The following is a 230686-nucleotide window of genomic DNA, read 5'->3' on the forward strand; positions in this document are numbered from 1 at the left end:
GGGACAGCCAGCTGCCAAAAAGTGGGAATGGTGGCTGATGGCTGAATCCGGCTGCTTGAGCTTAGCATGGCATCGTGCTAAACCGAAAAACCAAAGAGGATCACTACGGCAGAATCGAATCTAAGCGCAAGTCTCTCTGGAGCATAATATAGGAGCAGTCAAGCTCACACTAGGTCAACTACGCGATCTTCAAAAAGGGTTAAGCATCTTTGGGCGACATTAGCTTCGAAGTTTCAGTTAGAACCTTAATCACACTTTGGTAGGTTTTCGCGTCACTATAGGTAAGTTTTTTGCCTTTGCGTACTTTTAGCCACTTCTGTGCAGGCTGATATCCGCCGATACAACATTCCCACGCTATGGTGGAAACATTGCTAAAGTACTGCTTGGCATTAATCCATACCTTGTCGTCGCAGAATAAAGCACGGTCAATCACATTATCTCCCTCTCCCATAAGGGGAAATGGCGTAGCACCCACTGCATCAGGCTCCATGAGATGAAGTTGGCGAAGTTTTTTGCCATTCAGTGAATACCGCCAGAACTCCTGAGACGAACTAGGCCATGGTATTCTAGCGAAATCAACCCGCAGGAATTCTGCATTTTCCTGCCGATAAGTATGTGAATACAGAACTCCATATACGTAATCAAAAACCGCTAGCTCATCTGGAACGCCCTGTGTATTATCGCTTCCTAATTTTTGCAACTTCGCATATATCTCAGGTTTGAAGTTGACAGTCGGATGAGAGTCGAAATCATCTTCAGAAGGATAAATATACAGCGGGAAATGGTAAGACTGAACGGTATTCTCTGCCGCCTTCATCTCGGAGGGGCAGTCTACGACAAGGAAATGATCCACGTTTCCCGACTTGTTTTGTCGACCTGACAGCAATGCCACGTTTTTTCGTCCGATCATATGCTTCATCAGTCCAGCCCGAGAGTCTCCTCTCGGAATAATTTTATTAATTTTGGCAAGAGGATAGTAAGCGTACCGAAAATCGAAAGGGCGATATGCGATTTTCACTATATCCTTGGCTACAGCAGGTGAGAAATTATCGCGTTGTTCTCTAATCTGCCAGTCGCTTGTCTCATTGAATTTATACTTTTTGAGTAAAGCGTTATCTGCTAAATTTAGTACGTCATCCACCATTTGAATTGCGTCTTGCTCTGTGAAATGGTTTGTGAGTAATAGCTTGTCTTTTCGGAACTTTATGCCGCTACGGCCCTCCACAAATAACTCTAATAGAGAAAAACCACTTTTGTAATTAGAATCCTCAGCAAAAGGACGATTTGTGAAAAAATGATAGTCGCCCTGTAAGTTGGCTGGAGAGAAGTCGATTGATGCGATGGTGTTGCTAGAAAGCCAATCGTACTTAAAGGCACGTGTTCCCCAGATGTCCTTTACGAATACATCGGCTAAATCATCGCTTTTTTCAGTTTTAACAGCAACTGTGATCGCAACGCCCTGTTTAATATCAAATACATTGGCGTCAATTCCGCCATCCGGTGCTCTTTCTTTTTTATTAGAGTCGCCGTGCAAATTAATAATGTAGATTTTATTAAATGTTGTGCGAAGGTGCTCGCGCATTTTTCTATGAACAATTCCGTCAACGAACGAATTGTTTGTAATCATAGCTACAATGCCAAAATTGTTTTTCTCAACAAAGCTTTCCGCTAAACGCAAGAATTTGACATAATCGTCCGATAATGCATTCTTACTTGACTCCGCGAGATTTTCTTTATATGGGGCAATAAGGTTATTAATCCAAGGGCTTTTGTTGCTGCTGCTTGAAGAATATGGAGGGTTACCGACTACGCACATTATCGGCATATCTCGTTTTATAGTATTTGCTTGCTTCACTTCGTTCGAGAGCCACTGTGCAAAAGGTAGGGTTTGATTGGCGGGATCACCTTCCTCAAGTGAGTTTGTCAGGTAGACAGAAAGACGTGGTGCAGCATTCGTAGGTTTATATCCCATTTCCGTCAGCATCATATCTAGCTTCATGTGACACATTGCATAAGAAGCCATTAAAAGCTCGAACCCATGCAATCTAGGTACAAGATGCTCTTCGACATAGGAAGACCACATGCTAGGAGCAACATCTTGGATTCGAGGTGCAATAACTTTTACGATTTCAGACAAGAATGTGCCGGTGCCAGTTGCTGGGTCAAGAATCTGGACACGATGGACCTCTTTTTCTATCGAGACGGTCTTTCCCTTTTTATTTGTTTGACCTACGTCCCAAGTAATCTTTGATTTTGACGTATCTGCAAGTCCATCAGCGAGTTTAAAGTCTCGCTTTATGATATCGTCGGCTGCTCGTACTATAAAGTTGACTACGGCTTCAGGTGTGTACCAAACCCCGCGAGCGGTTCTTTTCTTTGGATTGTACTCGGCAAGGAATGTTTCATAGAAGTGAATAAATGGATCGCGACGCCCTCCAAGTTTTCCAAAGCCTTCCATAATTTTACCGACATCCGCCGCCTGAAAAATAGTTGCCAAATCATCAATTATCCAAGCAATGCGATTGTCTAGGTCATATCCAGCAAGATAGGTAAAGAGGCTGCGCAAAAAAGGGTTGGATTTAGGAAGAAGAGTAAGCGCTTCCTGACGACTAAAAGTGTCGAGAGACGTATCATGAAGACGAGCCGCAAACATCCCGTAAGCGATGGTCTCAGCATAAATGTCAGAAAAATCTTCTTTACTGATATCATGAATCAAATGCATTTTGAAAGCTTCATATTGATTAGATATCTCTGTTTCAGTATCGCCGTCAGCCATAAGCGCATTAAATAGTACAGTCTTAATCAATTGCGCTTTCCCAGCCATTTTATCAGCGAGGATCTGAGGACTAGTGATCCGTTGAGGTTTCACATTGGCAAACTCGGTTAGCCAGTTTTCCAACTTTTCGTAAGTCTCTGGTTTGGGCTGTATGCCAAGAAGATAGTCCGCAATTGTCACTGAACCTATTAATTGGCCGTTTCGATAGAAGTCCCAGTCCAGACAATTTGTGTAGATAAGATTAGGCAAGGCCTTAAGGTAACGTTCCTGCTGGTTTTTGTTAGCATCTTTCATTCCCCGCGTGCTAATTCCAATATCCTTCGCCTCTAAGTGGCCCACTACGAGGTCACCGCGATGAACGATAAAATCAGGTGCCCCACACGCGACGCGCTTTGGTTCGTTAACCGCTCGCATGTTCCCGGGAAGTGCGTTGAAAAGCGCTTCTATAGCCGGTCTATAAGAGTGTTCGGTAGCAATGCCGGTCTTGTAAATTGCTATGACCCGCTCTATGAAATTTTCAATAATTGTCAAGTTATATTTCCTTTAATTTTTTGGCGTGGAGCGCGATGTAGCTCCTGTTTAAACTCATCCGTTAGAGTGTATTGCGTTGTTTGTGCTGTGACAACCAATAGTTCATTTGCGAAACTTAGGGAGCCAAACGAACCTGTCGACGTACCCCAGAAGATTAGAGAGCAGGTAAGGGAAAGGATCGCCTGCTCAATGTCAGCTCGACTCTCGTGGTGGATGCCGCAGCCAGTGTGAAACGCCCCGGCTTTCGTAGAGGCCGGTTAGTTTGAGTTCGGCCGGAACAGCCTGACTGCTCAACTGCTTGTAATAGTTTGCCTCAGCTTCCGCTGGCGGTATATAGCCGAGCGGCTCCAGCAAGCGGTGGTGGTTGAACCAGGAAACCCATTCCAGCGTGGCCAGTTCAACGGCCTCACTTGTTTTCCAAGGAACGCGGCGGTGGATCAACTCAGCCTTGTAGAGCCCGTTGATGGTCTCGGCCAGGGCATTATCATAGCTGTCGCCTTTGCTGCCCACAGAGGGCTCAATCCCGGCTTCTGCCAGACGTTCGCTGTACTTTATTGACACGTATTGCGAGCCCCTATCGCTATGGTGGACCAAGGCATTTCGCTCGGGCTGACGCGCGTACAGTGCCTGCTCCAGCGCGTCGAGCACGAAGTCGGTCCGCATCGAGCTGCTTACCCGCCAGCCGACGATACGTCGAGCAAAGACGTCGATAACGAAGGCAACGTAAACGAAACCCTGCCACGTTGAGACGTACGTGAAATCGCTGACCCAAAGCTGGTTTGGCCGCTGCGCCTTAATTTGGCGATTGACCCGGTCGAGCGGGCACGGCGCCTTTGCATCGGGAACCGTTGTGCGTACGACCTTGCCGCGCATGACGCCTCGCAGGCCGGCTCTGCGCATCAAGCGCCCCACCGTGCAGCGGGCTACATCAGTGCCCTCACGCCGCAGTTTGCGCCATACCTTGTCAGCTCCATAGACCTGCATGTTCGCTTGCCAGACTCGTTCGATGTCGACGCCCAGCACGTCGTCACGCCGGACACGTGCACAACGCAACTCAGGATTGCGCCGCTGCGCGGCGTAACGCCAGTAGCCGGACGGCGCGACCTGCATCACCCGGCAGATCGGCTCGACGCCGTAAGCATGGCGGTACTGGTCGATGGCTGCCCTCACGGCTTGAGGCGGCGGTCGAGCTCCGCCTGGGCGAAAAACGCACTCGCCAGACGCAGGATCTCGTTTGCCTTACGCAGCTCCCGCACTTCTCGCTCCAGCGCCTTGGTGCGCACTTCCTCGGCAGTGGTTGGACCGGGACGCTGGCCAGTGTCACGCTCTTGCTGACGTACCCAGCGGCGCAATGTCTCCGGCGTGCAGCCGATCTTGGTCGCGATCGACGTGATGGCCGCCCACTGCGACTCATACTCACTGCCAGCCTCGCTGACCATGCGCACAGCGCGCTCGATGACTTCAGGGGAAAACTTGGGTTGCTTCTTCATAGCTCCATTTTCTCAAAGAATGGAGCCTCTACAAAACCCGGGGCGGTTCATAATGGCTTTTTAAGCCGCTGTTGATGGCGAGCCGTCAAAGATTTTTACGAGCTCAGATAACGACGGAATTGAATCGTAGTTTCTAAAGCGGAGCTTCCGGTCTAGTAAAAACGCCTGCATCCCGAACTCGCGAGGGCCCTCGACATCAGCTTTGACGCTATCGCCAATCATAACGACGTCGTCGGACGCACATTGCAGCCGCTGACAGACGCTAGCATAAATGGCAGGGTTCGGTTTGATTGCCCTCGTCTCAAAGCTCAAGGCGTAAGCATCAAAAACGAACGGCAATACCGCTGCGATGGGCGCGGCATAGTCGAGCATCAAATTTGAACACAGTGCTACTTTAAAGCCACGGTCTCTCAAGCTTTGCAGAACGAACAGTGCTTCTGGGAACGGCGTAATCGACGCAATTTCTGCCCTTAAGTCATTATATAGGCGCTCATAGTCAGCGTCACTCAGCAGAATCCCTAATAAGTCAGCTGCTTGGCGCAAGTTGACCGGTTGGCTCATCAGAAGGACTGCGTCGCTCACGTCAGGCTTCCGACCCTGGCGGGCTCCAAGCTGGATCAGCTGACGAAACGGCCTACGCTTGTCGCGAATCTCGACCACAGTACCGTAAGCATCTAATAAAATAACGCTGACCGGATTGATATTGAATTCCCTCATGTCTTTTTAGACCGGTATGTCGCCTTAGGCATGAGCATGCCTATAGTACGGGAGAGGTTTTATACGCGAAAATCGTCGCTTCACTCGCAGGTGGTGCTAACTGCACGCCCCACCGCCTAAGCTTTTCCATTGCTAGTTCGAGCCGATATTGCCTGATGCAGCGGAAGAGTTCTTCATCAGAAATTTCTAACGGAGCATCCGGAGGATTTAGGAGGTGCAAGACGAGCTCAAGCGGCAAGCGCAAAAACTCTGGCTCCGTCTCTGCATCGGCGTTCAGAACGCGTTCGACATCCTGGAGTGCCTCGTCCAGCCACTGGTCAGAGAGGTTCGAGGGTAGGGCAGCCGACGGCGGATTATCAAAGATCTCCCGCCTTAGTTGCATTGAGTCATAGTTTCTTGGACGCATAAGGTAGCCCGTGTACAAAGTTTGAGGCGTAGATGCCGTGGCCTATTTTGCCCGATTCTTCGATGATCTGGGCATGAGACTTGGTGGCAAAGATGACAATGCACAGCAGCTTATAGGGATTGGCGCAGCAATCCGTGCTTGCCGCCGAGATCAAGGCATTTCACAAGAAGAGCTTGCTTATAAAGCCGAGATTGACCGCAGCCATATGGGCAAGATCGAAAGAGGTGAGCGGAATGTTAGTCTCCTGAATCTGATCCGTATATGTGCAGCACTGCACACCCTCCCGTCTAAGATCCTTGCTTCTGCTAACTGCTAAAGGTGGGTGAGGCGACTGGCGACTATGTGGGCGGCCAAGCAAATTGCTCTTATTCAATGTTGGTCCCGCCTTTGACTTCGCTCAACGGTACGGGAGTCGGGGTCAATGGGCGAACAGTAGAGTTCGGCAGTGCCCCCAGTGCGCCAAGGCTGTCTCTCACAGAACTATAGTCGTTATAAAACTTACTCCACTTGCTAAATCCGCCTAGTTCACCGACTGCGCGCAGCATAGCAACATGTGAAGCCGTCAAGAGCTGGACTGCCGCCTCTAGCTCGGCGATGCGCGCATCTTTCGCGGCCAGCGCAACACATTGTTCTGTCCCGGACATGCGGGAAACCCGGCCGCTCCACCGACGATACATGTTCTGCTGCTCTCGGTACTTTGAAAGCAAAGCCATACGCGCTGGGTGCCGCGTGATCGAAGAAGCCGCAGCGAGCGATGGGTGAAGTCGCGCAACTGCTCGTGCCGTGATGTCTGCATCCTCCGCAAGCAACTGTTCAAGAATTTTTACCATCGCATTGTCTGCAAATGTTTCGTTATTTTCTGCTTTAGTCATCGATTATTCCGGGTAAATCGGCATGCGAAAGGTCCACGCCATTAGGGAATGCTGCCTTGCCCGCCGGCGTAGCCAATAATGTTTGCACGCCGTTAAGCCGCTGCTCGGCATGCTCAAGTTGGTTCCGCCAACCTGTGCTGTTGGAGGGCCGTGCTTTAATGGTCTCGATCGCGCCCTTGAGCTTTCCTTCGAGGCGGATAAGGTTCGATCGATTCTCGGGCAGGTCAGTCGCCGAAAGGTGGCGACAGCCAGAAAAACATTCAAGATGTTTGGGGCAGGGGTCGACTGTGAATGAGTTTAGACAGTGACCGTAAGGAGTGGCGTGGAAACCGTCAGCCTCTGCGCGCAGGAATTCATAGGCAGCAGCGTCACCTTGGCGCCGCTGGATCTGGCGGAAGGAGTCAACAATCGGACCGTTGGCCTTCCCAGTGGCGATCATCTTCGCAACCGTGGTTGCTTTTTCACCCAGCATGATTTCCAGATCGTCATCGATCTCGATTTGATAAAGTTCTTCCGCCAGGCTACGGTGGTCATACTCATAACTCTGAGCCACGCTCCGTCGGTTGTATCGCTTAGAGATAATTGTGTCGGCCACTCCTAGACGAAACAACTCCGTGTTTTGTAAGTGACGCAGCGAATGCGCCTCGATCTTCAAGGCGCGGTCCTCGTCCGTCTGGCCATACCGTTCGAAAATCGAAGACGCTGATTTGTGTCCACCAAGCGATAATGCAACGAACGTCGGATCGGGACGATTCACCGAAATATAGCGGGTAATATCACACAACCCATCGTTGCGTTCTTCTGCGAGGGATCGTTTCGGATGGAGAAACAAGAATTCCCACGGTTGGACTGCTCCGGTCGCCAATGGCATTGGATCCAAATCCGATGTTTTTGAGGGCGTTGCCGTCCTGATGAAGTCCTCTAACTCCCCAATGCACAGGTATGTTTCTCGCCAGTTCATTCGACTCCCGCCAGCAATAGACGCACCATTCGCTGAACGGAAGCGAAGTGCATACTCGCCACTATCAATTTGCTTTTGGAGTCGGTTGCCGAACATATAAAGTGCCATATCGAGCTTACCGTTCTGGTTCCGATAGGTTTCAAACTGGAAGCGGTGAAGCTTTTCCAATACACCGAAGTCAAAATCCTCCCGGTATCGGTCAATTAAAGGCTGACGGTCCATGTCGAGCCAAAATGGATTGCCTGTAACCTGGGAATACAAATCGGTCAAGGGAATGACATCGCTGGCCTTGTACCATGGAAGAATGCGCCCGGTTTCGCACTGCAATTTGAGAGTGTTACGGAGCGGCTGCGTAAGACGGGCGATCCGATCAAGCGACTCCGTAAGAATTTCACGAAACATCTCAGGGACGGATTGCGTGTTTTCCCGCAGGACCGCGCTATCCGACTCTTCTATTTGTTGCTTTTCAGCGAAGTGGCGTAGCATTAAGGAGGAGGATATTCCTCCAGCCTCTCCTGCAGGGCGACCTCTTTTGTCCAGGTAGGTACGTTCACGTTTCCAGTCGAACGGAAGCAACGCTGCCTCACCAACACGCAACCCAGTAATAATGATCGTGCGGATCGCAGCAAAGCGCAGCTCGTCCATAAACGTACTCGGCTTTTCCGTCATAGAGATTCGCACCAATTCCCAAAAAGCGCGCCTTTCCGGCAGTCGCTCGGCCCGCTTCCGCTGTTCAAGGCTATCTCGCAACTCTTCTTTGGACATCGTGTGTTTTGACCTCACACTACGAACCGGTATCCGGGCGATTCCGAGCATGGGGTAAATTTGTCCTACATCGCAAATATGGTGTTGGTCAAATACGATCTTAGCCAAACCGACGACTAAATCCGCGAGCTTGCCAGAAGCTTGGATGTCCTTGGCAACGCTAATGGCAAACCTTAGGTCGTCCAATTGCAAAGCCCACGGCTCATTTTCAGTGCAACTAGCGACAACGCGCAAAGGGCGAAGAATGCTTTGGATAACGTAACCAGTCGTGTTTCGCTTAAAAAATAATTGAACAGCCACCGCAGCCTTAATGAAATCTTGCCAGGCGATTGAGAGTGGTTTTCGGATAAAAGGCTGGAGATTGTCTATGGCTCGCTGCTTGTTTACTATCGCCAGTACCTTTTGCTCTGTGCCGAGGTCGCGCAGATAATGATTTGGTGGCGGAACGTCACCGGCAGCCGCAGTAAGATTCCACCCAATCCCGTCCTCGGCAGAGCCTGTGTCGTCCAATGTAATGTCCCAGTCGAGTCCTTTGGACTTAACCAAGTCCCGCCCAAGATCAATAAAAGCAGCAAATGTTTGACTCATTCTGGACTCGTTTCCAGTTCTTCAATGACGTTTTGGATTTCTGCAATGGTTCGCTGCAATTGCAAGTACGCGGGCGAGCGTACGTCACCCCGCGAGCTTTGATCAAAAAACAGCACGACTTCGCGCATGTCAGCAAGCACCTGCTGATGGATTTCTCGATTATGAAGTGGCATGAAGCGCCGGCAGCCATAGCACGATGCGACGGGGTTATAAGGGCAGGAGGGTTGACCGGACGAGCAGCCCCCAATCCCCGCGATTGGAATTCCATGAGGGACACCCGCAATCTGTCGCTCACCTTTAAGCTCAGACAACTCCTCGGATGATATGAACCGGTCATGGGCAATTTTGGCGACACGGCGATACACTTCGGACGCCCCAAGCGCTCGGTTGACACGCTCGGCATGAGACGCGGCGGTAGCGAAGTACACCAAGCCAGTGTTGACTTGGGAGTGTCCCATAAACTCTGCAAGTTCTTCGTGGCTCGCACCGGCGTCAACGAGGCGTTGCGCAGCCGTATGGCGGAGGTCAGTTAGCGTTCCACGTCCATCCGATTCAAGCAGTTTACGCACGAGTGACGAGATTCTCTTTCCAACCTCATCCGTGGACTGGACTGAAAAGAACTTGGCATTTGCATCGGCACCACGAGCCTCAAGTTTCGATTTTAAATAGACGAACAACGGCGTCCATTCAACCTTCACCCGTCGCGGCAACTGTTTTCGCTTCGTATCGCTGCGCTGTTTGGCCATGTGAAACGTTAAGTGAACGGACTTATTCGTCTTATCGTCTTCCGACCAGATTCTCACATTGCCAAAAGTAAGCATCGCTATCTGAATTCGGCGCATGCCGAACTGGTACGAACACAGCAGCATCGCTGCGTCGACAATTTTTTCGTGGCTAAGAGTCGCTTCGCCAAGCGTCGTAAGTTCCGCCACCATATCATCTAAGTAGCGAACAAGTATAGCTTCCTCGTCTACAGATAAGAAAACATCTCCTGAGCGGACGCTTGCGTATTTGTCCTTTGCTGGTAGGGGCAGGGCGTTCTTCAAATACGTTTGGTATTCATCAGACCAGCCGTAAAGGCGGAGAGAGCACAGTAATTGCAGAATATATTTTGCGCATTTGTAGGTGCCTTCGTGCAAATCGCGGGCGCGTAAAGTTTTCCATACTCGGGCAATTCCAGTTGGACCCGCATTAACTAGCGCTGCGATATCCGCAGAATCTAAATGCTGTGCAGCTGATACATATCCGGCAGCAGTGCTGGCGATTACGTCCTGTGCCAAAATATACAAGAAGACATGTTTAAGGATAAAAGAGCAATCGTTTTCAAATCTCGCAAAATTTACGTGTATCTTCTTCCCGTACGCTGAAATTGGAAATATCCCCAAAGCTGCAGGATTCCGAATTGATCGAATCGTATCGTAGAACTCATCATAGTAACGAATAGCCGGCGGAAGCGCAGGCAATAAACGGCATAGTTCACGTAAGATGCTCGGGGTCGACGAATCATTCTGAAATAAATCCCGTTGTGTCAACACTGCGTATTCACTCATTTAGTGTTCTTTCGGTAAAGCGCGCAGCAGTGCTACGCGGTCGTCGAATGCGCTATTCCAGACCGTTGCCAGTCTGTCTTCGAACACGGCTCGGGCATAACGTGAAGGCATAGCAGAGGTCTTTGCCCAGCCAAAGAACGTGCGCAGCTGTTGGAGCGCTTCATCCATTGGATTATTGTGCTCTAAGAGCTGATGAAGCCGCATGACCGCACAGGTGTGGCGGAGATCATGAGGAGTGACGGAGTCCTTGCCCGTCCGACTCTTAAGTTCCGCTAAGGCGGACTGGGGCATTTCACTTGAGATTTGTGCGAAAGCTTTTGTAATTGCTTCAGTTGACAATGGCAAATTTGACTGTGAATTAAGTAAAAATGAGTGCTTTGGGCGCCCCCGAAAATTTTGGGTGTATGTGTCCAGAATGCCAACGATGGCCTCGCTAATCGGAATTTGACGGTACGAAGCCGCCGTTTTGATTCCTGGCCTTGAGTAGCGAGGATCAGTGGCAGCGTCCTCGTAAGGATTTTCCTGTACGTTTAGCCAATAGCGATCTCTGTTCGCTTTACGGTCAAATCCGCTCTTAACAGTATCCGCTGGTAGCAGGAGGACTTCGCCGCGACGTAGTCCTTGGTGAAGCATCAAGATGAACGCAACATATATTCGCCACCGCGTCCGTTCCCTCGGAAACGGATTGGTCTGGGATTCCGGATCAACTATCTGATACAGGGATTCGACCGTGCTAGCGGGCAGGGATCGTACAGCTTCGACTGGCTTCCGGCGATACACGTGGAACTGGCGATACAGCGAGGAAAGACGATGAAGTCGACCTTCAATGTTATGTAGTCGCGCGCTGGCGTCGCTCCGTGATATCCATCCTACGACTGACGACACAAACGTAATTCCGGTATCCCATCGTTGTTGGTCAGCCTCAGTAGTGGTTGGCTGGTTACGGAGTGATACGAACCAGGATTCTAGGATCGACCCGAGGGCGTCGTCATCGAAGCGGCCCAACGCATCATCGAGTGCATTCGGGCCAAAGCATTGGTCCGCATATCGATAAAGATCCTCAATGTGGCGCAGCTTCTTGCTGTGCGTAGATTCGGCAAGCTGTCCGGTCATTAGAGTTGACCAGATGGTTGCCCAGTAACGTGGCAAACCTCTGCTGTCGACTAGAAGCGGACTGCGGAGGTTCGGAGGGGTGTCTTGACCGTGAAGCTGGAAAAACATCTGACGTGTGGATAGGTATCTTGGCAACACTGAAAGATACCATTTACACAGCCGATGTTGCAAACCGTCATCAGGACTGGCACGTTTGGCGCAACACCCTGTAAACTACCAGTCATTCGCATAATCTATATTATGTCAAATACGTGTTATGAAAAGGCGTCGCAACGCCCTCGGAGCAGTCCTACATGATCCCTTTTCCACTCGCCGACCCGATGATCTCGTCATAACGCTCGTTATCGGTCTTGTGCAGATACGCCGCCGTCGTCGCGATATTCGCGTGCCCGGCCGTGTCCTGCAGCGTCTTCAGCTGCACCCCATTATTCGCATGGTTGGTCAGCATGCTGTGGCGCAGCCAGTGCGCCGACGCCTGGCGCAGCGTCGCTGCGGTGTCGCCGTCGCCCTGGGCATCGGCGGCGCGCGCGGCGTCGGCGAACAGCGCCTTGATCGCTTCCGACGCCGCCTCGTCCGTGATGCGCGCCAGTTCACGCGAGCGGCTCGACAGGACCAGCGGCGTGCGGTCGGTGCGGCTGCTTTGCGGCAGGAGTTCGAAGGCCTGGCGGTAGTCGCGGAAGGCTTCCAGCATGTCGGGCGGCACCGGCAGGCGGCGCGGTTTATTTCCCTTGCCGGTGACGTCGAGCCACCAGCGGCCGTTGCCTTCGGTGTAGATCGAGCCCATCGACGCGCTGACGATCTCGTTCAGGCGGGCGCCAGTGTGGGCAAAGGCCACCAGCAGGAAGCGGTCGCGCGCGCGGCGCCGGAACGCCGCCGGGGTGTCGGCCGGACGGCTGGACACGGTCTGCAGGGCCAGTGCGATCGCACCCTGGGTCAGGTAGCGCGTGATCCGGCTGGCCGACGGCGCCCGCACGTTGCGCACCAGTGCGCCCGGATTGCGCCGCAAATAGCCGGTCTGTTCGGCAAAGCCCATCAGGCCCTTCACCGCGATCATGGCCTGGCGCCGGCTGGGATCGGACAGCGGCCCGGTGAATGGCCGGTACTGCGGATGGCTGCGCGGCCATTTGGTGGTCGACACCCATTCCGGCGGCGGATTCTTGAGGAATTCCTTGTAGCTGTTCAGGTCGGCGACGTTCAGCTGCACCAGGGTTTTCTTCGCTTCCTCGCGGCACCAGGTCAGGAAGCGGAACAGTTCCTTTTGCGTGTTCTGGATCGATTTCGCACTCAGCTCGCCGTGGGCGATGAATTCGCGCGCCAGCTCGATGTCGGTGGTGGCTTCGGTGATGGCATCGTCGGCCAGGCGGTACATCTTGACGTGCATGCGCCCGCTCTCTCCGGTGCTGATCTCTTCCGGTCGGGACGGACCCAGGTCGATGGGGGTAAAGTCTGGCATACGGTGCTTGTGAATACGGTTTGACGGGCTGGCAGGGCTGTATCTATGTACAGTATAGCATTCGAGCCCTTCCAATATTGAACTCGACAATACATTTGGTAATGTCGAGTTAATCACTGCATGAGAACCTGAGATCTTTGTTGTCTAGCCTGCTTTGCACCGCACTGTTGGATCATAAAACCTCCCGTGGACGGACTCCACGGGAGTGCGGCTGGATTATGAAACGACGTCAAGCTTTCAGAAGTTCACCTTGAACTGCACGCCAAGCGTACGCGGTTCGTTCAAGATGCCGGTCAGGTTGTCGAAGTCGATCGCGCCGACGACCTGCACGCGGTCGGTGATGTTGCGTGCGAACGCCGCCACTTCGTATTTCCCGTCGCTCCATTTGTAGCCGATGCGTGCCCCGCCCTCCACCAGGGAGCGCGCCTTGTATTCCTTGGCCTCGTACAGGAACATGTTGTAGGTGCTTCGGTAAGCCCAATCGGTGGACGCGGAGAAGACACCGTTTCCGACCGGCGTGCTGTAGAACAGGGAAAAATTCCCCTGCCACTTCGGGGCGCGCGGCAGCGGATTGCCATCGATGCGCACGGTGCCGGGGAATGGCCCCGCCGCATTCGTCACCGTACAGCCAGCGCGTCCACCGGTATTCGCAAAGTTGCCGCATTGCTGGACGAACAGCGACGCATCCTTGATCTCGGTGTCGTTGTAGCTCGCGCCGACCGTCATGCGTAGGGCATCGCTCAACACTGCCTGGAGGTCGAGTTCGACCCCCTGCCCTGTCACCTTGTCGGCATTGATCAGCTGGTTCATGTTGACCACGCCGCTGCCCGCGGTCAGCTGCTTGTCCTTGACCCGGTATTGAAACACGCTGGCCGACACGCGTGCGCGGCGGTCGAACAGTTCTTCCTTGATGCCGGCTTCGAACGACAGGGCTTTCTCGGCGCCGGCGAACGACGGCCGGTCGGCCAGGCCGTTCAGGCGGCCCTGCATCGACGGTGCGCGGTAGCCGGTGGCGATGCGGCCAAACAGGTTGGTGTCCCTGTCGAGCGCATAGGTGCCGCTCAGGTCCCAGCTGACGTTGCTCGAATCGTTATTGATGACGAACGGACCGGCCGTGGTGGCTTCCACGCGCTTGGCCGAAAAGTCCTTCGAATCGCTGGTGTAGCGCAGGCCGGCACGCAGCTTGAGCTTCTCGCTGACGGTGTAGTTCAGCGAGCCGAACGCTGCCCACGATTTGGTCGACTGGTCTTGCGTCGCGTAGAACGGATTTTGCGGATTGCCGGGTGCGAGCGAATCGAAGCTGATGCTGTCGATGCGGATGTCTTCATTGAAGAAGAACAAGCCGCCGATCCACTGCAGCGGCCCTGGCGTGTTGGACTCGGCACGGAATTCCTGGGTCAGCTGCCTGTGGTTGGGCAGCACGTCGGCGGTCTCGACGACGAAGGGAATGTAGCCCGGCCCCGTCGGCTGGGCGTACACCGCGCCGTATCCGCCGTCGACGTCGGCGCGGCTGTAGAATGCCGCCGTTTCGTAGCCGGTGATGGAGTGCAGCGTGACCTGGTCGAGATTCCAGCGCAGGCGCAGGTTCGCGCCGTGGGTGCGCAGGGTCTGCTTGTTGATGCCGTCGGTCGGGTAGGAGCCGTAATCGAATCCATCCACCAGGTCGCTGGTGCCTTGCTTGATGATATTGGCGCGGAACAGCGTCGCGTTGTTGTCGAGGTCGCGGGCATGCACGTTCAGCAGCGCGCTGAAGGCCTTGTTCGGCTGGAACAGCAGCTGGAGGCGGCCGGCGTTGTCGTGATAGCCTTCCAGGTCACGCGTCCCGGTCGGACGCGGATTGTGCACCCGGTCGTCGCGGTTCTGCGACTGTAGCGATACGCGCGCGGCAACGGTCTCGCCCAGCGGGAGATTGAAGACGCCCTCGGCATTCTTGGCGCCGTAGTTGCCGGCCCCGATGGTCAAGTAACCTTCGGTCTTGAACACCGGGCGCGCCGAATCGAACTTGATGACCCCGGCGGGCGAATTACGGCCGAACAGCGTGCCCTGGGGGCCGCGCAGGACTTCGATCCGTTCCGTGTCGAAGACCGGGAAGCCTTTCAGCATCGGGCTCTCCTGCACGATATCGTCGACGACCAGACCGACCGGTTGCGATGCATTCAGGTCGAAGTCGGTGTTGCCCTGGCCGCGAATATAGAAACGCGGGAACGAGCGTCCATAGTCGGACTCGACACTGAGGCTGGGTGCACGTCCGGACAGGAAGCGGATGTCCTGGCCGCCGGCAGTCAAGGTGTCCAGCCGGTCGCCACTGACGGCCGTGATCGACATCGGCACCTCACGGATGTTCTCAGCCCGGCGCTGGGCAGTGACGATCACCACATCCAGGCGCTGCGTGCCTTGCACGGCATTCGCCTGCGCGGCAGGGGCGCTTTCCGGCGCGACGCTTTCTTGTGCCCAGGCGGTATGCATCGGGAAGGCGCCGACGATGGCTAGACACACGAGACTACGGCGGCCTGCGCGCGGCAGGGACATCTGGATTCGCTTCATTCTTTTCCTTGCGCGTTCTTGTAAAGACGCAAGTTTAATATTTTGATATGCGCTCTCCAAGGAAAAGTTGGCGCGGTGATGCTTTTTTGCGAATTTGAACAAGCTATCCCGCCTGCGCGCATTCCCTTCTCCGCCCGCCCGCGTTTCAACCGTGTTTGCACCCATCGCTGACGTACGGGACAATGAGCGAAACGACAACGTCATCCGAAAGGAGCATCGATGAGCATTACAGTCAAGAACACGACGCCGGACACCACCAGGGTCACCCTGTTCGGCGAACTGCAGGACGGCACCTTCGACGCCAAGGTCATGGGCGAAACCGACGTGCCCTACTCCCGTTACTGGGACAACGAGGTCGAGCAGCGCATGGTCTATATCGAGCCGGACGCCGACCAGCTGAAGGCGATCCTGGCCGCGCTCAACGAGCGCCGCCTGACCATGGAGCAACTGGTCGAGTTCGGCAGCGCCGGCGGCGGCACCTCGGACATTCCGGTTTGACTATTCATATGGAGGACGCATCATGAGCGGTACGAACAGCACAACCCCAGGCGCCAGCCATACCTCCAGCGACGGCGAGTCGGTCACGATCGGCGTCGGTAACCCGACCAGCGGCGAGGAAGGCGCTACCCTCACCCACGAAACCATGCAGGAAACCGGCGGCAGCGGCGGCGACGCCCTGACCAAGCCGAGGGACGTGGAAACGGCACCGCCGGACCCGGTATCGTCCGAGGCCGCGCAGCGCCAGCAGGCTGACACCGCTCCGGCGCCGGAAGCTGCCGGCAGCGATGCCACCGCGATCGGGCGCGGCTACCAGGACACGCGCAGCAGCCAGGCCGGACGCGGCGAAACCGGCCTGGGTACGCCGGAAACCGGCGGCAACCAGGACGAAAGCGACCTGCCGCCACCGCGCAAGAACTGAACTAGCCCGATCAGGCCGCCTGCGCCATGCGCAGGCAGGCGTCGGCGCATGCGCGACAGGCCTTGGCACAGGCCTGGCAGTGGTCCATCTGGTGCTTGCCGCATTCCTCGGCGCAGGCGGTGCAGACTTCGGCGCACAGGCGGCACAACTGCTGCGCAAAGTCGCTGCCGCGCGCCATGAAGCCGGCGGCAGTGCGGCAGATCTGAGCGCAATCCATGTCGTGGGCGATGCAGCCCGCCATCATTTTCACGTCGTCTTCCTGCAGGCAGGAGGCGGCGCAATAGTCGCAGGCGGTAGCACAGGCATAACAGGCGTCGATACAGGCTTTCAAGGGGTCTTGCAGCATCTTACTCTCCATAGCGGCTCCAAAACCCCAGCTTAGCATGCAAGCATTTGTCCAAATGCGACGTTAGGCCGGAGAAACACGGGGCTGTCGGAACGGCCCCGCCGGCGCTTACTTCTGCGGGGCCGCCTTGACGACCGCCCCGCCCTTCATCACGAAGGTCACGCGCGTCAGCTCGGCCGGATCCTGCAAGGGATCGCCGCCGACCGCGATCAGGTCCGCATACTTGCCGGGGCTGACCGAACCTATGCGGTCTTTCCAGCCCAGCAGGTCGGCACCATTGATGGTGGCGGCCTGGATCGCCTGCATCGGCGTCATGCCGTACTTGACCATGTAGTAAAACTGGCGCGCATTGTCGCCGTGCGGGTAGACGCCGGCATCGGTGCCGAACGCCATCTTCACGCCGGCGCGGAAGGCTTTCTGGAAGTTCTCGCGCTGGACCCGGCCAACCATCTTTTCCTTTTCCAGCGATTCCGGCAGCATGCCGGCCTTGGCGCCTTCCTGCAGGATGTAGTCGTCGTTGTAGATGTCCATCACCACGTAAGTGCCCTTTTCGCGCGCCAGGCGGATGCCTTCGTCGTCGATCAGGCTGCCGTGTTCGACCGAGTCGACGCCGGCCAGGATCGCATCGCGGATGCTGCTGGCGCCATGCGCGTGGGCCGCCACCTTGCGGCCCAGTTTATGGGCTTCCTCGACGATCGCGCGCATTTCCTCCAGCGTCAACTGCTGGGCGCCGGCTTCGTCGCCCTTCGAGAGCACGCCGCCCGAGGCACAGATCTTGATGGTGTCGGCGCCGTACTTGGCCATCTCGCGCACCTTGGCGCGTGCCTGCCACGGTCCGTCGGCGACGCCGTTCTCGGTGTAGTGGTAGTCGGCCGGCAGCAGGTTGTTGTCGCAATGACCGCCGCGGATGCCGATCGCGTAGCCGGCCACGCGCATGCGCGGCCCGGTGATCTCGCTGTCGTTGATGGCGTCGCGCAGCGCAATGTCACCGAAGCCGCCGGCGCCGACGTTGCGCACCGTGGTGAAGCCGGCGTCGAGCGTCAGCTTCGCCGCGTGCACGCCGTACATGGCGGCGCGGATGTCGGACACGCCCAGCGACTGGTAGCCGTGCAGTTTCGGGTCGCCGGTCAGGTGGACGTGGGCGTCGATCAGGCCGGGCAGCACGGTCGCGTGTGACAGGTCGATGCGCTCGGCGCCGGCCGGCACCAGCACGTTGGCGGCCGGGCCGACGGCGGTGATGCGTTGGCCGCTGATCAGGATGACCTGGTCGGCCAGCACCTTGCCGGCGACGACGTCGACCAGTTTGCCGGCGCGCACGGCGACCACGTGTTCCGCTGGGGCTGCAGGGGTGGCCGGGCTCTGGGCACCGGCGGGCATGGACGCGACAGCGCCGAGGGCGGCCAGCATGGCCGCGAGGATGTTGACTTTCATGGACGCGAACTTTCGATGGTGTCGATGGACGGAGAAACCTGGCGATCGGTGGCGGCCTGCAGCGCCAGCCGCCGCCAGTTGCGCCACGAGACCACGGCGTTCAGCCAGAAGCCGGCGTACAGGACCGCGGTCAGATACAGGCCGCGGCTGGCATACAGCGGCACGGCGATGGTATTCACGAGCAGCCAGAAGCCCCAGTTCTCGACGCGGCGCCGCATCATCAGCACCTGGGCGATGATCGAGAACACCAGCACGGTGGAATCGGGGAACGGCGCGAAGGCGTCGGTATGGAAATGCAGCAGCGCGCCGTAGGCGACGGTGCCGGCGATGCCGAGCACGGCGGTGCCGAGCAGGCTGGCGCGGCTGGCATGGGTGATCGGCAGCGGCTTGCCGCGCGCGCCGCGCACCCAGGCCCACCAGCCGTAGAAGCTGGTGGCGACGAAGAACACCTGCAGCGCCACGTCGGCGTACAAGCGGTTTTCGGAGAACAGCGCGCCGAACAGCGCGCAGCCGATGATGCCGGTCCACCAGGTATGGACGCTGTTGCGGCCGGCCAGCACGATGGCAAGGGCGGTAAATATGTTGGCCGCGATCTCGAGCGGTCCGATCATCCTGCCCTGCCCCTGCTCAGCTTCATCGATGCCCCTTATTCAAGAAGCATGTACTGTACGCCAGCCGCGCTGTTCCTTGCAAGTAAGTAATAAACCTGGAACTTAGAGCTTGATCGTCGTGTGCTCGCTGTCGAGGTCGGGTTTCTGGCCGGTGATCGCGGCCTTGGCCATCGCGAACAGTTGCACCATCTTGCTGTCGTGGTTGTCCCAATACTCGGCCGAGTGCGGATCGACACGGACCAGCACGGCGTGCTCGTCGTCCGGACCGGCCGGGAACCAGGCTTGGGCGCCGGCATTCCACTTGCTGCGAATGAGTTCGCGATCCACCACGCGTTCGGCGGTGCCGCTGATCGAGACGTACAGGCTGTCTTTCGGTTCGGCGAAGGCCAGGTTGACCAGCGGACGGTGGGCGATGCAATTCCACAGGCCGGTCAGCGTCGAGGTGAAGAACCAGATGCCGCCATCCTTGTCGACCTCTTCCTTGGTCATCGGCTGGCTGAGCAGGTGGCCGTGCTCGTCCTGCCAGGTGAACATCGGGAAGCGGACGTCCGCGATCTTGGAGGTCAGGGCGGCGACTTTATCGCTGTCATGGGTGCTCATAGTGTGTCCTTGTCATATATGGTCGAGCTGTCATTGTGCGCACAATCAGATGCCGCGTCCGTGCGGCGGCGAACCATGGCGCGAATGGCACGGTATGTCCTGATCCGCAGCCTGCAAACAGCTGTGCGATCGCCCTATCGAAGCAATTTTTGAGACGAGTCAACGGTCTCGGAGAGCGGGAAAAATGCCGGACGGCAGCGCAATATAATGGAGCCATGCGCCAGATTGCCGTGCGCATCGCCGCCGCCAAACGAGCATGGAGCAGCCCCCACATGATCCGCCCCGACCGCCATGCAAGCACAGCCACGGCAAGCGCGCGCCATTCCCTGCGCCGGCCCCCGTACACCTGCCGCACGTCCTGTACCGCAGGCTGACGGATGAAACATGGGCGCCAATCATCCTGCCGGGATTCCCATGTCCGCAACGGGCGGACCTGCACGACTCGTCGTGCACCTCGTGGAAGGCCTGGACAGTGCCGATCTCGAGAACGGCCTGCTCAACCTGATCCGGCACCTGCCGCCCGAGCGCTACCGCCACGCCATCGTCTGCCTGCATGACCGCGGCGACTACCAGGCCGGGATCCGCGAGCACGGCGTCGACGTCGTCAACCTGAACAAGGCCGAGGGCCGCGATCCGCTGCACTACCTGCGCATGTTCCGCGTGCTGCGCCGCCTGCAGCCCGACCTGATCCACACCCGCAACCGGTCCGGCCTCAAAGCGCAGATCATTGCCGCCCTCGCCGGGGTGCCGCTGCGGGTACATGCCGAGCACGGGCGCCAGCGAGGGGATTCCGCCGGCACCGCCATGCCGGAGCGCAGCCGCAGGCGCTTGCCGGGCTTGCTGCTGCGGCGGCTGCTGTGTCCCTTCATCGACCATTTCATCGCCGTCAGCAGCGACCTCGAGCAGTGGCTGGTGGAGTCCGTCGGTGCCGAGCCGGCCCGCGTGTCGCAGATCGCGAACGGGGTCGATAGCGTCCAGTTCCACCCGCGCCTGGGCCCGGCCGCGGCGGTGGGTCCGCCCGGCTTCATGCACGACAATGCCTTCGTCATCGGCAGCGTCGGCCGCATGGACGATACCGCCAATCATGCGACACTGGTCGGAGCCTTCCTGCGCCTGATCGCTTCGCCACACCCCGCCCATGCGCGGCTGCGCCTGCTGATCGTCGGCGACGGTCCCGCGCGCGCGGCGTGCCAGGCCCTGCTCAATCGCGCCGGCGCCGCCCAGCGTGCCTGGCTGCCGGGCACCCGCGCCGACCTGGCCCAGCTGATGCGGGCGATGGACCTGTTCGTGCTGCCCTCGCTGGCCGAAGACCGCTCGAACGCGATCCTGGAAGCGATGGCGAGCGGCCTGCCGGTGGTGGCCACCGCGGTTGGCGGCAATACCGAGCTGGTGCACCCGGGCTTTACCGGCATCCTGGTGCCGCCGATGGCGCCCGAACTGCTGGCCTCGGCAATAGCCGACTACTGCCGCATCCCTGAAATGGCCGTACGCCATGGTGCGCGCGCGCGCAGCCAGGTCATCGCGCGCCACAGCATGCCGGCCATGGCACGCGACTACCTGGCGGTGTACGATACCCTGATCGATACGCTGACCCACCGTCTCGACGCCGGCGCCAGGCCGGCAGCGCCCGGCTTCGACGCCCCCGATGGCGGCCGCGAGTCGTGAGGCGGTGTCCAAGCTCCACCGAATCGTCTATAGTGATGCCTCCTTACAATTAACGTATTGGCCACGCCGACACCCGTGCGGGCCTACACCAGAGACATGAAATTTGATGTAGCAATCGTCGGCAGCGGCCTGGCCGGCCTGTCGGTGGCCCTGCACCTGGCCCAAACGCGCAAGGTCGCGATCATCTCCAAGCGCGCACTGCTGGACGGCGCCAGCAACTGGGCCCAGGGCGGCATCGCCGCCGTGCTCGATTCCGGCGATAGCCACGACCAGCATATCGCCGACACCCTGGTCGCTGGCGCCGGCCTGTGCGACGAGACGGCCACCCGTTACATCGTCGAGCACGGCCGCGAAGCGATCGAATGGCTGATCGAGCAAGGCGTGCCGTTTACCCGCGATGAGACGGCCGAGCTCGGGTTCCACCTGACCCGCGAAGGCGGCCACAGCCAGCGCCGCATCATCCATGCCGCCGACGCCACCGGCCACGCCGTGCAGGTGACGCTGGAACAGAAGGTGCGCGCGCATCCGAACATCACACTGTTCGAGCATCACTGCGCGATCGATGTCATCACCTCGGATAAGTTGACCCCGACCGGCGTACACAGCGGTGCGCCGGCGCTGGTGGGCCAGCCGCGCTGCCATGGACTCTACGTACAGGACGAGGCCAACGGCAAGGTGCTGACCTTCGAAGCCGAGCACACCGTGCTGGCCACCGGCGGCGCCGGCAAGGTCTATTTATATACGACCAACCCGGACACCGCCACCGGCGACGGCATCGCCATGGCCTGGCGCGCCGGCTGCCGCGTGTCGAACATGGAGTTCATCCAGTTCCACCCGACCTGCCTGTACCACCCCTACGCGAAATCCTTCCTGATCAGCGAAGCGGTGCGCGGCGAAGGCGGCCTGCTGAAACTGCCGCCGGAGGCGGGCGCGGCCGGCGGCACCCGTTTCATGCCGGCCCATGACGAGCGCGGCGAACTGGCCCCGCGCGACGTGGTGGCGCGCGCCATCGACTTCGAGATGAAGAAGCGCGGCCTCGATTACGTGCACCTCGACATCACCCACCAGCCGGCGGAGTTCATCCAGGAACATTTCCCGACCATTTATGCGCGCTGCCTGGAGCTGGGCATCGACATCACCAAGGAACCGATCCCGGTGGTGCCGGCGGTGCACTTTACCTGCGGCGGCGTGGTGACCGACATGGCCGGCCGTACCGACATCCCAGGCTTGTACGCGGTCGGCGAGACCGCCTATACCGGCCTGCACGGCGCCAACCGCCTGGCCAGCAACTCGCTGCTGGAATGCCTAGTCGTCGGCCGCGCCTGCGCGCACCAGATCGCCGCCACCCCGCCGCTGGAGTCGCCGCAGCTGCCGCCGTGGGACGAGAGCCGCGTCACCAATGCCGACGAAGAAGTCGTCATCGCCCACAACTGGGACGAGCTGCGCCGCTTCATGTGGAATTACGTCGGCATCGTACGTACCACCAAGCGCCTGGAACGCGCCCAGCACCGCATCAAGCTGCTGAAGGAAGAGATCGACGAGTACTACCGCAACTTCCGCGTCACCAACGACCTGCTCGAACTGCGCAACCTGGTCGAAGTCGCCGGCCTGATCGTGCGCAGCGCGCTGTCGCGCCATGAAAGCCGCGGCCTGCACTATTCGCGCGACTATCCGGACACGCTGCCCAAGGCCTTGCCGAGCGTCCTGACCCCGCGCAGGCACTGATGACGGCGCCGCACAATACCCAGAAGCTGAGCCCGTCGACGATCCTGCTGCTGAGCGTCCCACCATTGATGTGGGCCGGCAACGCCATCGTCGGCCGCCTGGTGCGCGAGGCGGTGCCGCCGATGACCCTCAACCTGCTGCGCTGGGCGATTGCCATGGCGGTGCTGGTGCCGCTCGGACGCGCCGCCTTCCGTACCGGCAGCGGCGTCCTGCTACACTGGCGCCGCTACGCGCTGCTGGGACTGCTGGGCATTGGCATGTACAACTCTCTGCAATACCTAGCGCTGCAGAGCTCGACGCCGATCAACGTCACCCTGGTCGCCTCCGGGATGCCGGTGTGGATGATGCTGGTCGGGCGCCTGTTCTTCGGCGTCGCCGTGCGCCGCTGGCAGGTGGCGGGCGCGGTGCTGTCGATCCTGGGCGTGCTGGTCGTGCTGTGCCGCGGCGACGTCCACCAGCTGCTGGGCCTGCGCCTGGTCGCGGGCGACCTGTACATGATCCTGGCGACCATTGCCTGGTCGTTCTACAGCTGGATGCTGCTGCAGTCGAAGGATGTGCCGGCCCTGCGCGGCGACTGGGCCGCCTTCCTGCTGGCCCAGGTGGCCTACGGCTTGCTGTGGTCGGGCCTGTTCAGCGGGGTCGAGTGGTCGCTCGGTGCGCATCTGATCGTGTGGAGCGGACCGGTACTGGCGGCGCTGCTGTTCGTGGCCCTGGGGCCGGCGGTGCTGGCCTATGCGCTGTGGGGCGTAGGCGTCGGCCGCGCCGGACCCAGCGTCGGCGCGTTCTTCGTCAACCTGACGCCGCTGTTCGCCGCCTTGCTGTCGTCGGCTTTCCTCGGTGAATCACCACATGCCTACCACGCCCTGGCCTTTGCGCTGATCGTCGGCGGGATCGCCGTCTCCACGCGTCGCTGATCCGTCACTCGGGCGTCATCGGTGGCGCCCAAAATGATACGATCACATGCGAAGGAGAACCTATGATGGCCGAAGCATTTAATACCCACGACCATGCGGCCAGGATCGCCGAATTCCTCGACCGCCATCCGCACGCCCTGGTCCTGACCGGGGCTGGACTCTCGACTGCCTCCGGCATCCCCGACTACCGCGACCGCGACGGCACCCGGCGCGGCAAGCCGCCGATCCACGGCCCGGATTTTCGCAAGTCCGAATTCGTGCAGCGCCGCTACTGGGCGCGCAGCATGATCGGCTGGCCGGTGCTGTCGCGCGCCCGGCCGAATGCCGGCCACGTCGCAATCGCCGGCTTGGAAGCCATCGGCCGCATCGGCTCGGTGCTGACCCAGAACGTCGACGGCTTGCACGGCCAGGCCGGCAGCCACGCCGTGCTCGAGCTGCACGGCAATATTCACACGGTGGTGTGCCTGGAGTGTGCGGCGCTGTTTCCGCGCGCCTTTATCCAGAAGCAACTGGAAGATGCCAACCCGCAGATGCTTGGCGCCAACGCGACCCCGCTGCCGGATGGCGACGCCTCGGTGGAACCGACCGAGCTGGCCGATTTCCGCCTGCCCTGGTGCACCTGCTGCGGCGGCACCCTGATGCCGAACGTGGTCTTTTTCGGCGACAACGTCCCGCCGGCACGTACGACCATCGCGCTGGCGCAGATGGAACGCGCGGACGCCTTACTGGTGGTCGGTTCCTCGCTGATGGTGTATTCGGGCTTCCGCTTCTGCCGCATGGCCCAGGCCAGCGGCAAGCCGATCGCCGCCATCAATCTCGGGCGCACCCGTGCCGATGACCTGCTCGATATCAAAATCGAAGACTCGAGCGAACGCGTATTGCCGCTGGCGCTGCAACTCCTGGGCGCCGGCCGGCGTCCAAGCGAGATGCCGTCGCTGCCGCTCGATGGCGGTCATTTATGAGCGTTCATCCGTGAGCGCGGTGAGGATGCGTCCATGAACAGCGATTTGCACACCTTCTTGCGCAAGCCCGGCAAGGCATACGGCGGCCTGCTGCTGGCAGGCATCGGCCTGGCGGCATCGTTCCTCTACGTGCGGGCCCATACCCGGCGCGCCGAAGCCGACAATCCGCCGCGCGGCCGCTTCATCGAGGTCGATGGCGTACGCCTGCATTACATCGAGCGCGGCAGCGGACCGACGCTGGTGCTGTTGCACGGCAATGGTGTGATGGCCAATGATTTCGAAAACAGTGGGCTGCTGGACAAGGCTGCTGCGCACTACCGCGTGATCGCCTTCGACCGTCCCGGCTTCGGCTACAGCGAGCGTCCGCGCAGCCGGGTGTGGACGCCGCAAGCGCAGGCGCGCCTGCTGCGCCATGCGCTGCAGGACATCGGCGTCGACTCCGCCATCGTGCTCGGCCATTCCTGGGGGACGCTGGTCGCGCTGTCGATGGCGCTCGAGGTGCCCGGCTTCGTGCGCGGCCTGGTGCTGCTGTCCGGCTATTACTATCCGAGCTGGCGCGCGGATGTGCCTCTGGTTTCGTGGCCGGCGCTGCCGCTGCTGGGCGACCTGATGCGCTACACGGTGTCGCCGCTGGCCGCGCGCATGCTGTGGCGGCCGCTTACCAAGACCGTGTTTTCGCCGCAGCCGGTCGATGCGCGCTTCCAGCGTACCCCCATCTGGATGCTGCTGAGGCCAAAGCAGTTGCGTGCCAGCGCCGCCGACAGTGCACTCATGATCCCGGCCGCCAAGGCGCTGGCCGGACGCTATGCGGAACTGAAGATGCCGGTGGCCGTGATCGCCGGCACCCACGACAAGGTGGTCGACTTCGGCCACAACGCGGAGCGGCTCGGCGAACGCCTGCCCCACGGCGAACTGCACTTGCAGCCCGGCGTCGGCCACATGACGCACTATGCCCATCCGGACAAGGTGCTGGCGGCGGTGGAATCGATTGCGGCCCAGGCCGGCGAAACCCGGTACCGGCGCGATCCGCAAGCGGAAGCGTTGGCCAGGGCTGCGGGCGAAGTCGGCGTCTAATTAGCGTGATGCGTCACGCGAAGTGTCGCGCGAAAGAGCGCGCAAAATACATGCGCTGACGGCGCGGATGATCGCAACATCGTTCGGATGCACGGCCACTTCCTGCAACCGCGCCGCCGGCACCAGGTGCACGGCCTGGCTCTCCCAGCCCATTTGCGCCGGATTGCCGCCGACACGACGCGCAAGGTAGTAGCGTGAATGGGTTTGGGTGCGGCTGACGTCGAGCAGATAAGCCTCCAGGCGCACCACCAGCCCCGATTCTTCGAACACTTCGCGCACGGCCGTGTATTGCAGGGTGCCGCCGGCGTTGAGCCGGCCCTTCGGAAAGGTCGCGCTGTAGCCGCCGAAGCCATTGCTCGGCGATACCAGCCAGACGCGGCCGTCATCCTCGACCACGACCGCCCCGGCGGCGGCCCGCATCCCCGGCGGCAGCACGAACGGCGGCTCGGCAATCGCCTCGGCGTCGGCCGGCAAGGTCAAGGGCTGTGCGGACACCGCGATGCCGTTCAGCACGGCCGGCATGTCGCCGCCCGGAATCACGGTCGCGATGCACGCCGGATCGGCCCAGGTCGCCGATGGCGTCGGCAGACTGGGTTGGCGGATGAGGACAGGCTTGCCGTTCTCATCCGGATGAGGGTGCCAGGCGCCGCTGCTCAAGCGATGCTCAGGCGATGATGCGCAGCGAATAATCGGTCGCCCGCACATCCTTGGTCAGGCTGCCGATCGAGATGCGGGCGACGCCGGTCTCGGCGATCGCGCGCACGGTCTGCATGTTGATGCCGCCGGAAGCTTCCAGGGAAGCGCGGCCGCCATTGATGCGCACCGCATCGCGCATCATGTCGAGGTCAAAATTATCCAGCAGGATCGAGACGGCGCCGGCCGCCAGCGCTTCTTCCAGCTCGGCGATCGACTCGACCTCGACCTGGATGGTGACGCCGGCATCCAGCGCCGTCGCCGCCTGCAGCGCCGCCGTGATGCCGCCCGCGGCCGCGATATGGTTTTCCTTGATCAGTATGCCGTCATACAACGCCATGCGCTGGTTGGCGCCACCGCCCACGCGCACCGCATACTTTTGCGCCTGGCGCAGGCCGGGCATGGTCTTGCGGGTGTCGAGGATTTGCGCACCGGTGCCCGCGACCACGTCGACGTAGGTGCGGGTGGCAGAGGCCACGCCCGACAGCAGCTGCAGGAAGTTCAGCGCCGAGCGCTCGGCGGTCAGCAGCGAGCGCGGCGAGCCTTCGATGGTGCAGACGGGCGAGTCGGCGGCCATGAGGTCGCCTTCGGCATAGTGCCAGTCGATCTCGATATCCTGGTCGATCGCCAGCATGATGCCTTCGAACCAGGGCGCGCCGCACAGCACGGCCTGCTCGCGCACGATCACGCGTGCCTTGGCGCGCGGCTGCTCGGGTACCAGCTTGCCGGTCAGGTCGCCGCTGCCAACGTCTTCCAGCAGCGCAGCCAGCAGGTTCTGTTCGAACGCGGCCTGCAGCTTTTCGTCGAACTTGCCTTCGTCGGCAAAGGGATTGCGAAGATTCGTCATGCCGGGCCGATCCCATTAAACAGTGCGGTTTCTTTTTCAAGCGCGCCGGTCGGCAGCGCTTTCGCCTTTTTCGCGGCCGCGAAATCGAGCATGCGGTCGATCGCGCGCTTGGCCTGGCGGCCGGTTTCCGGATCGACGAAGATTTCGTTATTGCCCTTCTCGAGCACGTCCGCCAGGTTCTGCAAGCCGTTCATCGCCATCCACGGGCAGTGCGCGCAGCTCTTGCAGGTGGCGCTGTTGCCGGCGGTCGGCGCTTCGATCAGGGTTTTGCCCGGCGCCGCCATGCGCATCTTGTGCAGGATGCCGTTGTCGGTGGCGACAATGAAATGGGTCGCATCCATGGTCTGGGCAGCGTTGATCAGCTGGGTGGTCGAACCGACCACGTCGGCCTGCTCGACCACGTTGCTCGGCGACTCCGGGTGCACCAGCACCTTCGCATCCGGGTATTCGGCGCGCAGCAGGTCGAGTTCGATGCCCTTGAACTCGTCGTGCACCAGGCAGGAACCCTGCCACAGCAGCATGTCGGCGCCGGTCTTTTTCTGGATGTAGGAACCGAGGTGGCGGTCCGGTGCCCACAGGATCTTCTTGCCTTCCTTGTGCAGGGCTTCGACGATGTCGAGCCCGATCGACGAGGTTACCATCCAGTCGGCGCGCGCCTTGACGGCGGCGCTGGTGTTGGCGTACACGACGACCGTGCGGTCCGGATGCTGGTCGCAGAAGGCCGCGAATTCATCGGCCGGGCAGCCCAGGTCGAGCGAACAGGTGGCATCCAGGTCCGGCATCAGGATGGTCTTTTCCGGGCTCAGGATCTTCGCGGTCTCGCCCATGAAGCGCACGCCGGCCACGACAAGGGTCTTGGCCGGGTGGTCGCGCCCGAAGCGCGCCATTTCCAGCGAGTCCGAGACGCAGCCGCCAGTTTCCTCGGCCAGGTCCTGCAGGTCGGCGTCCACGTAGTAGTGGGCGACCAGCACGGCTTCGCGTTCCTTCAGCAGCGTGCGGATGCGCTCCTTGAGGGCGTTCTTTTCGGCGATCTCGAGCGGGGACGGCGTGCGGGCCCAGGCCTCGGCGGTCGAGCAGACGCCGCCGACCGGGCGGTCGTATTCGAAGGTCTTGATGGGGGCAATGGTATTCATGGCGATGTCATCAAATTTAAATGGACGCGTGGACGGGAAACCCGTCCACCCTACCGTAACGCATGCGCTTTCGTAGGGTGGACGGCTCTGCCGTCCACGCGTTCAACCAACGGTAAATCAGTTCAGGCCTTGACTACGCAGATAATCCTCGTAATTGCCCTGGAAGTCCACCACCTGGTCTTCCTTTACCTCGAGGATGCGGGTTGCGAGCGAGGACACGAACTCGCGGTCGTGCGAGACGAAGATCAGGGTGCCGGCATATTTATCCAGCGCCACGTTCAGCGATTCGATCGATTCCATGTCCATGTGGTTGGTCGGCTCGTCGAGCATCAGCACGTTGTGGCGGCCCAGCATTAGCTTGCCGTACATCATGCGGCCCTTTTCACCGCCGGACAGCACGCGCACCGATTTCTTGACTTCGTCGCCGCCGAACAGCAGGCGGCCCAGGATCGAGCGCACCGCCTGGTCGTCGTCGCCTTCCTGGGTCCACTGGCCCATCCAGTCGGTCAGGTTGGCGTCAGTCGCGAATTCCTCGGTCGGATCCTGCGGCATGTAGCCCGGATTCGCATTCTCGGCCCACTTGATGCGGCCGGTGTCGGCGTCCAGGCCGGTGACTTCGTGGCCGCCGATCGAGCGCAGCAGCGTGGTCTTGCCCGCACCGTTGGCACCGATGATGGCGACGCGCTCGCCGGCCTCGACCATGATCGAGAAGTTCTTGAACAGGGTGCGGTCGTAGGACTTGCTCAGGCCTTCGGTCTCGACGGCCAGGCGGTGCAGCTTCTTCTCGCCTTCGAAGCGCACGAACGGATAGGCACGCGAGGACGGCTTGAATTCCTCGATCTTGATCTTGTCGATCTGCTTGGCGCGCGAAGTCGCCTGGCGGGCCTTCGACTTGTTGGCCGAGAAACGGCGCACGAATTCCTGGAGTTCCGCGACCTTTTCCTTGGCCTTGGCATTGTTCGCCAGCTGCTGGTTGCGGGCCTGGGTCGACGCTTCCATGTAGTCGTCGTAATTACCCGGGTACACCTTCAGGGTGCCGTAGTCCATGTCGGCGACGTGGGTGCAGACCGAGTTCAGGAAGTGGCGATCGTGCGAGATGATGATCATCGTCGAGTTGCGCTGGTTCAGCATGTCGCCGAGCCAGCTGATCGTGTGGATGTCCAGGTTGTTGGTCGGTTCGTCCAGCAGCAGGATGTCCGGATCCGAGAACAGGGCCTGGGCCAGCAGCACGCGCAGTTTCCAGCCCGGCGCCACGGCGCTCATCAGGCCCTGGTGCAGGTCGGTGCCGATACCCAGGCCGAGCAGCAGTTCGCCGGCGCGCGCTTCGGCCGAATAGCCGTCGTATTCCGCGACCTTGCCCTCGAGCTCGGCGGCCTTCATGTAGTCGTCGTCGGTGGCTTCCGGATTGGCATAGATGGCGTCACGCTGGGCGATCGCGTCCCACAGCTCGGTGTGGCCCATCATCACCACGTCCAGCACGCGCACGTCTTCGTAGGCGAACTGGTCCTGGCGCAGCTTGCCGAGGCGTTCGCCCGGGTCGAGCGACACGTTGCCGGCGGACGGGTCGAGGTCGCCGCCGAGGATCTTCATGAAGGTCGACTTGCCGCAACCGTTGGCGCCGATCAGGCCATAGCGGTTGCCGTCGCCGAATTTGACGGAGATGTTCTCGAACAGCGGCTTGGCGCCGAACTGCATCGTAATATTGGCTGTACTGAGCACTGGGAAAACCTTCCTGCAGGGTTGATTGCGGTGGCGTACGTGCGTGATTCGCATGATATCGCCTGATTAACCGCACATTTTACCATCGCCCTTTCGGCCGGGGTAGCCTACTCATGCCGGCGGCGATACAGATATCACCGGTAGCCTACTCAAGCAGGAGGATGGGTCAACTGGAGCTATTAGTCAGCGAGTGCTAGGAGTGAGAAGCATATATGAGGAAGGGAAGAACCAACGCCAACCCGACCATGGCTCTTCCGATGAATGCCGGTGTTGTCTCTAAGCCGGGTTCGAGAAGGCTCATTCGCCACGAGAAAATTGCGGCAGGCAACGAGACCAGAAGAATGAACAAATAAGCGACTGCGCCTGTGCCGATGAAAATGACAGCTTCTCCGTAACTGCTTCTTGTCAACCGATTTAAGAGAGGCCTCAACATGGTCATTATCATGACCATAGAACCGATTCCAAAGTACATCAAGCGCGTGGCGGTTCTATATGTCTTTTCTTTCGACATGGCACCCTCCAACTCGATAGCATTCCAATGCCAATTGATTAGACACGCGCCTTTGTCTTGTATCAGCCACGTTTTATTGTCGGGTAGTCGGATAAGGTCAGCGTCCAGCCGGATTCGCTCGAGACCAGCCTGCCCTGGGCGCCGAATGGAATCGTTACCCGGCGCGGGATGTGGCCGAACGCCAGCCCGGTCAGCACCGGGCACGGCAGGGTCTGGCGCAGGTAGGCCAGCATCTGCGCGAAATCGTAGCCATTGTCGCCCGGCGACAGGCGGTAGCCGGAAAAGTCGCCCAGCACGATCGCCCGCTGGCGCTGCAGCACGCCGGCGTGCATCAGCTGCAGCAGCATGCGTTCGATGCGGTAAGGGTGTTCGGCGATGTCTTCCAGGAACAGGATGCCGCCGTCGACCGGCGGGAAGTATTCGGTACCGGCGACCGACATGATCATCGCCAGGTTACCGCCCCAAACGGTGCCGCTCGTATCCAGCACCGGGTTGCCGGCGGCCGTGCCGGAGACGAGGTGGGTCGGGCCGGCCAGGCAGTGCCAGAAGTCGTCCAGCGTGAAGTCGACCGGCTCGGCGGCGCCGAAATCGCCGGCGAACATCGGTCCGGCATAGCTGAGCGCCCGCGTCTTGGCATACAAGCCCATTTGGAAAGCGGTGACGTCGGAGTAGCCGACGAATATCTTGCCGCTGGCCGCCATGCGCTCGAAGTCGATCTGCGGCAGCAGGCGGCTCATCCCGTACTGGCCGCGGATCGCCATCACAACCTGCACGTCGGGATCGTCGGCGGCGGCGTTCAGCTGGGCCAGGCGGCCGGCGTCGCTGGCGCCGAAGCGCAGGTGACGGGCGTCGTGGTCGTAATAGTTGTGGACCAGGATGCCCTGGGCTTCCAGGCGGGCGATGCCTCGGCCGATTGCCTCCGGCTCGGGCGCGTAGCCGCCCGGTGCCACAAGCGCAATCCCGAGCTTTTGATGCGCGATTTGTTGAAGGGTCACTGTTTGACGAAAAGCCGCGGTGTTGAGTCGGGTGCCATCTTACCGTGGGCATGGGCGTCGATCAAGGCGAGCAGGCGTTCCATTAGCTGGATGGGCAAGTCGTGGCCCATCCCTTCGATCACTTCGAGGCGGGCGCCGGGGATGGCGCGCGCGGTGTCGACGCCGCAGGCCAGCGGGACCAGTGGATCAGCGGCGCCGTGGATGACCAGCGCCGGCGCCACCACGGTGCGTAATTGCGGCGTACGGTCGCCGCAGGCCGTCACGGCCAGCATCTGGCGCGCCACTCCGCCGGGACAGCAGTTGCGGCGCAAGGCGCGCGCGACGCGCCGCCGCAGGTGCTTCTCGGCGGTCGGGTACGCCGGGCTCGACAGCGCGCGCAGCAGCTGGACGCCGTGTTCGATCATGGCATCGACGTCGCCATCGGCGCCGGGACGGCGCACCAGCGCCCGCCGCACGGCGGGCGTCGGGCCCGGCAAGCCGCGCCGGCCGCTGCTCGACATGATCGAAGTCAGGCTCAGTACCCGCGACGGGAACTTGGCCGCCATCAGCTGGGCGATCATCCCGCCCATCGACACGCCGACCACGTGGGCGCGCGCCACGCCGAGCGCCGACAGCACGCCGATGGCGTCGTCGGCCATGTCTTCGAGGCTATAGGGCGCGCGCAGCGGCAGGCGCAGCTTGGTACGCAGCCAGGCCAGTGCCAGGCTCGGTGTGCCGGCATGCTCGAACTTGGTGGACAGGCCGCAGTCGCGGTTATCGAAGCGGATGACGTAGAAGCCGAGGTCGGCGAGGCCGTCGACGAATTCGTCGGGCCAGGCGCTGAGCTGCAGTCCCAGCCCGTTGATCAAGAGGAGTGGGACGGATTTCGGATCGCCCGCGGTATCGAAGGCGATGCGGATGCCGTTGGCATTCAGACTGGGCATATCGGCTGGATTCAGGAAGGCTCGGCGGCCGCACCATGCGACTCGAAATCCAGCATAGCATTTTTACCAGCTTATGGGCGCAAGCCGGCGACCAATCGGATGCGGGCCGGCCGGCCTCAGGCGCCGCTGCCCTCGATGGCGGACGTGACCGCGGCGGCGTCGGGCGCTGCGGCCGGCGCGCGCCGGGCGGCGCGGCGTTCGGCAAAGAAGCCGCGCAGCATGGCGGCGGCCTCGTCGGCCAGTACCCCGCCGTCGACCCTGGTGTGGTGGTTCAGTTCCTCGAGCGCGAACAGGTCCAGCACCGAGCCGCAGACACCGGTCTTGGGGTCGCCGGCGGCGTACACCACGCGTGCCAGGCGCGCATGCATCATGGCGCCCGAGCACATCGCGCACGGCTCCAGCGTGACGTACAGTTCGCAGCCCGGCAGGCGGTAGTTGCCGAGCTTGTCGGCGGCGGCGCGCAGGGCCATGATCTCGGCATGGGCGGTCGGATCGTGGCGGCCGATCGGCTGGTTGTAGCCGGTGGCGATCACCTCGCCGTCCTTGACCACGACGGCGCCGACCGGCACCTCGCCTTCCCGCCAGGCCTTGCGCGCCTCGGCCAGGGCCAGGCCCATGTAGCGGGCGTCGGCCGGATCGACCGCGCACGGGGCGGCCGCGTCGGCGTCGGCGTCGGCGTCGGCAGGCAGGATGTTGGTGGCAGGCAGCGCGGTGTCAGGCATGGCTCAACCCTCGGTGATTTCGGCCCAGCAGTTCGGGGTCTCGTGCAGGACCAGCTTCTGCAGGCGCAGGCCGGTGCCGTAGCGATCGGCGTAGGCGGCTTTCAGGATGTTCCAGGCCACCTGGGCCAGGTTTTCCACGGTCGGGATACGGTCGATCACCACCGTCTTGTGACCCGGCAGCGACTGCAGGAAGCCGTGCACCGCCTCATCCTTTTCGTACACCAGGAAGGCATGGTCCCACACGTCGACCAGGTGCTCTTTCGCCAGGGCCTTGATGTCGGAAAAGTCCATGATCATGCCATTGTCGGAATTGCCTTCGACATCGATGACGGCGCCGGTCAGCGTGATCTCCAGGGTATAGCGGTGGCCGTGCAGGTTGCGGCACTGGCTCTTGTGGTCGGGAATGCGGTGGCCGGCATCGAATTCGAGTTTGCGGGTAATCGTGAGCATGTAGGGGTCGGGTCCGTGTTGCGGTCAGGGGATTTGCAGGAGTTTGTGGGTCTGGATGCTGAGCTTCCACTTGGGATTGCGGCGGCAGGTCTCGATTGCCAGCTTGGTGTTGAAGGCCGCCAGCGGGCCATCCATCGGCTGGACGTAGAAGTTGTCGAAATCGAGGCCTTCGTAGGCGGCCAGGTCCTGGCCCGCCTGCGGGATCACGACCTTGATCTCGTTGCCCTTGCCGACCACCAGCTTGCTGCCCATCTTCGGGCTGACGCAGATCCAGTCGACGCCATCCGGTACCGGCAGCGTGCCGTTGGTCTCGATGGCGATCGTGAAGCCGCGCGCGTGCATGGCTTCGATCAGGGCCGGATCCAGCTGCAGCAGCGGCTCGCCGCCGGTGAACACGACGTATTTGCTGGCCGCATAGGTGGCGGGCCACAGGCCGTCGATCTCGGCAGCCAGGGTGGCGGCATCCTTGAACTTGCCGCCGCGCTCGCCGTCGGTGCCGACGAAATCGGTGTCGCAGAACTGGCAGATCGAGGTCGCACGGTCGCTTTCGCGGCCGGTCCACAGGTTGCAGCCGGAAAAACGGCAGAACACGGCCGGACGCCCGGCATGGGCGCCTTCGCCCTGCAGGGTATAGAAAATCTCTTTGATGCTGTAAGTCACAGTAAGTTTCGCTCAGGCTTCTCGTCAACCTTCCATTATAGCGTGTGCAGCCGCGCCTGCAGAAGACCCGCCGATTTCGACTACGACGGTCGGCCGAACAAGGCCTACGCATGACTGTTGAGAATAGGCAACATATTTCGCAAAGGAAAATCGTAATCTCTATACGGAATCGTCCTAACGCATTCGTCCTAAACCTTGGTCGAAAGGTCCACCATGAAGACACTCAAGCACCCCACGCTGCACGCTGCCCTCGGTGTCCTGGTCCTGTTCGCCATGTGGCAGGCAGTCATGCTCGGCGCCGGTTGGGAAGCCGGCTCGGGCGTGCTGCACGCCAGTGTGCTGCTGCTGGTGGCGGTCACGGCCATGATTGGCACCTTGTACCGACGCGTGCGCAGCGAAGACAGTGCGGTGCGTGTCGAAGCCGACCAGTGCCGCGCCCGCAGCGCGCGCAGCCGTGCCGATGCCGCGCTGCTCGAGGCCGACCAGTTGCTGGCCCGTGTCAGCGGCCAGGGCGGTATCGGCTTGCGCCACGATCCGGTCGGCCAGCTGGGGCTGGTCCAGGCCGAGCTGATGCAGATGCAGAACGGCGCGGCCGACCCTGCGGCAGCAGCGCGCATCGAAATGCTGCGCACGCGCCTGGAACTGGTCGCGAAGGCGGTACGGCAGACCGCGCGCACCGCTGAGGCAGGCTGAGCGAGCTGCCCCGCGGTCCTGCCCGCCCTGTCCGGCGCCAGCAACGGCGCTGGAGCATCGCCCATTGCGTTTGTCCCCTATTGTTCTAGATCAATAGGGCGCTATCTGCCGTGAAGCAAAATCGGTTCTTGTCAGCAACACTCCAACCGACAGACCGAGGACGGCACATGACAAGTACCACGACCTTGCAGCGGCTCATGGATACCACGAGCACCAATCCGGATCGGGCCTTCGCCCACCAGTTGATGGAAATGCTGGCGATCCCTGTGTTCGTGCTCGATGCGACGTCGCGCGTCATGATCTGGAACCGGGCCTGCGAACGCCTGACCGGCGTGCCATCAAGCGAAGTCATCGGCACCCGCGAGCACTGGCGCAGCTTTTTCGACCAGCAACGGCCGACGCTGGCCGACCAGCTGATCCAGGAGCGCGGCGGCGACGTCGCCCAGCTGCATCTACGCCCGGGTTCGATCCATGCGTCGGGCGCGCACCTGTCGGCCGAAAGCTGGTGCGACATGCCGCGCATCGGCAAGCGCCGCTACCTGGCCGCCGATGCCAGCCCGATCTTCGACGAGCGCGGCAAGCTGAGCGCGGTGGTCCAGACCCTGCGCGACCTGACCGAGGAAAAGCAGGCCCAGCTCGCCCTCGAGCAGCTGGCCACGCGCGACGGCCTGACCGGCCTGGCCAACCGCCGCTGTTTCGACGAAACCCTGCATGCGGAGTGGGCGCGCGCGCTGCGCCAGCGCCAGCCGCTATCGCTGCTGATGGTCGACGTCGACAACTTCAAGGCCTACAACGACGCCAACGGCCACCTCGGCGGCGACGAGTGCCTGAAGCGTATCGCCACCGCCGTCTCGAGCGAGATGCGCGCCAACGACCTGGTGGCGCGCTACGGCGGCGAGGAATTCGCGGTGATCCTGCCGAACCAGTCGCTGAAGGGCGCAGCCGTGGTGGCGGAGCGCATCCGCACCCGGGTCGAGCAGCTGCAGGTGCCCAACCGGATGGCGCCGGGCGAACACGTGACGGTATCGATCGGGGCGGCGACCGCCCTCGCCTCGCCCGAGAACAGCGCCAGCGACCTGGTCGCGATCGCGGACACCGCCCTGTACCGTGCCAAGCACATGGGACGCAACCGGATCAGCCTGCCGGTGGCGCCGGAGCCGCCACAATAAGCAGAAACGAGCAAAAAAACGCCGGCGGGTGCCGGCGTTCTGCATTTCCTGCCGCTTACGCGGCTGATAGGGCTCAGGAAGTCATCTTGTTCCAGCCGTGGCGCACCGCGGCCTTCATCTTGTCCCAGGTCGAGACGCCGCTGGTGCCCGGATAGCGGCTGTCCCAGTCGGTGCGCAGGTCGGATTCGACGTCGTCCCAGTTGCGGCCCTGGTATTTCGGGTTGCGGCGCGCTTCGGTGCCGTAGCCGTAGGCCGGTGCCAGCGAGTCGTAGGTGTCGCCGCTGGTGGCGTACTGGGTGCTGTAGTGGTTGCGATAGTAGGAATCGTCATCGTCCATGTCCGGGGTGATCTTGTCCCAGCCATGGCGCACCGCGGCCTTGAATTTCTCCCAGGTCGACGGGCCGCCGGCATTGCGCGATTCCCAGTTGCTGCGCAGGTCGGATTCGACGTCGCTCCAGTCACGGTCCTTGTACTGCGAGCTGCTGCGCATTTCGTTGCCGTAGCGGTAGGCCGGCGCATAGTCGTCGTAGCTGCCGCCCAGGCTGGAATAATTGCTGTCCCAGTCCTTGCGCCAAGCGTCGTCGCTGCCCAGGCCGCTGGCACGCGAGGCGCCCATGGTGGTATCGCCGGCCAGGTTTTCGACCTGCACCTCGGTGTGGCGCACGGTGTCGTGGATCTGTTCCTGGCGCTGCGAGACTTCCTTGCCGACCAGGACTTCCTCGACCACGCGGGCCGATTTCTGCACCACGGCTTCCTCGGCGGTTTCGCGCAGCTCGATCGATTGCTCCTTGAAGGCGGCGTCGGCGCTGCTGATCGGCTGGTCGACCGGGCGGCGCTCGACGTTCACGTGCTCTTCACGCAGGCCGATGGTCTGGTCGACCGGGGTTTCGACGACGCGCGAGAAAACGCGCACGCCGCCGCGCTGGACTTCGCGCTTGCCGACTTTCAGTTCTTCCTGCACCACCGGGATGGCGCGGGAGGTGCTGTCCGACGACTGCGACAGGTCGCGCTGCATCGACTGGCCACTGGTGATGGCGGTGCCGCCCAGCGAGGCGTCGTTCGAGCCTTGCAGCGATGCGGTGCCCTGCAGCGAGCCGGGCGACGAACGCAGCTGGTCAGCGTCGCGGCCGATGCCGTCGTCAAGGTCGCCCGATTGCAGCGAGCGGCCCTGGGTTTCCTGGAAGGTGGAGGTGTCGCGCGGGACGTTGTCGCCGGTGTTCTGGGTGCCGAAGTACAGGTTGTTGTCCTGCGAACCCTGCAGCGAGCCCGGCTCGGTGCCCGGCGGCAGTGCCGATTGCTGCGACAGCGATTGCGAACCGGATTGCATCGAGGCGCCGGCCATCGAGCTGGAACCGAGCGAGGACGACTGCGGCTGGTAGGCACCGGCGCCCAGGCTGGCGGCGCTGCCGGTCAGGTCATGGCGTTCGTCGATGTCGACCGGGCCGAAGCGTTCGATGACGTCGGCGGCGCGCTCGACTTCCGGCTCGGACTGGGTGGTCAGCGTGAGCACGTGGTGGCCACGGGTGACCGCGTCCGAATAGCGCGACGCGTTGGTGTCGCTGTCGGAACCGAACAGGCCGGTGAAGAAATGCTTGATCGAAGCGCCGATGCCTTCCTCGTGGGTCTGGTCGATGCCCGGCACGTCGCCGCTCAGGCTGCTGGTCTGGCCGGTCGGGTCGGCGCTCGAGACATTCACGTCGGTGCGCGAGAAGCCGGATGCCAACAGTTCGTCCATGGCGCTCTGGGCGTCGCTACGGTTGTCGAAAACCGCTACAAGAGTATGTTGCATGATGGTTCCTCCGATGATAGGTATCACGTTGATGGTTTGTCGCCGTGCTCGTCGAAGCGCTCCACGCTGATCTGCTCCGATTTGAGCAGGACAGTTTCAGCGTGGTGCTCCTCGCGCCGGTGCCTGGTGATGCGCAGCTCTTCCTTGATGCGCAGGCGGCGTTCGACCACCAGCACTTCCTCGAGGATGGGCACCACCAGCGTGTCGCCTTCGTAACGGGTGGCAGGCGCCTGGTCCAGCGGAACGATACGGTCCACCGGGACATGGCTGACTTCCACGTCGTCGCGCAACAGGCGTTCGTCGATCCGGACAGGGTGCTCGGCGACAGTCTTGTGGATGCGCACGCCGCGGCCAGTGTCGACAGCGTGCTTCTCGACCCATGCCTCCTCCTGGTAGACGGGAACCACGATCGGTTCCTGCTTTTCCTGGTTGAGTTGCGATGGATCAATGGTCACGATTCGGCTCCTGGTCACGGCGTTGGAGCAATTGAGATTACTCCAAAGCGGCCCGTCAGCGCACACCCTAGACGCGCGGAAATAATCAATACGGATCAGCCCTCAAAGCTGGGTTCGGAGAAATAAAAAACGGGCTGAAAAGCCCGTGAAATCAAGGTTTTAGTTAGCGCGCGCACGGATGGGTCCATGGGCGCCGTGGCAGAGCGGACTCAAGCGGCTTGCGCTCTGCCATTGCGTGCGCCGTGCTCAGCCGAACGGGTTGGCTACCGTCTTGACTTCCGGCGGCGGCAGATGGTCGGGCAAGTCCTTCGCTTCCAGGCTGGCCACCACTTTGCCCAGCAGGTCGTGCAGCAGGCGCGCCTGTTCCAGGCCAGCCTTGTCGGCAGTCAGGTCGAGGTCGCCGGACACGGTGATGCGGTCGAGCCGGTTCTCGAGCGCGAGGCGGCCGATCTCGACGACGTCGGCTTCATTGTCGAAAGGAGCAAATTTGGGGTTCTTGGCAGTCATGGGATCCTCTACAGGTACAGTGATCAGTCGCGGTCGCGCTTGCGCTTGCCGCCGTTGTCGCGGATTTTCGGCAGGCGCAGCATGCGTTCCTTGTCGCGCTCGGCGAGTGCCGGCAGCAGGTTGATGCCGATGATGCGTTCCAGTTCCGTGATCGGTATCACGTTCGGCTTGGCATCCGCCTGGTTTTCGATGAACCATGCGGCACCGGCTTTCTGGCGCGGACTGTACACGACTTTGTACAGGTGCGACGGCACCAGCACCTTGCCGACCTGGCGCAGGTTGGTCCCCAGGAAGGCCGGGCCGGTGATCACGTACAGGTCGCCCTCCTGCTTCGCCATCTTGCGCACCGCGCCCTCGATCGCGGCCCATACGTAGCGGTTGTTCTCGCCGTCCTGGGGCACGATGTTGGCCAGGCTGAAGCTGTCGCGCTGGCTGCTGCGGTCCGGCATGTCGCCATTGGGCGCCATGTGGCCGCGGTCGAAGCCGCTGCGGGCGTAATCGGCCAGTTCGGCGCGCTGGGCCGGCGGCAGCCGCGGCTCGGCGTGGAAGGAATTCTCGCGCGACAGGTCCTGGGCCGCCTCGACGTTGTCGGCGCGCAGGTGCTCGGCCGACCACAGCGGGGTACGGGTCACGCCCGAATGCATGACCCCGAACACGTTGAAGCACAGCGGGCGGGTCTGCTGGGCCAACCGGGGATTGGTGATCTGGGGTGCGCGTCCGCCGACGTAGTGCACCGGGCAGGAGGCATCCTGGGCCTGGACCGCTGTTGCGGCCAGCAATCCGGCCATCAATACGGCGCGGACAATTAACTTCTGAAACATATTCACTCGATAAGATCAAACGACCTGCCATTGTATATGACCCTTCCTTGCGTTACCGCATGAGGCTGTTCAGATATACAGTGCGCACGCTTGAAATCCACTCGCCATTTCCAGGCCGAATACTATAAAATTCTCATTTCTAAAAGTTAAATAGATTTGAGCAAATAGATTGGCAGTGGACAAGCCATCCATTCCCGAGGACATCCGGCGCTTCGTGCTGACCAGTATTCCCACCGTTCCCTTCCTGGAAGCCCTGCTGCTGATGCATGCCGACCCGGCGCGCCAGTGGCGCAAGGACACGCTCGCCCAGCGCCTCTACGTGCGCGAAAAGACGGCGGACGGATTGCTGGCCGACCTGTGCGCGGCCGGGATGGCGGCGCCCTGCCCGCCGCCTCACACCGATTCCTATCGCTATGCACCGGACGGCGCCGCGCTGCGCACCCGCATCGACCGCCTGGCCGACCTGTATGCGACCCATCTGGTCGAAGTCACCCTGCTCATCCACTCTTCCCTCGATCGCAAGGCGCAACAGTTCGCCAACGCCTTCAAATGGCGAAAGGACTCCTAAGTGGCGGTTACCATCTACGTGCTGTGCACGCTCACTTCGCTGGCCTGCGCCTGGCTGCTGCTGGCCGCCTACCGCCGCACCCGCCACCGCCTGCTGTTCTGGAGCGGTGCCTCGTTCGTGGCGATGACCATCAACAATGTATTCCTGGTGCTCGACAAGATCGTCTTCCCCGACGTCTACCTGCTGCCGGTACGCCAGGGCGCGGCCCTCATCGCCATGCTGTTGCTGCTGTACGGCTTGATCTACGAAAAGGAGTGACCGTGCCCGACCTCGTTACCGGCATGATCGCCATGGCCTCGCTCATCATCGGGCTGTTTTTCCTGCGCTTCTGGCGCAATACCAAGGACCGTTTCTTCCTGTATTTCGCGCTGTCCTTCGGGATCGAGGGCGTGCACCGCATCGTCACCACGCTGACCTACGACGAGCACGAAGAGTCGCCGCTGCACTACCTGGTGCGGCTGCTGGCGTACGGCTTGATCCTGTGGGCGATCCTGGAAAAGAACCTGCCATTGCGCCGCGACAAGTCCTAGCGTGCGCCCTCCCGCATGGGGCCGGGCACATAATGGGCCATCGAAACATGCAAAGGAGGCAATAATGACTGCACCGACCCAACAGGATAAAGACCGCTCGGAAAACCTGCTCCCGCCCGATGGCAAGGATGATGGCCAATTCAACGTGGCCGAGGAAGTCAACCTCGACCAGCAGGGCGACATGGCACGCCAGGTCGGCAAGGCGCCCAAGGGCATCGCCTCGGACGCCCTCGCCGATTCGCTGAAGGACGACGGCGCTACATCGTGACGCCCATGCGCAGGCCTTCGATCGTATGGGCCTGCTCGATACTCTCCAGTTCCGGCACGATGCGGCAGCGCAGGTGGCAACGCACGGCCTCGGGCAGCGCGTCCCAGTAGTCTTGCGTCACCTGCAGGTCGTGCTTGTCGGCGTTGCGCCCGTCCGGTGCATCGACACCCAGCACGAATACCGGACGCGACTGGTTGGAACGGTTGGCGGTGCCGCGGTGGATGGCCAGCGCCGAGCGCGCCGAGATGTCCCCCACTTGCGGCAGTTTGCGCTGGGCGCGCGCCTCGTAGCGCGCATAGTGCGACTTGTCCGGGAACATCGGGTCGCCGTCCGCCAGGTCGTCCCATTGGGTGCCGGGGGCGATCTCGAACGGCCCGATCTCTTCGGTGACGTCGACCGTGGTGATGTTGAAGGCGAGCGAATTCAGGCGCCGCCCCACCAGGGTTTCCGGCGGCGCCGGGAAGTCGCGGTGCCAGGGCTGGTGCATCGCGCCCGGGAACGGAATGTCGAAGCCGGCCTCGACGATCTTGTAGTCCGGCCCCAGCACCGCCGAGCATACCGCCACCACCCACGGGTGATTCACAATGTCGACGAAGCCGGACAGGCGTTCCGGATGCACCTCGACGTAGAACCGGTTCGGGCCGCGTTCGAGCGCGCCGCGCGGGCTGCGGCGGGCCTCCGCGAACAGGCCTTCGATGTCCTGCTTCAGGCGCCCGACCCACTCGCGGCTGAAGGCGCCTTTGCAGGCGATGATGCCGTCACCGTACAAGCCGCCCATGATGGCGGCTACGTCATAGTCGGTGCGCGGGCTTGCTGTGTCCATGGTCTCCTCCGATGTTCGATTGCGGTCCTCAGGCGGCTCATCCTACCGGAAACCGCAGGCGCTGGCACGCACCCGACAGCCCGTGCGGTAATTGACATTCACTCCGAGTCCTCCTACAGTCGCAGCCAGGCTGACCACTCTGACAATATATACATGTATCTCGCAGCACTCGGCCTTCAGCCGGCCTTGCCCGTCCTCCTGCGCGCCGGGAGGCCCCATGATTGATCACGACCACGGCCGTGTCCTGTTCCTGTGCGACCGGCCGGTACCGGATCCGGCGGTCGGCAGCGTTGCCGCCGAACTGGGCTACGAACTGATACGCGCCCGCAGCCTCGAAGAAGCCCTGGTGCATGCCGGCAGCGACGGCTTCGCACTGATCCTGGCCGGCTATTCGGGCAACGTCGATGCCATGTTCGCCAGCGTGCGCGAACTGCGCGGGCGCCTGCCGCACACGCCGCTGCTTGTGCACGGCATCCCGCCGAATCCGCCATTTTCGCTGGAGTCAGTATTTGAAGCCGGCGCGCTGGCCGTGCTCCACGATCCGGTTTCGGTGCCGATCCTACGCACCAAGGCCAGCTTCTTCCTGGAAGCCTACGCCAGCGCGGCCAAGCGGCGCCGCGCCGAGGCGGCGCTGCAGGAAACCCGCGCCCGCCTCGAATCGACCATCGCCAGCGCCGAAGTCGCGGTGTGGGATTGGGACGTCGTGCGCGATCGCGTCACCGGCGACCTGCGCATGACCGAACTGTTCGGACTGGACCCGGAAACCGCCGACGGCGCCCCGCTGTCGCGCTATTTCGACGCCGTCCACCCCGACGACCTGGCGCCGACCGAAACGCGCCTGCGCCATGCACTGGAAACCGGCGCGCCCTACGACGCCACCTTCCGCGTGCGCACCTTCAGCGGCGGCTGGCGCTGGTTGCTGGCGCGCGGCCGGGTCGAGCGCGGTGGGCGCGGCGCGGCGCGGGTACGCGGCGTGGTGATCGACGCCACCTTGCAAAAGGAATCCGAGGCGCGCCTGCAGGCCAGCGAAGAGCGCTACCGCACCCTGTTCGAGTCGGTCGACGACGGCGTCTGCCTGATCGAGATGCTGTACGACGCCACCGGCAAGCCCTGCGACTACCGCTTCCTCGAGGTGAACCAGGCGTTCGAGCGCCATACCGGCCTGAAGGACGCCGTCGGCCACACCGTGCGCGCGCTGAATCCGACCCACGAGCAGCACTGGTTCGACACCTATGGCCGGGTGGCCCGGACCGGCGAGCCGGAACGCTTCGTCAACGAGGCCGCCGGCCTCGGACGCTGGTACGACGTGTACGCGGCGCGCGTGGGTGCGCCCGGCAGCCACCGCGTGGTGGTGCTGTTCAGCGACATCACCGAACGGCGCCGCACCGAAGTCGAATTGCGCCGCCTGGCCGACGACCTCGCCGAGCAGGACCGCCTGAAAACCGAGTTCCTGGCCACCCTCGCCCACGAGCTGCGCAATCCGCTGGCGCCGATCCGCAGCGGCCTGCAGCTGATGCGCCGCGCCAAGGCCGACCCGGCGGCGATCGCGCGCGTGCAGGACATCATGGACCGCCAGCTCGACCACCTGGTGCACCTGGTCGACGACCTGCTCGACATCGCCCGCATCACGCGCGGCCAGGTCGACCTGAAACCGGCCCTGATCGACCTCGCCGACGTCCTCAACGCCGCGGTCGAGACCAGCATGCCGCTGATCGAAGGCGCACGCCACCAACTCGACGTGCGGCTGCCGGCCGCGCCGCTGACGCTGCACGCCGACTTTACCCGCATCACGCAGGTGATCAGCAACCTGCTCAACAACGCGGCCAAGTACACGCCGCGCGGCGGCGCCATCGTGCTGGCGGCCGAGCGCGACGGCGACACCGCCCTGATCGCGGTGTCGGACAACGGCATCGGCATCCCGCCCGAGGCGCTCGACGAGGTCTTCAAGATGTTCACCCAGGTGTCGCAGCACGCCCAGCACATCCCGGGCGGACTCGGTATCGGGCTGTCGCTGGTGCGCAGCCTGGTGCAGTTGCATGGCGGCTCGATCACGGCGGCCAGCGGCGGTACCGGCCAGGGCAGCGTGTTCACGGTGCGGCTGCCGCTGGCCCGGCCGGCGGCTGGGGAAGCACCCGCTGCGGCGCCGGTGGCGCAGTCGGAGGCCGCAAGCGCCGCGTCATCGCGCCTGCGCGTACTGGTGGTGGACGACAACCGCGACGCCGCCGAGACCCTGGGGGCGCTGATCGGCATGATGGGGCACGAGGTCGCGGTGGCCAACGACGGCCACCAGGCACTGCGCATGATGACGGCCATGCTGCCGCAGGTGGTGTTCCTCGACATCGGCATGCCCGGCATGTCCGGCTACGAGGTAGCGCAGGCGGCCCGGCGCGACCCTCGCCTCGACGCCACCCGGCTGGTCGCCCTGACCGGCTGGGGCGGCGAAGCCGACCGGGCGCGCACGCGCGAGGCCGGGTTCGACGAGCACCTCACCAAGCCGGCGACGGTGGCCGCGATCGAGGGCGTGCTGGCCAAGCTGGCGTAGGATGGACGGCTCTGCCGTCCACGCGGTGATCGTTAGCGCATGAACGACCGCAAACCTGCACGGCGCCGCGTGGTTTCCTGCACGGTCTGAACGCGTGGACGGCAAGCCGTCCACCCTACCAGTAGAGCGCCATCAGCCGCTCGGCCATGCGCGGCCAGCACAGGCGCGCCGCTTCGGCGCGCGTGGCCCAGCGGAAGCCGTCGGTCTCCGGTGTCGGCTTGCCGGTCACGTGGTGCGGAAAAAAGCTGTGGCAGACCAGGTGGTCGAGCGTCGGCAGTTCATCCCCGGCGTCGACCCGGAACAGGTGCAGCGCCTTGTCGCGCCGGTACGCAATGCGGCCGATCTCGACAAAGCGCTCCGCCGCGAACACCAGGCCGGTCTCCTCGCGCAGCTCGCGCATCGCCGCCTCCAGGGCGTTTTCGCCCAGATCCTGCATGCCTTTCGGAATGTCCCACTTGCCGGTGCCGGTCACATGGCACAGCAGCAGGCGCCCCTGCGCGTCCACCACCAGCGTGCCGCAGGAAATCCCCTGTTCCTTCGTCGCTCCCTTCATGTTTTCCCTTGCATGATCGTCACGGCAGCGCCCGCGCCACTGCGCCGAGCGCCTGTTCCAGCGCTTCCAGGCTGACCGGCTTGGTCAGGTGCTGGTCGAAGCCCGCTTCCTGCGACTGCTGCTGGTCGCTGTGCGCGCCCCAGCCGGTGAGCGCGATCAGCACCACCTGCTGCATCGTGCCCATGCGCCGGATCGCCCCGGCCAGGTCGTAGCCGTTCATCCCGGGCAGGCCGATGTCGAGGAAAGCCAGGTCGGGCTGGAATGTTTCGGCCAGGAACAGGCCTTCCGGGCCGTCATGGGCGACGCGTGTGGTGTGTCCCAGCAGCTGCAGCAGCGCGGCCAGGCTTTCGGCGGCATCCTCGTTGTCGTCGACCACCAGTACCCGCAGCGGCGCCGTGGCTGCCGCCCCGCCTTCGGCGCCAACCTCCTCGGGACGCGCATGCGGGGTGCCTGGACGCAGCGGCAGGCGCACCGTGAAGGTGCTGCCCTGCTTCTCGCCGCCGGAAAAGGCGCTGACGCGGCCGCCGTGCAGTTCGACCAGGCGCCGCACCAGCGACAGTCCGATGCCGAGGCCGCCCTGGGCCCGGTCGAGGCTGCCGCGCACCTGGGTGAACATCTCGAACACCGAGCCGATCGCCTCCGGCCCGATGCCGACGCCATTGTCGGACACCGCGATCACCGCGTGCCCATCCTCGCGCCACGCCGCCAGCCGGATAGTGCCCCCGTGCGGGGTATATTTGGCGGCGTTGTTCAGCAGGTTGGACAGCACCTGCACCAGGCGCGTGACATCGGCCTCGAGTTCCAGCGGATCGGGCGGCAGGTCCACTTCCAGCCGGTGGCCGTGCGCTTCCACCAGCGCCGCGCTGGTCTCGACCGCCATGCCGACGACCGTATGCAGCGGCACCGCCTCCTTCTTGAGCTCGATCTTGCCGCGCGTGATGCGGGCGATGTCGAGCAGGTCGTCGACCAGGTGGATCAGGTGGCCCAGCTGGCGGTCCATCATGCCGTGCACGCGCTTGGTGGCGGCCGTATCGCCGGGCGCCATGCGCAGCAGGTCGAGCCCGGTGCGGATCGGCGCCAGCGGATTGCGCAGCTCGTGCGCCAGCGTGGCCAGGAACTCGCTCTTGCGCAGGTCGGCCTCCGCCAGGTCGGCCGCCACCCGGCGCAGCTCGTCCTCTGCACGCTTTTGCTGCGTGATGTCGCGCGTGATCGTGGCCAGCCCCAGGTTGTTGCCGTCGCCGTCGCGCACCGCGAAGCCCTTGAAGTACACCGGCAGCGGCGCGGCGCCGTTCGGCTGTGCCAGGCGCAGTTCGCCCTCCCATTCGGCCTGGTCGCCGGTCAGCGTCGCCATCACCTGCTCGATGACGAAAGGCCGGTCTTCGCGCGGGAAGAAATCGATCATGCGCCAGGCCGCGATGTTGGTCTGCGCGCCCAGCCCCGCCATGCGCCGCCCGGCCGGGTTCAGCCAGATGCCGCCGGCGTCGGCGGTGAAGATGCCGATGAAGTCCGAGGACTGCTCGGCCACCGCGGCCAGGCGCCGGATCCCGGCCTCGGCGCGGCGGCGGTCGCTCTCGTCGCGGAAGTACAGCGCGGTGCCGCCCTCTTCCATCGGGAAGGCGTTGATCTCGAACCAGCGTTCCTGGCCCGGATCGAAGGTCTCGATGCGGCTGGCGGCACGCCCGGTCACGCTGTTGCGCAGCGCGCTTTCCTGGGGCGTGCCGCGCAGCGCGCGGAACAAGTCCCAGAACTGGGCGCCGACCAGGTCTTCGTTGCGGCGCTGCGTGACGTCCTCGGCGGCGCCGTTGGCATAGGTGATGCGCCATTCGCGGTCGAGCGCGATGAAGCCCTCGCTCATGCTGTCCAGGATCGCGCGCGAACGCTGCTCGGCGGCCTGGCGCTCGACGGCCTCGTGGCGCTGGCCGATCACCAGCGACGCGGTGTTGGCCAGCAGCGCCATCGCGGCCTGTTCCTGCGGCGTGGCGTGGCGACGGTCGCGGAAGTACAGCGTGAAGGTGCCCAGTACGTCGCCGGACGGCGCCAGGATCGGCATCGCGCGGCTGGCCCGCAGCCCGTGGGCGCGGGCCAGTTCGCGGTGGCCTTCCCACAGCGCGTCGTGCTCGATATCGGCGCAGTTGACGGTGGCGGCGCGCCAGGCGGCGCTGGCCGCGGCGGCGCCCACCGGCCCGACCCGGATCGCATCGACGCCGTGCTGGAAGCCGGCCGGCAGGGACGGCGCCGCCGCATGGCGCAGGCGCCTGCCGTCGGGCGTCATCAGCTGCACCGAGGCCAGCGCCGCGCCGCCGCCGTAGTCCTCGGCGGTGCGCGCCAGCACGTCCAGCACGTCGCCGAGCGGGGCGTCGGTGACGGCCAGTTCCAGGGCGCCGCGCTGGCCTACCGCCAGCAGGTTGGCGCGGGTGCGCTCGGTGACGTCGACGCCATGCAGCAGCACCCCGTCCACCGTGCCGTCCGGCTCGCGCAGCGCCATGCACACGAAGTCGAGGAAATGCTCTTCCAGCGCCGCGCAGCCTTCGCCGCCGCGCAGCACCACGCGCACGTTGTGGCCTTCGAGTGCCTGGCCCCTGGCATACACCTGGTCCAGCACCTCGATGAACTCCTGGCCGTCCAGCTCCGGCATCGCGTCGCGCAGCGGCAGGCCGTCCAGCGCGCGCCCGCAGGCCAGTTCGCGGTAGCGCTGGTTGGCCATCTCGATCACGTGGTCGGGGCCGCGCATCACGCCCATGATGGCCGGCGCGCGGTGAAAAATGTCGCGCAGGGCGGCGCGGTGGCGTTCCTCCTCGACCCGGGCCAGCTGCGCGCTCTTGCGGTACAGGTCGATGAACACCGATACCTTGGCGCGCAGCACCACCGGGTTGAACGGCTTGGTCATGTAGTCGACCGCGCCCAGCGCATAGGCGCGCTCGAGCGGAAACTCGTCGGCGTCGCCGGCGGTCAGGAAGATGATCGGCAAGCCCTGGGTGCGCGGGTGCTGGCGGATCAGTTCGGCCAGCTCGAAGCCGTTCATGGTGGGCATGCGCACGTCCAGCAGCACCACCGCGAAATCGCGCGCCAGCACTTCGCGCAGCGCCGCCTCGCCCGAGGTTACGGCGACCAGTTCGCCGACGCCGGTCAGGATCGCCTCCAGCACGGCAAGATTCGCGGGCTGGTCGTCGACAAGGAGGATGTTGGGGGTGTGGTCGGTGCTCATCGCGCCGCAGGCTCCGCGGGCATTAGGATTGTTAATAAGGCAATGTAGGCGCGAAGCTGCTGAAAGTCAATTGTGCGCGGCAGTTTAACGTGGGACTCCAGACTAGGCGGTTCGTTTCATGCACCATGCCTGGAGTTTTGCCGATGCCTTTTTCGTTTCACCTGCCGTTTCATTTCCCATTGCGCGCTGATGGCCGCGCGCTTTCCTTCCTGAACAATTCGCTCGAAGCCTGGGCACTGGCGCTGGCGGTCACGGTGCTTGCCGCGGCCGCCATGCTGTTCCTGCGCCGCTATGTGCTGCGCCACGTCGCCGCGAATGCGCGCAAGGCCGAGACCCATATCGACGACTTCATCGCGGCCATGCTGTCGCGTACCTATTTCGTGTTCATCGCGGCCTTCGCCATGTATTTCGGCAGTACCTTCCTCGACCTGAATACCAAGCGCGATTTGTTTGTAGCGCGGGTCGCGGTCGGGGCCCTGCTGCTGCAGCTGGCAATCTGGGGCGACGTCGGCCTGCGCGCCTGGCGCGACCGCCTGCGCCTGGGCGGCGACGGCGAACGGCGCGCTTCGCGCAGCGTACTGACCTTCATGCTGCGGCTGGCGCTGTGGACCATCGTCACCCTGATGGTGCTGGATAATTTCGGCATCAATATCACGACGCTGGTGGCCAGCCTCGGCGTCGGCGGTATCGCGGTCGCGCTGGCGACCCAGAACATCCTCGGCGATTTGTTTGCCTCGCTGTCGATCATGCTGGACAAACCGTTCGAGATCGGCGACTTCATCATCGTCGGCGACGTGCTGGGTTCGGTCGAGCATATCGGCCTGAAGACGACGCGCCTGCGCGGCCTGGGCGGCGAACAGGTGGTGTTTTCCAACGGCGACCTGCTCAAGAGCCGCATCCACAACCACAAGCGCATGGAGACGCGCCGCAATGCCTTCGTACTGCGGGTGGCCTATGGCACCAGCGAGGAGCAGCTGTGCCGGGTGCCGCGCATCATCAGGGAGATCATCGGCACCAAGCCGAACATCGATTTCGAGCGGGCCCACTTCTTCCGCTGGAGCGAGTGGTCGCTCGACTTCGAGATCGTCTACCACTTCCGCAGTCCGGACTACATCCTGCACATGGATGCCCAGCAGGACATCTTCCTCGACATCTACCGCCGGTTCCAGCAGGAAGGCATCCAGTTCGCCCACCCGATGTCGATCGTGCGCCTGGGCGAGCCGGTGCCGGGCAGCGCGGCAGCGGGACGGCCGGCGGGCGCGATGCCGCCGGGGCCATCGTTTCACTAAAGATTTTGAACATTGGTTACACACGGAGGTTGACGGACTCTTCCTACATGGCGGCCTCAGCGTGTCCTATTCCGCGTCTTATGCCTGACGCATAAGATGACTTCACCTCAACGAGGCACCCAATGTGAACTACTAAAGGAGAACGATCATGGCATCGAACAACCAGGGCGGAAACAAGGGTAACAACCAGAGCGACACCTCGAACCGCGGCTTCGCCTCGATGGATCCGCAGAAACAACGCGAAATCGCTTCCGAAGGCGGTCGTGCGGCCCATGCCTCGGGCAACGCTCACGAGTTCAACTCGGAAGAAGCACGCCGTGCCGGCTCGATGAGCCACAAGAACGACGGCAACCAGCAAAGCCAGGGCGGTGGCGGCAGCAAGCAGTCGGGCAACAGCACCCGCGGCGGTACGCCGGAACAGCACGCCAAGGCCGGCTCGCAGAGCCACAAGAACGACAAGTGATCGTTCCACGGGCCAGTCCCGTGCAACAGCCGCCGGCATTGCCCGGCGGCTTTTTTTTGTATTCACGACATCACTTCCGCTTTGCTCAAGCGGCCACAGCTATAAATGGCATGCATGACGCGGCACGGCAATCGTGCGGGGGCCAAGGGGCGAATAGTGATATATTTTTGTCACAATATCAGCACACAACATGTTGAAGCCGTGTGCGGAATGTTTTGTACGACGTGCCATCGGTACGGGCAGGACCAGAAGAATTACTACTCATCATTTAGGATAAATCAATGAAAAAGAATGTTGCCATCGTCGGAGCTGGTTTTTCCGGAGCTGTCGTCGCCAATCAGCTTGCGCAGGCGGGGTACAACGTCGAAGTGTTCGAGTCCCGCTCCCATATCGCGGGCAACTGCCATTCCGAGCGCGATGCCGAAACCAACGTCATGCTCCACGTCTACGGTCCGCACATTTTTCACACCGACAATGAGCGCGCCTGGGAATTCATCAATCGCTTCGGCGAAATGATGCCGTACGTGAACCGCGTCAAGGCGATCACCAACGGCCGCGTCTTCACCCTGCCGATCAACCTGCTGACGATCAACCAGTTCTTCAACAAGACCTTCCGCCCGGCCGAAGCCGAAGCCTTCATGGCCGAGATCGGCGACAAGACCATCGAGAATCCGCAGACCTTCGAAGAGCAGGCGCTGCGCTTCGTCGGCCGCGAGCTGTACGAAGCCTTCTTCAAGACCTACACGATCAAGCAGTGGGGCCTGCAGCCGAGCGAACTGCCGGCCAGCATCCTGAAGCGCCTGCCGGTCCGCTTCAACTACGACGACAACTATTTCAACCACAAGTACCAGGGCATGCCGAAGGACGGCTACACCGTCATCGTCGAAAAGATGCTCGACGTGCCGGGCATCCAGGTGCACCTGAACACCAAGTTCGACCCGAACGCGAAAGGCGACTACGACCACGTGTTCTACAGCGGCCCGATCGACGCCTGGTTCGGCCATACCGAAGGCCGCCTGCCCTACCGTACGCTGGACTTCGAAGTCTTCCGCGATTCCGGCGACTACCAGGGCAACGCGGTCATCAACGTCTGCGACAACTCGCAGCGCTATACCCGCGTCACCGAGCACAAGCATTTCGCACCGTGGGAAAAGCACGAAAAGACGATCTGCTACCTGGAATACAGCCGCCAGTGCGAGCCGGAAGACACCCCGTACTACCCCATCCGCCAGGCCCGCGAAAAGGCCCAGCTCGAAAAGTACGTCAACCTGGCCAAGCAGGAAACCAACGTCACCTTCATGGGCCGCCTGGGTACCTACCGCTACCTGGACATGGACGTCACCATCAACGAGGCGCTGATCACCGCGGACAAGTTCCTGGAGACCGCGCAGGCCAAAGGCGCCATGCCGGCGTTCGTGATCGATCCGCTGGCCTGATTCCCAGGCTTCAGCTAAGAAAGGCGCTTCGGCGCCTTTTTTGCGTTTACGGCGCTCCCGAGTGCAGGTTACCAGTACGGTGGCCTACCTTTCCGTGATGCGAACGATTATTCTCGTTCGGCGCGCGGGCGTGGGAGGCGTAGGCAGCGGACTTGCCGGTAGGGTGGACGGCTCTGCCGTCCACGCGTCAGCGATCGGCACCTCGCGACACAGACGCCCCGTAGAACATCCGGAGGCTGTAGCGATTCCCGCTGAGGCCCCGTTCAGGCGTTACCTGGACGCGTGGACGGCATTGGCGCTGCGTCGTCGCCCTTGTCGGGGTATAGCCGTCCACCCTACCTTGTACCGTCCTCCGTTCGAGCATGCGCTAATTCACAGTATGCACTTCATTATCGTGACGCGAACGAAAACAACCGATCACTCTACCGTGGCTGAAGATATTTGTCCCGACGAAAAAAACCCGCCGGTGCAAGCGCACGGGCGGTTCTGGGCGGACGGGCCGGAAGGCCCGTTCAGTCCGGCTTAGCCGGCAGCTTGCGCCGGCGTATCGGTGACACGCGCAGTCTTCAGGTTGGCCGCGACCGGCAGCACCTCGACGGCGTCGTTGGCGCTGACTTCGACATTGGCCGCGTTCAGGCGCTCGGCCTTGTTCGATGGCTGGGTCGACTGGATGATCTCGTGCATCGCGTTGGCGGTCTTGTCCCACGAGGTGTTGGCCACGACCTTGCGCATGCGCTCCGCGAGGTCGGCTTTCTGGCCGTCGTTCAGGGCCAGCATGCGATCGCAGGCGGCGATGAACTCCTGGGCGTCGTTGGCGATCTCGACCACGTGGCTGTACGGGACCTTGACGTCGGTGATCGGGGTCGAGACCGACGGCAGCTCGGCTGCCATGTATTCTAGCACCTTGGTCGGGCTGATGAACTTGGTCGACTCGTTCAGCGCGAACGGCAGCAGGCAGACATCCCAGCCGGCCAGGAACTTCGGCAGCTCGTCGTAGGTGCGCTGGCCCATGTAGTGGATGTTGGCGCCTTGCGGCAGGTTGGCCGGGTCGATCTTGACGACGGGGCCGACCAGCACGATCTGCCAGTCCGGACGGGCGGCGGCGACTTCCTTGATCAGGTCGGTGTCGAAGCGCTCGTCGATGACGCCGTAGAAGCCGAGACGCGGATGGGCGACATCGGCCTGGGCCGGGTGGCTGTTCGACTTGTCCAGTGCCTGGCGGAAGTGCTTGGCGTCGACGCTGCTCGAGAAGCAGTAGGCGTTGGCGTGGCGGGTACGCTTCGATTCGTACAGGCTCGGGCCGCCGGTGAAGCAGATATCGGCGATGTTCAGCAGTGCGCTTTCGCGCTGCAGCAGTTGTTTCGGCGGATTCTTGAAGGCAGCCAGTTCGTCCATGCAGTCGTAGATGACCAGCGACGGCTCGAAGTTCTGCAGCAGCGGCAGGGCCATCGGGGTGTAGAACCACACCACTGGACGTTCGCCTTGTGGCACCAGGTCGGCCAGCAGGGTCTGCAGGGTCGGCAGCTGGTCGTCGTGGAAGCCCCATTGATGGATCGGGGTGTGCGGGCGGCACACGGTGATGTTCTTGGCGACTTCGGTTTTCTGCAGGAATGCCTGCCCTTCATGGTGCACCGGTTCTTCGACGAACAGGATGTTGTAGTGTTCCGCCAGGCGCGTCATCAGGTGCTGGGGACGCTGGAAGACAAAATCCCAACGCAGGTGGCAAAACACGATCAGGGTCGGCATGTTCAAGTTCCTTTCGCCTTCGTGGCGTTTCTAGTTAATCTGGATTGCGACCGGCGGGTGGCGCACGCTCTTGGGAAGCGACGCTCTCATCGCAGCGGACATGCAATCCTAACATGCAATTTTCCCAATATTTTTCGTTTGTGCAGCGCAAAATTTCTATTTGTGAGTTGTTTGCCAGTGCAAGCCCTGCTCTCCCCTATGGAAAGCCCTGTTTTGCAGGGCTGATGTAGGTCGCGTCCTACATATAGAAAGGGTAAAACCGTACGACGACTCATCCTGTACGCCTTGCGTGCGCATCCATGAGCAGCCCCATTTCCCGTACCGGAGCGGGGCTGCGCATGCGTCGCGCTATCTGATCAGGCAGTCAGGTAGGGTTCGGCGCCCTGGGGTTCGCCCTCGTCGTCGAAGCCGGTCGCCACCAGTATGCCATCCAGGCCGACAGTGGCGAGGGCGTCGCACAGGTCCTCGAGCTCGATTTCAAGGTCGTCGGCCAGGTCGACCGGCTTGTCGATGGTCGCCAGCGGCGCGCCGCCGCCGAGCGCGTACAGATTGATGCGCAGCGCCGCATGGTCCCCGGCCTCGACCGGCGCCACCACCGCCTTGATGCGCTCCGGCTCGAGGTCCTGGCCGTCGAGGCGCCAGTTGACCTCGGCCAGCGTGGCCAGCATCGCCAGCTCGGACACACCCTGCTCCATCGCCCCGTAGAACAGGTCCTGGTACAGGAAATTGAGGTCGAGTTCGGTCGGCGTGCGCGACAGGTTGCGCTGCAACAAAGGCGCGATGCTGCCGGCCCACATCCGGTAGCGCGCCAGTCGTCCCTCGAAATAGGCGTCGGCCGCTTCTTCGTCCTTCGGCACACGGTAGAACGGGTCGTCGGCGTGCTTGAGGGAAAAACCGAGCAGGAAGCGCAGTTCCATCGCTTCTTCGTGGGCGTCGGCCAGGCCCGGCTGCCAGCCGCGCATACTGGCTTCGATCGCCGGCGCGGCGACCAGCTTTTTCGAGCGCATCGATTGCAGCGCCTCGCGCAGCATCTCCTGCAAGTCGCTGTAGCGTACCGCTTCGACCTCGTCGAGGTCGTACAGGTGGCGCACCAGCACCACGCGCGCATCGGCACTGGCCAGGCCGGCCTGGCGGAAGCTGTCGTTCAGTTCCTCGAAGGCGGTGTCGTCCTGGAACACGTCGGCCTCCACCAGGCCGCCGGTACTGGTGACGAACATCGGAATCATGAAGGCGTCGATCTCGAGTTCCTCGTCGCCCTCGTGCGCATGCACGGTCGCGGCTTCTTCCTCGATCTTGTCCCGCAGCCAGCGGCAGGCGCCCGGATCGGTATAGCGCGCCAGTTCGATGGCGCCGTACAGCACCTCGTCGTGCTTGCGGCGCAGCGCGCGCCGCACCAGGGTCTGCACGTCCTGCTCGCGCGCGGCCAGCACGGCCGGCTCGAGGTCTTCGCGCTCGGCGATCTCGAGCGCGAGATCGACCAGGTTCTGCGCCAGCGCTTCGTGGTCGGGCTCCGCCGCCTGTTTCACGGGCTTGCGGGGTGCGGGGCGCTTGTTTTTGGGCATGGCGAAATCATAAAAGAGTCATTGAGTCGCCATGGTAACAGGATGAAAATAGGCCGCCAAACGCGACTGCCGCCTTCAGCGCGGCAGGCGGCTATTAAGATGTGCGGTAAAGAACTCGGGACGCAGCTTGCGCGTGACTTCCAGCACCGGCATCACGTGGTCGAGGTGGTTCAGCAGCGCGGCGCGGGCACGCGCCGGATCCTGGGCCTCGATCGCGTCCACCACCGCCCGGTGCTCCTCGAGCACGCCGGCCATCCTGCCTTCCAGCGGCAGGGTCAGCTGGCGGTAGCGGTCCATCTGGGTCTTGGCCTGCTGGATGATCGGCCACACGCCGGGATAGCCCGACAGCTCGGCCAGCAGCGCATGGAAGCCCTCGTCGGTGCGGTGGAAGCCGTGCAGGTCGTTGGCGGCGATCGCCACTTCCTGCTCGGCCAGGGTCGCGCGCAGGCGCGCCACGCCCTCGGCACCGGCGCGCAGCGCCGCCTTTTCGATGATCGCGGTTTCCAGCGCATGGCGCACCAGGTTGGCTTCTTCGAGCGCGTCCAGCGGAATGCGGGCGACGAAGGTGCCGGAGCGTGGGATGACTTCGATCAGGCCTTCGTCGGCGAGGCGCTGCACGGCTTCGTGCACCGGCGTGCGGCTGGTGCCGAACTCCTCGGCGATGTCCCGTTCGACGACGCGTTCGCCCGGCAGCATGGTCATTCCGACGATGCGCTGGCGCAGGCACAGGTAGACCCGGCGCGCGGCCGTGAGGCAGGGGTCGGCAAGAGGTTGCGGTGGTGTCGGCGTATTCATGGCTCGTAGTCTAGCGAAAACTCGGGCATTCTAGCGTCACAGCGGCGCCGGCATGGCATCGAGCGGGATAATCGCGCCGCGCACGCGGATCACGGCGCCGGCCAGGCGGTGGCCTGCCCTGGCCGCCTCCTGCGGATCCTTGCCCGACAGCCGCGCCGCCATGTAGGCCGCGCCGAAGGAATCGCCGGCCGCCGTGGTGTCGACCACGTCCTGCACCGGCTCCGGGGCCACCTGGTGCAGGCTATCGTCGGCCCACACCACGCAGGGGTCGGCGCCGCACTTGACCACGACTTCGGCGACGCCGTAGCCGCGGGTGCGCTCGATCACCTGCTGCACGCTTTCCTGTCCGTACAGGGCGATCTCGTCGTCCAGGGTCAGCAGCGCGATGTCGGTGTTGGCCAGCACGCGGCGGTAGACTTCGCGCGCGGTCTCCGCGCTTTCCCACAGGCGCGGCCGGTAATTGTTGTCGAACACCACGCGGCCGCCGCGTGCGCGGCACTGCGCCAGCGCCGCGATCAGCAGTTCGCGGTCGGCCGGCGCCAGGATCGCCAGGCTGATGCCCGACAGGTACACCAGCGGCGAGGCCGCCAGCTGCACCAGCACCTTGCCGGCCTCCGGCGCTTCCAGCCAGTGGCGCGCCGCCGAGTCCTTGCGCCAGTAGTGGAAGCGGCGTTCGCCGTCGGGGTCGGTCTCGATCATGTAGATGCCCGGCAGGCGCTCCGGCAGGCGCTGCACGCAGGACGTGTCGATGCCCTCGCGCTCCCAGCTGGCCAGCATCTCGGCCGACATGCCGTCCACGCCCAGCCCGGTGACGTAGGCGACGCGCACCCTGGCCGGATCGAGCAGGCGCGCCATGTAGACGGCGGCGTTCAGCGTATCGCCGCCGAAGCGGTAATCCATGGTCGCGGCATGGCCGGCGCTGCCGGCGGCGGCACTGCGCTGCAGCTCGATCATGCATTCGCCGATGGCGTAAACGGTTTGGGCTTGCATCGTGCTCCTCAAATGGTGTTCTGTGTCGTGAGAGTGAAGTAAAACGCCCCGCCCGCCGTGGGGCAAGCGGGGCGCCGGCGGCACCCGGCGGCTGCCGGGCACCGATGTTACCGCTTATTTACGCGAGGCCCAGGTCGAACCGAAGAAGTTCGATGCGCCGATCGACGGGAAGTCGACGTAGGCCTTCGAGCAATCCACGACCTTGGACGGGTCGACCGCCTTGGTCGGCACGCCGTTGATCACGTTGCGGTTCTCTGCATTGGCGATCAGCGGCAGGTTGACGCCCTTGATCGTCAGGTTGGCATCCGAGGTGGTCAGCGTGATCTCGTCCGGCGAGTCGGCCACGACGTTGGTCATGGTCATGCCGAGCGGGTACTGCGGGTTGTTGTAGCCGCCGGTATTCGCCTGGAAGCCCTGCAGCTTGACCGCGCTCTTGCCCTGGATGCGCACGTTTTCCATGGTGATGTCATGGAAGTTCGGGAACAGCGGGCCGGCCGCCGGCAGTGCCTTGGTCGAGTAGTACGGGGTGAACAGCAGCGCGTTCAAGCCTTCCTTGATGCAGATGTTCTTGTAGCGAACATTGCTGACCTCGCCACCGCGGGCATAGTCCGACTTGATCCGCAGGCCCTCTTCCGAATCCCAGAACGAATTGTCGTAGATGTCCAGGTTCTTGACGCCGGCGTTGGTCTCGGAACCGACCGAGATGCCGTGGCCGTAGTAGATGTGGTTGTGGGCCACGATCATGCCCGCCTTGCGGTCGGCACGGACGTCGCGTGCGCCGTCGATGCCCGGCAAGCCGGAGCCGCTTGGGCTCGGGTTCTGGCTGCCCTTGAACGCCATGTCGTCGTCGCCGGTCGACACGTAGTTGTAGGCGAAAACGAAGTTCTTCAGGTAGCCGTCAAAGGAGATCTTGGCCGCCGACTTGGTGGTGGCGCCGGTGGTCAGCGCGACCGACGTCGCTTTCGAGGCCGAACCCGGGTCGAAGGCGTCGGTGTTCTTGACGTTGTCTTCGGTGAAGGTGTCGCCGTTGTACAGCGGGTTGCCGTTGCCGGCCGGGTTGGCGAAAGCCGCCAGTGACGGCGTCTGGACTTTCACGCCCCACACGGTCAGGCCATCGACGCCGCTCGGCACGACGTGGAAGTTGGCGCTGTTGTTCAGGCTGATGCGATACAGGGTCAGGTTCTTCGCGTAGTTGAACACCATCATGCGGAAATTCGACTGCGAACCGTAGCCGGTAGTGCCGTTCTGGACCATGTTGCCCAGGAAGGCCAGGTCCCACCAGGTCATGTTGCGCACCGACGATTTCGAATCGACGAAGGTGCCGCCGTTGTCGCAGGAGGTGCCGTCGGCCGCCTTCTTGCCGGTCAGCCAGGCCGCGTAGGTGTTCGAGCAGGTCATGTCGACCTTCATCAGCGGGTACAGCGCGTCGGTGGTGACGATCTCGGCGTAGCCGCGGCTGTCGATCGCGCCGTCGCCCATCACGGCCGAGTTGACCAGGTTGTCGCCGCCGATCAGCGGCAGGCAGTTACTCGAGGAACCGGCCTTGGTGGCCGAGGTCGCAGTGTTGGCGCAGTACTTGCCGGTGGTCTTGTCGGCCACGTAGGCGGCGGCGTCGCGGGTGCCGTACAGGGTTACGCCCTTGTCGATCCACAGCGTCACGCCGGACGGCAGGGTCAGCGGGCCGGAGATGAAGCTGTCGCCCACGCCGCTCGAATTCACCACCAGGCGCACCGCGAACTTGCTGGCCTTGTAGTCGGGCTTGGCCAGTTCCTCGCCCGACACGCCGGCGATGTTGACGTTGGCCACGTTGGCGGCCTTCTGCGACGCGGTCGCGGCGGCGTCGGCCGCGGCGATCTTGGCGCCGACTTCGGCTTCCACGGCGGCGCCGCAGGCGTTCAGCGCGGCCTGGATGCGGTCCTGGTCCGGGTTGACGACGGCGCGGTCGACCGCGACGGCGACGCCGGCCTTGGACGGATCGGCTTCCGGCGGCAGCGAGCCGTCGGGACGGCGCACCAGCTTGGGCGAGGCTTCCAGCGTGGCGCAGACCTGGGCGTCGGTCGGCAGCTTCGGCTCGGCCGGCAGGTCCGGATCGAAGGTGGTGGTGCCGACCTGGTAGACGGCGCCCGCGCTGTAGCTCACTTTCGAGGCGTCCGAGCCACCGCCGCCACCGCCGCCGCAGGCGGCCAGCGAGGCTGCGATGACGAGCATCGGCAGGACGATTTTGGTCTGTTGCATGGTCATTGTGTGTCTCTTTGTATTTCTGGTGGGTGCAGCAAATTAGAAGCGGGCGATCAGGCCGATACCGAAGGCGCGCGGGCTGTTGCCGGGGGCCAGGAAGGCGTCGTCGCGGCCGATGTTGTTGCTGTCGATCGGCGACTGGCCCAGGTTCACGTTCTGCTGGGCGTGGTTGCGGATCTTGGTGTAGTACACGTACGGCGCCAGCAGGCGGTTGAAGTTGTAGATCGCGCCCAGCGAGTATTGGTTGGCGCTGTAGTCCTGCGGGCTGCCGAAGGTGGTGTTCTTAAGGTTGAACAGCTTGCCGGCCGAGCCCATGATGCTGAGCTTGCCGATGTCCTGGGCGATCGAGACCATGGCGGCGTTCTGCTTGGCAGTGCCGTAGGCGACGCCGCTGTAGTAGTTGCCGGCGGTCGGGACCGCTGCATCTTCAAAGCCGTACTTGCCCTGCTCGAAGCCGACGCCGATGGTGGTGCCGGTATGCAGCTTGTAGCGGGCGATCACCTTGGCGAACTCGGTCTTCACGCCCGACGAATCGAGCAGGCGGAAGCCGTAGCCTTCGGTCAACGCGACCGTGTCGATGCCGGTATTGTTCTGGCGGTCGTAGCCGGCGCCGACGGTCAGCGGGCCCCAGGTGTACTTGGCGGCGACCGACCAGCGGCCGCGGTTGGTGTTGCTGGCCTGGTCTTCGTCGAAGCCGTAGGACGCGCCGACCTGGAGGCCGTAGTATTCCGGCGAAATGTAGTGGGCCGAATTCTTGTAGCGCGCTTCGCCGCGCGAGAAGATGCTGTCGGTGTTGCCCGACATCTGGGCCGAGGTGTTGTTCCACACGTCGAGGCCGTGCACGGTCAGGCCGAGGTTGCCGCCGAACTCGCCGCCCGAGCCGATCAGGCTGCGGTAGACCGAGTCGTTGTTGCCGACCACGAACTGGCCGAAACGCTTGCTTTCGATGCCGACGTAGGTGTTGCGCGAGGTCAGGGTCGACGACTCGCCGCGGTTGTTCACGCCGCCCTGGTCGAAGTTGTTGAGGGCGGCCTCGATCTGCCACACGCCCTTCAGGTCGTCGGTCACGCCGATGTTGCCACGGAAGCCGAGGCGCGAATTACCGTCCGAAACGCGGCCGCGGCTGCTGTACGGGGTCGCGCCGCCTTCGGCCTGGACCGATTCCAGCTGGCCGTTCAGGAAACCGTAGATCGTGGTATCCACTTTCAGGTTGGCGAGTTCACCGAGCGTGGTTTGCGCCAGCGCAGCGTTCGAAAGGCATGCCAGGGCGGCCGCCGCCAGGATGGTCTTCCTGGAGATAAAGTGCGTCATTTAAAATCTCTTGTCTTCTTGCTTGGGTTAGTACAACGAAACTCAGGATTGCGCCGTCGTTGCCGACGGGGTGATACCCAGGGGCGGTTGCGGTCCGCGTTCGCGCACCATCAGCCACACCACGACTGCCGCCAGCAGGTCGAACACGGCCAGCACGCCGAACAGCGGGCTGAAGCCCACTTGCGTGACCGCGATGCCGAACAGCAGGGTGAACAGCGTTGCGCCCAGGTAGCCGGACATGCCGGCCAGGCCCGTGGCGGTCGCCACTTCATGTCTTCCGAACACGTCGGAGGTAATCGAGTACAGTGCGCCGGACAGGGTCTGGTGCGCGAAGCCGCCGATGCACAGCAGCAGGATCGCGGTGTACGGGCTCGCCACCAGGCCGACGCAGCCCGGCGCGATCATGCACACCGCGCCGATGCCGACCACCCACTTGCGCGAGGCGAACACCGAGACCTTGAAGCGCTTGTGGATGATCGGCGACAGGTAGCCGCCCAGCACGCAGCCGATGTCGGCGGCCAGGAAAGGCAGCCAGGCGAAGGCGGCGATCTCCTTCAGGTCCATGTGGCGTTCGGTCGCCATGTACAGCGGGATCCAGGCGTTGAAGGTCTGCCAGGCCGGCTCCGACAGGAAGCGCGGGATCGCCACCGACCAGAAATTGCGGCTCTTGACGATCTGCTTCCACGAGGCCTTGGCGACCTTGTCCTGCGGGCGGTCGTCCTGGCCTGACAGGATGAAGTAGCGTTCGGCGTCGGTCAGCTTCTGCTGGTCGCGCGGGTGCTTGTAGAACAGCACCCACAGCAGGGTCCAGACCACGCCGATGGCGCCGACCACGACGAAGGATATGCGCCAGCCGCCGTGCAGGATGGTCCACACCACCAGCGGCGGCGCGCACAGGGCGCCGATCGAGGAACCGATGTTGAACCAGCCGATGGCGACCGAGCGCTCCTTCGGCGGGAACCACTCGGTGGTGGCCTTGACGCCGGCCGGGATGCCGGCCGCTTCGGTCAGGCCGAGCAGGCCGCGGAAGAAGGCCATGCTTTTCCAGCCCGTGGAAAAGGCGGCGCAGGCGCAGGCCACTGACCAAGCCAGTGCGAACACGGCGAAGCCGATCTTGGTGCCGACCGCATCCAGCACGTAGCCGGCGATCGGCTGCATCAACGCATAGCAGACCTGCCAAGCGACCACGATGTATGAGTACTCTTGCTTGTCGAAATTCAGGTCCGTCATCATGGTCGGCGCCGCGACCGACAGCGTATTGCGCGCCAGGTAGTTGACGATCAGGCCGAGCGTCACCAGGCCCACCATCCACCAGCGCATGCCTTTCATTTTCTTCATGTCGTGTCCTCCAAATCCTGTGTTTACGCGCCGACTTATGCGCTGACTTACGCACCGGCAGGCGCGCAAGGTCCCGGGCCGCTGTACGCTTGCGCGTTCGCGGCCTCTATCGCTTTGGTTCGGGTGGGTTCAGCCGCTGCCGGTTAGCCCAGCAGTTCGCGGATGCCGCGCCGCCTGATCTGCTCGAGGGCGACCGTGACCGCGTAGGTCAGGCCGGGAACCTCGTTCAGGTCCCTGCCCCACAGCCTGGTATTGGCCAGCCAGCCCGAGGCCAGCTGCGCCATCGACCAGGCGCCGCTGTCGACCTTTGGCCAGGACTGGCGGAACCAGTCGAGGTTGGCCGCATCGTCGGACAGCTCGATCAGGTCGCCGCGGTACAGCGCCATGGTCGCGGCCAGGGCCAGCACCAGGCGGCGCGGCAGGCGGCCGGCGTTCAGCTCGGCGTAGCGCAGCAGCTGCGGCATCACGCGCGCGGCGAACTTGCTCCAGCTGTTGAGGGCGATCGAGGCCAACCGGTGGTGGATCGAAGGGTTGCGGAAGCGCAGCAGGACGTCGTCGGCGAAGGCTGCCAGTTCCTTGCGGTCCATCTCGAGCGCCGGGATGATCTCGTCGGAGATCGCGGCACGGAGAAAAGGACCGACGCCGCTGTCGTCGACCGCCGGGCCGACCGCTTCCAGGCCGGCCAGCAGGGCCACCGGCACCAGCGTGGTGTGGCCGCCGTTGAGGATGCCGACCTTGCGCTTTTTATAGGGTGTGATGTCGTCGACCAGCTTGACGTTGAGGCCGGCGCCTTGCAGCTTGAGCTCGTCGCCGATCCAGGACGGGCCCTGGATCACGAACAGGTAATAGTATTCGGCAGCCACCAGGAAGGGATCGTCGTAGCCCAGTTCATCCTTGATTTCCGCCGCGTCGCCCGCCGGGTAGCCGGTGACGATGCGGTCGACCAGGGTCGAGCAGAAGGTGCAGGCGGCTTCGATCCACTCGGCGAAGCCCGCTTCCAGCGACCACAGTTGCGCGAAGTGCAGTACCGCGGCTTTCAGGGCCGGGCCGTTCCTGTCGATCAGCTCGCACGGCAGCAGCACCAGGCCCTTGTCCGTGGCGCCTGCGAAGGCCTGATAGCGCTTGAACAGGAGCTGGGTGAGCTTGGCCGGGAAGGTGCTTGGCGGCGCATCGTCGAAGCGGTCGGTCTGGTTGACCGCGATGCCGGCTTCGGTGGTGTTCGATACCACGAAGCGCAGGTCGGGATTCGCCGCCAGCGCCAGGTAGTCGGCATACGCCGTGCCGGGGTCGATCTCGCGCTGCACGCACTCGACGGTGCGGTATGCCTTGACCGGCTGGCCTTCCTCGTTCAGGCCGCGCACCAGAACGGTGAACAGGCCGTCCTGGGTGTCCAGCAGCGGCGCATTCGAGCCGCCGCGCGGACGCACGACCACCACGCCGGCATCCAGGCCGGTACGCTCGTTCAGCAGGTCGATCTGCCAGTCGAAGAAGCCGCGCATGAAGTTGCCCTGGCCGAACTGGAGGATCTTGATGGGCAGCGCGAACGGGGCGCTGCGTTTCAGTTGTTGCATGTGTCTCTTTCTTATAGCTGTTCGCATGATCCCTGCTTCCGCGTGGACAGCAGAGCTGTCCACCCTACGAAGCCGTCCGTAGGGTGGACGGGTTTCCCGTCCACGCGAACGTTCGCATCGTGCCGGCGCATTTACAGCGAAATATCGCGCTTCCAGAAGATGAAGTCGTACTGCTGCAGCCGGTCCGCCTTGCAGGTGTACTTGCCGCCGGCCGTAGCCACCACCATGTCGAACAGTCCACGCGCGACGTCCGGCAGCGGCTTGCCCTCGATGACCGGACCGCAGTCGTAGTCGATCATGTCGGACAGCTTGTTGGCGACCCGGGTGTTGCTCGAGATTTTCAGCACCGGGACGATCGGGTTGCCGGTCGGGGTGCCGAGGCCGGTCGAGAACAGGACCACGTTGGCGCCCGAGGCCACGATGCCGGTGACGGATTCGACGTCGCCGCCCGGGGTGCACAGCAGGGACAGGCCCGGCTTGTCGGTCTGCTCGGCGTAGTCCAGCACCGAGACGATCGGCGAGGTGCCGCCCTTCTTGGCGGCGCCGGCCGACTTCATGGCGTCGGTGATCAGGCCGTCGCGGATGTTGCCCGGGCTCGGGTTGTCGGCGAAATGGGTGCCGACCGCCAGCGCGCGCTGCTCGAAGTCGCGCATCATGCCCAGGAAGCGGCGCTTGTCCTCGTCTTCCACGCAGCGCTCGATCAGGTTGGCTTCGACGCCGCACAGTTCCGGGAACTCGGCCAGGATGGAGGAGCCGCCGACGGCGACCACCATGTCCGACACGTAGCCCATCGCCGGATTCGCCGAGATGCCCGAAAAGCCGTCGGAACCGCCGCATTTCACGCCGATCTTCAGGTGCGACAGCGGCACCGGCTGGCGGGTCACCTTGTTGGCTTCCTTCAGGTGCGACAGGGTGTCCTGCAGCACCGCCTTCATCATCTTTTCTTCGCTGTCCCACTGCTGCTGTTCATAGATCAGCACCGGCTTGTCGAAGTTTGGGTTCTGCTTGGCCAGCGCTTCCTTGAACATGGCGATCTGGGCGTTCTGGCAGCCCAGCGAGAATACGGTGATGCCGGCCACGTTCGGGTGGTCGGCATAGGCGGACAGCACGCGGCACAGCGAGCGGGCGTCGGCACGGGTGCCGCCGCAGCCACCGTTGTGGGTAATGACGCGCACGCCGTCGAGGTTCGGGAACGGGCGCACCACCGGCTTCGGTGCCTCCATGTCTTCTCCCAATAACTGGAACGTCAGCGACGCCAGGTCGTCCTGGGCATAGCCGAGTGGACGCTCGAGCGCATTGCGCAGGTGCTCGACGTTGCGGTTCTCGCAGAACACCAGCGGGAAGATCAGCCAGTAATTGGCGGTGCCGACGCGGCCGTCGGCGCGCACCACGCCGTCGAAGGTGGCGCCGCCCAGGTCGGCCACGTCCGGCGGGGTCCAGGTGTAGGGCTTCGACTCCCCGATTTCGACTTCGGCGGCATGGTGGGCCAGGTTCTCGGTGGTGACCGCTTCGCCCTTCCTGATCGGCTGGGTCGCCTTGCCGACGGTGACGCCGTACATGGTCAGCAGGTCGCCGACCGCGAACGCGCGCCGGGCCAGCTTGTGCTTGGTCTTGATCGGCGTGGCGACGAGGATGTTCTCGTCGTTCCACGTGACGACTTCACCCGGCGTCAGGTCGGTCAGGGCGACCAGCATGCTGTCGTCCGGGTGAATGCAGATTACTTTTTGCATGAAGGTGCGCCCTATTCTTTCCTGTTGCAGGCCGCGATTAGAGGCCGAAGTAGTTCTTTGCGTTGTCGTAGCAGATGCCGCGCACGACCGTCGACAGCGCCTCGAAGTCATTGGGGTACTCGCCGCCTTCGACCCATTCGCCGAACTGGCGGCACACCAGGCGGCGGAAGTAGTCGTGGCGCGGGTAGGACGCGAAGCTGCGCGAGTCGGTCACCATGCCCACGAAGACGCCCAGCACCGAGTGGTTGCCGAAGGCCAGGATCTGCGCCAGGTTGCCCAGTTTATGGTCGTTGAACCACCAGGCCGGGCCGAACTGCACCTTGCCGGCGACGCTGCCGTCCTGGAAGTTGCCGATCATGGTCGACAGCACTTCGTTCATGGCCGGGTTCAGGTTGAACAGCATGGTCTTCGGCAGCTGGTCGTTGGCGTCCAGCGCGGATAGCAGCGACACCAGGCCGTTCGAGGTGGTCATGTCCGAGATCGAGTCGAAGCCGGTGTCCGGGCCCAGGGTCTGCAGCATGCGCAGGTTGTTGGAACGCATGGCGCCGATGTGGAAGCACATGGTCCAGCCGAATTTCGCGTACACGGTGCCGATGCTTTCCAGCAGGCCGCGCAGGTACTGGGCCTGTTCCAGTTCCGACAGTGTCTCGCCGGCGATGCGGCGCGCAAAAATCGATTCCAGCTGGTCCGGGGTGGCGGCGACGACCGGCAGCGGCATGTCGATCGCGTGGTCCGAGATGCGGCCGCCGCGGTCGTGGAAGAATGCCACGCGCTTGGCCAGCGCCGCCATCATCGAGGCGAAGGAATCGATCTTGATGTCGGACACCGCGGACAGGCGGGTCACGTAATCGACGAAGCCTTCCTTGCCGATACGCATCGCATTGTCTGGACGGTAGGCCGGCAACACGCGGGTCTTCAGGCCGGAAGTGGCGATCTCGGCGTGCTGCAGCAGGTCGTCGGCCGGGTCGTCGGTGGTGCAGGCGATTTCGACCTTGGCCTGCTCCAGGAAGGACCAGGTGTCCATCCCGGCCAGCTTGGCGTTGGCCTGTTCCCAGATCGCGTCCGCGTTCTTTTCATTGATGATCAGGTCGATGCCGAAGATGCGGCGCAGCTCCAGGTGGCTCCAGTGGTAGATCGGGTTGCCGATGGCGAGCGGCAGTACCTTGCAGAAGGCATCGAACTTTTCGCGGTCGCTGCGGTTGCCGGTGCAGTATTCCTCGGCGACGCCGGCGGTGCGCATCAGGCGCCATTTGTAATGGTCGCCGGCCAGCCAGAGTTCGGCGATGTTGCGGAACTTCTTGCGCTCGGCGATTTCGCCCTGCTGCAGGTGCGAGTGGTAGTCGATCACCGGGAGGTCGGCCGCCACTTCGTGGTACAGCTTGCGGGCGACGTCGGTGGTGAGGAGGAAATCCTTGTCCATGAATGCGGTCATGCTTGTTACTCCTTGCGCTTGGTTGCGGTGCGCCCTTGGCCGGCGCTTCTGATATATCAGAATGGTATGCCTAATATATTACATACGCAAGATCTTTCCTTCTCTAAAGGTAACAAAAACAGGCAAATTGGTCAGACCAAACAACAGAACTGTTCTGTTCATTATCGCGCAAAAGCCATTTTGGCCCAACCAATCTCTCGTTTGTTCTAACTAGAAATAAAAATTTTCAATGAATGACAAACGATCAATAAATTGCCCGTAGATCTTGCTGGCCAAAACGAGGATATGACCGCCCAGACGCGGGATGTTATGCTTCGGCCGTCCCTGTGAAGACGCACGAATACAACACCAATGAACCACCAAGGAACCATCCCCCATGTTTGAACGCCTTTTCAAGCTCAGAGAAAGCGGCAGCGACGTCCGTACCGAAATGCTGGCCGGACTGACCACGTTTCTGACCATGGCCTACATCATCTTCGTGAATCCCTCCATCCTCGGCGACGCCGGGATGCCGAAGGAGGCCGTGTTCGTCGCCACCTGCCTGGTGGCGGCCCTCGGCAGCGCGGTAATGGGCCTGTACGCCAACTACCCGATCGCGATGGCGCCCGGCATGGGCCTGAATGCCTACTTCGCGTATGCGGTGGTCCAGGGCATGGGGGTGTCGTGGCAGGCGGCGCTGGGCGCGGTGTTCATTTCCGGCTGCCTGTTCATCCTGGCATCGCTGTTCGGCCTGCGCGCGATGATCGTCAACGGCATCCCGCACTCGCTGCGGGTGGCGATCACGGTCGGCCTGGGCATGTTCCTGGCGCTCATCGCACTCAAGAATGCCGGCATCGTGGTGGCCAATCCGGCGACCCTGGTCAAGGCCGGCGACCTGCACCAGCCGGGTGCGATCCTGGCCGTGATCGGCTTCCTGCTGATCGTCACCCTGGACCGCCTGCGCGTGCGCGGCGCGATCCTGATCGGTATCATGGTGGTGACGGTCCTGAGCTTCTTCTTCGGCGGGAATACTTTCCACGGCCTGGTCTCGGCACCGCCGTCGATCGCCCCCACCGCCCTCGCCCTCGACATCCCGGGCGCGCTGGCGGTCGGTATCCTGAACGTGATCCTGGTGTTCTTCCTGGTCGAACTGTTCGACGCCACCGGTACCCTGATGGGCGTGGCCAGCCGCGCCGGGCTGCTGGTCGAAGGCAAGATGGAGCGCCTGAACAAGGCCCTGCTGGCCGACAGCGCCGCCATCGTGGCCGGCGCGGCGCTCGGCACCTCGAGCACCACCGCCTACGTGGAAAGCGCGGCCGGCGTGCAGGCCGGCGGGCGCACCGGCCTGACCGCGCTGACGGTGGCGGTGCTGTTCCTGGCCTGCCTGTTCATCGCGCCGCTGGCCGGCGTGGTGCCGCCCTACGCCACTGCCCCGGCCCTGCTGTTCGTCGCCTGCCTGATGCTGCGCGACCTGGGCGACATCGAATGGGGCGATACCACCGAGGCGATCCCGGCCGCCATCACCGCGCTGGTGATCCCGTTTACCTATTCGATCGCCGAGGGCATCGCCTTCGGCTTCATCACCTACGCGGCGCTCAAGCTGACCACAGGGCGCGCGCGCGACGTGGCGCCGGTGATCTGGGTGATCGCCGCGCTGTTCACTTTCAAGATCGTCTACGTCGGCACCTGACGCGGCTTTGGCCAGTTCGATCTTCGCCACAGCCGGCCAAAGCCGGGCGGCGCCACCCGCGTGACGCCGCCCGTCAGCCCTGCGCCGGCACCAGCCCTTCGCGCAGCATGCGCGCGAAGTCGTCCGGCGCCACCGCCTTGCTGTAGTAATACCCCTGGATGATGTCGCAGCCCATTTCGGCCAGCACGGCCAGCTGGCCGGCGGTCTCGACGCCTTCCGCGACCACGGTCAGGCGCAGGCCGTGGGCCATCGCGATGACCGCGCGCGAAATGGCGAGGTCGTTGTCGTCCTCGAGGATATCGTCGACGAAGGACTTGTCGAGCTTGAGCTTGTCGACCGGGAAGCGCTTCAGGTAGTTCAGGTTGGAGTAGCCGGTACCGAAGTCGTCGATGGCAAGGCGGATGCCCATCGCCTTGAGCTGGGCCAGCAGTTCGTAGCTCTTGCCGGCGTCGGCCATCGAGGCGCTTTCGGTCAGTTCCAGTTCCAGCATGGCGGGATCGACGCCGTAGGCTTCCAGGATGAACTTCAGGGTGCCGACGATCTCGTCGGAAAACTGGTAGACCGACAGGTTCACCGACACCGGCACCACCGGTAGCCCGGCTTCCTGCCAGTGGCGGATCTGGGCGCAGGCGGTCATCAGCACCCAGGTGCCGATCGGGAGGATCAGGCCGCTCTCCTCGGCCAGCGCGATGAAGGTGCCTGGCGAGACCATGCCGCGCTCCGGATGGTTCCAGCGCAGCAGTGCCTCGGCGCCGACGATGGTGCCGCTCGCCAGCTCGACCTGGGGCTGGTAGTGCAGCACCAGTTCGTTGCGGTCGACCGCGCGCCGCAGCGCCGTCTCCATCTTGAAACGGTGGTTGGCATCGCGGTTCAGTTCGCGGCGATAGAAGGCGTAGCGGTGGATGACGCCGTCGGCGGCCAGGCGCTGCGCCGCTTCGGCACTGCGCACCAGCGCCTCGTAGTTGTCGCCGTCGTTCGGGTAGACCGCGATGCCGACGCAGGGATCCATGTGCAGCTCTTCGCTGCCGTACGCATAAGGTGCGCCGAGCGCGGCCAGCAGGCGGCGCGCGGCGGCGGCGAGCGCTTCGTTGTCCGGCCGCAGGGCCACCAGCACGAAACTGCCGTCCGAAAAGCGCGCCACGGCGTCGCCATTGCCGATTTCACGCATGCGCGCCCCGGCCTGCTGGACAAGCACCTGGTCCGCGTTCGGCCCCAGCGTCTCGCGGATCAGCGGCATGCGCACGAAGCGCAGCAGCATGAAGCCGAGTATCTGGCCGGTCGCCCTGGCCTGCGCCTGCATCTTGCGCAGCTGGTCGCGCAGCAGCAGGCGGTTGGGCAGGCCGGTCAGGGTGTCGAAGTTGCTGACGTAGCGCAGGCGCGCTTCGGCGCCGCGCAGTTCCGTGGTGTCGATGCCGGTGCCGAGCACGTATTCGATGCTGCCGTCGGCGCGTTCGAGGCGCGCATGGTTCCAGATGATATTGCGCAGCTCGCCGTCACGGGTGCGGAACTCGCCCCGCAGCCGCGCCGGCAGGCTGCCGGCGGCCAACTGGTCGAACATGCGGTGCAGCACGTTCTCGTCGTGGGCACCGCGCAGCACTTCCCAGCACGGGCGGCCGATGGCTTCGGCGACCGGCCAGCCCAGCGTTTCCTCGCAGGCGCGGTTGAACATCACGATGCGCCCCGCCGGATCGGTCAGCAGGACCAGCGCGCCCGCGGTCTCGACCACGGCGGACAGCCGGTTGCGTTCCGAGCGCAGCGCATCGGTGCGTTCGACCACCAGGGCTTCCATGCGCGCATACTGGCGCGCCCGCTCGAGCGCCGGTGCAATCTGCCTGGCAATGCCGTCGAGCAGGCTGCGGCGCTCGTCCGCCAGCGGGGCCGACGGCAGCAGGTGCAGCATCCCGGCCGGCACCCCGTCCTGGCCCGGCGGCAGCGGCAGGTGCCAGGCACCGAGCGGAAGCGCCTCGGGCGCCTCGCCGAAGCCGCGCGCCGCCAGCAGCCGCGTATCGCCGCCGGCGTCGAAGACGCTCAGCCCGGCCGCCTCGATGCCCGGCAAGGCGGCAAGATGCTCGACCGCCGCCAGTGCCACCGCGTCCTGGCTCATGGCGGCGTTGAGCGCGCCGGCAATTGCGCCCAGTATGGCCAGCGCACGCACCGATTCTTCCAGCCCCGCCTGCTTTTCGGCGAGCGCGGCATTCATGCGCAGCGTCTCGTCGTGGGTGGCGGTGAGCAGGTCGAAGATCTGGCGGCGTTCGGCCGTCATCAGCTCGAGACCGGCCGGCTCGCCGGCGGCGTCGCCGTCCTCGTTGCGGCGCAGCAGACCGCGCAGGCGGGTGCGCAGCTCGGCGGCTTCATACGGTTTGCGGACAAAGGCGTCGGCGCCGGCTTCGAGGCCGCGCACGATATCCTGCAGCGTGCTCAGCCGGGTCAGCAGCAGGATGGGGATGGCCGCGTAGCCGGGGTCGTCCTTCAGCGTGCGGCACAGGGTAAAGCCATCCATTCCAGGCATGGCGATGTCGCTCACGACCAGGTCGGGCCGGCGCTGTCGTAACCGGGCCAGCGCGTCGAGGCCGTCGACTGCAATGTCGACTTCCCAGCCGACTTCCTGGTTCAGCATACGGGCCAGGTGCTGGGCCTGGGTCGGGCTGTCTTCCACCACCAGGATGCGGATGTTCCCAGGCGTTGCCTCTTGCTGCTTCGTTGTCATTGTCCAGTCACCGATGAACTCGCGCCACGCTCGCATGTTGCGCCGTGATAACTTGCATTCATGATACCTAGTATGTCGAAACCATAATATTTACAAAGATATTGATCAAGCAATATCTTTGTATTGACCGTGCCGTGCCTTGTGACGGCGCTATGGCCGCGTATGCACTCCCCGAGAGCGGTCATAGGCACGTGAGGGAGAGTGGAACGTCACGAATCAAATGTGTAGTGTAGCGAATCCAACGACCTACAAGCTCACACATTGTTGCAGAGAGTCAACAATATAAGGCTGAATGTGACATATTCAGCCGGCCAGGCCGTGTTGCATCGCGTAGCGGATCAGTGCCGCATTCGATGACAGGCCCATCTTGCGGAAGATGCGGCTGCGATACGTGTTGACCGAGCTGATGCTGATACCGAGCTCGGCGGCCACCTGCTTGATCTGGAGCCCGGAACCGATCAGGGCAACGATTTCGCCCTCGCGCGCCGTGAGGCTGTGGTGCGCCGGGCGCGGCGACGGGCAGGCGGCCTCGCGGGCCAGCAGTTCGCTGACGCGCGGGCCGAGGTAGGCCCCGCCCTGGGCGGCGCGGCGCACGGCGTCGGTCAGCTCGGCAGCCGCGGCGGCCTTCGAGACATAGCCGAGCGCACCGGCGCGCAGGGCCGCCAATGCATAGCGCTCCTCCGGGTGCATGCTGAGCATGACCACGCGCAAGTTGGGGAAATGGCGCCGCAGCTCGGCAAGTCCATCGAGCCCGTCACAGTCGGGCAGGCTGATATCGAGCACGACCACGTCGGGCCGCACCTGTGCGATCAACGCAAGGGCCTGTTTCAGGTCTGATGCCTCGCCGACGATTTTGAGGTCGGCGCTGTGCCTGGCGATCTTCTTGATTCCCTCGCGAATCAATTCGTGATCCTCGGCGATGACTACCCTGATCAAAATGCTTCCTTCTTACATCCACGCTGGTATGTCAGCGAACGGGGCGCATTCTTTCATCTGTCGACTGACATTGCAAACATAATTATTCATGACTTAACAATTGTATTACTTTGCCTGGTAACTCCTGGACATAAAATTCATGCACGAAAGGTTCTCGAGGCATGCTTTGGGCTACAATGACGCCTCCGCCGGACGTCAGCGTACCGGTGGACCATCCATGAACGAAGGCTGTCCATCGTCCGCTGCCCATTCGGCGCGCACATGGCGCATACGGCAGCCGTATAGATGCCTATGAAATCTTTCTCGATTCTGGCACTGGCCCTGGCCAGTGCCGCCGGCAGCGCCGCTGCCGCGCCTGACGATCTCGGCGACACCGCACCGTCGTCCACCTATTTCACCCAGGCGCCGTCCAAGCCGATCCCGGAGGGCAGCAACTGGTACACCTCGGCCGAACTCGGCGCCATCAGCACCAGCGGCAATACCAGCGGTACCTCGGTGACCGGCAAGGTCGACGCGCGCCATGAAATGAGCAACTGGAGCAACGAATACATCTTCAGCGGCTATTTCAAGGAAGACGAGATCGACAACGGCGACGGCACCCGCAGCCGTACGCGCTCGGCCCAGCGCTACTCGGTGTCGGCGAAGGCAGCCTACAAGCTGCTGCAGGACGGCAATCGTGCCTTCCTGCTCGGCTCCCACGTCAGCGACAAGTTCGGCGCCTATACCCGCTATTCGAGCCTGTCGGTCGGCTACGGCACCCAGATGCTGCGGCGCGAAGACCGCACGGTCGACGTCGAAATCGGTCCGGGCGTGTTCCATGGCGTGACGTCGGAATCCCGTGTCGAATCCGGCCTGACGGTGCGCGGCGCTGCCCAGCTGCGCTGGCGCGTGAGTCCGTCCGCGGCATTCAGCCAGACCGTGAGCGTGGAGCGCGGTACCTCGAACATGCACTCGGTGGCCGAGACTTCGCTCAGCACCAAGATCAACGGCACGATGCAGATGAAGGCGGCATTCAGTGCGCGCAACGACACGAACGTGCCGGATGAGAAGAAGAATACCGATACGCAGACGTCGCTGACGCTGGTGTATTCGTTCTGAGTCGACTGACGCTTGATCGTCAGTCCATAAACATCGTCCCCGCCTGCGCGGGGACGACAGCTACGCAGTGCTACATTACTTCTTCAGCAGGACCTTACCCTTCAGCTGGATGGTGCCCTTGCCGGTCGCCATGTCTTCGCCGCCTAGCAGCGCGCCGCCACCGGTCGCCTTGAAGTAACGGCCGGTACCGCCGGTGATCTGGAAAGTCGCGTTGCTGAACACGTAGTTGGTGCCTTCGCCGGTCGGCACGAACTGGCCGCTGTACGACGCGAACAGCATTTCGCCGGTCAGCGTGGTGATCAGGAAGCGGCCGTCGCTGAAGGTGAACGAGGTGCCGCTCGGGGTGATGCAGTCGCTCGACAGGAAGCTTACCTTGCCCAGGACATTGCTGTCGCCGTAGCCCAGGATGGTGCCGCCGAATTTCGACTCGCAACGCAGCGACGGGCCAGGGATTTCCTGCAGCGTGCCGTTCAGCTCCAGATCCTGATAGCTCGACTGGCCGGCGGTGGCGGACAGTGCGGCGGACATCAGGACGGATGCGGTGGCGATACGCAGGACGGTTTTGAGCATGGTGCTTCTCCGAAATATTGAAAGAGGCCAAATAATATCTTTTTTGAATCCTGAACAGCGCACAAATACGTTTTTATGTTGAAATTTTAAGACACTCGGCTCCATCTTGTTGATATCAAGGCAAGTTCGCTTGATATGAAGCCAGCATACATGCCGCGCCGGAGGCATAGCCTCCGTGCAGCAGGATGTGCCCTCCTCACGGTGCGGCTGCCACCGTGCCTTTTTTCGACGGACCGGCCAGCGCCAGCGCGATCAGGCTCAGCAGCGCGGCGGCGCTCAGGTACCAGCCGACGTAGTGCAGGCCATAGGTTTTCGCCAGCCAGGTCGCGACGTAGGGGGCCAGCGAGGCGCCCAGGATGCCGGCCAGGTTGAAGGTGAGCGAGGCGCCGGTGTAGCGCACTTCGGCCGGAAACATTTCCGACAGCAAGGTGCCGAGCGGTCCGTAGGTCATGCCGATCAGGCACTGGCCGATCACCATGAAGGCCACCACGCCGGCCAGCTTGCCGCTGCCGAACAGCGGCCCGAACGCCAGGCCGAAGACCGCGATCGCCACCGACACCAGGATCATCGCCGTGCGCCGCCCATGGCGGTCGGCCAGCACCGCCGCCAGCGGGATCGTCAGTCCGAAGAACACGATCGCGATCAATTGCAGCACCAGGAACTGCTGGCGCGAGTAGCCGAGCGCGGTGGTGCCCCAGCTCAGCGTGAACACGGTCATCAGGTAGAAGATGACGAAGGTCGCCATCGCGGCCAGCGTGCCCAGTATCAGCGGACGCGTGTGGTCGCGCAGCACCGCCGCCACCGGCAGCTTGACGCGCTCGTTACGGTCGAGCACCGCCTGGAAGGCCGGCGTCTCGGTGATCTTCAGGCGCACGTACAGGCCGATGAGCACCAACAGTGCGCTCGACAGGAAGGGAATGCGCCAGCCATAGGCGAAGAAGTCGGCGTCGCTCATCAGCTGCGACAGCAGCAGGAAGATACCGCCCGACAGGAAAAAGCCGATCGGCGCGCCCAGCTGCGGGAACATGCCGTACCAGGCGCGCTTGCCCGGCGGCGCGTTTTCGGTGGCCAGCAGCACCGCACCACCCCATTCGCCGCCCAGGCCCAACCCCTGGCCGAAGCGGCACAGCGCCAGCAGCAGCGGCGCCAGGGTGCCGATGGTGGCGTAGGTCGGCAGCAGGCCGATCACGACGGTGGACACGCCCATGGTCAGCAGCGCCGCCACCAGCGTGGCCTTGCGACCGACACGGTCGCCGAAGTGCCCGAACACGGCCGAGCCGACCGGGCGCGCGAAAAACGCGATGGCGAAGGTGGCCAGCGACGACAGCGTTGCCGCGGCCGGGTCGGCGGCCGGGAAGAAGAGCTTCGGGAACACCAGCACCGCGGCGGTGGCGTAGATATAGAAGTCGAAGAATTCGATCGTGGTGCCGATCAGGCTGGCAAACAGGACGGTTGCCGGGCGGTTGGTGGCGCTGCCGGCGCTCGGGGGCGGCTGTTTGCTCATGCGCGCTCCGCCTGGCTCAGCGCATCGGCGACTTCGCGGCTGTCGGCCGGGCGCACCACGCGCGCCACTTCCTTGCCATCCTTGAGCACCACCACCGTCGGCCACAGCTTGACGCGGAACGAACGTCCCAGCGGCCGGCCCGGTCCATCCTCGACCTTGATGTGCGCCGCCTGCGGATGGGCGGCCACGGCCGCCGCGATGTCGTCGCGCGCGGCGTTGCAGTAACCGCACCAGTTGGTCCCGAAATCGAGGGCCACGATACCGGCATGCGCGTCGATCGCGGCGCGCTCGGGCTGGGTGGTGTCATAGGGCTTGGTCATGCAGGGTCTCCTTTACCGTCTTGTTAAGGCAATGACAATAGAGTACCGCAAAATGCCGCCTTCGGCAGCGTCTGCGCCGCCATTGCCCTTGCTGCAAAGAATGCGAACTCAAGGTGAAGCAGCGAACGGAAGCGCTGCCCGGCGGATGGCATCCTGAAACCGGTATAAACGTAAAGTAAAGGAGCCCATCATGTCCGACGATCTGCACAACCGTGGTCCGCAGGACCGCAGCCGCATCAATCTGCATGAGCCGTGGGAAGTCCAGTACTGGACCAAGACCCTCGGCGTCTCGAAGGAAGAACTCGAGCGCGCGGTCAAGTCGGCCGGCAGCAGCGTGAACACGGTGCGCCAGCACCTGACCGGCAACAAGCACTAAGCGTTACCGCTCTACTCCACGCCCGGCAGCGCCGGGCAGGAGCATGCTCCGCCATCTCCCCGTGCGCGACACGCGCCCATCCTCCATGCCGCCGTACCGGCCGCCCTCCAGGGCGCGCCTCGACGCAACCTGATTCGAAAGGAGCCCAATGACTATCCGTGGCTATTTCACTTCCCTCGACATAAGCTGGACCAACCTCGCCTTCGCCATTGGCGCGGCGGTCGTCAGCTTCACCCTCATCCACGGCGCCGTGATGCTGTTCCGGCGCCGCCTCGACGCGCTCGACGGCCCGCGCGCCCACAAACCGCTGATCGACGTGCTGCGCCACACGCTGGCGCGCACCAGCAGGCTGGCGATCCTGGCGACCTCGGTCCTGATCGGCGTATCCGTACTCAACCTGCCGCCGCCCTGGGATACGCGCGTCGGCCACCTGTGGTTCCTGACCCTCGGCGCCCAGGTCGCGCTGTGGCTGCACCGCGCGATCGACGTCAGCGCGCGCCGCTATTTCCAGGTGCACGGCAAGGGTCGCGAAGACGACCAGGTCTCGGTTGCGCACACCCTCGTCATCTGGGCGATGCAGTGGAGCGTGTGGACCATCTTCCTGCTGGCGATGCTGTCCAACCTGGGCATCAACGTCACCACCTTCGTGGCCAGCCTCGGCATCGGCGGCGTGGCCGTCGCGCTGGCGGTGCAGAACATCCTTGGCGATTTGTTCGCCTCGCTGTCGATCGCGCTCGACAAGCCCTTCGAGGTGGGCGATTCGATCTCGGTGCCGGAGTTTTCCGGCTCGATCGAGCACGTTGGCCTGAAGACGACCCGCATCCGCGCCCTGTCCGGCGAGCAGATCGTGATCGCCAACGCCGAACTGCTGCGCAAGGTGGTGCACAACTTCAAGCGCCAGTCGACCCGTCGCGTGCAGTACACGCTGCGCGTGAATCCGTCCACCGCGCCCGAGCTGGCGGCCAAGGTGCCGGAGCGCCTCGGCGCCATCATCCAGGCCAAGGACCAGGTCAAGTTCGACCACGTCAACCTGACCACGATGACCCAGGACTACATCGAGTACGACATCGTCTACAACCTGCAGGACGCCAACTACGGCCTGTTCCTGTCGACCCAGCAGGCGGTGCTGCTGGAAACCATGGAGATGCTGCGCGCCCTGGGCATCTCGACCGCGCCGCGCGTACAGGAATTCACGCTGCACGAGCAAGCCGGCAAGGGCGACGCCCGTACGCCGGCCGGCGCCGAGGGTGTCAACGCGCCCACCTACGGGATTCCTGGCGGCACGCGGGCGCCATCCCTGATCCGTGGCGCCTAAAATTCCCACTCACGTTTCAAAAGGAGAAAGCAATGCCCGAAGAGAAGCAATTCCCCGCACAGCAACAGCAGCCCCCGGGCACCGAAGCACAGCTGACCCCGAAGGCCGACCACGGCGAAAACAGCTACGTCGGCCGCGGCCGGCTCGAGGGCAAGGCGGCAGTCATCACCGGCGCCGACTCCGGCATCGGCCGCGCCGTCGCCCTGGCCTATGCGCGCGAAGGCGCCGACGTCCTGATCGGCTACCTGAACGAGGACGAGGATGCGCAGGAAACCGCGCGCCTGGTCACCGAGGCCGGCCGCAAGGCGGTGCTGTTCCCCGGCGACCTGTCCGATCGTAACGTGTGCCGTGCGCTGGTCGACAAGGCGGTGCAGGAATTCGGCCGTATCGACGTGCTGGTGAATAATGCCGCCTACCAGATGAGCCACGAATCGATCGAGGAGATCCCGGACGACGAATGGGAACACACCTTCGCGGTGAACATCAGCGCGATGTTCTACATCTGCAAGGCGGCGGTGAAGCACATGAAGCCGGGCTCGAGCATCATCAACACCACCTCGATCAATTCCGACAAGCCGACGCCGCAGCTGCTGGCCTACGCCACCACCAAAGGCGCGATCGCCAACTTCACGGCCGGCCTGGCGCAGCTGCTGGCCGAAAAAGGCATCCGCGTGAATTCGGTGGCCCCGGGTCCGATCTGGACCCCGCTGATCCCGTCGACCATGCCGCCGGAGGAGGTCGAGAGCTTCGGCGCCGAGACGCCGATGAAGCGTGCCGGGCAGCCGAAGGAACTGGCCCCGGTGTACGTGATGCTCGCGACCGACGAGGCAAGTTACGTGTCGGGCGCCCGCATTGCGGTGACGGGCGGCACCCCGATCCTGTAAGTACATCCGAAAAAGCGGTGCCGCACGCGTCGCGCTCATCACGCGCCGACGATCATCGCGTGGACGGGGAACCCGTCCACCCTACGTTTTTGTTCGCGTCACGGAAATTCGCCCTGAATTTCCGTTCCCGTCACGGTAAATCACCTCAAGCATCGTTGGGCAACTGGCTGCCCTGCCCCGGCGGCAAGGGTTCCTGCTCGGGTTCCGGCATCGGCGCCTGCTCCGGGCTCGGCCGAACCGGCTCGTCGGCCGGCGCGCCGCCTTCCTGTTCCATGTCGCCGCCCTCTTCCATGTCTTCCTCGACCGGCACTTCCTCGCGGCGGATCACCGGCGCCGCCTTCTGGCCGCCAGGGAACAGCGCGTCGGCGCTGACCTTGCCGCTGGCGAGCGCGTCCTTGAAGAAGTCGCCGACCAGCAGGAGCGCGCTGTGGCCGCCCTGGCCCCAATAGTTCGAGCGCATCGTCACACGGTTGTCGTTGAAGCCGACCCAGGCGCCCGCCACCAGGTTCGGGTGCATCATGATGAACCAGCCGTCGGCATTGTTCTGGGTGGTGCCGGTCTTGCCGGCGACGTCGGCGGTGATGCCGAACTTGTAGCGGATCGCGGTGCCGGTGCCGCGGTTGATCACGCCGCGCATCATGTCGAGCAGCGTGACGGCGGAGGCCTGCGACAGCACGCGCTGCGGCTGCTGCGAACCGAAATCGGCGATGACCTTGCCGTCGCGGTCGGTGATCCTGCGCACGAACACCGGGTGCCGGTATTCGCCCTGGGTGGCGATGGTGCAATAAGCGCTCACCATTTCCAGCAGCGTCACCGGGCTGGTGCCGAGCGCGATCGACGGCACCTGGGCCAGCTTCGACTGGCGCACGCCCATGTTCTGAGCCAGCTTGACGATCGGCGCCACGCCCACGTCCTGCATCACCTGGGCGGTGATGGTGTTCTTCGAGAACACCAGCCCGTCGCGCATCGTCAGCGTGCGTCCGGTGGTGCCGCTCATGTCGGTCGGGCGCCAGACGGTGCCGTCACTAAAGCGGATGCTGGTAACAGCGTCGCGGTAGGGATGCTCGGGGGGGATGCCCTTTTCCAGCGCGGCCGCGTAGACGATCGGCTTGAAGGTGGAGCCGGGCTGGCGCGCCGCCTGGTTCACGTGGTCGTACTGTTCGCGCTGGAAATTGCGGCTGCCGACCCAGGCCTTGACTTCCCCGCTGGCCGGATCCATGGCGACGAAGCCGGCTTCCAAGCGCGACTTGGCGACTTTCAGGTTGCGCATGAACTCGCGGTTGCCCTTGAGCCGCTTGAGTACGGCCTCGGGCTTGTCGCCGGCCTCGACCGCCTTGCGGTATTCGCCCGATTCGCGCACGAAGGCGTTCAGCAGTTCGCCGTGCGACTGCCAGAAATACTCGAACGGCGTCACATTCTCGCGCATCGCGATGTAGGTCTGCGGCTGGCTGGCATTCACCTGCCAGGAATGGGCCCAGTCGACGTCGGCGATCGCCTGCAGCGCATCGGCCTGGCGTTCCACCGCGCGCACGGCGTCCTGCTGCAGGTCGTAGTCGAGCGTGGTCTGCACCACCAGGCCGTCCTGCTGCAGGTCGGCGTCGTTCTTGTCGGCCCATTCGACCAGCCAGCGCCGCACGTAGGCGGTGAAGTGGTCGTCCTTGCCGGTGCGCTCGGGCTGGCGCGTGAAATGCAGGCCCAGACGCCGGCGCGACAGCTGCCTGTAGCGGTTCTCGTCGAAGGCGCCGGCCTTCAGCATCTGTCCCAGCACCACGTTGCGGCGCGCCAGCGAGCGTTCCGGATTGGTCACCGGATTGTAGTAGGCGGTGCCCTTCAGCATCCCGACCAGGGTCGCGGCCTCGGTCTCGTTCAGCTGCAGCGCCGGCTTGTTGAAATAGGTGCGCGCCGCCGCCTCGATGCCGTAGGTGTTGTACAGGAAGGGCACCGTGTTCAGGTAGGCCTCGAGGATCTCGGTCTTGCTGTAGGTGTTCTCGATCTTGAAGGCGGTGATCAGTTCCTTCAGCTTGCGGTTGATGTTGCGCGCGCGCCCGATCTCGTCGCGGAACATGTTGCGCGCCAGCTGCTGGGTAATGGTCGAGCCGCCCTGCGCATCGCCCTTGACGGTGGCGACGAAGGCGCCGGCGGTGCGGGTGAAGTCGATGCCGTGGTGTTCGTAGAAGCGGTGGTCCTCGGTGGCGATCAGCGCCGTCACCACGTGTTTCGACACCTGCGACAGCGGCACCCTGTCCTGCACCCCCTGCTCGAAGCTGGCCAGCTCGCGGCCGTCGCTCGAGACGACCACGGTCGGACGCGCCACGCGTGCCTGCTTGACGTCCTCGATGCCCGGCGTCAGCGGGAACAGGATGGCGATATAGATGACGAACAGGATGAGCAGCAGGATGAAGGCGCCGCCGACGATCCAGAGCCAGCGCTGCACCGGCGGCTTCTGCATGAGCAGCCCGTGCGCCCGCGCGTACTCCTGCCGTGCGCGCGCCCCGGCGCGGTCCAGCAGCCTGCGTTCGCGTCCATTCCATTGCTTGCCGTTGTTATGGTCATCCACTTCGGTTCCTGCCTGCTACATATTAATAGAGCTGCAAGTATAGCTGACGGCGTGTAAATGCACGGTGCACAAGAGTACGCACGGCGCTCAGGCCGACGCCGGATGGGGATCGACGCGGCGCCCGTTGCGCAGCAGCGCTGCGACGGTCGGCCCGGGCTCGGCCTTGCCGTACACATACCCCTGCACCTCGTCGCAGCCGCGCCGCTTCAGGGTGTCGAGCTGGGCCTCGGTCTCGACCCCTTCGGCGATGGTGCGCATGCGCAGTCCGCGCGCCAGTTCGATGATGGCCGACACCATCGCCGCGTCGTCCTCGCTGCAGGCGATGTCGCGCACGAAGCTGCGGTCGATCTTGAGCACGTCGACCGGGAAGCGGCGCAGGTAGGACAGGCTCGAATACCCGGTCCCGAAATCGTCGATCGACAGTTTGAGACCCATCCGTTTCAGCTCGCACATGCTGCGGATCGCGTTTTCGACGTCTTCCATCACCAGGCTCTCGGTGATCTCGATCTCGAGCGAGGATGGCGGCATCCCGGTTTCCTCGAGCACGCGTTCGATCTGGCGCACCAGCCCGGGGTCGGCGAACTGGCGCGCCGACAGGTTGACCCCGACCCGCAGCGGGCCGTAGCCGGCGTCCTGCCAGTCGCTGTGCTGGCGGCAGGCGGTGCGCAGCACCCAGGCCCCGATCGGGACGATCAAGCCGGTTTCCTCGGCCAGGTTGATGAAGCGGTCCGGACGCACCATGCCCATGCTCGGATGGCGCCAGCGGATCAGGGCCTCGACCCCGACCACCGAACCGCTGAGCAGGTCGACCTGCGGCTGGTAATGCAGCTCGAATTCGTTCTGGCTGAGCGCACTGCGCAGCGCCATCTCGAGCGCCAGGCGGTCGCGCGCCCTGGCATTCATGCTGGGGGTGTAGAACTGGACGGTGTTGCGCCCGGTCTCCTTGGCGCGGTACATCGCGACTTCCGCATGCTGGATCAGGGTGGCGGCGTCGTTGCCGTCGAGCGGAAAACCGGCCACGCCGGCGCTGCCGGTCAGTACCAGCTCTTGGCCGTCCAGTACCAACGGGTGCGCCAGCGCGGCCAGCACGGCGCGCACGGTGGCGGCGGCCTCGCCCTCGTCGGCGCGCCCGGGCAGCACCAGCACGAATTCGTCGCCGCCGGTGCGCGCCACCGTGTCGCTGCGCTCGACCGCGCCGGCGATGCGTGCGGCGACCGCCTTCAGCAGCCGGTCGCCGGCCTGGTGCCCGAGGGTGTCGTTGACGAACTTGAAATGGTCGAGATCGAGCGCGGCCACCCAGACCGAGGCCCGCCCGCCCGAGAAATTCAGCGCACCCTCGATCCGGTCGTGCAGCAGCGAGCGGTTTGCCAGGCCGGTGAGCGTGTCGAAGCGCGCATGCGACTCCAGTTCGGCCTCGTAGCGCTTGGCCGTGGTCACGTCGTACTGGGTCATCACATAATGGGTGGTCCGGCCTTCGCGGTCGTTGACCGGCGCGATGTAGACTTCGGCGAACAGTTCGCGTCCGTCCTTGCAGCGCAACCGCATCGACGCGTGGCCTTCGCGCCGCGCGCGCATCGCGCTGCGCAGTTCGGCCACCGCGGCCTGGTCGGGCTCCTTTTCGCCCAGCTCGAGCAGGCTGCGCCCGACCACCTCGGCGCCGGCGTAGCCGCGCATGCGCTCGAAGGCCGGGTTCACGTGCACGATCGGGAAGCCCGGCCGGGTGGCGCTGATCAGGATCACGGCGTTCGCGCTGGCGTCGATGGCGCGCCGGTACAGGCGCAGGTCGACCAGGGCGTCGAGCAGGTCGGCGGTGCGGCGCGCGACCAGGTCCTCGATGCGGCGCGTGCGCAGTACCCGCGACTGGACGTAAGCGGCCGTCGCCAGGCTGACCAGCGCTCCCAGCACCAGCACCATGAACGACGCCGCTCCGCTGCGTATCTCGGTGGAGCGGCCTGTCAGGCGTACTTCCCAGGACTGGCCCGCAATCGCGAAGCGCCGGGTCGTGTTGAATACCGTGCCGTCGAACCAGCCGTGCCAGGCCGGCAGCAGGCTGCGCTCCAGCGCGTCGTTGCGGAATGCCAGCGCCGGTCCCGCCGCCGTAGGGCCGTGCAGTTCGATGCGCATCCCGGCACGGTCCAGCATGCGCGCCATCGACAGCGTGGCCGCGGCCATGGCGGCGACGTCGATCACGACCGCGGTATCGCCGCCCACCGCGGCGTGGCGCGCCAGGCGGTCGGCCGGCGCCGGGCCCGTCTCGTAGAAAGGCTGCACCACCACGATGCCCATATGGTCGTGGCGCTGCACCAGCGGCAGCATGACCGTGGACACCGGCCGGCCGCTGTCCAGCGCGCGCAGGAACGCGGTCTGCTCGTCAGGGAACGACAGGGCGTCGTAGCCGAGCACAACCTCGTTACCGGCAGCCGGCTCGATGTATTCGACCACCAGGTAGCGCGCACGTTGCGCGGCGCGGACCAGGCCGCCCTCCTCGCGCTCGACGATACGGAAGCCCGGACGGGCGCGTCCCTGGGCACGCTCGTAGGCGGCGCGCTGGTCTTCGGTCACGATGCGTTCCAGGGCGACGGCCTGGACATACGGGTGGTTGTCCAGCAGCGGACCGACGAAGGCGCCGAACTGGCTGCGGTCGACCTGCCCGACCGAGGCAAACAGGGCGCTGGTCGCATGCAGTACGTGCATGGCGTCCTCGAAGCCGCGCCTGATGGCGGCACTGCGGGCGTCGCTGAATTGCGTGAACTCGGCGCGCGCGCGTTCCCGCTCCCCCGTGCGCGTATCGATGAACATGAACGCAGTGATCCCCAGTCCTGCCACAAGGGTCAGGACAGACAGGAGTGACGGTAGCCGCATGCGTCGACGGCCGGGGCGCGCATTTCGGATGGACATGACCCATGCTAGCAGGGTTCAGCCGATATGCACGCTGTATTGAGGCTCGGTCCGCAGTGCTCAGTCTTTGGCCTCGGCCGGCGGCTTGACCCGCCCCAGCTGCAGCCGCGCCAGGCATGGATACAGCGGCGGGCTGATCGCGCGCGCGACCACGAACGACACCAGCGCGCATGCCATCAGGCTGAGTACCATCGCATGGCCGTCGACCATCTCCATCACGATGATGAAGGCGGTCAGGGGCGCCTGCGTGGCGGCGGCCAGGAAGCCGACCATGCCGAGCGCTATCAGCGCCGGCACCTGGGCGTGGTACAGCAGCAGCGCGATGTCGTTGCCGAGCGCGGCGCCGATCGCCAGCGAAGGCGCGAAGATGCCGGCCGGGACGCCGGACCAGGTGGTCAGCCAGGTCGCCAGGAACTTGAACAGCGCGTAGGCCGCCGGCATCGTGCCGCTGCCCTCGACCATGGCGCGCGTGGTGCCGTAGCCGGAGCCGAAGGCGGCGCCGCCGGTGACCAGGCCGATCACGGCCACCGCCAGCCCGCAGCCGGCCGCGAACCATACCGGACGGCGCGCGCGGAAGCGCGAAAAGCGGTCCTGGCCCTGGCCCGATAGCGAGGCGATCAGCAGCCGCGAGAACAGGCCGCCGGCGATCCCGGCCACGACCGCCAGCAGCAGGCCCGGCCACAGCAGGCCAAGACCGATCGAGGATGCGTGGATGACGCCGAAATAGGCGCCGTTGCCGTGCGCCGACACCGCCACCAGGCCGGCCAGCACGATGGCGGCGATGATCAGGCCGCTGCTCCTCTGTTCGGGCGCGCGCGCCAGCTCCTCGATCGCGAACATGACCCCGCCCAGCGGCGTATTGAAGGCGGCGGCGATGCCGGCGGCGCCGCCCGCCACCAGCAGGCCGTGCACGCCGACCGCCGCGCCGGGCGGCATGTTGGCGGGCATGAAGCGGCGCGCCTGCAGCATGATGCCGGCCGCGATCTGCACCGACGGGCCTTCGCGCCCGAGCGACAGCCCGCCCAGCAGGCCGCCGGTGGTCAGCAGGATCTTGGCGACGCTCAGCCGCAGCGAGACGAACAGCCCGCGCTCGGCCTCGCCGACGCGCGGCTCGAGCGTGGCCATCACCTGCGGGATGCCGGAGCCGGCCGCGCCGGGGGCGAAGCGGCGCGTCAGCCAGACCACCGCGGCCGCGCACAGCGGGGTCCACAGCAGCGGTGCCCAGGCCGCCTGCCGGCGCAGGACGGCGAACTGGGCGCTGGCGGTCTCGGCCAGCCAGGTAAAGCCGACGATGGTGAGTCCGGCCAGCACCGCCAGCGCGACCACCAGGCCGCGCACCGCCCAGACACGCCAGTCGGCCAGTTCGCGCCGCAGCGCGTCGTCCCACTCGCCGGGCGAATTCATGCGTCCGGCATCTTCGGTTGCCGGTTTTCCGCTATCATCCTGCCATGTCCCCATCTTCAGATCCCATTCAGGCTGCGGAGCCGGCGTCGACCACACGCGTGCTGCGCCAGTTCCGTATCGTCTTCAATTCCGTCAAAACCCACTTCCGCCAGGTGGAGCGCGAGGCCGGCGTCGGCGGCGCCCAATTGTGGGCGCTGTCCGTGATCGAGCGCCGGCCCGGGATCGGCGTGACCGAACTCGCGCGCGAGCTCGACATCCACCAGTCCACCGCCAGCAACCTGATCAAGGCGCTCTGCGAGCGCGGCCTGGCCGTCGCCGCGCGCGAAGGCATGGACCGCCGCAGCGTGTCGCTACGTATCCTGCCACCCGGCCAGGAAGTGTTGCGCAGCGCCCCGATGCCCTTCGCCGGCGTGCTGCCGGACGCCCTCTCGAGCCTCGACGAAGCCACCCTGGCCCGCCTCGAACAGGACCTCGGCAAGCTGATCGCCCTGCTCGAAGCCGACGAGTCGGTCGGCAAGGTGCCGCTGGCCCAGCTCTGACGCGGTTACCCTGGATTAATCGGAAAAAAAAGGCTCCCGGGAGGACCGGGAGCCAAAAGATACATCGTATCCTCATCGCTGATCGCAACGGCGGCGTCATGCTGCCCTGCTCACGCTTCTATGATGACATGGATGCTGTGCTTAAGGCAAGTACATTTGATGAAATGTATGTCAGTGCACCTGCTCCACCGCGCACTTCGACTTGCTGCCACGGATCTCGCAAGTCGTCTTCTCGTTCCCATCCCGGTCATGCACGACCACGTGCCAGGTGTCGGTCCCGGTCCGTTCCATGGTCATGAAGCCGAAGCCGTCGATCCAGGAACTCATCGCATCGACGCGCGCGCCCGGCGCCGGCAGCATGTCCGGAATGGTGGCCGGCAGCGGCACGATGTCTTCGGCGGTGCCGGCGAAACCGGCCACGAACTGGGTCGGATGGTCGGTCGCGAAGCTGGTCTGTTCCCACAGGTGCACGTGGCCCGACAGCAGCACGTCGACGCCGGCCGGCAGCAGGCGCGGCGTGAACGGGCCGAAGACCTGGATCAGGCCGGCGTCGCCGCCGAACAGCTTGACGGCGCCGGTGTCGGCATTGCGTTCGGCGCCGAAGTTGTAGAGCGGATGGTGGTCGACCGCGATGCTGTGGCGGGCACGCTTCGACAGCGCCTCGATCTTGCGCCAGGTGTCGGCATACTTGTCCAGCCGTGCGTCGCCCGCCTTGAAGCCCTTGTACGAGGTGTTCGCACTGTCGAACACCAGGAACTGGGCGTCGGCGCCGATCGGCACCGCGTAAGGGTCGGCGTAGTCGGCCACGGCATCCTGGGCCGGATCGTCGCAGCTGCGGCCGTTCATCGGATGCGGGTCGAGGAAACGCCACCATCCTTGGCCGCCGCGCACGCAGGTTTCATGGTTGCCGCGCGCCATGATCCACGGTGCGGCATCCAGCAGCGCCTTGCCCGGCGCGAAAAAGTCGGCTCTCCACGCATCCCAGCCATACCCCCACGGCGAACCGGCGCAGCCGGGCCGGTCGGCCGGGCACGGCGCTTCACGGTAGTGGAAGTCGCCCACGTGCACGACCAGGTCCGGCTTCCAGGCGGCGGCGCTGGCGGCCACGCGCGCAAATGGAAAAGCCTCGGGGTCGTTGCAGGCCTGGTATTCCTTGTTCTTCAGGCGGCAGCCGGTGTCGCCGATCACCACGATGCGGCGCGGCGCGGCCTTTGGCAGCGGCAGCGCCTGCCTGGCGATCGCTACGCGGGTTGCGCCCGCGGGCAGCGCCGTCTCGCAGGACAGCACGGCTGTCGAGTCCGGACCCTGCCGCGGCTTGCCGTCGTCGCCGGCGCGCAGCGGAATCGCGCCCCAGGGTGCGCGCACCGCCATCGGCGCGGCCTTGCCGTCGATCTCGATGGTGGGACAGGATCGGGCGGTGGTGATGGCACGGGCGATCGCGGCGCCGTCTTCGCCGACGATCACGAAGGCGGCTTCGGGCGGATGGGACGGCGGGATGCTGGCGCAGCCGCCGAGGATGGCGAGCAGGCTTGCAAGAGACACTGAGCGGAAAACGGGCATGGGCCAGCCTTGTTCAAAATTGCGAATTTACCACATTCAACGTGGCGTCCCCGCATCTACCCAAAGTACATAATCTTTCGGCATATAAGCATAGGCGTAATCGGTATTGGCGAAGAGTTTGACCAACTGCTAAGCTTGCGCCCCCTCGACGGCCGCAGTGCCGTCGCCACATCCTTCCTAATATATATGAGCACCAAACATAACAAGACCAATCCCTCGCCGAATCGCTCACGTGGGCTGCTCGCCCTGACGCTCGTCGCCGCCAGCTTCCCGGCCGCCCAGGCCCAGACCACTTCGGCCGCCCAGCCTGCCGCAGGCGCCGACACCCCGGCCAACACCGTGGTCGTCACCGGCACCCGCTCGCTGAACCGCCGCAGCCTGGATACCGAATCCCCGGTCGACGTCATCTCCAGCAAGGACCTGCTGAGCACCGGCTCGGGCGAGCTGGCCACCGTGCTGTCGCGCCTGCTGCCGTCGATGAACTTCGCGCGCCCGACCGGCGCCGACGCCAGCGACGCCGTGCGCCCGGCCCAGCTGCGCGGCCTGTCGCCGGACCAGACCCTGGTCCTGGTCAACGGCAAGCGCCGCCACACCTCGGCCGTGGTCAACGTCAACGGTACCCTCGGCCGCGGCTCGGCCCCGGTCGACCTGAACGCGATCCCGCTGGCCGCGATCGACCACATCGAAGTGCTGCGCGACGGCGCCGCCGCCCAGTACGGCTCGGACGCGATCGCCGGCGTCGTCAACATCATCCTGAAGCGCGGCGCCGACGGCGGCGACGTCGAAGCCATGTACGGCGTCTACGACAAGGGCGACGGCGACCAGACCACGGTGCGTGGCTCGACCGGCTTCAAGCTCGGCGACAAGGGCTGGGCCCGTGTCTCGGTGGAAGCGGCCAACCGCCTGGCGACCAACCGCGCCGGCGTCGACCCGCGTCCGGCCGCCGGCCCGCGCCAGGGCTTCGTCAACCAGCGCTACGGCGATCCGGACAGCAAGCCGAAGACCCTGTTCCTGAACAGCCAGTACAGCATCAACGACAACATCGACTGGTACGCCTTCGCCAACTACGGCGAGCGCAAGACCTCGGCCGCGGCGACCTACCGCACCGTCACCGCCGCATCGGCGGTGCGCCAGCTGTATCCGGAAGGCTTCCTGCCGCTGCAGGACAGCAAGTCGACCGACAGCTCGCTGGTCACCGGCCTGCGCGGCGAACTGGCCGGCTGGCGTTGGGATGCGAGCCTGAACTACGGCCGCAACCGCTTCAATCTCGACATCGACAACACCGCCAACTACGCCCTGGGCAACGCCAGCCCGACCAGCTTCTACGCCGGCAAGCTGACCTCGACCCAGGAACTGGCCAACCTCGACGTCGCGCGCGATATTCCCGTGTCGTGGATGGCCGGTCCGCTGACCGTGGCACTCGGCGCGGAAGCCCGCTACGAGTCCTACGAGATCGGCGCCGGCGAACCGAATTCCTACTTCGGCAGCGGTTCCCAGGGCTTCTCCGGCTTCCGTCCGGAAAACGCCGGCAAGAACAGCCGCAACAACCAGTCGCTGTACCTGAACCTGGAAGGCGACATCCTGAAGGACCTGTCCGGCTCGCTGGCGGTGCGCCACGAGCGCTACAGCGATTTCGGCAACACCACCTCTGGCAAAGGGTCGCTGCGCTACGCCTTCACGCCGCAGTTCGCGCTGCGCGGCACGGTGTCGAACGGCTTCCGCGCGCCTTCGCTGGCACAGGAGTACTACACCATCACCACCACCAACTTCCTGGTGGTGAACGGCGTCAACACCCCGATCGAGACCGGCACCTTCCCGGTCAACAGCGTCGCCGCCGGCGCCCTCGGCGCCCAGGCCCTGAAGCCGGAACGCGCCCGCAACCTGAGCATCGGCGCGCAGTGGCAGCCGATCCGCAACTGGACCACCACCGTCGACCTGTACCGCATCGACATCGACGACCGCATCGTGTTCTCGTCGAACCTGCAGCTGGCCAATGCCCCGGCGCTGAACACCGCGCTGCGCAACCAGGGCATCTTCGTCGGCGCGGCGCGCTACTTCACCAACGCCGTCGACACCCGCACCAAGGGCGTGGACGTGGTCAGCACCTACCGCCTGCCGCTGCAGCAGGGCGCGCGCGCCGACTTCACGCTGGCCTACAACCACAACGACAACGAAGTGCGCAAGGTGGCCGCCAACCCGGCGATCCTGGCTGCCAACAACCTGACCCTGGTCGACCGCCAGTCGATCAACCGCCTGACCGTCGGCTCGCCGAAGGACAAGCTGACCCTGTCCGGCGACTACACCCGCGGCGTCTGGAGCGGCCGCGCCAACCTGACCCGTTACGGCAAGTTCACGGTGCCGCAGAACGACCCGGCGCTGGACCAGAACTACGACCCGCAGTGGGTGCTGGACGTCTCGGCCAGCGTGCGCGTGGCCAGCAACTGGCGCGTGACTCTGGGTATCGACAATCTGACCAACCGCTACCCGGCGCAGGTAACCTCGGCCGGCAACCTGAACGTGAATGGCACGCAGCCGTACAGCATCTGGGCGCCGAACGGGTTCAACGGGCGCTTCCTGTACGCCAAGGCTGGCTACAGCTGGTAATCTCGCTTGGATAGGTCGAGATAAGTTAGCGTTAATCCCGTCGTCCCCGCGAAGGCGGGGATCCAAGTTCTGCGTGCGTTACGACTGCTCGACAAACTCGGCTCCCCGCCTCCGCGGGGACGACGTTTATCCGCTTACAAGACTCGTCACGCCTTTCGGGAGCCGGCGTCAGGACCGGGCCACGGTACGGATCATGTCGAACGGCGAACTGGCGCCAGGCCCCGAGCGCGAGGACAGCAGGCCGCTGTCGAAGCGGCCGAAGCCGGCATGCGCCTGGTCCGGCCGCGGCGTGCGCCAGCCGCGCGCCAGGGCGTAGCGCTCGTCGTCGGGCTCGTCGCCTGGACTGTCGCCGGCGCGGCGTGTTTCCAGCTGGGTCACGCGCGCGCTCAGTGCCGCCACCGTGGCCCGTAAAGCGGCCAGTTCCTCCTCTTTCTGATGCAGTACGTCGTCGTGCGCCGCCTGCAGCGCCGCGATGCGTGCCTTGATGCGCGCATCGGCATTGGCGTGCAGGCGCTCCGCCAGCTGGCCGACCACGGCGCGCAGCGCCTCCTCAGTATCGTCGCGCTGCAGGCCGACGTCCGGATCCTCGTCGCGCAATTCGCGCAGGTATTTGTGGATGGTCGACTTGGAGCCGCTGTCGCCTAGCGCATGGCGCACCGCATCGACCGACGGATACTTGCCGTCCGCCAGCATGCGGTCGCGTACCGACCTGACCTGTGCCTTCGTGAGTCCGCTTCGCGCCATGATCCGCCTCCGCTATTCGAGAATGCCGTTCAAGAGCTGGCCTGCTCCACCAGTCCGCGATGCTGTGCCCGGTTCAGTTTCGGATGCACGACCGGCACTGTCAACATCGTGCTGCCCACGGCCATCAGCAGCAGCGCCGTGAAAGTCTCGCTGGTGATAATGCCCTTGTCGAGCAGGATGTTGGCAAAGATGATTTCGATCAAACCCTTGGTTTGCAGCAGCCAGCCGATGATCGAGGCTTCGCCGCGCTTCCACTTCAGCATGCGGCCGGCAATGTGCGCACCGGCCAGCTTGCCGCCGACCGAGGCGAACAGCAGCAGGCCGCCGACGAAGAACACGGCATAGCCGCCCATGTCCCATTTGGTGCGCAGGCCGGTACTCAGGAAGAACACCGGCATCAGCACCAGCAGTACGTTCTTGAACAGCGCATCCAGCTTGTCCTGGCCGAACCAGTCGGCGTCCATCACCACGCCGGCCAGGAAGGCGCCGACCATGAAGTGCAGGCCGGCCCAGTCGGCGCCGAAGCCGCAGGCGATCAGCCAGATCATGGCCACATACCAGCGGTCGGGTTGCGGCAGGCGCGCCATCAGGCGCCGGAACACCAGCGTCAGCAGCGCGAAGCCGGCCAGGAAGCCGAGCTGGCGGCCGACGCGTTCCCAGTCGAGCATGATCAGGGCCAGCACGCCCCAGATGGCGACGTCGTCGAGGCTGGCGTAGCGCAGGATGCGCTGGCCCATCGGCTGGCGCAGGATGTCGAGCTTTTCCATCAGCAGTACCAGCACCGGCAGCGCGGTGACGGCGCAGGCCATGCCGGTTCCCAGGGTGAATTGCCAGACTTGGGCCTTGGGCCCCATCCAGCCCGGATAGGCGACCAGCAGCAGCGCCGCCCCGCAGCCGAGCAGCAGCGGCATGCCGAGCGACAGGCCGGCGGTGGTGACGCTCTCGCGGCGGTAGGTCCACACCTTCTTGAGGTCGAGCTCGATACCGGCCAGCATCACGAACAGCATCACGCCCCATTGGGCGATGCCGTTCAGGGTTTTCATGACGTCCGGGTTGAACACGAACTTGTGATATTCGGGAAACATCGCGCCGGCCACACCGGGGCCGAGCACGATGCCGCCGATGATCTGGACGATGGCGAGCGGCGCAACATAATCGGTGCGGCCGAACCGCCACACCAGATACGGCAGGCTGAAGATCAGCAGCATCGCCAGCAGGAAGATCTCGGTGGTACTCATACGTCTCCTTGATGTTATGTAATTATGTAACGCTATGATCTGCCTATGCTAGCGGACAATTGAATTTTTGAAAACCGAGCAGGCTGATAGGTCGGCTGATAGGTGCCGCACGCCTGGGGGCATGCGTTTTGTGCAATTTGACGATGCTTGATAGAATTTCGCTTTCATTACCTGTGCAATTCCTATGGAACCGACTGCCCTGCTCGCGGACGACACCCGCCTTGCCGTCCTCGAGTCATATGGCATCCTCGACACGCCACCCGAGAAAGCCTTCGACGACGTGGTGAAGCTGGTGAGCCAGCTGCTCGACGCCCCGATCGCGGTGGTAAACCTGCTTGCCCGCGGCCGCCAGTGGTTCAAGTCGGAGATCGGGCTCGGCGTCCGTGAAATGCCGCTCGACGACTCGATCTGCAAGTTCGCTCTGTTGGAAGAGTCGCGGATGGTGGTGCCCGACACCCTGGAAGACCCGCGCTTCAGCTGCAATCCGCTGGTGAGCGGCACCCCCGGCTTGCGTTTCTACGCCGGCCAGGTACTGAAAACGCGCGATGGCGTCCCCCTGGGCACGCTGTGCGTACTGGACACAGCCCCACGGCCGCAGGGGCTGACCGCGCAACAGGAATTCGCGCTGGCCACGCTCGCCCAGCAGGTCATGAGCCAGATCGAATTGCGCAAGGCGCTGGTCGACCAGCAGGCCTTGATTGCGCAACAGGCGGCGGCCCAGGAAGCGCTGCGCCAGGCCGACCGCAAGAAGGACGAGTTCCTCGCCATGCTCGCGCACGAACTGCGCAATCCGCTGGCGCCGATCACCTCGGCGGCCGCCATCCTGACAAACTTCAAGTTCGACGAAGCCATGGTCAGGCGCGCCAGCGCGATCATCTCGCGCCAGGCCAGCCACATGACATCGCTGATCGACGACCTGCTCGACGTCTCGCGCGTCACCCGCGGCAAGGTCGAACTCGAGCTGGTCGAGCTCGACATCAGGGACGTGGTCGCCGATGCCGTCGAACAGGTGCGTCCCCTGGTCGAGCGCCACGGCCACACGCTGGACCTGCGGCTGGCGCCGGGCCAGGCGATCGTCAGCGGCGACTGCAAGCGCCTGGTGCAGGTGGTGGCCAACATGCTCAGCAACGCCGCCAAGTACACGCCGGACGGCGGCCGGATCGACGTCGCGCTCGATATCGGGCCCGATACTGGGGCTGACACCGTGGCGCTCACGGTTCGCGACAACGGCATCGGCATGACGCCGGAACTGATCGGCCACGCCTTCGAGCTGTTTTCGCAGGGCGCGCAGGGGCTCGACCGCAGCCAGGGTGGGCTCGGCATCGGCCTCGCGCTGGTGAAGAGCCTGGTCCAGCTGCATGGCGGCAGCGTCAGCGCCGAAAGCGGCGGTACCGGCATGGGCAGCACCTTCCACATGACGCTGCCGCTCGCGGCGCGCTCGACGCCGCGGTGTGAAGACCAGCGTGGCGGAGCGGGCGAGCGGCAGGCGCCGGCGCTGCGCGTCGGCATCGTCGACGATAACCAGGACGCGGCGGTGACGCTGGCCCTGTTCCTCGAGGCCAACGGTCATACGGTCACGGTCGCCCACTCGGCCGGCGCCGCCCTCGCCGGCTTTCCGGCTTTTGCGCCCGATGTCTGCCTGCTCGACATCGGCCTGCCCGACATGAACGGTTTCGAGCTCGCGCGTACCCTGCACGGCGGCGGCGCTGCGCGTCCGGTGCTGATCGCCGTCACCGGCTATGCCCAGGACAAGGACCGCGACGCCGCGCTGGCGGCCGGGTTCGACGCGCTGCTGGCGAAGCCGGTCAGCCTCGATACGCTGAACGCGGTGCTGGCGCGCGCCGGGCGGCGCCGCAGCCTGGCGGCCCCGCTCACGCCGCCGGTGCCGGCATGAACGAGTTCAGGTTCAAGGTATTCCGCAGGCTGGTTGCCGTGACCGGGCGTCCTGGCGCCTGGCAGGCGTTTTACCTGGGTGCCGACGGCAAGCGGCGCCCGGCCGATTTCGTCCTGCCGGGCGACGTCGCCGCAGACGATCTGGCCGACTACCTGGCCGACCTGTTCCACGAGGATGCAGCACCGGGCCACGACAGCGTGCGACGGCTGCCCTGACCCGGCTTCATTCCAGTCACACCCGCGGCGTGTCGGTCTCGCGCGCATACACCTTGTACTGCGCCACCGACCTGGCGAAGGCCCGCAGCGCCGCCGGCAGCTGCGCCGGGTCGGCCACGATCAGCCCCGGATCCGGTTCGCCGCCCGGCAGCGCCGCCGGAATGCCGGCCGCAACCACCAGCTGCCGCCCTGCCCCCAGGATCAGGAAGGCCTTGTCGTGGCGGTAGGCGTCGCGCACGAAGTCGAGGACGCGGCCGTCGCGCGCCAGCGCCGCCGCCGACCCTTCGCCGGGCGCCACCACTACCGCGTCGTACATCACCGAGGGCGTGGTCTCGACCGTCACCTCGACGTCGAGCGGCTTGTCGTTGACGGCTTTCAGTTCGCCCAGGCGCAGGCCGACGATGCGCGGCTGGGCGCCCTCTTCCAGCAAAAAGGCGTACAGGCGGCGCACGGCGGCGGCATCGACGCCGTCGCCGGCCACGATCGCGATGCGGCGCGTGCGGATGCCGGTCTTGCCGGGATGGGCCAGCAGCGACAGCGACGGCGACGGCGGGTAGTCCGGAATCGGGGTGTCGTTTACGCGCGGCAGCCGCGGCGGCACCGGGATGCCGAGGCCGTCGGCCACGGCGCGCGCCAGGCCCCCATCGACATTGGCCAGGCCGGCGACGATGCGGGCGCGGATGGCCAGCGTCTGAACTCTGGTTAATTCGAAGCGGAAGGCGTCGACGATGTGCTTCTGTTCGACCGGCGTCTGGCTCTTCCAGAACAGGCGCGCCTGGCCGTAGTGTTCGGCGAACAGTTCCGGCTTGCCGCGCACCTTGCTGGCATCGATGTGCTCGGCGTAGCTGACGAAGCCGCGCTGGCCGGCCTGGAACGGGCAGCCGCCGGCCAGCGAATTCGGCTCGTAGGCCACGCGGCCGCGGTTGATGGCCTGGCGGTGAAAGCCGTCGCGCTGGTTGTTGTGGACCTGGGCGACCGGGCTGTTGATCGGGATCTCGTGGAAGTTCGGCCCGCCCAGGCGCGTCAGCTGGGTGTCGACATACGAGTGGATGCGCCCCTGCATCAGCGGGTCGTTGGTGAAGTCGAGGCCCGGCACCAGGTGGGCGGTGCAAAACGCCACCTGCTCGGTCTCGGCGAAGAAGTTGTCCGGGTTGCGGTTCAGGACCAGCTTGCCGACCGGGCGCAGCGGCACCAGTTCCTCGGGCACCAGCTTGGTCGGATCGAGCACGTCGAATACCTTGAAGTCGGCCGCCTGCTGTTCGGTGAAAATCTGCAGCCCGAGTTCATACTCGGGGAACTGGCCGGCCTCGATCGCTTCCCACAGGTCGCGCCGGTGGAAGTCGGGGTCGGCCCCGGCCAGTTTCACCGCTTCGTCCCACACCAGCGAATGGGTGCCTTGCAGCGGGGTCCAGTGGAACTTCACGAAGTGCGACTCGCCTTGCGCATTCACCAGGCGGAAGGTGTGTACCCCGAAGCCCTGCATGGTACGGTAGCTGCGCGGGATCGCGCGATCCGAGTTAACCCACAGCAGCATGTGGAAGATCTCGGGCGACAGCCCGGCGAAATCGTAGAAGGTGTCGTGCGCGCTCGAGGCTTGCGGGATCTCGTTGTGCGGCTCCGGCTTGACCGCGTGGATGATGTCCGGGAACTTCATCGCGTCCTGTATGAAGAACACCGGGATGTTGTTGCCGACCAGGTCGAACACGCCTTCCTCGGTATAGAACTTGGTGGCGAAACCGCGCACGTCGCGCACGGTGTCGGCCGAACCGCGCGAGCCGGCGACGGTGGAAAAGCGTACGAACACCGGGGTGCGCTTGCCTGGCTTGGAGAACAGCGCCGCCCGCGTGAGGCCGGACAGGTCGCCATAGTTCTCGAAGTAGCCGTGGGCGCCCGAGCCGCGCGCATGCACCACCCGTTCGGGAATGCGCTCGTGGTCGAAGTGGGTGATCCTCTCGCGAAAGATGAAGTCTTCCATCGCGGTCGGGCCGCGCAGGCCGATCTTCAGCGAATCCTGGTTGTCGGCGACCTTGACGCCCTGGTTGGTCGTGAGTTCGCGCTTGGTATCGTCGACGCGGACGCGGTCGAGCGGGCCGTTGAGCGGATTCTCGCCGATGTCGGGCTGGCCGTCGCCGGTCTTGCGCGAGGCGATGTCTTCTGTGGTCGTGCTGGCGGTGGCCAGCGGCGTGTCCGGCACGAACACTTCGCCGCGGTGGGCGGCGTAGGCGGCCAGGCCGTATTCGAGGCCCTTGGTCGCGTTGTAGGGACGGTCGGCGGCGAGTTCCTTGTCTTCGCTGACCTTTTCCAGCAGCCGCTCGCTCTCCGGCGTGTCGGTACCCAGGCTTTCCGGCGGGTTCGGGTCGGACGGACCGCCGACGGTACCGAGGATGGATCCGGCGCCGTCAAACGGGCCGTTGGGAGCGAACGCGGGGTCGTTGGGGTCGTGCTCGTGCGTGGCCATGCATCACCTCGTTGGGTTGTGATGGAAAAGGCGCACACAGTCCGGTTGTGCCTACTGGAAAAATGTCTTGCGTCCGGCTAAACGTGTACGCGATAGCCGAGTCTGCTTGCATAGAGGTGCCGGGTATTTGAGGGATGCCAAACGAAGCTGCTGACGAGGGAACCGTCGAAATAGCCCGTCGCCCCTGCGCAGGCAGGGGCCCAAGTTATAGGCGCTAACGTGACGCCGGCAACTTGGACCCCTGCCTTCGCAGGGGCGACGAGTTATCACTGCCGACTCAGAGAATTACTTGACCCGCTGCTTTTCCAGCTTGCGCGCCAGCGTCCGCCGATGCATCCCCAGCCGCCGCGCCGCTTCCGAGATATTGAAATCGGTCTCGGCCAGCACCTCGTGGATGCGCTCCCACTCCAGCGTCTTGATCGAGGTCGAGCGGTTGGTCAGCTCCACTTCGACGTTGCCGGCCACATGGTCGAATGCGGCTTCGATGTCGTCGGTGTTGGATGGCTTGGCCAGGTACTGGCAGGCGCCCAGCTTGATCGCCTCGACCGCGGTGCCGATGCTGGCAAAGCCGGTCAGGACCACGATCAGCATCTCCGGGTCGTGCTGGTGCAGCATCTGCACGCAGGCCAGGCCCGAGCTGTTGCCCTTCAGCTTGAGGTCGACCACGGCATAGCCGGGCGAATGCCGCTGCAGCAGCTCGGTGGCTTCTTCGAGGCCGGGGGCCAGCAGCACTTTATAACCGCGCCGCTCGAACGAGCGGCCGAGGGTGCGGGCGAAGGCATCATCGTCTTCGATGATCAGGAGCAGGCGCTCGCCATCGAAGGCGCTATCGGTATCGGGGTCGGTATCAGTGTTGGACATGGTCTGGTTTCTTGTCCAGGGCAATCGCCGACAGCGGCAGGGTCAGCCTGACCTCGGCGCCACCCTCGGGACGGTTGGTGGCGGCGACGAAGCCGCCCAGCGTGCGCGCCACGCTCACGGCCAGGAACAGGCCGAGGCCGCCGCCGGGACGGCCCTTGCTGGACTGGTAGGGTTTGCCGAACTGGGCCAGCATGCTGGGCGCGAAGCCGGGGCCGCGGTCGCGCACGGTCAGGGTCAGGGTGCCGTCGTCGACGCCCGCTTCCAGGCTGACCCAGTCGGGCGAAGCTTCGAGTGCGTTGTCGAGCACGTTGTCGATCATTTGCTTGAGGGCCGAATCGAAGGCCACCGGCAGGTCGTCCTCGATGTGGTTGTCGTAGGCGAAATCGCGCACCGGGCGGCTGTCCTGCCACTCGTCGACCAGCTCGTCGAGGAAGCTGCGGATGGTGGTCCTGACCGCCGACTCGCCGCGCGTTTCGCCGGCCGACAGCAGGATGCTGGTGACGATCGACTTGCAGCGCTTGAGCTGGGTCTGCATTTCGTTCAGCTCTTCCAGCAGTTCCGGGCTGCGCTTGAACTCGGGCATCCGTTTCCAGTCGCCCAGGATCACGGACACGGTCGCCAGCGGCGTGCCGAGCTCGTGGGCCGCGCCCGAGGCCAGCAGGCCCATGCGCACGATGTGCTCTTCCTCGGCGGCGCGCTGCCGCAGGTCGGCCAGCTGCGCCGCCTTCACCCGCAGCGTGGTCGAGATGCGCGAGATGAAGACCACCAGCAGCGCGGCGTTCAGCACGAAGCAGATCAGCATGCCCTGCACATACAGGCTGGCGATGCCGCGCGCGTGGTCGAACGGCAGCGGCAGCGGCTGGGCGAAGATCGAGAGGCCCGCCAGGCAGGCCAGCGTGATGCCGACGATGGTCCAGGTCGACCACGCTTCCAGCAGCACCGCCGACAGGATCACCTGCAGCAGGTACAGGAACGCAAACGGATTGGTGGTGCCGCCCGACAGGTAGAGCTGGATGGTCAGGCTGGCGACGTCGACCAGCAGCGCAAGGAACAGTTCGTTGTTGTTGACCGGGCGGTGTTCGTGCCAGCGTAGGTGGCTGGCGACGTTGAAGGCGATCAGGCACGCCAGCACTTCCAGCATCTGCACCAGCGGCAGCTGGACGCCAAACACCAGGATGGCGGCGGCGATGGTGGTGACCTGGCCGATGACGGCAATCCAGCGCAGCTCGATCAGCTGCAGCATGTTCTTGTGGCCGGCCGCGTATTCGACGTCGGCAGCGGAGTGCGCGCGCCGCAGCGCGGCCGCTATCGGTTTGCCGTCAGTCGATGCGCTCATCGTCGTTTGCCCTTGCCTCTTTCTCGAATGCGGCCGAGCCGGCGCGCATGGCCCACCACCACGCACCGCCGACCATCAAGGCAAGAGCATACCAAGTGATCGCATAGACCAGGTGGCTGTTCGGGAAATTCACGACGGTGAGACCGCCGACCGGGCGGTCGGGCGAATCGGGCGGGTTCTGGTTGGCGCCGGCGTCGACGAAGAACGGCGCCGCCTGCGGGACGCCGCGCGCGGCCGCGATCGCGCGGATGTCGCGCACGAACCAGCGGTTGGCGGTGGGGTCGTTGTTGCGGGTGAAAGCGCCGCCCTGCTCGCCGATGCGCAGCAGGCCGGTAATCGTCGTGGCCGCGATGGCGGTTGTTGCAGCGCAGGGCGCCGGGCCGGCTTCATGTGGCGCGTAGCGCGTCGGCGCGCCCAGGTCGGACGGGATGAAGCCGCGGTTGACGATGATAATCTGGCCGTCACTGGTGCACATCGGCGTCAGCAGCCAATAGCCGCTGCCCTGCTCGGTGAGCGCCTGGACGGGGGTGGTAAGGTCGTACAGATAGGTGCCGCGCAAGACGGTGCGACGGTATTCGTCGCTGGCGGCGGTGATGCCGGCCCAGCGCGCCGGGGGAGGCGGCGCGGCCGGGGCGGCGTGCACGCGTGCTTCCACGCGTGCGATGAGGTCCAGTTTCCATTGCAGGCGGTAGACCTGCCAGGTGCCGAGCCCCGCGAAAATCACGATCAACAGCAGCGCAAGGACTGCCAGGAAGGGGTTGAACCGCTTGCCGGCGGAGCCAGGTGCCGCTGCTTGATCGCTCTCTCGCATCGATGCTGCTTACTGCATGTCGTGCACGGCGGATCCGTCGTTGCTCATGTGCGGCATCATGTTGGCGTTCATGTGCATCATGACCCAGATCGAACCGACCATCACGATCGCCAGCAGGATAATGGTGAGCAGCATCGCCATGAAGTTCCAGCCGCCTTCCGACTTGGTGTTCATGTGCAGGAAGTAGATCATGTGCACGACGACCTGGACGGCCGCGAACGCGAGGATCACGTACTTGGTCGTGCCCGGCTGCAGCTGGTGGGTCATCACCAGCCAAAACGGGATCGCGGTCAGGATCACCGACAGGATGAAGCCGATCCCGTAATCCTTCAGGCTGCCGTGGGCATGCAGGTGTTCGTCATGATCGACGTGGTGGCCGTCGTGGCCGTGGCCGTGTGCGTGGTGCAGGTCGCTCATGGCAGGACTCCAATCAGGTAAACATAGGTGAACACGCCGATCCAGATGACGTCCAGGAAGTGCCAGAACATCGACAGGCAGGTCAGGCGGCGGTAGTTGGCGCCGTTGATGCCGTGCTTGCCGACCTGGAACATCAACGTGATCAGCCACACGATACCGAAGGTCACGTGCAGGCCGTGGGTGCCGACCAGCGCGAAGAACGAGGTCAGGAAGCCCGAACGCCACGGGCCGAAGCCTTCGTGGATCAGGTGCGTGAACTCGTACAGTTCCAGGTACAGGAAGCAGGCACCCAGGATGCCGGTGATGCCCAGCCAGATCTGCGTCTTGCCCACGTTCTTCTTGGCCGCGGCCAGCATGGCGAAACCGTAGGTGATCGACGAGAACAGCAGGAAGCCCGTGTTCAGGGCCACCAGCGGCAGGTCGAAGATCTCGGCGCCCGACGGGCCGCCTGCGTAGTTGCGGCCGAGGACGGCATAGGTCGCGAACAGGCAGGCGAAGATCAGGCAGTCGCTCATCAGGTAGATCCAGAAACCGAGCAGCGTGCCCTGTTCCGGATGGTGTTCGCGCACGAAATAGCGCGAGCTTGCGTCGGCGCCGCCGACGGCGCCTGCAGTGGTTGCTTTGATATCAGACATGGGCATTCAGCAGTCGGGTGTGGGCTTCTTCCGTACGCGCCACTTCTTCCGCGGGGATGTAGAAGTCGCGCTTGTAGTTAAAGGTGTGGTAGATGATCGCGGCCAGCATCGCGATGAACGATGCGCCCACCAGCAGCCACATGTGCCAGATGATGCCGAAGCCAACGCCGGCCGACAGCACGGCGATCACGAAACCCGCCCAGGTATTGCTAGGCATGTGGATCGCGACGAAGTCGTTCAGCGGACGCTGGTAGCCGTTCTTCTTCATGTCGGCGAAGGTGTCGTTGTCATACACCACCGGGGTGAAGGCGAAGTTGTAGTCAGGCGGCGGCGACGAGGTGGCCCACTCCAGGGTACGGCCATTCCACGGGTCGCCGGTCACGTCGCGCAGTGCCTTGCGGTTCAGGATCGAGACGGTGAACTGCATCAGCATGCAGCCGATACCGGCGGCGATCATCAGGGTGCCGAACAGCGAGACCTGGAACAGCCAGTGGATCGACGGGTCGTCGAAGTGGCTCATGCGGCGGGTCACGCCCATGAAGCCCAGGATGTACGGCGGGATGAAGGCGAACCAGAAACCGATCGACCACAGCCAGAAGGAACGCACGCCCCACTTCTTGTCCAGCTTGAAGCCGAACATCTTCGGCCACCAGTAGTTCACGCCGGCGAACAGGCCGAACAGCACGCCACCGATGATCACGTTGTGGAAGTGCGCGATCAGGAACAGCGAGTTGTGCAGCACGAAGTCGGCTGCCGGCACCGCCAGCATCACGCCGGTCATGCCGCCGATGGTGAAGGTGATCATGAACGAGATGGTCCACATCATCGGCAGTTCATAGCGGATGCGGCCCTTGTACATGGTGAACAGCCAGTTGAACAGCTTGGCACCGGTCGGGATCGAGATGATCATCGTGGTGATGCCGAAGAACGAGTTCACGCTCGCGCCCGAGCCCATGGTGAAGAAGTGGTGCAGCCACACGAGGTAGGACAGGACCATGATGACGGTGGTCGCGTACACCATCGAGGTGTAGCCGAACAGGCGCTTGTTGCAGAAGGTCGGGACGACTTCGGAGAAGATACCGAAGGCCGGCAGAATCAGGATGTAGACCTCGGGGTGGCCCCAGATCCAGATCAGGTTCACGTACATCATGGCGTTGCCGCCCAGTTCATTGGTGAAGAAGTGGGTGTCGAACAGACGGTCCAGGCCCAGCATCGCCAGCACGGCGGTCAGGATCGGGAAGGCCATCACGATCAGGATGTTGGTGCACAGTGCGGTCCAGGTGAAGACCGGCATCTTCATCAGGCCCATGCCCGGCGCGCGCATCTTGACGATGGTGACGACCAGGTTCACGCCCGACAGCAGCGTGCCGACACCGGCGATCTGCAGCGACCATATGTAATAGTCCACCCCAACATCCGGACTCGCCAGGATACCGGACAGCGGCGGGAAGGCCAGCCAGCCGGTGCGGGCGAATTCGCCGACGAACAGCGATGCCATCACCAGGGCGGCGCCCATCGCGGTCATCCAGAACGAGAAGTTGTTCAGGAACGGGAAGGCCACGTCGCGCGCACCGATCTGCAGCGGCACGATGTAGTTCATCAGGCCCGTGATCATAGGCATCGCCACGAAGAAGATCATGATCACGCCGTGGGCGGTGAAGACCTGGTCGTAGTGATGCGGCGGCAGGAAGCCGTGCGAATCGCCGAACGAGAACGCCTGCTGGGCGCGCATCATCAGGGCGTCGGCGAAGCCGCGCAGGAACATGACGAGACCGAGGATCATGTACATGATGCCGATCTTCTTGTGGTCGATACTGGTGAACCAGTCCTTCCACAGATAGCCCCAAAGTTTGAACTTGGTAATGGCGGCGAGGACGACGATGCCGCCCAGGATCACCGCGATAAAGGTACTGATCAGGATCGGCTCATGGTAGGGAATCGCTTCCCAGCTGAGCCGACCGAAGATCAACTTCGCTAAGTCAAATTGCTCGTTCATTGTGATTACTTCTTCTTCACAGTTTCGTTGGGCGTGGTGCAGACCTCGCCATTTGCCTGAGCCAGGCGGGTAGCCGCGGTTTGCGGCATGCGGGCCATGGCCATTTCATGCGACTTGCGCGCATCGTCCATCATCATCTTGTCCATGCAGACGACGCCGTCGGCGACGCAGCGGTTCAGGACGCGATAGAACAGGTCGCCGTCGACGCCGGCGTAGCGGCGCACCGGATCCTTGATGGACGGCTTTTCCAGCGTCACGTAGTTGGCGCGGTCGAGGTTGCCGCCGCCGGCTTTCACCGACTGCACCCAGCCGTCGAAATCGCCCTGGGCGACGCCGCGGTAGGCGAACTTCATGTCCGAATAGCCCGCGCCGCTGTAGTTCGACGAGATGCCGAAGGACGTGACCGGCTTGTTCTGGACGGCGTTCAGCGTGGTCTCCATGCCCGGCATCGCGTAGATCATGCCGGCCAGTTCAGGAACGTAAAACGCATTCATGACCGAGGTCGCGCTGATCTTGAAGCGCACCGGCACGTCGACCGGCACCACCAGTTCGTTCACCGTCGCGATGCCCTGCTCCGGATAGATGAACAGCCACTTCCAGTCCATCGCGACGACCTGCACCACCAGCGGCTTGGTCGACGCCGGGATCGGACGGCTGGCGTCCAGGCGGTCGAGCGGACGGTAGGGGTCGAGCTTGTGGGTGGTGATCCAGGTGATCAGGCCCAGCACGATGACGATCAGGAGCGGCGCGCCCCAGATGACCAGTTCGAGCTTGGTCGAGTGATCCCAGTCGGGTTCGTAGGCGGCCTCGGTATTGCTCGCGCGGTACTTGCGGGCAAAGTAGACGATCAGGAAGATCACCGGGACGATAATCAACAGCATCAACAACACCGAAACGACGATGAGCTGTGCCTGCTGTGCAGCGATGTCACCGGACGGATTCAGCACCACCGTGTTACAGCCGGAAAGCAGCGCTGCAGCCAACGGGGCGAGGAACAGTCCTCGACGGAGGGTTTTAGGAATCATGCTTGTGTTTTACGTTACATGGGAAAGATAACATGATAATGTAACGCCAAAGGAGCACGTTTGGCGATTGGACGTTTTGTCCCACCCCGCCACCCCCCGTGGCAGTCGCAGTCTTTCCAATCGGTTCCAAACGTGCAATGAGCTGAACTTCGAACCGGAGACGAAATATGCAGAGCACGAACACGACGTACGGCGACGCAGGCGCCGCTCCCATTACCAGCCCGCAAAGCGGTGCACGCAACATCAACGCTCGCGACGGCCACGTCTCTCCGGGTGACATCGCCGTCGGCGTGGTCATCGGACGCGCCTCCGAGTATTTCGACTTCTTTGTCTACGCCATCGCCTCGGTGCTGGTATTCCCGGCGGTGTTCTTCCCGTTCGCCGACCGCCTGCAGGGCACCCTGTACTCGTTCGCCATCTTCTCGCTCGCCTACATCGCGCGTCCGATCGGCACACTGGTCTTCATGGCCATCCAGCGCCACTTCAGCCGCGAAGTCAAGCTCACCATCTCGCTGTTCATGCTGGGCACCGCCACCGTCGCCATTTCGTCGTTGCCGACCTATGGACGCTGGGGCGAATGGTCGATCATCGCACTGGCGGTCCTGCGCTTCGCCCAGGGCGCCGCGCTCGGCGGGTCCTGGGACGGCCTGCCTTCGCTGCTCGCACTGAATGCGCCCGAGGGCAAGCGCGGATGGTACGCCATGCTCGGGCAATTGGGTGCACCGGTGGGTTTCATCATCGCCGCCGGCATTTTCGCCTACATGATGAGCCAGTTGTCGCAGGACGATTTCCTGGTCTGGGGCTGGCGTTTCCCGTTCTTCGTCGCCTTCGCGATCAACGTGGTCGCCCTGTTCGCCCGCCTGCGCCTGGTATCCACCCACGAGTACGTGCACCTGCTGGACGAGCACCAGCTCGACGCCGTGCCGGCGCGTGAAGTCTTCGGCAAGCAGTGGACCACGATCGCCCTGGGCGCCCTCGCCGCCCTGGCCAGCTATGCGCTGTTCCACCTGGTGACCGTGTTCCCGCTGTCCTGGATCCAGCTGTACGACACCCGTTCGGTGGCCGACTTCCTGGTGGTCCAGATCTGGGGCGCGGGCGTCGCCATCCTGGGCGTGCTGGCCTCGGGCCTGATCGCCGACCGGTTCGGCCGCCGCAACACGCTCGGCACGCTGGCGATCCTGATCGCGATCTTCTCGTTCTTCGTGCCGACCCTGATCGACGGCGGCGTGTCGGGCCAGAACACCTTCATCCTGCTCGGCTTCCTGCTGCTCGGCCTGTCGTATGGCCAGGCCGCCGGCGCCGTCACCTCGAACTTCCTGCCGCAATACCGCTATACCGGCGCCGCCTTCACCTCCGACCTGGCCTGGTTGGTGGGTGCAGCGTTCGCCCCGCTGGTCGCCCTGGGCCTGGCGGCCAACTTCGGCCTCGGCTACGTCAGCCTGTACCTGCTGTCGGGTGCGGTCGGCTCGCTGGCGGCGCTCAGCCTGAACCGTGCCCTGGAGATCAGGAACTGATCAGGAACTGAGCAGGCACTGAATCAGCAGAGCTTGTGCCCCGGTCGATACCGGGGCTTTTTTTTGCACAGCCGTGCGCTGCGTCCACGGCGGCGCAGTGATAATGCGTCATCCAATGGATGGAGGCCGCCATGCAGCGTCGCCGTCTTCTCATGCTCGGCCTTGCCTCGGTTCTCCCCGCCGCGCTGCCCGCCTTCGGCGCCGGGTTCGCTGCGCAGTCAGCTTCACCGTCCGCTTCACAACGGGACTCCCCGGAATTCTGGCAGCGCCTGCAGGGCGGCGGACTCCTGCTGCTGGTCCGGCATGCCGCCACCGCCCCGGGCATCGGCGATCCGTCCGGCTTCGAACTGGCCCAGTGCCGTACCCAGCGCAACCTGTCGGCCGGCGGCCGGCGTGATGCCGAGGCGCTCGGCGCAGCGGTGCGCGCCCACGGCGTCCCGGTCGGCCGGGTGTGGTCGAGCCGCTGGTGCCGCTGCCTGGACACCGCCAGCCTCGCCTTCGGCCGGGTCGAACCCGAACCGCTGCTCGATTCACTGTTCCAGCAGGACGCCGGCCGTGTGCGCGCCGCGACTGCCGCACTGCGCGCGCGTCTGGCGATGCCGCCAGCCGGCGCCAATACCGTGCTGGTCACGCACGACATCAATATCCGCGCCCTGGTCGACGAATCGGTCGCGCCCGGCGAAGTCCTGGTCCTGCGCGCCGCGCCGAGCCGCCTGGAAGTCCTCGGACGCCTGTGGCGGCCCGGCTGATCCGCATTCTCACTCTCGGAAGTCACCATGAAACGCCCGTTTTTGCTCTCCGCCCTGCTCTCCACCCTGCTGGCCGGCACCGCCTGGGCCCACCATGGCTGGAGCGAATACGACGACAAGAAGCCGCTCGAGCTCAAGGGCACCATCGAATCCTCGGGCTACCAGCAGCCGCACGGTTTCGTCGAGCTCAAGACCGCGGGCAAGACCTGGCACGTGGTCCTGGCGCCCCCGGGCCGCATGGAGAACCGCGGTCTTGCCAAGGACATGCTGGCCGCCGGCACCGCCGCTACCGTCTACGGCTATCCGCACCGCACCAAGCCCGAAGAATTGCGCGCCGAGCGCATCACGATCGCCGGCAAGACCACCGAGCTGCGCTGACCGTGCTCGAGGGCGCGGCGCCGGCCGGCCTGGCCGGCCTGGCGGAATGGATCGCGGCGACCGCCCCGGCCCAGGCCATGCGCACCAACGCCTGGTTGTACCCGGCGGTCGAGACCGTGCATATCGTCGGCTTCGTGCTGCTGGTGGGCGCGGTGGAGATGTTCGACCTGCGCGTGCTCGGGTTCGGTCGCGCGTTGCCGCCGCGCGAACTGGCGCGCCACCTGTTGCCGTGGTCGGCTGGCGGCCTGCTGCTGATGGTGCCGAGCGGGCTGCTGCTGATGTCGGCGCAGGCGGCCGACATGCTGCGCAATCCTGTGTTCCTGCTGAAGATGGGACTGGTGGCGTCGGCCGGGCTGAATGCGCTGGCCTTTCACCTCGGGTCGTGGTGGCGCACACGCGGCAGCGTCGCGCCGACCGTCGCGGCGCGTGTGAACGCAGCGCTTTCGCTGCTGTTCTGGGTGGCGGTGATTACGTGTGGACGAATGCTGGCCTACGTGTGAGCCTGCCGTAGGGTGGACGGCCAGCCGTCCACCCTACATCAAGCGCCTATATCAAGCGCCCCGTCTGCATTAGCCCAGCGCGGTATCGAGCACCGTCATCAGGATGAAGCCGAACACCAGCGCCCCGCTGGCCCAGGTGCCGTTGCCGTTTTCCTGCGACTCCGGCACCACGTCGTTGACGATCACGAACAGCATTGCGCCCGCGGCGGCCGCCAGCGCAAACGGCAGCAGGCCCGCCGAGACACCGATGACGGCCACCCCGGCCGCCGCGGCGATCGGCTCGATCACGCCCGACAGCATGCCCAGCGCCGCCGACAGCACACGGCCATAGCCGACCGTGCGCAGGGCCAGCGCCACCACCAGCCCCTCCGGCACGTCCTGGATCGAGATGCCGGTCGCCAGCGAATTCGCCTTGGACAGGTCGATGCCGCCGTAGGCGACGCCGATCGCCAGGCCTTCCGGCAGGTTGTGCAGGGCGACGGCCCAGACGAACAGCCAGGCACGCCGCATCGAGTGCGACAGGCGCGCATCCTCGGTGTCGAGGATGCCATCGGTGCTGATGAAGCGGCCCATCAGCAACAGCAAGGTGGCGCCGATCATGATGCCGGCACCGACCGTCAGGCTCGCACTCCAGTTGCCGGCGCCGGCGGCCTTGGAGGCGGCCAGCGCCGGGATCACCAGCGAGAACGCGGTCGCGCCGAGCATCACGCCGGCGCCGAACCCGAGAAAGCAGTCGTAGGTGCGTTTCGAGAAATTCTGGGAAAACAGGATCGGCAGCGTGCCGAGCGCGGTTGCCGCAGCGGCGGTACCGCCGCCCAGCAGCGCGGCGCGCAAATTCGGGGAGGCATGCGCGATCTGGTCGACCAGGCCGGCGATGATTAGCAGGCAGCCGAGCACGCAGATGAACATGCCGACCGCGCGGCGCGGGGTCGACAGGCGTGCAATGCCGCCCGCGGGCCGGGCTTTATGCGCATGAGTTTCCATATTAATATCCTAAACGAAAAACAGCGCCGCACAGCACGAGGCTGCGCGGCGCCGGCTGCCGATACGAAGCCGCGTCCTGCGGGCATTCGCATCGTGACAGGCGTACCGCGACCTTATTTCGGGGCGCCCGGGCTGGGGATCGCGCCCGGCTTGACGGTCAGCCCGTCGGCCGTGGTCTGGTTGCCCATGCCCAGTTCGGCCCCGGTCGGCGGATCGACGGCCGGATTCGACTGGGTACGCTCGGCCATGGCCTTGAGGACGTCGATGTCCTTGGCGGACAGCTTGACCTCCGCTTCACCGGTGCCGCCGTCGACCGCCATCTGCTTCTCGCGGTCGGTGACGAATTCCCACTGCTCGCCCTGGTTCCACGAGCCGCGCATTTCGCCGGGGCCTTGGGACATGTTGAAGTAGGTGTTGGCAAAGCGCGGGTCGACCGGCGTTTTCCCTGGCGGGAAGTTCGGCGAGATCGCATACAGCGCTTTTTCGAAGGACTTCTGGTGCGCCACTTCGCGCGTCATCAGGAAGGTTAGCGCTTCCTTCACGCCCGGGTCTTCGGTCAGCGCGATCAGGCGCTCGTAGACGATCTTGGCGCGCGATTCGGCGGCGATGTTCGAACGCAGGTCGGCGGTCGGCTCACCGATGGTGTCGATATAAGCCGCGGTCCAGGGAACGCCGGCCGAGTTGATCAGTGGCGTGCCGGCGCCGTACAGCACCTGGGTCACGTGGCTGTCGTTGCCTGCGCCGTTCAGTTTCCGGTACAGGTCGGCTTCGGAGTCGATCGCTTCGGCCAGCTGGCCCTTGGCGCCCTTGTTCAGCATCGCGATGATGTGACCGATGATTTCGAGGTGGCTCAGTTCTTCGGTAGCGATATCGTAGAGCATGTCCTTGCGGCCCGGATCGTCTTCGCTGACGGCCTGGGTGAAGTAGCGCATGGCCGCGGCCAGTTCGCCCTGCGGGCCGCCGAACTGTTCTAGCATCAGGTTGGCCAGGCCCGGATTCGGTTCGCTGACGCGCACCGTGTACTGCAAGCGTTTGTTATGTGCAAACATTGGTAGTCCTCCGATAAAGTTATGTATCAGAAATGTCTTGCGGAGATACTCCTGATTCGGGGAAGGTCACAGTTGTCCTGTGACTAACCATGGACCCATCATCGCAGGCTGAAAATTTGTCGGAATCGGAGGGTTTGCCGTGTCTGTGTAGGACAAACGACGACAGCCTGTCGAGCTAGCTTGATAGCAATGTTATTATTCAAATTTTATTGATGATAGCTTTTAACAATGACGATCATAGTCTGCTGTGGCAGCGTTTACTAAGCTGTAATACACTGATTTAATTCAATTTTTTCCCTGTTTGGAAACTGAACAATGATTGCTTCCGATCTCATCCTGCGCGATGCCTCTGCTGCCGACGCCACTGCCATCGCCGCGATCTATAATCACTACGTGGCGACGACGGTGATTTCGATGGAGTCGGATCCGGTCGGCGCCGACGAGATGGCACGTCGCCTGGCCGATGTGCAGGGTGCAGCCCTGCCTTGGCTGGTCCTGGTCGACAATGGCACCGTCCTTGGCTACGCCTACGCCAGCAAATGGCGCGCCCGGCCCGGCTACCGTCATGCGGTCGAGTCCAGCGTCTACGTCGATGCCGCGCAGCGCGGCCGTGGCCTGGGATTGACGTTGTACCGCGCCCTGATCGCGCGCCTGACCGGGCGCTTCCACTGCGTGATCGGCGGCATCGCCCTGCCCAACGCCGCCAGCGTCGCCCTGCACGAACGCCTCGGCTTCCGCCAGGTTGCCTGCTTCACCGAGGTCGGCCACAAGTTCGGCGGCTGGGTCGACGTCGGCTACTGGTAGCTGCACCTGCCCGCAATGCAAGCAATGGAAACACATGCCTAGGAGACTGTGGGTCGCGAGCTGACAACCCCTTGCGTGGAATTCCTACGTGCGCGTCATGGTATTAAGCATAAGATGGACATATCGACAAAACCACTGGAGCAGAAGATGTTTTCTCTCAAAAAACTGAGCCCGTCCATCACCGACATGATCCGCTTCGACCATTCGCACGTGATGGTCACCTTCCACCAGTACACCCGCGACAAGCGTCCGAGCGTCAAGAAGGCATTGGCCGAGACCATCTGCGATGCGCTGGAAATCCACGCCACGCTGGAAGAGGAAGTCTTCTACCCGGTCATGCGGCCGAAAGCCCACGACCAGAAAGTCATGGAAAAGAGCGAACCCGAGCACGACGAAATGCGCGCCGTGATCGCTGAACTGCGCCGCACCGATCCGAAGTCGCCGCGCCACGACGAGCTGGTATTCGAACTGATGCGTGACGTGGTGCACCACGTGGCCGACGAGGAAACCGTGCTGCTGCCGGATGCCGAGCGCACCCTGAGCAAGGACCGCCTATCCGAACTGGGCGCGCAGATGACCAAGCGCCGCCTGGAACTGGTGACGCCGAAAGCCGGCAAGATTGCGAAAAATACCGCGGTCGGCTTCTCCGGCAGCACCGCCGCGCTGGTAGTCGGGTTGGCGAGCGCGCTGTTTGCCGCCAAGGCGTTCGGCCGCAAGACTGCCTGATCTCACGGCTCCAGGCCGGAGCGCCGGCCGATCACCGCCCGCGAGCGCATGAGCGCTGGCGGGCGTTTTTACAGGTATCTGTCGACTGGATAGGTTAAACGCAGATTCGGCATCCGTACTCGCAGCGTTATGCCCCCATCCATCGCATCAGGTGAGGCACCAGCCAAGGCGCCAGCAAGGCCGTCAGCACCCCGTTGACGCCCATCCCCAGCCCTGCATAAGCACCCATTTCCGGACTGACCTGGAAGGCGCGCGCGGTCCCGATGCCGTGCGAGGCCACGCCCAGCGCCAGGCCGCGCGCCGCATGCGATTTCACACCCAGCGCATTCATCAGGAAGCGCGCGAAAATGGCGCCGAAGATGCCAGTGCAGATCACCAGCACCGCCGTCAGTGCCGCCACCCCGCCCAGGTTTTCGGAGATCGCCATCGCGATCGGCGTGGTGGCCGACTTCGGCGCGATCGAGGCAGCCAGCTGGGGCGAGGCACCCAGCAGCAGCGCGACGCCGACCGCGCTGACGATCGCGGTGACGCAGCCGCACACCAGGGCGCAGGCCAGCGGCAGGAGGTTGCGGCGCAGGCGCGGCACCTGGCGCGCCATCGGCACCGCCAGTGCGACCGTCGCCGGCCCTAGCAGGAAGTGGACGAACTGGGCGCCGGCAAAATAACGCTGGTAGGACATGCCGCTCGCCGTCAGGACCAGGCTGATCAGGGCGATGGCGATCGCCACCGGATTGGCCAGCGGCGAGAAGCCGCAGCGCGCGTATACCCACTGCGCGAACAGGTAGGCGCACAGGGTCAAGGTCAGGCCCAGCAGCGGCGAGGCCGACAGGTAGACCCAGAAATGGCTGAGTTCCGCGAAATTAAACACTGCCGTCCTCCTTGTTCGGGGCCGGCGCATCGATGCGGCTGCCGAAGGCTTGCAGGACCAGGGCGGTGACGGCCAGCGTGGCGAGCGTGCTGAAGATCACCGAGGCGGCGATCGCCAGCCAGTGGCCGCTGCCGCTGGCGGCGGCGGCGACGATGCCGACCCCGGCCGGCAGGAACAGCAGCGACAGGTGGCGCAGCAGCTCGTTGGCGCCGCTCTCGACCACCTCGTGCAGGCGCGGCCAGGCGACCAGGGCGACCAGCAGGGCCAGCATCCCGGCCACCGGGCCGGGCACCGGCAAGCCCAACAGGAACACCAGGCCCTCGCCCAGGCACTGGAACGCGAGTAAGACGGCAAACGCTTGCAGCAAGATTTCTCCTCATCATGGCGGCGGCGGCGCACTAGCGCGCCGACCTCGACCGCCCGAGGCTTCAAGCATAACAGCTGGATTCAGAAGCGGCGGCTCAGGGTCATGACCAGGGCGCCACTGCGGCTCTTGCTGCCCGACAGCGGACGCAGGTCGGTGCGCGGCATCGCGCTGGCGTAGCGGTCGAGGGCGCCGCCGGCGCCGAATGCGCGGCTGTAGGTACCGGACAGCGCCCAGCCGCCTTCGAACCTGCGGCTCAGCCCTGCCTTGAGGTCGTGCCAGTCCATGCCGCCATTGCCGGCGCCGGCGATGCGCCCGTCGCCGGCATGCAGGTTCAGGGTCATGGCAGCGCCGATCTCGTGCTTGACGCCGACGTCGAGGTAGCCGGACCCGCGCGCGTCGGTGATGCCGAAGTCCTGGGTGATACGGGAAGCCCACGTACCCGCCGACCAGCCGCTCGGACGGTGGTAATCCAGGCTGAACTCGGCTGCCGGGCGGCTGTCCGACTGGCGGATGCCGCGCCACACGTATTGCGAGTCCAGCGTGGCGGTGGCGGTGATCCGCGCCACGCCGGCGGAATACGGTTCGATGCTGCCGTTGCCGGCAGCATGGGCGTCATACGATGCGAAGCTCAGGAGCGCGAGCGGCAGTAGCCGTTGTACAAGGGTCATGGGATAGCGGGAGTCGTCGAGAGGTGCGGGCGAATTACATTCCTCACGGAAATTCTATGCGGAATGGAGCGACTTTTGGTTGCTTCTCAGGCAGAAAAATGACCGAGACCGATGATGTGAGGCGCGTATGCAACAGGGATGCCAGGGATGGCTGACAGGCTGGCAAGTTGTTGAAAATACGGCTATATGACAGGTTCTATGAGAACGATATGCAAACAGAACTGGGGCAACATCGCTGTACAGATTGACGATGTGGTAACTGATAGTAACTAAAACAATGTCGCCCCTGCGCAGGCAGGGCCCAAGTTGCCAGCACAGCATTGATGCATGCAGCACTTGGCCCCCTGCCTGCGCAGGGGCGACGGTGGCAGTACTGGTATTTCAGGCAGCGGTTTTCAGTGCCCCTCGACGCAGCTGGTCGCGCTCCATCGACTCGAACAATGCCTTGAAATTGCCCTCGCCGAAGCCGTCGTCGCCCTTGCGCTGGATGAACTCGAAGAATACCGGTCCCAGCTGGTTTTCCGAAAAGATCTGCACCAGCAGGCGTTTGCTGTCGCCCTCGACCTTGCCATCGACCAGCAGCCCGCGCGCCTGCAGCGCGCCGACGTCCTCGCCGTGGCCCGGCAGGCGATCGGCCAGCATTTCGTAATACGTCGCCGGCGGCGGCGACATCAGCGGCACGCCGCTTGCGCGCAGGCCGTCGACGGTGGCGTAGATGTCGTCGACCAGCAGCGCGATGTGCTGGATGCCCTCGCCGTTGAATTTCAACAGGAATTCTTCGATCTGGCCGCCGCCGGCCTGGCTTTCCTCGTTCAACGGGATGCGGATCTTGCCATCCGGCGCGGTCATCGCTTTGGAGGTCAGGCCGGTGTACTCGCCCTGGATGTCGAAGTAGCGGATTTCGCGGAAATTGAACAGCTTTTCGTAGAAACCGGCCCAGTAGGCCATGCGGCCGCGGTAGACGTTGTGGGTCAGGTGGTCGATGATCGACATGCCGTGGCCTTTCGGGCGGCGCTCGGCGCCTTCGATGAATTCGAAGTCGATGTCATAGATGGATTTCCCATCTTCGAAGCGGTCGATCAGGTACAGCGGCGCACCGCCGATGCCCTTGATCGCCGGCAGGCGCAGCTCCATCGGACCGGTCGGGATCTCCATCGGGATCGCGCCCAGTTCGAGCGCGCGCGCGTAGGCCTTGTGCGAATCCTTGACACGGAAGGCCATGCCGCAGGCCGACGGGCCGTGCTCGGCCGCGAAATAGGCGGCGTGGCTCTTCGGCTCATTGTTGATGATGAAATTGATTTCGCCCTGGCGGTACAGCGCCACGTCCTTCGAACGGTGCACGGCGACCTTGGTAAAGCCCAGTGCTTCGAACACGGGTTCCAGCACGCCGGGGGTGGGCGACGCGAATTCGACGAACTCGAAGCCCATCAGGCCCATCGGATTCTCAAACAAGTCAGCCATGGTGTCTTTCCTCATAATGTTGTAGTTTCATCTCCTCCACCGCATCCGCCCGGTTCTATTCGGCGAATACGTCGGCAATCAAGCCCCGCAGCCATTGGATGCCGGGGTCGTGGTTGAAGCGCCGGTGCCAGAACACATTGGTCTGCAGCGTCGGCAGCTGCAGTGGCGGTTCGATCCACTTCAATCCAAACGGTGCCGCGGCGCTCTCCGCGAGCTTTTGCGGCACGGTCACCACGAGATCGGACGTGGCGACGATATACGGTACGGCGGTGAAATGCGGCACCCGGAACCTGGCGTTAGCGGTCACGCCCGCCTTTTCCAATAACACATTAACCCTGTCATAAGGGCTGTGCGCCGCGTCCACCCCCAGGTGGGCCGCCGCCGTGAAGCGCGCCAGGTCCACCGTCCCGCTCGCCAACGGATGTCCCTTGCGGAACATGCTCACGAAGGCCTGGCGGAACAGCTGCCGCTGGAACAGCGCATCCGACATGTCTTCGAAGGCGCCGATGGCGAGGTCGACGCGGCCGGTCTCCATCTCGTCCTTCAGCCCGATGCTGCCCGCGCGCACCGAGGCGATTTCCACGTTCGGCGCTAGCGTTCGGCAGCGCTCGGTCAGCACCGGCATGAAATACACCTCGCCGACGTCGGTCATCGCCAGCGTGAAGCGGCGGCGGCTGGTGGCCGGGTCGAAGCGGCTGCGCTGGCTGAGGGCGAGCGCGACCTGCGCCATCGCGGCGCCGATCGGCTCGGCCATCTGCTGGGCCAGCGGCGTCGGCTGCATGCCATGCGCCGTGCGCACGAACAGCTCGTCGCCGAAGGTGCGGCGCAGGCGCGCCAGCGCATTGCTGACCGCGGACTGCGTCAAGCCCAGGCGCCGCGCCGCGGCCGAGATCTGGCGTTCGCGGTACACCTCCTGAAAGACGGACAACAGATTCAGGTCGATGCTAGAGGGTTCGATCATGCCGGAGATAGGGTTATTGATGTGCTGAATAGTCTACATTTTTCTATTCACCTCGTAAAATGTCCGGCCCTGCTGCAGAATGAGGCAAAAGAGTCAGGAGACCCCCAATGCACCCTCAGGAAGGCTATTTATCCGGCTTCGGCAACGAATTCTCCACCGAAGCCCTGCCCGGCGCCCTCCCCGCGCACCGCAATTCGCCCCAGCGCGTGGCCTACGGCCTGTACGCCGAACAGATCTCGGGAACGGCCTTTACCGCGCCGCGCGGACAGAACCGGCGCTCGTGGCTGTACCGCATCCGCCCGGCGGCGATGCACGGCGCCTTCCGCCCGCTCGCCGGCGGCCGTATCGCCAGCGACTTCGAAACCGGCGCGCCATCGCCCAACCAGATGCGCTGGAGCCCGCTGCCGGTCCCGGATGCCCCCACCGATTTCATCGACGGCTGGGTGACCATGGCCGGCAATGGCGCGGCGGCGGCGATGAGCGGCTGTGCGATCCACCTGTATGCGGCCAACCGCTCGATGACGGGCCGCTATTTCTACTCCGGCGACGGCGAGCTGCTGGTCGTGCCGCAGCAGGGCCGCCTGGAGATCGCCACCGAACTCGGTTTGCTCGAGGTCGAGCCGCAGCAGATCGCCGTGATCCCGCGCGGCGTTCGCTTCAGCGTCGGCCTGCCCGACGGCACCGCGCGCGGCTACGTCTGCGAGAACTTCGGCGCCCTGCTGCGCCTGCCGGACCTCGGCCCGATCGGCTCGAACGGCCTGGCCAACCCGCGCGATTTCCTGACCCCGGTGGCGCATTACGAGGATGTCGAGGGCGAATTCGAGCTGGTTGCCAAGTTCGGCGGCCGGTTGTGGTCGGCCCGGATCGGCCATTCGCCGCTGGACGTGGTGGCCTGGCACGGCAACTATGCGCCCTATAAATACGACCTGCGCCACTTCAACACCATCGGCTCGATCAGCTACGACCACCCGGATCCGTCGATCTTCCTGGTCCTGCATGCGCCGACCGATACGCCCGGCGTGGACAGCCTCGACTTCGTCATCTTCCCGCCGCGCTGGCTTACCGGCGAGGACACTTTCCGCCCGCCCTGGTTCCACCGTAACGTGGCGAGCGAGTTCATGGGCCTGATCCACGGCGCCTACGATGCCAAGGCCGAAGGCTTCGTTCCCGGCGGCGCCAGCCTGCATAACTGCATGAGCGGACACGGCCCCGATGCGGCGACCTTCGACAAGGCCAGCGGCGCCGATACCAGCCGTCCCCACAAGGTCATGGACACGATGGCCTTCATGTTCGAGACGCGCAACCCGCTGGTTGCAACGGCGCAGGCACTCGCCTCGCCCCAATTGCAGGGCAACTACCAGGACTGCTGGGCAGGCATCAGTAAGCATTTCGACCCGGCGCGTCCCTGAACGCGCCTTGAAATGCCCGTTTCAGCCGTGTGCTCGTTGGCGCGCGCTGGCCGGCATGCGATGATCAGGCCGAATCGCGTTGTAATCGGCATAACTCATCCTGACATCGCATGACCGACATCATCATCATCCTCGTTCTCATTCTTCTCAACGGCGTCTTTTCGATGTCGGAACTGGCCGTGGTGTCCGCCAAGCGTCTGCGGCTCGAAAAACTGGCGGCGGAAGGCAGCGGCGGTGCGAATACCGCGATTGCCCTGGCCGACGATCCCAGCCGCTTCCTTTCCACCGTCCAGGTCGGCATTACCCTGATCGGCATCTTCAACGGCGCCTTCGGCGAAGCCTCGCTCACTGCGCGCCTGACGCCGGCCCTGGCCGAACTGGGCGTGCCGCAAGCCTGGGCCCGCTCCACCGCGCTGGGCGTGGTCGTGGTGGCGATCACCTTCCTGTCCATCGTGCTCGGCGAGCTGGTCCCGAAGCGCATCGCGATCCTGTATCCGGAGTTCATGGCGACCGTGGTGTCGCGTCCGATGCACTACCTGTCGCGCATGATGCATCCTTTCGTCGCTCTGCTCGGGATGACCACGGACTTCATCATGCGCCTGCTCGGCATGCGCCAGCGCAAGGACGAAGTGCCGACCGAGGACGAAGTCACCGGCATGATCCGCGAAAGTACCGACGCCGGCGTGTTCGAGCGCACCGAATACGACATCGCGGCGCGCGCCCTGCGGCTGGACGACTGGCACCTGCGCGCCTTGATGACGCCGCGCATAGATCTGGAGTTCCTCGACCTCGGCGAGCCGCTCGAACGCAGCCTGCAGCGCATCGCCGAATCGCCCTACAGCCGCTTTCCGGTCTACCGCGGCGACCGCTCGCAGGTGGTCGGCGTGGTCCGCGCACGCAACCTGTTCGAGCAGGCCATCCGCGCGCAGACCCTGCAATCGATCGACGTCGGCGCCGCTGTCGAACCGCTGCTGTTCGTGCCGGAATCGGTCAGCGCGATCGACCTGCTGGAGCAATTGAAGATGCACCGCGCCGAACTGGCGATGATCGTCGACGAATACGGCGATATCCAGGGCATGATCACCCTCACCGACGTGATGGGCGCGCTGGTCGGCGAAGTCCCGACCGGCGAAGACCACGACCCCGGCGATGGCGTGCGCCGCGAGGATGGCAGTTGGCTGATGGACGGCGGCATGATCCTGGACCGCTTCCGCTACCTGACCGGCGTCGAGTTCGTGTTTCCCGACGAGGATGCGGCGGCTTACCACACGCTGGCCGGCTTTGCCCTTTACCGGCTCGGCTACATTCCGAAAGTCGGCGAGACCCTGGAGTGGAACGGCTGGCGTTTCGAGGTGGTCGACATGGACGGCAACCGTATCGACCGGCTGCTGGTCGTGCCGGGCAAGTTGCAGGACGAGGGTGAAACCCGGGCCGCCTCTCCTGCCGGCGGTTCGGCGAATTAGCCTGTTGTCGGCTTTTGCTTGCCGGTCCGGGTCGATCGGCCTTGCCTGTGTTGGTGGCTGGTGTTATGTTGTTTTCGTCGAATGTCGGTTAGTTGCATAATTATCCTAAAGAAGAGTTGCTTGTATCTTGATGTGCTGGTCAAACGAAGGACGCTGGTTACAATGTTTGGTGAGACTTGTGCGCGCAAGAAGCACAAGCAAGCACGGCGTTACCAAGGAGGCTCCCATGCATGTCGACTGGATCCACTTCACGCCGCTGGCCTCGCTCGGCGGCGGCATCCTGATCGGCCTGGCGGCCGCCCTGTTGCTGCTGGCGAATGGCCGCATCGCAGGCATCAGCGGTATTGCGGGCGGGCTGCTGCGCCCTGCCGGCGGCGACATCGGATGGCGTCTCGCCTTCCTGCTCGGCCTGGCCAGTGCGCCGCTGGCGTGGCTAGCCGTCGGCGCGATGCCGCCGGCACAGATCGACCATTCGCCCGCCCTGCTGACGATTGCCGGCCTGCTGGTCGGCGTCGGCACCCGCTTCGGCTCCGGCTGCACCAGCGGCCACGGCGTGTGCGGCATCGCGCGCCTGTCGCCGCGCTCGCTTGCCGCGACGGCCTGCTTCATGGCGGCCGGCTTCCTCACGGTTTTCGTGATGCGTCACATAATCGGAGCCTGATGCCATGCCGCTCGTTACCGCTTTCCTTGCCGGCATCCTGTTCGGCAGCGGCCTGATACTGTCAGGAATGACCAACCCGGCCAAGGTGCTCGCCTTCCTCGACCTCGCCGGCCGCTGGGACCCGTCGCTGGCCTTCGTGATGGTCGGGGCGATCCTGGTCGCGGCGATCGGCTTTCGCCTTGCCGGCCGACGCGGGCGCTCGCTGTCCGGCGGCAAGCTGCACCTGCCGGGGACCATGGGGATCGATCGGCGTCTGATGCTCGGCAGCCTGACTTTTGGCGTCGGCTGGGGCCTGGTGGGCTACTGCCCAGGTCCGGCGATCGCCACGCTGGCCGTCGGCGGGCGGCCGACGCTGATGTTCGTCGGCGCCATGATTGCCGGCATGACCGTGTTCGAGGTCATCGAGCGCCTGGCTTGCATGCGCGCCGCGCGCCTGCATCCGCCCGCGCACGCCGGGGAATAAGACACCGCGCAAGCCGGCTGGCGTGCGGCGCTCCGCCATTGGCGGCACCAACCTATACTGGGCCGGCGCATGCGCCGCTGCGGCTACACCGGCCCCGGCGCATGGCGCGATACTCTACTGAGGGAACACACCATGTGGAAATCACCGTGGCTCCGCTGGGGCGCCGCACTCGGTTTCGCGCTCGGCGGCTTTTTCGACGGCATCCTGCTGCACCAGATCCTGCAGTGGCATCATCTGCTGAGCCTGGTCCGTGGCCTGGACGACTTGCGGGTGCAGGTCTTGTGGGACGGCTACTTCCACGCGCTAATGTACGTGATCGCGGTCGCCGGCCTGTGGGGCATGTGGCGGGCGCGCCGGCGCGGGGTCCAGGCGCCGCCGGCGGCCGTGCTGGCCGGCGTGCTGATGCTGGGCTTCGGCACCTGGCACCTGATCGATGCGGTGCTGTCGCACTGGATCCTCGGCATCCACCGCATCAGGCTCGACAGCCCGCAACCGCTGGCGTGGGATCTGGCATGGCTGGCGGTCTTCGGGCTGGTGCCGCTGTTCGCCGGCCGCCTGCTGCTGCGCCAGGGGCCGGCGCGTCCGGGCGGCGCGGCGGCCGCGCTGTGCCTGCTGGGCGCACTGACCGGCGCCGCCGGCGCCTGGGCGCTGCGCGAGCCGCCGGGGCAGCGCTTGACCACCGTGGTGTTCGCACCCGGCACCGGGGCGGCGCAGGTGTTCCGGGCACTCGATGCGACCGGGGCGCGGCTGGTGTGGAGCGACCGCAGGATGGGGGTGGTCGTGGTGGATGTGGCGCACGGGCAGCGCTGGCGCCTGTACCGGCATGGGGCGCTGCTGGTGGGCGGGACGGTGCTGGGAGCGGGGTGTGTGAGCGCGAGCGGGGCTTGAAGGCAGCGGCCGCCGGTGCATGCAGACGCTCCCGTCGTTCCGGGCATCGCCCGAAACGACTCCCCGCGCAGGCGGGAATCCATGCCGAGCTCGGCGAAGCCGGTATGTCCGATGAGGTCCCGATCGATCCGGGACAGCGGATTCTGTTCTTCAGTATGGGTCCTTCCCTGCGCGGGGACGACAGCTGGAAGCGATGCCTACATACCGGGCCCGCCACCACCCGGACCACCACCGAAGCCGCCGCCTGGACCGCCAGGCCCGCCCGGCGGCGGACCGCCGCGCCAGCCTTCGCCATCCGGACCTTCATGGCCGCTGCGCGGGCGCTGCGGCACGCCGCCGAAGCGCCATGATAGGCCGACGTAGGCGATCCGTCCATCGAAGCGGCGGATCGAGCGTTCCTTCAGCGTGGCCGAGTCGGTAACGGTTTCCATCTTCTGCGAGCTGAACACGTCGGTCACGTTCATGACCAGGGATAGCGTCGGCGTGATGTTGCGGCGCCAGCTCAGGTTCAGGGTCGACATCGGCTGGCGGTAACCGGTGCCGGCAAGGGTCTTGCCCTGGGCGTTGATCATCAGCTGCAGGGCGTCCTGCGGCGTCAGCTGGTAGTTGACGCGGCCGCGCACGCTCAGCGAGTTGGCCGTGCGGCGCGTCTCGGCGCCGTTCAGGTCGATCTGTTCCTGCTCGGTAAAGGCAAGGTTGCCGCTGGTGTTGATCGACAGCTTCGGCGTCAGCTTGCCGCTCAGCGTGAATTCGAGGCCGCCGGAACGGTTGCTGCCGCCGTTTTCCAGTGTCGTCAGCAGGGTGTTCTCGCCCACCAGGACCTGGCGGCTGCGGATCGTGTCGCGGTCGTTGCGGAAGTAGCCGCGCAGGTTGGCGTCCAGGCCGCCGGCCTTCGTTTCGTAGCCGATCTCGAAGGAATCGGTCTGCACCGGCTTCAGCATCGGATTGCCGCTGCTTTCGTTCAATTCGTCGACATAGACGACAAAGGGATTCAACTGGTTGGCGTTGGCACGCCGCAGGCGGTGCGAATACGCGAAGCGCAGGTTGCTCTTCTCGCCCAGTTTATAGGTGGCGAACGCGCTCGGTATCCAGTTCAGGTAGCTGTTGGTGGCGCTCAGTGCGGTCGTGACCTGGTCCAGGTCGAGATGGGTGTACTCGGTGCGCAGGCCGACCAGCGCGCCCCAGCGCTCGCTCAGCTTCCATTGGTAAGAGCCGTACAGGGCCACGTTCTTCTCGTCGACCTGGAAGGCGTTGGTGCGGCGGCCGTTGGCCACGTCCAGCGCCGTGAGCGGATCGACGTCGAAGTAGCGCGTGTCGAAGTCGCTCTGGTTGTCGGCGATCTTGTAGCCGAGCTTCAGGATGGCGCCGCCGTCGAGCGGGCGCTCGTAGTCGCCGGTGTAGTCGACGATGCGGGTGCTGTTCGCCACCGACTGGCTGCTGTCAGCGCTTTCCGCGTTCGGCGGCGTCACCAGATAGGTGTTGGCGTAGCGGGTATCGTTGTCGTTGCTGCTGCGCGAGACGCGCAGGTCCATGCGGAACAGTTCGCCGATCTTTTCGCCCTTGTGGTCCCAGCGCAGCCCGCCCATGCCGTTGCTGTTGTCGCCGTTGCGGCGGGTGGCACGCAGGTAGTCGCTGGTGGGCACGCCGTCGGCGTCGACCTGGTAGCGGTCGAGGCCAGTCTGGTCGTTGGTGCGCTGCATGAAGCCGACGTTGGCTTCCAGCGTGTCGTCGTCGTTCAGGTTGTAGGTGATCTGCCCGCGCAGGCCGGCGCTGTCGTTGAGGCCCGTGCTGGTCGAGGTCTGGCTGCTGTGGCGATCGGCGCCGGTGACCGGGTCGATCTGGTCGCGCTCGGTGTCGCCGGTGGAATTGCGGCCGTCGTGGCGCACATTGACGCCACCCTGCATGCCCCAGCGCCCGGTGTTGTACGAACCGTTGACGGCCGAGTTGTAGCGGCCCGCCGTGCCGTAGTTGGCATTGACCACGCCGAAGCCGCCGGCGCGGCGGTTGCGTTTCATGACCAGGTTCAGGATCGGACCGCCGCCGCCCTCGTTGCCGAACTCGGCGCCGGGATTGTTGATGACTTCGATCGAGTCGATGTCTTCCGACGGCATCGCCTGCAATGCCGGGCCGCGGTTATCGCCCTGCAGCATGGCCGATGGCTTGCCGTCGACCAGGATCTGGACATTGCTGCTGCCGCGCAGCGACACCGTGCCGTCCGGGTCGACCGATACCGAAGGCACGTTGCCCAGGGCGTCTGCGGCGGTGCCGTTGGTGCTGCTGACGTCCTGCTTGACGTCGTAGACCTGGCGGTCGATGCGGTTGTTCTGGCGCTCGCCGACGACGTTGACCGAGGTGACCTTGCCGGTGGTCGCCGGGCCGGTGGCGTTGGTGGCTGCGGTTGCTGTGGTGGTGGCCCCGGCGACGGCGGTGCCGGTGCCGGCGGTGGCCTGCGCCTGCGCCAGGGCCGGGGCCAGCGTGGCCAGTGCAAGTGCGACGTAATGCAGTTTGAAGGAAGAAATGCGATGGACCATCTGTGGGCTTGTCCCGAAATCAGCGTATTGAATTAAGTTTCCAGATTTTAAGACAACCCTTTCGGCTTGGCGGAATGGGCCGTGTAAAGAAAAGTAAAACAGCCGTCTCCTCTGCCCGACCGTTTCCTTTAGAATCCTGTCTTTTCCAACAAGTATTTTCATCCTGGCAGATCCGATGGCCTCAGAAGACAACCACCTCCACCGCGGCCTCAAGAACAGGCACATCCAGCTGATCGCGCTCGGCGGCGCCATCGGCACCGGCCTTTTCCTCGGCGTGGCAGAAAGCGTCAAGATCGCCGGCCCCGCCGTGCTGCTCGGCTATGCCGTGGCCGGCCTGATCGCCTTCCTGATCATGCGCCAGCTCGGCGAGATGATGGTCGACGAACCGGTGGCCGGTTCCTTCGGCCACTTCGCCGACAAATACGGCGGTCGCTTCGCCGGCTTCGTCTCGGGATGGAACTACTGGGTGCTGTACGTGCTGGTCAGCATGGCCGAGCTGTCGGCGGTCGGCATCTACGTCCAGTACTGGTGGCCGGACGTGCCGACCTGGGCCTCGGCGCTGGCGTGCTTCTTGTTGGCGAATGGCATCAGCCTGATCAACGTGCGCGCCTTCGGCGAGAGCGAGTTCTGGTTCTCGGTGATCAAGGTGGCGGCGGTGGTGGCGATGATCGTCTACGGCGTGTTCCTGCTGCTGAGCGGCGGCGCCGGTCCGCAAGCCTCGGTGGCCAACCTGTGGCAGCACGGCGGCTTCTTCGCCCACGGCGTCAAGGGGCTGGTGATGTCGATGGCGATCATCATGTTCTCGTTCGGCGGCCTGGAGGTCATCGGCATCACGGCGGCCGAAGCGGCCGACCCGAGCCACTCGATCCCGCGCGCGACCAACCAGGCGCTGTGGCGCATCCTGGTGTTCTACGTCGGCGCGCTGGCGGTGCTGCTGTCGCTATACCCGTGGAACCAGATCGTGCCCGGTGCCAGCCCCTTCGTCCTCATCTTCAAGGCGCTGGATGCGAACATCGTGGCCCATGTGCTGAACCTGGTGGTGCTGACCGCGGCGCTGTCGGTCTACAACAGCTGCGTGTATTCGAACAGCCGCATGATGTACGGCCTGGCGACCCAGGGCCATGCGCCGAAGTCGCTCTTGAAAGTGAACGAGCGCGGCGTGCCGCTGGCGTCGCTCGGCGTGTCGGCGCTGGCCACCGCGCTGTGCGTCGGCGTGAATTATGCGTTCCCGGGCAAGGCGCTGGGCATGCTGATGGGCCTGGCGGTCTCCGGCCTGCTGATCAACTGGACCATGATCAGCTGGACCCACCTGCGCTTCCGCGCCGCCAAGCGTGCCGCCGGCCAGGGCACCACCTTCCCGAGCCCGGCCTACCCGCTGACCAATTACCTGTGCCTGGCATTCCTGGCCGGGATCGTGGCCGTGATGCTGGCGACGCCGGAGCTGCGCGTCTCGGTGTACCTGATTCCGGCGTGGCTGATCGTGCTGGCGATCGGTTACCGGCTGGCCGAGGGGCGGCGCAGCGCATCGCGGGCCGGCGCCCCGGTCCGATAATAACCGTAGGGTGGACGGGTTTCCCGTCCACGCGCCCCGTCAGCCCTGCTTGGTCACCTCGAACGCTGCGCCGGTCTCCATGAAATGGCCGCCGGCCACGTAGTGGATGCTGCGCTTGCCGCCCTCCTCCATGTGCCAGTGGCCGTCGGTGAACACCGCCGGATCGGCCCATGCGCCCACGACTTCGCCCAGGAACAGATCGTAGGCCTGCTGGATGTGCGGCTCGGGAATCAGGCGGCATTCGAGCCAGGCCAGGCAGCCCTCGACCAGCGGCGCGCCGGTGTGTTCGCCGGGCGTCCATGCGATCCCATGGACGGCGAACTTGTCGATCTCGCGGCCGGATTCCGAGCCTACAGCCAGCGTCAAGGCCGCCAGCTCGCGCGAAGGCACCGCCAGCACGAACGCGCCGGAGGCTTCGATCAATCCGCGTGTGAAGGTCGACTTGTCGATCACCACGGCGACCTTGGGCGGCGCGAAGTCGAGCGGCATCGACCAGGCGGCCGACATCACGTTGGCCTTGCCGGCGTGGGCGCTGCTGACCATCACGGTGGGACCGTGGTTCAGCAGGCGGTAGGCTTTGGCCAGGTCGACCGGCACGCGGGTGGGTTGCATCGTCATCGGGACTTCCTTATTGCGTTGGATTCATTGGAAAGTCCCATTATCGCGGCAGCGGCGCAAACCTGCTGGGCGGGTGCTACACTCGCCGGCCCAACCACAGGAGCACGACATGGAACACGAAGCATTCATCGACAGTCTGAAGGCGGACGGCTTTGCCGACCCGGTGCTGGTCGAGCGCGCGCCGGACACCGGGCTCGACGACCACACCCACCCGTTCGAGGCCAGGGCGCTCATCCTCGACGGCGAGATCACCATCGTCGCCGGCGGCAACGCACGCGTCTACCGGCCGGGCGACGTGTTCCACCTGCGGCGCGACGAGCCGCACGCCGAAAGCTATGGTCCGCAAGGGGTGCGCTACCTGTCCGGACGGCGCTAGGCGCTGCGTCCGATGTTGCTGAGCGGTATTTGGCACGACCGGGTACAATCCAGTCGTTCAAAACACCTAAGGAGAACGACTATGTCGGGTTACAGCATCAACATCGAAGAAAAGACACTGGCTGGTAATAATTTCCGTGAAGTGCTCTACACCACCGCGCGCAGCCAGCTGGTCATCATGACCCTGCAGCCGGGAGAGGACATCGGCCAGGAAAAGCACGAAGGCCACGACCAGTTCATCCGCGTCGAAGCCGGCAGCGGCGAAGCGATCCTGGACGGCGAGAAGCATGCGCTGGAAGACGGTACCGCGCTGGTGATCCCGGCCGGCACCGAGCACAACGTGATCAACACCTCGTCCAGCGAGCCGCTGCGCCTGTACACGCTATACACCCCACCCGAGCATCCGGACGGCATCGTGCATGCGACCAAGGCCGAGGCCGACGAGTACGAGAAACAGCACGGCCATCACTGATATGGGTCCCCGCGTGCGCGGGGACGACGTTCAGGGGGGCACATCGGCCCCCATCACCCCGCCCCGGCAGGCCAGCCCGAAGCGGGTCATCTCGCATTCGCGCCGGATGCACTGGCCTTCGTCGTAGCCGAGCGCCCGGCACTGCAGCAGGGTTTCCTCGCGCCGGCGCCGGTCCGACTGCACCCGTTCCACTGGCGCTCTCGACGCCGCTTTCGACACGGGATGCTCGCGCCGGATGCCGGGCATCGCCGGCTCGGTCGACACCGGCGCAGCCGGCTTGATGACCTCTTCCAAAATGGTCGGGGCCGGCCGCGGCGAGGACAGCACCGGGGCCAGAGTCGGCGCCGGAGCGGGCACGGGGGCCGGCGTCAAGGCCGGCGAACCCGCGGCCGGCGTCCCGGACGTTGACGTCGCGGCGTCCGGCACTCCCGCCGCCGTAGCGCCGGCCGCCGGAACGCCGGCCGCCACCACCTCCATCGCACCGTCCACCCGGCGCCCCTCGATCCTCCACAGCGCCCCTGCCGCCACCAGCGCCAGCACACCGGCGCCGATACTCCAGCCGAACACCCGGCGCCGCCAGCGCCCCGCCTTTTGCTGCGCATCCGCGCGCGCCGCATCCTGGCGCATCAGTTCGGCGAGCCAGTCCGGTTCTGGGGCCGTGGCGGCGTCCTGGGCCGGGTCGACCGACGGCTCGACCCGGCTTTCGGGTTCGGGTAATCTTGCAGTCGCATCGGGCGCCTCCCGGGCGCGATGCCAGACCGCTGGCCGCGCCGTGTGCGCAGCCGGCTCGGCTTGCGGTTCAGGCGGTGGTCCGCCCCGCGGCCGCTTGCGCCCGTCGAAGCCGGGCGGTGCGGCGCCGCTGTCGCCGATATCCTGCAGGAGTTGGGTTTTCATGGTGCGCTCGACGTCTGCCTCGCATGATCGCAGTCTAGCCGATCATGGAGGCAGCGCCAGCGCACCCGGCAATAGGCGAATCAGAGCGTGATCGCCACTTTCATGGCCGTGTCCGCCAGCGGCGGCAAGCTTACTTCCAGCAGGCGGCGCTTGGCGTCCCAGGCGAACGGCAGCGTTTTGCCGGCGGCCTGGACCGCGCGCGGACGGGCGCCGACGTTGTGCACCTTGAGTGCGAACGTGCGCGCCAGCGGCGTCGCGTTGGCACCACGTTCCGTGCGCAAACCGATCTCCAGCCGGCCAGCGCCGGCCTGGCTGTCGAAGCGCACCAGCGTCGACTGGCCCGATTCGAAGGCATGGGCGGTGGCGCCGTCGTCATCGTACAGCTGGCCCGCCGAGGCGCTGACCGAGGCGTCATGGTAATAGTGCAGCTCGAGCGCCTTGCCGCTGTAGTCCTGGGTGCTGTGTACGACCTTGGCCAGCGGGATGAAGGCGCCGGCGCGCACATAGGTCGGGATGTGCTCGGGCACCGTCGACACCGTCTCGAGGATGCCGCCGCGGTGCGGCTGGTCGCTGTAGAAGTCGAACCACACGCTGCCCGGCTTGCCGCCCTGGTTGGGGAAGTAGACTTCCTTGCGCAGCTGGCCGGCTTCGACCACCGGCGCCACCAGGAAGTCCGGACCCCACAGGTAGGTGCTGGAGATGGCCGGGGTCGGCACCATGTCGTTGTCCGGCTCTTCGAACAGTACCGGGCGCATCAGCGGCATGCCGGTGCGGCTGTTCTCGAATGCGGCCGTGTAGTTATAGGGCAGCATCGCGTAGCGCAGGCGCACCGCCTCGCGCGCCAGCGCTTTGGTCCGCGCCTCGCGGAACACCGGCTCGGCCGGCACCGCTTCCTGCGCGTGCGGGCGGAAGACCGGCTGGAACACGCCATACTGCAGCCAGCGCACGTACAGCTCGTCGTCCAGCACCGGCCCGGCAAAGCCGCCCAGGTCCGAGTGCATGTAGGCCTGGCCCTGCATGCCCATCTGCAGCGAGATTTCCATCTGCGACTGCAGCCCGCCCCAGCCGCGGCTGACGTCGCCCGACCACGGGATCATGCCGAAGCGCTGCGAGCCCGAGTAACCCGAGCGCATCAGGATGAAGGGACGCTCCTTCGGGAAGTCGCGCGCGTAGCCGTCGGCGATCAGGTGCGCCCATTCGTGGCCATAGATGTTATGGACCTCGTCGGCGGCGCCGGTGGCGTGGCGCGCCGCACTCGGGTGCATCTCCGGCTCGCCGAGGTCGCCCCACCAGCCGGCCACGCCGCCGGCCTTGAGTTCCTTGTAGATGTCCCAGAACCAGTTGCGCGCGGACGGCTTGAAGACGTCGACCAGGCCGGTGTTCCCGAAATAGAAATCGAACGTGAAGGGCTTGCCGTCCTTGTCCGTCGCCAGCACCTGGCGCTCGGCCGCTTCCTGCCAGCGCTTCGACGTCGTGAGCACGAAGGGTTCGGTAATCACCACGGTCTTGACGCCCTGTCGCGAAAAGTCGGCCATCATCTGTTCCGCGTGCGGGAAGCTGTCGCGGTCCCAGGCCAGGTTGCCCATCGTGCCCTTGACCGTCTTGCCGAACCAGTACAGGTCGAGCACGACGGCGTCGAGCGGGATGTCGTCGCGGCGGAACTGGTCGACCACGGCGCGCGTCTCGGCTTCGCTGTGATAGCCGAAACGGCTGGCGAAATTGCCGAAGGCCCAGCGCGGCGGCAGCGGCTGGCGCCCGGTCAGTCGGGTAATGCCGTCCATGACCCCAGCCCAGTCGTCGCCGGCGACCACCTGGTAGGTCTTGCGGCCGCCCGGCGTTTCGAAACGCAGCGTGCCGTCCTTGCGGCTGTCCATGTCGAGCCAGCCGGCCTGCGGATTATCGAAGTGAATCGCATATTTGCGCGAGGACAGTGCCATCGGGATGCCATAGCCCATCTGCTCGGCGCGGTTGGCAAAGCCGTAGGAGGCCTTGTTATACAGGCGGAAGCGGTTGCCGCGGCGGTTCATGCCAACCGCGCGCGAACCGGCGCCGTACAGCACCTCGTCGGGGTCGAGCGCGAATTCGATCGCCTGCAGGCCGTCGGCCCGGCCGAAGCCGCCCTTTTCCGCGACCAGCGGCTTGCCCTTGTAGCTGTAGCTGATGCGGAACGGGTTCTTGTCGACCGTGACCGTGATGCCTTCCGTGACCAGTTCGATGCGGCCGCCGCTTTCCTTCACCGCCGCCTTGCCCGCGCCGGGCGACAGCACCACGGCATGCGAGGCCGGCACCGGCGCATCGCCACGGGCCACGAAGGTGGTTTCGACGATGTTCGGCGCGTAGGGCTTGATGACGTAGCGGCCGTCGCTGGTGGCGATCTCGAGGCCGGCACCGTTGCCGCTGAAGCTCTGGAAAGTGCGCTGGGCGTTCTGGGCGGCGGCAAGCGGGCTGGAGGAAAGTGCGGCGGCCGCGGACAGGGTCCAGGCCAGCCGGTGGAAGGTGGGAGTGGTCATGGTCTCGTTTTGATTGGAATTATTGCAGGCGAGAGCATGCCAGAATTCGCAGGCTTCAGGTAGTTAATTTACAAGCCACTGGAGGGCCCGAAGAAATCACCCGAGAATCTCCGTAGTTTGACTACTTAAACTCGGCACGAAATCATCCGTGCGGCAGCCCGGCCATTCTCCGGTCAAAATAACACCATCGAAACACAGGAGTCTGCGCATGCGCGTCGCCACATTCAACGTCAACGGCATCGGCGCCCGTATCGGCGCCCTGCTGCAATGGCTCGAGGAAACCCAACCCGACGTCGCCTGCCTGCAAGAGCTGAAGGCACCGCAGGAAAAATTCCCGGAAGCGGCCATCCGCGAGGCCGGCTACTACCCGATCTGGCACGGCCAGAAAAGCTGGAACGGGGTCGCGATTCTTGCCCGCATGGGTAACGGAATGCAGGAACCGCAGGAAGTCACGCGCGGCTTGCCGGGCGACCCGACGGACGAACAGAGCCGCTACCTCGAAGCCGCGGTCAACGGCATCCTGATCGCCTGCCTGTACCTGCCGAACGGGAATCCGGCGCCCGGTCCCAAGTTCGACTACAAGCTGGCCTGGTTCGAGCGCTTCCACAATCGCGCGCAGGAACTGATGGACAGCGGCACGCCGGTGATCCTATGCGGCGACTACAACGTGATCCCGACCGAGCGCGACGTCTACAAACCCGAGCGCTGGGTCGACGATGCCCTGTTCCGCCCAGAATCGCGCGCCGCCTACCGCAAACTGCTGGACGCCGGCTGGTACGACGCGCTGCGCGAGACGCATCCGGACGAGACGATCTACACCTTCTACGATTACATGCGCGACGCCTACGGCCGCAACGCCGGCCTGCGCATCGACCATCTGCTGCTCAGTCCAAAGCTGGTGCCGCACCTGAAGACGGCCGGGACCGACCACGCGGTGCGCGGCCGCGAAAAGCCGAGCGACCACGTGCCGACCTGGGTCGATCTCGACTGGCCGGCCTGAGGCTGGGCGCTAAAAGCCAACGTGGCGGCTAGTCGCGCGCGAGCGCGGCCAGCAGCTTACTGATGTCGACGTGCCAGAAAGCGGCGCGCAGCGGATACGGCGCCGCGCACGGTACGGCCAGCGTCGCGCCGTCCTTCAGGCCCAGCACGACCTGGTGGCGCGCCGTGCACGCGGCGCTCATGGCGGCGCCGGTACCGGGGTGGCCGGTCAGCGGCAAGCCTTCGACGGCGGTGACATGGGCATCGCGGGTAAAGGTCTTGCAGACCTTCATGCCGTCGAGGACGACGCCGTCCGGCACCGGCGCGCTGCCACTGCGCCCGCCGCAATCGTCCTTCATCAACTTGACGATGGCGCGCAGCACCATCGCGTCGCGCTCGGCCTGGGTCGGCGGCGCCAGTCTGGCCAGGCCGGTTTCGTCCAGCAGCGCCGCCCATTGCGCATCCATCGGGCCGGTGCCGTTCAGCAGATGCGCAACCTGGCTGGATACGCAGCGCGCGGACGGCGCGGTGCCGCAATCCAGCGCCTGCGCGAAGTCCGGCTGGGCGCCGGCCTTGAGCGCGGCATAGAAGGCGTCGACGCGGGCCAGCGCCGAGCCCGGCCCCTCGCGCGCGGCCAGCCCATAGGCATAGACGGCCAGGCCACACGCGTATTCGAGCCGGTTCACGCCGATCTGGCGCGGCGTCAGCGCCCGCCAAGCCTGGCCGTCGGTATACAACATGCAGGTCGACAGGGCGCGATCGAGGTCGGCGCCGGCCTCTGCCGGCGTCATCCAGCCCTCGTGCACCGAGGTCACCCAGCGCAGGAATTCGCCGCCGCCCTCGTGGATCAGGCACGCGTCGGGATAGGCGTCGACGGCGTCACGCATCTGGAAGCGGTGGCTGAATTCGTGCGCCACCAGCAGGGTCAGCTGGGCGTGTTCCTAGGGACCGGGGTCGCGCGGCCAGTTGTACAGCGACAGGCGCAGCACGTCGCCGGCGTCGCCGCCGATACGCGGTCCGCCGGGGTCCGCCACCAGGCCCGCGGCCAGCATCGGCGGCTTGAAGTCGGCATGGGGCAGCGCGCCGCGCAGGTAGGCGACGGTACCGTCGGCAACCTGCCTGATCCGGGCCAGTGCCGCCGGCGACAGGCGCGGGTCGAAGTAGCCGGGCGTGCCGAAGGCGGTCTTGCCGGGCGCGCTCGCCAGCAGCAGCACCGAACTGTCCTCGCCCGCCGCGTCGGCCGCATCCCGGTAGGCCTGGCCGCCGGCCGCGACCCAGGGCGCTGCCAGGCGGTAGCGCGGCTTGCCGCAGCTGTCGGCAACTGCATAATTGGAGAGGTGGGCGTACAGGCCCTGCCCCAGCGGGAAGGCGGCCGGGTAACCGGCCTGCTCGGTCGCGGCGGGTACGCGGAAACGCAGTACCGCGCAGCTGGCATCGAGGCGCGCCAGGCGGTCGGCGCCGGCGCTGCCGCAGGCGTCCAGCGGCTGCCACGCGCGGCGCATGCGGGCGCCGTCGCTGCCGTTCTTGGTAAAGGCAAGGCCGTCACAGCCGGGCGGCAAGGCATAGCTGACTTCCAGCGCGTCCGGCGCGGCCAGGCGCAGTTCGACATTCACCGCGGGCGCGGCCGCCCCCGCGGACAGCACGCCAGCCAGCAGCGGCGACAGCAACAACGACGGCGTCAAGCTGCGCATGCGCGCCTCCTCGATGATGATTTCAGGCGGGGCGCAACGGCTGGTCCAGCGTCATCCCGAGCCGCAGTCCGCTGTCGGTGACGCGCTCGATATCGGGCGTGTAGCCATCCTCGATCCAGCGCAGGGCGATGTGGATCACGCCGCCGACGATCCCCGCCTGCAGCAGCGGGTCGGCCACCGCTTCGGGCGACTCGATGACGCGTCCGACTTCCTCGCCGATCGCGCGCAGCGCGGCGTCGAAGGCCTTGTCGACGGCGCGGCTGACGCCCCGGATCTCGACCAAAAACACCCGCGCCGAACGCGGCTCGCGCTGCAGCGCCGCGAAATAAGCGTGCAGCATGGCGCGCGAGCGTGCCTCGCGCGTCGGCTCGGCGGCGCGCGCCGCCGCCATGATCTCTTCCATGACCGCATAAGTCACCGCGTTGAAGCAGGCGATCAGTAGTTCTTCGCTGTTGGCGAAGGATTCGTAGAAATAGCGTTCGGTCAGGCCGGCGGCTTCGCACACCGCTTTCACGGTCGCCTGGCGGTAGCCGCGCTCGCCGTAGACAGCGACGCCGGCGGAAATCAGCTGGGCACGGCGCTGGGCACGCCGCTCGTCCTGGGGGATGCCGCGATACGGCCGGGCTGGGGTGGGTTCTGGAGGCATCCTTCTATTTTGGCACAGAATATTGTCTTTCAGATTTTGACAATGTAGAGTGTCAATCTTAAAAATCGACAAGATCCGAGACAGCATGTTCCTCGACCCTGAACCGCTCGACGTATTGATCGTCGGCGCCGGCCTGTCCGGCATCGGCGCCGCCTGGCATCTCCAGAAGCGCTGCCCCGGCAAGACCTATGCCGTGCTCGAGTCGCGCGCCGCCATCGGCGGCACCTGGGACCTGTTCCGCTACCCCGGCGTGCGCTCGGATTCGGACATGTACACGCTCGGCTACGGCTTCCAGCCCTGGACCGCGGGCAAGGCGATCGCCGACGGCCCCTCGATCCGCCGCTACATCGAAGACACGGCGCGCAAGAGCGGCATCGACCGCCACATCCGCTTCAATCACAAGGTGGTGGCTGCGCACTGGTCGAGCAGCGAGGCGCTGTGGCGCGTCGAGGTCGAGGTCGACGGCGCCGTCCAGGTCCTGCAGACCCGCTTCCTGTACATGTGCAGCGGCTACTACAGCTACGACGAAGCCTACCGGCCCACGTTCTCGGGCGAGGACAGCTTCCGCGGCCGCATCGTGCAGCCGCAGTTCTGGCCACGCGACCTGGAGTGGCGCGGCAAGCGGGTGGTGGTGGTCGGCAGCGGCGCCACCGCGGTGACGCTGGTACCCTCGATGGCGGCGGAGGCCGCGCACGTCACCATGCTGCAGCGCTCTCCGACCTACATCGTCAGCCGCCCGTCCGAATACCGATTTGCGCAGAAATACCGCCGCTGGCTGCCGGAAAAGGCGGCCTACCTGGCGACCCGCTGGCGCGTGATCGTCGAAAGCATGCTGCTATACCGCGTCACGCGCGCCAAGCCGGATCTGGCCAAGCAGAAGATCGTCGCCATGGCGCGGCGCCAGCTGGGCCCCGGCTACGACGTCGACACCCACTTCACGCCGCGCTACAAGCCGTGGGACCAGCGCGTGTGCGTGGTGCCGGACGGCGACCTGTTCAAGGCGATCCGGAGCGGGCGCGCCTCGGTCGTCACCGACCACATCGAGCGCTTCGACGAACACGGCCTGCTGCTGAAATCGGGGCAGGCGCTGGCGGCCGACATCGTCGTGCTGGCGACCGGCCTCAAGGTCAAACTCATGGGCGGCATCGCCATCACGGTCGACGGCCAGCCGTTCAGGGCGAACGACGCCATGTCGTACAAGGGCATGATGCTCAGCGGCCTGCCCAACTGCGTGATGACCTTCGGCTACACTAACGCTTCCTGGACACTCAAGGCCGACCTGACCGCCGAATACGTATGCCGCCTGCTGCGCCACATGGACCGTCACCGCCAGGCCATCGCCGTGGTGCACCGCGAAGCCGGGGTAGAGCCGCGGCCCTTCCTCGGCTTCACGTCGGGCTACGTCCAGCGCGCCGCGCGCGAACTGCCGCAACAGGGTTCGCGCGCGCCCTGGCACGTCCACCAGAACTACCTGCAGGACATGCTCACCATCCGTTTCGGCCGCATCGCCGACGGCATCATGCACTTCGGTGCCAAAGGAACCCTGCCATGACCTCTTCCTCGCTGAACCTGAACAACCGTGTCGCCGTCGTCACCGGCGCCGGCGGCGGCATCGGCCGCGCCACCGCGCTGTCGCTGGCGCGGCGCGGCTGCCACCTGGCGCTGGCCGACATCGACGACGCCGGCGTCCAGGCCACCGCGCGCGATGCCCAGAGCCTGGGCGTGCGCGCCAGTGCGCACCGCCTCGACGTCGCCGACCGCGCCGCCGTCGCCGCCTTTCCGCAACTGGTGGAGAGCGTGCACAAGCGCGTCGACCTGTTGATGAACAACGCCGGCGTGGCACTCGGCGGCACCTTCGAGCAGGTGGCGGCGGACGATTTCGACTGGCTGATGGAGGTGAATTTCCACGCCGTGGTGCGCATGACGCGCGCCTTCCTGCCGCACCTGCACCGCAGCGACGACGGCCGCATCGTCAACGTCTCGAGCATCTACGGCATCATCACTCCGCCCGGCCAGGCCGCCTATGCCGCCAGCAAGTTCGCGGTGCGCGGCTTTTCCAACGTGCTGCGCAACGAACTCGAAGGCAGCAGCGTCGGCGTGTCGGTGGTGCATCCGGGCGGGGTCGCCACCTCGATCGCGAAGAATGCGCGCATCCCGGCCAGCGCCCCGCGCGAGGAAGTCGAGCGCGGCCGCAAGAACATGGAAAAGCTGCTGCGCATGCAGCCGGACGAAGCCGGCGAGATCATCGTGCGCGGCATCGAGAAGCGCCAGGCGCGCATCCTGGTCGGCAGCGACGCCAAGGCCGCCGCGCTGCTGGAGCGCCTGGCGCCGGTCGGCTACTGGAGCCTGCTCAAGAAGGCGATGAAACGATGAGCGTCGTGCTGACACTCCTCGGTTTCCTGGGCGGCATCGCGGTGGCCGGACTGGCGGGCAGCTGGCTGGTCACGCTGGCGCTCAAGCGCAAGGTCGAATCGCTGCTGCCGCCGAAAGGCCGCTTTGTCGACGTCGCCGGCGCCCGCCTGCACGTGCGCGAATTCGGCGAGGGGCCGGCGATCCTGATGATCCACGGTCTGGGCGGCCAGATGGCGCACTTCACCTATGCCGTCACGGCGAGGCTGGCCGGGCGCTTCCGGGTGGTAGTGGTCGACCGACCGGGCAGCGGCTGGTCCACGGCGAGCGGCAGCGCCAACCTGTCGGCCCAGGCGGCCACGCTGGCGGCCCTGGTCGAGCGCCTGGCGCTGGGCCGGCCGCTGGTGGTCGGCCACTCGCTCGGCGGCGCGGTCGCGCTGGCACTGGCGCTGGACCACCCGGACAAGGTCGCCGGCCTGGCGCTGCTGGCGCCGCTCACCTACATGCCCGAAGGCGAGCGCGTACCGGAAGTATTTGAAGGCCTGATGGTGCGCTCGGCGCCGCTGCGCACGCTGCTGGCCTGGACCCTGGCCACGCCGCGCTCGATCGGCAAGAGCAAGCAGACCCTGGACCAGGTGTTCGGCCCGGACAAGGTACCCAACGATTTCGGCATGCGCGGCGGCGGCCTGCTGTCGCTGCGCCCGGCGGCCTACTTGGCGGCATCGAACGACCTGCAAGCGCTGGACGGCCGCCTGCCGCTGCAGCAGGCGCGCTACGGCGAGCTGCGACTGCCGCTCGGCATCCTGTTCGGCCGCGACGACCGCATCCTCGACTGGCGCCACAACGGCCAGGCGCTGGCGGACAAGGTCGGCGGCGCGCGGCTGGAACTGGTCGACGGCGGCCACATGCTGCCGGTGACGCAGCCGGACGCCTGCGTCGCCCTGATCGAGCAGATGGCGCAGGCCAGCGTCCTGGCCGGCGGCGGCGCCCAACCGGCTGCCGGCGCGCGCTGATTGCGCCGCCTGGGGTAGAGTAGCGCCATGGACCTCGACCGCATCCTCATCGCCACCGGCGCCATTTCCGCCTTCCTCGGCGTCGGCCTCGGCGCCTTCGGCGCGCATGGCCTGCGCAAGCGCCTCTCGCCCGACATGCTGGCGGTATTCGACATCGGCGTGCGCTACCAGCTGGTCCACGCGCTGGCCCTGCTCGCCGCGGGCGCGGCGGCGTCCAGGTTGTCCGCGGGCGCGCTGACGGCCGCCGGCGTGCTGTTCGTCGTCGGCACCGTGGTATTTTCCGGTTCGCTGTATGTGTTGGCCCTGAGCGGCCGCAAATGGCTGGGCGCCATCACGCCGCTCGGCGGACTGGCGCTGCTCGCCGGCTGGGCCAGCCTGGCCTGGGCCGCTCTCGGCGCCTGATCCGCGTCACGCCGCCGGCGCCAGCACTTCCATCAGCGATTGCAGGTTGTAGGGTTTGCGCAGCACCACCGCGTCCGGCCAGTTGTTCACTTCCCCGGTACCGGTGGCAAACACGATGCGGATCGCCGGTGCCTGCGCGCGCGCCTGGGCCGCCAGCAGGTCGCCCGACATCCCCGGCAGCATGACGTCGGTGATCAACAGATCGGACGCCCCAGAAATCAGCGCCAGCGCGCCTTCGGCGTCGGCCGCTTCCGCCACCTCGTGTCCCAGGTGGCGCAGCAGCGCGGCGGTGGCCTCGCGGATGTCGTCCTCGTCCTCGACCAGCACGATGCGCAGGCGTCCGTCGTTTGCGGCGGCAGTTGGAGGCGGCAGCGCCTGCGTGGCCGCCGGCTGCACCCGGCCGCGACCGGCAGCGATCACCTGGCGGATGCGCCGTGCCAGGCTTTCGCGCGTGTACGGCTTGCCGAGCAGTTCGACCCCGGGGTCGAGGCGGCCGCCGTGGACGATCGCGTTCTCGGTATAGCCGGAGGTGAACAGCACCGCCAGGTTGGGCAGCCGTTCGCGCGCCATGCGCGCCAGCTCCGGACTGCGCAGGGTACCGGGCATGACCACGTCGGTGAACAGCACGTCGATCGGCACGCCGGATTCCACCACCGCCAGCGCGCTGGCCGCATCGGCCGCCTTCAGCACGCGGTAGCCGAGCGCGGTCAGCATTTCGACCACGGTGGCGCGCACCGCCTCGTCGTCCTCGGCCACCAGGATGGTCTCGGTGCCGCCCACGGCCTGCTGCGGCTCCAACGCGCCGACCGCCTCTTCGCCGGCCAGGGTGCGCGGCAGGTAGATCTTGACCGTGGTACCCTGCCCGGCTTCGCTGTAGATCTTGACATGGCCGCCGGACTGCTTGACGAAGCCGTACACCATCGACAGCCCGAGGCCGCTGCCCTTGCCTTCTTCCTTGGTAGAGAAGAAGGGTTCGAAGGCCTTGGCCAGCACCTCGGGCGCCATGCCGGTGCCGGTATCGGTCACGGCCAGCATCACGTACTGGCCGGGCGCCACCTCTGCGTGCGAGCGGCAATACAGGTCGTCCAGCACGGCGTTGTTGGCCTCGATCGTCAGCCGGCCCGCCGCCATGCCGCCGGCGCTCATCGCGTCGCGCGCGTTGATCGCCAGGTTCAGCAGCGCGTTCTCGAGCTGGGCGACGTCGATCGCCGTGTTCCACAGGCCACCCGAGATCACCAGCTCGACCTCGATTTCCTCGCCCAGCGAGCGGCGCAGCATGTCTTCCATGCCGATCACCACGCGGCTGAGCTTGACCACGCGCGGCTCCAGCGGCTGGCGGCGCCCGAACGCCAGCAGGTAGCTCGCCAGCTTGGCGCCTTTTTCCACCGCCGAACGCGCGTTGGCGATCCAGCGCTGCAGGCTGGGACCGTCGCCGTCCATCTCCATCAGCTGCAGGTTGCCGGAAATGATCTGCAGCAGGTTGTTGAAGTCGTGCGCCACCCCGCCGGTGAGCTTGCCGACGGTCTCCATCTTCTGCGCCTGTTGCAGCGCCAGCTCGGTGCGGCGGATCTGCTCGGCCTGCTCGCGGTCGGCCGTGATGTCGCGCCCGATCGCGTGGATGAGGCCGGCGTCCGGCGCGGCATTCCAGGACAGCAGGCACCAGCTGCCATCCTTGCGCCGCAGGCGGCTCTCGACCTTGTGGATGGACTGGCCACGGCCCAGCATGGCCATCTGGGCGACGACGGCGCCCTGGTCTTCCGGGTGCACCAGCTCCAGGTGGTTGCGGCCGACGATATCGGCCTCGCTCCAGCCGAGCAACGCGCCGAAGGCCGGGCTGACCGCCTGCACGACGCCGTCGAAGCCGGCCACCAGCATGATGTCCTTCGACAGGCGCCACATGCGGTCGCGCTCGGCGGTGCGCTGTGCCACCGCCTGCTCGAGGCCAGCGTTGAGCTCCGCCAGCGAGCGCGCCGACTGCTTCTGCTGTTCGATATCGGTATTGGTGCCGATCCAGTACAGCACCTTGCCGCCGGCTTCGCGCACCGGCACCGCACGCGACAAGTGCCAGCGGTAGCCGCCGTCGCGGGCGCGCAGGCGCAGCTCGGCCTCGAACGCGCCGCCGGAGGCCACCGCGGTGGCCCAGCGCGTGGTCAGGCTGCGCAGATCCTCGGAATGCACCATCGCCGTCCAGCCGATGCCGGCCAGCTGCGCCGGCGCCAGGCCGCTGTAGTCGACTGCGCGCTCGTTGAACCAGTCGGCATGACCGTCCGCGTCGGTGGTCCAGACCTGGTGCGGCATCGACTGGGCAAAGGTACGAAACTTGGCTTCGCCGGCACGCTCCGCACGTTCGGCGCGCACCCGCTCGGTGACGTCGCTGCCCTGCACGAAAATGCCGAACACCTCGCCGTCGGCACCGCGCAGCGGCTGGCACACGAAATCGACAAAGACCTGGCGGCGGTTGCCGCAAGGTTCGGCCAGCCACAGCTCGCGCGCCTGGGCCGCATGGGCCGTGCCGCTGCGGTAGACGCGGTCCAGCAAGCCGATCACGCCCTGCGGCAGTGTTCCCGGCAGTGCCTCGCGCACCGGTTTGCCGACCAGCGGACGGCCGCTCACCAGCGCCCTCCAGGCCGCGTTGGCCAGCTGGAACACATGGTCCGGGCCGTCCAGCTGCAGCATGAAGCCGGGCGCCTGCTCGAACATCGCCTGCAGCCGCGCGCGCTCGCCGTCGCGGTAGTGATCGATCAGTTCGCCCAGCTGGTCACTGAAGGCTGCAAAAGTACTGGCGGGCGCCGCTACTTCTTTCAACATCTTGTCACTGTGAATATGATCTTGTGAAGTAAGCAATTGTATCCGGCTTTGCATTTCTGGGCGGCACAATTTAGCGCTCAGTCAGCAGACCCGCCGTGGGGCCGCGCCAGGGACCGCGCTTCGCTTGCCGCAATCGACGCTGCATCGCTGCGCTGCGTGCTACCGTCGCAGCCTGCGCCTGTGGGCGATGTGGCCGCCGACGCACGGCGGCGTGCTGCAGTACAGCATCGAAATAGTTCGCCAACCCAGCCGTGCGAAGCGTTGCCGCACTTAATATGTTCCCTGCCGCACATACCTTACCGAGGGAGAAAGCGAATATGAGCCAGAGTGAACCTCTGTCGCTGCACGTCCCGGAGCCTACCGGCCGCCCGGGTTGCAAGACCGATTTTTCGTATCTACAAATGAGCCCTGCCGGCTCGGTGCCGCGTCCCGGCGTCGACGTCGGCTACCAGGACACGGCCGCGATCGCCGCCACCCTGATCCGCGTCCTCGACGAGGACGACAATGCCGTCGGCCCATGGGACCCGGCGCTGGACCGCGAGACGCTGCGCTTCGGCCTGCGCACGATGATGAAGACGCGCATCTTCGACGCGCGCATGGTCATCGCCCAGCGCCAGAAGAAGCTGTCGTTCTACATGACCTCGCTCGGCGAGGAAGCCATCGGCACCGCGCATGCGCTGGCGTTGGAGGATGGCGACATGTGCTTCCCGACCTACCGCCAGCAAAGCCTGCTGATGGCGCGCGAGTACCCGCTGGTCGACATGGTGTGCCAGCTGCTCTCCAACGAACGCGATCCGATGAAGGGCCGCCAGCTGCCGGTCATGTACTCGGTCAAGGCCAAAGGCTTCTTCACCATTTCCGGCAACCTGGCGACCCAGATCCCGCAAGCGGTCGGCTGGGCCATGGCGTCGGCGATCAAGGGCGACACCAAGATCGCCTCCGGCTGGATCGGCGACGGCGCCACCGCCGAGAGCGACTTCCACACCGGCCTCACCTTCGCCCACGTCTACAAGGCGCCGGTGATCCTGAACGTGGTCAACAACCAGTGGGCGATCTCGACCTTCCAGGCGATCGCCGGCGGCGAATCCGTGACCTTCGCCGCGCGGGGCGTCGGCGCCGGCATCGCCTCGCTGCGCGTCGACGGCAACGACTTCCTGGCCGTGTACGCGGCTTCCTGCTGGGCCGCCGAGCGCGCCCGCCGCAACCTGGGCCCGACGCTGATCGAATGGGTGACCTACCGCGCCGGCCCGCACTCGACCTCCGACGATCCGTCGCGCTACCGTCCGGCCGACGAATGGACCTACTTCCCGCTGGGCGACCCGATCGGCCGCCTGCGGCGCCACCTGACCAAGAAGGGCTGGTGGTCCGACGCCGAGCACGAGGCCCTGCAGGCCGAACTGGAAGCCGAAGTCGTGGCCGCGCAAAAGGAAGCCGAGCGCCACGGCACGCTGATCGACGGCCGCGTGCCGAGTGCGGCATCGATGTTCGAGGACGTCTATGAAGAGATGCCCGCACACCTGCGCCGCCAACGCCAACAACTGGGGGTTTGAGGTGAAGAGAGACATCGATAAAGACGCGGTGGCCGTGGATGCCGCTGCGCAGGAAGCAAAAACCACATCCATGACGATGATCCAGGCCCTCCGTTCGGCCATGGACGTCATGATGGAACGCGACGACAACGTGGTGGTCTACGGCCAGGACGTCGGCTATTTCGGCGGCGTGTTCCGCGTCACCGACGGCCTGCAGGCCAAGTACGGCAAGCAGCGCGCCTTCGACGCCCCGATTTCCGAGGGCGGCATCGTCGGCACCGCGGTCGGCATGGCCGCCTACGGGCTACGCCCGGTGATCGAGATCCAGTTTGCCGACTATTTTTATCCGGCGACCGACCAGATCGTGTCCGAAGCGGCGCGCCTGCGCTACCGCTCGGCCGGCGACTTCACGTCGCCGCTGACGATCCGCATGCCTTGCGGCGGCGGCATCTACGGCGGCCAGACCCACAGCCAGAGCCCGGAAGCCTTTTTCACGCACGTCTGTGGCCTGCGCACCGTGATGCCGTCGAATCCGTACGATGCGAAGGGCTTGCTGATCGCCTCGATCGAAAACAACGACCCGGTGATCTTCCTGGAACCGAAGCGCCTCTACAACGGGCCTTTCGACGGCCACCACGACCGCCCGGTCGTGGCATGGTCCAAGCATGACATGGGCAAGGTGCCCGAGGGTTACTACACGGTACCGCTGGACAAGGCGGCCGTGTTCCGTCCCGGCGCCGACCTGACCGTGCTCACCTACGGCACCATGGTGTGGGTGTCGGAAGCGGCGGCCAACGAAACCGGCGTCGACGCCGAGATCATCGACCTGCGCACGCTGTGGCCGCTCGACCTCGACACCATCGTCGAATCGGTGAAAAAGACCGGCCGCTGCGTGATCGTGCACGAAGCGACCCGCACCAGCGGCTTCGGCGCCGAACTGGCGGCGCTGGTGCAGGAACACTGCTTCTACCAGCTGGAAGCGCCGATCGAGCGCGTCACCGGCTGGGACACGCCCTACCCGCACGCCCAGGAATGGGCGTACTTCCCGGGACCGGACCGCGTGGGCGCGGCATTCAAACGTGCGATGGAGGCGTAAGCGATGGGCATTCATGTAATCAAGATGCCCGACCTGGGCGAAGGCATCGCGGAAGTGGAAGTGGTGGCTTGGCGCGTGCAGCCGGGCGACGCCGTCACGGAAGACCAGGTGCTGGCCGACGTCATGACCGACAAGGCGACCGTCGAGATTCCGTCGCCGGTGCACGGCACCGTCACGGCGCTGGGCGGCAAGGTCGGCGAATCGCTGGCGGTGGGGGCGGAGCTGATCCGGCTCGAGATCGAGGGCGCCGGCAATGTGGCTGCTGCCGCGCAGGGGGCGCCTCAGGCCACCGCACAGGCTGCAGAGCACGCCGCGGCGGCCGAGCCGGCGTCGCAGGCGGACCTGGCCCCGAACCGGGTCGGTCCCGACATGGGCACCAAGGCTGCGGCGCAGCCGGCGGCCGCCACCCCGGCGCCGGCGGCCGTGACGCGTGAGCCGGCCGCTACCCGCGGCGCAGGCGCGCCACGCAGCGCGCAGCCGCAACGCCCGGCCTTCCGCGCCCAGGGCGACAAGCCGGTGGCCGCGCCGGCCGTACGCAAGCGCGCCTGGGACCTGGGCATCGAGCTGCAGTACGTGGCCGGCAGCGGCCCCGCCGGACGCATCACGCATGCCGACCTCGATGCGCACGTGGCCGGCCGCGGCCGCGCGCCGGGCACCGGCAGCCAGGCCGACGAACGCTACGCCGAGCTGTCCGGCGAAGAAGCGGTGCCGGTCATCGGCCTGCGCCGCAAGATCGCCGAGAAGATGCAGCAGGCCAAGCGCCAGATCCCTCACTTCACCTACGTCGAGGAAATCGACGTCACCGAACTGGAAACGCTGCGCAACCAGCTCAACGCGCGCTACGGCGCCGAGCGCGGCAAATTGACGCTGCTGCCGCTGCTGATGCGCGCCGTGGTCCTGGCCGTGCGCCGGTTCCCGGAAGTGAACGCCCGTTACGACGACGTCGCCGGCGTGGTCACCCGTTACCAGCCGGTCCACCTCGGCATCGCGACCCAGACCGAGGCCGGTCTGATGGTGCCGGTGGTCCGCAACGCCGAGGCGCGCGATCCGTGGGCCAGCGCGGCCGAGATCGTACGCCTGGCGGAAGCGGCGCGCACCGGCAAGGCGGCGCGCGACGAGCTGTCCGGCTCGACCATCACCATCACCAGCCTGGGGCCGCTGGGCGGCATCGTCCACACCCCGGTCATCAATCACCCGGAAGTGGCGATCGTCGGCGTCAACAAGATCGTCGAGCGGCCGGTGGTGCGCAACGGCGGCATGGTGGCGCGCAAGATGATGAACCTGTCGTCCTCGTTCGACCACCGCGTGATCGACGGCATGGTGGCGGCCGAATTTGTCCAGGCGATCCGCGGCTACCTCGAGTGCCCGGCGACCCTGTTCGTGGAGTGAACCGATGACCACGCAAAGTACAACGCTGTTGATCATCGGGGGCGGCCCCGGCGGCTACGTGGCCGCGATCCGCGCCGGCCAGCTCGGCATCCCGACGATGCTGGTCGAGGCCGAAGAACTGGGCGGCACTTGCCTGAACATCGGCTGCATCCCGTCCAAGGCGCTGATCCACGCGGCCGATGCCTTTCACCAGGCGGCCAGCTACAGTGGCGAGTCCGCACTCGGCATCCGCGCCGGCGCGCCCAGCATCGACGTCAACAAGACGGTCGGCTGGAAGGACGGCATCGTCAAGCGCCTGACCGGCGGCGTCGGCACGCTGCTCAAGAAGAACAAGGTCAAGGTAGTGCGCGGCTGGGCCACCATCCTGGACGGCAAGACGGTCGAGGTGCGCCAGACGGCGCAGGGTGACAATGACGGCGAACCAGTGCGCATCCGCTGCGAACACCTGCTGCTGGCCACCGGTTCGCAGCCGGTCGAGCTGCCCTTCCTGCCCTTCGGCGGCGCCGTGGTGTCCAGCACCGAGGCATTGTCGCCCGCCAGTGTGCCCGAGCACCTGGTGGTGGTCGGCGCCGGCTACATCGGCCTGGAACTCGGCACCGCCTACCGCAAGCTGGGCGCGCGCGTCAGCGTGGTCGAAGCGGCCGGGCGCGTCCTGCCGGCCTACGACGACGAGCTGGTGAAGCCGGTGGCGGCGTCCCTCGAGCGTCTCGGCATCGAGCTGCACCTGGAATCGAGCGTGCTCGGTCCGGCGGCGGACGGCCAGGGTGTGCGCATGAAGAATGCCGGCGGCGAGGAAGTCACGCTGGCCGCCGACCGGGTGCTGGTGGCCGTCGGCCGGCGCCCGAGGACGGAAGGATTCGGCCTGGAGAGCCTGCTGCTCGACATGAACGGGCGTGCGGTGCGCATCGACAACCAGTGCCGCACCTCGATGCGCAACGTGTGGGCGATCGGCGACCTTACCGGCGAACCGATGCTGGCCCACCGCGCCATGGCGCAGGGCGAGATGGTGGCGGAGATCATCGCCGGCAAGCGCCGCCATTTCATGCCGGCGGCGATGCCGGCGGTGTGCTTCACCGACCCGGAAGTGGTGGTGGTCGGCCTGAGCCCGCAGGAGGCGGTGCGCCAGGGCCTGGATTGCCTCAGCGCCAGCTTCCCGTTCGCCGCGAATGGCCGGGCGATGACGCTGGAGGCGACCGACGGCTTCGTGCGCGTGGTGGCGCGCAAGGACAACCACGTGATCGTCGGCTGGCAGGCGGTCGGGGCTGCGGTGTCGGAATTGAGTGCGGCGTTTTCGCAGTCGATCGAGATGGGGGCGCAGCTGGAGGATATCGGCGGCACCATTCACGCGCATCCGACGCTGGGCGAGGCCGTGCAGGAAGCGGCGTTGCGTGCGCTTGGCCACGCCCTGCATATATAAACGTAGGGTGGGCACACCGTGCCCACATGGAAGCCGCCTCTGAAATGGTTTCCGCGTGGGCTCGAGGAGCCCACCCTACATCCTTCGGCTAACCGCCGCCTATTTCTGTTTCTGGTCGTTTAAGGCATCGCCTTCCGGACGCGCGTCGCCGGCGGACTGGCGGCTGCCCGCATTCCCGGTGCTGAGGCTGCCGAGGCCGGCCATGCCGGTCTGGATTTCGCCGGCTTCCTCGCGGATGAAACCGGCGCCCTTGTCCTGGTCCGAGCCATCGCTCAGCAGGTCGTCGGTACGCACGTCGGCCTGGGCATTGCCGCTGCCCGCCAGCTGGTTGTTGCCGGCCTCGGCCATGCGGCCGACGTCGCCCGTGCCGCCGGCGCCCATCGTGCCGATCGAGGTGCTGCCCTGCTTGGTGACGTTGTCGTAGTTGCGGCCTTTGGCGTCCTTGCCTTCGCTTTGCATCGACATGATGATCTCCTTTACGTGAATAATCTTGTCATTCATGATAGACCGCCTGGCAAGAATGGCAATCGGCACGCGCCTGGCCGCCTTGTAGGAGTGGTCTCGCGCGGATGTGCTATAAAACGCATGCCAAGACTGCCCAGAACACAACAATGACTGCACCCGATATTCTCGTCCTGTACGCCCACCCTGCCCCGCAGCGCTCGCCTTTGAGCCGCCGCCTGGCCGACGCCGCGCGCGCCATTCCCGGCGTCGCCGTCCAGGACCTGTACGAACTGTATCCCGATTTCGACATCGACCCCGACCACGAACGCAGCCTGCTGGCGGCGGCCCACCTGGTGGTGTTCATGCACCCGATCCGCTGGTACGGCATGCCCTCGATGCTGAAGGAATGGATGGACGTGGTGCTGCGTCCCGGCTGGGCCTACGGCCAGGGCGACTGCGCCCTGCGCGGCAAGGGCTGCTGGCTGGTGACGACCACCGGCAGCGGCGCTGACACCTTCCAGGCCGGCGCCCTGCACGGCCATCCGTTCGACGCCTTCCTGCTGCCGATCCGCCAGGCCGCCGCGCTGTGCGGCATGGACTGGCTGGCGCCGCTGGTGCTGCACGGCGCCGCCGACGCGTCCGAGGCCGTGATGGAGGCCCACGTCCATGAATTCACGCGCCGCTTGTCCGGCTATGCCAGCCAGGCCGCCATGAAGGAGGACCGCCATGGAGCATAGCCTGCTGCTGAATGCCTGTGTCTACCTGGCCGCGGCCGTGATCGCCGTGCCGCTGTCGAAGCGGCTCGGCATGGGGGCGGTACTCGGCTACCTGGTGGCCGGCATCCTGATCGGCCCGTTCGGCTTCAAGCTGATCGCCGAGGCCGAGGATGCGCTGCACTTCGCCGAATTCGGGGTGGTGCTGCTGCTGTTCCTGATTGGCCTCGAGCTGGAACCGAGCCGCCTGTGGGCGCCGCGCCGGCCCATCTTCGGCTGGGGCGGCGCCCAGGTCGGGCTGGTCGCCGCGGTGCTGTTCGGCGCCGCCCTGCTTGCCGGGGTAAGCTGGAAGATCGCGCTGATCGCCGGCCTCGGACTGTCGCTGTCCTCGACCGCAATCGCGCTGGCCTCGCTCGACGAACGCAACCTGATGCCGACGCCGGCCGGCCAGGCCAGCTTTTCGATCCTGCTGTTCCAGGACATCGCCGCGATCCCGATGATCGCCATCGTGCCGCTGCTCGGCATTCCGGAAAGCGCCGGCGGCGGCGGCAACGCCTGGATCGCCGTGGTCAAGGTGATCGTGGTGCTGGCCGGCCTGGTGATCGGCGGCCGCTTCCTGGTGCGGCCGCTGCTGCGCTTCATTGCCAAGACCGACGCCCGCGAGATCTTCACCGCCTTTGCCCTGCTGCTGGTGATCGCCATTTCGCTGCTGATGCAATCGGTCGGCGTGTCGATGGCGCTGGGCGCCTTCATGGCCGGCGTGCTGCTGGCCGACTCCGAATACCGCCACGCGCTCGAGACCGACCTCGAACCGTTCAAGGGCCTGCTGCTCGGACTGTTCTTCATCGCGGTCGGCATGTCGGTCGACTTTTCCGTGTTCCTGGCGCGCCCGGCCATCGTGCTGGGCCTGGTCGCCGGCTTCCTGGTACTGAAGATCGGCGTGCTGTATGGCCTGAGCCGCGCCTTCGACATGGCGCGCGGCCAGCACCTGCAGTTCGCGCTGATCCTGTCGCAGGGCGGCGAATTCGCCTTCGTGGTGTTCGGCGCCGCCGCCACCGCGCGCGTGTTCTCGGCCGAAGTGGCGTCGACGCTGGTGGTCGTGGTCGCGCTGTCGATGGTGGTCACGCCGCTGACGCTGATGGCCTACGACCGCGTGTCGGCGCGGCGCCAGGGCGCCAAGCGCGACGACCAGGCCGACGAGATCGAGCCCAACGAGGACCACGTGATCATCGCCGGCTTCGGCCGCTTCGGCCAGATCGTCGGCCGCTTCCTGAACGTCAACGGCGTCAGCCTCACGGTGCTCGACCACGACCCCGACCAGGTCGACGTGCTGCGCCGCTTCGGCTTCAAGGTGTTCTACGGCGACGCCACCCGCGCCGACCTGATACGCGGCGCCGGCGCCGCCAAGGCGCGCGCCCTGGTGGTGGCGATCGACGACATCGAGGATAGCCTGGCCCTGGTCGAAGCGGTACGGCGCGACTATCCCGACCTGCCGATCTTCGCGCGCGCCCGCAACGTCACCCACTATTACCAGCTGATGGACCGCGGCGTGCAGATGATCGAGCGCGAGACCTTCGAGGCCGCCGTCAAGCTGGGCCGCAGCGTGCTGACCGCCGGCCTGGGCCAGAGCGCCTACCGCACGCGCCAGACCGCCGACAAGTTCAGGAAGTACAACCTGCAGAATGTGCTGGCCGTCTACCCGTACTACAAGGACCGCGATACCTATGTGTCGATGGCCAAGCGCGGGCGTGACGAGCTGGAGACCATGATTGCGCGCGACCGCAAGGCGGTGGAAGACGAAACCGGGCACGACTGGGATTGAAGGCCTCCGCGAGGACGATAGCCGCATGCAAACCGACGACCCGCGCCTGACGGCGATCGAAGTCGATGGCCAGAAGCTCCATGTGCCGTCGCCGGCGGCCTGGACGGCGCTCCGGGAGGACCCGACCCTGGACGGCAAGCCGCTGGGCACACTGGAACTGCTGCGCGCGAAGGTCGGCGCGACCGCGCCTTATCCGGAAATCGTCGCCGCGCTCGGCATCCTGCATGGACGGGTCATGTTCTATGAACTCCTGCGCGTCGAGGGTTTGCTGTACCGTGTATTCGTCGAGGCCGTATTCTGCGATCACTGCGGGCATCGCGCACGTATTTCAGCGACTCCGGGCATGTACACCATCTATATCGGCTGTGCCGACATCGAGGCTGCACGGGAGCGTGGCTATCGCCTGCCGCGGCAATCGTGCCACGCGTGCAAGCGCCTGCTCGAGCGCCGGCGCACTGTCTGGCAGGTCAACGATTGAGCATGCAACCCGAGGCCCGGGCGCCGGAGGTAACAGTCGTTCCCGCGCAGGCGGGAACCCATGCCGATCTTCCGAAGCCGGTATTCTGGAGACTCTGCACAGCGTCCGAGGTGCTGAGTTCTGTCACACGGTATGGGTCTCTGACTGCGCGGGGACGATGCTGAAGGCGGTCGACTGCGTTCGAATCACGCCCCTGCCGGCCCTTCCTGCTCCGTCCACGTCGGCCCCTTCGTCACCGGCTTGCCATAGACCCAGTCCAGCCGGTCGATGCACATCCGCCGCGCCGTCTGCGCCAGGTCCCAGGCGTGGTACACGATCCAGGCCTCGCTGCCGTCCGGCGACTGCGTGAACGAATTGTGCCCCGGCCCCAGCAGCTGGCCGTCGCGCGGGGTACGCATCAACAGCGCCTGTTCGCCGCCCTCGGGCCGCGTGTATGGCCCGAGCGGATGGTCGGCCACCACGTAGCTGACGCCGTAGTTGTCCTTCTCCCAGGCGCCGCCACTGTAGAAGCAGTAGTACCTGCCGCCGTGGACCTGCACGGCCGCCCCTTCGACCGTGTGCCAGTCGTACACGCCGCCGTACATGCTGCGCCCCTTGCGGAACACGTGCCAGTCGTGGTGCGGGCGCACCACCACGCGCGGCGCGCCCGCCAGCGTCGTCATGTCGAGCAGGCGGTCGACCACGATGCCGGTGCCGGCGCGGTGGTCGCCCTCGAGCTCGACGAAGTCGACGCAGTAGAACAGGTACCACTGGCCGTCCTGGTCGCGGAACGGATGGGCGTCGATGGAGAACGGCTGGTCCGGCACCAGCAGCTTGCCGGCGTCGACGAAGGGGCCGGCGGGATGGTCGGCCAGCGCCACCCGCAGCTTCTGGTCGGTCCCTTCGGCCGCGCCCGCTCCGGACGAGTAATACATATGGAAGCGGCCGTCGTGGAAGGCCACTTCCGGTGCCCAGACATGCATATCATCCGAGACGGCGCCGGGCGGCACCAGCGCATGGCCGAGCGCTTCCCAGTGCACCAGGTCGGTCGAGCGCAGCACCGGCACCTGGCGCCCGTCCGCACTGCCCGGCCCGGTGCCGTAGGCGTAGTACACGCCCTCGTGGCGCAGGACGAAGGGGTCGGCGAACACGTCCGGGTAGACCGGATTCACATAAGTCGTCATGGTTGAGCTTTTAAAGCGATTCAAAGCGAAAAGCGCAGGCCAAGGCCGTAAGTGGTCGGATTGTAGCGGATGTCGCGCGGGCGGATCGGATCGTTCAGGTAGCTTTCGTACTTCTCCTTGGTGATGTTGATGGCGTCGAACTGGATCGAGACGTTCTTGTTGATCGCGTAGGACAGGCTGAGGTCGACGAAGGTCGCGCCCTTGACGATGCGGTCCTGGCCGAAGCGCGGCTCGGCGATCTGGTCGACGTAGTCGCCACGGTGAGTGGCGCTGAGGCGGCCGGTAAGTCCCATGCCCTCGTACAGCAGCGCGGCGTTGTAGTTCTGCTTGGCGACGTTGGTCAGCGCCGTGGTGCGGTATTGGCCACCCGAGACCAGGGTCTGGTTGTCGCCGTCGATCCAGGTGTAGTTGGCCTGGACGCCGAAGCCGCTCCAGAAGCCGGGCAGGAAGTCGAAGAACTTCTGCACGCCGAGTTCGGCGCCACGCAGCGTGCCCTTGCCGGAATTCTGCGGCCGCGTCACGCGGTAGGTCTGGCCGTTGATCACCTCGGCCGACTCCAGGTTCTGCAGGTAGCCGTCGATGTCGCGGTGGAACAGCGCGGCCTGGACGAAGCCGTTCTTCGGGAAGTAGTACTCGAGGGTGGCATCGCTGTTGGTCGACTTGGTCGGACGCAGGCCCGGATTGCCGGCGCTGCCGGTCGCGGGCGAGTTGACCGTGCCCGGGATCAGGTTGAGCGCCGGATTCAGGTCGGCGAAATTCGGCCGCGTGATGGTCTTGCCGACCGAGACGTGCGACTGCAGGTTCTCGCGCCAGCCGATCACGGCGGCTGCGCTCGGAAGGAAGTTGTTCTCGCGGGTGGTCTCGTTGAGCGGGGCGATGAGGTTGCCGGTACGGACGTTGCCGCGCAAATCGCGCGTGACGTGGATGTAGCGGCCGCCCACGGTGCCGCTCAGGTCGATGCCGGCCAGCTCGGTCTTCCAGCGCGCCGCCAGGTAGAGGGTGGTACTGCCTTCGCGCTGGTCGAAGGCGCGGATCGGATCGTCGGGCACGCGGCCGGGCGCGACGCCGTAGGCCGTGCGGACGGCATCGGCCTGGTCGATCAGGAAGTCGCGCGAGGGTGTCAGCCACGGGCCGCCGAGGCGGTCCAGGCCCGGCACCAGCGATTCGAAGCCCGGACCGAACACGCTCGACGGCGTCGGCCGCACCGCGCCGGGATAATCGGTGGCGCGCTCGGCGCTGTGAAAGCTGACGCGCCGCTGCGACAGGCGCAGGCCGGCGTCGATGCCGCTGAACAGGCCGTCGCCCAGGCGGTACGAGGCATCGTTGCGCCACTGGACCTGCTCGCCCTTGGATACGCCCCAGTTCTGCACCATCCCGCGCAGCACAAACTGGCTCGGGTCGCGCAGGGCGTCGTTGCTGTAGGGGGTGTAAACCGCGTTGTAGCCGCCATGGCCGTCGCCGCCGCCGGCATAGATACTGGCGCTGGCGCCGGGGACCTGCTGGTCGACGATGACGGTGTCGTTGATATAGGTCGACTTGGTCAGGGCAACCGCCGAGATCAGCTTGACCGGCCCTTCGCGGTATTGCAGGTTGAGCTCGCCGAAATGCTGGACCGTGTGCTCCTTCGCGCCCCACGAGCTGGTGGCGATGTAGGGCGTGCCGTCGTAGGGGCCGCCGGCGCCGGTGGCCGTGACCAGTGCCGACTGGATCGGGCACACCGCGCCTTGCGCGATGGTGCTGCAGTAGCTGCCGGCCGGCGCCAGCACCACGTTGCTGAGGCTGGTCGGATTGGTGGCCAGGATGTAATCGACCTCGCTGCGCTGGCGGTAGCCGGTGCCGAGGTACTGGGCGGTCAGCTCGAGCGTCGGGTTGACCTTCCACTGGAATGCGCCATGGATGCTGCCGCGGTCGCGGTCGCCCGCGTTGTAGATGCCGCCGACGTTCGGGAACTCGCCCAGGCGCTGCCCGGCCGCCAGCGCGGTGGTGCGGCTCTCGTCGAGGCGGTTGGCGGTGCCGTCCGGGTTGACCACGAACAGCGCGTCGGGCCGGTCGACCCATTGCACCGGATAACCCCAGTGCTCGCGGTTGAAGGCGACGTCGATGAGCGCGCCCATCTCGCCCATGCCGGTATTCCAGCGGTTGCTGACCGAGAAGCCGCCGCCCGGGTTGTTCTTGTCCTTGGTGGCGCTCGAGCCGTCCACTTTCTGGCGCCGCTCCTCGAGGTAGCCGGTGGCATTGAAGCCCTTGAGGTCGAACGGCGCGCGCAGGCGCACGTTGATGCTGCCGGCGATCCCGCCTTCGATCTGGCTCGGGGTGACCGACTTGTATACGTCGAGCCCGCCGATGGACTGCACCGGCAAGTCCTGGTAGGACAGGCGGCGGCCGGTGCCGGTGAAGATCTCGTTGCCGTCGAGGGTCGTCGCCACGTCCGGCAAACCGCGGATGATCACCTGGCTGGTTTCGCCGCGGTCGCGTCCCACCTGCACGCCGGCGATGCGCTGCAGGGCGTCGCCGGCGGCGCGGTCGGGGAACTTGCCGATGTCCTGGGCATTCACCGAATCGACCACCTGCACGGAATCGCGCTTGATCGCTTCCGCGCTGCGGATGCTGCTGCGCAGCCCGCTGATCTGGACTTGCTGGATCTGCTGCCCCGCCTGGGTCTGGGCCGGCTGGGTCGGCGCAGCCGGGCCGGGGTTGCCGGCCGGTGCGTCCGCGGCGGCGGCCTGGCCGGCGTTCTGGGTGTCTGTCTGCGTGCCGGGCGGGTCCTGCACGGCGGTCTGGGCAAAGGCGGCGTGGGCGGCAAGGATCAGCACGGCGGCGCACACGGGTTTGAGCCGCAGGCTGGTTGCATAAGAAGTCATCTGGGTCTCCGGATTGTTGTTTTATCTATCCAGAAACTAAAGCAATCTCGTCCGCGGCGGCGCCCGCTTGCACCGGATTGACGCGTCCGCGCCACAGTGGCGCCCGCTTCCGGTGCGCGCCTTGACAGCGCGCCCGGCAAACCTTATTGCAGGCCCGCGTGCACCGCCTCGCGCGTGCGGCTGGGCGCGAACGCCAGCCCGGCGTCGTCGAACAGGTAGGCGTGGCCGGCGTCGAAGCGCAGCCCGACCCGCGACCCCACCGCGGGCACGGCGCCGCCGGCATTCACCTTGGCGGCCAGCGTGCCGTCGACGCCCGCCACCTGCAGGTGTACCAGCACGACGTCGCCCAGGTATTCGACCAGCGCCACGGTGGCGGCGATACCGCCCTCCACCGCGCTCGCCAGGCGCAGGTGCTCGGGGCGGACGCCCAGCGTCAGCGCGGCGCCGGCGCGGACCCGTCCGACGTCGGCCGCCACCTCGGCGACGCTGCCGTCCGGCAGGCGCACTGCCGCCGTGGCGCCCTCCTCGCCGGCCAGCGTGGCCGGGATGAAGTTCATGCGCGGCGAGCCCAGGAAGCCGGCCACGAAGCGGTTGGCCGGCCGCTCGTACAACTCGAGCGGCGTGCCGGCCTGCTCGATGTGGCCGCCGTTGAAGACGACGATCTTCTGGCCGAGGGTCATCGCCTCGACCTGGTCGTGGGTCACGTAGATCATGGTGCTGCCCAGCTCGCGGTGCAGGTGGGCCAGCTCGACCCGGGTCTGGGCGCGCAGCGCCGCGTCCAGGTTCGACAGCGGCTCGTCGAATAGGAACACCTCGGGTTTGCGCACGATGGCGCGGCCGATCGCCACGCGCTGGCGCTGGCCGCCGGACAGCGCCTTCGGCTTGCGTTCCAGCAGGTGCTCGATCTGCAGGATGGCGGCGGCGCGCCGCACCCGCTCCGCGATCTCGGTCTTCGGCACCTTGGCCAGCTTGAGGGCGAAGCCCATGTTCTCTGCCACCGTCATGTGCGGGTACAGCGCATAGCTCTGGAACACCATCGCGATGCCGCGCCGGGCCGGGTCGACGTCGTTGCAGGGCTTGCCGCCGAGTTCCAGCGTGCCGGCGTTGATGTCTTCCAGGCCCGCGATCATGCGCAGCAAAGTGGACTTGCCGCAGCCAGACGGGCCGACGAAGACCACGAACTGGCCGTCTTCGACGTCGAGGTCGATGCCCTTGATGACCAGGTTGTCGCCGTAGCGTTTTTGAATGCCGCGCAGCCTTACGGATGCCATATCTTCTCCATATTCTTGTTATCCCTTGAGGCCGCTCGCGGCGAGGAAGCCTTGCGTCACCTTCTTCTGGAACACCACGTAGGCGAGCGCCACCGGCAAGGCGCCGAGCAGCGCCGCCGCCATCAGCTGGGCGTAGCGCACGCCGAAGGCATCGTAGGTCTGGGTCAGGCCGAGCGGGACCGTCATCATGTCGTTGGACGTGACGATGATGAAGGGCCACAGGAAGTTGTTCCAGGCCGCGATGAAGGTCACGATCGCCATCGCCCACACGATGTTCCCGGAAATCGGCAGGTAGACGCTCCACAGCACGCGCAGCGGGCCGGCGCCGTCCATCGTCGCGGCTTCGCGGAAGTCGGCCGGGATGCCGTCGAAGAACTGCTTGAACACGTAGATGACCACCGGCGACACCACCTGCGGCAGCACGATGCCGGCATAGCTGTTGATCATGCCGAGCTGGTTCATGGTGCGGAACAGCGGCACCAGCAGCGCTTCGAAGGGCAGCAGGAAGGCCAGCATGGCCAGCGCGAACAGCAGTCCCTTGCCGCGGAAGCGCAGCTGCGAGAACGCATACGCCGCCATCAGGCTGATCGCCATCGTGATCGCGGTGACGGCCAGCGCCACCAAAGCGCTGTTGAACAGCCAGCGCACCAGGTTGCCGGCGCCGAGGGTCTTGGCAAAGGCGTCCAGGGTCCAGGTCTGCGGCAGCCAGTAGAAGTCGGCGGACACGGTTTCCAGTTCCGGCCGCAGCGCGGTGCTGAGTGCCCACAGCAGCGGCGCCGCCCACAGCGCGGCCAGCACGATCGCGCAAATCGCGCCGATGACCGTCCAGCCCAGGTTCGATGTCGACTTCATGCGTCCCGCCTTTCCATCCAGCGTACCACCCAGGCCTGCAGCAGCGACAGCAGGATCACCACCGCCACGAAGGCCATCGCGATCGCCGCGGCATAACCGGCGTCGCTCTGGGTGAACGCTGTCTCGTACATATAGTGCAGGGTCACGCGCGTGGTGTTGAACGGACCGCCGCTGGTGAGGATGTAGGTCTGGCCGAACACCTTCAGCGAGGCGATCAGCTGCAGGATCAGGCAGGTGGTCGTCACCGGGCGCAGCGCCGGCCAGGTGATGTGGGCGAACAGGGTCCAGCCGCGCGCGCCGTCCAGGGCCGCGGCTTCGTACTGCTCGGCCGGGATGTTGCGCAGGCCGGCCAGGAACAGCAGCATGTTGAAACCGACCGTCCACCAGATGGTGCCGATCGCCACCGCCGGCAGCGCCCACACCGGGTCCGCCAGCCAGGGGCGCTGGCCGCCGAGGATGTGGTTGACGATGCCGCTCGACGGCTGCAGCATCCAGTCGGCGATCAGCGTCATCACCGAGATCGGCAGCACGAAGGGCAGGAAGAACACGCCCTGCAGCCAGCCCTGCGCCGCAACGAAGCGGTTGACCAGCAGCGCCATCAACAGCCCGAGCGCGGTCAGCGGCACCACCGTCAGCAGCGAAAAATAGAAGGTGTTGCCAAGGGCATCCCAGAACGAGGCGTCATGGACCAGCGTCGCGTAGTTGGCCAGGCCGACGAAGGCGTTGGTGCGGGTCAGGCTGCTCTCGGTGAGGCTGAGCCAGAAGGTTTCGATGGCCGGCACCAGGAAGAACAGCAGGAAGGCCAGCAGGAAGGGTGCCAGCAGCGCCAGCGCCGGGAGGTTTTCGCGGCGGGCGCCGGCGGCGCCGGCGAGCGGGGGAAGTTCGGTACGTTCCATCGTCTCCCCTCAATAGCGCGGTGGCGCCTTGCGCACCAGCCGCGCAGACTCCGTCTCGAAACGGCGCATGGCCTGGGCCGGCGTCATGTAGCCGTACAGCGCCGCCGGCATGAACTTCGAAGCGATCGCTTCCAGCGGGCCGGCCGCGCCCATGTACCAGCCGTCCGGGTCGTAGATCACGTTGTCCGCGGCGGCCGCGTACATCGCGTTCGGCATCAGCGATTTCACCTCGGGCGATGCCGCCACCGGGCGGTAGGCCGGGATGTGGCCACCCTCTGCCCAGCCCATCGAGTGTTTGCTGACGTAGGCGATGAACTGCATGATCGCCGCGACTTTCTGCTTCGACGGTTCATGTCCCGGATTGGCCGGCATGGCGAAGGCATGCGAATCGGCCCAGGTGCTGGCGTTGGCGTACATTTTCGGGAGCGGGACGATGCCGTAGTCGAAGCCGAGTGTGCCCGCCTTGGTGGCACGCACCAGTTCCGGTACCTCCCACACCCCGTTCAGCATGAAGGTGGTGCCGCCGCCCATGAACTGGCTGGTGGACGCCGGGTAGTCGAGTCCGACCTGGGCATAGCCGCGCCGGAACCAGGTGGAAATCGTCGCCAGCGTGGACTCGCCGGCGGCGCCGTAGATGAAGCGGCCGTCGCGGATGATGCCGACCTGCTGCTGCGCCAGCATCGAGGTCCACAGGCGCCAGATCGCGTAGGAGCTCTGGCTGCTCTCCATCGTCAGGCCGGGCTTGCCGGTACGTTCGGTGGCGATGCGGAAGGCGTCGCCCAGCGCGTCCACACCTTCGATGGGCTTGAGCTTGCCGTCCACGCCGAGCAGGCCGGCCTGGCTGGCCAGGGTCTTGTTGTAGTACAGCACCAGCGGGTGCATGTCGATCGGCACCGCATAGGCGGCGCCCTGGTAGTTCGACTTCTGCCACTGGCGCGGCAGGTAGTCGGGCCCCTGCAGCCCGGCCGCCGCCATTTCGCCGGGAGCGATCGGGCGCAGTACGCCGCCGCCAGCCAGGTTGACGATCCGCGACAGGTGGACGGTGGCCAGGTCGGGGCCGGCCCCCACCACCGACGCCGTGATCAGCTTGGTATAAAAGGGTTCGCCCCACTTGAGCGTCGTGCTCACCACCCGCACGTCGCGCTGGCTGGCATTGAAGTCTTCGACCAGCGCGCGCATGCGCGCACCGTCGCCGCCGCTGAGCAGCGTCCACATCCTGACTTCCTGCTGCGCCCAGGCCGGTGCAGCCACCAGGGCACCCGACAGGACGACAGTGGTCTGCAGCAGCGCGGCGGCGAGATTTGATCCTCGTCGTGCCACATCGTCTCCCTATTTTTTATTAGAGAGTCCGCGCTGCCTCGAGCGCCTAACAAAACCTCCATGGCTGCGTTGCATCGTCTCGCCGTACTAGCGTACTGTCTTCGACGATGCGCCTTGCCCTGAAGGTTCTGTTAGACGCCCTGGCTATATAGGCGGTCAAGCCACCTTTTTGCGTGCGCGCGGACCCGTTGCGCCCCTTCCACGGCGTTCGAATCCCGGCGGATTGGCCGGTCCCGGACCCTGCGGCGGTTGGCGCTCACCGGGATAGGCTAACACTTCTGCCGTTTCTCCGACGCGCGTCCATTCAATCGGGAAATCCGGACCGCGCCGGGTGCGCCAGCGTTCGTCGTGGCCGAGCGGGTCGAGGTGCCAGTTGTAGCGCAGCGCATCGGGCCCGCGGGTGGCCGCCGCCAGTGCCTCGATCGGCGCTTTCGGCACGCGGTCCTCGGTCAGCAGGCCGTTCTTTTCGAGGAAGGTGTCGGTCAGCTGGGTGTAGCAGAAACCCGACAGCGGGCGGCAGCGGTGCAGCGCCGTCATCAGTTCCTGGTAGCGCGCCAGCAGCTCCTTGCCGTCCTTCGCGGTCGAATAGCCCCAGCCTGCGTCGCTACCCGCCGCGGCCGGCGTCGGCAGGCAGGCGATGCCGCCGAACTCGGACAGGAACAGCGGCTTGCCCTGGCCGCTGAAACCGTCGATCACGATGCGGCGGCGGTCCGGCTGCACGTGTTCCAGCGTGTAGGCGACGCGTTCGCGGGTGCCGTAGCGCTCGATCAGCACCTCCGGGTCCTGCTCGTAGTCGTGCACGCAGACGAAGTCGCCGCACGGCGCTTCCCAGCCGTCGTTGCCGACCACCGGGCGGGTGCCGTCGAGCGCGCGCGTCATGTGGTACAGCGCGCGCACGAAATCGACCTGGCGCCGGTCGTTCATCAGTTCCGGCACGCCCCAGGATTCGTTGGTCGGCACCCAGGCCACCACGCAGGGGTGGGACACGTCGCGCTCGACCAGTTCCTTCCACTCTTCCATCACGGTGTGCACGGTGGTGCTGGAGAAGCCATAGGCGGACGGCATCTCGGCCCACACGCACAGGCCGAGCACGTCGCACCAGTACAGCCAGCGCGGGTCTTCGGATTTCTGGTGCTTGCGCGCGCCGTTGAAGCCGAGGCGCTTGATCAGGAGGACGTCGTGGCGCAGCTGGTCGCTCGAGGCCACCATCAGGCTGTCCGGCCAGTAGCCCTGGTCGAGCACCATGCGCAGGTAGTAGGGGCGGCTGTTGAGCACGAAGCGCTCGCCCTCGACGCTGACGGTGCGCAGCGCGGTGTAGCTCTGCACGGCGTCGAGCAGGTTGCCGTCCGCCGTGCGGATCTCGATCTCGGCGTCGATCAGCTGTGGGTGTTCCGGACTCCACATCCACTGGCCGCGGGCGTCGTCGATGCCGGGATCGGGCAGCTGGAAGATACGCGACAGGCGCGGCCCGGTCAGCAGGCAGCGGTCGTCGACCAGCAGGCGGTCGCCCATCTTGAGGCGGACGTTGGCGACGCCGCCCGCGGGCACGTGGGCGACGTCGGCGTCGAGGCGGATCTGCCAGGCGGCGACGTCGGCGATCCAGCGCAGCTGGGTGACGTGGACGCGCGCCACCTTCTCGATCCAGACCGTGCGCCAGATGCCGCTGGTGCGCGGGTACCAGATCTTGTGCGGCTCGGCTTCCCAGTCCATCTTGCCGCGCGCCTTGTGCATGTCCTGCGGGTCGTCCTCGGCCTGCACCACGACTTCGAGGCTGGAACCGTCGAGGTGGCGCGTGATGTCGACCGAGAACGGGCTGTGGCCGCCGCGGTGCTCGATCGCGAAGCGGCCGTTGACCCAGACCCGGGCGTTATAGTTGACCGCGCCGAAGTGCAGCATCAGGCGCTCGTCCGGCCCAGGGGCCATCGAGGGGTCGAGCAGGAACTGGCGCCGGTACCAGACGCGGCGCCGGAACCCGCGGTCGTGCACGCCGCTGGCGCGCGCCTCGGGAGGATACGGTACGTTGATCGTGCGGTCGTACGGCACCTCGGCCGGGTCGGCGTACGCCGCCGCGTCGTCGAGCATGGCTTGCCATGGACCGTCCAGGCTGCGCCAGGCGGCGCGTCGCAATTGGGGGCGGGGGTATTCCACGTTGTGACTCCTGTTGACTTCTTGTCTCTCGCTGCATGCGACCCACTTTAACGACCCGCTTCCGCCGCTGGCAAGGGCTTTCGTACGCGATCATGCAGATCGTATATCCGACGCGACAGCCCGGAAACCGCGATCCGGGTGAACAGCGCGCGGCCGCTGCCGCCCATCGCGACCAGCCCCAGCCGGGCCGGTCCAGGGCGTCCCTTGTCCAGGCGGTGCGTCCACACGGCGCCGCCGACCCAGGCCCGGCCGTCCTGGCTGGAATACGCCGTATAACGTTCCAGGTCGCCGTCGCGGCGGACATCCAATCGTAACCAGGTGTGAGGGCCGGGCGTGCCCGCCAGTGTATTACCGTAGCGTGGCCAATCCGGCGGCACCGGCGCCATCTCCTTGCCGAACTCGACCTGGCGCAGGCCGCCGCGCGCCAGTTCCACCAGCTTGACGTAGTTGTCGTCGTCGCGCATCACAACCAGCCCGGCCTGGGCCGAAGCGCCCTCCTTGACCTCGAGTTCGAGCTCGGCTTCGATACGGTAGTCGCCGCTGCGCGGCAGCGCCGCCTGCAGCACGCTGGCCGTGTTGGTGTCGACGTACAGGTCGCCCGGCTCGACCGGCAGCGCCAGGCCGCGCGCGTCCGCGGTCGCGGCCAGGGCGGCGTCGGCGCGCGGGCGCAGCCATTGCCAGCGTTCGTCGAGGCGCGGGTCGCGCAGCGTGTCCGCCCACAGCAGCGTGGCCTGCTCATTGGGCAGCAGCGCGGGCGGCGGCATCGGTGTTCGAGGCGCGGGCGCGGCGGTGCCCGCCGTGACGATCGGCGCCGCCATCGGGCCATCGTTGGGCGCGCGTCCGTCGCCTGCCACAGGCCAGCCGTCGACCCAGTCGATGCGCTCCAGCATGGCCAGGCGCCGGGTCAGCTTGTCCTTGGCGCTGAAGAAGGGTTCGTTCTGGTCGATTGCGTGATAAATGGTCCACCAGCCGCCGGCGGCATCCTGGAACACCGTGTTGTGGCCGGGTCCGACCCAGCGGTTGCCGTTCTGGAGCAGGAAGGGCGTGCCGCCGGCGCGGCCCTTGGCCATGTCGTTGCCGAAGCGATCGAGGAAGGGACCTTCGGGCGTACGGGCGCGGCCGACGAACACGCCGTAGCCGGTCAGCGGGCCGTTGCAGCAGTTGGTGGCCGAGGCGAACATGTACCACCAGCCGTCGTGCTTGACGACGTCGGTGCCCTCGTAGCGGCCGTCGGCGCCGACCCGGATGGCGTCCCCGTGCACCGCCATGCCGTCGCCGTCCAGCTGGCGCACCCAGATGCCGCCGCCGTAGCTGCCGTAGTACAGGTACTTGCGGTCGCCGTCGACCACCACCTTGGGGTCGTAGACCCAGTGGAAGGCGCAGCCGGGGCCGGCGCGCTGCGGCCCCACTACCGGCGCACGGCTGGCGCGCCAGGGTCCGGCCGGACTCTCGGACGTGGCCACGCCGATCGCGCTGTCGCTGCCGCAGCCGGGTTCCGGGCTGTGGGCGTCGACCACGTCGGTGACGGTGAAGTAGAGGTAATAGCGGCCGTTCATGTACACCGGTTCCGGCGCCCACAGCCCGGACGTCGGGGCGGCCAGGCCCTGCGGCCGGTCGGTAAAAGCGTCGGCCACGAAATCCCAGTGCACCAGGTCGTTCGAGCGGTAGACCGGCATCATGCGGAACTTCCAGCCGCCGTCGCCCTCGTGGCCGGAGCGTTCGCGCTTCGAGACCGGATCGCTGGTGCAGTACAGGTACCAGGTCGGCTTGCGTGCGCGCGGATCGCGCAGCACGGCCGGGTCGGCGCAGTTCTGGGCAAGTTCGCCGCTGGCCAGGCGCACCGGCAGCGGGTTCTGGTACTGGGTTGGCGGCGTCGCGGGCACAGCTGCGGCAGCGCACAGGGGCGCGACGCAGGCGAATGCCGCCATCCAATGGCCGAGTCGGGTCATGCTGGGTCTCCTTTTTTGTTGTCGGGCGAGCTTACTGCAAGCGCTCCGGTCCATGTTGCACGCTTGAAAAGCGCGCCGCAAGAGATATTGAACGCAATTGGCCGCCCCGCCGGCAAGGCCTCCCGCGCTCTGGTATCATTGCACCCATTTCGATTCGCCCCATTTCCCCCAATGCCCACAAGGATGACTTTCCGTCATGGTCGTACCGCTGCGTTGGCGGCCATGCTGGCTGCGAGTTCGGCCGCTACCCTGCTGCCGGCCGCCGGCCAGGCTGCCGACGTCGTCCTGCGCCCGTGGCCGGCCGGCCACCCGACCCCGGCCCTGAAGCTGGTCGGCCTGGATGGCCAGCCGTGGGACCTGGCCCAGCTGCGCGGCAAGGTGGTGGTGGTGAACTTCTGGGCCAGCTGGTGCGGCCCGTGCGTGGCCGAGCTGCCGGTACTGGGCGGCCTGGCGCAGCGGCCGGCGTGGCGCGGCAAGGTGGCCGTGGTCGGCGTCAACTACAAGGAATCGCTGGACACCATCAAGGACTTCAGCGGTGCGCGCAGCATTCCCTACCCGATCCTGCGCGACCGCTCGGGCGACATGTTCAAGGCCTGGACCGCCGGCGTGATGCCGACCACGATCCTGGTCGACCGCCAGGGCCGGGCGCGCTGGCGTAGCGCCGGCGAGATCGATGCCGGCGACACCGGCCTGCAGCGCAGCATCGACGCCCTGCTGGCGGACTGACCGCGGCAGTCGCGGCCCGACGACAGCGCAGGCGACACCGGATCTTTGCACGACTACATTGCACGACTAATAACCAAGGAAAAAACGAGCATGACTGACACCAACCACCTCCGCCGCACCGTCCTGAAAGCCGCCGGCGGCCTCCTGCTGGCAAGCGCCCTGCCGCGCACCCTGCTGGCCCAGACCGCCGCGGCGGCGCAGGAACGCCACTTCGACCCCAAGCCGGGCGAGTGGAAGAGCTACGAGGTGGTGACCCAGGTGAGCCTGCAGCGCGCCGAGGGGCCGTCGACGGTATGGGTGCCGCTGCCGGCGCTCGACACCGACTGGCAGCGCACGCTGTCCAACAACTGGACCGGCAATGCCAAGAGCGTCAAGGTCGGCAACGACAGCCGCTACGGCGCCAAGTACCTGGTCGCCCAATTCGACGGTTCGGCCCCGCCGATGCTGGAAGTGGTGTCGCGCGTGCAAACCCGCGACCGCGGCGAAGACTGGAAGAAGGCCACGCCGGGCAGCGAGTCGGCTGAAGACCTGCGCCTGTGGCTGCGCCCGACCGACCTGATGCCGCTGGACGGCATCGTGCTCAAGACCGCCAACCAGATCGTGGCCGGCGCGCGCACCGACGAAGACAAGGTGCAGCGCATCTACGACTGGATCCTGTTGAACACCTTCCGCGAGCCGAAGGTCAAGGGCTGCGGCCTCGGCGACATCAAGACGATGCTGGAAACCGCGAACCTGAGCGGCAAGTGCGCCGACCTGAACGGCCTGTTCGTCGGCCTGTGCCGCGCCGTCGGCGTGCCGGCACGCGACGTCTACGGCGTGCGTATCGCCCCGAGCGCCTTCGGCTACCGCGAGCTGGGCGGCAAGCCGGCCGCGCTGCAGGGCGCCCAGCACTGCCGCGCCGAGGTCTACCTAAAGCGCCACGGCTGGGTCGCGATGGACCCGGCCGACGTCACCAAGGTGATGCGCCAGGAAACCGCCGACTGGATCAAGGATCCCGACCACCCGATCGTGGCGCCGGTGCGCAAGGCGCTGTTCGGCGGCTGGGAAGGCAACTGGATGGGCTACAACTTCGGCCACGACGTGCGCCTAGAGGACTCGAAGGTCATCGGCAAGGTCGGCTTCCTGATGTACCCGCAGGCCGAGAACCGCGGCGAAGCCTACGATTCCCTGAACCCGGACGCGTTCAAGTACACGATCACCTCGCGTTCGATCTGAGATTGCAATCGACGATGTCCCGCCCCGATCCAGTGACTGTCTCGAATTCCGCCGCCGGCAGCGAACGCAAGGCCGGCCGCCTGGTCGCGCTGGCCGTGGTGGCCTCGCTGCTGGCGTCCACCTGCTGCGTGCTGCCGCTGGTGCTGGTGCTGGTCGGGATCACCGGAGCCTGGATGTCGATGCTGGTGGCGATGAAGCCGGTGACGCCGTACGCGATCGCGGTCTGCATCGGCGCGCTCGGCTGGGCCGGCTGGCTGCTGTTCAAGCCGGCCGCGGCTTGCGATATCGAGGACGGCAGCTGCGCCACCACCCGCCCGGTAGTGCGCCGCGTGTTCGTCGTGTGCGCGCTGCTGATTGCCCTGCTGCTGAGTTTCCCCAAATTTGCACCGCTGTTCTATTAAACCCTAGATGCCATGATGACCAAGTCCCTCCTCGCCCTGCCGCTGCTTGCCACCCTCATCGCCGCGCCGCAGTTCGCGTTCGCCAAGCAGCAGACGGTGTCGCTGAACGTGCCGACCATGGATTGCGCGACCTGCCCGATCACGATCAAGGCGGCGCTGAGCAAGGTGCCGGGGGTGGCCAAGGTCAAGGTCAGCTACGAGAAGCGCGAAGCGGTGATCGTGTATGACGATGCGCAGGCGACGGTGGCCGACCTCAAGAAGGCGACCGAGGATGTGGGGTATCCGGCGATGCTGAAGATGGCGCGATAAAGTAACTTTCCTGCCGGCTTAAAAACCGTCGCCCCTGCGCAGGCAGGGGCCCAAGTCGCACGCATACCGATCGCGTTGGCAGAACTTGGGCCCCTGCCTTCGCAGGGGCGACGTTGTTTTATTGCGCGACTAAGCGCCCTTCCCCCGCCGCGGCAGCAACTCCCTCACCACCGCATTCAAGCGCTCCACCGACACCGGCTTGCCCAGGTGCGCCGAGAACCCGGCCGCGCGTGCGTCGGCGATGTCGGCGTCGCGCCGCATGCCGGTGATCGCCACCGCCGGCAGGTGCGCATACTTCGGCATCGCATGCGCGCGGCGCAGGAATTCATAGCCGTCGATTTTCGGCATCGAGATGTCCGAGATCAGCAAGTCGATGTCCTCGCGCGCGAGGATGTCCAGGCCCTGCAGCGCGCCGGTCGCCGCGAACACGGTGGCGCCGCTCATTTCCAGCAGCGACTGGAACACGTGCAGCATGTCTTCCATGTCGTGCACCAGCAGGATGCGCAGCCCGGTCATGCCCTCGTCGTCGTCGGCTGCGTCGCCCGGCATCGGGGCCGCCTTGCTGTCCAGCAGCGGCAGCCACAGCGAGAAGCTGGCACCCTTGCCGATGCCGTCCGAGGCCGCCTCGACGCGGCCGCCGTGCAGGCTGACGATCTCGCGCACCAGCGCCAGGCCGATACCGAGCCCGCCCTTGGAGCGGGTGGTTACCGACATGCTCTGGCCGTACATGTCGAACACGTGCGGCAGGAAGGTCGGCGCGATGCCCTGGCCGTTATCGATCACGTCGATCCGCACGCAACTCTCGTCGCGCGACAGGCGTGCCTCGATGCGCCCGGACTTGGGGGTGAACTTGACGGCATTGCTGAGCAGGTTCATGACCACCTGCTCGACCCGCACCACGTCGGCCAGCACGCTGGCGCCGTCGGCGCTGCCGCTCATCTCGATGGTCAGGTCCTTGGCCGCGGGGTCGCTGCGGGCGACGTCGACGATGCCCTGCACCACCGCGTCCAGCACCACCGGCGCCATCGTCAGCGACAGCTTGCCGGTGCGCACGCGCGAGATGTCCATCAGGTCGTCGATGATCTTGGCCTGGCTCATCACCGCATTGCGGATGATGGTAGCGGCGCGCACGAAGGTCGGCGACTGGCGCAGCTCGGGCATGCGCGACAGCAGCTCGACGTTAATGTGGATCATGTTGAGCGGATGGCGCAGCTCGTGCGACATCACGGCCAGGAACTCGTCCTTCAGCGCGGCCGCGTTCTCGGCGTCGCAGCGCTCGGCCTGTTCGCGGTTGAGCGCCTGCTCGCGCTCCTTGTCCTGGCGTTCGCGCGCGGTCTCGTCGCGCGCGATCTTGGCGTAGCCGTACAATTGGCCCTGGCCGTCCTCGCCACGCAGCGGGGTGGTGACGCCGCTGCAGAAGAAGCGCGAGCCATCCTTGCGCACGTGCCAGCGCTCGTCCTCGGCGCGGCCATCCCCGCGCGCACGCCGCAGTTCGTCGGCCGGCACGCCCCTGGCCACGTCTTCCGGGGTGAACAGGCGGTCCAGGCCCTGGCCCAGCATTTCCTGCTCGGTATAGCCGAACAGTTTTTCGGCGCCCTTGTTCCAGCTGGTGGCGCGCCCGGACTCGTCCGCCGTGATGATCGCGTAGTCATTGGCGCTCTCGGCCACCATGCGCATGCGCGCTTCGCTGGCGCGCGCCTGTTCCTCGGCATGGCGGCGCAGCGTGATATCGAAGAAGGTCATCACCGCGCCTTCGATGCGCTCCTCGTTGGTGCGGTAAGGCAGCAGGCGCACGATGTAGTAGCGGCCGTCGTTGCTGCGCACCTCGCGCTCGACCACGCGCAGGGTGTCGAAGGTGGCGCTGACGTCCTCGGCCAGCTGGTCGTAGTCGAGCTTGTGGGTCAGGTCCAGCAGCGAGCGTCCGACGTCGGAGGCGATGATCGAGAACAGGTCGGCCGCGCGCGGCGTGAAGCGCTTGATACGCAGGCCGCTGTCCACGAAGATGGTGGCGATGTCGATCGAGGCGATCAGGTTGTTCAGGTCGTCGTTGGCCTTGCCGGTTTCCTCGACCTTGACCTTGAGCTCGTAGTTGACGGTGACCAGTTCCTCGTTCACCGACTGCAGCTCTTCCTTGCTGGTTTCCAGCTCTTCGGTGGCCGAGCGCAGCTCTTCGTTGATCGCTTGCAGTTCCTCGTTCGAGGCGCGCAGCTCCTCGGTCGAGATCTCGGAATTCTCCAGCGTTTCCTGCAGTTGTTCGCGCTTGCGCGCCAGCTCGGCCTCGAGCTGGGCTAGCACCACGTCATGGCTGCCGTTCGGCCGCGACGGGATCGCCTTGACGGAAGCTTCCTCGACGCGGTTGAACAGCACCAGCAGGAAGTCGTTCTCAGCCTCGGGGTCGCGGAAAGGGCGCACCGTCATCGCCACCATACCCGTCGCTTCCTTGGCGGCCAGTTCGATCGGGCGGCACTCCACCGCGGCGCCGTGCTGGGTAGCGTGGTACATCGCCGAGCGCAGCTCGAGGCGCAGCTCCGGCAGCACCAGCGACAGCACGTTGCGCGACGGCTCGCCGCCGCCCATGCGCAGGAAGCGCCCGGCCTGCTCGGACATGTGCACGATATTGCCCTCGCCATCGAGCACCGCCGAGGGCGGCGCGCTCTGGGCCAGCGCGCGCTGGTGCAGCTCGGCGTAGGAGAAGTGCCGCTTGCCCGGCAGCTTGGGACGGCTGACTTCGGGCAGGCGCATGCCGTACACCGCCGACGACGGGTTCTGGTGGTGGGCCGGACGGTTGTGGATGCGGGCGCGGTAGATGCGGTTCTTCTTGTCGACCGGGACGAAGTACTCGGCCACCGATTCGGCCGACTCCGAGGTGCCCAGGAACAGGTAGCCGCCCGGTTTCAGCGCGAAATGGAAGGTCTGCAGCACGCGCACCTGGACCTCGCGGTTCAGGTAGATCAGCAGGTTGCGACAGGACACCATGTCGAGGCGCGAAAACGGCGGGTCGCGCAGCAGGTTGTGCGAGGCGAACAGGATGCGGTCGCGCAGCGGCTTGCGGATGCGGTAGCGGTCGTCTTCCTTGGTGAAATACTGGCGCAGGCGCGACAGCGCCACGTCGGTCATGATCGAGGCCGGGAAGTTGCCCGAGCGCGCGGTGTCGATCGCGCGGTCGTCGATGTCCGAGGCGAACACCTGGAACGCCGGCGGGTGCTCCATTTGCGCGGCCTGGTCGGCCAGCAGCATGGCCATCGAATACGCTTCCTCGCCGCTGGAACAGGCCGCGACCCAGGCCCGCACCTCATCGCCCGGCCACTTGTCCTTGAACAGATCGGGCACCACCTCGCGCTCGAGCGCTTCGAAGGCTTCACGGTCGCGGAAGAAATTGGTGACCCCGATCAGCATGTCGTCGAGCAGCGACTTGTGCTCGCTGGGGTCGGCCTCGAGCAGGTCGCGGTATTCGGGCAGCGTAATGCGCCTGGCGCACCTGCATGCGCCGCTCGATACGGCGCAGCACCGTGGCGCGCTTGTAGTGGCGGAAATCGTGACCGGTATGGCTCAGCAGCATCCCGATCACGTCCTGCAGCGCGCGCTCGGCCTCGGCCACGTCCTGTTCGGTGGGCGGCCGGTCGACCTGGCCGATGTCCTCGCCGCCCTGCATCGGCAGCTGGATCGTCTTGGCGTTGTCCCACAGCTCGATCAGCTTCTGCGGCATGTCGCTCACCGGCAGCACGAAGTCGACCGCGCCGGTGCGGATCGCCGCCGACGGCATGCCGTCGTGCTCGGCGTCGGCCGGCGCCTGGGCGATGGTCACGCCGCCCTGCTCCTTGACGCGCGCGATGCCGACCGCGCCGTCCGAACCGGTGCCCGACAAGACGATCGCGATGGCGCGCTCGCGGTGCACCGCGGCCAGGGTGCGGAAGAACAGGTCGATCGCCACGTGCTGGCCGCGCGGGCGCTCCAGTTCGCCGACCTGCAGCAGCCCGTCCATCATCGCCATCTGCTGGTTGGGGGCGATCACATAGACATGGCCGGGCTGGATGTGGACCTCGGCCGTGACCTGCAGCACGGGCATGCGCGTGGCGCGCTGCAGGATCGCCGCCGCCGAGCTCGGATGCTTTGGCGACAGGTGCAGGATGACCACGAAGGCCATCTCGCTGACCGCCGGCATGTTCTCGAACATCGTCTTCAGCGCCGGCAGGCCACCGGCGGAAGCGCCGATGCCGACCACGGGGAAATGCAGCGTGCTGGGAACGATACCCGGATCGTGGGGCAGCGCAACGGATTCGGCAGTGGAGTCGGACATCTTGGTAGTGACGGATGAACAAGCCATGAGTCTAGTCAATCCACGCTGCATTTTGGGGAAGTTTTGTGAGGAAAATCACAATTTTCACCTTGGTAGACTCGTCAATTTCGTCAGTTCAGTGAAGCCTGCAAATGCAATCGTTTGCGGGAATGGCACATACGTCATGGCTGGCTGTAATCGCTGTATTCCCAGGACCATGGCATGTCGGTCTCGCCGAGCGCCAGGCGCGCCAGTTCCGGATACAGCTGCTCGGCGCGGACGTCGTTGGAAAGAAACACGACGCAGCGCTGGCCCTGTTCCAGGCACAGCGCCATGTTGGCGGTCCACTCGTCGTGGCCGCCCTTGAACCAGGCCTGGCCGCTGCGGTCCCTGAAGCTCACCACCCCGAGCCCTGCCGCCAGCCCCTGCGGCCAGGCCACTGCCGCCTCGCCGTCGAGGGTCGGGAACTGGTGCTTCGAGGTGATCGGCAGCCAGCCCTTGACCAGCGCCGCGCGGCTGTCCGGACTGAGGCCCTCACCGCGCATGATGCCCGCCCACAGCTTGGCCTGGTCGGCGATGGTGGTGTCCATCGAGCCGGCCGCGCGCACCCGGTAGCGCCGCTCGTGCGGGTGGACCACGCCGTCGAAGGCATAGCCCTCGGCCGCATTCTCGGAAAACTCGGGGCGCCAGCGCATGCTGGTGCGGGTCATGGCGAAGCGGTCGAACACGCGCCGCTGCATCTCGTAGCCGACGTCCAGACCGAGGCCGGCTTCCAGCACCATCTGCAGCAGCAGGTAGCCTTCGCCGGAATAGGCGTAGCGGGTGCCCGGCTCGAAGTGGATACGCAGGCGCTCGTCGGGCTCCAGCCAGCGGAAGTTGGCGAAGCCGGCGGAATGCATCAGCAGCATGCGCGGGGTGATGCTCTTCCAGCGCGGTTCGTCGGCCAGGTCGGCGTAGTCGAACTGGCGCTCGCGGTAGAACGGCAGCGGGCGCGGCAGCAAGCGCGGCAGCGGGGCATCGAGGTCGATTTTGCCTTCGTCGGCCAGCTGCAGCACCAGGTAGGCAAAGGCGGTCTTGCTCAGCGAGGCGCCGTACATGATGGTGTCCGGCGCCAGCGGCTGGCCCAGTGCCGCGTTGCGCTGGCCGAACACCCGTACCTTGTCCACCTTGCCGCCGGCGATGGTGGCGAAGGCCAGCCCCTGTACGCCCTCGCGCCGCATGACGCGCTGGATCTCGTTGTCGGCCAGCGTGCGCGCCGGACGCATCTGGGTGCTGCAGGCCGCCAGCAAGGCCAATGGCAGGCAGGCCAGCGCAGCGCCGATTCGTTTTCTTGTTTTCATAGGGCGCCATCATGCCACGGCGGCCGGCGCCCTGCACCCCGGTTCAGCGCGCGCGCCGGTAGACCCGCACGTAATCGACCAGCATGCGCTGCGGCAGCGGCGTGGTGGCGTCAGGATATCCGGGCCAGAATCCACCCACGGCCAGGTTGAGGATCACGAAGAAGGGACGCTCGAACACCCAGTCGCCGCCGACCGTGTCCGGGCGCTCGGTGTGGTACAGGATGCCGTCGCGGTACCAGCGGATCACGCCCGGCTCCCATTCGAGCGCGAACACGTGGAAGTCGTCGGCGTAGGCGCCCTTCTCGAGCGCTTGCGCACGTCCCGGCCCCTGGGCGCCGGAATAGCCCGGGCCGTGCAGCGTGCCATGCACCAGGTTCGGCTCCTTGCCGATGTTTTCCATGATGTCGATCTCGCCGCAGCGCGGCCACTTGACGGCGCGGCAATCGGTCCCGAGCAGCCAGAATGCCGGCCAGATACCCTGCCCGCGCGGGATCTTGATGCGCGCTTCGTAGCGGCCGTGGGTGCGCTCGACCAGGTCCTGGGTCTTGATGCGCGCCGAGGTATAGGCCATGCCGCCCATGTTTTCGCGGCGCGCTTCGATCACCAGCATGCCGTTCTCGATGCGCAGGTTGTCCGGGCGCGCGGTGTAGAACTGCTTTTCGTCGTTGCCGTTCTTCGGGTCGCCGGTCTCCTCGACCCATTTGCCATGGTCGAGCGCGGGGCCGTCGAACTCGTCGTGCCAGTCGAGCACCCAGCCTGGCGGTGAAGGAACCGGGTCGGACGTTCCGGCCGGACCTTGGGCAGCTGCGCTCACGACAAGCCCGGCCACGGCGGCTGCCAGCGCATTCTTGATGTAGCGATGCATCATGTCTCCGTTATTAGTATCATTTGGAAACGATCCCAAATGGTGCTCGACTATAGCATTTTCGCTACGAGTGTTGCATGCGCCCCGCGCCGCTGGCGTCTCCCAGCGACGCCGGGCAATATTCCGTTGACAATTTTTTTTCTTGAACATAAGATTCCTGCAACTGGTATGGAAACGTTTCCATACCGGCCAAGAAAAGCTGGAGAGAGTACGGCACCGCTAGCACGGTCACCGATTCCAAGAAGAAAACAGGAGACAACAACGATGCATCACCCCAAGGTAACCCCCAAACTGATCAGCCTGGCGGTGGCCGGCGCCTGCGCGGCCTTCGTCCTGCCCGGCTACGCCCAGGACAGCAACAGCCCGTCCGACACGGCGGTGCCCACCGGCGCGGTGCAGGCCGCACCCGTCCAGCAGGTCGTTGTCAGCGGCATCCGCGCCTCGATGGCGTCGTCGCTGAACCTGAAGCGCAACGCCGACGGCATCGTCGACGGCATCGTCGCCGAAGACATCGGCAAGTTCCCCGACACCAACCTGGCCGAGGCGCTGCAGCGCATTTCCGGCGTGTCGATCGACCGCTCGATCGGCGAAGGCTCGAAGGTGACCGTGCGCGGCGTCGGCCCCGACTTCAACATGGTCCTGCTGAACGGCCGCCAGATGCCGACCTCGACCCTGGAAGACCGCAACGGCCGCGCCTTCGACTTCGCCAACCTGGCGTCGGAATCGATCTCGCAGCTGCAGGTGTACAAGACCAGCCGCTCGGAAACCCCGGTCGGCGGCCTGGGCGCGACCATCAACGTGGTCACCGCGCGTCCGTTCGACAAGATGGGCACCTGGTCCAGCATCGGCATCAAGGCGGTGCACGACACCACCAACAACAACCTGCCGGGCGACGTCAAGGCCAGCAACTCGACCACGCCGGAATTCTCGGGCATCTACTCGACCACCTCGAAGGACGGCCGCTGGGGTATCGGCATCAGCGCCAGCTACCAGGAACGCAACCTGGGCTACAACCAGGCCTCGGTCTCGAGCGGCTGGAAAGGCCCGTTCCGCGGCGACGAAAACAACTGGGGCACGATCCAGCCGGCCGGCTCGCCGGGCGTGGTCAACCACCCGAAGCCGGGCGACGTGTACGAGGTGCCGCAAAACCTGAACTACAGCTTCAGCGGCGTCAAGCGCCAGCGCACCAACGGCCAGCTGACTCTGCAGTTCGCACCGGTCAAGGACGTCACCACCACGCTCGACTACACCTACTCGGAAAACAAGATCCAGACCAAGCGCAACGACGTCTCCGCGTGGTTCAACTTCGGCCCCTCGACCTCGAGCTGGACCAATGGCCCGGTGGCGGCGCCCCTGGTCTACACCGAGATCCTGGACGGCAAGGCCGACATCGCGATGGGCGCCGGCAACTTCGCCACCAAGAGCCAGAACAACTCGCTCGGCTTCAACGCCCAGTGGCGCGCGAATGCCGACCTCAAGCTGGAATTTGACGCCCACCACTCGACCGCGGAATCGAAGGCCGACAGCCCGCTGGGGTCGTTCAACACCCTCGGCACCGCCAGCTTCAGCCGCGGCACCACCTCGGTCGACTTCTCGCAGGAATTCCCGGTGCTGAGCATCCAGGGCGCCGACTTCGTGCGAGCCCCCCAGCAGGTGACCGGTTCCAACTTCCAGAACACCTACGTCAAGAGCACGGTCGACCAGGTCCAGGCCAAGGGCCGCCTGCGCGTGCTGGAATCGTCGAACCTGAACTTCGGCCTGGGCGCCACCAAGATCCAGAACCGCTCGGCGCAGTCGAACAACCAGAGCGATACCTGGGGCGGCGCCAGCCGGCCGGAAGACTATGCCAGCAGCCTGTGGCATCCGGAAACCGTGCGCGGCTACTTCGACCAGCTGAACGGCAGCAACAACCCGAACCTGTTCAACAATTTCTACACCTTCAACTTCAACGAGGTGCGCGAGGCCGCCGCCAAGGCCACCGGCAAGCCCCAGCTGTACACGGCCAACAGCAACTTCAACACCTTCCAGCGCATCCGCGAGAAGTCGAAGTACCTGTACCTGCAGATGAATACCGACTGGGACACGGCGATGCCGATGCACACCGCGATCGGTGCCCGCTACGAAAAGACCGACGTGGTGTCCCCGGCCGACGTACCGACCGCGACCGGCATCAGCTGGGGTTCGCAGAACGAATTCAGCGTCCTGCTCGGGCCGACGGCCAGCACCTCGCTGGGCGGCAAGTACCATAACCTGCTGCCGAGCCTGGACTGGGACATGGACGTGCGCCCCGACATGAAGGTGCGCGCCAGCTACGGCGAAACCATCGGGCGGCCGCGCTACGACCAGATCGCCGGCGGCCTGGTCATCAGCCAGCTGGCGCGGGTCGAGGGCGGCACCGGCTCGCAGGGCAACCCGGGCCTGAAGCCGGTGCATTCGAAGAACCTGGACCTGTCCTTCGAGTGGTATTACACCAAGCAGAGCTTCGCCTCGATCAACGCCTTCTACAAGGACCTGGAAAACTACGCCGGCCAGTCGCAGATCATCCTGCAGCCCTACGGCCTGCACACCCCGGTCGGCGGCGCCCTGTGGAACGAAGCATTGACGCGCGGCTGCACCAGCGCCGACACCACCTGCATCCGCAACTACATCTTCCGCAACCACCCGACCGCGGCGGGCGTGACGTCCACCGGTGTCGACGGCATCGGCAACTACACCGGCACCATCGTCGGCCAGCCGGGCGACCCTGTCGCCGACTTCCGCGTGACGACCTTCTCGAACCAGAAGAAGGCCAACCTGCACGGCCTGGAATTCAACGTGCAGCACATGTTCGGCAATTCCGGCTTCGGGCTGCAGGCCAACTACACGCTGGTGCGCTCGAGCCTGAAGTACGACAATGCGTCCGTGGGCGAACAGTTCGCGCTGACGGGGCTGTCCGACTCGGCCAACCTGGTCGGCATCTACGAGGACGGCAAGTGGGCGATCCGCGCCGCCTACAACTGGCGCGACGAGTTCCTCGCCGGCACCTTCGACGGCGCCGGCCCCAACCCGGTCTACGTCGAGCCCTACGGCCAGCTCGATTTGAGCGTCGGCTACAACATCACCGAGAAGCTGTCGCTGCAAGCGGAAGCGATCAACCTCACCAACGCGACCACCCGCACCCACGGCCGTACCCGCGAGCAGGTCGAGTACGCGACCCAGACCGGTCCGCGTTACATGCTGGGGGCGCGCTACAAGTTCTGAGTGGCCGGGCCGGCCGCGGGAAAACCGTCCGGCGCAAAAAACTTGCTGAAAAGCTAGCAACTTTGCGCTAGACTCCCGTGGCCGGTTCTCTCCACAGGACATCTGATGAGCAACACCATCGAACACATCGTGGTGGTCGGCGGCGGTTCGGCCGGCTGGCTGGCCGCCGCGGTCATCGCAGCAGAACACCGCCACCTGCGCGTCACCCTGGTCGAATCGCCCGGCGTCCCGCCGATCGGCGTCGGCGAAGGCACCTGGCCTTCGATGCGCGATACCCTGCACCGCATCGGCGTGTCGGAATCCGCTTTCTTCCGCGAGTGCGACGCCGCCTTCAAGCAGGGCTCGCGCTTCGACCGCTGGGTCGACGGCAGCGCCGGCGACTATTATTTCCACCCCTTCGTCCTGCCCCAGGGCTACGGCGACGCCAACCTGGCCGCGGCCTGGCAGGCGCAGCACCGCAACGTGCCCTTCGCAGACCTGGCCAGCTTCCAGCCGCACCTGTGCGTGCAGGGACGGGCGCCGAAGCAGGCGCGCACGCCGGAATTCGCGGCGGTGGCGAACTACGGCTACCACCTCGATGCCGGCAAGTTCGGCGTGTTCCTGCGCGCGCACTGCGTCGACAAGCTGGGCGTGCGCCACGTGCTGGACCACGTCGATGCGGTGGTGCCACATGAGGATGGCGAACGGCGTGGCGACATTGCCGGCCTGCGCCTGCGCGACGGCGGCGTGCTGGCCGGCGACCTGTTCGTCGACTGCACCGGCATGCAGTCGCTGCTGCTCGGCGGCCACTACGGCGTGCCGCTGCTGCACCAGCGCCACGTGCTGTTCAACGACCGCGCGCTGGCGGTGCAGGTGCCCTACGCCACGCCGGATGCGCCGATCGCCTCGCAGACCACCTCCACCGCCCAGCGCTGCGGCTGGATCTGGGACATCGGCCTGCCGACCCGGCGCGGCATCGGCCACGTGTATTCGAGTGCCCACATCGATGACGATGAAGCCGAACGCCAGCTGCGCGCCTACGTGGCAGCGACCGGCGGCCCGGCGGACATCGTGCCGCGCAAGCTGCGCTTCGAGCCGGGCTACCGCGAACGCTTCTGGCAGCGCAACTGCGTGGCGATCGGCCTGTCGGCCGGCTTCATCGAGCCGCTGGAAGCGTCGGCGCTGGCCCTGGTCGAGATGTCGGCGGCGTGGCTGGCCGACGACATGCCGGCCACGCGCGCCGATGTCGACGTGGTGGCGAGCCGCTTCAACGAAGCGTTCACCTACCGCTGGGAACGGGTCATCGAATTCCTCAAGCTGCACTACGTGCTGTCGAAGCGCAGTGACGACCCTTACTGGATCGACCACCGCCGGCCGGAGACGATTCCGGCGCGCCTGCAGGCGCTGCTCGGCCTGTGGCGCACGCGCCCGCCCTCGCGCCGCGACTTCCCGCGCATCGAGGAGGTATTTCCTTCCGCCAGCTATCAATATATCCTGTACGGGATGCAGACCCCGTTCGAGGGCGCGCCGCGCGCATCCGACCTGCCGCAGGAGGCCGACCGCCACTTCCGCGAGGCGGCGCGGCTGACGGCGCAGATGCTGCCGGCGCTGCCCTCGAACCGGGCCCTGCTCGAGCATATCCGGCTGCACGGCTTGCAGCGCATCTGACAACGATAACAACACCAAGAGACACCATGCCCAACCACGCAATCCTGAACAACGTCGACCACAAGCACCTGCGCGTCATCACCGCGCGTGGCGCAGCCTACGGCGACGCCGTCATGTCCGCCCTGACCTTCCCGGCCGAATTCCGCGAACTGCAAGCCTCCTACCCGATCGTGCTCGCCAAGAGCGCCGACGGCACCTCCTTCGATGCGCTGGCCCTGTTCGGCTTCCAGCACGGCGAAAACCTGTTCCTCGAGGAGCGCGACGGCGTGGCGCGCTGGGACGCGCCGGCGATCCCGCTGAGCGTCGAGCGCCAGCCCTTCCTGATCGGGCGCGGCGGCGACGAGCTGTCGATCCACGTCGACATGGATCACCCGCGCGTCGCCACCAGCGAGGGCGCCGTGGAAGGCGAAGCGCTGTTCCTGACCTATGGCGGCACCACCGAATACCTGGAGCGCATCGCCTCGGTGCTGCGCACCCTGCACGACGGCCTGGACGCGGCGCGCGGCTTCACCGCGGCCCTGCTCGAACTCGAGCTGCTGGAATCCTTCGTGCTCGACATCGAACTCGACGACGGCTCGCAGAACCGCCTGGCCGGCTTCTACACCATCAACGAAGAGCGCCTGCAAACCCTGTCCGGCGAACGCCTCGAGCGCCTCAACCGCGCCGGCTACCTGCAGGCGATCTACATGGCCACGGCCTCGCTGTCGCAATTCCGCGGGCTGATCGACCGCAAGAACCGCGCGATGAACGCCTCCACGACCGCCTCCATGCACGGCCATGCTGCCAATCGATAAGCAGGTCCGCGAGCTGGCCGTCGGCGAGCGCATCCCCGACGAGCTGCTGCGCGCCACCACCCCGTACATCGTGCGCGGCCTGGCGGCGCACTGGCCCCTGGTCCAGGCCGGACGCCAGTCGACCGACGCCGCCGACGCCTACCTGCGCCGCTTCTACCGCGACGCCACCGTCAACGCCATGCTCGGCAAGCCCGAGATCGGCGGCCGCTTCTTCTACAACGAGGACCTCACCGGCTTCAACTACATGTCGGTGCGCGCGCGCCTGGACGGCGTGCTGGACGAGCTGAAGGTGCAGCGCGGGATGGAGCGCCCCGGCGCCATCTACGTCGGCTCGACCACGATCGACACCGCCCTGCCCGGCCTGCGCCAGGACAACGACGTCGACCTCGGCGGACGCGACGCGCTGGCCAGCATCTGGATCGGCAACCGCACCCGCATCGCCGCCCACTACGACCTGCCGGACAACCTGGCCGTGGTCGCCGCCGGGCACCGCCGCTTCACGCTGTTCCCGCAGGCCCAGCTGCCCAACCTGTACATCGGCCCGATCGACTTCACCCCGGCCGGCCAGGCCATCAGCCTGGTCGACTTCGCGGCGCCCGATGCGGCGCGCTTCCCGCGTTTCGAGGAAGCGCTGCGCCACGCCCAGGTGGCCGAACTCGGTCCCGGCGACGCCCTGTTCATTCCGGCCATGTGGTGGCACCACGTGGAAGCGCTCGACCGCTTCAACATCCTGGTGAACTACTGGTGGCGCCAGTCGCCCGACTGGATGGACACCCCGACCAACGCGCTGATGCTGGCGCTGCTGACGATGCGCGAACTGCCGCCTGAACAGCGCCAGGCCTGGCAGGATATCTTCCGCCACTACATCTTCGAGCCCGACGAGGCCAAGCTGGCCCACATCCCGCCGCATGCGCGCTACGCGCTGGCGCCGCTGGACGACGACCGCGCGCGCATCCTGCGCGGCCAGCTGCTAAAAAGAATCAACCGCTGAAGGAGACAAGATGGATACCAAGACCATGGACACCCAGGGCACGGGCACGCCGGTGCGCCGGATCGTGATCGCCGGCGGCGGCACCGCCGGCTGGATGGCCGCGGCGGCGCTGTCGCGCACCCTCGGCAAGCGGCTCGACATCACCCTGGTCGAATCCGACGAGATCGGCACCGTGGGCGTGGGCGAGGCCACCATCCCCTCGCTGGTGCACTTCCACCGCCTGCTCGACATCGACGAGCGCGAATTCATGGCCGCCACCCAGGCCACCTTCAAGCTCGGTATCAGCTTCGAGAGCTGGCGCGCGCGCGGCGAAGACTACATCCACTCGTTCGGCATGACCGGCACCGACCACTGGACCGCCGGCTTCCAGCACTTCTGGCTGAAGGGCCGCGAGCGCGGCCTGGCACACGACTACGGCGACTATTGCCTGGAACTGCTGGCGGGCAAGGAGCACCGCTTCGCCCACCTGCCGAACGGGGGGCTGAACTACGCCTACCACCTGGACGCCACCCGCTACGCGCGCTACCTGCGCCGCTTTTCCGAGCATTTCGGGGTCGAGCGCATCGAGGCCAAGATCGAAAGCGTTGAAGCCAGCGATGGCAGCACAGGGCAAAAGCATATTTCTGCGCTGCTGCTGGATTCCGGCAAGCGCGTCGAGGGTGACCTGTTCATCGACTGCACCGGCTTCCGCTCGCTGCTGCTGGGCCAGACGCTGGGCGTGGAGTACGAGGACTGGTCGCAATGGCTGTTCAACGACAGCGCGATCGCGGTGCAGACCGAGTCAAGCGGCCCGGCGATACCGATGACCCGCTCGATCGGCCACGACTGGGGCTGGCAATGGCGCATTCCGCTGCAGCACCGCACCGGCAACGGCATCGTGTATGCCAGCCGCTACGTCGACGACGATACCGCGCGCGCCGCACTGCTCGGGAATATCGAGGGCAAGGTGCTCACCGAACCACGCGTGATCCGCTTCAAGCCGGGCCAGCGCAAGCAGGTCTGGGCCGGCAACTGCGTCGCCCTCGGCCTGGCCAGCGGCTTCCTGGAGCCGATCGAGTCGACCAGCATCCACCTGATCCAGCGCGCCATCATCCGCCTGCTGCAGATCTTCCCGACGCACGGCATCGTGAAGGCCGACAGGGACGAGTTCAACGCCCAGGCGCACGAGGATATCCGCACCATCCGCGACTTCATCATCCTGCACTACAAGGTCACCAACCGGCGCGACACGCCGTACTGGCATGATGCCGCGACCATGGCGGTACCGGACTCGCTGCAGCACCGCATCGACCTGTTCCGCGACACCGGCCGCGTGTTCCGCCTGCAGAACGAGCTGTTCGCCGAGAACTCGTGGGTGCAGGTCATGCTGGGCCAGGGCCTGACCCCGGCCAGCCACCACCAGAGCGCCGACCTGATGGGCGACGAGGAACTGGCCGCCTTCCTGGACGGCATCCGCGCCAACGTGCGGCGCACCGCCTCGCAGCTCCCGCAGCACGCCGACTACGTCAAGCAGTACTGCGCCAGCAAGCCCTGACGGGCCGGCCTGCTTAGGTGCGCTCATGTGCGCCGCGGCGCGCGTGGACGGTCTAGTATCGGCCCATGCTCAAACAAATCGCACCCGACCTGTGGCACATGGAAGCCGGCCTCCAGGTCGCCGGCATCCCCCTCACCGCGCGCATGACCGTGGTCCGCTTCCAGGACGGCCGCGTGTGGATCCATTCGCCGGTGCGCTTCGGCCCCGAGGTGCGCGCCCAGATAGCCGGGCTGGGCGAGGTCGCCTGGATCGTGGCGCCCAACCGTGCCCACCATATGTTCATGGGCAAGTGCAAAGGGGCGTTTCCGGACGCGCGGCTATACGGCGCGCCCGGCCTCGCGCGCAAGCGCTGGGACCTGGCCGACCTGCATCCGCTCGGCGACGCTGCCGAACCCGAATGGGCCGCTGACCTCGACCAGGTGCTGGTGCGCGGCATCCCGCTCGTGAACGAAACGGTGTGGTTCCACAAGGCGTCCGCTACCCTGATCGCGACCGACCTGCTGCAGTGCTGGTGCGGCCAGCTCGACTGGCGCGCGGCGGCCTATGCGCGCCTGACCGGCGTGCGCGGGCACCTCGACATACCGCGCACCGTGCGCCTGGCGACGCGCGACCGCGCCGCGGCCAGCGCCAGCCTGCAGGCGGTCCTGCGCTGGCCGTTCACGCGCGTGATCACGGCGCACAATGCAATCGTCGAACAGGATGCGCATGCGGCGGTCGAGCGGGCGCTGGCGAGGTTCAGCCACTGAGCAGCCGCTGAGCAGCCGCTGAGCAGCCGCAGCGGTTGCCCGCCTGTAGACAAAGGATTAACATCGGTGTTTTAATTACCGGAAACACCATGTCCTCTTTCCGCCGCCTGACCGGCGCCGCCGTGGGCGTCCTGTGCGTGACCGCGGGCGCCGCCGCCGCAGTACCCGCCATCGCCGCCGTCGTCACCGACGCCTGCGCCACGCGCGACAAGTGCATGGATGCCATCATGGAGGCGGCGCGCGACGGCCGCCAGCTCGACGAAATGGCGCTGATGCGCGCGCTGCCGCGCAACTACGGCACCCGTCCGTCGCCAAGCGGCACGCATGCGGCGCCGGACAGGCGCAACGACGATGCGCTGGCCGTCGGCGAACCCGACACGGTACTGATCGCCCTGCTGCGCGACGCCAACCGCGCCGGCCTGTCGGCGCCGGAACGCCAGCGCGCGCTGGCACTGGCCTACCTGCAGGCCAACAAGCCGGCCGACGCCGAGCTCGAACTCGACGAGGCGATCGCCAACCAGCCCAGCCACGCGCCCTACTGGCTGGACCTGGCGGAAGTGTATGCGCGCCAGGGACGGCGCGACAAGGCGGCGGCGGCGCTGGTCGTCGCCACCGGCTGGACGGTCGACGCCGATGCGCTGCGCCAGGCCTACGCCCGCGCCGCCCAGCGCGGCGGCACTGGCGCGCCCTATGCCCAGGCGCTGCAGCTGCTGGGCGCCAGGACCGAGGCCCTAGCCCGGCGCGAAGCGGCGCTGGCACCGCGGCCGCTGGCCAAGGACCGGGGCGTCAAGGGCGAGCCCATGCCCATCATGCGCGTCGACACCTGCATCAAGCCCGAGTACCCGCGCTCATCGCTGCGCAACGAGGAAACCGGCATGGTCCAGCTCGACTTCCTGGTCGATGCCGAGGGCAAGCCGGTCGAGATCCGCAAGGTCCGTTCCAGCGGCTACGCGGACCTCGACAACGCCACCCTGCTGTCGCTGTCCGCGTGCAGCTTCAAGCCGCTGGTGGTCGACGGCAAGCCGGCCGCGGCCTGGGCCGCGGTGCAATACGTCTGGACGCTCGAATAAGCGCATGCAACCTCAATGCGGGCCGATGTGCTCGTACAGGATGATGCAGCCGATCGCGATCAGCACCAGGCCGCCGGCCAGTTCGGCGCGCTTGCCGACGATGCGTCCGAGGCCACGGCCGAGCATCACGCCCAGGGTGACCATCACGAAGGTGGCCAGGCCGATGGCGCCGGCGGTGGTGAAGATGTTGGCGTCGATCAGCGCCAGGCTGGCGCCGACCACCATGGCGTCGATGCTGGTGGCGAAACCGGTGATCGCCAACAGCCAGAACGAATGCTTGCTCGGCTTCTCGTCGTCGTCGTCGCCGGCCGCCAGGCTTTCGCGGATCATGCGCAGGCCCAGCACGGTCAGCAGCGTGAAGGCGATCCAGTGGTCCCAGGCTTCCACGTAGGGGGCCGCCACGTGCCCCAGCGCCCAGCCGACCAGCGGCGTCAAGCCCTCGATGACACCGAAGATGATGCCGGTGCGCAGGGCTTCTTTCAGGTGCGGACGCTGCAGGGCCGCCCCCTTGCCGATGGCGACGGCAAAGGCGTCGGTGGACATGGCGAGGGCGATGGCGGCGGTGGCGAGGAAATTCATGTGATTCTCGGGCCGGGCAGGAATGAAGGTACGCAAGCGCGGCCCGGACAGAGCGCACTGGCATACCCAAGGTCTTGCCAACCGAGACGGCTGCCCGTACCACGGCACTGTGGCGCCGAGTGTGTTGATACGGGAACTTTTCGCCGCCGGTGGAGCTGGGCGAAAAGCAGGCTACTCCCCTGTGGGATTGCGCGCATCATACTACAAGCGCAATAAAAAACCCAGCGCGGGCACGGGGCTGGCGCTGGGAAAGGGGCAGACAACTGGTAAGACAACCGGGAATCAGGTGCCGGCGTGGGCCGCCACATGGTCGGCCAGCATGGCGGCCGCGCCGCGCAGCGCCGGATAGGGTTCGGTGACGACCCAGGTCGGGACCCGCGCCAGCCATGGCTGCAGCCGGCCCTTGGCCTCGAAGCGGGTGCGGAACGCTGACGCGTGGAACAGGCGACCGAGGCGCGGCACAATGCCGCCGCCGATATACATGCCGCCGGTGGCGCCCAGCGTCAGCGCCACGTTGCCAGCCACGCAGCCCAGCACCGCGCAAAAGACGTCGACGCTCTCGCGGCAGGCGCCACTGCTGCCGTCCAGCGCCTGCGCGCTGATCCGGGCCGCGGCCAGGCGTTCGCCGCACAGGACGCGGTGGATCGCTTCCAGCCCGGCGCCCGACAACAGGCGCTCGGCCGATACGTGGCCGTATTCCTCCAGCAGCGTTTCCAGGATGCGGATTTCCTGCTTCGTGGTCGGCGCGAAGCTGGCATGGCCGCCCTCGCCCGGCAGCACGATCCAGCGTCCCGCATGCGGCACCACCGCCGACACGCCGAGGCCGGTGCCGGGCCCGATCAGGCCCAGCGGACGGTCGGGCGGCGCCGCGCATGCGGGGCCGAGCCGTTCGCGCCCTGCCTCGTCAAGGTGCGGCAGCGCCATCGCCAGCGCCGCGAAGTCGTTCACCACCAGCAGCGTGTCGAGGCCGACCGCGCTGCGCAGGGCCGCGGTCGAGAAGCGCCAGTGGTGGTTAGTCATGGCGACCACGTCGCCTTCGACCGGCGTGGCGATCGCGATCGCGGCGTGGCGCAGTCCGTCCACCGCCATCCCGCGCGCGCGGGCGCCGGCCAGGTAGGCGGCCAGCGCGGCGTCCAGGGTCGGGTAGTCGCTGCAGGCCAGCACCTCGACGTCGCTGAAGCCACCTCTCTTCGCATCCGCGTCGGCCCGCGCCTGCAGCGCGAAGCGGGCGTTGGTGCCGCCGATGTCGGCCAGCAGCCTCATTGCAGTTCCTCGCAGCGGATCGTATCGGCATCGCGCGCGGCGCCGCCGACCACGTCGACGTTGCCGAAGGCGGCCGCGAAGCCGCTACTGGCCGCCACGCTGAACGGGGTGTCGACGCGCGCCAGGTCGACGCCTGTCTTCGTAAAACAGGCCAGCGGGATCTTGACCACCTGCTTGCCTTTGCCGGCCAGGCGCGCGAACACGCGGGTGGCGTCGAGCGGCTGGCCGCAGGCGGCGCCTGCGCACGCCATCGCGATCGTCACCTTGCCGGCCGGCGCCGCCTGCACCATGGTGTCGAAGCGCAGCACGCCGTCGGTGGCCGCTAGCGCCGGCAGCGCCAGCGGTTTCGCGCCGTGGGCCTCGAAGCTGGCCGGTCCGGTCCAGGTGACCAGGCGCGCATCCTGCTGGGTCTTGATCTGGACCACGGTGGCGCTGGCGCCCGGCACGCTTACCGTCGCATTCAGGTCGGCGCCGAAGGGTCGCAACTCGGCGCCGCTCCTCAAGCGCAGCGGGAAGCTGGCGCGGTCGGCCTGGCCGTGCAGCGGATAAGTGTTGGAGGCGCTGCAGCCGCCCGCCGCGTAGGCCGCATCCAGCCGGCCCACTTGCGAGCGCTGGCCGGCCTTCAGGCCGTAGCCATAGGCGAACAGCGGCGCATAGTTGGCGTCGCCGACGTTGAGCGGCGTCTGGCACACGGTCTTCGGCCAGGAATAGGTCAGCGTGCCGCCGAAGTCGTAGCGCTTGGCGCCCTTGCCCGCCACCAGCAGGTCGGACACGCCCTTGCCCTCGCTGCCCGGCAGCCAGGCGGCGATGAAGGTGTCCGACAGGTTCAGCAGGTCGTTGACCCACAGCGGCCGGCCCGACATCAGCACCGTGATGACCGGCTTGCCTTTTCCATGCATGGCCTGCAGCACGGCCAGGTCTTCCGGATAGCGGCTGCTGTGGCGCAGCGTGCCGGAAGGGACGATGTCGCCGTCGCCTTCCGCATACGGGCCTTCGCCGATCACCGCGATCACCGCGTCGAACCTGGACGGGTCGACGCCCTTGCCGTCGATGCTATATGTAACGTTGCCGGCGCCGGCGGCCTCGCGCAGCCCTGCCAGCACGGTATCGCCATGCGGGAAGTCGGCATTCGTGTTGTCGGTGCCCTGCCAGCTCAGCGTCCAGCCGCCTGCCTGGTGCATCATGCTGTCGGCGGCCTTGCCGACCACCAGCAGGCGCCGGCCGGACGCCAGCGGCAGCGCCGGTCCTTCGTTCTTCAGCAGCACGAGGGATTCGCGCACCGCGCGGCGCGCCAGCTCGCGCGCCTGCAGCGCTTCCGGCTTGCCGGCGTAGCGGTTGGCCGACGGGCGCTGGCCGAACAGGCCGGCGCGCAGCTTGACGCGCACGATGCGCGTGACTGCATCGTCGATGCGCGCCATCGGGATGCGCCCGGCTTCCACGTCCTGGGTCGTGTTGCGGATAAAGGCCTTCCAGTCGTCCGGCACCATCACCATGTCGACGCCGGCATTGATCGCGCGCGCACAGCTGTCGTTGCGGCAGCCGGCCACTTCGCCGATGCCGTTCCAGTCGGTGACGACGAAGCCGTCGAAGCCCATCTGGTCCTTTAATATCTCGGTCAGCATGCGCCGGTCGCCGTGCAGCTTGCCGTGGTCCTGCTTGTTCTCTGTGTCGTACCAGCTGTTGAACGAGACCATCACGGTCTGCGCGCCCGCTTCCAGGCCGCTGAAGTAGCCGGGCGCGTGGATGTTCATCATCTCGCGCTCGCTGGCGCGGGTGACGCTGGTGTTGACGCCGTTCTCGGTGCCGCCGTCGCCGATGAAGTGCTTGATGCTGGCGATGACGTTGTCGTCGTCCTTGAACGCGCCCTGCAGGCCCTTGACGTAGACGCCGGCATAGTCCTGGACCAGGCGCGGATCTTCGGAAAAGCCTTCGTAGGTGCGGCCCCAGCGGTCGTCGCGCACCACGGCCACGGTCGGTCCGAACACCCAGGCGATGCCGGTGGCGCGCACCGCGCGGCCGGTGGCGGCGCCGATTTCGCCGACCAGGGCCGGATCGTGGGCCGCGCCGAGGCCGATATTGTGCGGGAAGATGGTGGCGCCGACCACGTTGTTGTGGCCGTGGACGGCGTCGGTGCCCCAGATCACCGGTACCTTGACCGCCATGTCGGTCGCCATCGAGGCATCGTAGAAGCTGTCGGCCAGTTTCACCCAGTCGGCGGGACCGGCGAACTTGTTGTTACCCGGCTTGCTGCCGCCGCCGTTCAGCACCGAGCCGAGGTAGTACTGCCTGACCTGGTCCGGCGTCACGCTCTTGATCTCGGCCTGGGTCATCTGGCCGATTTTCTGCGCCAGCGTCATCTTGCCGACGATGGCCGCGACGCGCGCCTCGAGGGCGGCATCTAGCGCGATCGCGCTGCGGATGCGAGGCCACTCGCTGAGCGGCGTTTGCGGCTTTTGCGGCGCCGGGTCGGCGGCGATGGTTGGCGCGCCGGGCAAGGCCAGCGCCACGGCCAATGCCAGCGCGCGCCGGCGGAACGGATCAAGCATGCAGGGTCTCCTATCGTATGCGGCAGCGCTTCCGGACAGCTTTGGAAACGATTCCAATGTGTACCCGGATAGTGAATGCAAACGCCGCCCCTGTCAACTCATCCGTCGCGGTGTCAGCCGGGTTCGCGCAGAAAAGCCCGGTACCACAGCGCGCTGTCCTTCAGCCGCCGCTGCTGGGTCGCATAATCGACGTGGACCAGTCCGAAGCGGCGCAGGTAGCCTTCCGACCATTCGAAATTGTCGAGCAGGCTCCAGGCAAAGTAGCCCTGGACCGGCACGCCTTTCTTGACCGCGCCGTGCAGCGCCGCCAGGTGGCGCATCAGGTAGCGCTTGCGCCCGAGGTCGCGCACTGCCCCGTCTGCCGTCACCGTATCGTCGTAGCAGGCGCCGTTCTCGGTCACGTACAACGGCCCCGGACGATAGTCGCGGTGCACGCGCTGCAGCAGTTCGGCCAGGCCCTGCGGCGCCACCGGCCAGCCCATCGCCGTGGTCTCGCCGCGCGCTTCCAGCACGCGCACGCCGAGCGGCCCGTGGCCGGGCGCATCCGCCACGGTCTCCGGGAAGTAGTAATTCACGCCGAGGAAATCGGTGGGCGCGGCGATCGCTTCCATGTCGCCCGCCTGGACCACCGGGGCGGCGGCGCCGACCAGGCGCAGCGTGTCTTCCGGGTAGCCGCGGCCGTACAGCGGATCGAGGAACCAGCGGTAGCGCAGGCCGTCGTGGCGCGCCAGCGCCGCGTGGTCAAGCGCGCTGTCGCTGGCCGGACGCAGCGGATGCAGGCTGAGCGCGATGCCGGCGCGCGCGTCCGGCACGTTGGCACGGATCGCCGGCAACGCCTTGCCGTGCGCCAGCAGCACATGGTGCGCCACCTGCAGCGCGGTCCTGAAATCGGCGATGCCGGGCGCATGCCAGCCCTCGTGGTGGCCGATCATCGCGGTGCACCACGGCTCGTTCTGGGTGATCCAGTGCCGCACGCGGTCGCCCAGGCGGCGCGTCACCGCGTCCGCCATCTCGACGAAGGCGTCGACGGTGGCGCGCGCGTTCCAGCCGCCCCGGTCCTGCAGCGCTTGCGGCAAGTCCCAGTGGTACAGCGTGGCCCAGGGCTGCAGGCCGCGCGCCAGCATGCCGTCGACCAGGCGCTCGTAGAAGTCCAGGCCCTTCGGGTTCGGCTTACCGCCCGGCCCGCCGAAGATGCGCGGCCAGGCGATCGAGAAGCGGTAGGCGTTCAGCCCGAGATCGCGCCCGATGTCGAGGTCTTGCGGCCAGCGGTGGTAGTGGTCGCAGGCCACCGCCCCGCTCGAGCCGTCGCGGATCTTGCCGGGCGTCGCCGCGAAGCGGTCCCAGATCGACTCGACGCGGCCGTCGACCTGCGCGGCCCCTTCGATCTGGTAGGACGAGGTGGCGGCGCCCCACAGGAAATCGGTGGCGAAATCGGCGCGCCGCGGCGCCTGCGGTTCGAGTCCCTGCTCGGTAGCCTGGAAGATCGTCGTCATGGTCGGGTCGAGGGTAATTTATGCGAAGCGGTTGAACGGAGGTGGAAAGGTTTCCATATCGGGCGCAAAAAAAAGCCGTGCCGGCTCATGCGGCCTTGCGCCTGGTCCCCGGCGCTCGTGCCAGCGATGCGCGCAGCGTGACGCCCACCGGGAAGTCGCGCGACACGGGCCGCTTCATGTCGTAGCACAGGTTGAGCAGGGCATTCACGCCGTTCAGCGTCATCTCGCGCCACGGCATGTGCACGGAACTCAGGCGCGGCGCCGAATAGGCCGCGCTCGGGGTGTCGTCGTAGCCCAGCACCGACAGGTCGTGCGGCACGCGGATGCCGGCTTCCTGGAAATACGCCAGCGCCCCAACCGCCATCTCGTCGTTGGCGCAGAACAGCGCGCTGCAGGGGGTGCCGGAGGCGATCAGGTCCTTGGCCGCGGCAAAGCCGCCGGCCGGCGAAAAATCGCTCTCCACGCGCCATACCTTGTCGGGGTCGATGCCGTTGTCGGCCAGCTCGCTCATGAAGCCGGCGATGCGCTCGTTGTTGTCGGCCAGGCTGCGCGGCCCCTCCACCACGGCGATCTTGCGGTGCCGGTGCTCGAGCAGCGTGCGCGCCGCCAGGCGCCCGCCCAGCACGTGGTCGACCGTGAAGCATTGCTCCGGCATCGACGCGAAGGCATGGTTCAGTGCCACCAGCTGGCCGGCCTTGGCGCCGAGCGCAGCAACGTCTTCCTCGAGCAGCGCGCTGGTCATCACGATCAGGCCGTCGCAGCCGCGTTCGATCAGGAAGTCGATGCCCTCGATCGCCTGGCGCCGCGCATCGCCGAGGCCGACGCCGAAGGCCAGCACCATGTGCAGGCCGGCGGCGCGCAGTTCGGTGTCCATGATCTGCAGGATCGGCGTGTAGAAGGTCCCGCTCAGCACCGGGATGTAGACGCCGACCATGCGGCTCGAGCCCGACAGCAGCGCGCGCGCCGCATGCGAGGGACGGAAATCGAGTTCCTCGATCGCCTTCTTGACCCGCTCGAGCGTGGCGGGCGATACCGAACCGCGCCCGCTGACCACGCGCGAGGCGGTTCCGAGGCCGACGCCGGCCAGCTTCGCTACATCCTTGATCGTCGCCACGGCGGCTCACCTCATCCAGGGTTGAACAAACAACAGTCGATACCAAACACCGAAGCATACTGCATTCGCCGCCCGGTGCCTACCTCGGGGCCGGACGCACTCACTGCAGGCGGCGCCCGTCCTGCGGGTCGAACAGCGAGACCCGGGCCGCATCGATGCCGAAAGCGACCTGCTCGCCCGGCGCGAATGCGCGCGTGTCGTGCACCAGTGCGCCGAGTGCGGCCGTACCGCAGCGCAGCCACACGACCTGGTGGTTGCCCATCGGTTCCACCAGCGTCACCTCGGCGCGCAGCGGACCGGCGCCGATGGTCACGTGCTCGGGGCGCACCCCCAGCAGCGCCGGGCCGGCGGCCTGCCCTGCCCCGGCGGCGCGCGCCGGCAGCGCGATGGCGCCGCCGCGGAAACCCCCCGCCGCATCGAGCTCGCCCTCGATGAAGGCCATCGGCGGCGATCCCAGGAAGCCGGCGACGAAGCGGTTGGCCGGACGCGCGTACACCTCGGCCGGCGTGCCGACCTGCTGGATATGGCCCTTGTCCATCACCACGATACGGCTGGCCAGCGTCATCGCCTCGGCCTGGTCGTGGGTCACGTAGATCATGGTCGAACCGAGCGCCTGGTGCAGCAGCTTGAGTTCGCGCCGCAGCTCGGCGCGCAGCTTGGCGTCCAGGTTGGACAGCGGTTCGTCGAACAGGAACACGCGCGCTTCGCGCACCAGCGCGCGCCCGATCGCCACCCGCTGGCGCTGGCCGCCGGACAGCTGCGCCGGCTTGCGCGACAGCAGCGCATCCAGCTGCAGCATCGCCGCCGCCCGCGCCACGCGGCGCCGGATCTCGTCTTTCGGCGTGCCGGCGATGCGCAGGCCGAACGACATGTTGGCTTCCACCGTCATGGTCGGATACAGCGCATACGACTGGAACACCATGCCGATCCCGCGCTCGCTCGGGTCGGCATCGGTCATGTCGCGGCCGCCGATCTCGATCGCGCCGGCGGCCGGTTCGACCAGGCCGGCAATGCTGTGCAGCAGGGTCGACTTGCCGCAGCCGGAGGGGCCGAGCAGCACCAGGAATTCGCCCGGCTCGACCTGCAGGTCGAGGCCGCGGATGATGTCCCTGCCGCCGAGGCGGATATGCAGGTCGCGCAGGTGGACGTTCGCCATCGCGGGGTCAGCCTTTCACAGCGCCGGCGGCGATGCCGCGCACGAACCAGCGTCCGGAGAAGAAATACAGGGCCAGCGGCAGCAGCGCCGTCAGGATGGTGGCCGCCATGTTGACGTTGTACTGGCGGGTGCCGGTAGTGGTGTTGATCACGTTGTTCAGCTCCACCGTCATCGGCAGGTTGTCGCGGCCGGCGAATACCAGGCCGAGGATGTAGTCGTTCCACACGCCGGTGACCTGCATGATCGCCGCCACCACCACGATCGGCAGCGACATCGGCAGCATCACCTGCAGGAAGATGCGCCAGAAGCCGCCGCCGTCGATGCGCGCGGCCTGGAACAGCTCGTGCGGCACGCCCGCATAATAATTCCGGAACAGCAGCGTCATCACCGGCATGCCGAACACCAGGTGCACCAGCACGATCGCCGGTAGCGAGCCGAAAATGCCGGCCAGCGCCATCACCCGCACCAGCGGATAGATCATCACCTGCACCGGCACGAAGGCGCCCGCCAGCAGGATCCCGAACAGCAGGTTGGCGCCGCGCGGGCGCCAGAACGACAGGGCGTAGCCGTTGACGGCGCCGATCGCGATCGCCAGCAGCGTGCTCGGCACCGTGATCCAGACCGAGTTGAGGAAGCCGCCGCGGATGCCTTCGCAGGCGGCGCCGGTGCAGACGCCGCTCCAGGCCTGGCGCCAGGGTTCGAGCGTCCAGGCATGCGGCAGCGCCAGGATGCCGCCCTGGCGGATCTCCTCCATCGGCTTGAGCGAGGTGACGACCATCACGTACAGCGGCAGCAGGAAGAAGGCGGCGGCGCTCAGCAGGAACAGATAGATGCCGATGCGGGCCGGGGTCCAGCGCCGGCGCCGGGTGCGGCCGCGTGCCGGCCGCTTCACGGGCTCGAGCGCCGGCTCGAGGGCCGGCTCAAGTGCCTGTTCAAGCGCGGTCGCGATCGCGGCCTGGTGGCTGGTCGGCGTCATGCGGCCTCCTTGCGCGCGCGCGCATAGGCATACGGCGCCAGCAGCGCCAGCACCGGCACCAGCAGCACGACCGCGCCGGCCGAGGCCAGGCCGACGTTCGAGCGCAGGAACAGGTGGTCCATGATGAACTTGGTCGGTACCTCGCTGGCGGTGCCGGGGCCGCCGTTGGTCATCGCCACCACCGCGTCGTACAGCTTGACCACGGCGGTCGACAGCAGCAGCAGGAGGGTGGCGATCGTCGGCCACAGCATCGGCAGCACGATGCGGGTGTACACCCGCCACGGCGGGATGCCGTCCAGGCGCGCCGCCTTCCAGATGTCGGGGTCGACGCCGCGCAGCCCGGCCAGCATCAAGGCCATCACCAGCCCCGAGGCCTGCCACACGGTCGCGATCACGACCGTGTAGATCACCAGGTCCTGGCGCACGATCCAGTCGAAGGTAAAACCGGGCAAACCGAGCCCGCGCACCACGCCGTCCAGGCCGTCGCCCGGCGTCAGCAGCCATTGCCACACCAGGCCGGTGGCGACGAAGGACATCGCGTACGGGTACAGGAAAATGGTGCGGAACACCCCTTCGCCGCGCACGCGCTGGTCGATGAACACCGCCAGCAGGAAACCGATGACCAGGCAGGCCAGGACGAACAGCACGCCATACACGGCTAGGTTGTGCAGCGACAGCATCCAGCGCTCGTTGTCGAACAGGCGTCCGTACTGCGCCAGGCCGATGAAGCGCCCCGAGGGGAAGGTGCGCGAGCCGGTCAGGGAAATGACCAGGGTCCAGGCGGCGGCGCCGAGGTAGGCGACGATGGCGGTCAGCGCCATCGGCAGCAGGGCCGCGTGCGGTGTCAGGCGTGTGCGTTTCAGCGCGGGCCTCATCTTAATAGCGCAGCGCCGAAGCGATGCTGTTCTGGGCCTGTTCGACCGGCATGTCGGTGTTCCAGTAGGCGGTCAGCACGTCCTGCAACGCGCCGTTCTGGTCGGGGGTCAGGTAGATCTCCATCACGCCCAGCGGCCGCGCGCGGTCGCGCGCGATCGCCATGCCCTTTTGCGCACAGGCGTCCAGGCTGGCGGGATCGGCATCCAGGCGCGCCGGGATCGACCCCTTCAGGCGGTTGAAGGACAGCTGCACGGCCGGGTCGGCGACCACGCGCGCCACCAGCTTCTGCGCCTGCAGCACCGCCGGATCCGCCGTGCGCGGGAATACCAGCACGTCGCCCTGCACCAGGTAGGGACTGGCGGCGCCCAGGCCCGGCAGGCAGCCGTAGTCGCGTTCCGGCTGCTGGCCAGCCGCCGTGAATTCGCCCTTGGCCCAGTCGCCCATCACCTGGATGCCGGCGCGGCCTTGAATCACCATCGCGGTGGCGTCGTTCCAGTTGCGTCCCGGCGCGGCCGGGTCGACGTAGCCGTGCAGGCGTTTATAGGCCAGCAGCACGCGGCGGAAGTCGTTCGAGCGGATCGCGGACTGGTCGCGGTCGCGCAGCACCCGCAGGTAGAGCGCCCGCCCGCCGAGGTTGGACAGCATCAGCGAAAACAGGATGCTGTCCTGCCAGGCCTGGCCGCCGTGCGCCAGCGGCACCAGGCCGGCCGCCTTGAGCTTGTCCAGCGCCGCGAACAGTTCGTCGACGCTTTGCGGCGCACGCGCGATCCCGGCGCGCGCGAACGCGGGCTTCGAATACCACAGCCAGGTCTGCATGTGGACGTTGACCGGCGCCGCATACCAGTGGCCGTGCACCTTGATGACGTCGACGATCGGCTGCGGCAGCGTACGTTCCCAGGCGCCGCGGCGGGCGGCGTCGTCGACGTCGTTCAGCAGGCCTTCCTCGATGATGTCGACGAACTGGCGCGAGGTGTTGAACTGGGCCGCGGTGGGCGGTTTGCCGCCGATGATGCGGTTGAGGGTGACGGCGCGCGACTGGTCGCCGCCGGCGATCGCGGTATCGATCCAGGTGCCGCCGAGGCCGCGGTAGGCCTGGGCCACCTGCTTGACCGCGGCCGATTCGCCGCCCGAGGTCCACCAGTGGATCACCTCGGCGCGCGGTCCGGGCTGGGGCGCGGCGGCCGCGGCCGCGCAGCCGGCCGCGCCGACGATTGCGCCGGTGATCGAGCCGACCCGCAGCGCCCACGGCCAGCCGCGCAGCATGGTCTTGCCTGCTCCGAGCATCCTGTCTCCTGTCGGCTGCCATTTACGCACGCATCGGATGCATGACCATGGCTTGTTGGCGGACGCGCGGTCCGGGCCGAATGTAATGTCAGTTGGAAATTAATAAACGGATTTTCCTACAAAAACCGCCGCCGATGTTGGGAAATTTCATCTAGAGCGAGGCGGCCGGATGCTCCGGACCCGGCGCCGCCTGCGCCGGCATCACCGCCAGGTGCGGCTGCTGCCAGGCCGCCAGCGCCAGCGACGCCGCCGCGACCAGGCAGGGCAAGGCGCCGGCGCGCCGCCCCAGTATTAGTCCGAGCAGCGGCAGCGCCAGGTAGAGATGCCACTCGCACGCCAGCGACCAGACCACGCCCGCGGTAACGAGGTGGGTGCCGCCGAAGCCGTTCACCAGGCCGTAGCCGGCCATCGAAAAGGCCAGCCACTGCGCCACCTCGCGCGCCACCACACGCTTCGGCTCGAACAGCGTCCAGCCGGATTCCACGGCGACCACGGCGAACATCAGGCCCATCGCCAGCGCATAGGCCGGTACCAGGCGCAGCACCCGGCCGAGGAAGAATTCGCCCCAGCCGAAGCCGCCACGCGCGGCATGCAGCTTGCGCACGAACAGGAAGGCGGTGATCATGAAGAACAGGGTGACGCTCGATTCGCCGCAGTGGGTGAACAGGCGCGACGGCGGCGCCGTCCACTGCCGGCTCGCCAGGTAGCCGCGCAAGCCGTCGATGGCCGCGTTGCGCCCGGCCGTCGGCGCTGTCGGCAGCCAGCGGCTGCAGGCGCGCACGACGCCTAGGGCCAGGCCCACGGCCAGCACGGCGAACAGCGGATCGGTCGGCCCCATCGAGCGCTCCCTCGGCAACAATGGCTCAGCTTACGCCCGTTACCGCAAGTCACTCAAGCATTTTATGGCTCAGGGCTGCAGCCGGTAGCCAACCGCGGTCTCGGTCAGCAGGTGGCGCGGCTGGGCCGGATCCGCTTCCAGCTTCTGGCGCAGGTGCCCCATGTAGATGCGCACGTAATGGCTGTTGTCGGCATGCGACGGTCCCCAGACTTCGCGCAGCAGCTGCGGCGCCGTGACCACCCGGCCGAGGTTCGCCAGCAGCACGGTCAGCAGCTTGTACTCGGTCGGCGTCAGGTGCACCGGCTGGCCATCGCGCGCCACCAGGCGCTTGTGCAGGTCGACCTCGATGGCGCCGACACGCACGCTGGACGGCGCCTCGGCGATCCCCTTGTGCTGGCGCCGCAGCGCCGCCCGCACCCGTGCCAGCAGCTCGCCGACGCCGAAGGGCTTGGTGAGATAGTCGTCGGCGCCGGCGTCCAGCGCCGTGATCTTGCCGGCTTCGTCGACGCGCGCGGACAGCACGATGATCGGCACCGGGCTCCAGGCGCGCACGGCGCGGATCAGCGCCAGGCCATCGCCGTCGGGCAGGCCGAGGTCGAGCACGATCAGGTCCGGGCTGCGGGTGCCGGCCTCGATCACCCCGCGCTGCACGGTCTCGGCCACGTGCACCTGCCAGCCTTCGCCTTCCAGCGCCATGCGCACGAAGCGCCGGATCTGCGGTTCGTCCTCGACGATCAAGGCCACCGGCGGCGGCGCCGCGGCCGGGGTGCCCGCCACGCTCACGTGCTCTCCCGCGCGCGCAGCGTGAAGCCGAGGTCGATGCGGCGCTGCGCCGGCGTGCGTCCGCCGATCACGTCCAGCAGCAGCGAGGCGGCTTCGTAGCCGATGCGGTAGCGCGGCGTGTCGACCGTGGTCAGCGAGGGCATCATCCATTCGGAAGCCGGCAGGTCGTTGAAACCGGCGATCGCCACGTCGTGCGGCACCCGCACGCCGTGGCGCTGGCAATGGTAGATGGCGCCGTGGGCCAGGTCGTCGTTGCAGCAGAACACCGCATCGCAGCCGAGCGCCAGGGTGCGCTGCATCAGCCGCGCGCCGAGCGCGATGGTCGACGGTTCGGCCGTCATCACTTCCAGCGCCGGATCGGCCAGCCCGGCCGCCCGCATCGCCTGGCGGTAGCCGTCGGCGCGGCGCAGCGTACGCTCGTCGAGCTGGGCGCCGATGAAGCCGATGCGGCGGTAACCCTTGTCGATCAGGTGGCGCGTCATGGTGCTGCCGGCGTCGAGCTGGGAAAAGCCGACCGACAGGTCTTCCTCGCCCTCGGCCAGGTCCATCATCGACACGATCGGGATCTGCAGGCTGCCCAGCACGCGCTGCACGTGGGGGCTGTGCGACACGCCGGACAGCAGCACGCCGTCCGGATTCGACTGCAGGTAGATATTCAGCAGCTTTTCTTCTTCGGCGTCGGAATACCGCGTGTTGCCGATCAGGAGCTGGTACTGGCTGGCACCGACCGCGTCATGGATACCGTCCAGCACCGCCGTGAACACCGCGTTCGACAGCGACGGCACCAGCACCACGATCACGCGCGAATGGGCCGACGCCAGCGCGCGTGCGGCGCGGTTCGGCACGTAGCCGAGTTCGATCACCGCCTGCTCGACCTTGGCGCGGGTCGTTTCCGACACCAGCCGCGGCTGGCTCAAGGCGCGCGACGCCGTCATCGTGGACACACCCGCCAGCGTGGCCACTTCTTCCAGCGTGGCGCGCCCCGTTCCCCTCACCTTCCCTGCTCCGGTTCTGTTCATTCTTCTTGTCTTGGATCCTGGCGGCAAGCACCGCCGACCCTTGATTCGGCCACGGATTGGACAACTTGTCAACTCCTGTGCGGCACGTCCTACGTCGCCACACCCTCCATTCCGATTGCCGCGCCCACCTGGCGGTCTAAGATAAAGCCTATCGGATAGTCATAAGGAGCAGCATATGCCGAGCAACCAGGAATACAAAGGCAAGGGCATCAAAGGGCGTAGTTATGATGAACTCAGCGGCGTCGGCACCAGCAGTGCCGGCAAGACCGGCACCACCGGCAACTCGAACGACGGTGGCCGCGACGGCGGTGTCGGCACCCCCGACCTGGCCGATTCCGGCAATCTGCAGCAAGCCGAGGGCCAGCCGGGCGGTACTCCGGCCCAGGGCGATTCGACCCGCAGCCGCGGCAACCGGCAAGGCGGACAAGGCTCGCCCGACGACGCCAAGTAACACAGGCGGCAGACACGTCATCTCGACCTGTCATTCCGGCGCCGAGTCCTCCACGGCGCCACCCGCCGCCCCGGCACCCTCGCCGGGCGGCGGCTCCCTGTCCACTGTCCGCCAACGCCGTTGGCGCCGTCCGCAAATCACGGGCGAGTGTCGCATATTTACCGCACCCTGTTAAATGTTGCTGTCGGGAATGATAAAATCCGCGATGGGTCGATTGCCCCGTATTGGAACCCCATGAGCAGACAGCCCACCTCCTTCGACAGCCTCCCCATCGTCCACGATGCCAGCCTTCCGGGCATTGCCGAGACCGTGGACCGTTCGCAACAGCGCATGAACGCCATGCTGGAGAGCATCGGCGACGCCTTCTTCGCGGTCGACCGTCACTGGCGCGTCATCTACGCCAACCGCAAGGCAGCCGCCTTCGTCGGTATCGAGCTGGGCGCCGGCCTCGGCCGCCAGCTGCTGGATCTGGCGCCGATGCTGGAGGGCACCGCGTTGCTCGACCACTACCGCAGCGCCATGGCCAGCGGCTGCCCCGGGGTGCTGGAAACGCTGTGGGCGCCGACCGGCGCCTGGGTCGAGGTGCGCACCTACCCGACCGACGATGGGCTGTCGGTCTATTTCCACGACATCAGCGAACAGCGCCGCGCCGCCGACGCCCTGCGCCGCAGCGAGCAGCGCTTTCGCAGCCTGTTCGAACAGGCCGGCGACAGCATCCTGATCACCGACCGCGACCTGTGCGTGGTGGCCGCCAACGCCAGCGCCTGCGCCACCTTCGGCTACAGCGAGGCGGAATTCATCGGCAGCAGCGTGCACCTGGTCGACAGCGGCTTCCCCTACGACCAGGCGCTGCTGGACAGCCTGCGCAAGGGACACACCCATCTGCTGCGCATCACCAAGCGGCGCCGCGACGGCAGCACCTTCCCGGCCGAAGTGCGGGTATCGCGCTTCGAGGACGGCGGCCAGGAATTCTTCCAGGCGATCATCCGCGACCTGAGCGAGCGCGAAGAGGCCGAACGCCGCCTGCGCCACCTCGCCACCCACGACAGCCTGACCGGGCTGCCCAACCGCACCCTGCTGCACGAACGCCTGCAGGCCGCGCTCGACGCCTGCACCGGCGAGGCCTCGGTTGCCGTGCTGTTCCTCGACCTCGACCGTTTCAAGGAAATCAACGATTCCTTCGGCCATGACCTGGGCGACGTGCTGCTGTGCGAAGTGGCGCAGCGCCTGCGCCGCGTGCTGGGTCCGGACGATACGCTGGCGCGCCTGGGCGGCGACGAATTCGTGGTGGTGGCCCCGTGCGACGGCGGTGCCGCCGAGGCCGAGGGCATCGCCGCGCGCCTGCTGGCGCTGCTGGGCGAGGCGGTGCCGGTCGGCACCCAGGACGTGATCATCGGCGCCTCGATCGGCATCAGCCTGTACCCGCGCGACGCCGCTACCCGCGAAGTCCTGTTCCAGACCGCCGATACCGCGATGTACCGCGCCAAGGCGGCCGGGCGCAACCGCTACCGCTTCTTCGAAGCAGCCATGACGGCGCGCGCGCAGGCGCGCATGGCGCTCGAGACCTCGTTGCGGCCGGCGCTGGCGCGCGGCGAATTCGAGCTGGCCTTCCAGCCGCGCATCGACCTGCGCAGCATGGCCATGGTCGGGATGGAGGCACTGATCCGCTGGAACCATCCGCAGCTGGGACGGGTCGCGCCGGGCGAGTTCATCGCCATCGCCGAGGAAACCGGCCTGATCACCGAGATCGGACACTGGGTGCTGCACGAAGCATGCCGCGCGACGCAGGCGCTGGTGGCCAGTCACGCCAGGCCGGTGCGGGTGTCGGTCAATGTCTCGGCGCGCCAGCTGGCGCAGGCCGGCTTTGTCGGCGAGGTGCGCGGCGCCCTCGAAGCGTCGGGGCTGGCGCCCTGCCACCTGGAACTGGAGCTGACCGAGAGCGCCCTGATCGAAGACATGGACCGCACCGCCGCCATGCTCGGCGAGCTGCAGGCGCTGGGGGTCAAGATCGCGGTCGACGATTTCGGTACCGGCTATTCCGGCCTGGCCTACCTGCGCCGTTTTCCGATCGACGTGCTCAAGCTCGACCGTTCCTTCGTGCTGCAGGACGACGGCCGCATCAGCGCATTCGACTTCGTGAAGGCCTTCGTCGACATGGCGCATGCCCTGCGCATGTCGGTGGTGGCCGAAGGTGTCGAGACCGCCGAGGTGCTCGACTTCCTGCGCGCCGCCTCCTGCGACGAGGCGCAGGGCTATCTGCTGGCGCGCCCGATGCCGCTCCCCGCGGTCGGCGCGCTGCTGGGCGCGCACTGAGCCATTCAGGCTGCGGCGGTGGCGCGTCCGTCGGCGCCGGCCTCGGGCGCGACCTCGGGCTCCGGGACCAGCAGATGCAGCTGGTCGTCGAGCACCTCGAAGCGCAGCGGCAGCGCCATCCTGCAGACTTCGCCGTCGGTGGCGACCTTCAGGCGCCGGCGCCCGGACAGCAGAGGACCGCGCACCGTCATGCTGCGGAAGGCAAAGGCGTCGACGTCCTCGGCTTCGCCAAGCCGACCCATGGCGCCGCGCACCAGCAGGCCGAGCATGCGCAGCTTGCCCACGGCGCGCGGCGCGATCGCGGCCAGCCGTCCTTCGTCGAGCGCATGCTGTAGCGGCGGCATGCCGACCTGCTCCATCTGCAGCCGGTTGTTGCCGACGAACAGGGTCGGCGTGCGCAGGTGGCGCGGCTGGCCGTCGAGTTCCAGCGTGATGCGCAGGTTGCGGTGGCGCCCGAGCGCGGTCTTGAGCGCCGACAGCAGCGCCACCACCCGCGAACGGCCGTACTGGCGCTTGTCGTGCTCGCGCTCTTCCAGCAGTTTCGGGTACAGGCCGACGCTGGCGTTGACCAGGAAGATGCGCTCGTTGACGCGGCCGATCTGTACCGGCCGCGCGCGCGCGCGCAGCAGCGCATGCACCGCCTCGGCCAGGTCTTCGGGAATGCTGTGGGTGCGGCCGAAATAATTGAAAGTACCCTGGGGCAGCACGCCGAACGGACAGCCGGCCTGCACCGCCTCGTGGGCCACCGTGTTGAGGGTGCCGTCGCCGCCGGCCGCGACCAGGATGCCGCCTTCGGTGCGGGCGCGCGCCGCCATCTTCTTGGCGGCGGCGCCGAGTTCGGACGCATCGTGCACCACCTCGAGGTGGCAGCGCCGGCCGGCGCCCTCCAGCACGTCGCGAATGGTCGAGCAGCGCAGATCGGTTTCGGCGTGTCCTGATCCGGCGTTCAGTACCACCAGGAAAGGCGCGTCCGGGCGCGGTTCGGTCATCTGCATACTGGGTTTGCCTCCATGGTTGAAACGGTCCATGCCAGCATAGCAGTGTTTACGGTCACCCCGCGGTCCGCTTGGCGGCCGCGCGGCCGATCGATGCGCGTGTCGTATATTTGTCGACGCGCCAAGCGCGGCATCGCGGGGTTATACTCGTCCTCGTAATTATTACCAGAACGTGACATACCATTCGGTCGGACCGAGCAAGCGCCCGGAGAGGCTACGCCACGGCGCATTCGCCGCCCTCTATCCATAGTCATCACAATGAGAATCAGCAAGGAAAAGGCCGCCGAAAACCGGATGGCATTGATCAAAGCTGCCAGCAAGCTTTTCCGCGAACGCGGCATCGACGGCGTCGGCGTCGCCGAGATCAGCAAGGAAGCGGGCCTGACGCACGGCGCGCTGTACGCCCACTTCAAATCGAAGGAAGAGCTGGCGCTCGAAGCGCTGTCATACGGCCTCGAGCAGGCCAATGCCCGCATGTATGCCTCCACCAGGGACGGCATGCCCGACCTGGGCGCCTTTCTCGACCATTTCCTGGCCGTGGAAGGCCGCGACGATTACGGAAGCCGCTGTCCGATCGCGGCCTCGGCGAGCGAGATCGGACGCCAGGACAAGGCCATCAGCGCCCGTTTCGCCGAAGGCTACATGGTGCTGGCACGCGCCTTCGAGCGCCATATCGCGGCCAACCAGCCAGGCAGCGACGCGCTGGCGCGCGGCATGGTGGCGGTGGCGGCAATGGTCGGCGGCCTGGCCGTGGCGCGCGGCGCCGCCAAGGGCAATCCGGCCATGTCGGAACAGCTGCTGAAGGCGACGCGCCAGCTGCTGGACGAGCTGATGCTCGCCGCGCCCAAATAAGAACACGTCCTTGCCAAGGAGGGCGGCCGCCCCGCAGGAGGGCCGCCGCGTCATCCCTGCCGGTTGCGTGGCTTACTTGGTGACCGCGATCTCGGTGCGGTGACCTCCCTTGAAGGTGTACAGCGTGATCGCGCCGTCGCGGATGTCGCCGCGGTTGTCGAAGGCGATATTCCCGGTCACGCCCTTGTATTGCGTCTTCGCCAGCAGCGGCAGGTACTTGGCCGGATTGGCCGAGCCGGCCTTGTCCATCGCCGCCGCCAGCAGCAGCGTGGCGTCGTAGGAATACGGCGCGATGATCTGGACGTCGATGCCGTAGCGCTTGCGGTAGTCGGCGCGGAACTTGTCCATGGCGGCCTTGCCCGCCGCTTCGACGCCGCCGGCTTCGGCACACACCACCTGGCCGTCGGCCATGGTGCCGCCGGACAGCTTGTGCATCTCGTCCGAGCAGATGCCGTCACCGCCCATCATGCGCGCGTTCAGGCCGAGCTGCTTCATCTGGCGCAGCATCGGCCCGGCCACCGCGTTCATGCCGCCGAAGAACACCAGGTCCGGCTTGGCGGCGCGCACGCGGGTCAGGATCGCCGCGAAATCGGTGGCCTTGTCGTTGGTGAATTCCTTGGCCACGACGTTCACGCCCTGCTGGCGCAAGCCGTTGCTGAACTCGTTGGCCAGGCCCTGGCCGTAGGCGGTGCGGTCGTCGATCACGGCAACGCGCTTGACGCCCATGGTCTTGGCGGCATAGCGGCCCAGCACCTGGCCCAGCTGGATGTCGTTGGCGACCACGCGGAAGGCGGTATTGAAGCCCTGCTGCGTATATTTCGGCGACGTGGTCGAGGCCGAGATCTGCGGAATCCCGGCATCGTGGTAGATCTTGGAGGCGGGAATCGTGGTGCCCGAGGTTTCGTGGCCGATCACGGCATTCACCTTGGCATCGGCCAGCTTCTGCGCCGCGGCCGTCGCCTGTTTCGGATCGCCGCCGTCATCTTCGCCAACCAGCACCCACTTCACTTTCTTCCCGCCGATGGTGGCGCCGCGCGCGTTCAGGGCTTCGATCGCCATGCGCACGCCGTTCTCGCTGTCCTTGCCGAAGTGGGCTACCGGGCCGGTCATTGCCGCCACGTGGCCGATCCGTACCGTTTCCTGGGCGTTCGCCAACCCTGCGGCGGACAGCGCCGCCATCAACAACACCTGCTTCTTCATTCCATCCTCATCTAATTAAGTGATTCTTTATGCCAAACCGATAGGGTACCGTGCTTGGTCGTAACTCACAAGTATTCCGGGGCAACTGCCGGTTTCAGGCACAATGCAGGTTTTGCCTCTCCTTCCGCACCGATGTCCGCAGACCACCCGCCGCCTCCTAGAGCGCTGCCCACGCTGAACGCCTTCACCCTGCTGCGCGGCCTGTTCCGCCGCCGGCGCCGCACCTCCGGCGCGCGCACCCCGCGCAGTGCCTTCGTCCTGGACGCCATCGACCCGGCCTGGGTGCAACGCTATCGCCAGGCGCTCGGCTTTCCCGTTCCGGAAGCGCCGTCGGCCATCCCGCTGACCTTCTATTACCTGCTGGCGCAGCGCGCCCAGGTGGCGACCATGCTCGACCCGGCATTCCCGTTCCGCCTGGCCGGCACCGTGCATGCCGAAAACGCCCTGCAACTGGGCGCGCCCCACCAGCCGGCGCTGCCGCTGGCGCTGAACACCACCGTGGCGATCCGCCCGCCCAACGAGAAAGGCGCGGTGTACGCCACCCTCGAGACCCTCGGCGAACAGGAGGGCAGCACCGTGTTCACCTGCCGCAGCACCTACCTGGTGGTGCGCGGGGGGCGTGGCGGCTATGGCCGGACGCGCCCGCCCGACACCTCGCTGCCGCCGATCGCCGCCTGGCGCCTGGCGGCATCCAGCGGGCGCGCCTACGCCCGCCTGTCCGGCGACTGGAACCCGATCCACCTGTGGCGCTGGTCGGCCAACCTGATGGGCATGAAGCGCCCGATCATCCACGGCATGCACACGCTGGGGCGCGCCTGCGCCGAACTGGAACGCGCCGGCGGCCGCCCGCTGGCCGCGCTGGACGCCCGCTTCAAGGCCCCGGCCGCCCTCGGCAACGAACTGGCGCTCGGCGCCGACCTGCACGGCGGCACTTTCGCGGTACGCTGCGGCGAACGCACCGTGGCCGAAGGCCATTTCACCTTGGGCGCCGCCGACGCTTGAACTGCGCCGCGGCGGGCCAGTCCAGCGTTTGATCCAGGTCAACCGATGCAATCGGCATATTTGTCATGCTGATTGCATCGGGGCCATGCGCTCCCGCACCGGAGCCTGCACATGAGCCCGCAGCTCGACAATCCACTGTATCGCCGCATCCTGTTGCCGACCGACGGTAGCGAGGCATCGCAACGCGCGATCCTGTCCGGCGTCGCTTTCGCCCGCGAAGTCGGCGCCGACGTAGTGGGCTTCACCGCCACGCCCGCATTCCACGTCCTGAGCACCGACCCCGACATGATCGGCGACACCGCCGAACAGTACGCCGACGCCAGCCAAGAGCGCGGACGGCGCCTGCTGGCCGACGTCGACAGCGCCGCGCGCGAAGCCGGCGTTCCCTGCACCCTGGAACAGGCGGTGTCGGACGAGCCGTGGCAGGCCATCGTCGACAGCGCGCGGCGCCTGGGCTGCGACCTGATCGTCATGGCCTCGCACGGCCGGCGCGGGCTCGGTGGCCTGCTGCTGGGCAGCGAAACCCAGAAAGTACTGGTGCACAGCGCCATCCCGGTGCTGGTGCACCGCTGAGGAAGTGCCGTGGCCGATCCGATCGATGAGCCGGCCGGGAACGCGACCGGCAGCATGGCGGGCATGGCGCCAGGGCGCCATGCTGGCGTACCGCGATACAAGCGGATCCTGGTGCCGACCGACCGCTCGGACGTGTCGGCCGTGGCCGAGCATGCGGCGGTCGAGTTCGCGCGGGTGCATGGCGCCGAGATCGTGGCGTTGTCGGTGGCGCAGACCTACCCGGCCTATGCCGCGGCCGAAGCCGCGATGGCGGTCGATCCGAACCTCGCCAGCGAAGCGCTGCGCGGCTGGGCCGAACGCAACGTGCGCCGCGTCAGCGCCGCCGCGGCCGGCGCCGGGGTCGCATGCACACCGCTGACCGTGTTCTCGCACTCGGCCAGCGACGCCATCCTCGACAGCGCGCGCGACCACGGCTGCGACCTGATCTTCATGGGTTCGCATGGCCGCCGCGGGCTGTCGCGCCTGCTGGCCGGCAGCGAGACGCAAAAAGTGCTGGCCGGCGCCGAGGTGCCGGTAATGGTGCTGCGGCCCAGGCCGGGCAGCGCCTGACCGTGCCGGAGGCTGCGATGTTCCGCCGCATTCTGGTTCCCACCGACGGTACCGAACGCTCGACCGTTGCGCTCGAAGCGGCGCTGCGCCTGGCCACGCTCGGCCAGGGGACCATCGTCGGCGTCCACGCCAGCCCGCCGCCATATGTGATGGCGCCCGAGCTCGGCCTGGCGGCACCTATCCACGACGCCTGGCGCCAGGAGCGCGAGCAGCTGGGACAGGATGCGGTCGCCTACGTCCGGCGCCGCGCCGGCGAGGCGGGCGTACCTTGCGAAACCCTGCTGGTAACCGGCCTGCCGCCGAGCGAGGCCATCATCCGCAGTGCGCGCGAGCAGCTGTGCGATTTGATCGTGATGGCCTCACGCGGACGTGGCGGCCTGGCCGGGCGCCTGATCGGCAGCGAAACCTGGAAGGTGCTCAGCCATAGCGCGATACCGGTACTGGTGCTGCGCTAGGACTGTTGTGTATATTCATGCGCGCGGGGCGCTGAGCGTGTCCAGCATCTGCAGCTCGAGCGGGCTGCGCAGCAGGTCCGGCAAAGCGGCGCCAAAGGCGCGCATGTAGGGCATCTGCAGGTGTTTGTCGAGCTCGCCGCGGTCGACCCAGTTCTCATACATCACGAACACCGAGGGGTCGTCCTGCAAGCGGTGCAGGTCGTAGTCGATGCAGCCGGCTTCGGTGCGTGTCTGCGGCACCAGGCTCAGCAGGTGCTCGTGCAAATCGGCTTCCTTGCCGGGTTTGGCGCGCATGGTGGCGATGACGGTGAGCTGGGACATGGCATCCTTTCTTGGAGGGAAAGTTCGCAGTATAGCCGCCCCCGCCATTGCCTTCAGCGCGCGCGCTGGCCGAGGCGGCGCAGGCGCGCGCGCCAGCGCTCGACTTCTTCCTCGCTCAACCCATCGGTGCTGCCGACCACGGTGGCCCTGACTGGGCCGATCCCGGCCGGCACGAAGATACTGCGTCGCACCAGCTTGAGGCTGGGTGCGCCGTGCAGCCAGCGGTAGACCGGCGCCGCCACCTGCGTGCTGACCACGATCCGCGCCGTACGGCCGCGCAGCGAGCCGTCGCCCGACAACCGCAGCGCCGACGGGTTGACCGCAAAGCCCGGGCGCGACACCTGTTCCAGGAAACCCTTCAGCATGGCCGGCATGTCACCCAGCCACAGCGGGTACATCAGCACCAGGTGGTCGGCCTGGCGGATCGATTCCTGCACGGCTTCCAACTGTGGCGGCAGGGTGCCATGGCGCCACTCGGCCGGACTGCTCAGCAAGGGAAAGGCCAGGCGCGCCGGTTCCACCAGCTCGACACTGTGGCCGGCCTCGCCGGCACCTTCGGCATAGGCGTCGGCCAGCATGTGGCACAGATGCGGGCGGCGGCAATCGGGGTGGCCCTGCACGATCACGATGCGCAGGCCCATCAGCGTACCTCGCGCGGCCGCAGCATCAGCGCCAGCTGCGCCGAGCCGTCGGCTGCGCGCAGGATCTGGAATCCGCAGCGGTGCGCCAATGCCAGCATGGCCGGGCTGCCGGCGGGCACCGATCCGCAGGCCAGCGTGACCCGGCGCTGCAGGCACAGGTCGAGCACGCTGTGCAGCAGCAGCCGGCCGAGGCCGCGGCCTTGCAGCGCCGGCCGCACCGCCAGGGCGAATTCGGCGGCGACGTTGCCGCGATCGATGCTGAGACACAGTTCGCCGAGCAGCCAGTCCCGGCCGCCAACGGCGGATGCCTGCGCCAGAACCAACCGCAGCTGCTCCCCACCGAACGTTGTCGGCTGGGAGAACGCGCGCATGCGCCGCCCGCGCTCGCCCAGTGCCTGCAGGAAGGCCGCATGCGCCGGCGTATCGCCGGGTGCCAGCGGGCGCAGCTGTAACGGCCCGAATACGCTGTCGAGGCGGCGGTCGGTCAGCGGCGCCGGCTCCGCGGAAGGCGCAATGGGCGCATCACCCCTTCCCTTGCCGACAGCGCGCAACACGCCACCGGCGGCGGGGGCCGAGAGGCGATCCGTCAGCAGGACCGGCATCGGGTCATTGAGCAGGTTTGACATGGAACCAAGCCTAGCCGTAGGGGTAAGCGTTACTTTGAGGAACATCAAAGCCGACGGTAACTCCGTTGGAATCGACCCCATCCGTGCCAACCGTGCGCACGCTATGCCACTTTGCGGAACACTTTGAGATGTATCAAACTGAGACCTTGGCTGGCGCCGACACTGCAAGCGCCGGCCCGTACCTGAGGAAAGCCGCATGAAAGCCCACGCCGCCAAGCCCACTCGTCCGCGCACCCTCGTCGCCGCGCTGCGGCATGCGCGCAAGGGCTTGTGCTGCCGTGTGCACGCGCTGCTGAACGCGCCGGACGCCGAGCTGGCGCATGCCTTCGCGCCGCTGGTGGCCGAAGTCGAGGCCGGCTTCCGGCATGAGGAACTGATCATGGGCACGCTCGGCTATGAACGCCTGCGCGATCAGCGCGCGGAAAACGCGGTGGTGCTGAGCGCCCTGCACCGGGTGCTGCCGCAGGTCGAGGCTGGCGACGCCGTGCTCGGGCGTACCGTGCTGGAAGCCCTGCTCGAGGTGCTCGACCTGCACCGGCTGAGCACCGGGGTGGCGCTGGCGGTGGCCGTGCAGCCGCCGCCGCTGCGGGTACGCGGCAGCGCGGCGCGCATCACGCAACGGGTCGGGATGCGGGCGCGGCACCCGCGCTAGCGCCCGCTGCGGCCCTTACTTGAGGCCGCGGCGCCGGCGCCGGATCGTCTGCCCGGCCACCATGAACATGCCGTCGCCCTGGTAGTGCAGGGTTTCCGGATGGCGCGGCGTAGCCAGCGCGCGCGCCGCGACCACTTCCCAGACGAAGAAATCGTAGCGCTCCACCAGGCTGTCGTCGTGCAGCCGGCACTCGAAGTGGGCATGGCATTCCCGGATCGCCGGCGCGCCGACCCGCTCGGCCGGCTCCGGCGTCAGGCCGAAGGCGGCGAACTTGTCGATATCGGCCCCGCTGGTGGAACCGACGCCCAGCACCTGTTCGAGCTGGGCGCGGGTCGGCAGGTTCAGCACGCACTCGCCGCTGGCGCGGATCAGCCCGTAACTATGGTTGGCGCGCGAGATCACGCAGCCGACCAGCGAGGGCGAGAACTCCATCACCGTGTGCCAGCCCATCACCATGACGTCGGACTCGCCTTCGTGGGCCGAGCTGACCAGCAGCACCGGGCCGGGTTCGAGGTAGCGCCGCACCTGGTCGAGGGGCAGCTCGCTTTTTCTTGTGGTATTACGCTTGTTGGCTGGCATCCTGGCTCCCGTATCGATGACTGAGGGCTATTATCAGTGCCGGACGCGTGGGCCGGCGTACGCCTGGGCGCCGCGCCGGCGCCGATGGCGTAAAATCGCCGCTCGTCATCTTCAAGGAGGCAAGGTCATGCCCGCAGTGCGCATCCACCGGTACGGCAACCCCGACGCGCTGTCGCGCCGCGCGCGCCCCGTACCCGACATCGCCGGGGCGCACGCGCCGGGCGAAAGCGGACGCGCAGCCGACCAGGTGATGCTGCCGGCGGGGACGCCCTGATCCGGACCGCCCTGACCGCCCGGCTGCGCCGCTACCGGCGCCTGCTGGCCCTGTGCGGGCTGTCGGCGCTGGCGCACCTGGCGCTGCTGGCATGGTTTGCCGGCACCGATGGCGCGCCGCCGGCCGCGCCACAGGGTAGGCCGGCAGCCGAAGACCTGGTCTTGCGCCTGATGCCGGCCGACACCCCACGACGCGAGGACGGGCGCCACCCGGCCCCCGAAACCGCGCCAGCGCCGGCCCCTGCCCCGCAGCCGCATCCGGCGCCGCTTGTCGCCCCCGCGCCGGCTGTCGCTGCCGCTACGCCGGCAGCATCCGCGGCGCCATCCCTGCCCGCCGCCGCGGCAGCGCCGGCCGGCCAGCCCGTGCCGGACAGCCCCGCCGACGCTGCACCGCTGGTGCAGATGCCCAGCCGCTACCGCGTGCGCCTGCCCGAGCCTGTGCTGCTGACCTACACGCAGACGCGCCAGGCCCCGGGCGCCGCGCCGCAGACGCTGGCCCCGGCGCATATCGACTGGCGCAGCGACGGCGAACGCTATCAATTGCAGGTGGATGGGGTACTGGGCCGGCTGTCGAGCCAGGGCGGCAGCGGCGATGCCGGCGTCATGCCGCGCAGCGCGTCCGAGGAAAATGGAGGAAGCCCGAGCGTGACCGAGTTCGACAACGGCGAGGTGCGCTTCCGTGCCAGCGGCCGCAGCGTGCCGGACAGCATCGGCATCCAGGACCGCGCCTCGCTGCTGATGCAGCTGGCCGGCATCGGCCTCGGCGAGCCGGACCAGTTGCGCGGGACAATCGAGGTGGTGGTCGCCGGCCCGCTCGAGGCGACCATCGAACGCTTCCAGGCGGCCGGGGTGGAGACCCTGGCCACCGCCCTGGGCCCGATCGAGGCCTGGCACCTGGCGCAGCCGGCGCTGCCGGGCCGGCCGCGCCTCGAGGTCTGGCTGGCGCCGGCGCGCGGCTGGCTGCCGGTGCAGCTGCGCCTGACCGGCGCCGACGGCATCGTGTCGACCCAGACCGTCAGCGCCATCGCGGCGGCGCCGGCGGCGCCGGCCGCAGCCGCTCAGTAGAGGCGCTTTGTCGCGCCTTAGTTGCGGACCCGGCGCCAGCCGGTCTTGCGCGCATCCTGGTCTTTCGCCGACGGCAGTTCTTTGGTGGTGTTGTTACCGTCGGCGGTGGTCGCCACCAGCTTCAGCGCGCCGCTCGGCAGGCGCACGATGATGAAGCCGACCGCGGCCGCGGTGTTCGACAGCGAACGGCCGCCGATCATGCCGTCGGTCTGGTCGTTCAGCAAGGGCTTGCCGGTGCAGACGTCGAGCTGGTACAGGTTGCTGGTGCCGCCGACCGAGCAGGCGCTCGAGTTGGTCGGGATGTTGCTGACCACGTTCAGCGTGCCCGAGACCACCTTCGGGTCGAGGTTGACGCGCTCGCCGCGGTTCTGGTCCAGGTCGAAGTACCAGCCGGCCTGGGTGCTGAGGTCGACCGCCGGCCCGCTGATCTTGTAGTTGCCGGCGTCGGTGGTGCTCAGGCTCTGCTGCGCCATCGATCCGGCATTGCGCCAGTCGGCCGACGAGATGCCGGTGCCGCGGTCCGTCAGCACGTAGACGCTCTGCTTGGTCACGTCGGCGATGTCGCCCAGGTCGAGCAGGCGTCCGGTGCCGAACACCACTGCGCGGGTGGTGCCGGCCGTGACCGTGCCGCCGGTGTCGCGGCTGTTCACCGCGCACAGGGTGACTTCCGGCCGGGTCGTGATCGGATGGGTGGCGTCGGCGTCGCCCATCTGCAGCACGGCCGGGGTGCCGCCGGCGCTGAAGTCGAAGCGCCACATCTTGCCCAGGTTGTCGCCGCCGTAGACGTAGGTCACCAGCGGGTCGGTCTGCGGGTTCGAGGTGATCGCGGTGATGCGCGCGAAGCCGGACGGGGTCGTGGTGTCGCCGGCGCCGGTCGAGGTCTTCTTCAGGATCTGGCCGGTGCCGGCGTCGACCACGTACAGGTAGCCCTTGCCGTCGCCGCCGGCCACGCCGTCGGTGCCGGGCACGTTGTTGTAGCCCGAGGTCAGGAACACCACCCAGCGCTCGGTGCCGCTCGCGTCCTTCCAGGTGCCGAATTGCGGGTTGCCGAACGACAGGCCGAGGTCCGGGTCCGCATTCGCGCACAGCGCGGCGTCGGCGCACAGTTCCCAGCGCGCCTTCGGCGCCGCCGGGTCGGTGACGTCGAGGGCGTAGAAACCGCGGCCGCCGGCATTCATGCCGGCCACCAGCAGGCTCTTGAACTCGCCGCCGATCATGACGTCGCCGATCTCGGGCGCGCCGTCGGTGGTGAACTGGTGGTTCAGGCCATAGGTCAGACTGGCCTGGGTCGGCAGCTTCTTCATCGTGATGCGCGGCACGTAGGCCCAGGTTTCCTCGCCGGTCTTGGCGTTGAACGCGTGCAGCATGCCGTCGTTGGCGGCCACGAACACGGTCGGGGTACGGTCCTTCCAGGTCGTCTTGAAGGTGCTGTAGGCGCTGCTGCTATAGCCCTTTCTCGGTTCGCGCAGGTAGGCCGGCTTGGACGAGGCGATGTCGCCCATGACGATCGGCAGCGGACCGCTGGCGCCGGCCGGGGTCTTGTCGGTGCGGGCGTAGGCGCGCAGCACGCTGTCGTCGGCATACGCCTGACGTCCGCGCAGCCAGTTGACGATGTTGGTGCCGCTGTTGACGATCGCCTGGTTGTCGGCGGTCAGGGCGGCGCACTGGGACAGCATGCCGCATTTGTTGTCGAACCAGGCGCGCTCGGTCGCGCTCATCGCGGCATAGCTGAAGTCCTTCAGGCCCACCGGCGCCGTGCTGGTATCGAGCATCTTGATCACGCGGGTATCGCTGGTGTTGCCGACCTTCAGGCCGACCGTGTCGGACGAGGTCCACGCCACGCTGGTGCCGACGATGCCGGTGGCCGGATCGATCTTGCGGTCCGACAGTTCGCCGAACCACTTCACGGTGGTGAAGGTCGACGAGAAGATGTCGTTGTCTTCCTGCGAGATGTTGGGGGTCGAGGTGGCGGCTGCCGCGGCGGCGCCGACGCGCACCTGGATGTTCGACAGCGCCGTGCTCAGGCCCTGCACCACCTGGGTCGGGTCGGACGCGCTGAAGTACTTGCCGTGGCCGTTGATGGCGGCGTGCCACAGGTCGTCCACGCGCGACTGGTAGGCGGCCGAGCCGCTGTTGTCGCCGGTCTTCGGATCGGGCCAGTTGTAGGCGCCGCCGTTGTTCCACGGGCAGCCGCGCGTCACGCCGTTCTTCAGGTTGAAGAAGTCGCCGCCCGGGGTCGGCAGCGTGTCGTAGTTGGCTTCGTAGTTCATGACGCCGTCCACGCCCAGGCCGAGCGCATAGGTATTCATGTGCAGGCGCTGGTTGTCGCCGTTGGCGGCGGGCACCAGGCCGCGCTTGGTCCAGTCCTCGAGGTCGGTGCGCAGCGAGGCGACGCCCGAGTTGGCGCCGCCGTTGTACCAGTACAGGGCGACGTCGGCCAGCGAGTTATAGGTCTGGGTGGCCGGGTCGACGCAGCCCGCTTCGCGGGTGCAGAAGCGCGCCGTGCTCTCGACGTTGTCGTTGTTGACCACGCTGGCGGCCGCGCCGCCGTTCCAGTAGCCGTCGGTGGTGATGAAGGTGAAGTTCTGCTGGCACGGGTACTGCACCGCCGCCGCGTCGCGGTCGAACACGTAGGGGGCAGTGTTGGCGTACATCTTGCCGATCGCGTGCAGCGCCTGGCGGATCGGGGTCGACTGGTTGCCGTTCATCCCGTACAGGCGCGCATACCAGTCGCCGCGGTTATTGCCGGAGAAGACGCGCGGCGGGGTCATCGTGCCCTCGGCCGCGGCCACCGACAGCGACACGATGCCGACGTTGTAGTTCGACGACAGCGCCTGGAAGGCCTGGCCGACCGCGGTCTTCATCATCTGGTTGCGCGACTTGTAATAGGCGTACCAGTTGGCGAAGTTGGTCATCTCTTCGTCGTAGGTACAGGTCGAGCCGGCGCAATCGGTGCGCCTGACCGCCTTCGGGTAGCTGTTGACCGCCGGCACGATGTCGGTGCGCACGAAGATCGCGGCGCCGGCGCCAAATGGGGTGGCCGAGGTCGGAATGGTGTCGATCGCACTCGCTTGCGGGGTGCTGGTCGGCTGGGTCGCGAAGCTGAGCGTGTTGTTGTTGCCGGTGACACTGCCCATGCTGACGGCCTTGCCGCCGCTGACGGCAACGTTGTCGACCAGGCAGATCACGCTCTTGGCCTGCTGTGCGCACAAGTCGGTCGCGGTGCTGCCGCCGACGTAGGCCTGGATGTCGCCGCCGCTGCCGATCTTGCCGACGATCGTCGAGGCCACGGTATTCGCGGTCAGGTTCGACAGCGCCACCGAAGCGTTCAGCAGCGTGGCGCCGCCAAGGCCGGTGGTCGGGTTCAGCACCGCGTTGCGCGAAGTACTGCCGCTAACCGTCACCAACGCGGTCGGCCGCTGGTTGGCGCTGATGACGGCGGAATCGGTTTCCACGCTGATCGCCCAGCCGCTGCGGCTGTCGTCGGACACCAGCGAGCACTGTCCCACCGTCTTGCCGGTCACGCCCGAGACGCAGTCGATCGGCAGCACCGCGACGATGTTGTTGGCGGCAAGGTTGATGTTGTAGCCCGAACAGGCCGGCACGCCGTAGCCGCTGGTCGGCGTCTTGACGCAGGCCACGTACTGGTTGGCGAGGCCGGTCTTGGCGATGATCGATGCCGCCAGCGCGGTCGCCATGGTCGCCTGCTCGCCCGAGGTGTTGGTGCCGCCGCTGGCGTTGACGGCGCCGTTGGTGATCGTGACCGAGCCGCCCGGCTCGGCCACCTTCACCGCGGTGACATTCAGCGAGGTGTTGTCGCGCGAGGCGCCGATCGTGATGGTGCCGTAGGCGGCCACCGGCACCGCGTTCGGATTGCCGTAGCGCGGGTATTTGTAGTCGCCCACGTACTTGGCCTGGCAATCGCTCAGCGCGCGGTCCTTGCACCAGCGGACCTTGGCCGGGACCGGGAAGCCGGACGGCGCGGCGGCGCCGACCGCGGTCGAGGTGCAGGTCTTCATGTTGGCGTCGCTGCACCATTCGGCCACGTTGATCGTGTAGTAGTACGGGTTGGTGGAATACGCCACCGCCGTGTAGCGCGAATCGGTCGGATAGGTATAGGTGGCGGTGTTGTAGCCGCAGTTGGCGTTGTTGGTGTCGCACCACTTCAGGTCGGGGAAGCCGGTGGCCAGGTTGCTGCTCGAGGCGCCGGCGCCCAGCAGGTTGGTCTTGTTGATGCCGAAGCCGTCGGTGGTGACCGAGGTCCAGCCGCTGGTGTAGCTGCGCGTCATCGACTGGTAGCTGGCGCCGGTGGCGTCGACCGGCGGCAGGTAGCGCACCTTCGGATCGTAGTACTGGCGGTTGAAATCGGCGCTGTTGAACGGCGGCTGGCCGATCGTGCAGCCGCGCGTGCCGCCGTTGGTGACGTTGCTGGCCATGGTGGCGCCCGCGCGGCAGGTGGAACTGTCGTCCACGTAGTCGGGCGTGAAGTGATAGGCCATCGAGCCCGAGTTGTCGTACAGCAGCATCAGGTTCGGCTTGACGTTGCCGGTGCCGTTGATGTTCAGCAGCGGCAGCTGGGCGATGCTGGTGATGCCGGCCGAAGCGCCGGCACCGCACAATTGCAGGCAGAGGAAGCCGAGGAGGCCGAGGATCTTCTTCATAAGCGGTCAGTCGTAAATGGGCCCGGAGCAGGCGCACCGGGCGGTTCTTCAGGCCGGGGCTCAGGCCCCGATCAGCACGATCATCTGGTTGGTGACGCTGGCACCCTTGGCGCCGCGCAGGCGCGCCGTGATCACGTAGTGCACCTGCGGCGAGCCGGCATAGTCTGCGGTATCGCCCGCCAGGCTGCTGCCGACGGCCACCGAACTGCCCAGCGCCATCGGATTGGCTGCCGTCTGCACGCACTGGTTCCTGGCGTCGTCGTAGGGCAGGCGCGCCAGGCACAGGCGGTGGATCACGTACTCGATCGCGCTGCCGTCCGGCGCACTGATCGACCTGCTGCCGTCCCAGAAGGCGGCGTCGCGCGGCGTCTTGCTGGTGTCCATCAGCGCCACGTAGCCGTTGAGCGGGCTGTCGGCGTTGAGCATCATCTTGCTGGCGCGCGCCGTGGCCTGCAGCCAGTCGAAGCCGGTATGCAGGCCGAGATCGACCGACTGGCTCAGCGTGGCGTCATAGGCCAGGTTGCCGGTGGCGAGCGACGTCGAATGGATCGACTTCATCAGGTAGATCGAGGACACCAGCATCACGGCCAGGATGATCAGGACCACCGGCAGCGCCAGTCCGCGCTGGCGGGCGCGCATCACTTTTTCCATGCTTCGGGCCTCCAGCCGGCGTTGCGCAGGTTGACCACCGTCTCGAACACGCGGTAACGGTAGCACTGCCACCCATTCGGATCGCCGGCCACGGCGACGTCGACGGTCAGGGGCACAGCGGTCACGTTCTGCGGCGAGGCAATCTTGAAGACCTGCGGTTTTTCGACGGTCGTGGTACAGGTGGCGCCGGTGGCTCCGCGCTCGACCGCCTTGCTGCGCGCGACCACGGCCAGGCGCACCGCGGCGACGTGCTGGTAATCGACGGCATTGCCGATCGTGCCGTTGGCGTCGGCGTCGATCATGGTCGAGGACCAGCGCATCACCTGCATGCCGTTCTGCGGCTGGAAAGCGGTGCCGGTACGGGTATCGAAGCCGTACTGCGCCTTGATCGACACGATGTTGTCGGTGACCGTCGCGGCGTCCCGCGACGAGCCGGCCATGTCGGTCGAGCGCAGCTTCAGGAAGCCGTTCGCTACCGACCAGGTATGGAAGGACAGGTCGTCCGGCCTGCCCAGGTTGAACATGCGCGCCTGGCCGCCGGTGAAGCTTGCGTCCAGGCCGCGGCTGTCGAAACGGTAGTCGGTACCTCCCACGACGTCGACGTACTGCGGGCCGGGCGGCGGCAGCAGTCCGCGTGGATTGCTCGCCAGCTGCGCCAGCGCACAGGGCCCCGTCCCCACCCCTTCCGGCGCCACCACCACCACATCGCCCTGGGAAAAGCCGTAGGGCACACGGTCGACGGTGACGCTGACGGCGTTGCGGGTATAGCCGGCCGTCAGGCGCAGGGTCGCGGTGCCGGTCAACGAGCTGCCGGCATAGAAACTGATGCGGTCGGGGGCGCTGCCGTTGGATTCGATCACCACCGGCGCCAGCGGCGTGGTCCCCACGAGCGCGCCCGGCGCCAGCGCATAGCCGCCGCTGTCGGTGAGCTTCGTGTCGCAGCCGGACAGGATCGAATCGTTCAGGCCGAAGCCGGCCTGGTTGGCGTCCCCGCTCATCGAGAACAGCGCCACCATCCCGTTCTGCATCGAATCGGAGCCGCCCAGCTCGGTCTCGCGGCTCTTTTCGGAGCCGGCCACCATGCGCACCGCAAACGCGAGCGCCAGCATGCCGACGGCCACGCTGACCATCAGCTCGACAATGGAAAAGCCGCCGGTGCGGCGCAGGGACGTGGGCGTCATGTGGCGGTGGCGAGATAGGAAGTGATGACGTGCTGGTTGGCGGCGGTATTGGCCTTGCGCGCCCAGGCGATCGTGATCGTGACACGGTTGCGCGTGGTGCCCGGGACCTGCGCCACTTCCACGCTGATGCCGGCGTTCGGGATCTGGCGCCGGGTTTCGTCGTACCAGGGCGCCAGGCTGCTGCCCGGCGTGCCGCCCATCGTCACTGCGTAGCTGCCCAGATTGGCCTGGTCGGCCGCCATCACGCCGAGCAGCTTGTCGGCGGCCATCGTGGCTTCCGCGCGCATGCTGGTGTCGGCCAGCGCCGAGTACGAGCGCGCCTGCAGGCCGACGATGCCCAGCAGGCCGACGCCGAGCAGCACCACGGCCACCAGCGCCTCCAGCAGGGCGATGCCGGCCTGGCGCCGGCGTGGAATGCGGAATCGGTATGCGATCATTGCGGTGGACATTTCTTGGGAGAGAGGTCGGCAGGATCGGGATTGCAGATGGTGGCGATTCCCGCCAGCGTCAGCGCCACGGCAACCGGCTTGAAGGCGCCGCTGCGGCGGGCCGAGGGCGCCAGCTGGATGCGGCTGATGCGCGGCGACATGCGGCCGTCGACCCAGCCCAGCGGCGTGAAATACACCTCGTCCGCACCTTCGGCCAGCACGCTGCTGACCATCGCGTTCGACTGCGGCAGGTTCGACGCGCTGCGCAGCAGTGAGCGGAAACCACCCGGCGCCTCGGGGTCCCCGGTAGCGGCCGCGGTCGGGCTCGACCATGAACCGGTGCTGTCGGTGCACGGCTCCGAATCGGTCGGGAAGCAGATGTCGACGCGCCAGTCCATCTGGCCGTTGGCGTTGTCGACCAGGACCAGGCGGCTGGCGCTGTTGTGCGCCAGCGCCTGGCTGCGCGCCATCGCCAAGCCGTCCTTGTAGAAGCCGGCGGCATCGACCGCCTTGCGCGCCAGGATCCAGTTCGACATGCTCGGCACGCCGACGGCCAGCACGATGCCGGAGATGACCAGCACCAGGGCCATCTCGATGAAGGTGAAGCCGGCGCTGCCGGCCGGCCTTACTGGACGCACTGGCCACCCTTGCGGTCGATCCAGCAGCTGGTGCTGCTGCCCCAATCGGCCGGCGCGACCGTGCCGCGCTTGCCGCCCTGGTCGACGGTGTAGGTGAAGCCGGCGGCCTTGGCGCGTCCGGTGGCGGTCACGGTGTAACCGGAATCGCTGGCGCTGCTGAAGCTGAAGGTGAAATTCTCGCCCGCTGGCGGCATGCGCGAAGGCGTGTCCTGGTCGAAGCCGACGTAGGTATGCTTGTTCGACCAGTATTCCTCGGCGCTCGTCTGCACCGACGCCAAACCGGTGAAGGCTTCGGTCAGGCGCGCGCGCATCACGTAATTGCCGTAGGCCGGAATGGCGATGGCGCCCAGGATGCCGATGATCGCAACCACGATCATCAGTTCGATCAGCGTGAAGCCCGCATTGTTTCGTTTCATGACGGCCGGTCTCTCTACATAAATTATTTCCCTACGTCAATATTAGCGCAAAATCTTCGACAATGGACCGTCGAAATGCGGCAACACATTGTTTTGTTGCGGAAAGTCGGCGCAAAAACTGCAAGCTTTTAGCATCCGATTAATGGGTTTTAACAAGGCGTCAACGGTTCTCGGCACCGACGGTCGGTTCAGGCCGTCGAGGATGCCGCCAAGCGTCTTGTCATATAGAGCGCATCGCCCGGATAAGTCGCCAACGCGGCGCAAGGGGCCCGTCCGGCATCGGCCTCGAAACCCAGGCCTTCCCAGAAGCGCCGGGTATCCTGCACCGACACCAGCGCCGCGTGCCGCAAGCCCTCCCCGGCCGCCGCGTCCAGCAACTGCTGCGCCAGGCGCCGCGCCAGCCCGCGGCCGAGCGCCCGCGGCGCCACCGCCAGGTCGTGCAGGTAGAGCGTGTCCGGCCTTGCCGCCGGCATGAAGGGCGCATCCAGCGCCGTGACCCGGCCCAGCAGCGAGGGATAGGCGAACAGGTAAGCGCATACCGCATCGCCGGCGCAGGCTACCAGCGTGGTTGCCGGCGCCGCGCGCAGGCGCGCCAGCACCACCGCCGCCGGTTCCTGCATCGCCGGCGGATAGCAAGCCGCCTGCACCGCCAGCACCGCGGCCAGCTGGTCTTCGCCCATCGGGCGTATCTGAATCGCTTCGGACTGCACTTCCCTCTCCTCGTCTGCGCTGTTCGGCCAACCCGGCATTATGCATGAGGGATCGCGGGCCGGTACGACCCCCTTCGCAGCGCGCTTGTTTACTAGCGCCGCTAAATACAGCCCGTAAATCGTCTCTCTATTGCCTGCATCAAACTTTTCAGGCTATGTTTCTACCTTGATATTTCGATGCCTGGAGCCCGCATGATTTCTCGTCCCACCCTCGGTGCCATCGCGCTGGCCGCCGCAACCCTGTGTGCCGGCGTTGCCCACGCCGCCCCCGCCGGCAGCAAAGCCGCCGAAGTCAACGTCTTCATCGGCACCGGCGGCGACGGCCATACCTTCCCGGGCGCCACCCGCCCCTTCGGCATGATCCAGCTGAGCCCGGACACCCAGGTGCGCCACTTCAAGCAGAGCTATCCGTGGGCCGCCGGCTACCGTTACGAAGACGATTCCATCCTCGGCTTTTCGCACACCCACTTCTCGGGCGCCGGCCATTCGGACCTCGGCGACGTGCTCTTGATGCCGACCGGCGACGAGCTGAAACTCGACCCGGGCTATCCGGAACGCCCGTTCAGCGGCTACCGTTCGCGCTTTTCGCACAAGGACGAGCATGCCGAGCCAGGCTACTACAGCGTCAAGCTGCTGGACAACGACGTCGACGTCGAGCTGACCGCCAGCGAGCGCGTCGGCCTGCACCGCTACCGCTTCAAGCCGGGCAGCACGGCCAAGGTGATCCTCGACCTGCGCTCTTCGATCTATGACTACGCCGGCAAGAACCTGTGGTCGCGCCTGCGCCTGCGCGGCAGCGACACCATCACCGGCATGCGCGAGACGCGCGGCTGGGCACCGGGACGCCAGCTCTATTTCGCCATCAAGTTCTCGCGACCCCTGCAGGCGCACCAGCTGCTGAACCGCGAGGAAGGCGTCGAATACCGCGGCTTCGCGGCGCCCGGCAAGACCCCGGCCGAGAAAGTGCTGGTCGAAGGCAAGGCGCTGGAGGCGACCTTCGATTTCGGCCAGTTGCAGGATGCGCCGCTGCTGGTGAAGGTGGCGGTATCCGGCGTCAGCGAAGACGGCGCCCTGGCCAACCTCGACGAGATGCCGGGCTGGGACTTCGACGCCGAGCGCCAGCGTGCCAGCCAGGCCTGGGAACAAGCGCTGGGCGCGGTCGACATCGAAGCGCCGCAGCCGATGAAGCGCATGGTGTACACCAGCTTGTATCACAGCCTGCTGGCGCCCACCCTGTTCATGGACCGCGACGGCAAGTACCGCGGCCCGGACAACGCGGTGCACCAGGCCGACGGCTTCCGCTTCCACTCGACCTTCTCGCTGTGGGACACCTACCGCGCCCTGCATCCGCTGCTGACCATCATCCAGCCCGAGCAGCGCAACGCCGACTTCGTGCGCTCGCTGATCGCCTCGCAGCAAGCCAGCCCCTACGGCATCCTGCCGGTGTGGCAGTTTGCCGGCCTGGAAACCTGGTGCATGATCGGCTACCACGCGGTGCCGGTGATCGCCGACGCCTATATGAAAGGGATCAAGGGCTTCGACCCGGCCCAGGCGCTGCAGGCGATGACCGCCAGCGCCGAGTACGGCCCCTACGGCGGCCTGCAGCACTACATGAAGCTTGGCTACGTGCCGATCGACCTCGAGCCGGAAGCGGCATCGAAGACGGTCGAATACGCCTTCGACGACTGGAGCATCGCGCGCATGGCGGAAAAGATGGGCAACAAAGAAGTGGCGGCACGCTACTTCAAGCGCGCCCAGAACTGGCGCAACGTGTTCGACCCGAAGACCGGCTTCGTGCGCGCCAAGAAGTCCAACGGCGACTTCCGCACGCCGTTCAATCCGGTACAGTCGAACTTCGGCAGCGACTATACCGAGGGCAGCGCCTGGCAGTATTCCTGGTACATGCCGCACGATAACGCCGGCCTGGTCAAGATGCTGGGCGGCGACGCCGGCCTAGTGGCCAAGATCGACCAGGTGTTCGATGCGAAAGTCGATCCGACCGTGTACGCGCACATGGAGGACATCTCCGGCCTGATCGGCCACTACGCCCACGGCAACGAACCCTCGCACCACGTGGCCTACCTGTACAACTACGCCGGCGCACCCTACAAGACGCAGGCGCGCCTGCAGCAGATCGTCGCCAGCCAGTACACCGACGCGCCGAATGGCCTGGCCGGCAACGACGACCTGGGCCAGACCTCGGCCTGGCTCGCCTTCACCTCGATGGGCTTCTACCCGGTGGCGCCGGGCACCAACGAGTACGCGATTGGCCGGCCTTTCGTCGAGCGCGCAACGCTGAACCTACCGAACGGCAAGCGCTTCACGGTGCGCGCCGTCAACTTGTCCGATGCCAACCCGTATGTCGGCAGCGTCACGCTGAACGGCCAGCCACTGGCGCGCACCTTCCTGCGCCACGAAGACATCATGGCCGGAGGCGAACTGGTGTTTACGATGCAGGCGCAGCCGAACATGGCCTGGGGCAAGGACAAGCGTGCGCGTCCTTATACACAGACGGCGTACTGATCGAAGCTGGTGGACCGGGCGTCATCTCAGCCCGCCACCGGCGTCGCCCGGGCCCGCGCATGCGACTTGCCCGGCCGGACCCGCAAAGGTGCCCGTGGCGCGTCCGGCTTGACCGAGGCCAGCGGGCCATCGTAAGGCGCCACACTGGGGTCGATCTCGACCGCCTCGGCGCCTCCATGGTCGCCGCGCAGGAACTGGGCAATCGCCAGGTTGACCAGCGCGCGTTTACCGATCCCGACATCGCCGTCCCTGTTCGTATGCAGGAACACGTAGGTGGTGCCGCCAGACGTGATGATCTCGACCTTCTTCGGCAACGAGAATCCATAGCGGCCGCTGGCCCACAGCTTGACGATGCAAGGCCCGCCATCGGGTGAAAGGAAGCTGAAGTTCATGATGCGAAGCGTAACGCCAGCGGGGCCGGCGTACGCTTCGAATTTGTTCCAAACCGTAACAGGGGCGCGGGCGACAGCGCGCCCGTCGGCTTACACGAAACCCGCCACGGCGTGCGGCAGGTACGCCGCCTCCAGCCGGGCGATCTCGTCCGCCGTCAGGTGCACCTGCAGCGACGCCACCGCGTCTTCCAGGTGCGACAGCTTGGAGGCGCCGACGATCGGCGCCGTCACGCCGGCCTTTTGCGCGACCCAGGCCATCGCCACCTGGGCACGCGGGATGCCGCGCGCCTCGGCCACCGCTTTCACCGCTTCGGCGACGCGGCGGTCGGCGTCTTCGGTGGCGGCGTACAGCTTGCGCATGACCTCATCGGTATCGGAGCGTTTGCTGGCCTCGTCCCAGTCGCGCGTCAGGCGGCCGCGTGCCAGCGGGCTCCACGGGATCACGCCGACGCCTTCAGCCACGCACAGCGGCAGCATCTCGCGCTCTTCCTCGCGGTACAGCAGGTTCAGGTGGTTCTGCATGGTCGCAAAGCGCGTCCAGCCGTGGCGGTCGGCCAGGTACAAGGCCTTGGCGAACTGCCAGGCATGCATCGACGAGGCGCCCAGGTAGCGCACCTTGCCGGCCTTGACCACGTCGTGCAGTGCTTCGAGGGTTTCCTCGATCGGGGTGTCGTAGTCCCAGCGGTGGATCTGGTACAGGTCGATGTAGTCGGTGCCGAGGCGGCGCAGGCTGGCGTCGACCTCGGTCATGATGGCCTTGCGCGACAGCCCGCCGCGGTTCGGTCCCTTGCCCATCGGGTAGTAGACCTTGGTCGCGATCACGGTGTCCTCGCGCCGCGTGAATTCCTTCAGCGCGCGCCCGACGATTTCCTCGCTGGTGCCGTCCGAGTACATGTTGGCGGTGTCGAAGAAGTTGATGCCCAGCTCGACGGCGCGGCGGATGATCGGCCGGCTGTCTTCTTCGTTCAGGGTCCACGGATGGGTGCCGCGCTCGGGCACGCCGAAGGTCATGCAGCCGAGGGCCAGCTGGGAGACCTGCAGGCCGGTATTGCCAAGTCGTTTGTATTGCATGTTCGCCTCTCGTAAAACGTCCACCTTACCAGAGCGTGCGCCGGCGTGCCGGGCAGGTGCGGCCGGCCAGGCCCGGTTTGCGTTTCCATATAGATGCAGGGCCGCGTTTTTTAGACTTTTTTTACGGCCGGCGGCGCAGACTGGGCTCATCTCAACAGCCAGGAAGATGCGATGTCAACCGCCCTTTTGCCGACCGTCCCGGAACGGAGCCGATCATGATCACCGTCATCGCCAGCGAAACCGGCGGCACGCTCGACAGCCTGCTGGCCGAGAACCTCGCCGTGGCCTGCCGCCGCGCCGGCCGCCGCGTCCTGCTGGTCGACGCCGCTCCCGAGCAGGCCTGCCGCGCCTGGGCCCGGGCACGCGCCGCCACCCATTTGCGCCCGCTGCCGGACGTGCTGGGGCTGCGCGGCATGGGTTTCGGCGAGCGCCTGGCGCGCGAAATCGAGCGCGACAGCACTACCCGCCACGACGACGTGCTGGTCGGCGCCGGCAGCTGCGACAGCCCGGAATGCCGCAGTGCCCTGGTCGCGGCGCAGGTCGCCTTGGTCCCGATCGCCGCCGCCGACGCCGACCCGGCGCACCACTACCGCCTGATTGCGCGCCTGAATGCGGCGCGCATGTTCAACCCGGACCTGCGCGTGCTGTTTGCCGCCGTCACCGACGACGGCAAGCTCGCCGATGCCGATCTGGCCCGCATGCGCGCCTACGCGCGCGAGGTGATGGGTGGCCGCCTGGCGCAAACCGTGTTGCCGGCCGCGATCCTGCGCGGGGCGGCGGCCGCCGCCGGCGCCTGCGCCTGCGATACGGACGGCGCCCGCGCCGCGCTGGACGCCCTGTGCGAGGAAGCTTTCGGCGGCCGGCGCAGCCACCACCAGGCGCGCCACCAGCCACGTTGCGGCGAGGGACAAACTGTGTAAGGATGAGCGGTCGCCACTTCCGCTCATCCCATGCGTCCCCTCGCCGCCTTGCTCGCCCTAACCGCAATGCGCGTCCCCGGCGGCCTGTTGGCCGCCTTCGATGCGCGCCTGGTCGACGCCCGGACACGCGCGGTGGACGGCTGGCGCCGTGCCGGCGCCGAATTCCTCGCCTTCGGCATCAAGGAAGCGCGCGCCTGCCTGTTCGCCGGCCTGTTCTTCGCGGCGGTGGCGCTGGTGCCGCGCACCGGCATCCTCGGCCTGCCGCGCTACGACGTGCTGCTGGTGGTGGCGCTGGCGATCCAGGCCTGGATGCTGCGCACCGGCCTGGAAACCCGGGATGAGCTGAAGGCGGTCTGCCTGTTCCACGCGGTCGGCTTCGCGCTCGAAGCCTTCAAGACGTCCGCCGGTGTGCAGTCATGGAGCTATCCGGATGTCGCTTACACCAAGCTGCTGGGCGTGCCGCTGTTTTCCGGCTTCATGTACGCGGCGGTCGGCAGCTACATCATCCAGGCCTGGCGCCTGCTGGACCTGCGCATCCGCCATCACCCGCCGCACTGGATGGCGGCGCTGGTGGCGCTGGCGATCTACGCCAATTTCTTTACCCACCATGCGATCGGTGACTACCGCTGGTACCTGGCAGCCTGTGCGCTCGGCCTGTATGCGCGCACCACGGTGGTGTTCCGCCCGCTCGACCGCGAGCGCCGCATGCCGCTGGTGCTGAGTTTCGTACTGATCGGATTCTTTATCTGGCTCGCGGAAAACCTGAGCACGTTCTGGGGACTGTGGCGCTACCCGAACCAGCTGGGCGCGTGGTCGGCGGTGCATGTGAGCAAATGGAGTTCGTGGTCGCTGCTGGTGATCATGACGTTCACGATCGTGGCGAATTTGAAGCACATCAAGGCGCGCATTCACGTGCCCGAGGCATGAAACAGAGCGCGGCCGGGAGGCCGCGCACATTACATCGAAGCGACTTCGAGCAGCGTCGGGATGCTGGCGAAGGCCACCGCTACCGGCAGTGCGCACAACACGAGCATCACGCCAATGCGCACACGGCGCGCACGCTGTTTTTGCTCGGCGAAACGGGAAAGACGAAAACCTGGATCGGATTTCATGGAGGTCCTTTCATGCATGATGAATAGCCAATCATAATACGAAGCCAACTTTACGCACACACGAATGGAACATGGCACGGCCGAAAAGCCGACCGTTTGCACGCCGCATCCACCGTGCCGTTTTTTTCGCCACCCATCCCGGAACGGCAACCGAAATTTACGTAGCGAAAGAATCAGGTTACACCGATGGCGTGCGGAAAACCATGCCCAAACAACATGAATTTGATTTAGGTCGCATTTCGTGTGTTTTCGGCCACGGGCCTTATACTAGGCGGATGCGCATACAGCTTTTCTCCGACCTCCATCTCGAACGCTACCCCGACTTCCAACCGCAGATCGCGCCGGACACTGACGTCGTCGTGCTGGCGGGCGACATCGGTTCCTACCAGTCGAACTCGCGCCTGCAGGACGACGATTTCGGCCTCGGACGCTTTTCGCCGCGCCGTCCCGGCGCACCGCGCGCGCGGGTGCTATACATCCCGGGCAACCACGAATTCGATTCGCTCGACTATGGCGTCGCCTACGCGCGCCTGCGCGCCACCTGCGCCGCCCTCGGCATCGAATGGCTGGACCGCGAAACCATCGTCATCGGCGGCGTGCGCTTCATCGGCACCACGCTGTGGGCCGACTTCGATGCGCTGGCCAGCCGCGAGACCGACCTCGCGCGCCAGATCAAGGCGCGCGAGAAGGCCTTCCGCGCCGCCAACTACTACCTCAGCAAGAACACCACGCTGCGGGATGGCGTGCCGATGCTGGCCGAAGCCCAGCGCGCGCTGTCGCTGGACTGCCAGGCCTGGCTAGGCGCCGCGCTGGCCACGCCGTTCGAGGGCACCACGGTCGCGGTCACCCATTACGCACCGAGCCTGCTCAGCGCCGACCCGCGCTACGGGCTGACGCCGGGCACGGCCGGCTTCTGCAACGCGCTCGACAGCCTGTTCGCGCATGCGCAGCTGTGGCTGCACGGCCACCTGCACTGCTTCAACGACTACACGGTCGAAGGCAAGCTGTACGGCCAGCCGTGGGCATGCCGCGTGGTGGCCAATCCGCTCGGCTACCTGAGCAAGGGCGAGCAGGAAGGTTTCCGGCCGGAACTCACGATCGAACTCTGAACCGGCCGCTGAGGCTCAGTTGCGGTCGACCAGCTTGGCGATGCGCTCGCCCACGAACGTGAATTCGGAGCGGCCCTTCAGCTCGAGCGTGGTGCCGGCGCGCGGGCCGTCCGGCACGTCGACGGCAAAGGTACCGCGCCAGTCGATGTCGGCATGGGCCGTGTCGCCGTCGAAGGCCAGGCCGCTCAGCTGCTGGGCGCGCGCCGAAAAAAGCTGGCGCCCCTGCTCGGCCAGGCCGCGGAAGGCGTCGATACCGTTCGCTTCGGCGTTGACCTCCCCGCCGGCCAGGTTCTCGAAACGCACGTCGGGCGTCAGTACCGCCAGCATGCCGTCGATGTCGAAGGCGTTGTAGGCGGCCAGGTAGCGTTCGATCACGGCTTTGCGGCTTGCGTTGTCCATGCATGCTCCTTCGGGTTGTGGGAAATTACCGGCCCTGCGTGCCACAGCACGGCCGAGGCGTCGTCGGCCGCTTTTACCGACAGGCCGGCCGCGCCGCCGCCGCGCTCCGCGGCGCGCAGCTCGGCCAGCATGGCATCGAGTCCGCGCGCCAGGCAGGCGTCGAACAGCGCGGGCGGCGTATACATGGCGTAGGGGTCGGCGAGACGATAGAAGCCGTCGGTCATCCCCAGCACGCTGGCTCCCGGCACAAGCCGCAGTGCGCTGCGGCGCGCCGCGAAGGGGCCGGCCGGGCGCAGGCACAGCACGGACGGCGCGGCCGCCAGGTTCTGCTCTTCGCGGCGCGCGCGCAGCAGCGGCAGCAGGCGCGCCTTGCGCTCGCCAGGGTCGTCCGGCAGTGTCGCCAGCACGCGCTGCAAGACCGCTTCCTGCGGATTGATCCAGGGGTCGAGGTCGCGCACCGTGCCGTCAGGCCGGCGCAGCAGGGTCTTGCAGTCGCCGAGGCAGAACAGCCGGGCTTCGTCTTGCTGTACGCGGATCCAGGTCAGCGCCGCGATCGGCCAGGCGTGCACCGGGGCAGCAGCGGCGGCGCCGAGCCGCGCGTAGTCGGCGCCCACGGCTTCGATCGCGGCGGGCACCGCGGCATCCTGCGGCGTATGCGCATCGAGGTGCGGCAGCAGCGCCGCTTCGAAAGCGCGAACGAACCAGGCGACGTCGCCGCCATCAGTGTCGACGTAGTCGCGCCCGGCCACCGAGGTGGCACCGTCGAGCACCAGGATGTCGGTGATCCCGCCGCGAACGTGCACCGCAACCAGGTCTTCGTTCGCCCTGTCACCCCCACCAGCCGACACTGCCGTCCACGCCATTCGCACGCCCCACCTTGTTGACACTTCGCTCACTATACATGAGGTCGCGGGGCCTGCGGCAGGATCCCCCGGGCAGCAAAGTACTGCGCCAGCCGCGACGGTGCGCCGGCCGGATCGCACAGCGCGACGTGGCCGTCGGGCCGTACCAGGTAGGTGGCGTCGCGCGCCAGGCCGGCGTCGTAGCAGGCCTGGGTCCATGGATAGACGTGCAGCGCCAGCCCGGCGTCGCGGCACCAGGCGACGAGGTCGGCCGCCGCTTCGCCGTACACGTGCGCCTGCCAGTCGATCGATGCCAGCGGCGCGTGGTTGTCGGGGCCTTCGTGGCCGATCCAGGGCAGGCGTTCGCCGCCGCGCACCTGGCCGGCCATGCCTTCGCTGAGCGGGCTGTCGTGGTAGTGGATCGCGGTCTGCGACAGGACGCGGAACATGAACTCGCGTGTCGGGCCGATCGCATACGCGGCCGAGGCGAACAGCGGCACCACGTGGGTGCGCACGAAGTCGGCCGCGTTGCTCTGCCTGGTGACGAGGGAAAACACGCGGTCGGTGGTCTCGACCAGCTTGCGTGCAAAGGCGATGCGTTCGACCTCGTAGGTGTCGAGCAGCGCCTGGGGCGCGCGCTCGCGCAGCACGGCGGCCAGCTTCCAGGCCAGGTTGACGGCGTCGCCGATGCCGGTGTTCATGCCCTGGCCGCCGGCCGGGCTGTGCACGTGGGCGGCGTCGCCGGCCAGGAAGGCGTGGCCGCGGCGGTAACGGCCGCTCACGCGGTGGTGCACGCGGTAGGTCGAGAACCAGTTGACCTTGCGTACTTGCAGCCCAAGGCTGGTGATGGCGTGCTGGCGCACGTCCTCGAATTGCAGCGCATGGCCGGCCTCGTTGCCCTCGGCGCGGTCAAGGCGTACCGCGCCGATCAGCCGTCCCAGGCCGGTTCTGGTGTACGCCAGCAGGATCACGAAGTCGGCATGTTCCAGCGACATGTGGATTTCGCCGTCGGCCGCCGCACCCTCACATTCGACGTCGGCCACGTAGAACACCTGGTCGTAGGTGCCGCCCTCGAACCCGGTGCCGAGCTGGTGCCGCACCACCGAGTGAGCGCCGTCGCACCCGGCCAGCCAGCCGGCCGCGCAGGTGTACTCGCCGTCCGGGCCGCGCAGGTGGGCAAGCACGCGCGTGCCAGCGCCGTCGTTTACCTCCTCGAAACCGAGCAGTTCGGTGCGGTGCTGGACGCGCACGCCGGCGGCTTCGAGGTGGCGGATCAGCAGGCGCTCGTGGCGGTCCTGCGGAAAGATCAGCACGAAGGGGAATGGCGTCAGCCGGGTGCCGGCGTCGCCGAAATCGAGGCGCGCGCGGTGGCGGCCGCGCGCCCAGACGTTGACCGCCGGGTTGCGCAGGCCGGATTCGACCACTTCCCGGTCGAGGTCGAGCTGGCGGTAGAGTTCCAGTGTGCGCGCTTGGACCGCCATCGCGCGCGAGGTCGCGCCCGGACCCTCGCCCTTGTCGACGATACGGACCCGGATACCGAGCCGCGTCAGCCACAAAGCCAGCACCAGCCCGGTCGGTCCGGCGCCGGCAATCAATACTTCGGTCTCGTCCATTCGTGCCTCCGTCGCGGTGACAGCACCTTATTGTACTGACAATTTCGGCCGCCAAGGGTTCGCCCGCGCCGCTCGCACCGCAGCGAAACAGTGCGTTACACACGACTAGGTAGAATATGACTGTCGGGTCCGCAAGGCTAGGCTTGCGGCCCTTTCAGGAGAATGAAGTGAGAATAGCGTGTATCGCCTGGGGTTCGCTGATCTGGGAACCGCGGGAACTCAAGCTGGCATCCGAATGGCACCCCGACGGTCCGCTGCTGCCGCTCGAATTCGTGCGCGACAGCGACGACAGCGACGAGCTCGCCGTGGTCATGCACGAAGCGGCGCCGCCGATGCCGACCTACTGGGCGCTGCTGGACACCAGCGACCTCGGCACCGCGCGCGAGATGCTGCGCCAGCGCGAAAAGATCCGCCCCGAATATCCGCAATGGGTGGGCAGTATCCCCAACCCCTGCGGCCCCGAGGATCCGCGCGTGGCGGCGTGGCTGCGCGCGCACGAACTCGATGCCGTGGTCTGGACCGCACTGCCGGCCAAGTTCGCCAAGGTCAGCGAACGCGCGCCCAGCGCCCACGAAGCGATTGCCTTTTTCGAGAGCCTGGACGGCGAACAGCGCCGCAAGGCCGAGGAATACGTGCGCAAGGTGCCGCCCGAGATCAGCACCCTGTACCGCAGGCTGTTCGAAGAAAAGCTGGGCCTGACGCCCGAGTAAGACCAGCGGGCCGGCGCCTCAGGCCGGCAGTTCCAGCCGGCGCGCGCCATACATCCGGCACTCGGCCGCGAGCGCCAGCAGGTTCGGATCGCGCTCGCGCGTACGCGGCAGCAGCAGCGTGATGGTCTGGTGCGAGGCATAGCGCTCGTCCAGCGGTAACAGATCGACGCGCGCACTGAAGCCGGCGACCCGTCCCGGCAGCAGGCTGTAGCCCATGCCACCTCCAACCAGGTTCATCAGCGAGAAGATGTCGCTCACGCGCAGCACCGTCTCCGGTACGTAGCCGGCCTGGCGGAACGCATGCTCGAAGCTGTGCGACGTGACAAAACCGTCGCCGAGCGTAACGAATTTCTCGTCTTTCAAGGAACGCAGGTCGACCGCGGCCTGGCCCGCGTACGGCGAGCCGAGCGGCGCCGCCAGGTAGACCTCGTCCTCGAACAGCGGTACCGCCAGGAGCTGCGGATCGTCGGGCGCGCCCTGCAGGCCGATCACGATGGCGTCCAACCGCCCTTCATCCAGGCTGCGCAGCAATTCCTGGTTCGATCCCAGCGTCAGGTCGATCTGCAGTTCCGGCCGGCGCAGCTTGAGACCCATCAGCAGCTGTGGAATACAGCGCAGCGTCAGCGAGTACAGCGAGCCGATCTTGAGGCGGGTGCCGGCGAAACCGGCCATGTCGCGCACCTTGCGGATGCCCTCCTCGGTCTCGCTCACGGCACGTTGGGCATGCTTGGCAAAGGCGAAGGCGGCCGGCAGCGGCGCCAGGTTACGGCCCTCGCGCCGGAACAGCGGGCAGCGCAAGCCTTCTTCGAGTGTGTGCAGCGCCCGGTGCACGCTGACCGTGCTCTGGCCGAGCTCTTCCGCCACGCGCGACAGGCTGTGCAGGCGCATGAATGCCAGGAACACTTCCAATTTCTTTAACGTAACTTCTTCATCGATCATTGCATTCGTCTCCCGGCGCGGCTGGGGAAGCTTATCGCAATCGTTAACCTGAGGGTAAACAATCGGCGTCCGCGTTGATTGAAGTGCCGGGCCGGCCTTCCTATGCTGTGTACAAACGCACCATATAAGGGAGACAACATGCAAAGCAAACGCTGGGACACGCGGCGCCAGGAAAAGCAGCGCCGCATCGACGCCGTGCGCCACCTGGCCGAGGGTCCCGTCATCGCTACCTCGCGCATGGTCGAAGCGCTGGAGCTGCTGGTGGTCAGCGGCGACCGCGTGGTCCTCGAGGGGAACAACCAGAAGCAGGCCGATTTCCTGGCGCGCGCGCTGGTGCAGGTCGACCCCGGCCGGGTGAATGGCCTGCACATGATCCAGCCCAGCGTCAGCCTGCCCGAGCACCTCGACCTGTTCGAGCGCGGCATCGCCAACAAACTCGACTTCGCCTATGCCGGCGCCCAGAGCCTGCGCATCTCGCAGTTCCTGCAGGAGGGCACGCTGCAGGTCGGCGCCCTGCACACCTATATCGAACTGTACGCCCGCCTGTATGTCGACCTGGCGCCGAATGTCGTGATGGTGGCCGGCTACAAGGCCGACCGCGCCGGCAACCTGTACACCGGCCCCAGCACCGAGGACACGCCGGCGCTGGTCGAAGCCGCGGCCTTCCGCGACGGCATCGTGATCGCCCAGGTCAACGAGATCGTCGACGATCCGAAAGACCTGCCGCGCGTCGACATTCCCGGTTCCTGGATCGACTTCGTGGTGCAAGCCGACAAACCCTTCTATATCGAGCCGCTGTTCACGCGCGACCCGCGCCTGATCAAGCCGGTGCACGTCCTGATGGCGATGATGGCGATCCGCGGCGTCTACGAGCGCCACCAGGTGCAGTCGCTGAACCACGGCATCGGCTTCAACACGGCGGCGATCGAACTGCTGCTGCCGACCTATGGCGAGCAGCTCGGCCTGAAGGGCAAGATCTGCCGCAACTGGACGCTGAACCCGCACCCGACGCTGATCCCGGCGATCGAATCGGGCTGGGTCGAGAGCGTGCACTGCTTCGGCGCGGAACTCGGCATGGAAGCCTATACCGCCGCCCGTCCCGACATCTTTTTCACCGGCCGCGACGGTTCGATGCGCTCGAACCGCGCCTTCTGCCAGCTGGCCGGCCAGTACGCGGTGGACCTGTTCATCGGTTCGACGCTGCAGATGGATGGCCTGGGCAACTCCTCCACCGTTACCCACGGCCGCCTGACCGGCTTCGGCGGCGCCCCCAACATGGGCCACGATCCGCACGGCCGGCGCCATTCGACCCCGGCCTGGCTCGACCTGGTGGAGACGGACGACCCGCTCCAGCGCGGCAAGAAGCTGGTGGTGCAGATGGTCGAGACCTTCCAGGACGGCAGCGCGCCGACCATCGTCGAATCGCTGGATGCCGTCGAAGTCGGACGCAAGTCCGGCATGCCGCTGGCACCGGTGATGATCTACGGCGACGACGTCACCCACGTGCTGACCGAGGAAGGCATCGCCTACTTATATAAAGCGCGCTCGCTCGAGGAGCGCAAGGCGATGCTGGCGGCGGTGGCCGGCATAACCCCGATCGGCCTGCGCCACGATCCGAAGGACACGCCGCGCATGCGCGAACAGGGCCTGATCGCCCTGCCCGAAGACATCGGCGTGCAGCGCGCCCAGGCGACCCGCTCGCTGCTGGCGGCCAAGAGCATCGCCGAGCTGGTCGACTGGTCGGATGGCCTGTACCAGCCGCCCGCCAAGTTCAGGAGCTGGTAATGACGGCGCTGAATCCCCTGCACCACGCGGCCCGCGGCACGCTGCTTGCCGCCCAGCTCGCCGGCCTGGCGGTAGACGCCCTGGTCGACGAAGCCATGCTGACCCCGAAACCCGGCCTGGTCGACATGCGCGGCAGCGGCGCCCACAGCGACCTCACCTGGCTGCTGATGTGCCGCTCGGCCTGCGCGCTGTACCCCGCCTTCCTGCGCATGGCGGAAGCCGGCGCCGGCATCGACGATCCGGCGCTGCTGCGGCGCCGCATCGGCGCCATCGGCCGCGAGGCGGAAGCCGCGATGATGGCGGCCACCGGCGGCGTCAATACCCACCGCGGCGCGATCTGGGCGCTGGGACTGCTGGTCACGGCTGCCGCGCGCGGCAGCGGGCTGGATGCCGCCGCGATCGCCCACCAGGCCGGCCTGCTAGCCTGCATCGACGACCCGGGCGCGCCCGCCAGTACCGGCAACAAGGGCGAACTGGCCTGCCGTACCCACGGCGTCGGCGGCGCCCGCGGCCAGGCCAGGGCCGGCTTCCCGGCCGTGATCGGCGCCGCGCTGCCGATGCTGCGCCTGTCGCGTGCCCGCGGCGACGGCGAAGCGCAGGCGCGCGTGAACGCCCTGCTGGCGATCATGACCACGCTGGACGATACCTGCCTGCTGGCGCGCGGCGGCAGCCGTGCGCTGCACGCGACCCGGTCCGGCGCGCGCCGCGTGCTGGCCCTGGGCGGTATCGCCACCCCGCACGGCCGCGCCGCGCTGCGCGGATTGGAGGCACGCATGCGCCGGCTGCACGTGTCGCCCGGCGGCGCCGCCGACCTGCTGGCGGCGGCCCTGCTGCTCGACCGCATCGACACCATACGGGACTAGAAGGAGACAAGAATGGAAAAACTCGAATACAGCTTCGCCGCCGGCAAGCCGGCGCAGGGGCGCACCGTCACCGGCGTGGTCGCGTCGGGCGACCTCGAAGTGCTGCTGGAACCCGGCCAGGCCGGCACCACCACGGTGGCCGTCCAGACCTCGGTCGACGGCTACGGCGGCAACTGGACCGCGCTGCTGGAGCGGGTGCTCGGCCCCGGCACGCTGCCGGCGGCCCGCATCGAGATCAACGACAACGGCGCCACGCCGGGGGTGGTGCGGATGCGCATCGAACAAGCCTTCGAGGAAGTGAAATCATGACCGACATCGACAAATTCCTGCAGCGCGACAGCTTCATCGAGCGCAACGCCCGCGGCCGCGCCCAGGCGCTGCTCGACCCCGGCAGCTTCCGCGAGCTGGCCGGTCCGTTCGAGCGCCTGTATTCGCCCTGGCTGGCGATGCAGCAGCTGGTGACCCAGGCCGATGACGGCGTGGTGGTGGCCAAGGGCATGCTGGACGGCGCCCCGACCGTGGTGCTGGCCATCGAGGGCGGCTTCCAGGGCGGCAGCATGGGCGAGATCGGCGGCGCCAAGATCGCCGGCGCGCTGGAACTCGCGGCGCGCGACAACCGGCGCGGCATTGCTACCGGCGCCGTGATCCTGTTCGAGACCGGCGGCGTGCGCCTGCAGGAAGCCAACCTCGGGCTGGCCGCCATCGCCGAGATCCAGGCCGCCATCGTCGATTTGCGCCGCTACCGCCCGGTGATCGGCGTCAGTGCCGGCACCGTCGGCTGCTATGGCGGCATGTCGATCGCGGCCGGGCTGTGCTCCTATCTGGTCGTCACGCGCGAGGCGCGTCTCGGCCTGAACGGCCCGCAGGTGATCGAACAGGAAGCCGGCGTGGCCGAATTCGACGCGCGCAACCGCGCGCTGATCTGGGGCTTGACCGGCGGCGAGCAGCGCGCCGCCACCGGCCTGGCCGACGCCTGCGTCGATGACGACAGCGCCGCCATCCGTGCTACCGTGGCGAGCCTGTTCGCGCGCGGCGTGCCGGCACGCCATCGCAGCGAACGCGCCGGCGACTATCTTTCCGCGCTGGCCGGGGCCGACACCGGCGGCCAGCCGGCACCGGGCGACGTTCGCGCCGTCTATACCAAAGGAGAAGCATGATGGGACAGCACACCACCCGCGGCGCCATGTGGCTGCGCCTGCTCACCGGCGGCGCCCGGGCGCTGCACGACTGGCCCTCGGTCCAGGTCTGCGACGCCCCACTGGCCGGCCAGCCGGCGCGCTGGATCGCCGTGGTACCCGATCCCGATAACCGCTTTCCGCGCGCGCGCAACGGCGAAGTCGGCCTGGTCGAAGGCTGGCAGCTGGCGCAGGCGGTGCAGGAAACGATCGCGCAGGACCGCGACGCCCCGGTCAAGCGTCCGATCGTTGCCGTGGTCGACGTGCCGAGCCAGGCCTACGGCCGGCGCGAGGAGGCGTACGGCATCCACCAGGCGCTGGCCGGTGCGGCCGGCGCCTATGCCCAGGCGCGCCTGGCCGGGCATCCGGTGATCGGCCTGGTGGTCGGCCTGGCGATGTCGGGCGCCTTCCTGGCCCACGGCTACCAGGCCAACAGCCTGATCGCACTCGACGACCCGGGCGTGATGGTGCATGCGATGGGCAAGGCCTCGGCCGCGCGCGTCACGCTGCGCACCGTGGAAGCGCTGGAACAGCTGGCCGAAAAAGTGCCGCCGATGGCCTACGACATCAAGAATTATGCCTCGCTAGGCATCCTGTGGAAGGTGCTGCAGCTGACCAACCTGGCGCTGCCCGACGAGCAGGACCTGGCGCTGGTGCACGGCGCGCTGGAAGCGGCGCTGGCCGACATCCGCGACGACCCGGACCGTGGCCTGGCCAAACGGCTGCAGGGACCGCACCGCGCCGCCTCGCGCCGGGTCCGTGAACTGCTGGAGACGCAATGGGAGGCCGCCGACTGACGACCCCCTGACCCGACTACCAGCGACCGCGCCACTCGACAACACTATACGCCGGCGCACACCTTTTTTCTTGCATGAAGAGGAGACGACATGATTATCTACGGAACCGCATTGCTGGCCGTGTGCCACCTGCTCGGCATCTTCCTGGGCGACCTGCTCGGGGCGCTGCTGGGCGCCAAAACCAACGTCGGCGGGGTCGGCATCGCCATGATCCTGCTGATCTGTGCCCGGCTATACATGCACAAGCGCGGCCTGATGCCCGAGCATACCGAAATGGGCGTCGCCTTCTGGGGCGCCATGTACATCCCGGTGGTGGTGGCGATGGCCGCCAGCCAGAACGTGGTGGCGGCCCTGCGCGGCGGACCGGTGGCGCTGCTGGCCGCCTTTGCCAGCGTGGCCGCCTGCGCCTGCTGCATCGCCCTGCTGAACCGCAGCGAACGTCCGGCCCCCGCCGCCGCCGGCGCCGACGCCGATACCGAACCGGGCATCGACCCGCGCCACGCCTGAAGGAGACCATCATGCTCGAACTGCTCGAAAAAACCGCCAAGCACAACGGCCTGGTCACCGCCTTCGCCCTGGTCGGCCTGGTGATGCTGGTGTCGATGTTCCTGTCCAAGAAGCTCACCTTCGGCCGGGTGCACGGCTCGGCGATCGCGATCCTGATCGGCCTCGGCCTGGCCTACTGGGGCGGCATCCAGACCGGCGGCAAGCAGGGCCTGGCCGACGTCTCGCTGTTCGCCGGCATCGGCCTGATGGGCGGCGCCATGCTGCGCGACTTCGCCATCGTCGCCACCGCCTTCGAAGTGCAGGTGGTCGAAGCGCGCAAGGCCGGCCTGATCGGCGTGTTCGCGCTGCTGCTCGGCACCCTGCTGCCCTTCGTGGTCGGCGCCAGCGTGGCCTACGCCTTCGGCTACCGCGACGCCGTCAGCATCACGACCATCGGCGCCGGCGCCGTCACCTAC

Annotated in this window: 204 protein-coding genes, 1 pseudogene, 1 riboswitch and 1 other annotated feature (1 of these 207 cut by a window edge); of the genes and pseudogenes, 86 read left to right on the forward strand and 119 right to left on the reverse strand. The window is 66.2% G+C overall.

All coding sequences use genetic code 11. The features are described from left to right. Positions 1–199: 199 nt before the first annotated feature. The 3 genes and pseudogenes from U1H99_RS10790 to U1H99_RS10800 form a co-directional block, all read right to left on the reverse strand. Complete coding sequence (locus U1H99_RS10790; protein ID WP_323141729.1) at positions 200–3307, reverse strand: type ISP restriction/modification enzyme; 3108 nt, start codon at positions 3305–3307, stop codon at positions 200–202. Between the two features lie 270 nt (positions 3308–3577). Beyond that, positions 3578–4797, reverse strand: a pseudogene (locus U1H99_RS10795) (IS3 family transposase); the annotation flags it as partial. Further along, positions 4403–4519 (reverse strand) — a sequence feature (AL1L pseudoknot). Its footprint overlaps the pseudogene before it by 117 nt. Before the next feature lie 60 nt (positions 4798–4857). Then, positions 4858–5514 carry an HAD family hydrolase gene (locus U1H99_RS10800; RefSeq protein WP_323141730.1) on the reverse strand — a complete coding sequence of 219 codons (657 nt, stop codon included), beginning with the start codon at positions 5512–5514 and terminating at the stop codon, positions 4858–4860. Positions 5515–5993: 479 nt separating this feature from the next. Between U1H99_RS10800 and U1H99_RS10805 the strand changes: the two genes are divergently transcribed. Next, positions 5994–6236: a helix-turn-helix domain-containing protein gene (locus tag U1H99_RS10805; RefSeq protein WP_323142103.1), complete on the forward strand. Its 243-nt coding sequence runs from the start codon at positions 5994–5996 to the stop codon at positions 6234–6236. A 49-nt stretch (positions 6237–6285) separates the two neighbouring features. On the opposite strand, the gene U1H99_RS10810 is transcribed toward U1H99_RS10805, so the two are convergent. The 6 genes from U1H99_RS10810 to U1H99_RS10835 all read right to left on the reverse strand — a co-directional run bounded on the left by U1H99_RS10810 (position 6286) and on the right by U1H99_RS10835 (position 15766). Then, positions 6286–6792: a hypothetical protein gene (locus U1H99_RS10810; protein WP_323141731.1), complete on the reverse strand. Its 507-nt coding sequence runs from the start codon at positions 6790–6792 to the stop codon at positions 6286–6288. Continuing rightward, positions 6785–9106: a hypothetical protein gene (locus U1H99_RS10815; RefSeq protein ID WP_323141732.1), complete on the reverse strand. Its 2322-nt coding sequence runs from the start codon at positions 9104–9106 to the stop codon at positions 6785–6787. Before U1H99_RS10815 ends, U1H99_RS10810 begins: the two co-directional genes overlap by 8 nt. Continuing rightward, positions 9103–10656, reverse strand: coding sequence for a tyrosine-type recombinase/integrase (locus U1H99_RS10820; RefSeq protein ID WP_323141733.1), 1554 nt, complete (start codon positions 10654–10656; stop codon positions 9103–9105). The genes U1H99_RS10815 and U1H99_RS10820 overlap by 4 nt, the downstream gene beginning before the upstream one ends. Continuing rightward, entirely contained in the window at positions 10657–11769 is a 1113-nt protein-coding gene (locus U1H99_RS10825; RefSeq protein ID WP_323141734.1) for a tyrosine-type recombinase/integrase, read from the reverse strand. It abuts the gene before it with no gap. A gap of 289 nt (positions 11770–12058) precedes the next feature. After that, on the reverse strand, positions 12059–13222 hold the full coding sequence (locus U1H99_RS10830) for a tyrosine-type recombinase/integrase (protein WP_323141735.1): 1164 nt from the start codon (positions 13220–13222) through the stop codon (positions 12059–12061). Positions 13223–13459: 237 nt separating this feature from the next. Next, entirely contained in the window at positions 13460–15766 is a 2307-nt protein-coding gene (locus U1H99_RS10835; RefSeq protein WP_323141736.1) for a TonB-dependent receptor, read from the reverse strand. 219 nt (positions 15767–15985) lie between these two features. Here U1H99_RS10835 and U1H99_RS10840 point away from each other — a divergent pair, with 219 nt between their 5' ends. Both U1H99_RS10840 and U1H99_RS10845 read left to right on the forward strand, forming a co-directional pair. Further along, entirely contained in the window at positions 15986–16264 is a 279-nt protein-coding gene (locus tag U1H99_RS10840) for a hypothetical protein (RefSeq protein ID WP_323141737.1), read from the forward strand. A 22-nt stretch (positions 16265–16286) separates the two neighbouring features. Then, entirely contained in the window at positions 16287–16685 is a 399-nt protein-coding gene (locus U1H99_RS10845) for a hypothetical protein (protein WP_323141738.1), read from the forward strand. Positions 16686–16695: 10 nt separating this feature from the next. On the opposite strand, the gene U1H99_RS10850 is transcribed toward U1H99_RS10845, so the two are convergent. The 4 genes from U1H99_RS10850 to U1H99_RS10865 all read right to left on the reverse strand — a co-directional run bounded on the left by U1H99_RS10850 (position 16696) and on the right by U1H99_RS10865 (position 19673). Next, entirely contained in the window at positions 16696–17031 is a 336-nt protein-coding gene (locus U1H99_RS10850) for a four-helix bundle copper-binding protein (RefSeq protein ID WP_323141739.1), read from the reverse strand. A 108-nt stretch (positions 17032–17139) separates the two neighbouring features. Then, positions 17140–18462, reverse strand: coding sequence for a Xaa-Pro dipeptidase (locus U1H99_RS10855; protein ID WP_323141740.1), 1323 nt, complete (start codon positions 18460–18462; stop codon positions 17140–17142). Next, entirely contained in the window at positions 18459–19073 is a 615-nt protein-coding gene (gene pnuC, locus U1H99_RS10860) for a nicotinamide riboside transporter PnuC (RefSeq protein ID WP_323141741.1), read from the reverse strand. Before pnuC ends, U1H99_RS10855 begins: the two co-directional genes overlap by 4 nt. A gap of 102 nt (positions 19074–19175) precedes the next feature. Further along, positions 19176–19673, reverse strand: a complete 498-nt coding sequence (locus U1H99_RS10865; protein WP_323141742.1) for a pyridoxamine 5'-phosphate oxidase family protein — start codon at positions 19671–19673, stop codon at positions 19176–19178. A gap of 447 nt (positions 19674–20120) precedes the next feature. Between U1H99_RS10865 and U1H99_RS10870 the strand changes: the two genes are divergently transcribed. The 5 genes from U1H99_RS10870 to U1H99_RS10890 all read left to right on the forward strand — a co-directional run bounded on the left by U1H99_RS10870 (position 20121) and on the right by U1H99_RS10890 (position 26013). Then, the gene (locus tag U1H99_RS10870; protein WP_323141743.1) at positions 20121–21338 is read left to right on the forward strand and encodes a TIGR03088 family PEP-CTERM/XrtA system glycosyltransferase; all 1218 of its coding nucleotides are present in this window, start codon (positions 20121–20123) and stop codon (positions 21336–21338) included. A gap of 96 nt (positions 21339–21434) precedes the next feature. Further along, the gene (gene nadB, locus U1H99_RS10875) at positions 21435–23063 is read left to right on the forward strand and encodes an L-aspartate oxidase (protein ID WP_323141744.1); all 1629 of its coding nucleotides are present in this window, start codon (positions 21435–21437) and stop codon (positions 23061–23063) included. Beyond that, positions 23063–23977: a DMT family transporter gene (locus tag U1H99_RS10880; protein ID WP_323141745.1), complete on the forward strand. Its 915-nt coding sequence runs from the start codon at positions 23063–23065 to the stop codon at positions 23975–23977. Before nadB ends, U1H99_RS10880 begins: the two co-directional genes overlap by 1 nt. A 65-nt stretch (positions 23978–24042) precedes the next feature. Continuing rightward, complete coding sequence (locus tag U1H99_RS10885; protein WP_323142104.1) at positions 24043–24939, forward strand: NAD-dependent protein deacetylase; 897 nt, start codon at positions 24043–24045, stop codon at positions 24937–24939. Between the two features lie 33 nt (positions 24940–24972). Continuing rightward, positions 24973–26013, forward strand: a complete 1041-nt coding sequence (locus U1H99_RS10890; RefSeq protein ID WP_323141746.1) for an alpha/beta fold hydrolase — start codon at positions 24973–24975, stop codon at positions 26011–26013. Here the strand turns inward: U1H99_RS10890 and U1H99_RS10895 are convergent, their stop codons facing one another. The 10 genes from U1H99_RS10895 to queE form a co-directional block, all read right to left on the reverse strand. Continuing rightward, the gene (locus U1H99_RS10895) at positions 26014–26670 is read right to left on the reverse strand and encodes an NUDIX hydrolase (protein WP_323141747.1); all 657 of its coding nucleotides are present in this window, start codon (positions 26668–26670) and stop codon (positions 26014–26016) included. It lies immediately after the preceding gene. A gap of 7 nt (positions 26671–26677) precedes the next feature. Then, a complete protein-coding gene (gene nadC, locus U1H99_RS10900; protein ID WP_323141748.1) occupies positions 26678–27553 on the reverse strand; it encodes a carboxylating nicotinate-nucleotide diphosphorylase in 876 nt (291 codons plus the stop codon). After that, positions 27550–28686, reverse strand: coding sequence for a quinolinate synthase NadA (gene nadA / locus U1H99_RS10905; RefSeq protein WP_323141749.1), 1137 nt, complete (start codon positions 28684–28686; stop codon positions 27550–27552). The genes nadC and nadA overlap by 4 nt, the downstream gene beginning before the upstream one ends. Before the next feature lie 117 nt (positions 28687–28803). Then, the gene (locus tag U1H99_RS10910) at positions 28804–30405 is read right to left on the reverse strand and encodes an ABC-F family ATPase (protein WP_323141750.1); all 1602 of its coding nucleotides are present in this window, start codon (positions 30403–30405) and stop codon (positions 28804–28806) included. A gap of 193 nt (positions 30406–30598) precedes the next feature. Continuing rightward, on the reverse strand, positions 30599–30916 hold the full coding sequence (locus tag U1H99_RS10915; protein WP_323141751.1) for a hypothetical protein: 318 nt from the start codon (positions 30914–30916) through the stop codon (positions 30599–30601). Between the two features lie 62 nt (positions 30917–30978). Beyond that, positions 30979–31911 carry a muramoyltetrapeptide carboxypeptidase gene (gene ldcA / locus U1H99_RS10920; protein ID WP_375341597.1) on the reverse strand — a complete coding sequence of 311 codons (933 nt, stop codon included), beginning with the start codon at positions 31909–31911 and terminating at the stop codon, positions 30979–30981. After that, positions 31908–32834: an alpha/beta fold hydrolase gene (locus U1H99_RS10925; protein WP_323141752.1), complete on the reverse strand. Its 927-nt coding sequence runs from the start codon at positions 32832–32834 to the stop codon at positions 31908–31910. The genes ldcA and U1H99_RS10925 overlap by 4 nt, the downstream gene beginning before the upstream one ends. Positions 32835–32950: 116 nt before the next feature. Continuing rightward, positions 32951–33451, reverse strand: a complete 501-nt coding sequence (gene tadA, locus U1H99_RS10930; protein ID WP_323142106.1) for a tRNA adenosine(34) deaminase TadA — start codon at positions 33449–33451, stop codon at positions 32951–32953. A gap of 108 nt (positions 33452–33559) precedes the next feature. Then, positions 33560–34006 (reverse strand): 6-carboxytetrahydropterin synthase QueD, encoded by a 447-nt coding sequence (gene queD / locus U1H99_RS10935; protein WP_323141753.1) that lies wholly within the window; start codon positions 34004–34006, stop codon positions 33560–33562. Between the two features lie 24 nt (positions 34007–34030). Continuing rightward, on the reverse strand, positions 34031–34666 hold the full coding sequence (gene queE / locus U1H99_RS10940) for a 7-carboxy-7-deazaguanine synthase (protein ID WP_323141754.1): 636 nt from the start codon (positions 34664–34666) through the stop codon (positions 34031–34033). Between the two features lie 213 nt (positions 34667–34879). On the opposite strand from queE, the gene U1H99_RS10945 reads away from it, so the two are divergent. Further along, a complete protein-coding gene (locus tag U1H99_RS10945; RefSeq protein WP_323141755.1) occupies positions 34880–35359 on the forward strand; it encodes a hypothetical protein in 480 nt (159 codons plus the stop codon). Between the two features lie 197 nt (positions 35360–35556). Next, positions 35557–36528: a sensor domain-containing diguanylate cyclase gene (locus tag U1H99_RS10950; RefSeq protein WP_323141756.1), complete on the forward strand. Its 972-nt coding sequence runs from the start codon at positions 35557–35559 to the stop codon at positions 36526–36528. Between the two features lie 73 nt (positions 36529–36601). On the opposite strand, the gene U1H99_RS10955 is transcribed toward U1H99_RS10950, so the two are convergent. The 4 genes from U1H99_RS10955 to U1H99_RS10970 form a co-directional block, all read right to left on the reverse strand. Continuing rightward, positions 36602–38317, reverse strand: coding sequence for a DUF2382 domain-containing protein (locus tag U1H99_RS10955; protein WP_323141757.1), 1716 nt, complete (start codon positions 38315–38317; stop codon positions 36602–36604). Between the two features lie 23 nt (positions 38318–38340). Next, positions 38341–38772, reverse strand: a complete 432-nt coding sequence (locus U1H99_RS10960) for a YsnF/AvaK domain-containing protein (protein ID WP_323141758.1) — start codon at positions 38770–38772, stop codon at positions 38341–38343. 246 nt (positions 38773–39018) lie between these two features. Next, a complete protein-coding gene (locus U1H99_RS10965) occupies positions 39019–39279 on the reverse strand; it encodes a hypothetical protein (protein ID WP_323141759.1) in 261 nt (86 codons plus the stop codon). 23 nt (positions 39280–39302) lie between these two features. Beyond that, positions 39303–40100, reverse strand: coding sequence for a DNA/RNA non-specific endonuclease (locus U1H99_RS10970; protein WP_323141760.1), 798 nt, complete (start codon positions 40098–40100; stop codon positions 39303–39305). Between the two features lie 175 nt (positions 40101–40275). On the opposite strand from U1H99_RS10970, the gene U1H99_RS10975 reads away from it, so the two are divergent. The 4 genes from U1H99_RS10975 to U1H99_RS10990 all read left to right on the forward strand — a co-directional run bounded on the left by U1H99_RS10975 (position 40276) and on the right by U1H99_RS10990 (position 41466). After that, positions 40276–40668 (forward strand): hypothetical protein, encoded by a 393-nt coding sequence (locus U1H99_RS10975; protein WP_323141761.1) that lies wholly within the window; start codon positions 40276–40278, stop codon positions 40666–40668. Further along, positions 40669–40926, forward strand: coding sequence for a DUF5985 family protein (locus tag U1H99_RS10980; protein WP_141830034.1), 258 nt, complete (start codon positions 40669–40671; stop codon positions 40924–40926). Positions 40927–40928: 2 nt separating this feature from the next. Next, positions 40929–41198: a DUF5985 family protein gene (locus U1H99_RS10985; RefSeq protein WP_323141762.1), complete on the forward strand. Its 270-nt coding sequence runs from the start codon at positions 40929–40931 to the stop codon at positions 41196–41198. Between the two features lie 64 nt (positions 41199–41262). Then, positions 41263–41466 (forward strand): hypothetical protein, encoded by a 204-nt coding sequence (locus U1H99_RS10990; protein ID WP_323141763.1) that lies wholly within the window; start codon positions 41263–41265, stop codon positions 41464–41466. On the opposite strand, the gene U1H99_RS10995 is transcribed toward U1H99_RS10990, so the two are convergent. Further along, complete coding sequence (locus tag U1H99_RS10995) at positions 41456–42289, reverse strand: phytanoyl-CoA dioxygenase family protein (RefSeq protein ID WP_323141764.1); 834 nt, start codon at positions 42287–42289, stop codon at positions 41456–41458. The two genes, U1H99_RS10990 and U1H99_RS10995, sit on opposite strands and share 11 nt — an antisense overlap. Positions 42290–42506: 217 nt before the next feature. On the opposite strand from U1H99_RS10995, the gene U1H99_RS11000 reads away from it, so the two are divergent. After that, the gene (locus U1H99_RS11000; RefSeq protein ID WP_323141765.1) at positions 42507–44831 is read left to right on the forward strand and encodes a hybrid sensor histidine kinase/response regulator; all 2325 of its coding nucleotides are present in this window, start codon (positions 42507–42509) and stop codon (positions 44829–44831) included. 115 nt (positions 44832–44946) lie between these two features. Here U1H99_RS11000 and U1H99_RS11005 read toward each other — a convergent pair whose 3' ends face one another. Beyond that, the gene (locus tag U1H99_RS11005; protein WP_323141766.1) at positions 44947–45384 is read right to left on the reverse strand and encodes an NUDIX hydrolase; all 438 of its coding nucleotides are present in this window, start codon (positions 45382–45384) and stop codon (positions 44947–44949) included. A gap of 19 nt (positions 45385–45403) precedes the next feature. Next, on the reverse strand, positions 45404–48589 hold the full coding sequence (locus U1H99_RS11010; RefSeq protein ID WP_323141767.1) for a response regulator: 3186 nt from the start codon (positions 48587–48589) through the stop codon (positions 45404–45406). Between the two features lie 143 nt (positions 48590–48732). Here U1H99_RS11010 and U1H99_RS11015 point away from each other — a divergent pair, with 143 nt between their 5' ends. The 3 genes from U1H99_RS11015 (at position 48733) to glf (ending at position 51777) form a co-directional block, all read left to right on the forward strand. Beyond that, positions 48733–49878, forward strand: a complete 1146-nt coding sequence (locus tag U1H99_RS11015; protein ID WP_323141768.1) for a mechanosensitive ion channel family protein — start codon at positions 48733–48735, stop codon at positions 49876–49878. A 148-nt stretch (positions 49879–50026) separates the two neighbouring features. Next, entirely contained in the window at positions 50027–50341 is a 315-nt protein-coding gene (locus U1H99_RS11020; protein ID WP_323141769.1) for a KGG domain-containing protein, read from the forward strand. Between the two features lie 281 nt (positions 50342–50622). After that, positions 50623–51777: a UDP-galactopyranose mutase gene (glf, locus tag U1H99_RS11025; RefSeq protein ID WP_323141770.1), complete on the forward strand. Its 1155-nt coding sequence runs from the start codon at positions 50623–50625 to the stop codon at positions 51775–51777. A gap of 522 nt (positions 51778–52299) precedes the next feature. On the opposite strand, the gene U1H99_RS11030 is transcribed toward glf, so the two are convergent. From U1H99_RS11030 to uxaC, 10 genes are all read right to left on the reverse strand, one after another. Beyond that, positions 52300–53523 carry a glycosyltransferase family 1 protein gene (locus U1H99_RS11030; RefSeq protein ID WP_323141771.1) on the reverse strand — a complete coding sequence of 408 codons (1224 nt, stop codon included), beginning with the start codon at positions 53521–53523 and terminating at the stop codon, positions 52300–52302. A gap of 356 nt (positions 53524–53879) precedes the next feature. After that, positions 53880–55085, reverse strand: a complete 1206-nt coding sequence (locus tag U1H99_RS11035) for a DUF2863 family protein (RefSeq protein ID WP_323141772.1) — start codon at positions 55083–55085, stop codon at positions 53880–53882. Between the two features lie 75 nt (positions 55086–55160). Continuing rightward, entirely contained in the window at positions 55161–55880 is a 720-nt protein-coding gene (locus U1H99_RS11040; RefSeq protein ID WP_323141773.1) for a GntR family transcriptional regulator, read from the reverse strand. Between the two features lie 36 nt (positions 55881–55916). Beyond that, on the reverse strand, positions 55917–56870 hold the full coding sequence (gene kdgK / locus U1H99_RS11045) for a 2-dehydro-3-deoxygluconokinase (RefSeq protein ID WP_323141774.1): 954 nt from the start codon (positions 56868–56870) through the stop codon (positions 55917–55919). Positions 56871–56984: 114 nt separating this feature from the next. After that, a complete protein-coding gene (locus tag U1H99_RS11050) occupies positions 56985–59105 on the reverse strand; it encodes a glycoside hydrolase family 28 protein (protein ID WP_323141775.1) in 2121 nt (706 codons plus the stop codon). Positions 59106–59147: 42 nt separating this feature from the next. Next, on the reverse strand, positions 59148–60419 hold the full coding sequence (locus tag U1H99_RS11055) for a porin (RefSeq protein WP_323141776.1): 1272 nt from the start codon (positions 60417–60419) through the stop codon (positions 59148–59150). Positions 60420–60461: 42 nt separating this feature from the next. Beyond that, positions 60462–61757, reverse strand: a complete 1296-nt coding sequence (locus tag U1H99_RS11060) for an MFS transporter (protein ID WP_323141777.1) — start codon at positions 61755–61757, stop codon at positions 60462–60464. A 143-nt stretch (positions 61758–61900) separates the two neighbouring features. Then, positions 61901–63328, reverse strand: a complete 1428-nt coding sequence (locus U1H99_RS11065) for a tagaturonate reductase (protein WP_323141778.1) — start codon at positions 63326–63328, stop codon at positions 61901–61903. A 131-nt stretch (positions 63329–63459) separates the two neighbouring features. Further along, positions 63460–65058, reverse strand: coding sequence for a UxaA family hydrolase (locus tag U1H99_RS11070; RefSeq protein WP_323141779.1), 1599 nt, complete (start codon positions 65056–65058; stop codon positions 63460–63462). A 37-nt stretch (positions 65059–65095) separates the two neighbouring features. Further along, complete coding sequence (gene uxaC / locus U1H99_RS11075; RefSeq protein WP_323141780.1) at positions 65096–66490, reverse strand: glucuronate isomerase; 1395 nt, start codon at positions 66488–66490, stop codon at positions 65096–65098. 376 nt (positions 66491–66866) lie between these two features. On the opposite strand from uxaC, the gene U1H99_RS11080 reads away from it, so the two are divergent. Continuing rightward, positions 66867–68159, forward strand: coding sequence for an NCS2 family permease (locus tag U1H99_RS11080; protein WP_323141781.1), 1293 nt, complete (start codon positions 66867–66869; stop codon positions 68157–68159). A gap of 73 nt (positions 68160–68232) precedes the next feature. Here the strand turns inward: U1H99_RS11080 and U1H99_RS11085 are convergent, their stop codons facing one another. Then, the gene (locus U1H99_RS11085) at positions 68233–70866 is read right to left on the reverse strand and encodes a GGDEF/EAL domain-containing response regulator (protein WP_323141782.1); all 2634 of its coding nucleotides are present in this window, start codon (positions 70864–70866) and stop codon (positions 68233–68235) included. Positions 70867–71169: 303 nt separating this feature from the next. Next, the gene (locus U1H99_RS11090; RefSeq protein ID WP_323141783.1) at positions 71170–71802 is read right to left on the reverse strand and encodes a response regulator; all 633 of its coding nucleotides are present in this window, start codon (positions 71800–71802) and stop codon (positions 71170–71172) included. A gap of 285 nt (positions 71803–72087) precedes the next feature. Here U1H99_RS11090 and U1H99_RS11095 point away from each other — a divergent pair, with 285 nt between their 5' ends. Then, entirely contained in the window at positions 72088–72900 is an 813-nt protein-coding gene (locus U1H99_RS11095) for a DUF481 domain-containing protein (protein WP_323141784.1), read from the forward strand. 75 nt (positions 72901–72975) lie between these two features. On the opposite strand, the gene U1H99_RS11100 is transcribed toward U1H99_RS11095, so the two are convergent. From U1H99_RS11100 to U1H99_RS11110, 3 genes are all read right to left on the reverse strand, one after another. Further along, complete coding sequence (locus U1H99_RS11100; protein WP_323141785.1) at positions 72976–73470, reverse strand: hypothetical protein; 495 nt, start codon at positions 73468–73470, stop codon at positions 72976–72978. A 196-nt stretch (positions 73471–73666) separates the two neighbouring features. Next, the gene (locus U1H99_RS11105) at positions 73667–74974 is read right to left on the reverse strand and encodes an MFS transporter (protein WP_323141786.1); all 1308 of its coding nucleotides are present in this window, start codon (positions 74972–74974) and stop codon (positions 73667–73669) included. Next, positions 74971–75294: a thioredoxin family protein gene (locus U1H99_RS11110; RefSeq protein WP_323141787.1), complete on the reverse strand. Its 324-nt coding sequence runs from the start codon at positions 75292–75294 to the stop codon at positions 74971–74973. The genes U1H99_RS11105 and U1H99_RS11110 overlap by 4 nt, the downstream gene beginning before the upstream one ends. A 190-nt stretch (positions 75295–75484) precedes the next feature. On the opposite strand from U1H99_RS11110, the gene U1H99_RS11115 reads away from it, so the two are divergent. The 3 genes from U1H99_RS11115 (at position 75485) to U1H99_RS11125 (ending at position 77869) form a co-directional block, all read left to right on the forward strand. Beyond that, complete coding sequence (locus U1H99_RS11115) at positions 75485–75670, forward strand: DUF3606 domain-containing protein (protein ID WP_323141788.1); 186 nt, start codon at positions 75485–75487, stop codon at positions 75668–75670. A 148-nt stretch (positions 75671–75818) separates the two neighbouring features. Next, positions 75819–76985 carry a mechanosensitive ion channel family protein gene (locus tag U1H99_RS11120; RefSeq protein ID WP_323141789.1) on the forward strand — a complete coding sequence of 389 codons (1167 nt, stop codon included), beginning with the start codon at positions 75819–75821 and terminating at the stop codon, positions 76983–76985. A 32-nt stretch (positions 76986–77017) separates the two neighbouring features. Continuing rightward, positions 77018–77869, forward strand: coding sequence for a glucose 1-dehydrogenase (locus U1H99_RS11125; protein ID WP_323141790.1), 852 nt, complete (start codon positions 77018–77020; stop codon positions 77867–77869). A gap of 145 nt (positions 77870–78014) precedes the next feature. Here U1H99_RS11125 and U1H99_RS11130 read toward each other — a convergent pair whose 3' ends face one another. From U1H99_RS11130 to U1H99_RS11140, 3 genes are all read right to left on the reverse strand, one after another. Further along, on the reverse strand, positions 78015–80426 hold the full coding sequence (locus U1H99_RS11130; protein ID WP_323141791.1) for a penicillin-binding protein 1A: 2412 nt from the start codon (positions 80424–80426) through the stop codon (positions 78015–78017). A gap of 87 nt (positions 80427–80513) precedes the next feature. After that, complete coding sequence (locus U1H99_RS11135) at positions 80514–83225, reverse strand: bifunctional diguanylate cyclase/phosphodiesterase (protein ID WP_323141792.1); 2712 nt, start codon at positions 83223–83225, stop codon at positions 80514–80516. 159 nt (positions 83226–83384) lie between these two features. After that, positions 83385–84728 (reverse strand): chloride channel protein, encoded by a 1344-nt coding sequence (locus tag U1H99_RS11140; protein WP_323141793.1) that lies wholly within the window; start codon positions 84726–84728, stop codon positions 83385–83387. Positions 84729–84772: 44 nt separating this feature from the next. Between U1H99_RS11140 and U1H99_RS11145 the strand changes: the two genes are divergently transcribed. Next, on the forward strand, positions 84773–85267 hold the full coding sequence (locus U1H99_RS11145) for a MarR family winged helix-turn-helix transcriptional regulator (protein WP_141830089.1): 495 nt from the start codon (positions 84773–84775) through the stop codon (positions 85265–85267). A 171-nt stretch (positions 85268–85438) separates the two neighbouring features. Here U1H99_RS11145 and U1H99_RS11150 read toward each other — a convergent pair whose 3' ends face one another. Continuing rightward, the gene (locus tag U1H99_RS11150) at positions 85439–86809 is read right to left on the reverse strand and encodes a metallophosphoesterase family protein (protein ID WP_323141794.1); all 1371 of its coding nucleotides are present in this window, start codon (positions 86807–86809) and stop codon (positions 85439–85441) included. Between the two features lie 204 nt (positions 86810–87013). On the opposite strand from U1H99_RS11150, the gene U1H99_RS11155 reads away from it, so the two are divergent. Next, positions 87014–89431, forward strand: a complete 2418-nt coding sequence (locus U1H99_RS11155) for a TonB-dependent receptor plug domain-containing protein (protein ID WP_323141795.1) — start codon at positions 87014–87016, stop codon at positions 89429–89431. A gap of 168 nt (positions 89432–89599) precedes the next feature. Here U1H99_RS11155 and U1H99_RS11160 read toward each other — a convergent pair whose 3' ends face one another. Together U1H99_RS11160 and U1H99_RS11165 are read right to left on the reverse strand one after the other, a co-directional pair. Beyond that, entirely contained in the window at positions 89600–90175 is a 576-nt protein-coding gene (locus U1H99_RS11160) for a DNA-binding protein (protein ID WP_323141796.1), read from the reverse strand. Positions 90176–90204: 29 nt separating this feature from the next. Continuing rightward, complete coding sequence (locus U1H99_RS11165) at positions 90205–91413, reverse strand: cation:proton antiporter (RefSeq protein ID WP_323141797.1); 1209 nt, start codon at positions 91411–91413, stop codon at positions 90205–90207. Between the two features lie 184 nt (positions 91414–91597). On the opposite strand from U1H99_RS11165, the gene U1H99_RS11170 reads away from it, so the two are divergent. Continuing rightward, on the forward strand, positions 91598–93307 hold the full coding sequence (locus tag U1H99_RS11170) for a hybrid sensor histidine kinase/response regulator (protein WP_323141798.1): 1710 nt from the start codon (positions 91598–91600) through the stop codon (positions 93305–93307). Next, positions 93304–93522 carry a DUF7661 family protein gene (locus U1H99_RS11175; protein ID WP_323141799.1) on the forward strand — a complete coding sequence of 73 codons (219 nt, stop codon included), beginning with the start codon at positions 93304–93306 and terminating at the stop codon, positions 93520–93522. The genes U1H99_RS11170 and U1H99_RS11175 overlap by 4 nt, the downstream gene beginning before the upstream one ends. 16 nt (positions 93523–93538) lie before the next feature. Here the strand turns inward: U1H99_RS11175 and U1H99_RS11180 are convergent, their stop codons facing one another. The 8 genes from U1H99_RS11180 to cyoA form a co-directional block, all read right to left on the reverse strand. Then, complete coding sequence (locus U1H99_RS11180; protein ID WP_323141800.1) at positions 93539–95980, reverse strand: catalase; 2442 nt, start codon at positions 95978–95980, stop codon at positions 93539–93541. A gap of 285 nt (positions 95981–96265) precedes the next feature. Next, a complete protein-coding gene (locus U1H99_RS11185) occupies positions 96266–96841 on the reverse strand; it encodes a response regulator transcription factor (RefSeq protein ID WP_323141801.1) in 576 nt (191 codons plus the stop codon). Continuing rightward, entirely contained in the window at positions 96828–98177 is a 1350-nt protein-coding gene (locus tag U1H99_RS11190; protein WP_323141802.1) for an ATP-binding protein, read from the reverse strand. Before U1H99_RS11190 ends, U1H99_RS11185 begins: the two co-directional genes overlap by 14 nt. After that, the gene (locus tag U1H99_RS11195; RefSeq protein WP_323141803.1) at positions 98161–98988 is read right to left on the reverse strand and encodes an SURF1 family protein; all 828 of its coding nucleotides are present in this window, start codon (positions 98986–98988) and stop codon (positions 98161–98163) included. Before U1H99_RS11195 ends, U1H99_RS11190 begins: the two co-directional genes overlap by 17 nt. A gap of 9 nt (positions 98989–98997) precedes the next feature. Beyond that, on the reverse strand, positions 98998–99405 hold the full coding sequence (gene cyoD, locus U1H99_RS11200) for a cytochrome o ubiquinol oxidase subunit IV (RefSeq protein WP_323141804.1): 408 nt from the start codon (positions 99403–99405) through the stop codon (positions 98998–99000). Continuing rightward, a complete protein-coding gene (gene cyoC / locus U1H99_RS11205; RefSeq protein ID WP_323141805.1) occupies positions 99402–100040 on the reverse strand; it encodes a cytochrome o ubiquinol oxidase subunit III in 639 nt (212 codons plus the stop codon). Before cyoC ends, cyoD begins: the two co-directional genes overlap by 4 nt. Further along, on the reverse strand, positions 100033–102036 hold the full coding sequence (gene cyoB / locus U1H99_RS11210) for a cytochrome o ubiquinol oxidase subunit I (RefSeq protein WP_323141806.1): 2004 nt from the start codon (positions 102034–102036) through the stop codon (positions 100033–100035). Before cyoB ends, cyoC begins: the two co-directional genes overlap by 8 nt. A gap of 5 nt (positions 102037–102041) precedes the next feature. After that, positions 102042–103061 (reverse strand): ubiquinol oxidase subunit II, encoded by a 1020-nt coding sequence (gene cyoA, locus U1H99_RS11215; protein WP_323141807.1) that lies wholly within the window; start codon positions 103059–103061, stop codon positions 102042–102044. Between the two features lie 167 nt (positions 103062–103228). Between cyoA and U1H99_RS11220 the strand changes: the two genes are divergently transcribed. From U1H99_RS11220 to U1H99_RS11235, 4 genes are all read left to right on the forward strand, one after another. Further along, complete coding sequence (locus U1H99_RS11220) at positions 103229–104575, forward strand: MFS transporter (protein WP_323141808.1); 1347 nt, start codon at positions 103229–103231, stop codon at positions 104573–104575. Between the two features lie 131 nt (positions 104576–104706). Then, the gene (locus U1H99_RS11225) at positions 104707–105324 is read left to right on the forward strand and encodes a histidine phosphatase family protein (RefSeq protein WP_323141809.1); all 618 of its coding nucleotides are present in this window, start codon (positions 104707–104709) and stop codon (positions 105322–105324) included. 27 nt (positions 105325–105351) lie between these two features. After that, positions 105352–105702, forward strand: a complete 351-nt coding sequence (locus U1H99_RS11230; RefSeq protein ID WP_323141810.1) for a DUF6152 family protein — start codon at positions 105352–105354, stop codon at positions 105700–105702. A gap of 2 nt (positions 105703–105704) precedes the next feature. Continuing rightward, complete coding sequence (locus tag U1H99_RS11235; RefSeq protein WP_323141811.1) at positions 105705–106202, forward strand: hypothetical protein; 498 nt, start codon at positions 105705–105707, stop codon at positions 106200–106202. A 69-nt stretch (positions 106203–106271) separates the two neighbouring features. On the opposite strand, the gene U1H99_RS11240 is transcribed toward U1H99_RS11235, so the two are convergent. Then, a complete protein-coding gene (locus U1H99_RS11240) occupies positions 106272–107186 on the reverse strand; it encodes a ZIP family metal transporter (protein ID WP_323141812.1) in 915 nt (304 codons plus the stop codon). A gap of 113 nt (positions 107187–107299) precedes the next feature. Further along, complete coding sequence (locus U1H99_RS11245; protein ID WP_323141813.1) at positions 107300–108235, reverse strand: manganese catalase family protein; 936 nt, start codon at positions 108233–108235, stop codon at positions 107300–107302. 315 nt (positions 108236–108550) lie between these two features. Here U1H99_RS11245 and U1H99_RS11250 point away from each other — a divergent pair, with 315 nt between their 5' ends. Both U1H99_RS11250 and U1H99_RS11255 read left to right on the forward strand, forming a co-directional pair. Continuing rightward, a complete protein-coding gene (locus U1H99_RS11250) occupies positions 108551–109039 on the forward strand; it encodes an arsinothricin resistance N-acetyltransferase ArsN1 family B (RefSeq protein WP_323141814.1) in 489 nt (162 codons plus the stop codon). 147 nt (positions 109040–109186) lie between these two features. Further along, positions 109187–109765 (forward strand): hemerythrin domain-containing protein, encoded by a 579-nt coding sequence (locus tag U1H99_RS11255; RefSeq protein ID WP_323141815.1) that lies wholly within the window; start codon positions 109187–109189, stop codon positions 109763–109765. A 127-nt stretch (positions 109766–109892) separates the two neighbouring features. Here the strand turns inward: U1H99_RS11255 and U1H99_RS11260 are convergent, their stop codons facing one another. The 5 genes from U1H99_RS11260 to U1H99_RS11280 all read right to left on the reverse strand — a co-directional run bounded on the left by U1H99_RS11260 (position 109893) and on the right by U1H99_RS11280 (position 114090). Continuing rightward, a complete protein-coding gene (locus U1H99_RS11260; RefSeq protein WP_323141816.1) occupies positions 109893–110633 on the reverse strand; it encodes an LrgB family protein in 741 nt (246 codons plus the stop codon). Next, positions 110626–111000, reverse strand: a complete 375-nt coding sequence (locus tag U1H99_RS11265; protein WP_323141817.1) for a CidA/LrgA family protein — start codon at positions 110998–111000, stop codon at positions 110626–110628. Before U1H99_RS11265 ends, U1H99_RS11260 begins: the two co-directional genes overlap by 8 nt. Before the next feature lie 80 nt (positions 111001–111080). Beyond that, positions 111081–111668, reverse strand: coding sequence for a TorF family putative porin (locus tag U1H99_RS11270; RefSeq protein ID WP_323141818.1), 588 nt, complete (start codon positions 111666–111668; stop codon positions 111081–111083). Positions 111669–112049: 381 nt separating this feature from the next. Continuing rightward, complete coding sequence (hppD, locus tag U1H99_RS11275; RefSeq protein WP_323141819.1) at positions 112050–113129, reverse strand: 4-hydroxyphenylpyruvate dioxygenase; 1080 nt, start codon at positions 113127–113129, stop codon at positions 112050–112052. A 55-nt stretch (positions 113130–113184) separates the two neighbouring features. Continuing rightward, on the reverse strand, positions 113185–114090 hold the full coding sequence (locus tag U1H99_RS11280) for a LysR family transcriptional regulator (RefSeq protein ID WP_323141820.1): 906 nt from the start codon (positions 114088–114090) through the stop codon (positions 113185–113187). 107 nt (positions 114091–114197) lie between these two features. On the opposite strand from U1H99_RS11280, the gene hmgA reads away from it, so the two are divergent. The 5 genes from hmgA (at position 114198) to U1H99_RS11305 (ending at position 118974) form a co-directional block, all read left to right on the forward strand. After that, the gene (gene hmgA, locus U1H99_RS11285; RefSeq protein WP_323141821.1) at positions 114198–115499 is read left to right on the forward strand and encodes a homogentisate 1,2-dioxygenase; all 1302 of its coding nucleotides are present in this window, start codon (positions 114198–114200) and stop codon (positions 115497–115499) included. Positions 115500–115609: 110 nt separating this feature from the next. Then, entirely contained in the window at positions 115610–116962 is a 1353-nt protein-coding gene (locus U1H99_RS11290; protein WP_323141822.1) for a hemolysin family protein, read from the forward strand. 226 nt (positions 116963–117188) lie between these two features. Next, positions 117189–117623 carry a YeeE/YedE family protein gene (locus tag U1H99_RS11295; protein WP_323141823.1) on the forward strand — a complete coding sequence of 145 codons (435 nt, stop codon included), beginning with the start codon at positions 117189–117191 and terminating at the stop codon, positions 117621–117623. Positions 117624–117627: 4 nt separating this feature from the next. After that, complete coding sequence (locus U1H99_RS11300; protein WP_323141824.1) at positions 117628–118086, forward strand: DUF6691 family protein; 459 nt, start codon at positions 117628–117630, stop codon at positions 118084–118086. 132 nt (positions 118087–118218) lie between these two features. Continuing rightward, on the forward strand, positions 118219–118974 hold the full coding sequence (locus tag U1H99_RS11305; protein WP_323141825.1) for a DUF2243 domain-containing protein: 756 nt from the start codon (positions 118219–118221) through the stop codon (positions 118972–118974). 197 nt (positions 118975–119171) lie between these two features. On the opposite strand, the gene U1H99_RS11310 is transcribed toward U1H99_RS11305, so the two are convergent. Beyond that, a complete protein-coding gene (locus tag U1H99_RS11310) occupies positions 119172–121505 on the reverse strand; it encodes a TonB-dependent receptor domain-containing protein (protein ID WP_323141826.1) in 2334 nt (777 codons plus the stop codon). A gap of 175 nt (positions 121506–121680) precedes the next feature. On the opposite strand from U1H99_RS11310, the gene U1H99_RS11315 reads away from it, so the two are divergent. After that, positions 121681–123057, forward strand: a complete 1377-nt coding sequence (locus U1H99_RS11315) for an amino acid permease (protein WP_323141827.1) — start codon at positions 121681–121683, stop codon at positions 123055–123057. A gap of 39 nt (positions 123058–123096) precedes the next feature. Here the strand turns inward: U1H99_RS11315 and U1H99_RS11320 are convergent, their stop codons facing one another. Continuing rightward, on the reverse strand, positions 123097–123675 hold the full coding sequence (locus tag U1H99_RS11320; RefSeq protein WP_323141828.1) for a flavin reductase family protein: 579 nt from the start codon (positions 123673–123675) through the stop codon (positions 123097–123099). Positions 123676–123784: 109 nt separating this feature from the next. On the opposite strand from U1H99_RS11320, the gene U1H99_RS11325 reads away from it, so the two are divergent. Together U1H99_RS11325 and U1H99_RS11330 are read left to right on the forward strand one after the other, a co-directional pair. After that, on the forward strand, positions 123785–124051 hold the full coding sequence (locus U1H99_RS11325) for a cupin domain-containing protein (RefSeq protein WP_323141829.1): 267 nt from the start codon (positions 123785–123787) through the stop codon (positions 124049–124051). A gap of 81 nt (positions 124052–124132) precedes the next feature. Next, on the forward strand, positions 124133–124522 hold the full coding sequence (locus tag U1H99_RS11330; protein WP_323141830.1) for a cupin domain-containing protein: 390 nt from the start codon (positions 124133–124135) through the stop codon (positions 124520–124522). A gap of 30 nt (positions 124523–124552) precedes the next feature. Here U1H99_RS11330 and U1H99_RS11335 read toward each other — a convergent pair whose 3' ends face one another. Beyond that, positions 124553–125416: a hypothetical protein gene (locus U1H99_RS11335; protein WP_323141831.1), complete on the reverse strand. Its 864-nt coding sequence runs from the start codon at positions 125414–125416 to the stop codon at positions 124553–124555. Between the two features lie 80 nt (positions 125417–125496). Continuing rightward, positions 125497–127926 carry a glycoside hydrolase family 31 protein gene (locus tag U1H99_RS11340; protein WP_323141832.1) on the reverse strand — a complete coding sequence of 810 codons (2430 nt, stop codon included), beginning with the start codon at positions 127924–127926 and terminating at the stop codon, positions 125497–125499. A 208-nt stretch (positions 127927–128134) separates the two neighbouring features. Between U1H99_RS11340 and xth the strand changes: the two genes are divergently transcribed. Further along, the gene (gene xth, locus U1H99_RS11345) at positions 128135–128926 is read left to right on the forward strand and encodes an exodeoxyribonuclease III (RefSeq protein WP_323141833.1); all 792 of its coding nucleotides are present in this window, start codon (positions 128135–128137) and stop codon (positions 128924–128926) included. Between the two features lie 28 nt (positions 128927–128954). Here the strand turns inward: xth and U1H99_RS11350 are convergent, their stop codons facing one another. The 3 genes from U1H99_RS11350 to U1H99_RS11360 are packed head-to-tail and all read right to left on the reverse strand — an operon-like array spanning position 128955 to position 131241. Next, entirely contained in the window at positions 128955–129821 is an 867-nt protein-coding gene (locus tag U1H99_RS11350; RefSeq protein ID WP_323141834.1) for a hypothetical protein, read from the reverse strand. Between the two features lie 24 nt (positions 129822–129845). Then, positions 129846–130595 (reverse strand): hypothetical protein, encoded by a 750-nt coding sequence (locus tag U1H99_RS11355; protein ID WP_323141835.1) that lies wholly within the window; start codon positions 130593–130595, stop codon positions 129846–129848. A 22-nt stretch (positions 130596–130617) separates the two neighbouring features. Beyond that, complete coding sequence (locus U1H99_RS11360; protein ID WP_323141836.1) at positions 130618–131241, reverse strand: TetR/AcrR family transcriptional regulator; 624 nt, start codon at positions 131239–131241, stop codon at positions 130618–130620. Positions 131242–131326: 85 nt separating this feature from the next. Between U1H99_RS11360 and U1H99_RS11365 the strand changes: the two genes are divergently transcribed. The 4 genes from U1H99_RS11365 to U1H99_RS11380 are packed head-to-tail and all read left to right on the forward strand — an operon-like array spanning position 131327 to position 135005. After that, positions 131327–132793, forward strand: coding sequence for a flavin-containing monooxygenase (locus U1H99_RS11365; RefSeq protein WP_323141837.1), 1467 nt, complete (start codon positions 131327–131329; stop codon positions 132791–132793). Continuing rightward, complete coding sequence (locus U1H99_RS11370; protein ID WP_323141838.1) at positions 132790–133614, forward strand: SDR family NAD(P)-dependent oxidoreductase; 825 nt, start codon at positions 132790–132792, stop codon at positions 133612–133614. The genes U1H99_RS11365 and U1H99_RS11370 overlap by 4 nt, the downstream gene beginning before the upstream one ends. Next, entirely contained in the window at positions 133611–134603 is a 993-nt protein-coding gene (locus tag U1H99_RS11375) for an alpha/beta fold hydrolase (RefSeq protein ID WP_375341598.1), read from the forward strand. The genes U1H99_RS11370 and U1H99_RS11375 overlap by 4 nt, the downstream gene beginning before the upstream one ends. Before the next feature lie 27 nt (positions 134604–134630). Beyond that, positions 134631–135005: a DUF423 domain-containing protein gene (locus tag U1H99_RS11380; protein ID WP_323141840.1), complete on the forward strand. Its 375-nt coding sequence runs from the start codon at positions 134631–134633 to the stop codon at positions 135003–135005. A 6-nt stretch (positions 135006–135011) separates the two neighbouring features. Here U1H99_RS11380 and U1H99_RS11385 read toward each other — a convergent pair whose 3' ends face one another. Continuing rightward, positions 135012–137813 carry a hybrid sensor histidine kinase/response regulator gene (locus U1H99_RS11385; RefSeq protein WP_323141841.1) on the reverse strand — a complete coding sequence of 934 codons (2802 nt, stop codon included), beginning with the start codon at positions 137811–137813 and terminating at the stop codon, positions 135012–135014. Positions 137814–138130: 317 nt separating this feature from the next. Here U1H99_RS11385 and U1H99_RS11390 point away from each other — a divergent pair, with 317 nt between their 5' ends. The 4 genes from U1H99_RS11390 to lpdA all read left to right on the forward strand — a co-directional run bounded on the left by U1H99_RS11390 (position 138131) and on the right by lpdA (position 143244). Beyond that, positions 138131–139363 carry a 3-methyl-2-oxobutanoate dehydrogenase (2-methylpropanoyl-transferring) subunit alpha gene (locus U1H99_RS11390; RefSeq protein WP_323141842.1) on the forward strand — a complete coding sequence of 411 codons (1233 nt, stop codon included), beginning with the start codon at positions 138131–138133 and terminating at the stop codon, positions 139361–139363. A gap of 70 nt (positions 139364–139433) precedes the next feature. After that, a complete protein-coding gene (locus tag U1H99_RS11395) occupies positions 139434–140438 on the forward strand; it encodes an alpha-ketoacid dehydrogenase subunit beta (protein WP_323141843.1) in 1005 nt (334 codons plus the stop codon). 3 nt (positions 140439–140441) lie between these two features. After that, positions 140442–141827: a dihydrolipoamide acetyltransferase family protein gene (locus U1H99_RS11400; RefSeq protein WP_323141844.1), complete on the forward strand. Its 1386-nt coding sequence runs from the start codon at positions 140442–140444 to the stop codon at positions 141825–141827. A 4-nt stretch (positions 141828–141831) separates the two neighbouring features. Further along, positions 141832–143244, forward strand: coding sequence for a dihydrolipoyl dehydrogenase (gene lpdA, locus U1H99_RS11405; protein WP_323141845.1), 1413 nt, complete (start codon positions 141832–141834; stop codon positions 143242–143244). A 99-nt stretch (positions 143245–143343) separates the two neighbouring features. Here lpdA and U1H99_RS11410 read toward each other — a convergent pair whose 3' ends face one another. Then, positions 143344–143709: a hypothetical protein gene (locus U1H99_RS11410; RefSeq protein WP_323141846.1), complete on the reverse strand. Its 366-nt coding sequence runs from the start codon at positions 143707–143709 to the stop codon at positions 143344–143346. Positions 143710–143855: 146 nt separating this feature from the next. Here U1H99_RS11410 and kefF point away from each other — a divergent pair, with 146 nt between their 5' ends. From kefF to U1H99_RS11425, 3 genes are read left to right on the forward strand one after another with little or no spacing between them, the layout of a single operon-like run. Continuing rightward, complete coding sequence (gene kefF, locus U1H99_RS11415) at positions 143856–144425, forward strand: glutathione-regulated potassium-efflux system oxidoreductase KefF (protein ID WP_323141847.1); 570 nt, start codon at positions 143856–143858, stop codon at positions 144423–144425. Then, the gene (kefC, locus tag U1H99_RS11420) at positions 144415–146223 is read left to right on the forward strand and encodes a glutathione-regulated potassium-efflux system protein KefC (protein ID WP_323141848.1); all 1809 of its coding nucleotides are present in this window, start codon (positions 144415–144417) and stop codon (positions 146221–146223) included. Before kefF ends, kefC begins: the two co-directional genes overlap by 11 nt. Before the next feature lie 25 nt (positions 146224–146248). Next, on the forward strand, positions 146249–146701 hold the full coding sequence (locus U1H99_RS11425; protein ID WP_323141849.1) for a hypothetical protein: 453 nt from the start codon (positions 146249–146251) through the stop codon (positions 146699–146701). 185 nt (positions 146702–146886) lie between these two features. Here U1H99_RS11425 and U1H99_RS11430 read toward each other — a convergent pair whose 3' ends face one another. The 8 genes from U1H99_RS11430 to U1H99_RS11465 all read right to left on the reverse strand — a co-directional run bounded on the left by U1H99_RS11430 (position 146887) and on the right by U1H99_RS11465 (position 159161). Beyond that, complete coding sequence (locus tag U1H99_RS11430; protein ID WP_323141850.1) at positions 146887–147864, reverse strand: glycoside hydrolase family 43 protein; 978 nt, start codon at positions 147862–147864, stop codon at positions 146887–146889. 20 nt (positions 147865–147884) lie between these two features. Beyond that, positions 147885–150725 carry a TonB-dependent receptor gene (locus U1H99_RS11435; protein ID WP_323141851.1) on the reverse strand — a complete coding sequence of 947 codons (2841 nt, stop codon included), beginning with the start codon at positions 150723–150725 and terminating at the stop codon, positions 147885–147887. 143 nt (positions 150726–150868) lie between these two features. Then, the gene (locus tag U1H99_RS11440) at positions 150869–151996 is read right to left on the reverse strand and encodes an ABC transporter ATP-binding protein (protein WP_323141852.1); all 1128 of its coding nucleotides are present in this window, start codon (positions 151994–151996) and stop codon (positions 150869–150871) included. Between the two features lie 18 nt (positions 151997–152014). Continuing rightward, the gene (locus U1H99_RS11445) at positions 152015–152848 is read right to left on the reverse strand and encodes a carbohydrate ABC transporter permease (RefSeq protein WP_323141853.1); all 834 of its coding nucleotides are present in this window, start codon (positions 152846–152848) and stop codon (positions 152015–152017) included. Next, positions 152845–153744 carry a carbohydrate ABC transporter permease gene (locus U1H99_RS11450; protein WP_323141854.1) on the reverse strand — a complete coding sequence of 300 codons (900 nt, stop codon included), beginning with the start codon at positions 153742–153744 and terminating at the stop codon, positions 152845–152847. The genes U1H99_RS11445 and U1H99_RS11450 overlap by 4 nt, the downstream gene beginning before the upstream one ends. Before the next feature lie 9 nt (positions 153745–153753). Next, positions 153754–155064 (reverse strand): extracellular solute-binding protein, encoded by a 1311-nt coding sequence (locus U1H99_RS11455; protein ID WP_323141855.1) that lies wholly within the window; start codon positions 155062–155064, stop codon positions 153754–153756. A 156-nt stretch (positions 155065–155220) separates the two neighbouring features. Further along, a complete protein-coding gene (locus U1H99_RS11460) occupies positions 155221–157212 on the reverse strand; it encodes a glycoside hydrolase family 2 protein (RefSeq protein WP_323141856.1) in 1992 nt (663 codons plus the stop codon). Between the two features lie 47 nt (positions 157213–157259). Further along, positions 157260–159161, reverse strand: a complete 1902-nt coding sequence (locus U1H99_RS11465; RefSeq protein WP_323141857.1) for a family 43 glycosylhydrolase — start codon at positions 159159–159161, stop codon at positions 157260–157262. A gap of 222 nt (positions 159162–159383) precedes the next feature. Between U1H99_RS11465 and U1H99_RS11470 the strand changes: the two genes are divergently transcribed. From U1H99_RS11470 to merP, 4 genes are all read left to right on the forward strand, one after another. Next, positions 159384–159887: a TlpA family protein disulfide reductase gene (locus U1H99_RS11470; protein ID WP_323141858.1), complete on the forward strand. Its 504-nt coding sequence runs from the start codon at positions 159384–159386 to the stop codon at positions 159885–159887. 90 nt (positions 159888–159977) lie between these two features. Next, positions 159978–161102, forward strand: coding sequence for a transglutaminase-like domain-containing protein (locus tag U1H99_RS11475; RefSeq protein WP_323141859.1), 1125 nt, complete (start codon positions 159978–159980; stop codon positions 161100–161102). 14 nt (positions 161103–161116) lie between these two features. Beyond that, complete coding sequence (locus tag U1H99_RS11480; RefSeq protein WP_323141860.1) at positions 161117–161503, forward strand: mercuric transporter MerT family protein; 387 nt, start codon at positions 161117–161119, stop codon at positions 161501–161503. A gap of 12 nt (positions 161504–161515) precedes the next feature. Further along, positions 161516–161812, forward strand: coding sequence for a mercury resistance system periplasmic binding protein MerP (gene merP, locus U1H99_RS11485; RefSeq protein WP_445974738.1), 297 nt, complete (start codon positions 161516–161518; stop codon positions 161810–161812). A gap of 129 nt (positions 161813–161941) precedes the next feature. Here merP and U1H99_RS11490 read toward each other — a convergent pair whose 3' ends face one another. From U1H99_RS11490 to U1H99_RS11505, 4 genes are all read right to left on the reverse strand, one after another. After that, the gene (locus U1H99_RS11490; RefSeq protein WP_323141861.1) at positions 161942–165208 is read right to left on the reverse strand and encodes a CheR family methyltransferase; all 3267 of its coding nucleotides are present in this window, start codon (positions 165206–165208) and stop codon (positions 161942–161944) included. Further along, positions 165171–166109 (reverse strand): chemotaxis protein CheB, encoded by a 939-nt coding sequence (locus tag U1H99_RS11495; RefSeq protein WP_323141862.1) that lies wholly within the window; start codon positions 166107–166109, stop codon positions 165171–165173. Before U1H99_RS11495 ends, U1H99_RS11490 begins: the two co-directional genes overlap by 38 nt. A 161-nt stretch (positions 166110–166270) precedes the next feature. Continuing rightward, on the reverse strand, positions 166271–167428 hold the full coding sequence (locus tag U1H99_RS11500) for a serine hydrolase domain-containing protein (RefSeq protein ID WP_323141863.1): 1158 nt from the start codon (positions 167426–167428) through the stop codon (positions 166271–166273). Between the two features lie 43 nt (positions 167429–167471). Next, positions 167472–168296: a glycoside hydrolase family 16 protein gene (locus U1H99_RS11505; protein WP_323141864.1), complete on the reverse strand. Its 825-nt coding sequence runs from the start codon at positions 168294–168296 to the stop codon at positions 167472–167474. A 261-nt stretch (positions 168297–168557) separates the two neighbouring features. Between U1H99_RS11505 and U1H99_RS11510 the strand changes: the two genes are divergently transcribed. From U1H99_RS11510 to U1H99_RS11540, 7 genes are all read left to right on the forward strand, one after another. Continuing rightward, positions 168558–171533, forward strand: coding sequence for a TonB-dependent receptor (locus tag U1H99_RS11510; RefSeq protein ID WP_323141865.1), 2976 nt, complete (start codon positions 168558–168560; stop codon positions 171531–171533). 105 nt (positions 171534–171638) lie between these two features. After that, on the forward strand, positions 171639–173180 hold the full coding sequence (locus tag U1H99_RS11515) for a tryptophan halogenase family protein (protein WP_323141866.1): 1542 nt from the start codon (positions 171639–171641) through the stop codon (positions 173178–173180). A gap of 26 nt (positions 173181–173206) precedes the next feature. After that, entirely contained in the window at positions 173207–173974 is a 768-nt protein-coding gene (locus tag U1H99_RS11520) for a SapC family protein (RefSeq protein WP_323141867.1), read from the forward strand. Continuing rightward, positions 173958–174965: a cupin-like domain-containing protein gene (locus tag U1H99_RS11525; protein WP_323141868.1), complete on the forward strand. Its 1008-nt coding sequence runs from the start codon at positions 173958–173960 to the stop codon at positions 174963–174965. Before U1H99_RS11520 ends, U1H99_RS11525 begins: the two co-directional genes overlap by 17 nt. Positions 174966–174975: 10 nt before the next feature. Beyond that, entirely contained in the window at positions 174976–176499 is a 1524-nt protein-coding gene (locus U1H99_RS11530; RefSeq protein ID WP_323141869.1) for a tryptophan halogenase family protein, read from the forward strand. A 65-nt stretch (positions 176500–176564) separates the two neighbouring features. Further along, positions 176565–177245 carry a DUF4336 domain-containing protein gene (locus tag U1H99_RS11535; RefSeq protein ID WP_323141870.1) on the forward strand — a complete coding sequence of 227 codons (681 nt, stop codon included), beginning with the start codon at positions 176565–176567 and terminating at the stop codon, positions 177243–177245. 89 nt (positions 177246–177334) lie between these two features. Then, complete coding sequence (locus U1H99_RS11540; protein WP_323141871.1) at positions 177335–178315, forward strand: energy transducer TonB; 981 nt, start codon at positions 177335–177337, stop codon at positions 178313–178315. Positions 178316–178327: 12 nt separating this feature from the next. Here the strand turns inward: U1H99_RS11540 and mntP are convergent, their stop codons facing one another. From mntP to gntR, 12 genes are all read right to left on the reverse strand, one after another. After that, on the reverse strand, positions 178328–178894 hold the full coding sequence (mntP, locus tag U1H99_RS11545) for a manganese efflux pump MntP (protein WP_323141872.1): 567 nt from the start codon (positions 178892–178894) through the stop codon (positions 178328–178330). A gap of 5 nt (positions 178895–178899) precedes the next feature. Next, a riboswitch (yybP-ykoY riboswitch) is annotated at positions 178900–179086 on the reverse strand. Positions 179087–179176: 90 nt separating this feature from the next. Next, complete coding sequence (locus U1H99_RS11550) at positions 179177–180157, reverse strand: glucokinase (RefSeq protein ID WP_323141873.1); 981 nt, start codon at positions 180155–180157, stop codon at positions 179177–179179. After that, complete coding sequence (locus tag U1H99_RS11555) at positions 180154–182703, reverse strand: glycoside hydrolase family 3 protein (RefSeq protein ID WP_323141874.1); 2550 nt, start codon at positions 182701–182703, stop codon at positions 180154–180156. Before U1H99_RS11555 ends, U1H99_RS11550 begins: the two co-directional genes overlap by 4 nt. Positions 182704–182816: 113 nt before the next feature. Beyond that, complete coding sequence (locus U1H99_RS11560) at positions 182817–184196, reverse strand: GH1 family beta-glucosidase (RefSeq protein ID WP_323141875.1); 1380 nt, start codon at positions 184194–184196, stop codon at positions 182817–182819. Positions 184197–184281: 85 nt separating this feature from the next. Further along, positions 184282–185310 (reverse strand): LacI family DNA-binding transcriptional regulator, encoded by a 1029-nt coding sequence (locus U1H99_RS11565; RefSeq protein WP_323141876.1) that lies wholly within the window; start codon positions 185308–185310, stop codon positions 184282–184284. Positions 185311–185410: 100 nt separating this feature from the next. Continuing rightward, entirely contained in the window at positions 185411–186466 is a 1056-nt protein-coding gene (locus U1H99_RS11570) for an ABC transporter ATP-binding protein (protein ID WP_323141877.1), read from the reverse strand. Positions 186467–186473: 7 nt separating this feature from the next. After that, complete coding sequence (locus tag U1H99_RS11575) at positions 186474–187442, reverse strand: carbohydrate ABC transporter permease (protein WP_323141878.1); 969 nt, start codon at positions 187440–187442, stop codon at positions 186474–186476. Further along, the gene (locus U1H99_RS11580) at positions 187439–188317 is read right to left on the reverse strand and encodes a carbohydrate ABC transporter permease (protein WP_323141879.1); all 879 of its coding nucleotides are present in this window, start codon (positions 188315–188317) and stop codon (positions 187439–187441) included. The genes U1H99_RS11575 and U1H99_RS11580 overlap by 4 nt, the downstream gene beginning before the upstream one ends. 1 nt (position 188318) lies before the next feature. Further along, on the reverse strand, positions 188319–189581 hold the full coding sequence (locus U1H99_RS11585) for an ABC transporter substrate-binding protein (RefSeq protein WP_375341607.1): 1263 nt from the start codon (positions 189579–189581) through the stop codon (positions 188319–188321). 172 nt (positions 189582–189753) lie between these two features. After that, positions 189754–190440 carry an acyltransferase family protein gene (locus U1H99_RS11590; protein WP_323141881.1) on the reverse strand — a complete coding sequence of 229 codons (687 nt, stop codon included), beginning with the start codon at positions 190438–190440 and terminating at the stop codon, positions 189754–189756. A 69-nt stretch (positions 190441–190509) separates the two neighbouring features. Then, positions 190510–191136 carry a winged helix-turn-helix domain-containing protein gene (locus U1H99_RS11595; protein WP_375341608.1) on the reverse strand — a complete coding sequence of 209 codons (627 nt, stop codon included), beginning with the start codon at positions 191134–191136 and terminating at the stop codon, positions 190510–190512. Positions 191137–191219: 83 nt separating this feature from the next. Further along, the gene (gene gntR, locus U1H99_RS11600; RefSeq protein WP_323141883.1) at positions 191220–192242 is read right to left on the reverse strand and encodes an HTH-type transcriptional regulator GntR; all 1023 of its coding nucleotides are present in this window, start codon (positions 192240–192242) and stop codon (positions 191220–191222) included. Between the two features lie 175 nt (positions 192243–192417). On the opposite strand from gntR, the gene U1H99_RS11605 reads away from it, so the two are divergent. Together U1H99_RS11605 and U1H99_RS11610 are read left to right on the forward strand one after the other, a co-directional pair. Continuing rightward, positions 192418–192693, forward strand: coding sequence for a hypothetical protein (locus U1H99_RS11605; protein ID WP_323141884.1), 276 nt, complete (start codon positions 192418–192420; stop codon positions 192691–192693). A gap of 234 nt (positions 192694–192927) precedes the next feature. Then, the gene (locus U1H99_RS11610) at positions 192928–195006 is read left to right on the forward strand and encodes a putative bifunctional diguanylate cyclase/phosphodiesterase (protein ID WP_323141885.1); all 2079 of its coding nucleotides are present in this window, start codon (positions 192928–192930) and stop codon (positions 195004–195006) included. Between the two features lie 5 nt (positions 195007–195011). Here the strand turns inward: U1H99_RS11610 and U1H99_RS11615 are convergent, their stop codons facing one another. Further along, positions 195012–196001: a diacylglycerol/lipid kinase family protein gene (locus U1H99_RS11615; RefSeq protein ID WP_323141886.1), complete on the reverse strand. Its 990-nt coding sequence runs from the start codon at positions 195999–196001 to the stop codon at positions 195012–195014. 294 nt (positions 196002–196295) lie between these two features. On the opposite strand from U1H99_RS11615, the gene U1H99_RS11620 reads away from it, so the two are divergent. Beyond that, entirely contained in the window at positions 196296–196853 is a 558-nt protein-coding gene (locus U1H99_RS11620) for a TetR/AcrR family transcriptional regulator (protein ID WP_323141887.1), read from the forward strand. 72 nt (positions 196854–196925) lie between these two features. Here U1H99_RS11620 and U1H99_RS11625 read toward each other — a convergent pair whose 3' ends face one another. Continuing rightward, the gene (locus U1H99_RS11625) at positions 196926–198053 is read right to left on the reverse strand and encodes a branched-chain amino acid ABC transporter substrate-binding protein (RefSeq protein WP_323141888.1); all 1128 of its coding nucleotides are present in this window, start codon (positions 198051–198053) and stop codon (positions 196926–196928) included. A gap of 132 nt (positions 198054–198185) precedes the next feature. Here U1H99_RS11625 and U1H99_RS11630 point away from each other — a divergent pair, with 132 nt between their 5' ends. The 4 genes from U1H99_RS11630 (at position 198186) to U1H99_RS11645 (ending at position 200632) form a co-directional block, all read left to right on the forward strand. Further along, entirely contained in the window at positions 198186–199055 is an 870-nt protein-coding gene (locus U1H99_RS11630) for a MaoC/PaaZ C-terminal domain-containing protein (RefSeq protein ID WP_323141889.1), read from the forward strand. A 111-nt stretch (positions 199056–199166) separates the two neighbouring features. Next, positions 199167–199628 (forward strand): universal stress protein, encoded by a 462-nt coding sequence (locus U1H99_RS11635; RefSeq protein ID WP_323141890.1) that lies wholly within the window; start codon positions 199167–199169, stop codon positions 199626–199628. Positions 199629–199637: 9 nt separating this feature from the next. Beyond that, positions 199638–200177, forward strand: coding sequence for a universal stress protein (locus U1H99_RS11640; protein WP_323141891.1), 540 nt, complete (start codon positions 199638–199640; stop codon positions 200175–200177). A 17-nt stretch (positions 200178–200194) separates the two neighbouring features. Further along, positions 200195–200632, forward strand: coding sequence for a universal stress protein (locus U1H99_RS11645; RefSeq protein ID WP_323141892.1), 438 nt, complete (start codon positions 200195–200197; stop codon positions 200630–200632). 15 nt (positions 200633–200647) lie between these two features. Here U1H99_RS11645 and U1H99_RS11650 read toward each other — a convergent pair whose 3' ends face one another. Genes U1H99_RS11650 through U1H99_RS11660 form a run of 3 tightly spaced genes read right to left on the reverse strand, consistent with a single transcriptional unit; the run spans position 200648 to position 202220 of the window. Further along, positions 200648–200953, reverse strand: coding sequence for a putative quinol monooxygenase (locus U1H99_RS11650; protein ID WP_323141893.1), 306 nt, complete (start codon positions 200951–200953; stop codon positions 200648–200650). A gap of 53 nt (positions 200954–201006) precedes the next feature. Beyond that, positions 201007–201594, reverse strand: coding sequence for an NAD(P)H-dependent oxidoreductase (locus U1H99_RS11655; RefSeq protein ID WP_323141894.1), 588 nt, complete (start codon positions 201592–201594; stop codon positions 201007–201009). Beyond that, the gene (locus U1H99_RS11660) at positions 201594–202220 is read right to left on the reverse strand and encodes a GNAT family N-acetyltransferase (protein ID WP_323141895.1); all 627 of its coding nucleotides are present in this window, start codon (positions 202218–202220) and stop codon (positions 201594–201596) included. Before U1H99_RS11660 ends, U1H99_RS11655 begins: the two co-directional genes overlap by 1 nt. Positions 202221–202416: 196 nt before the next feature. Between U1H99_RS11660 and U1H99_RS11665 the strand changes: the two genes are divergently transcribed. After that, complete coding sequence (locus U1H99_RS11665) at positions 202417–202872, forward strand: hypothetical protein (protein ID WP_323141896.1); 456 nt, start codon at positions 202417–202419, stop codon at positions 202870–202872. Positions 202873–202887: 15 nt separating this feature from the next. On the opposite strand, the gene U1H99_RS11670 is transcribed toward U1H99_RS11665, so the two are convergent. Next, a complete protein-coding gene (locus U1H99_RS11670) occupies positions 202888–203451 on the reverse strand; it encodes a flavin reductase family protein (protein ID WP_323141897.1) in 564 nt (187 codons plus the stop codon). A gap of 136 nt (positions 203452–203587) precedes the next feature. Between U1H99_RS11670 and U1H99_RS11675 the strand changes: the two genes are divergently transcribed. After that, on the forward strand, positions 203588–203725 hold the full coding sequence (locus U1H99_RS11675; RefSeq protein WP_323141898.1) for a hypothetical protein: 138 nt from the start codon (positions 203588–203590) through the stop codon (positions 203723–203725). Positions 203726–203886: 161 nt separating this feature from the next. After that, a complete protein-coding gene (locus U1H99_RS11680) occupies positions 203887–204789 on the forward strand; it encodes a DUF3108 domain-containing protein (protein WP_323141899.1) in 903 nt (300 codons plus the stop codon). A 17-nt stretch (positions 204790–204806) separates the two neighbouring features. Here U1H99_RS11680 and U1H99_RS11685 read toward each other — a convergent pair whose 3' ends face one another. The 7 genes from U1H99_RS11685 to U1H99_RS11715 all read right to left on the reverse strand — a co-directional run bounded on the left by U1H99_RS11685 (position 204807) and on the right by U1H99_RS11715 (position 213474). Further along, a complete protein-coding gene (locus tag U1H99_RS11685; RefSeq protein WP_323141900.1) occupies positions 204807–209450 on the reverse strand; it encodes a pilus assembly protein in 4644 nt (1547 codons plus the stop codon). 60 nt (positions 209451–209510) lie between these two features. Continuing rightward, the gene (locus U1H99_RS11690) at positions 209511–210101 is read right to left on the reverse strand and encodes a pilus assembly PilX family protein (protein WP_323141901.1); all 591 of its coding nucleotides are present in this window, start codon (positions 210099–210101) and stop codon (positions 209511–209513) included. Then, positions 210089–211282: a PilW family protein gene (locus U1H99_RS11695; RefSeq protein ID WP_323141902.1), complete on the reverse strand. Its 1194-nt coding sequence runs from the start codon at positions 211280–211282 to the stop codon at positions 210089–210091. Before U1H99_RS11695 ends, U1H99_RS11690 begins: the two co-directional genes overlap by 13 nt. Further along, the gene (locus U1H99_RS11700) at positions 211279–211719 is read right to left on the reverse strand and encodes a prepilin-type N-terminal cleavage/methylation domain-containing protein (RefSeq protein ID WP_323141903.1); all 441 of its coding nucleotides are present in this window, start codon (positions 211717–211719) and stop codon (positions 211279–211281) included. The genes U1H99_RS11695 and U1H99_RS11700 overlap by 4 nt, the downstream gene beginning before the upstream one ends. Further along, positions 211716–212348 carry a pilus assembly FimT family protein gene (locus U1H99_RS11705; protein WP_323141904.1) on the reverse strand — a complete coding sequence of 211 codons (633 nt, stop codon included), beginning with the start codon at positions 212346–212348 and terminating at the stop codon, positions 211716–211718. The genes U1H99_RS11700 and U1H99_RS11705 overlap by 4 nt, the downstream gene beginning before the upstream one ends. Further along, positions 212336–212764 carry a type IV pilin protein gene (locus U1H99_RS11710; protein WP_323141905.1) on the reverse strand — a complete coding sequence of 143 codons (429 nt, stop codon included), beginning with the start codon at positions 212762–212764 and terminating at the stop codon, positions 212336–212338. The genes U1H99_RS11705 and U1H99_RS11710 overlap by 13 nt, the downstream gene beginning before the upstream one ends. 188 nt (positions 212765–212952) lie before the next feature. Continuing rightward, complete coding sequence (locus U1H99_RS11715) at positions 212953–213474, reverse strand: GNAT family N-acetyltransferase (protein WP_323141906.1); 522 nt, start codon at positions 213472–213474, stop codon at positions 212953–212955. Positions 213475–213666: 192 nt separating this feature from the next. On the opposite strand from U1H99_RS11715, the gene U1H99_RS11720 reads away from it, so the two are divergent. Then, on the forward strand, positions 213667–215997 hold the full coding sequence (locus U1H99_RS11720; protein ID WP_323141907.1) for a GH92 family glycosyl hydrolase: 2331 nt from the start codon (positions 213667–213669) through the stop codon (positions 215995–215997). A gap of 26 nt (positions 215998–216023) precedes the next feature. On the opposite strand, the gene U1H99_RS11725 is transcribed toward U1H99_RS11720, so the two are convergent. Together U1H99_RS11725 and U1H99_RS11730 are read right to left on the reverse strand one after the other, a co-directional pair. Then, positions 216024–216389 carry a hypothetical protein gene (locus U1H99_RS11725; RefSeq protein ID WP_323141908.1) on the reverse strand — a complete coding sequence of 122 codons (366 nt, stop codon included), beginning with the start codon at positions 216387–216389 and terminating at the stop codon, positions 216024–216026. A 90-nt stretch (positions 216390–216479) separates the two neighbouring features. After that, entirely contained in the window at positions 216480–217460 is a 981-nt protein-coding gene (locus tag U1H99_RS11730) for an aldo/keto reductase (RefSeq protein ID WP_323141909.1), read from the reverse strand. Positions 217461–217675: 215 nt separating this feature from the next. Between U1H99_RS11730 and U1H99_RS11735 the strand changes: the two genes are divergently transcribed. Both U1H99_RS11735 and U1H99_RS11740 read left to right on the forward strand, forming a co-directional pair. Then, on the forward strand, positions 217676–218380 hold the full coding sequence (locus tag U1H99_RS11735) for a hypothetical protein (protein WP_323141910.1): 705 nt from the start codon (positions 217676–217678) through the stop codon (positions 218378–218380). A gap of 30 nt (positions 218381–218410) precedes the next feature. Then, on the forward strand, positions 218411–219307 hold the full coding sequence (locus tag U1H99_RS11740; RefSeq protein ID WP_323141911.1) for a DUF817 domain-containing protein: 897 nt from the start codon (positions 218411–218413) through the stop codon (positions 219305–219307). A 29-nt stretch (positions 219308–219336) separates the two neighbouring features. Here U1H99_RS11740 and U1H99_RS11745 read toward each other — a convergent pair whose 3' ends face one another. Beyond that, entirely contained in the window at positions 219337–219492 is a 156-nt protein-coding gene (locus tag U1H99_RS11745) for a hypothetical protein (RefSeq protein ID WP_185748511.1), read from the reverse strand. 275 nt (positions 219493–219767) lie between these two features. Here U1H99_RS11745 and U1H99_RS11750 point away from each other — a divergent pair, with 275 nt between their 5' ends. Beyond that, positions 219768–220601, forward strand: coding sequence for a metallophosphoesterase (locus U1H99_RS11750; protein ID WP_323141912.1), 834 nt, complete (start codon positions 219768–219770; stop codon positions 220599–220601). A 15-nt stretch (positions 220602–220616) separates the two neighbouring features. On the opposite strand, the gene U1H99_RS11755 is transcribed toward U1H99_RS11750, so the two are convergent. Genes U1H99_RS11755 through U1H99_RS11765 form a run of 3 tightly spaced genes read right to left on the reverse strand, consistent with a single transcriptional unit; the run spans position 220617 to position 223455 of the window. Further along, entirely contained in the window at positions 220617–221000 is a 384-nt protein-coding gene (locus U1H99_RS11755) for a nuclear transport factor 2 family protein (protein ID WP_323141913.1), read from the reverse strand. Next, positions 220973–221863, reverse strand: coding sequence for a protein phosphatase 2C domain-containing protein (locus tag U1H99_RS11760; RefSeq protein WP_323141914.1), 891 nt, complete (start codon positions 221861–221863; stop codon positions 220973–220975). Before U1H99_RS11760 ends, U1H99_RS11755 begins: the two co-directional genes overlap by 28 nt. A gap of 32 nt (positions 221864–221895) precedes the next feature. Next, positions 221896–223455: an FAD-dependent monooxygenase gene (locus U1H99_RS11765; RefSeq protein ID WP_323141915.1), complete on the reverse strand. Its 1560-nt coding sequence runs from the start codon at positions 223453–223455 to the stop codon at positions 221896–221898. Positions 223456–223622: 167 nt separating this feature from the next. Here U1H99_RS11765 and U1H99_RS11770 point away from each other — a divergent pair, with 167 nt between their 5' ends. Further along, on the forward strand, positions 223623–224165 hold the full coding sequence (locus U1H99_RS11770; RefSeq protein WP_323141916.1) for a hypothetical protein: 543 nt from the start codon (positions 223623–223625) through the stop codon (positions 224163–224165). Between the two features lie 18 nt (positions 224166–224183). Here U1H99_RS11770 and U1H99_RS11775 read toward each other — a convergent pair whose 3' ends face one another. Then, positions 224184–225104 carry a LysR family transcriptional regulator gene (locus U1H99_RS11775; RefSeq protein WP_323141917.1) on the reverse strand — a complete coding sequence of 307 codons (921 nt, stop codon included), beginning with the start codon at positions 225102–225104 and terminating at the stop codon, positions 224184–224186. Positions 225105–225242: 138 nt separating this feature from the next. On the opposite strand from U1H99_RS11775, the gene mdcA reads away from it, so the two are divergent. From mdcA to madM, 7 genes are all read left to right on the forward strand, one after another. Beyond that, on the forward strand, positions 225243–226889 hold the full coding sequence (mdcA, locus tag U1H99_RS11780; RefSeq protein WP_323141918.1) for a malonate decarboxylase subunit alpha: 1647 nt from the start codon (positions 225243–225245) through the stop codon (positions 226887–226889). Then, positions 226889–227752 (forward strand): triphosphoribosyl-dephospho-CoA synthase, encoded by an 864-nt coding sequence (locus U1H99_RS11785; RefSeq protein ID WP_323141919.1) that lies wholly within the window; start codon positions 226889–226891, stop codon positions 227750–227752. Before mdcA ends, U1H99_RS11785 begins: the two co-directional genes overlap by 1 nt. A 12-nt stretch (positions 227753–227764) precedes the next feature. Beyond that, positions 227765–228061 (forward strand): malonate decarboxylase subunit delta, encoded by a 297-nt coding sequence (locus tag U1H99_RS11790; RefSeq protein ID WP_323141920.1) that lies wholly within the window; start codon positions 227765–227767, stop codon positions 228059–228061. Next, positions 228058–228909 (forward strand): biotin-independent malonate decarboxylase subunit beta, encoded by an 852-nt coding sequence (locus U1H99_RS11795; RefSeq protein WP_323141921.1) that lies wholly within the window; start codon positions 228058–228060, stop codon positions 228907–228909. The genes U1H99_RS11790 and U1H99_RS11795 overlap by 4 nt, the downstream gene beginning before the upstream one ends. Beyond that, a complete protein-coding gene (gene mdcE, locus U1H99_RS11800; RefSeq protein ID WP_375341599.1) occupies positions 228906–229724 on the forward strand; it encodes a biotin-independent malonate decarboxylase subunit gamma in 819 nt (272 codons plus the stop codon). The genes U1H99_RS11795 and mdcE overlap by 4 nt, the downstream gene beginning before the upstream one ends. 90 nt (positions 229725–229814) lie before the next feature. Further along, positions 229815–230231, forward strand: coding sequence for a malonate transporter subunit MadL (madL, locus tag U1H99_RS11805; RefSeq protein WP_323141922.1), 417 nt, complete (start codon positions 229815–229817; stop codon positions 230229–230231). Positions 230232–230242: 11 nt separating this feature from the next. After that, positions 230243–230686, forward strand: the 5' portion of a protein-coding gene (madM, locus tag U1H99_RS11810) for a malonate transporter subunit MadM (protein ID WP_323141923.1). 321 nt of this gene lie beyond the right edge of the window; 444 of the gene's 765 nt are visible here — the first part of the coding sequence; it begins with the start codon at positions 230243–230245; its stop codon lies beyond the right edge, outside the window.

Origin of the sequence: Massilia phyllosphaerae, assembly GCF_034659755.1 — a bacterium.
In the GTDB taxonomy this organism is placed as follows: Bacteria; Pseudomonadota; Gammaproteobacteria; order Burkholderiales; family Burkholderiaceae_D; genus Telluria; species Telluria phyllosphaerae.

Bases quoted from the DNA above. Each gene is read 5' to 3' on its own strand.
- U1H99_RS10800 (WP_323141730.1), bottom strand. From the start codon at position 5,514: ATGAGGGAATTCAATATCAATCCGGTCAGCGTTATTTTATTAGATGCT.
- U1H99_RS10805 (WP_323142103.1), top strand. From the start codon at position 5,994: ATGAGACTTGGTGGCAAAGATGACAATGCACAGCAGCTTATAGGGATT.
- U1H99_RS10810 (WP_323141731.1), bottom strand. From the start codon at position 6,792: ATGACTAAAGCAGAAAATAACGAAACATTTGCAGACAATGCGATGGTA.
- U1H99_RS10815 (WP_323141732.1), bottom strand. From the start codon at position 9,106: ATGAGTCAAACATTTGCTGCTTTTATTGATCTTGGGCGGGACTTGGTT.
- U1H99_RS10820 (WP_323141733.1), bottom strand. From the start codon at position 10,656: ATGAGTGAATACGCAGTGTTGACACAACGGGATTTATTTCAGAATGAT.
- U1H99_RS10825 (WP_323141734.1), bottom strand. From the start codon at position 11,769: ATGACCGGACAGCTTGCCGAATCTACGCACAGCAAGAAGCTGCGCCAC.
- U1H99_RS10830 (WP_323141735.1), bottom strand. From the start codon at position 13,222: ATGCCAGACTTTACCCCCATCGACCTGGGTCCGTCCCGACCGGAAGAG.
- U1H99_RS10835 (WP_323141736.1), bottom strand. From the start codon at position 15,766: ATGAAGCGAATCCAGATGTCCCTGCCGCGCGCAGGCCGCCGTAGTCTC.
- U1H99_RS10840 (WP_323141737.1), top strand. From the start codon at position 15,986: ATGAGCATTACAGTCAAGAACACGACGCCGGACACCACCAGGGTCACC.
- U1H99_RS10845 (WP_323141738.1), top strand. From the start codon at position 16,287: ATGAGCGGTACGAACAGCACAACCCCAGGCGCCAGCCATACCTCCAGC.
- U1H99_RS10850 (WP_323141739.1), bottom strand. From the start codon at position 17,031: ATGCTGCAAGACCCCTTGAAAGCCTGTATCGACGCCTGTTATGCCTGT.
- U1H99_RS10855 (WP_323141740.1), bottom strand. From the start codon at position 18,462: ATGAAAGTCAACATCCTCGCGGCCATGCTGGCCGCCCTCGGCGCTGTC.
- pnuC (WP_323141741.1), bottom strand. From the start codon at position 19,073: ATGATCGGACCGCTCGAGATCGCGGCCAACATATTTACCGCCCTTGCC.
- U1H99_RS10865 (WP_323141742.1), bottom strand. From the start codon at position 19,673: ATGAGCACCCATGACAGCGATAAAGTCGCCGCCCTGACCTCCAAGATC.
- nadB (WP_323141744.1), top strand. From the start codon at position 21,435: ATGAAATTTGATGTAGCAATCGTCGGCAGCGGCCTGGCCGGCCTGTCG.
- U1H99_RS10880 (WP_323141745.1), top strand. From the start codon at position 23,063: ATGACGGCGCCGCACAATACCCAGAAGCTGAGCCCGTCGACGATCCTG.
- U1H99_RS10885 (WP_323142104.1), top strand. From the start codon at position 24,043: ATGGCCGAAGCATTTAATACCCACGACCATGCGGCCAGGATCGCCGAA.
- U1H99_RS10890 (WP_323141746.1), top strand. From the start codon at position 24,973: ATGAACAGCGATTTGCACACCTTCTTGCGCAAGCCCGGCAAGGCATAC.
- nadC (WP_323141748.1), bottom strand. From the start codon at position 27,553: ATGACGAATCTTCGCAATCCCTTTGCCGACGAAGGCAAGTTCGACGAA.
- nadA (WP_323141749.1), bottom strand. From the start codon at position 28,686: ATGAATACCATTGCCCCCATCAAGACCTTCGAATACGACCGCCCGGTC.
- U1H99_RS10915 (WP_323141751.1), bottom strand. From the start codon at position 30,916: ATGTCGAAAGAAAAGACATATAGAACCGCCACGCGCTTGATGTACTTT.
- U1H99_RS10925 (WP_323141752.1), bottom strand. From the start codon at position 32,834: ATGCCCAGTCTGAATGCCAACGGCATCCGCATCGCCTTCGATACCGCG.
- tadA (WP_323142106.1), bottom strand. From the start codon at position 33,451: ATGGGCCTGGCCCTGGCCGAGGCGCGCAAGGCCTGGCGGGAAGGCGAG.
- queD (WP_323141753.1), bottom strand. From the start codon at position 34,006: ATGCTCACGATTACCCGCAAACTCGAATTCGATGCCGGCCACCGCATT.
- U1H99_RS10945 (WP_323141755.1), top strand. From the start codon at position 34,880: ATGAAGACACTCAAGCACCCCACGCTGCACGCTGCCCTCGGTGTCCTG.
- U1H99_RS10950 (WP_323141756.1), top strand. From the start codon at position 35,557: ATGGATACCACGAGCACCAATCCGGATCGGGCCTTCGCCCACCAGTTG.
- U1H99_RS10955 (WP_323141757.1), bottom strand. From the start codon at position 38,317: ATGCAACATACTCTTGTAGCGGTTTTCGACAACCGTAGCGACGCCCAG.
- U1H99_RS10965 (WP_323141759.1), bottom strand. From the start codon at position 39,279: ATGACTGCCAAGAACCCCAAATTTGCTCCTTTCGACAATGAAGCCGAC.
- U1H99_RS10970 (WP_323141760.1), bottom strand. From the start codon at position 40,100: ATGTTTCAGAAGTTAATTGTCCGCGCCGTATTGATGGCCGGATTGCTG.
- U1H99_RS10990 (WP_323141763.1), top strand. From the start codon at position 41,263: ATGACTGCACCGACCCAACAGGATAAAGACCGCTCGGAAAACCTGCTC.
- U1H99_RS10995 (WP_323141764.1), bottom strand. From the start codon at position 42,289: ATGGACACAGCAAGCCCGCGCACCGACTATGACGTAGCCGCCATCATG.
- U1H99_RS11000 (WP_323141765.1), top strand. From the start codon at position 42,507: ATGATTGATCACGACCACGGCCGTGTCCTGTTCCTGTGCGACCGGCCG.
- U1H99_RS11005 (WP_323141766.1), bottom strand. From the start codon at position 45,384: ATGAAGGGAGCGACGAAGGAACAGGGGATTTCCTGCGGCACGCTGGTG.
- U1H99_RS11010 (WP_323141767.1), bottom strand. From the start codon at position 48,589: ATGAGCACCGACCACACCCCCAACATCCTCCTTGTCGACGACCAGCCC.
- U1H99_RS11015 (WP_323141768.1), top strand. From the start codon at position 48,733: ATGCCTTTTTCGTTTCACCTGCCGTTTCATTTCCCATTGCGCGCTGAT.
- U1H99_RS11020 (WP_323141769.1), top strand. From the start codon at position 50,027: ATGGCATCGAACAACCAGGGCGGAAACAAGGGTAACAACCAGAGCGAC.
- glf (WP_323141770.1), top strand. From the start codon at position 50,623: ATGAAAAAGAATGTTGCCATCGTCGGAGCTGGTTTTTCCGGAGCTGTC.
- U1H99_RS11030 (WP_323141771.1), bottom strand. From the start codon at position 53,523: ATGCCGACCCTGATCGTGTTTTGCCACCTGCGTTGGGATTTTGTCTTC.
- U1H99_RS11035 (WP_323141772.1), bottom strand. From the start codon at position 55,085: ATGCCCAAAAACAAGCGCCCCGCACCCCGCAAGCCCGTGAAACAGGCG.
- U1H99_RS11040 (WP_323141773.1), bottom strand. From the start codon at position 55,880: ATGAATACGCCGACACCACCGCAACCTCTTGCCGACCCCTGCCTCACG.
- kdgK (WP_323141774.1), bottom strand. From the start codon at position 56,870: ATGCAAGCCCAAACCGTTTACGCCATCGGCGAATGCATGATCGAGCTG.
- U1H99_RS11050 (WP_323141775.1), bottom strand. From the start codon at position 59,105: ATGCAACAGACCAAAATCGTCCTGCCGATGCTCGTCATCGCAGCCTCG.
- U1H99_RS11055 (WP_323141776.1), bottom strand. From the start codon at position 60,419: ATGACGCACTTTATCTCCAGGAAGACCATCCTGGCGGCGGCCGCCCTG.
- U1H99_RS11060 (WP_323141777.1), bottom strand. From the start codon at position 61,757: ATGAAGAAAATGAAAGGCATGCGCTGGTGGATGGTGGGCCTGGTGACG.
- U1H99_RS11065 (WP_323141778.1), bottom strand. From the start codon at position 63,328: ATGCAACAACTGAAACGCAGCGCCCCGTTCGCGCTGCCCATCAAGATC.
- U1H99_RS11070 (WP_323141779.1), bottom strand. From the start codon at position 65,058: ATGCAAAAAGTAATCTGCATTCACCCGGACGACAGCATGCTGGTCGCC.
- uxaC (WP_323141780.1), bottom strand. From the start codon at position 66,490: ATGACCGCATTCATGGACAAGGATTTCCTCCTCACCACCGACGTCGCC.
- U1H99_RS11080 (WP_323141781.1), top strand. From the start codon at position 66,867: ATGTTTGAACGCCTTTTCAAGCTCAGAGAAAGCGGCAGCGACGTCCGT.
- U1H99_RS11085 (WP_323141782.1), bottom strand. From the start codon at position 70,866: ATGACAACGAAGCAGCAAGAGGCAACGCCTGGGAACATCCGCATCCTG.
- U1H99_RS11095 (WP_323141784.1), top strand. From the start codon at position 72,088: ATGCCTATGAAATCTTTCTCGATTCTGGCACTGGCCCTGGCCAGTGCC.
- U1H99_RS11100 (WP_323141785.1), bottom strand. From the start codon at position 73,470: ATGCTCAAAACCGTCCTGCGTATCGCCACCGCATCCGTCCTGATGTCC.
- U1H99_RS11105 (WP_323141786.1), bottom strand. From the start codon at position 74,974: ATGAGCAAACAGCCGCCCCCGAGCGCCGGCAGCGCCACCAACCGCCCG.
- U1H99_RS11110 (WP_323141787.1), bottom strand. From the start codon at position 75,294: ATGACCAAGCCCTATGACACCACCCAGCCCGAGCGCGCCGCGATCGAC.
- U1H99_RS11115 (WP_323141788.1), top strand. From the start codon at position 75,485: ATGTCCGACGATCTGCACAACCGTGGTCCGCAGGACCGCAGCCGCATC.
- U1H99_RS11120 (WP_323141789.1), top strand. From the start codon at position 75,819: ATGACTATCCGTGGCTATTTCACTTCCCTCGACATAAGCTGGACCAAC.
- U1H99_RS11125 (WP_323141790.1), top strand. From the start codon at position 77,018: ATGCCCGAAGAGAAGCAATTCCCCGCACAGCAACAGCAGCCCCCGGGC.
- U1H99_RS11135 (WP_323141792.1), bottom strand. From the start codon at position 83,225: ATGTTCATCGATACGCGCACGGGGGAGCGGGAACGCGCGCGCGCCGAG.
- U1H99_RS11140 (WP_323141793.1), bottom strand. From the start codon at position 84,728: ATGAATTCGCCCGGCGAGTGGGACGACGCGCTGCGGCGCGAACTGGCC.
- U1H99_RS11145 (WP_141830089.1), top strand. From the start codon at position 84,773: ATGTCCCCATCTTCAGATCCCATTCAGGCTGCGGAGCCGGCGTCGACC.
- U1H99_RS11155 (WP_323141795.1), top strand. From the start codon at position 87,014: ATGAGCACCAAACATAACAAGACCAATCCCTCGCCGAATCGCTCACGT.
- U1H99_RS11160 (WP_323141796.1), bottom strand. From the start codon at position 90,175: ATGGCGCGAAGCGGACTCACGAAGGCACAGGTCAGGTCGGTACGCGAC.
- U1H99_RS11165 (WP_323141797.1), bottom strand. From the start codon at position 91,413: ATGAGTACCACCGAGATCTTCCTGCTGGCGATGCTGCTGATCTTCAGC.
- U1H99_RS11170 (WP_323141798.1), top strand. From the start codon at position 91,598: ATGGAACCGACTGCCCTGCTCGCGGACGACACCCGCCTTGCCGTCCTC.
- U1H99_RS11175 (WP_323141799.1), top strand. From the start codon at position 93,304: ATGAACGAGTTCAGGTTCAAGGTATTCCGCAGGCTGGTTGCCGTGACC.
- U1H99_RS11180 (WP_323141800.1), bottom strand. From the start codon at position 95,980: ATGGCCACGCACGAGCACGACCCCAACGACCCCGCGTTCGCTCCCAAC.
- U1H99_RS11185 (WP_323141801.1), bottom strand. From the start codon at position 96,841: ATGTCCAACACTGATACCGACCCCGATACCGATAGCGCCTTCGATGGC.
- U1H99_RS11190 (WP_323141802.1), bottom strand. From the start codon at position 98,177: ATGAGCGCATCGACTGACGGCAAACCGATAGCGGCCGCGCTGCGGCGC.
- U1H99_RS11195 (WP_323141803.1), bottom strand. From the start codon at position 98,988: ATGCGAGAGAGCGATCAAGCAGCGGCACCTGGCTCCGCCGGCAAGCGG.
- cyoD (WP_323141804.1), bottom strand. From the start codon at position 99,405: ATGAGCGACCTGCACCACGCACACGGCCACGGCCACGACGGCCACCAC.
- cyoC (WP_323141805.1), bottom strand. From the start codon at position 100,040: ATGTCTGATATCAAAGCAACCACTGCAGGCGCCGTCGGCGGCGCCGAC.
- cyoB (WP_323141806.1), bottom strand. From the start codon at position 102,036: ATGAACGAGCAATTTGACTTAGCGAAGTTGATCTTCGGTCGGCTCAGC.
- cyoA (WP_323141807.1), bottom strand. From the start codon at position 103,061: ATGATTCCTAAAACCCTCCGTCGAGGACTGTTCCTCGCCCCGTTGGCT.
- U1H99_RS11220 (WP_323141808.1), top strand. From the start codon at position 103,229: ATGCAGAGCACGAACACGACGTACGGCGACGCAGGCGCCGCTCCCATT.
- U1H99_RS11225 (WP_323141809.1), top strand. From the start codon at position 104,707: ATGCAGCGTCGCCGTCTTCTCATGCTCGGCCTTGCCTCGGTTCTCCCC.
- U1H99_RS11230 (WP_323141810.1), top strand. From the start codon at position 105,352: ATGAAACGCCCGTTTTTGCTCTCCGCCCTGCTCTCCACCCTGCTGGCC.
- U1H99_RS11240 (WP_323141812.1), bottom strand. From the start codon at position 107,186: ATGGAAACTCATGCGCATAAAGCCCGGCCCGCGGGCGGCATTGCACGC.
- U1H99_RS11245 (WP_323141813.1), bottom strand. From the start codon at position 108,235: ATGTTTGCACATAACAAACGCTTGCAGTACACGGTGCGCGTCAGCGAA.
- U1H99_RS11250 (WP_323141814.1), top strand. From the start codon at position 108,551: ATGATTGCTTCCGATCTCATCCTGCGCGATGCCTCTGCTGCCGACGCC.
- U1H99_RS11255 (WP_323141815.1), top strand. From the start codon at position 109,187: ATGTTTTCTCTCAAAAAACTGAGCCCGTCCATCACCGACATGATCCGC.
- U1H99_RS11270 (WP_323141818.1), bottom strand. From the start codon at position 111,668: ATGACCCTTGTACAACGGCTACTGCCGCTCGCGCTCCTGAGCTTCGCA.
- hppD (WP_323141819.1), bottom strand. From the start codon at position 113,129: ATGGCTGACTTGTTTGAGAATCCGATGGGCCTGATGGGCTTCGAGTTC.
- U1H99_RS11280 (WP_323141820.1), bottom strand. From the start codon at position 114,090: ATGATCGAACCCTCTAGCATCGACCTGAATCTGTTGTCCGTCTTTCAG.
- hmgA (WP_323141821.1), top strand. From the start codon at position 114,198: ATGCACCCTCAGGAAGGCTATTTATCCGGCTTCGGCAACGAATTCTCC.
- U1H99_RS11290 (WP_323141822.1), top strand. From the start codon at position 115,610: ATGACCGACATCATCATCATCCTCGTTCTCATTCTTCTCAACGGCGTC.
- U1H99_RS11295 (WP_323141823.1), top strand. From the start codon at position 117,189: ATGCATGTCGACTGGATCCACTTCACGCCGCTGGCCTCGCTCGGCGGC.
- U1H99_RS11300 (WP_323141824.1), top strand. From the start codon at position 117,628: ATGCCGCTCGTTACCGCTTTCCTTGCCGGCATCCTGTTCGGCAGCGGC.
- U1H99_RS11305 (WP_323141825.1), top strand. From the start codon at position 118,219: ATGTGGAAATCACCGTGGCTCCGCTGGGGCGCCGCACTCGGTTTCGCG.
- U1H99_RS11310 (WP_323141826.1), bottom strand. From the start codon at position 121,505: ATGGTCCATCGCATTTCTTCCTTCAAACTGCATTACGTCGCACTTGCA.
- U1H99_RS11315 (WP_323141827.1), top strand. From the start codon at position 121,681: ATGGCCTCAGAAGACAACCACCTCCACCGCGGCCTCAAGAACAGGCAC.
- U1H99_RS11320 (WP_323141828.1), bottom strand. From the start codon at position 123,675: ATGACGATGCAACCCACCCGCGTGCCGGTCGACCTGGCCAAAGCCTAC.
- U1H99_RS11325 (WP_323141829.1), top strand. From the start codon at position 123,785: ATGGAACACGAAGCATTCATCGACAGTCTGAAGGCGGACGGCTTTGCC.
- U1H99_RS11330 (WP_323141830.1), top strand. From the start codon at position 124,133: ATGTCGGGTTACAGCATCAACATCGAAGAAAAGACACTGGCTGGTAAT.
- U1H99_RS11335 (WP_323141831.1), bottom strand. From the start codon at position 125,416: ATGAAAACCCAACTCCTGCAGGATATCGGCGACAGCGGCGCCGCACCG.
- U1H99_RS11340 (WP_323141832.1), bottom strand. From the start codon at position 127,926: ATGACCACTCCCACCTTCCACCGGCTGGCCTGGACCCTGTCCGCGGCC.
- xth (WP_323141833.1), top strand. From the start codon at position 128,135: ATGCGCGTCGCCACATTCAACGTCAACGGCATCGGCGCCCGTATCGGC.
- U1H99_RS11355 (WP_323141835.1), bottom strand. From the start codon at position 130,595: ATGCGCAGCTTGACGCCGTCGTTGTTGCTGTCGCCGCTGCTGGCTGGC.
- U1H99_RS11360 (WP_323141836.1), bottom strand. From the start codon at position 131,241: ATGCCTCCAGAACCCACCCCAGCCCGGCCGTATCGCGGCATCCCCCAG.
- U1H99_RS11365 (WP_323141837.1), top strand. From the start codon at position 131,327: ATGTTCCTCGACCCTGAACCGCTCGACGTATTGATCGTCGGCGCCGGC.
- U1H99_RS11370 (WP_323141838.1), top strand. From the start codon at position 132,790: ATGACCTCTTCCTCGCTGAACCTGAACAACCGTGTCGCCGTCGTCACC.
- U1H99_RS11375 (WP_375341598.1), top strand. From the start codon at position 133,611: ATGAGCGTCGTGCTGACACTCCTCGGTTTCCTGGGCGGCATCGCGGTG.
- U1H99_RS11380 (WP_323141840.1), top strand. From the start codon at position 134,631: ATGGACCTCGACCGCATCCTCATCGCCACCGGCGCCATTTCCGCCTTC.
- U1H99_RS11385 (WP_323141841.1), bottom strand. From the start codon at position 137,813: ATGTTGAAAGAAGTAGCGGCGCCCGCCAGTACTTTTGCAGCCTTCAGT.
- U1H99_RS11390 (WP_323141842.1), top strand. From the start codon at position 138,131: ATGAGCCAGAGTGAACCTCTGTCGCTGCACGTCCCGGAGCCTACCGGC.
- U1H99_RS11395 (WP_323141843.1), top strand. From the start codon at position 139,434: ATGACGATGATCCAGGCCCTCCGTTCGGCCATGGACGTCATGATGGAA.
- U1H99_RS11400 (WP_323141844.1), top strand. From the start codon at position 140,442: ATGGGCATTCATGTAATCAAGATGCCCGACCTGGGCGAAGGCATCGCG.
- lpdA (WP_323141845.1), top strand. From the start codon at position 141,832: ATGACCACGCAAAGTACAACGCTGTTGATCATCGGGGGCGGCCCCGGC.
- U1H99_RS11410 (WP_323141846.1), bottom strand. From the start codon at position 143,709: ATGTCGATGCAAAGCGAAGGCAAGGACGCCAAAGGCCGCAACTACGAC.
- kefF (WP_323141847.1), top strand. From the start codon at position 143,856: ATGACTGCACCCGATATTCTCGTCCTGTACGCCCACCCTGCCCCGCAG.
- kefC (WP_323141848.1), top strand. From the start codon at position 144,415: ATGGAGCATAGCCTGCTGCTGAATGCCTGTGTCTACCTGGCCGCGGCC.
- U1H99_RS11425 (WP_323141849.1), top strand. From the start codon at position 146,249: ATGCAAACCGACGACCCGCGCCTGACGGCGATCGAAGTCGATGGCCAG.
- U1H99_RS11430 (WP_323141850.1), bottom strand. From the start codon at position 147,864: ATGACGACTTATGTGAATCCGGTCTACCCGGACGTGTTCGCCGACCCC.
- U1H99_RS11435 (WP_323141851.1), bottom strand. From the start codon at position 150,725: ATGACTTCTTATGCAACCAGCCTGCGGCTCAAACCCGTGTGCGCCGCC.
- U1H99_RS11440 (WP_323141852.1), bottom strand. From the start codon at position 151,996: ATGGCATCCGTAAGGCTGCGCGGCATTCAAAAACGCTACGGCGACAAC.
- U1H99_RS11445 (WP_323141853.1), bottom strand. From the start codon at position 152,848: ATGAAGTCGACATCGAACCTGGGCTGGACGGTCATCGGCGCGATTTGC.
- U1H99_RS11450 (WP_323141854.1), bottom strand. From the start codon at position 153,744: ATGGAACGTACCGAACTTCCCCCGCTCGCCGGCGCCGCCGGCGCCCGC.
- U1H99_RS11465 (WP_323141857.1), bottom strand. From the start codon at position 159,161: ATGACCCGACTCGGCCATTGGATGGCGGCATTCGCCTGCGTCGCGCCC.
- U1H99_RS11470 (WP_323141858.1), top strand. From the start codon at position 159,384: ATGCTGGCTGCGAGTTCGGCCGCTACCCTGCTGCCGGCCGCCGGCCAG.
- U1H99_RS11475 (WP_323141859.1), top strand. From the start codon at position 159,978: ATGACTGACACCAACCACCTCCGCCGCACCGTCCTGAAAGCCGCCGGC.
- U1H99_RS11480 (WP_323141860.1), top strand. From the start codon at position 161,117: ATGTCCCGCCCCGATCCAGTGACTGTCTCGAATTCCGCCGCCGGCAGC.
- merP (WP_445974738.1), top strand. From the start codon at position 161,516: ATGATGACCAAGTCCCTCCTCGCCCTGCCGCTGCTTGCCACCCTCATC.
- U1H99_RS11490 (WP_323141861.1), bottom strand. From the start codon at position 165,208: ATGCTGATCGGGGTCACCAATTTCTTCCGCGACCGTGAAGCCTTCGAA.
- U1H99_RS11495 (WP_323141862.1), bottom strand. From the start codon at position 166,109: ATGTCCGACTCCACTGCCGAATCCGTTGCGCTGCCCCACGATCCGGGT.
- U1H99_RS11500 (WP_323141863.1), bottom strand. From the start codon at position 167,428: ATGAAAACAAGAAAACGAATCGGCGCTGCGCTGGCCTGCCTGCCATTG.
- U1H99_RS11505 (WP_323141864.1), bottom strand. From the start codon at position 168,296: ATGATGCATCGCTACATCAAGAATGCGCTGGCAGCCGCCGTGGCCGGG.
- U1H99_RS11510 (WP_323141865.1), top strand. From the start codon at position 168,558: ATGCATCACCCCAAGGTAACCCCCAAACTGATCAGCCTGGCGGTGGCC.
- U1H99_RS11515 (WP_323141866.1), top strand. From the start codon at position 171,639: ATGAGCAACACCATCGAACACATCGTGGTGGTCGGCGGCGGTTCGGCC.
- U1H99_RS11520 (WP_323141867.1), top strand. From the start codon at position 173,207: ATGCCCAACCACGCAATCCTGAACAACGTCGACCACAAGCACCTGCGC.
- U1H99_RS11525 (WP_323141868.1), top strand. From the start codon at position 173,958: ATGCTGCCAATCGATAAGCAGGTCCGCGAGCTGGCCGTCGGCGAGCGC.
- U1H99_RS11530 (WP_323141869.1), top strand. From the start codon at position 174,976: ATGGATACCAAGACCATGGACACCCAGGGCACGGGCACGCCGGTGCGC.
- U1H99_RS11535 (WP_323141870.1), top strand. From the start codon at position 176,565: ATGCTCAAACAAATCGCACCCGACCTGTGGCACATGGAAGCCGGCCTC.
- U1H99_RS11540 (WP_323141871.1), top strand. From the start codon at position 177,335: ATGTCCTCTTTCCGCCGCCTGACCGGCGCCGCCGTGGGCGTCCTGTGC.
- mntP (WP_323141872.1), bottom strand. From the start codon at position 178,894: ATGAATTTCCTCGCCACCGCCGCCATCGCCCTCGCCATGTCCACCGAC.
- U1H99_RS11550 (WP_323141873.1), bottom strand. From the start codon at position 180,157: ATGAGGCTGCTGGCCGACATCGGCGGCACCAACGCCCGCTTCGCGCTG.
- U1H99_RS11555 (WP_323141874.1), bottom strand. From the start codon at position 182,703: ATGCTTGATCCGTTCCGCCGGCGCGCGCTGGCATTGGCCGTGGCGCTG.
- U1H99_RS11560 (WP_323141875.1), bottom strand. From the start codon at position 184,196: ATGACGACGATCTTCCAGGCTACCGAGCAGGGACTCGAACCGCAGGCG.
- U1H99_RS11570 (WP_323141877.1), bottom strand. From the start codon at position 186,466: ATGGCGAACGTCCACCTGCGCGACCTGCATATCCGCCTCGGCGGCAGG.
- U1H99_RS11575 (WP_323141878.1), bottom strand. From the start codon at position 187,442: ATGACGCCGACCAGCCACCAGGCCGCGATCGCGACCGCGCTTGAACAG.
- U1H99_RS11580 (WP_323141879.1), bottom strand. From the start codon at position 188,317: ATGAGGCCCGCGCTGAAACGCACACGCCTGACACCGCACGCGGCCCTG.
- U1H99_RS11585 (WP_375341607.1), bottom strand. From the start codon at position 189,581: ATGCTGCGCGGCTGGCCGTGGGCGCTGCGGGTCGGCTCGATCACCGGC.
- U1H99_RS11590 (WP_323141881.1), bottom strand. From the start codon at position 190,440: ATGGGGCCGACCGATCCGCTGTTCGCCGTGCTGGCCGTGGGCCTGGCC.
- U1H99_RS11595 (WP_375341608.1), bottom strand. From the start codon at position 191,136: ATGGCGCTGGAAGGCGAAGGCTGGCAGGTGCACGTGGCCGAGACCGTG.
- gntR (WP_323141883.1), bottom strand. From the start codon at position 192,242: ATGAACAGAACCGGAGCAGGGAAGGTGAGGGGAACGGGGCGCGCCACG.
- U1H99_RS11605 (WP_323141884.1), top strand. From the start codon at position 192,418: ATGCCGAGCAACCAGGAATACAAAGGCAAGGGCATCAAAGGGCGTAGT.
- U1H99_RS11610 (WP_323141885.1), top strand. From the start codon at position 192,928: ATGAGCAGACAGCCCACCTCCTTCGACAGCCTCCCCATCGTCCACGAT.
- U1H99_RS11615 (WP_323141886.1), bottom strand. From the start codon at position 196,001: ATGCAGATGACCGAACCGCGCCCGGACGCGCCTTTCCTGGTGGTACTG.
- U1H99_RS11620 (WP_323141887.1), top strand. From the start codon at position 196,296: ATGGCATTGATCAAAGCTGCCAGCAAGCTTTTCCGCGAACGCGGCATC.
- U1H99_RS11625 (WP_323141888.1), bottom strand. From the start codon at position 198,053: ATGAAGAAGCAGGTGTTGTTGATGGCGGCGCTGTCCGCCGCAGGGTTG.
- U1H99_RS11630 (WP_323141889.1), top strand. From the start codon at position 198,186: ATGTCCGCAGACCACCCGCCGCCTCCTAGAGCGCTGCCCACGCTGAAC.
- U1H99_RS11635 (WP_323141890.1), top strand. From the start codon at position 199,167: ATGAGCCCGCAGCTCGACAATCCACTGTATCGCCGCATCCTGTTGCCG.
- U1H99_RS11645 (WP_323141892.1), top strand. From the start codon at position 200,195: ATGTTCCGCCGCATTCTGGTTCCCACCGACGGTACCGAACGCTCGACC.
- U1H99_RS11650 (WP_323141893.1), bottom strand. From the start codon at position 200,953: ATGTCCCAGCTCACCGTCATCGCCACCATGCGCGCCAAACCCGGCAAG.
- U1H99_RS11655 (WP_323141894.1), bottom strand. From the start codon at position 201,594: ATGGGCCTGCGCATCGTGATCGTGCAGGGCCACCCCGATTGCCGCCGC.
- U1H99_RS11660 (WP_323141895.1), bottom strand. From the start codon at position 202,220: ATGTCAAACCTGCTCAATGACCCGATGCCGGTCCTGCTGACGGATCGC.
- U1H99_RS11665 (WP_323141896.1), top strand. From the start codon at position 202,417: ATGAAAGCCCACGCCGCCAAGCCCACTCGTCCGCGCACCCTCGTCGCC.
- U1H99_RS11670 (WP_323141897.1), bottom strand. From the start codon at position 203,451: ATGCCAGCCAACAAGCGTAATACCACAAGAAAAAGCGAGCTGCCCCTC.
- U1H99_RS11685 (WP_323141900.1), bottom strand. From the start codon at position 209,450: ATGAAGAAGATCCTCGGCCTCCTCGGCTTCCTCTGCCTGCAATTGTGC.
- U1H99_RS11690 (WP_323141901.1), bottom strand. From the start codon at position 210,101: ATGGAAAAAGTGATGCGCGCCCGCCAGCGCGGACTGGCGCTGCCGGTG.
- U1H99_RS11695 (WP_323141902.1), bottom strand. From the start codon at position 211,282: ATGACGCCCACGTCCCTGCGCCGCACCGGCGGCTTTTCCATTGTCGAG.
- U1H99_RS11700 (WP_323141903.1), bottom strand. From the start codon at position 211,719: ATGATCGCATACCGATTCCGCATTCCACGCCGGCGCCAGGCCGGCATC.
- U1H99_RS11710 (WP_323141905.1), bottom strand. From the start codon at position 212,764: ATGAAACGAAACAATGCGGGCTTCACGCTGATCGAACTGATGATCGTG.
- U1H99_RS11720 (WP_323141907.1), top strand. From the start codon at position 213,667: ATGATTTCTCGTCCCACCCTCGGTGCCATCGCGCTGGCCGCCGCAACC.
- U1H99_RS11725 (WP_323141908.1), bottom strand. From the start codon at position 216,389: ATGAACTTCAGCTTCCTTTCACCCGATGGCGGGCCTTGCATCGTCAAG.
- U1H99_RS11730 (WP_323141909.1), bottom strand. From the start codon at position 217,460: ATGCAATACAAACGACTTGGCAATACCGGCCTGCAGGTCTCCCAGCTG.
- U1H99_RS11735 (WP_323141910.1), top strand. From the start codon at position 217,676: ATGATCACCGTCATCGCCAGCGAAACCGGCGGCACGCTCGACAGCCTG.
- U1H99_RS11740 (WP_323141911.1), top strand. From the start codon at position 218,411: ATGCGTCCCCTCGCCGCCTTGCTCGCCCTAACCGCAATGCGCGTCCCC.
- U1H99_RS11745 (WP_185748511.1), bottom strand. From the start codon at position 219,492: ATGAAATCCGATCCAGGTTTTCGTCTTTCCCGTTTCGCCGAGCAAAAA.
- U1H99_RS11750 (WP_323141912.1), top strand. From the start codon at position 219,768: ATGCGCATACAGCTTTTCTCCGACCTCCATCTCGAACGCTACCCCGAC.
- U1H99_RS11755 (WP_323141913.1), bottom strand. From the start codon at position 221,000: ATGGACAACGCAAGCCGCAAAGCCGTGATCGAACGCTACCTGGCCGCC.
- U1H99_RS11760 (WP_323141914.1), bottom strand. From the start codon at position 221,863: ATGGCGTGGACGGCAGTGTCGGCTGGTGGGGGTGACAGGGCGAACGAA.
- U1H99_RS11765 (WP_323141915.1), bottom strand. From the start codon at position 223,455: ATGGACGAGACCGAAGTATTGATTGCCGGCGCCGGACCGACCGGGCTG.
- U1H99_RS11775 (WP_323141917.1), bottom strand. From the start codon at position 225,104: ATGATCGATGAAGAAGTTACGTTAAAGAAATTGGAAGTGTTCCTGGCA.
- mdcA (WP_323141918.1), top strand. From the start codon at position 225,243: ATGCAAAGCAAACGCTGGGACACGCGGCGCCAGGAAAAGCAGCGCCGC.
- U1H99_RS11785 (WP_323141919.1), top strand. From the start codon at position 226,889: ATGACGGCGCTGAATCCCCTGCACCACGCGGCCCGCGGCACGCTGCTT.
- U1H99_RS11790 (WP_323141920.1), top strand. From the start codon at position 227,765: ATGGAAAAACTCGAATACAGCTTCGCCGCCGGCAAGCCGGCGCAGGGG.
- U1H99_RS11795 (WP_323141921.1), top strand. From the start codon at position 228,058: ATGACCGACATCGACAAATTCCTGCAGCGCGACAGCTTCATCGAGCGC.
- mdcE (WP_375341599.1), top strand. From the start codon at position 228,906: ATGATGGGACAGCACACCACCCGCGGCGCCATGTGGCTGCGCCTGCTC.
- madL (WP_323141922.1), top strand. From the start codon at position 229,815: ATGATTATCTACGGAACCGCATTGCTGGCCGTGTGCCACCTGCTCGGC.